We start from the raw sequence: 230,686 nt of genomic DNA on the forward strand, positions 1-230,686 counted from the left end.
TTATTATTGGAAGCAGGACCTACTGTAGCTACTATTTTAGTTCTGTTAAATTTTAACATATAAATTTTGTGTCAAATAAGAAATTGAAATATCATTGGAATGCAAATTTAGTGTAATTAAGCTACATTCATAAGCTCTAAGATAAGTAAAGAAGGAATTAATATTTTTTTCAAGAAAATTTCTACCTTTGCAGCTACAAAAATTTAATACAAATCTTCACATTAAAAAAAGTTGAATTATGTCTGATATTAAATCAAAAGTAACTGCTATTATCGTTGAAAAGTTGGGGGTAGAGGAAGTTGACGTTACACCTGAGGCGAACTTTATCAACGATTTAGGTGCAGATTCCTTGGATACAGTAGAGTTGATTATGGAATTTGAAAAAGAATTCGATATCTCTATTCCTGATGAAGATGCAGAAAAAATCACAACTGTTAAAGAGGCCATTGATTACCTACAAGCTAATGCAGAAGAGTAAGATAAGAGAACGTGGAAGAAAAAAAGATTAAGTCATTAGCTGGTTCAACAAACCTAATGAAAAAGGAAAAATAACTTTACATTGAAAGGGGAAGGAATCTAAAAAAATGTAAAGTTATTTTTTCATCATTATCAATCATATTGTAACTTGTAGTTTGTATATTTTCAGAGAATCTTTTTTATCAAAAAAACAATATTCTCTGAAAAGCATTGCAGAAAAGTGACGAAGACCTTGGTTGTTTGGTTCGAAATTAAATAAGCATTAATTGTCAAAAAATAATTAGTATTCAACTTCCAAAGTTTACAATCATAACAGATATAATGGTTGTCTTGAAATACGTTTTTTGCAAGATTAAGTGATAAGCAATCGTTATTTTTAGTAATAAAAATTCACAATTTTTTGTTTATTAGTGTATTACCAACTTATATTTACTACTTACCTCCCCTAATGAACCACATAAAATAAATTCCTATTATGCAATTAAAGCGAGTTGTAGTCACAGGTATAGGAGCATTAACTCCAATTGGCAATACTGCTGAAATATTTTGGCAAGGACTGGTAAATGGAGTTAGTGGTAGCGATTTTATCACCCGTTTTGATACAACGAATTTTAAAACCAAGTTTGCCTGTGAAATCAAGAATTTCGATATCCAAGATTATATGGATAGAAGAGCAGCTCGGCGCTTAGACCCATTCACACAATATGCACTCATCGCTTCTGATGAAGCAGTTGTAGATGCCAACCTTAATGATGAAGGAATTGACAAAGATAGGGTTGGAGTGGTATGGTGTTCGGGTATTGGTGGTTTGCTAACCTTTCAAGAGTCGGTAATGGAATATGCTGAAGGAGGAGGCAACAATCCTCGCTTTAATCCATTTTTCATTCCAAAAATGATTCTGGACATTGCAGCAGGACATATTTCCATAAAGCACGGCTATAGAGGTCCGAACTATGCTGTGGTATCTGCTTGTGCTTCTTCTACAAATGGACTTATTAGTGCCTACAATTGTATTCAATTGGGCAAGGCTGATGCAATCGTAGTAGGTGGCTCGGAAGCTGCTGTGACCGAAGCGGGTATTGGAGGTTTCAATGCCATGAAAGCAATGTCACAAAGAAATGATGATCCAAAAACAGCTTCACGTCCTTTCGACTTGGATAGAGATGGATTTGTATTGGGTGAAGGAGCTGCAGCTATTGTTTTGGAGGAATACGAACATGCCAAAAATCGTGGTGCAAAAATATATGCAGAGGTTGCTGGAGGTGGAATGTCAGCAGATGCCTATCACGTTACTGCTCCTCATCCCGAGGGTTTGGGGGCAAAAAATGTAATGAAAAATGCCTTGGACGATGCAGGAATGGATGTAACAGACATTGACTATATCAATGTTCATGGTACTTCTACTCCTCTTGGAGATGTCAGCGAAGCGAAGGCGATACAAGTGCTTTTTGGCGAACATGCTTACAACCTCAATATTAGTTCTACCAAATCTATGACAGGGCATCTGCTCGGAGCAGCAGGAGCAGCAGAAGCATTGGCATGTATTTTATCTGTTTACCATGATACTATACCTCCTACAATCAATCATTTTACAGATGACCCAGCATTTGACCCTAAGTTGAATTTTACATTCAACAAAGCTCAAAAACGTACTGTTAGAGCAGCTTTGAGCAATACTTTTGGTTTTGGTGGTCACAATGCTTCCATTATCTTCAAAAAAATGATGTAAGCCAATAAGAATAAAGGGATTTTATTTTTCTCCCAAAAAATATACCTTACCCCATACAACTCTACTCATACAATACTAAATAAGGCACGGCAAAAGACAAGGAAAGACAACGATGAATTAAGTAACATATCACAGATTTTTTACTATTCTTGATGTGTTGCTATTACAAGTATCAAACGAGTGAAAGGTTTGTGAAAAAAATTAGAAAGTTTATTAATCTATACGTGTCTCCTCATAGAAAGTTAACCAAACAACTACGAGGTTTATTAGGGTTTACACCTGCTAATTTATCGGTATTTCGATTGGCTTTTAAGCACAGTTCTCGTTCTTCAGATGCCTATACCAGTAATGAACGTCTCGAATATTTGGGGGATGCCATTTTAGATTCTGTTATTTCAGATTACCTCTTCAAAAAATATCCCAAGCGAGGAGAAGGCTTCTTGACAGAAATGCGTTCCAAAATTGTGAACCGACAACGACTCGGAGAAATAGGAGATCAACTCTCTCTACAAGATTTTTTGGATTACGACAAAGGCTACGTTCGAGTCAATGGCACAATTCTCGGAAACGCATTAGAGGCTCTTATTGGGGCTATATACCTTGATGCAGGCTATAAAAAAACCAAGCAATTTGTCTTCAAAAAAATGTTGTCTGCTTTTATCAATCTAGATGACCTTCAAAATGCAGACATCAATTACAAGAGTCGACTTTTTGAATGGGCTCAAAAGTATGATTATGAATTGGAGTTCAAAGTATTGGAGGAAAAGAAAAAAGGGAATATTAGAATATTTGTTGTAGGAGCATTTGTAGAAGGTACAATGCAAGGTGTAGGAGAGGGGCGCAACAAAAAGTCCGCTCAAAAACAAGCCGCAAAAGTAGTTTACGATAAGAAAAATGTAGGTGACGATTTGGTTAAATAAAAAAACAGTTGCCATTTACAAATAACAACTGTTTTTGACCTCTAAATTTGCATAAATTCATGGCACTCAATATTTCCATTAAGCTACTTTTACTTACTTCAAAATGCGCATATCTTTTTAATTTTCAATTAGTTTTGATGTGGATGGGTAAAATTTGACCTCCCATCCGTTACGTTTTTCATGCCTTTTCAGTTTTCATGGGAATAGTTTGAGTATGTCTTACAATTTTCATAAGGTTCAAATAATATGCCACAAACGAACCCTTTTTTAAAATAATTCGTTCAGCGCATAAACTAGAGTAGTGTTTTTGCAGTAAGAAAATGTATAAAAAATTTCAATAATTATAAATAATTGACCTCCAAAATAATTGACTTCTTTTCTCTTCAGTTTAGTACTATTATCGGCTAGTAAAATAATTTCATATCTTTACGAGAGTAATTTTTATTGCAACATTCTTGCTAATTATGCATTGTTTTTCTTTTTTTCACATAAAAAAAATCACCCGAAAATATACTGACATTAGAATCTAAAAATTTAGATTTTTTGAACCAATTTAAATACATTCCCGTCTGAATTTTCCACCATAGAAATATGATACTCCTCCATAATTCCATATTTTGTGTATCAATATTTTTATATGATTTTCACCTCTTTCACTTATATCTATTTTCTCACTGGTTTTTTTATACTCTATTGGACAATAAGGAATAAAACGGCTCAAAATATCCTAACCTTAGTAGGCAGTTACCTATTCTATGGATGGATACATCCTTGGTTTTGTATTTTGATTGCAAGTTCTACGCTAGTAGATTATTTCTGTGGCCTACAAATGCAAAAACATCCTAAAAAAAAGAAACTGTATCTGTACGCCAGTTTATGGTTTAATTTGGGATTGTTGGGCTTTTTCAAGTATTTCAATTTTTTTGCCGAAAATATTCATATTATTCTCACCCAATTGGGTTTACAACTTGACCCGTTTTTGCTTCAAATATTCCTGCCCATAGGTATTTCTTTCTATACCTTTCAAACGTTAAGCTATACCATTGACATCTATCGAGGACAACTCAAGCCTCGCAAAAACCTTTTGGATTTCGCTGTTTTCGTATCCTTTTTTCCGCAACTTGTCGCAGGCCCTATTGAACGAGCCAAGCGTTTTTTGCCGAAAATAGAGAATGAGCGGGTATTCAATTGGACATTTTTTACATCTGCATTTCCTTTGCTAATTAGAGGTTATGTAAAAAAAATGGTCATTGCCGATAATATAGCCGTCTATGTAGATAAAGTGTTTATGCTCGAAGAACCTACTTTTATGTTGATGATGGCAGGAGGATTGGCTTTTAGCATCCAAATTTATGCTGATTTTGCTGCCTACACAGACATCGCAAGAGGGTCTGCTAGACTGCTTGGTTTTGAATTGGTCAAAAACTTCAATGCGCCATCCCTCGCCATATCTCCCACTGATTTTTGGAAGCGTTGGCATATTTCTCTCACCTCTTGGATCAACGATTATGTTTTCTTCACCTTCGTTCGGTGGCTGCCTATACGCAGAAGAATCAAGTTTGGAGTGATTTCCATTCTTACTATGGGAATATGCGGTCTATGGCATGGTGCCGCATGGAATTTTATATGGTGGGGAATTTTTCATGGTTTGTTGATTGTTTTGTATGCTTACTTGGGAATGGGAGGAAGGTGGAAACCGATAGGAGTGCTTCAAACTTTTACGGCATGGAGCGTAATGTTTTCGCTCAATGTTTTTAGTGCTTTGTTGTTCCGAACACCCAATATGACATGGTTAGCCAGTGCTTTTAGCACTATTTCGTTTGATTTCAACGGTGATTCTTTCATTGTCGCACTGGTCATTGTATGTTTTACCCTCATCTATGCTCTCCCATTTTATGTGTATGCTTTTTTAGAAAAAATTGCACCAACAAAGAAATGGGTACATGCCATCGTTGACGGGCTTTCAGTAGTCTTAATAGCATTGATGTTTCGAGAAGCATCAGGTGATTTTATTTATTTCCAATTTTGATTGTTCACAAGAATAATGTAGGGATTATCTTCAATTATTAAATCAAAATAGAGGTACAAATGAAGAATTTAGACACAAAAGAAGCAGAACAAAAATTCGCATTAAAAAATGATATCGTACAGACAATCATTTATCTATCTATTGTTGTAGGAGTGATGTTTCTTGTTAATCTATTTTCGGGGCCTTTAAATCCAAATATCGTTGAACACCATTACACTTGGGACCCCAAGACCTATGGTTTGGCAGTTGAACCACTGAAAAAAAATATCACTAAGCAAAAGCCAGATTTAATATTGTTAGGCAATTCACAATTAAGACACAGTATTGATTCAAAAAAGTTTATAGAATTGACGAATGTTCCCACTATTAGGATTTTCTTTGGGGGGTCGGGACCTGCTTGGTGGTATTTAGTGATGAAAAATGTAATAGATAAGGCAAAGCATAAACCTAAAAAAATAGCAATATTTTTTTCTGATAATATGCTGACCGATACAGAAAGAGGCGTAAAAGGACGACACCAACTTGTTGCAGACATGATGACAGTAGCGGAAGAGCCTCTATTGGATTGGCTCTCTTTTTTAGAAGGAATGACAAAGGAAGAATATTTTATGAACTCGCATTGGAGTACTTTTCAAAAACGAAATAAGTTTAAAACAGGATTTGAAATACAAACAAAAGAGATTTTAGGTAAAACCCTTTTGGGAATGGAAAAAGAAGAAATAGATATAGCTATTGACAATGTATTTGATTATGACAAAATGGACAAATCATTGTTTAACAATCGTTTTCAAATAGAAATAGACACTGAATCTGATTTAGAGAAGAAGGCACTCAATTTTGACGAGAAACTTCCAAATAGCTATTTACCCGAGATTGTTAGATATGCAAACCAAAATGAAATTCAGCTAATTTTTGTGCGTGCCCCAAAAAGAAGCGATTTGGAAGGAATACCCGAGTCTATTGAAATGATACAGTACATTTCAGACCTACAAAAATATTGTGAAGAACAAAATATCTTATTATTGGATTTTTCTAAAAACACACAGCTTTCTCTCTCCCACTTCAATGACAATGTTCACCTCAACAAAGAAGGACAAAAAATCTTCACCCAAATATTTGCCGACGAAATAGAACCCTACGTTCAGGATATAAAAAAGCCCGAAAAAATCACTCGAAAATACAGTGATATCGGAATCTAAGGCACAAGGAAAAATAAGTCTTACTATACAAAAACGTCCAATTGAAAAAAAAATCAATTGGGCGTTTGAATTTATGTTTATTTATATGGTAAATAGCATTTTATGATTGTTCGTCCGCCGAAGGTCCATAAGTAGCAGGAACAGGCACATCCAACAACCGAAGATACACCCCCAACTGTGCTCGGTGATGCGGCAACTGTCCCATTCCACCCGTTCTCAGCGCATTGTATTTCGGTAATTCCATCAGTGTATGGCCTCCATGAGTCATTTTCCACATTTTTGAATAATCGGTATCCGAAGCATTCCGCAAAGAAGCAATCGCTTTCTTTTGTACCATTATACCGAGATTGACATACAGTAGTGAGTTGTTGATGGCTCACAATTTGAACAAGTGCCTCTCCTCGTTTTTCTCCCTCCAAAATACTCCCTTGTAATTCTTTTCCATCACCTGAAAACCAAACTTTCTCGCAGTGAGTCAATACCATTCCATAGTAGCTAAAAAGCAAATCCTCAAAGGCTGTTACATTTACTTTTTGTAAAACTACTGGCAAATGAGAGTGAGAAATAACCCCCTGATAGCCAACGCCTAAAAACAAACATAAAGACTCGTTTTTATTCTTCATACTACGATGAATACTCGATAAATTCCCATCACGATTACTCAGTAAACTTAGTGTCAAGCCTAGTAAGATATACGCTAAGTCATGACTCTTGCCACGATTATCACGTAAATCTAATCCTTTACAAGTTTGTAATTCTTCATAAAATGTCTTTTCTTGTGCTACTATGTGAGTCATCATTCTTGGCTTTTTGATTGTCGAATTTCAAATATAAGCCTTTTTTGATACTCACATTTTTTTTTATAAGAATGCCCTTTTGTGTACTATGAACAGTCAAAACAGAAGCCAATATTTGGTTAAAGGCGGAGTTTTTTTCTTGTGGGAGGTGAACTGGAGTTTGGGATTTCGTAGAAATCTTGCTTGGAATCTTAAATAAATAAAGCCCTACCTACATTCCTCCAATGCAGATAGGACTCCTACTTCTTTCGTCCAAAGTCCATAACTGATAGTATATATTCTACGTTTCGTTCATATTTCACAGGACATTGAAAATCAAATTTAATACTAATTAAAAATCTATCAATTGATATAAAAATAATTTCTTAGTAATTTGATTTTTATTTTATTATAAAAAAGTTATCGAAATGTAGGATATATATTAGCGAGACCAAGAATCGCAACTCCATTCGTATAATCACTGAATAGTGCGCCAAACCTATGAACTTCTACAATTTTCATTTTTTTTGTTTGCAGTTTTTTGACGAATAGGTGATATTTGTAGGCAGCACCACATATTCACTCTTTAAATCATTTTTATCATTCATTAAACTTCAATTAAAACCATGAGGATTTTTAATTTATTGATTCTTTGTTTGCTATGCTGTACATCAATCTTTGCTCAAGACAAAAGCCGAGCGGCCCAAATGATACAAACCATTGAAAAAGAAGGATGGGACAAAGAAGAATTTTTGGGGAATTTTGAAAAAGACCTTATAGAGGCTTCTACAAACAATAAGGAAATTAGCATATCCGAAGTACATATAGATCGTAGCACCGGTCTGATAAGTGCAACTGTAAAGAATGCTAAGGGAAAAGAACAGGCTATGAAAGGAATTGAATTATTGACGAAACTTCACGATAGTTCTTCACAAACAGCTTCTCTAAGACATGGTAGTAGTTTTCTTCCAGGCTGGTTGTGTTGGCTTCTAGGATGTGATGATAACGAGACCACGACAGTAGGCCCTCCAGTAGAGGACGACATGACTCCCGATCAAAAAAGAGATTTGGACAATCGACGGGCTATTCAGGGACTTCCTCCTTTGTTTGCAGGTCAATATTAAAAGGAAAAATATTGTTAGAAAATAAATAAAACAACTCGATATCAATTATTTAACCTTGCCTGTGTTCATTTGTATGAATACAAGCAAGGTTTTTTTATGTCTATCAATATCAAATTCACAAAACAGATTGCCTACATTTGTGTAACCAATTTCCCACCCTAAAGCACTTACATTCTAAAAACTCAAAATACTAAAACTATGGCAATCACAAAAAAATGGTGGAAAGAAGCAGTTATATACCAAATCTATCCACGCAGCTTCAAAGACAGCAATGGCGACGGCATCGGTGACCTCAGAGGCATCATCAACAAACTGGACTACCTCAAAAACTTAGGCGTAGATGTACTATGGTTGAGTCCTATTTACCAATCTCCCAACGATGACAATGGCTACGATATCAGTGACTACTACAATATCATGACCGACTTCGGAAACATGGACGACTTCAACGAAATGCTCGAAGGCATTCACCAAAGAGGCATGAAACTATTGATGGATTTGGTCGTCAATCACAGTTCGGACGAACACCAATGGTTCACCGAATCCCGCAAATCCAAAGACAATCCTTACCGAGATTACTACTATTGGCAACCTGCAAAGGCAGACGGCAGCAAGCCCAACAACTGGAAATCTTTTTTTGGAGGTGATGCATGGGAATACGATGAGCAAACAGGCGAATACTACCTTCACCTTTTCACCAAAAAACAACCCGACCTCAATTGGGAAAATCCCAAAGTACGTCAAGAAGTCTATTCCATCATGCGCTATTGGCTCGATAAAGGTGTGGACGGTTTCCGCATGGATGTTATTCCGTTTATTTCCAAACGATTGCCATTTGAAGAAGTGGACACTCGCAAAACCTTCAATGATGTAGCCATCAACACCTATGCAAATGGCCCTCGATTGCATGAGTTTTTGCAAGAAATGGTGCGTGAGAGTATCAGCCATTACGATGTAATGACCGTTGGAGAAGGCATTGGAGTGACTCCCGAAAATGGTTTGCTCTATGTGGGTGAAGATAGGAAGGAACTGAATATGGTTTTTCACTTTGAACATATGCTAATTGACCACGGCAAAGGTGGTAAATTCGATATCGTTGATTTTCAATTGACGGATTTGAAGCGGGGATTTTCGGTGTGGGACGAAGCTTTGGGAGAAAAAGGCTGGGTCAATGTATATCTTGACAACCATGACTTTCCACGCATGGTGTCTCGTTTTGGAAATGATGGCAAATACCACAAAGAATCTGCAAAACTGCTCGCAACCTTGCTATTGACCCTTCGAGGTACGCCTTGTATCTATCAAGGTTCGGAAATCGGTATGACCAATGTGGCGTTTCCTTCCATTGAAGACTATCGAGATGTCGAAACCCTCAATTTTTACCAAGAAGCAAAGGAAAGAGGGGAGGATATGGATGCTTTTTTGAAAGCCGTTCACATTCAAGGTCGTGACAATGTGCGAACTCCCGTGCAATGGTCGGACAAAGCACATGCAGGTTTTACGATAGGCAAACCGTGGATAAAAGCAAATCCAAATTATACCCACATCAACGCCAAAGCAGTCTTGGAAGACGAAAATTCGATATGGCACTACTACCAGCAGATGCTTCAATTTCGCAAAATAAATAGCAATGTGTTGGTATATGGTGATTATGAGGTGATTGATGAACCCAACCAACAAGTGTATGCTTACCAGCGTTCTATTGAAGGAAAAGTCATGATGGTAGTATTGAATTTCACAAGTGAACATGTTGCTTTTGAAGTGCCTTATGCCGTTGCCGACCTTCAATTTTTGAAGGGAAACTATATTGGCGAAATCAAAGGTGAAGAAGGTAATACATTGGATTTGCGGCCTTGGGAAGCGAGAATTTATACCTTTTAGTAATTCCAATAAAATAGCTTTCCATTAAGTAGCCCATGAATTCATTTGTGAGCTACTTTCTAAAAGCTACTTTCTGAAAAAATGTAAATAGCTGGTTTTGAGTGTGTCTGATGGTTCTTTGAAGTCGTTTGGAGGAGGAGAATTGGGTTCACAGCACTTTCCACATTTGCAGCCGTTGCAATTGCCACAACAATCATTGCAGCCATCGCAGCAACTATTGCAGCCTCCACAGCAGCCATCGCAATTTTTACCACAACTTCCACAAGAATTATTGCAGCCACTACAACATTCATTGCAGTTTCCACAACAACCATTGCAGCCTTTTCCACAACCGTCGCAGCAACCGCCTCCACTTTTGCAACAGCTGCCACATGCATCACAAGGGCATTTCCCCGCCATATAGGATAAATTGTCACTTTGATCTGCTACACAGTTGCAGCCATCGACTGCTGCATTGCCACAATCTTGATGGGCAACTTGCAGTCCGCCAATAAATCTGGTAGTTTCGGCTAAAAAAGCAGGACGTTTTTGTTGGATTTGGCGGTCTATGTTTCGGAAAGATTGTTGCATAGCCACCTTGAAGGAATCTGCAATGATGCCTTCTTTTGAAAGAGTAGATAATTGTTCTAAACAATCTATTTTCAATCGATTGCAAATTTGCAGATAGTGGTAATAGGCTTCTGCAAGGCTAATTTTTTCTTGTTCTGAGCGAAATACAATGGGATTGTGTTGATTTTGCAGCATATCATCGTCTAAGTCAATCAAATGGTCTGCAATGGCGATCAACTGACCACTAAGTTCAAACAAGACAGAGATTTCTTTCAATTGAACATCGTCCAGAACTGTTTGTGTGCCTACTTCCAATACTACGTGGCGAGAAAGTAAACCCGAATATTCCCGTACTTTTTCTTCGTCTTTGCTGTTAGTTTTGGTCAGAAAAAGATATTCTTCAATGACTTGTCGGAAATCTTCGCTGATTTGCGGGAGTGTTTGTTCCACCTTTCGATGAAGCATTTTGCGGAGATATTTTTTGTAGAGCTTAGGTTGATCGGTTTCCCAATCTACCACTTTTATCCATCCCAATAGGACGGATAGTTTTGCAGCAACATCAATGGCGGGATGGCTGGCGGCGGAATTTTTTTGGGTGAAAGCTGCTGCTGGGCAAGGTGTTTCTTCAGCAGTTGCTTCATAATAAGGCTGTAAAGCGAGCAATACGAGCGTTAATTCATTGTTGATAAACAGACTATACGGCAAACTGTACTGCTGTCGCAAACTAGCGCAAATCGAACAGTAAAGGGTGCGATAGGCTACTTTATTGGCGGTTTCGAGGCTGCAAAGAGAAGGTTTTAGGTGTCCAAGCATTGGCACAAAGTTTGGTTCTTTTTCGTGAATATAATCAAAACGATGCAGACTTGAAACTGTTTACCCAAACAATTGATTTAGAACTACTACTTAGTCTATGAAGTTGAGGTTCATATCAATTTTTATACTTAAAAGCTGATTAAAGACTCGCTAATCAGCTTTATCTCTATTACCTCCACAAATTCATACTCATACTTGCGCCAGAAACATTGTCTCGAAATGCGCCTGTAATGTTGCTGCCATCTGGTGAAATGGTCATACTTGCTACGCCATTTGTACCAAACATAGTGACATAGTTCACCTGAATTTTTCGGTTAGAGAGCGTTCCTGAACCTTCTGCCGACACAATCAATTGACCATACGCATTGACACTGTGTTCTTGAAACGAAATACTGCTTCCATTTTGATTGAAAACGTAAGATGCACCCGTATTGCTGTCTCGCCAAGTGCCAGATACGTTGACGCCTGAACCCCCATAACTGCCACCATAATCATCGTAAGGCTCGCCGTGGTATTCATCTTCTTCGAAGTCATCCACTGCATCACGCACCATTTTTTCGATGTTTTGTTTGGAGGGCGTACTTTTACCTTTCTCCTTTTTCACATCCTTCACAATTTCGCGCACTGTAGCCTCTACCTTTTTTGGGTCACTGTTATTTCCAGCACTTTCCTCCTTCAATACCTTTCGCACCATTTCTTCCACATCCGCTGTTTGCGAACTGCCAGTCAGATTTTGGCCTACTGGTTCGACTTGTTCAGTTTCTGCTTTCTCCTTGTTTTTGTCGCCAATCAATCCTACTTGGTGCAAGACGGTTATCAAACCTACCGCAGCTGTAATCAGCGTGGCAGTAGCCGTCATGATGCCAGGGAGAGTTTGAAAAAACGATTTGTTGCTATCTTCTGCCATAAGTTTAAAGGTCTTTTTTTAGGTTAGACGATGGTATTCATAAATTTCCTTGCCGTTCTGTCGGCTAATCTCCAATTTTTCCGCATTGCTCAAACGCATATCCTTCTTTCCAGGGTTGTCCAAGGGAAAACCAGAAATATACATTTTATCGTTTTGAGAGTTGGCTGCAATCAAAATATGGCTACAACGTGCACCCGCTTTGAAGGTGACACTGCCAACTGTGCGTTTTTCGGGAATATACGGCACAAAATAACGGTTGAAAAAGCTTGTTGGAAGTGGATAACTCTTGGGCTTTCGGGTCATCACTCGGTTTTGTTTACTCACAATTATTTCCGTACCACTGCAAAATCTCGGTTTGCGTATAATTCCAATGATGTAAATTAACAACAACAAACCAATAATGGTTGCTATCACCAACCACCCACATTTTTCCCAAAACGAAACATCTTCAATCTCTACCTCAATGGTCAATTTGCCCCGTTCGGTAATGATTAAATTTGGATTGGTGGACTTCAATTGTATCTGCAATTGGTCTTTTCCTGTCTTAGTAAAACACGCACAAATAAAAGTTGTTGGGCGCAAATACATTTTTCCATCTCGTTTTTCCACTTCAATGCCAATATTCACATCATTGACTACTTCCATATACATATCCTCCAATTCCTTTGCAGTAGGCTCTCTCGGAGCATCATTTTCCACAATGATTTGAGGCGTAATCACGATTTGATTCCCCTTATCCATTGCCGTTACCTTTGCCTTCAATGCCTGTTGGTCTGCTTGTATAAACGCTTTTGGGCGAGGGCAATTGTCTTTGGTAACAATCAAAACCCGGCTTTGGAAATTGAAGTAACCCGAAAACTCCGCTGCAACGGACACTACCAATCGCTCACCTTTGAAGGGTACATCCGCAAAAAACGCACCTGTTTTTTCATCCAACTTCATGCGAATCTTTTGCTGCGTTGTTTCGTCAATAAACACCACATTGCTTTTCTTCAGTACCTCTATATCGAGTAGCTTGTTGTTGAAATCCACCAGTTTTGCGCCAATCTCCAATGTTTGCACCGTATCACAAACCACATATTGATTGCCCCGTTGTGAACGAGTAGGGCTATTGAGCATGATTTCGAGTTTTGCAGCTACTTCTGGTAGAATCTTGATTTTGCTGGCATCAATTGAAGTATTGAAGCCCAATTCTATTTTTCCTTTTGGAATCACCTGACCCTTTTGCGCCGCTTCAATATGGTTGATTAGGCCTGTCATGGTGTAAACACCCCTCGCTTTTTGGGCTTCAAAAGGTTCACCCAAGCGCAAATTGCTGCTTTCTGATTTGGCGGATATCAAGCGGGGCAACTGTGCATTCGTTTCTGCATCTTGCTGCAAAACGATTACCCGCTTCAAAGGCACAGGTGATTCCCATTCGATGGTTTTGTCTTTGGGCTGAATCGTGATACCGCTTCCAGAAAGGGTCATAATTCCCGCTGCAATTTCTTCCATCTGCTTGATAATCTGCTCAAAACTACCTTGTGTGCGAAGTGTTTTATTGGGGGTTTGGCTGTTTTCGAGGTAAGCGTCCAAGACACTTTGAATGGTGCTGACATTGAGGAAAAAGATACGTGTGCCTGTTTGTTCCACAAGGGTCCGCAAATCATCAGGATATTTGAGGGCAAAGTCTATGTCGGTAATCCCTCCATCCGAAAGTATAATCAATGTTTTGGAGGATTTGCTGCTTTTGTTCAACTGTTCTTTGGCATAAATTGCTGCTTCAAAGGGCGTGTTACCAGCATTGCAGTCGTAGCTTTTGCGGGCTGCTTGCATGGCATTTTTTTTATTGTTCAAATCTATTTTGTCCTCTCGGGCAGGCAACATTCGATAGACGGACAATTCATCTTCGGGATGCAACAAGCCCATCATTACCTGCAATGCGTAGTTAATTCCTTCGCATTGACCTGCTTGTGTCATGCTGCCCGAATTGTCATACACAATGGCTACGGCTCTGTCTTGAGCATTGAGGGATAGCGCATTGAAGGCTATGAGAAGACTGAAGATTAGCGAATTTTTGAGCAATTTCATAGATGTTTTTAGAGCCAAAGGTTTTTTTTAAGAAACGTTTGTAAATATAAAAAAAATCTCTTGAAGTTTTGATTTTGTGTTTGGGTGTTTTGATGTGTCTGGGTCTTTAGGTATTAAAATTTTGAGGTCATAATGTGTTTTGGACTTTGGGCGAAAGAAGTGAGTGGCGGAACGTAAAAAATTAACAATGAGTTTATTATGATTTTTTGGCTATCTAACAATTTGAATCTTTTTTAGCGGCTAAAAAAAAATGATGGGTTTTTATAATCCAAATCTAAGGAAAAAAGCACAAATATCGCTTCAAAAAATTGGGTAGGGCATCGTTTTATTTTTGGGAGTTTTTGAGGATTTAGATTGAGTCTATGTCCAAAATAAGACTTTGTTGCATGTATTTCTGCAATGTGCAGATATATAATGTAAAATTTGGTACAGTTAAATCTTAGTACTTTAGCCTGCTTAAATTGAAACCAACACTGCGTTATCCCACCACCATCAACTTCGCAAACTTCAACATAATCTTCTTCTCCCCATGGTGTTCAAACTCAATCAATGCAATCGGCTTATCTGCCGCCCCTTCTACTTTTAGAACCTCACCCATCCCAAAGCGCAGGTGCAAAATCGTAGAACCCTCTTTAATCAAGGGAATAGGACTCGCTTTGAAGTTCTTGATCAATTCAGCAGGAGGCTGATATTGTTTCAGTTGTTGCTCACGGCGGCGTTTTTCCGCACTTCTGACATTGTTACCAATACTGTCTTTGAAGCTATCGTAAGCATTTGAAGACCCAAAACTTCTTTCTTGCACAGACGGTTTGCCGCCCAACATTTCCAGATGCAGAGGGGATATTTCTTCCACAAATCGGCTTTTTTCAGAATAGACCAAGTTGCCGAATTTGTAGCGACAGTTGGCATAGGATAGCGACAACTGTTTTTCAGCGCGGGTAATCGCCACATAAAACAGACGGCGTTCTTCTTCAATATCACTCTGCGTTTTGCTCCGCTTTGAAGGAAACAACTCCTCCTCCAAACCCACAATATACACCGCAGGAAATTCCAAACCCTTTGCCGAATGCACCGTCATCATTTTTACCTTATTGTCACTATCTTCCTCGTTTTCATCCATGTCTGTCAGCAAACTCACCTCTTGCAGATATGCTCCAAGGCTGCTATCAGCTGCTGCAAAACTGCCATCAGGTTGCTCAACTGCTTCCTCCTTTTTGGAATCTGTAAACTCTTTGATGCTGTTGAATAATTCTTGTATATTCTCTTGACGACTAATGCCTTCTACTGATTTATCCGAATGTAATTCCTTGTTCAGACCACTCATGCGTCCGATGCGTTGTGCCAATGCAAAAGCATCCTCTTTCTGCACATGCTTCATAAACAGCCGAATCATGTTCACAAAAGCCCCAACACCCGTTTTCACCCTCGGCGAAAACTGATAAAGGTGAATGTTAGAAGCGATTTCCCAAAGTGGCTTCTGTTCGGCAGCCGCAAAAGCCGCCATTTTATCCGTCGTTGTTTTGCCGATGCCCCGTTTCGGATAGTTGATAACCCTTCGCAATGCTTCCTCATCGTTGTTATTGACGGTCAAACGCAAATAGGCCATCATGTCCTTGATTTCTTTTCGCTGGAAAAACGACAGACCGCCATACACCCGATACGGGATGTTTTGCTTTCGCAGTGCCTCCTCAAACAAGCGAGATTGTGCATTGGTGCGGTACAAAATCGCAAAATCCTCATTCCTAAAATGGTTCCGCAGCCTTGTCTCAAAAATAGATCCTGCCACCATTTTGGCTTCGTCCGTATCATTTGCCGCTTCAATCAGTTTGATTTTGTCACCATCGTCATTTGAAGTCCATATCTCTTTGGTAATCTGATTTTTGTTGTGATTGATTACCTCATTTGCAGTTCGCACAATCGCTTTGGTAGAACGGTAGTTTTGTTCCAATCGGAAGGTTTTGACATTTTTGTAGTCTTTCTCAAAACTCAAAATATTTTCAATCGTTGCGCCCCGAAACGCATAAATGCTTTGGGCATCGTCGCCCACCACACAGATGTTTTTGTGCTTGCCCGCCAAAGTCCGAATAATCAGGTACTGCGCCAAATTCGTATCCTGAAACTCGTCCACCATCAAAAACTGAAACTTGTTTTGGTACTTTTCCAACACTTCGGGTAATCGCTTCAACAAGCCATACATATTCACCAACAAATCATCAAAATCCATCGCTCCTGCCTGCCTGCAACGCCGCAAATACCGTTCATACAATTCCGCAATTTGTGGCACATTGTTGTGTCGGTCGTTTTCCATCAAACCTGCATGAGCTTTGTAGGCTTGTGGACTAATCAGGTTGTTTTTGGCGTTGGAAATGCGGTTATAGACCACATTGGGTTTATAGATATCGGGATTGAGGTTTTGTTCTTTGACGATGTTTTTGAGGAGGTTTTTGCTGTCCTGTGTGTCGTAAATCGTAAAATTGGCAGGATAACCTAGCTTTTCGGCTTCAACCCTCAATATCCTCGCAAAAATGGAGTGAAACGTTCCCATCCACAATTGCCGAGCAGCATCTTGCCCCACTATTTTTTCGATACGCTCCTTCATTTCCCTTGCCGACTTGTTCGTAAAGGTCAGAGAAAGAATGCGATAAGGGGCAGTTCCTTTTTTGATGATGTGTGCAATGCGGTAGGTCAATACCCGTGTCTTACCCGAACCAGGCCCTGCAATCACCATCACAGGGCCTTCCATTTGTTCTACGGCTTGTCGCTGTACAGGATTGAGTTCATCGAGATAAGCAAACTCATTGACTGCTTGATTGTCATTGCCTTTTGGCTCGTCTGTCTGTTCTGTGTCGAAGAGGGTTTTCATTCGCCAAAGGTACAAAAGTAGAATGGAATTTATTCCTTTCAAGCACATTCTGATTTTTTCAATTTACCCTTTCTACCTTCAATTCATCCTTAATCACCACCACCGTCCATGCTTGCAAATTGCTCAAATCCTGCAATTTTTCAGAATCTGCAATGTAGTCCAATAACTGTTTTTTAGCAGCCTTTTGTTCAGCGTTGCAACGTTTGGCGTTTTCTTTTTTGAGGTACTTCAACTCAAAAATGTATTGGTGGTTGATTGGGACATTTGGGCGTTGCAGCAAAGATACATCCAAATAACCTGCGGGCGTTTCTCTTTCACTTTCGATGTAATAGGCATCGGTCATCATCATTTGTGCCATGATGATGAGTTTCACATATTTTTCATCAAAATTTTGGTAATCTCGATTCGCCAATTGATGCAATACTTCATGTACCAACTGAAAAAAAGGATGTGGATTTCCCTTCAATGCCATTTCTCGAACCGCATCCCTGATTTTACCCACCTTCATTTTGATTCCATCTCTCTCCTCCAATAACTCCCAAAAATACTTGATATACAGTTCCTGAACCACATAATTAGGTACTCGAAAAGTCACTTCTTTGGCCCATTTGCTCTCGATTGTGAGAAAGCCTTGGTAAAACAACAAACTCAAAAAATCATCTTGTGTAAACTTTCGAGCGAAGGTGAATTGAGCGGTAATGCTGCCTCTGACTTTTTTTTCTCTAACGATTTCCTTCAATGATTCATAATTTTCATCAGGCGTTTCGACCGTCAATAAACGCCTTACCTTGCTGTAATCACTAGAAATATTGGTGTCCAACATTTCATCGGGAGATTTCCCATAGGTCTGATAAGCAGAAAGATAATACAAAACCATATTGGGATTGTAGAGTTTGTTTGGAGCATCCTCATTGAATAAATAACCATTGTACCACTCTTTCATAAGTGGCAAAACCTTGTCCGTATCTTCCTTCCTACTTGGATTTGACAATTCAAACAACTCCTTCACGACTTCTTCTTTGAAGCCCATCATTTCCGCCATATTCAAATCCAGTGAAAGGTCGGTAGCAATATTGAAGCCACTTGTCATGCTGTCCAAAGTGATAGGGGTAATTCCTGTTGCAAAAAAACGGTCAACGACTCCCTGTTTTGTACCTTCTTTTATGGCTTCATAAAATTTTCGGACATAACCATCTTCACTCACTACCTTCTTGAATTCTTCCAATTGAAAAGCAATCAATTCATTGGCAAAATGGTCGTATTCATCAATCAGAACATACAATTTCTTGTCAGGTGCGTTCTTCAACATCAAAGTAACCACCTTTTCCATCACATCAGATGCTACATTTTTCCTGAGTGTTTCCTTGATTTCCGTGACACTAAAAAAAGAAGAATAGGTATTGAAGAACCGCTCGACTCCAGCTTTGACCCGTTCCAAAAATCCCTTTTCCGTATTTTCAGTTGTTTTGACGGTGATTTTGGTAAACTCAAAATCTATCACCATATATTGGTTAGCCGTTGAAGTAGGATGCTGCCCAATGTAGTAGTTTCCAAAAAGTTGTTGGAATTTATCTTTGTACTCTAAACCGTAATAATGTTGCAGAATAGAAATGAACAGGCTTTTTCCAAAACGGCGGGGTCGGAGATAAAAAAGATATTTTTTATCTGTGTTCTCCAATAGTTCAATATAATGAGTCTTGTCCACATAGTAATAATCCTGTGTGACCAAATCCTCAAAATTGCTGATGCTATGTGGTAGTTTTATTCCCTGATTCATTGCTTTTCTTTTCTCGAAGATACAATTTTTGAGTCGAAAAATAGAATGGAATGTATTCCGTTGAAGCACTTTCTAATTTCTTCAATTTATCCTTTCCACTCTCCTTCAATTTCACCCAATTCTATTAACTCATGTATCATTTCCTTGATTTCGAGCCAATCTATATTTTCGACAAACTCTTTGTATTTTTCTGTTGATTCAAGATACATCATAACGAACCACGCATCTAAGTCTCCAAAATGTGGGGAATTAGAGAGGTTGACCTCCACAGATTGTTGGTACTTCTTGTTGTAAAAACCACATTGTCCTCCATGAAAGTTGTAATTCCATCTTTTTGAAATCTGCCCCTTTCTTGGAATCAACTTATTTCCTCTCGAAATCAATTCTTCGTATTCCGATGGAATGGAAATGTCTAAATCGAATTTTCTGCCAAGCCTATACATAAGGTCTTTTCCTGCTATTCGGTACTCTTCAATGGCCTGTATCAAAAGAGTCTTGCTAATTTTGGTCACGATAAGATTTTTTCAGAATGTCATCAAATCAGAAATTTCAAACCCAATTATTCACTCAAAATTTACCCCAGCATACCCAATCCCACTCAATCGGTGCATATCATAACTAAAAGTCGAAAGGTCATTGAGGTTGAACTTCGCCACATCATCATAACCACAAGACCTCGCCACTACTTCAATCAAACCATTGGTAGCCAAAAAGAAATTCTGCAAACGTTTGGCAGACTTGTCAATCTCCAAACGAGCACGCAAATGGCCTTTTTGAGTTGCAATTCCGACAGGACAATTGTTGGTATGACAAGCCCTCATTCCCAAACAGCCAATCGCTTGAATCGCAGCATTCGACACTGCAATTGCATCCGCTCCCAACATCAAAGCCTTCACAAAATCATCCACAATCCGCAAACCACCCGTAATCACAAGCGTCACATCCGTTGCTCCAACTTTATCCAAATGCCGTCTTGCACGAGCCAAAGCGGGAATTGTAGGGACATTGATGTTGTTCCGCAAAACCGTTGGTGCAGCACCCGTTCCACCGCCTCGACCATCAAGGATGATGTAATCCACACCCACTGCCAGCGCAAAATCAATATCCGCTTCAATATGGCTTGCCGCAATTTTGAAGCCCACAGGAATACCACCTGTCAAATCTCGCACCTTTGCAGCGAAATCTTGGAAGTCTTCGAGGGTTTTAAGGTCGGTAAACGTTGCAGGACTGATAGCAGCTTCCCCTTCCTTCAATCCCCGCACTTCTGCAATTTCGGCAGATACTTTTTCGGCAGGCAAATGCCCACCTGTACCCGTTTTTGCACCCTGTCCACCTTTGAAGTGAAACGCCTGTGCTTTTTTTACCTTCTCCCAACTGAATCCAAAACGCCCCGAAGCATACTCATAAAAATAGCGTGAATTGCTTTCCTGTTCGGCAGGCAACATTCCACCTTCACCCGAACAAATACCCGTACCCGCCATTTCTGCCCCCTTCGATAAAGCAATTTTTGCCTCCCTCGAAAGCGCACCAAAAGACATATCCGACACAAATAGAGGAATCTCCAACACCAAAGGTTTCTTTGCTTTTTTGCCGATTACCACTTTGGTCGACACCTCTGCATCATCCAATAAAGGACGTGTTGCCAATTGAGCAGGTAGAAACTGAATATCGTCCCATTTCGGCAGGGTATTTCTATCGACACCCATTGAAGCACTTGGGCCATGATGTCCTGTTTTGGACAAGCCATTTTTCGCTAAGTTTTGGATATAACCTGTATGCGGTTCAGTGTTTTCGGGATGCGTATCCGCATACATTCCCAAATATTCGTCTCGATTGAAGGGTTGCGGATGCAGTTCTTCAAAGGCAATCACATCGGCTTTGTCCACATACAAATTTCCGTCTTTGACCACCGCCTTGAATTTGTGCAAAGCTTCCGAATTGTTGTATTCGCTCACTCCTGTATCCATTCGGTAGTCCCAATTGTGAACGCCACAAATCAAATTTTGTCCCTCAATGAAACCATCTGCCAACAACGCCCCTCTATGGTGACAACGCCCATACAATACCGAAACTTGCTCGTCAAATTTGATGATGACCAAATCGGTGTTTTCTACTAAAGCATAGGCAGGTTTACGGTCTTCTAAGTCGGTGGTTTTTGCAATTGAAGTGGGGGAAATGAGGTCATTGAAGGAAATCGTTGAAGACATAGTGCTTTGTTTGTTATTAAGGGTTTTGAGAAAAAGTAAGCGTGAAATTAAACAAAAAAGTCAATTGAGAAGGTTGGAAATGGACAAAAGGGGTTTTTTAGATACTACAATGAATCGGCATCCAATTCAAATTCAGGCAACACATCCTCTCCCAAAAGCTTTTCATCAAATCCCTGAACTTTCTCCAAAACAACTATTTCATCACTACTTTCTTCCTTCAATTTGGGCGAATAAACATACGTCTTTTTATCCTTCATATCCAAGAGCCAAGCCAAACGAGTTCCATTCAAGACATACTCTTTCATCTTCTCCTTCAATGTTTTGAGTGAATCTGTTTTGGAGCGAATTTCAATCACAAAATCAGGGCAAACAGGCGCAAATACTTTTTTGTCAACTTCTGCAATAGCTTCCCATTTTTCTTTTTCAATCCAAGAAACATCGGGTGAACGAACCGCACCATTTGGCAGTGTAAAACCTGTTGAAGAATCAAAGACATATCCCAGTTTATACTTCCGATTCCATATCCCTAAATCTATTAGAACCTCACTGTTATAGTGTCCTGTTTCAGAACCTGTTGGTGCCATAATGATAATTTCTTTATTCTGGTTGCGTTCAATTCTCAAATCACGATGTTGCACACAAAACTGAAAGAACAAATTATCTCCCATTCTATCAGGCAACATATCGGTTTTCAATGTTAAAGTATGCATAAATAAAATTTTATTTCAAATGTAATCATTTTTCCTATAATTTTGAAGTCTATTTTTTCAGCCTTATTTAAACCCTATTTCTATGTCTTTCTACCATAAACTCTTCCAGTTTTTCTATACCAAACAAAGTTGGTTGTTAGGAATCGTCATTAGTTGTTTTGCATTTGGAGCAGCACATTTTTATAGAGGAGGCGAGCGAGTGTATTGGATGTGGGAAAAGCATCCTTATGTTCCTTTAATTTTAACTGCAATAGGTACTTATGGAGCAATTTTATGGGTCAGGATTCACGAACAAAAATTGGAGGAATCTTTTGAGGCAAAAATTCAAACCCAAAAATCAGCACTACAAAACAAAATCGAAACCCTCACCAAACGCCAATTGGAGATTTTTTTACTCATTGCAGCAGGCAAAAGCAACAAAGAAATCGCCTCTGAACTCTTCATTGAGCAAAGTACGCTCAAATCTCACATCAATCAAATCTACAAAAATCTTGAAATCTCCAATCGCAAGCAAGCGATTCAGTTGGCGAAACAATTGGAGGTAAATCTCAAACAGACAAAGATTTAAATATCTTCTCCACCCTTTTTCAACCCCTTTCTCCACCTTTTTTGCATCCCATTTTATTGGAGACTATTGGATTCTTTGAGGCATATTGCAGCGAAATCAAATAACAGAATCTAAAATATCTCCAATGAAAAATTTACTTTTTAAAAACCGATTTTTTCTTTTTGCTGCAATCATACTTTTAACCGTTCTTCCATTGAGTTTTCAATTTTCGATACAAGAAGAAAAAACGCCCCTTACTTTTGTCTTCCTCCAAGATTTTCCAAAGATGGCTCTTTTTTTAGCAGGAATAGCAATCTTTTTGGCATTCACAACCTATTCGATATTTACCAACAGAGAGCAGTTTGGAATCATGGCTTTATTTTTTCTTGTTCCTCTCACTTGTGTATCAATAGGAGAGATGCCACTGACTTTTATTGCATGGGATTTTCAACCTGCAATTGGTTGGATGTATTGGGGAACGGGTTTGCTCCTATTCGCTTTAAAATCAAATTCTTCAGCCTTCTCAAAATAAATACAATTTATTTAGTTTTTCATAAAAAACACTATTTGCAGCCAATTGGTTCAATGTCCTTATTTGTCACCCATCCATCAAGTATCAAAGATTATTACTACATCGTACAACGAACACTTTTACATTCCCTATTTTCGTAGCTGATTTTTATTGTTTACAGCCTCGAACAAGAAAAAATAATGAAAAAGAAGCTTGTATTGCGTGAAAAAAAAAATCCACGTAAAATGTGCTTCCTTTCTATTAACCTTCATGTTCAAAGCTCAATACAAAAACACAAATCCGTTCCATCATGCAGCAAAAAACGCTACTCACCCTCTCCCTTACAGTCCTAATCTTCCTTTTCATCAACTCCGACACCTTCAAAAAAAACTACAATTCAATCACTTCAAGTGACTCCGCAACAATGCCCAAACCCACCGAAATCGTCCAAAAAGACAAAGACGACAAATCCTTCAAAAAGCGAAGAAAACAGTGGGAAGAAGACCGAAACAAAACCGCAGAAGGTGACAATTGGCGGGAAATAGATGCCCAATACCGACAAAAAAAACACGCCCGCATTGAAGCCCAACGCCAACGATTATGGCAGCAAGGTTTATTGAAAACCAATGGTTTTGAAGAAGTTGCCAATGGACATTTAACAGGCGAATGGCGAGAACGGGGCAGCAAAAACCAAGCAGGGCGTTTGCATACTTGCGACATAGATTTTGACAACAACCTCATTTATGCCGCATCTTCAGGTGGAATCCTTTGGCGGGGAAACATGGACGGCACCGATTGGACGAGTCTCAACGACTACCGTTCCTTTTACATTCATTCCGTTCGAGTCGTTTATACGGACGGCAACATGGGGTGCAGCCCGACTTGGGAACTCTACCAACTTTGCGCTGCCAATGGCGGAACCTACAATCCCGAAACCAAACAATGCGAAGGATGTGTAGCTTTTGAAACGGCAGAAGAAGCACAAGGGCCTTGTGGAGAGGGTCAAGTGATGGACTGTGCAGGAAATTGTATTCCCGTTGACCAATTCAATAACTGGATTGGGGATGGTTACTGCGATGATGGTACGTATGGGGCAGTATTTACTTGCGACCAATTCGACAACGATGGAGAGGATTGCGGAACACCAAGTTCGGGTTGCAGTGCTGCATGGTTGAAGTACCAACTTTGCCTTGCAGCAGGGGGCGAATACAACATTGGAGGAGGTACTTGCAGCGTTCCCATTGCAGCTTGTGGCGCATTTTCCAATAGTCAACAGGCTCAAGGTGCTTGCCCGAATGGTCAAATCATGGACTGCGATGGCAACTGTTTTGATTCCGAATTTTTTGGTGCAATCAGCAATGGCGAATGTCAAGACGGAAACCAAACGCCCAACTTCAAATGTGTTCAGTACCAAAATGATGGCGAGGATTGTGGTTTGGTCAAACGAATCATAGTGGCTGGAAATGGCGTTTTATACACCGACAATGAAGGCGCAACATGGAACACTTCGGCAGGTTTGATGGGTACAGTAGATAGGATGGTGACTGCAAATGATGCCAACGAAACCATCTACGTATTGACCACAAGCGGCGGACTCAAACACCTCTACCGTTCTACCAATCAAGGCGCAAACTTCCATTTTCTCTACACTTTTCCGACCAACAACGGTGATATATGGGCTTCTCGCTATGGTTCGGGTGACTTGTATGCAGTCAATGGCGAGGAAACCTACCGCTTGATTGCAGGAACAGATACGCCCGTTGTAGTCGGTTCGGTCAATCCTTCGAGTACGGGCTACACGCTTTTGGTGGGTGGCGAAAGCGAAGATGGCGTTTTTCTATACAGCTACATTGATGGCAAAATTTATGCTTCAAAAAACGGCGGCTCGACTTGGAGCTTCAAAAGTGATGCTCCCGAAAATCCCTTTGGAAGAAACAGTTTGGGCTGCTCGACCTCCAATCCCAACCGAGTCTATATCGGTGGCGTAAACGCTTTTCGCAGCTACAATAGTGGAGCGTTTTGGTCGCAGGTAAATGTTTGGAGTGAATACTACGGCGACCCACAAGGAAAACTACATGCCGACATTGACGGCATAGACACCTTCAAAGACACTGACGGTAGCGACTTTGTGATGGTGTCGACAGATGGTGGTTTGTACCGTTCTGACAACGATTTATTGACCGTCGACAACCGTACTTTGAGTGGTATAGGCGTTGGTCAATACTATTCGGTTTACACCTGCAAATTTGACCCAAAAGTAATTTACATCGGTAGTCAAGATCAAGGTTTTCAGCGTACACGCTTGGATTTCACTGGCGAAGGATTGGTGGATTTTGAGCAAACGATTAGTGGTGATTATGGCAACATTACCTCATTGGACGAAGGCGCAAGTTTTTGGACGGTGTATCCAGGCTTTGCGATGTATTATCCCGATGCCATCAACAGCAATTCAAACCGTTCATGGGATTTTGCGAATGATGGAGATGGTTTTCAGTGGATGTCGCCTTTGATGGCTGACCCCAATGGTGCAGACAAGGTGTTCATTGGAGGAAGTGGCGCAAGTAGTGGGCAACACTTGTGGCATTTGAACACCAATGGTGGAACCGCAATGATTCCAACCGAATTGCCTTTCGATTTTAGCAGCAGCGGTTCGATTACCGCTTTGGAATACGATTCTGAAATGTCTGAAATTCGCTATGTGATGACCAACAATGGCGACCTTTTCCGCACCAACAACAGCGGCAATAGTTGGATGATGGTGTGGGATGGTCCCAATTCGATGCGTGGAAACGACATCATTCCTTCAAAGCTCAATGCTGGTACGGTTTACATTGCAGGGAGCGGCTACTCCAATGCTGGGGTAATGGTCAGCACCGACTATGGCGACACTTTTGAGCCGATGATTGAAGGTTTGCCTTCTACCAATGTCAATCAACTGGCTTTGACTCCTGACGAAGATTTGCTCTTTGCAGCGACCAATGTGGGGGCGTTTGTGTATGTGTTTGCAGATGCACAATGGTATGACATTGGAGGCATCAGCGCACCTGATCAAGATTACCGAACGGTGGATTTTGTGCCAGCGACAGGAACGGTTCGTTTTGCGACTTATGGGCGTGGAATTTGGGATTTTGCTTTGGCGTGTTATGCCGCACCGACCCAATTGAGTACGCTTTCGGTCAGCACCCATGCCGCCACATTGCAGTGGAAAAACACCATTGGCGCAAATGCCTATCAGGTGGATTACCGACCTCTTGGCGGCAATGAATGGACGACACTTTTTACAGCCGACAATACGCTTACCCTCGAAAATCTGGAAGGCGGAACAGAATACGAATTTACCGTCAAGGCAACTTGTGGCTCCAACAATACAATGACTTCTGAAACAGGTACTTTTACGACCTATTGTGCTGCAATGGCAAGCAATACGGAGTTTGGTTGGATTGACCAAATTCGCCTCAATGAACTCGACAACCTAAGCGGCAACGATGGTGGATATGGCGAATATTTGACCCAAAACACCCTTCTTTTGGTCGGTATTCCCTACCAATTGCAGTTGATTCCTGCCTTCCCAACTTTTGCCGCTTCGCAATACTGGAAGGTGTGGGCGGACTGGAATGGGGATGGCGATTTTGATGAAGAAAGTGAATTGTTGTTTGCCAGCGAAAATGCATCTGAGGAGGCATTGACGGTAGATTTGCAGCTTTCGCAGGAAATAAGTGAAGGGACGGTAGTTTTGCGGATTGCGATGCAGTTCGATGAACCGATTGCAGATGCTTGCAGTGCTTTTACTTATGGCGAAGTAGAGGATTATACGCTTACTATCAAAAAATACTGTACAGCTACGGGCAGCAATACGTCTTGGGAATGGATTGCAGGGGTAGCAATTGGTGATTATCTGCATGAAAGCGAAGCAGATAATGGTTTTGGAGATTACAGTGATGAAATCATTGAATTGACGGCTGGTGAAAGTTATCCTTTGATGCTCACGCCTGGGTTTAGCAATGGGGCGTATGAGGAATATTGGCGGATGTGGATTGACTTCAATGCGAATGGGGAGTTTGAGGAAACGGAATTGGTTTTTGATGCGGGGGATGTGAGTACGGAGGCAGTCAATGGTGAAATCACCATACCTGAATCGGTGACAAATACTTATACAAAAATGCGGATTGCTATGAGGTATGGAGGTGCTGCGACTGCTTGCCAAATTTTTGGTGATGGGGAAGTGGAGGAATACACGGTTCGTTTGCGTTCGACAGAGGCTCGACTGCAATTGAAGGTCATGCTCGAAGGTGTTTACGATGCTGAAACGGGCGGTATGTCCACCGATTTGCGGCAAAAAAACCTCGTTCCTCTTGCTCAACCCTTCAACCGTATGCCGTGGAACTATGCGGGTATGGAGGTCTTGGTGAACGCTGATTTGCTGCCCGAAAATGTGGTGGATTGGGTTTTGGTGGAGATTCGTGATGCCAACGATGCATCGTCAATCCTCGAACAAAAAGCAGCTCTCCTCCTACAAGATGGCAGTATTGCCGATCCTCGTGACCCGATGGATATGAATGGTTTGCGCTTTGACTCCAAATTGGAAGATATATCTGCTGTTTTTGTGTCTATCAAAACCCGAAACCACCTTGCTGTCCTTTCTGCTCAAACGGTCACGCTGCCTACTACCGCACCTTTTGACTTGACGAATCCGAACAATGTGAGTGGCGGTGCTTCGCAATTGGCAGAATTGGAGAATGGGCAATTTGCTTTATTGTCGGGTGACTTCAATAGCGATGGTATCGTGTCGGTCGAGGACTTCAATTTTTTCCACGCTCAATTGGCTTTACTGAATTTTTATGTGGATGGGGATTGTAATTTGGACGGGATGGTGAATGTTCGGGATTATAATTTGTATCGGGGTCATTCGAGTGTGATTGGAGTGGAGGAGATACGGTATTAACAAAACTTTGCCAACAGTTGAAGTGGGAATTGAACACAGAGGCACTGAGACACAGAGGACTTTAGTGCTTGTATGACGCAAAAATTGAACGCAGAGGTGGAGAGACGGAGAGATTTTTTTGGATAGCGTAAACCTTGCCAACAGTTGAAAACTTTGCCAACAATTGAAGTGGGAATTGAACACAGAGGCACTGAGACACAGAGGACTTTAGTGCTTGTATGACGCAAAAATTGAACGCAGAGGTGGAGAGATGGAGAGATTTTTTCTTTTTTGATTTGTCATTCCGAAGGAATCTTGTTGAAGGGAATCAAAAGTGTGAAAATGAGTAACGAGATGCTTACAGCATGACAACTAAGGGTATGTAAATTTTGGCAACAGTTGAAGTGGGAATTGAACACAGAGGCACTGAGACACAGAGGACTTTAGTGCTTGTATGACGCAAAAATTGAACGCAGAGGTGGTGAGACGGTGAGATTTTTCTTTGGATAGCGTAAACCTTGCCAACAGTTGAAAACTTTGCCAACAATTGAAGTGGGAATTGAACACAGAGGCACTGAGACACAGAGGACTTTAGTGCTTGTATGACGCAAAAATTGAACGCAGAGGTGGAGAGATGGAGAGATTTTTTCTTTTTTGATTTGTCATTCCGAAGGAATCTTGTTGAAGGGAATCAAAAGTGTGAAAATGAGTAACGGGATGCTTACAGCATGACAACTAAGGGTATGTAAATTTTGGCAACAGTTGAAGTGGGAATTGAACACAGAGGCACTGAGACACAGAGGACTTTAGTGCTTGTATGACGCAAAAATTGAACGCAGAGGTGGTGAGATAGAGAGATTTTTTCTTTTTTGATTTGTCATTCCGAAGGAATCTTGTTGAAGGGAATCAAAAGTGTGAAAATGAGTAACGGGATGCTTACAGCATGACAACTAAGGGTATGTAAACTTTGCCAACAATTTCTAATTTTGGCAACAATTGAAGTGGGAATTGAACACAGAGGCACTGAGACACAGAGGACTTTAGTGCTTGTATGACGCAAAAATTGAACGCAGAGGTGGAGAGACGGAGAGATTTTTCTTTGGATAGCGTAAACCTTGCCAACAGTTGAAAACTTTGCCAACAATTGAAGTGGGAATTGAACACAGAGGCACTGAGACACAGAGGACTTTAGTGCTTGTATGACGCAAAAATTGAACGCAGAGGTGGAGAGACGGAGAGATTTTTCTTTGGATAGCGTAAACCTTGCCAACAGTTGAAAACTTTGCCAACAATTGAAGTGGGAATTGAACACAGAGGCACTGAGACACAGAGGACTTTAGTGCTTGTATGACGCAAAAATTGAACGCAGAGGTGGAGAGACGGAGAGATTTTTTCTTTTTTGATTTGTCATTCCGAAGGAATCTTGTTGAAGGGAATCAAAAGTGTGAAAATGAGTAACGGGATGCTCACAGCATGACAACTAAGGGTATGTAAACTTTGCCAACAATTGAAGTGGGAATTGAACACAGAGGCACTGAGACACAGAGGATTTTAGTGCTTGTATGACGCAAAAATTGAACGCAGAGGTGGAGAGACGGAGAGATTTTTTCTTTTTTGATTTGTCATTCCGAAGGAATCTTGTTGAAGGGAATCAAAAGTGTGAAAATGAGTAACGAGATGCTTACAGCATGACAACTAAGGGTATGTAAACTTTGCCAACAATTTCTAATTTTGGCAACAGTTGAAGTGGGAATTGAACACAGAGGCACTGAGACACAGAGGACTTTAGTGCTTGTATGACGCAAAAATTGAACGCAGAGGTGGAGAGACGGAGAGATTTTTCTTTGGATAGCGTAAACCTTGCCAACAGTTGAAAACTTTGCCAACAATTGAAGCGGGAATTGAACACAGAGGCACTGAGACACAGAGGACTTTAGTGCTTGTATGACGCAAAAATTGAACGCAGAGGTGGAGAGATGGAGAGATTTTTTCTTTTTTGATTTGTCATTCCGAAGGAATCTTGTTGAAGGGAATCAAAAGTGTGAAAATGAGTAACGGGATGCTTACAGCATGACAACTAAGGGTATGTAAATTTTGGCAACAGTTGAAGTGGGAATTGAACACAGAGGCACTGAGACACAGAGGACTTTAGTGCTTGTATGACGCAAAAATTGAACGCAGAGGTGGAGAGATGAAGAGATTTTTTTTTTTTGATTTGTCATTCCGAAGGAATCTTGTTGAAGGGAATCAAAAGTGTGAAAATGAGTAACGGGATGCTTACAGCATGACAACTAAGGGTATGTAAACTTTGCCAACAATTTCTAATTTTGGCAACAATTGAAGTGGGAATTGAACACAGAGGCACTGAGACACAGAGGACTTTAGTGCTTGTATGACGCAAAAATTGAACGCAGAGGTGGAGAGACGGTGAGATTTTTCTTTGGATAGCGTAAACCTTGCCAACAGTTGAAAACTTTGCCAACAATTGAAGTGGGAATTGAACACAGAGGCACTGAGACACAGAGGACTTTAGTGCTTGTATGACGCAAAAATTGAACGCAGAGGTGGAAAGACGGAGAGATTTTTTCTTTTTTGATTTGTCATTCCGAAGGAATCTTGTTGAAGGGAATCAAAAGTGTGAAAATGAGTAACGGGATGCTCACAGCATGACAACTAAGGGTATGTAAACTTTGCCAACAATTGAAGTGGGAATTGAACACAGAGGCACTGAGACACAGAGGACTTTAGTGCTTGTATGACGCAAAAATTGAACGCAGAGGTGGAGAGACGGTGAGATTTTTCTTTGGATAGCGTAAACCTTGCCAACAGTTGAAAACTTTGGCAACGGTTGAAGCAACAAGTCGTTCAACTGTTGACGAAGTTTGCAAAGCCGTTAAAGTTTCTCTTGGCTTTGGTTTGAACATAACCTATTCCAAAAACTCACAAACAAAAAAAAAACCTCGTACAACCCAAACAAAACCAAGCAAAAAAGTTCCTTTCCATCTAGCCGTTCTTGTTCAAACTCTCTTCAATCCCTTTTTGCCAACTCAAAGCCACATCCAAATGTGGATGCCCCTCTGGAAAACGCTCCTGCAAAATCGCCACCGATTGGTCAATAAACCGCTTCGCCTCCAAAAAATTCTGCAACTCATAATAAGTACCTGCAATGTTCAGATAAGAAACCGCCAAACTCGGATGCTTGTGGTCTAAGATTTCTTCTCGAATAGCGATGGATTTTAGCTGAAACTCGAGGGCTTTTCTCGCATCCCCTAAGTCGCTATAGGTGAGGGCAATATTTCCGTAAGAGGTGGCTAAATCAGGATGCTTGTGGTCTAAGATTTCTTCTCGAATAGCGATGGATTTTAGCTGAAACTCGAGGGCTTTTCTCGCATCCCCTAAGTCGCTATAGGTGAGGGCAATATTGTTGTAAGAGGTGGCTAAAGAAGGATGCTTGTGGTCTAAGATTTCTTCGAGAATAGCGATGGATTTTAGCTGAAACTCGAGGGCTTTTCTCGCATCCCCTAAGTCGCTATAGGTGAGGGCAATATTGTTGTAAGAGGTGGCTAAAGAAGGATGCTTGTGGTCTAAGATTTCTTCTCGAATAGCGATGGATTTTAGCTGAAACTCGAGGGCTTTTCTCGCATCCCCTAAGTCGCTATAGGTGAGGGCAATATTGTTGTAAGAGGTGGCTAAAGAAGGATGCTTGTGGTCTAAGATTTCTTCTTCTATAGCGATGGATTTTAGCTGAAACTCGAGGGCTTTGCTCGCATCCCCTAAGTCGCTATAGGTGAGGGCAATATTTCCGTAAGAGGTGGCTAAAGAGGATGCTTGTGGTCTAAGATTTCTTCTCGAATAGCGATGGATTTTAGCTGAAACTCGAGGGCTTTGCTCGCATCCCCTAAGGAGCGATAGGTGAGGGCAATATTTCCGTAAGAGGTGGCTAAATCAGGATGCTTGTGGTCTAAGATTTCTTCGAAAATAGCGATGGATTTTAGCTGAAACTCGAGGGCTTTTCTCGCATCCCCTAAGGAGCTATAGGTGAGGGCAATATTTCCGTAAGAGGTGGCTAAATCAGGATGCTTGTGGTCTAAGATTTCTTCTCGAATAGCGATGGATTTTAGCTGAAACTCGAGGGCTTTTCTCGCATCCCCTAAGTCGCTATAGGTGAGGGCAATATTGTTGTAAGAGGTGGCTAAATAAGGATGCTTGTGGTCTAAGATTTCTTCTTCTATAGCGATGGATTTTAGCTGAAACTCGAGGGCTTTGCTCGCATCCCCTAAGTCGCTATAGGTGAGGGCAATATTGTTGTAAGAGGTGGCTAAAGAAGGATGCTTGTGGTCTAAGATTTCTTCTCGAATAGCGATGGATTTTAGCTGAAACTCGAGGGCTTTTCTCGCATCCCCTAAGTCGCTATAGGTGAGGGCAATATTGTTGTAAGAGGTGGCTAAAGAAGGATGCTTGTGGTCTAAGATTTCTTCGAGAATAGCGATGTCTTTTAGCTGAAACTCGAGGGCTTTGCTCGCATCCCCTAAGTCGCTATAGGTGAGGGCAATATTTCCGTAAGAGGTGGCTAAATCAGGATGCTTGTGGTCTAAGATTTCTTCGAGAATAGCGATGGATTTTAGCTGAAAATCGAGGGCTTTTCTCGCATCCCCTAAGGAACGATGGATGTTTGCAGCATTTCCATACAGTGCAGCGATGTCTTGTGTTTGGGCATTTTGCAGCCTTTCCAAGAGCGTATCGGTATAGACCAAATAGGGTGCTTTTTTTAGGGAATTGTCGCCTGCATAGACCCTCAGTTTCCATGCTAACCCTTCCACCAAGACCCCACAATTCTCCCCATTTGGCTCCATTTTTTCTCGTATCACCTCCTGCACGACTTGGTGCATTTTGTATTCATTGCTTTCCTCTTCAAATTCCAGCCAACCTTTTTCGACCAATTCGCCTAAGGTTTCATCAAATTCATCTTCCGTAACATCCCCCTTGCCCCCTTCAAAGGGGGAATCCTTAATTTGCAGAAAATCAGCCATCAAACTGTATTCAATCGGAATCGCTGGCAAAACCGCAAATTGCAGCAACAGCCACTGAGCGTAGTCGTCCAAAGGATGGATTTCAAACATGGCGGCAATGATTTCTTCGTATTTCTTTTGTTGGTGTTGGGCATAATCGGAGCGAATTTTTCTGCTTTTGTCGGGCTTCAATAGACCTTTGGCTTGCAGGTTGTCGTAGAGGTTTTGCAGTTCGTAGCCTTTGCCTCGGAGTTGTTGAAGGTTTTTGGCGAGCAGTTCGATGCTGAGGGTGTGTCGCCCGATGTATTGCAGCAGTTTTTCGAGCAGCGGTGTTTGGTTTTTTGCCGCAGGATAGTAGTCACAAAACAGTTCTTTGGCTTTGGTGAGCGACAAGACACCGATGGCGTGTTGTGTGAACTGTGGAAGATTGCTTCGAGAAGTCAGCAGTACGCTCGTTTGGGAAAAGGGGAAGGATTGTTGCGCCAAGTCGTCGGCATCGTTGGCATTGTCGATGACCAAGAGTTTTGTGCCTTGTAGGTTGGCTAATTTTCGCCACACTTCTCTGAATCTCGTTTCGGTCGTTTGTCCTTCGCCGACTTCAATGCCCAGACTTGTTTCTATGCCGCTGTCCAATACGGCGGATTGAATGTCGGAAACGACAGTGAACCACGCCATGTAATCGTAGTCGGTTTGATGTTCTCGCCAATAGGCTTGTGCCAAGGTCGTTTTGCCGATGCCGCCAATGCCATTCACCAAGACCACATTGCCGCTGTTTTGCAGCTTTTGGCGGATGTCTTTGAGGTCTTTTTCTCGCCCCAAGAAATTTTTGGGAGGCGTAGAGGGTGGAGCGGTGAGGAATTTGTTGGAGACAATGCCTTTGAGTTCTTGCTTGAATATTTGGCGGGTTATGTCGTGTTCATCGGTGACGGTTTTTCGGGTTTGTCGGTGTGCTGCTTCAATGCTTTCGGTCAGTTGTTCTTTCAGAAAAACAATAGCCGCTTGACGGTTTTGTTCGAGTTCGCTGAGGTGACTGTCGAGGGTGTTCAGTAGGGCAGTTTGAAAGTTTTGCTGTTCGGCAGTGTGTTCTTCAAATGCCTGTTTGATTTTGAAGGCTTCGTAGCCCAATGCCCCTCTGATGCTTTCCTCCAAATCCTCCAATTTGCTCAAACTTTCCAACACATCTCGCATCCACAAACGCTGAAAAGCAATCCATGCCTGTGGATTGTTTTTGAGTTCTTCGCCAAAATACAATTGCAGGGAATTGCCAAAGTTGGCTTTGAAGTAGTCGGGAAATACCTTTCCATGCCCCTTCAAGGTTTCGGTCGTCAATTCGTTTTCAGCGAAAGCGGTCAGCGCATCGGATTGTTTTTCGGCAAAAGCTTGTAGGTCAGATTCGGTGATGTTTTCGGCTATCATGCTTTGCAGCATTTGGTCTTGTACCTGCTGTTGAAGTGCTTTTATTTTCCTTTCGACTGCCTGTAGGTGCATTTTATGTTGGGAAGGAAATGGTTGATTGTGTGATTCATAAATTTGCTCCAAATTGTCGGCATAGTTGGCGTAGAGTGCGCCCAAAGTAGCGCTGACGGCATCTCGATAGGCTTTGAGGAGGTGGTGATTGGTGATGTCGGTGCCTTTGGGTTGCTGAAAAAAGTAGTTGCGGATTTGGTCAAATTCGACTTTGTTGTAGTGTTCGGCTGCAATATTTCCAGCGATTCCTCCTGCGGTTTTTATTGCAGCGGTCAGAATGGGAGGAGAGAGCAGGTTTTCTGCCATTGCGGCTGCAAAGGTTGCTGCCGAGTAGGTGAGAAGTTTTATTGAATTGGAGTTTGAAGTGTTTTTTGTGGGCATTGGCGGTTGGAGATTTGATTTTTATGGAATGACCTTTTTTGTTATTTACAAGGAAGGTAAGGATTTAGTTCCGAAAATACTTCTTATTTTCCGAAATATCATGACTGCAAACTTAACTTGAAGTAAGAAGCCAAACCACCTTCTACCAAATTCCTTATCTTTGCCGCTGCCAATACTTCAACACCACAAAACGTTTTAGAAGTAAGAACACAAAATAACCATAGATGAATTGCACAAAATATTTTACCATCTTCCTCTTATTCATTGCAATAAGCATTGTTTGCAGTTGCGACATCACACCCGATTGTACAACAGAGGACGATTTAGCTGAATTTGAAACATTGCAGGGAATGGCAGATGCGGCTATTTACGACAGTATTTTTCTATTACCGCATACATTGGATACATCCGTAATGGTCAATCAAACCTATAGAATTGATGATGCCTATACTTATGACGCTCTTTTGCCGACTGCCAATTGCCCCGATTGCCGATTGCCGTCTATCAATTTTGATACACACACTTTGATTGGTCTGTATTTGACCGAACCCTGTTTGGCGATTTATGTGCGTAAATTGGTGAAAATAGATGAAAAAAATTACCGTTATTTGGTGAAAATTGTCCAAGACAACCGATGTATAACGGCTTCTTGCTTCAATTTTTCCTTCAATTTCATCACCGTTCCCAAACTACCTGCTGATGCCACAGTGACCTATGAGGTAGGACATATTACAACAGAGTGTGATTGTTGATGATGGGTTTTTATTTGAAATCCGACTTAAAAAAGAACAAAATGAGTTTTAAAAATTATTCAATCCTTTCGCTACTAATCGTTTGTTTGTTAGGCATTACTGCTTGTCAAGAAAGCAGGAATACCGACTACAAAGTGGAGGCAAACAATCCGATACACTACCACAATGCGGTGAAAAAATTGACCGATGTGATTGTCCACGATATTTTTTCACCTCCCGTAGCAAGCCGTATTTATGCCTATCCCAACATTGCAGCTTACCAAGTGCTTCGACAAGAACATCCTGAATACAAGAGTCTTGCAGGACAATTGAATGAATTGGAGGAAGGGCCACAACCCGAAAAAGATGTGGATTATTGTTATCCTTTGGCAGCTATTCACGCTTTTTTAACCGTTGGAAAAGCCATGATCTTTTCGGAAGATAAAATTGAAGCTCATGAAGCAGCCGTTTATCAAACTTACAAAGACATGGGCATTCCTCAATCTGTTTATGAGCGTTCTATAAACTATGGAGATGCCGTTGCCAAACACATTTTGGCTTGGTCAGATGGTGACAACTACAAGCAAACGAGGACTTTTTCTAAATACAGCATCACCGAGGATGCGGACAAATGGAAACCTACTCCACCTGCTTATATGGACGGTATTGAACCTCATTGGAAGGAAATTCGTCCTTTTGTGATAGATTCAGCGCAGCAATTCATACCGATGCCTCCTCCAAAATTTGATATGACCGAAGGCAGCGATTTTTACAAAGAAACCATGAATGTCTATGAAACGGTCAAAAATATTACTGATGATCAAAAAAGCATTGCCAGTTTTTGGGACTGCAATCCCTATGTTTCGCACCAAACGGGCCATGTGATGTATGCCACTAAAAAAATCACGCCAGGAGGTCATTGGATGGGCATTACTGCTATTGCAACCCAACAAGACAGCGCAGACATCATGCGAACGAGCCAAATCTATACATCTGTTGCGGTGACACTTGCCGATGCCTTTATCAGTTGTTGGGATGAAAAATACCGCAGCAATTTGATTCGCCCCGAAACGGTTATCAATGAGTACATTGACGAAAGTTGGTTGCCCGTTTTACAGACTCCTCCATTTCCCGAACATACGAGTGGACACAGTGTGATTTCGACTGCTGCTGCCACAATGTTGACACATTTGATGGGTGATAACTTTGTTTTTTTGGATACGACCGAAGTAGCGTATGGACTTCCACCTCGCTCCTTCAATTCTTTTTTGGAGGCTTCAAGTGAGGCTGCTATTAGCCGATTGTATGGAGGAATTCACTACATGCCTGCGATTGAATATGGAGTAGCTCAGGGAAAGGAGGTAGGAAATTTTGTGGTGGAGAATTTGGTGACTGGTGATTAGTTGCTTGGTAAATGGTTATTAGTAATTGGTGACTTGTGATTAGTTGTTTGGTAAATGGGTAATGGGCAATTATTTGCTAATCAACTAATCACCATTGTCTGCTTCCCCAATCTTTGAAGACCTAAGATATTTAATATAGCCATTCAAAAACTTCAAACATTCTTCTTGCTGGATTTTTCCTTCCTTCAATAATTCAGAGGATATGTATTTTTCATCAAATGAAGTAATCTTTGTAAGCCACTGTTCTGTTTGTTTTTTTGATAATTTTTTAATCTAAAGACGGTTGCGTATTTGCCAATCAACCAGTTACCATTCCACCAGTCACTAATATCCATACTTCTTCCCCCACCATTCCCTCAACTGTTTCCGCATTTGCTGCTCACGGGCATTGTTGCCAGGTTCATAAAATTTAGTGTCTTTGATGGCATCAGGTAAAAATTCTTGGGCAGCAAAATTGCCCTCATAATCATGTGAATATTGATAGTTTTTGCCATAGTTGAGTTCTTTCATCAGTTTGGTAGGAGCATTGCGAAGGGGAAGCGGAACGGGGAGATTACCTGTTTGTTTGGCTTTGGCTTGCGCTAGTTTGAGAGCCTTGTAGGAGGCATTGCTTTTGGCGGAAGTAGCGAGGTAAATGGCTGTTTGTGAGAGAATCAAGCCACATTCGGGATAACCAATCTTAGCCACCGCTTCAAAACACGCATTTGCCAATAGTAGCGCATTGGGGTTGGCATTGCCGATGTCTTCCGATGCCAAAATCAACAAACGACGGGCAATAAACTTTGGATCTTCGCCACCCTCCAACATTCTCGCCAACCAATAAACCGCCGCATTTGGGTCGCTGCCCCGCATGGACTTGATGAATGCCGAAATAATGTCGTAGTGTTGTTCCCCCCCCTTGTCGTACCGCAGCATTTGGTTGTGGGCAAAATGTTCGACAACTTGATTGGTAATCAACGCTTTGGGCGTTTGGATGCTCTGCAGTAAAAGTTCAAACAAGTTCAACAACCTTCGAGCATCACCTCCCGATAATTGCAGCAATGCCTCATATTCTTGCAGTTCGATTTCTCTTTTCTGCAATGTGCTGTCTGTTTCCATTGCCTGTTGCAAAATCTTCAGTAAGTCCTCTTTTCCCAATTCCTCCAATACATACACTTGACTGCGAGAGAGTAAAGCTGCAATGACTTCAAAGGATGGGTTTTCGGTCGTTGCGCCAATGAGGGTAATCGTGCCTTTTTCGACTGCACCCAAAAGTGAATCTTGTTGCGATTTGCTGAAACGGTGGATTTCGTCAATAAACAAAATCGCTCGCCCTCCCTTCAATCTCGCCTTAGCAATTACCTCACGCACCTGTTTCACTCCCGAACTAATGGCACTCAAGGTATAAAATGGCACATCCAAATAGTTGGCTATCAGCATCGCCATCGTAGTCTTACCCACACCTGGCGGTCCCCAAAATATCATGGAAGGACAATGACCACTCTCCAACACTTTGCGGAGAACTTTGTCTTTGCCGACCAAGTGTTCTTGTCCCACAAACTCGTCTAAAGTTTTGGGTCTCATGCGTTCTGCTAAAGGCTGAAATAGGGACATATGTTTTTTTGATGGTTAAATTTCATAATAATGATACACCAAAACTTCAAAATACCAATCTTTCATTTTTTGCTCTTCTTTACCCAGGTTCTGCAAATCAGTGTCAAAAATACTGTTCCAAACGACTGTTCTATGGCGTTCAAACCATTTTCGGAGCGAGTCGGGCGTACCTTTTGAAGCTATTTCTTCTAATTGGCACACAAAATTATACAAAATAACGTACAATTCTCCCCGTGGTAAATCGGTGTAGTCTTTTACAAAACAACTCAATACCTCTATCAGCAAATCATCCGAACAATTGGGATAATGTTGGCGTACAATGGCGGCGGTCAATAAATGCCGATATAAGATTTGTAGGCAAAACTCAAAGCGATTGCGTTTTTTGAACAACTTCAAAGCATTCTCCAATTGTTTCAAATGTTGCTGAAAAACAGGATTGTGTACCAATAAGGCCATGTCAAAACCTCTTTCAGGCGTGATTTCGGCATTGATTTCAACAGTAGTAGTTTTTCTGTTTTTACTTTTCATTGAGCGCAAACAATCAATTACCAGATTGCGGATGACCTTGTTCAAAAAAGTGCGTACAGAAGCTTCTCCATAATACTGTTCTTGCAGTTTTCCAGCATGTATTTTCTTCAAAAACTTCTCACTAACTTCCTGATTTACTTCTTTATAATCTATATTGCCGCTTGTAGTTGTGGCAGCTAAATAACTTATGAGTGGTTGATATTTTACCGCAAGATGCGTTGATTTTGATTGAAGTAATTGTTGGTCGAAACGGTTGTTGGTCGAGTCGCCTATTTCCTTCAAAGTCCGTTTGGTCAGCACCAAAAATAGGGTTAAAGGGTTGGCATCTTGTTTTTGGGTTGCCAATATTTTCCATTGAGGCAGAATATTTTCACTGATTATTTTGGTAAAAAGTTGTTCTTCGGTAGCAGAAAGTTGAAAATGTTTTTTTTGAGCAAATTGTCGCACCGCCTTCAATATCAGTGTATGAAGTTTGGAAGAAAGGGAATCGGTAGAGGTGCTGTCTTTTGAAAACATGGGTTAAAACTCGGTTGTAGTGTGAAGATAAAGATAACGAAAATAATTCAATCCATAAAGCATAAGAGATTTGTAACATAGCTTTGTTTTTCGGTATGGTTTGGGAACTAAAATTGCGAAAAACAAGTATTTTAGTTAACAACTTATTTTCAAATGCCTCTAAAGAAAGGATTTATAAGGCCATTTTTCCCGTTTACTGCAATCCCAAAGTACAAATTTTGGTTGGGGATTGTGATAGGAGCTTTACAGATAATTGTGATTTATTTTTTAGCGACTTACATTCGAGAAACACTTCGATGGGGTCTCAGCATAACGATAGGCGACCCGTGGTTATTTTCGGAAGAGGAGCGTCAATTCTACAATTTCTTTTTTGCGTTAATCAGCTTGGTTTGGGCGCAAAGCACCTGTGTATTTATTTGGTTTACAGGCACGAATCATTCTATCACAAAACATCGTTTTAGAAACCATAGAAGAGATATTCTGAATGATCATCAGGTAATTTTGTGGGCAGTTCTGCTGTTTCTTTTGAACAACGCAAGGCTATATGCCACCTATTTTGGTTACGACAACCACCATTATGTTTTTAGTTTTTATCCAGATTACCAACTACTTTTTATAGGTTTTGTCGTGGTGATTTTTTTGCATCAGTGGCTCACCATTCGCCGACAATTTCGATTTCCATTGAAGTATATTTTGGGTTTAGGCATTGGTTATGTCGCTATTGCAACTCTGCTTTCGATGGTCAATATGGCAGACCATCAAAAAATGGACACCACTCACAGGGATTACAAAAGGATTACCACTTATCAATTGGATTTGCCACAAGTTGATAGTTATCAACATCTTCGAAAACAAAACAAAGACCTTGATATTTTCTTACTCTATCCCAAATCGGATTCTTTGAAGCAAAATCAACCCCATATCTGGATTGAAGATAAGCAAACAAGTTTTGAAGATTTGGGAATGGAATTAGAGCTACAAAAACTCAAAGTTCACCCTGCTATGGCTTCCCGAATAACACACCGACTTTTCATTGACAAAGAAACCCCTTATTCTGTTGTCAAACAATTGAAGCAAAGACTTCGGGTTCAAGACTGCTTAAAGGTGGCTTATATGACTGCCGAAAAAGGATATAGAAAAAACAATATGGGTTTGCTGCTTTTGTTAAATCCTTTGTGTGAGGAGGAGTGGGAAAAAGGATCTGAAAAGGTAGTATTGAAAGATTCAACTCGTTTGTTACTAATTCCGCCACCACCTTGTTTACCTCAACCCAATAAGGATGAAGAAATCATTATCTTGCTCGAAATCAATGCTCAAAATCAATTATTTATTGGAGAACAAGAAGCGAATCTTGCTGCAATTTTCTCTATGTTACACTCTCTAATTTCAATTCACAAGGAAAAATTGGTGCTTATTTTGAGAGTGAATGAACGAGCGAAATATGACTATTATGTGCAGTTAATGGATATTATGTTGGGAGCATACAAACAGGTACGCAATGAAGATGCAATGACTCAGTTTGGAGAGACTTATGATGATTTATCTCCCGAACAAATGAGGGAAGTCAGATTGAAATACCCCTTGCATATACTTGAAAAATAACCGCCATACAGCATTTTATGTGTATATTTGGAAGTGGAAATTCTAATAAACAAATGGTTCTGTGACAATTTTTGTGGAAGCAATAAAGACTTCGGAAGTTTCATTTTATAAGAAGTTAATTTTTAGCGAAATAGTTTTTTGATTTTGTAAGCGGCAAACTTCCGAAGTCTCAAATCACAGATTTTGTCAAAGAACCAAACAAATTAGCACAACAACCATGAGCGAATACCAAGTTTATCAATTTCAATCCATTGACCGCCCCCTAACCGATAAAGAGCGAAAAAAAATCGGCTCTTGGTCAAGTAGAACCTCTCCAACAGCGACTTCTGCTACATTCACCTATTCCTATGGTGATTTTCCTAAAAGAGAGGAAGAAGCTGTAGCAGAATACTTTGATGCCTTCCTGTATTTTGCCAATTGGGGAACAAAACGCTTGATGTTTCGGATTCCCAAAAACCTATTGGACGAAAAATCCATTCGTACCTATCAAATTGATGCAAGTTCAAGTTATGATTGTCACTTTGCCATTTTTTCGACGAAAAAGTATTTCTTATTGGACTTCAATTGGTCAGATGATGAAGGCGGTGGAGGATGGTTTGAACCAGACGACTACCAATTAGGAGATATGATTGCCCTCCGAAACGACATCATTCAAGGAGATTATCGAAGTTTGTATCTGTTTTGGTTGAAGTTGGCAGCTTCAAAAGAGGAAATTGGAAGCGAGTACTATGATGAGGACGAGGAGGCAGCAATCCCACCAATACCGCCCAATTTAAACAAACTAAGTGGTTCACTTACCGCTTTTACCGAATTTTTTGAAATAAACAAAGATTTGATAGCTGCTGCAAAACAGGCTAGTCAAGAGGTGAAAGCCCCTGAAATGGACTACGAAAAACTGGTCAAACAATTATCTGAAAAAGAACGCATTGACTTTTTGGTTCGATTGGCAAAAGGAGAAATTCGAGTGGATTTGCAACTTCAAAAACGCCTACAAGACCTATACAAATCTGCTACACAAACAACTTCAAAATCGAGTAAACAACTTTCGATTCAAGAGTTGAAGCAACAACAAGAAATTGAAAAGAAAAAGCGAAAGGAAGCAGAAATCAAAGCTGCAAAAGAAGCACACCGTCAAAAAATGCTCACCTTGGGTCGAGAGGTAAGGGCGCATTGGGGAACAGTGGCCTACAACCTCGACCGCAAAACGGGGAAGTCTTATGATTTAGCAACAGAAACCCTAAAAGACCTCCAAGATTTGGCAATCTTCCAAGACAAAGTCGAGGAGTTCAAAGAAAAAATGATGGAGATTCGGGAAGAATATGGTCGGTCAAAAGTTCTATTAGACAGATTTAGGAAAGCAGGTTTGTTTTAGTTTTAAAAAAAAAATTTGCAACTTCCAAAAAAATGGTTTAGTATTGCAGCTATTCTAATGAAATTCACGTTTTGTTAAAAAATCATCAACAAATGACCCATATTCTTACACATATCAACATCAGTTTTACTGCAATTTGCTGCTGTTGTTGTGCATTGAAGCATCGCTTTGGTGAGATATTGTTTATTTGTTGAGTCTTGGTAATCAGACACGAATAAAGCAAAAGCCTTTCCAAAGTACATTTGGAAAGGCTTTTTTTATTGTAGAAACTTAGACATCGGAAGTTTTCAAAACTTCCGATGTCCCCAGAGGAAAAAATCAAAATGATTAATAATTTTTCAATATATCATGCTTTACATCTTGGCTTCAATAGCTGTTGCTGCTGTTGCTGTACTTGTAGTTTTCACTACCGAGATGGCTAAGGTTTGCAATACATAAAATAACATAGGCAATACCCACAAGCACAAAGCCCCTCCGTAGTAGAACACCACATACAACGGAGGGGCTTTTTTTATTTTCAGAAATCTCAAATTCAAATTACAACCTCAAAACCAACACAAGCAAACATTAACACAAATAATCCCAGTATAATGAGTACCAATCTCCATTTAGAAAATGTAAAAGAAGAAGCTGCAAAAAACGACATCATCGAATTGCAGCAAAAAATAGCCGACTTCAAAAACAGCAAAATGATTGAAGACAAATTCAAGCATTACCGCCTCACGAGGGGCTTGTACGGTCAGCGTCAAACAGGCGTACACATGTTTCGTACCAAAATTCCTTACGGTAAATTGACCACCGACCAATTGACTCGCATTGCCGATGTTTCCGAAAAATACACCAATGGCAATTTGCATTTAACCACTCGCCAAAACATTCAATATCATTATATTAAGTTGGATGATGCCACAAATGTTTGGACAGATTTGGCAGAAGCAGGAGTCACTGCAAGAGAAGCTTGCGGCAATACCGTCCGAAATTTGACCGCTTCGGCACACGCAGGTATTGACCCCGACGAACCCTTTGACGTAACGCCTTATGTACAGGAAACCTTTGAGTATTTCCTGCGGAATCCAATTTGTCAAGAAATGGGACGCAAAATCAAACCCGCTTTTTCTTCCAGCGAAAAAGATTCAGCCTACACCTATTTCCACGATTTTGGTTTCATTCCACGCATCCAAACAGATGAATTTGGTGAAGAACAGCGAGGCTTCAAAGTCGTCATTGCAGGAGGTTTGGGCGCACAATCAATCATCGCTCCAACAGCCTATGAGTTTTTGCCCGAAAACCAAATTATTCCCTTTATGGAAGCTTCGATTCGTGTGTTCGACCGCTATGGTGAACGCAACAAACGCTTCAAAGCCCGCATGAAATTTTTGGTCAAAGAATTGGGTCTGAATGGTTTCATGAATTTGGTAGAAGAAGAATGGACAGCCCTTAAAAACAAAACCTACGAGATTAACCGAAATGCTGTGCCTAAGCCCGTTTTCCCTCTGCAAAAAATACCTCCAAGCAGTACTCCAAACGATGCGATAAAATACGAGAGTTGGTTCAAAATCAATGTATTTGAACAAAAGCAAAAAGGCTGGTATGCCGTTCAGTTGAAAATTCACCTCGGCGATATAGATGCAGAAACAGCTCGTCAATTGGCGGCCTTGGTGAAAGAATGGGCGGCAGATGATATTCGGATTACGGTCAACCAAGGTTTTTTACTGCGATTTGTGCGCCTCGAAGCTTTGCCGCATCTTTTCAATGAATTGGACAAATTGGGTTTGGCAGAGCCTGGTTTTGATACGATTGCAGACATTACAGCTTGTCCTGGCACGGACACCTGCAATTTGGGCGTGACGAACAGCACGGGATTGGCGACCAAATTGGAGGATGTCATCAAAACGGAATATCCTGAATTGATTGACGAGCGCAACATTCACATCAAAATCAGTGGTTGTATGAATTCTTGTGGTCAGCACATGGCTGCAAACATTGGCTTTCACGGTAGTTCTATCAAAAAACAGGCTTTGGTCATTCCTGCCATGCAAATCGTTTTGGGTGGAGGTGTTGCGCCTGATGGCAATGGTTTGATTGCCGAGAAAATCATCAAACTACCTACCAAACGTATACCCGATGCGCTTCGGTATTTGCTCAATGATTTCGAAGATAATGGACAAGAGGGCGAGTACTTCAATACCTATTTCCAGCGATTGGGTAAACGGTATTTCTATGCATTGTTGAAGTCTTTGGCAGAGGTTGAAACGCTTGAAAAATTGGATTATTTTGATTGGGGACAAAACCATGAATATGAACAGGCGATTGGCGTAGGAGAATGTGCAGGAGTGAGTTATGATGTCATTGGAGCGATTATCGGTGATGCGATTGAGAAAGTGGGTTTGGCACAAGAAACGCTTGAGCAAAAGGCTTTTGCAGATAGCATTTACCACAGTTACAGTTCTTTTGTAGTGGGTGCAAAGGCTTTGCTTTTGGCCAAAGAAATTCAGTGCAATACGCAAACGGGTATCATTGCAGATTTTGACAAATACTATGTGGAAACGGGGGAAATTTTCTTTGAAACGAGTTTTGCTTCAAGCGTATTACAAATCAATCAAAATGAACCATCTGAAGGTTTTGCCGCATATTACCTTCAATTGGCGACTGACTTTTTATTGGCTGTTCGCCATATCCGCAAGCGGCAATTGCAGGAAACAGGGGAAGATAGTCTGGTTTTGGAACATCATTATCTTGCTTAGGAATTGTGTTAAGGTATTAAGGTTTTAATGTGTTAAGGTACTGAATATGGGTAGTTAATTTTAGAAAACAAAGACTCCAACACCGATACATTAACACACTAAAACCCCAACACAAGACAAATACACTAACACAAAATCAAACATTAACACTCTAACACAAAAAACATGAACACACAGAAGAAACTAACCCTCGTTGGCGCAGGGCCTGGCGACCCTGAGTTGCTGACACTCAAAGGGCTTCGGGCATTGCAGGAAGCCGATGTCATTTTATACGATGCTTTGGCAAATCCCGAAATATTGGATTTGGCATCTGCATCCGCCTTGAAGGTTTTTGTAGGCAAGCGGGCAGGGCATCACCGCTATTCGCAAGAAGAAATCAATCAGTTGATTGTGCAATACGCTTCCAGTCATGGTCATGTGGTGCGCTTGAAAGGAGGAGATGCCTTTGTGTTTGGACGGGGGCATGAGGAAATAGAATATGCAGAAGCTTTTGGCGTGGAAACGGTGGTTGTGCCTGGTATTTCGAGCTGCATTGCTGTACCTGAATTGCAGAAAGTGCCTTTGACGAGAAGGGGCGTGAATGAGAGTTTTTGGGTGATGACGGGAACGACTCGTGAGGGGCAATTGTCTGATGATATTGCGGTTGCAGCGCAGTCTTCGGCAACGATAGTGATTTTGATGGGGATGGGAAAGTTGTTTGAGATTACCCGCATTTTCGGAAAAGCAGGGAAAGAGGATATGCCTGTGATGGTGGTTCAGAATGGCTCTCGGAATGAGGAGAAAATGGTTTTGGGAACGGTTCGGACGATTGTAGGTCGGGTGAGAGAGGCGGGGATTGGTGCGCCTGGGATTATTGTGATTGGGGAAGTAGTGAGGCTGCACAGTGATTTTTGGATGGATGCTCAACGAAACAACTTTGATACACAAGCTGCAAAAGTGGCTGTCAGAGGGTAAGTTGGAATAATAAAATAAAACACAAAGACACAGAGGTTTTTTGAAGCAATACACGAACACAGAAAAACACAAACACTTTAACACACAAAAACATGAACACCTTAACACACAAACACCCTAACACTAACAAACTCTATCCTATTTTCTTGAAACTCCATCAATTGGAGATGCTGATTGTAGGGGCGGGAGAAGTCGGGCATGAGAAGTTGTCGTTTATTTTGAAGAGCAGCCCTGATGCGAATATTACGATGGTTGCGCCGTGGATTTCACCCAAAGTAGCCGATTTATTGAAGGAAAAAAAGGGGCATCAAGTGAAAATTTTGAAGCGAGATTTTGAAGCGGAAGATGTGGTAGGAAAGGATTTGGTGATTGCGGCTACGAATATTCGGAGTTTGAATGAGGGTGTTCAAAAGATTGCCAAAAAGCAAGGTGTTTTGGTGAATGTGGCAGATACACCTGACCTATGTGATTTTTATTTGGGGAGCATTGTGACGAGGGGAGATTTGAAGGTAGCTATATCTACGAATGGGAAATCACCCACTTTTGCGAAACGTTTTCGGCAGCTTCTAGAGGACATTCTACCACAGAATGTGAACAGTCTGCTCCACAATTTACATGCGGTACGAAACCGACTACATGGGGATTTTGAATATAAAGTCAATAAAATGAACAAGATAACTGAAGGTCTATTGCAGAAAAAGGAGATTTGACCCAGAAAAATGAGTAAACTCCAATTACCTCAAACTGTTTATCTATTTTATCTTTATAAAGTCAAACTTGGTCAAACACCACATATACCAAGTTTGCATTAATTAAAATTGCACCTATTATGATACCAGTTAATGTTGATGAACTCAATCGTGAGTTCGCCTTGTTATCCCCGATTCAACGGGTAAAAAAGTTGTATGCTTATTTTGAAGAGAAAGATGTTTTGTTTACTTCTTCTTTTGGCGCAAATTCAGTGGGCTTGTTACATTTGTTGAGTCGAATTCGACCTGAACAAACTGTTCATTTCATAGATACTTCCTACCATTTTGAGGAAACAATTGCTTACAAAAATCAGATTGTAAAAGAGTTTGGTTTGAAGGTCGTTGACATTGTGCCTGATAAAGTGGACAATGAATATACGCAAGATGTTCGGCTTTGGGAAACGGATACGAACAAATGCTGCAACATCAACAAGGTTGAGCCTTTGGAGAAGGTGAAGGCGCAGCACAAGGTTTGGTTGTCGGGATTGATGGCGCACCAAACGGAGTACCGAGCGGATTTGCCGATTTTTCAGTGGAAAGATGGACTATTGAAGTGTCACCCTTTGATTGATGTGAGCGAAGAACAGTTTCACCGCTATGTCAATTTTTTCCGATTGCCGCAGCACCCATTGAAGGCTGAGGGTTATGACTCGATTGGCTGTAGTCATTGTACTTCAAAAGGTTGTGGTAGAGAGGGGCGTTGGCAAGGTCAGGAGAAATCGGAATGTGGTTTGCATCCTGATTATTTTAAAAAGCTGTTGGAGAAGCAAGGGCAGAGAATGGCTTCGTAGTTTGCAGTTATCGGTGATTAATAAAGATTTAGTTATTTTCGTAGTGTATAAAATAATATTATTGTAAAGTCGCATGTTATCAGATGAAATAAACAGAAGATAGATGGAAACACTACACAACACAAACATTTTCATTCATGTATTGACAGGTACGATTGGTCTTTTACTCGGATTGACTGCATTGTTGAGTGCTAAAGGTGGGAGAATTCATAAGAGGAGTGGTAGGTTGTTTTTAATGATTATTTCAGTGGTGATTTTTACAGGACTTATCGGGGTATTTGTTTTCGGTCGAAATACATTTTTATTAATCATCACTGTGTTAAGTGCTTATGTTTCGTTTTCGGGATATAGGATATTGAAGTCAAAACGGAATAAACCGACAGCCTTAGACATTTGTATTGCAATACTCACGCTGACTACACTGGCTTATTTTCTCTATTACTTCAAATCCATTGGTATGATTTGGTCACCAATTGTTATTTACAGCACTGTTGGCGCATTGATTTTCGTAATCGTTTATGATTTTTTTCGATACTTCATTCCAAAAGCATTTTACGAACACCACCACATTTGGGCCTATGAGCATATCTACAAAATGACGAGTGCTTTTGCTGCACTTTTGTCGGCATTTTCGGGAACAGTGCTTGAACAATACCAACCTCACAGCCAATATTTGCCTTCTGTTTTGGGATTGATTATCATAATTGGGTTCATGACTTATACTTCAAAACATGGACTGAAGACAATGATGGGAAAGTGAAACAATTCAGTATTTCCATTTGGAATTCCATTCTACTTCACCGCTACCGCTAACAAATCAAAACACAAATCATTGGCTTTTGAAGTGTAATAGTCGTCCACTGTAATGTCGTTGACCAACTGATTATTGCCTTTCATCAATTTGCGGCGATTCAATCGATTGAGGAGGTCATAGGGAATTTGCAGCAAGCTGCGAGGTAGGCGGTATTGAAGGTTGAGGAAATCGAAGCGGGTGATTTTTTCAACTGATTTTCTATTGGCGTGGTAATAATCCATTACCTTTTGATTTCCATAAACACCTTTCATGTCCACCTCCGAAAAATAGCGTTGTAGCAAACCCTTCAATTGGCCGACGGTGTATTCTCTTACATGCCAAGGATTTCGGGTAAGCGACATTTTGATGTTTGGAGTCGTCATCACCATCAAGCCACCTGGCTTCAAGACCCTTGCCATTTCACTGACCATCCCTGAGTCGTCTTCAATGTGTTCGATGACTTGAAAAGTAACGATGCAATCAAAGGTGTTTTCGGGAAATTCAATAGGGGGAATGTTCATTTGCTGAAAGTAAACATGTGGATATTTTGCAGCGTAGGCTTCAACGCTTGTATTGTATTTGTCAATCGCTTGGTAGCGTTCCACTTTTGAAGCCAACAATTCTATGCCATAACCTTCTCCACTTCCTACTTCCAATACATTTCCATATATCAAGTTGGCAGCTTCATTGTAAGCTACTAAGTGTCTTTGAAAAATCACATTGTCGGATGCTTCATGCGAAGATACTCGTTCTGCTGTCTGTAATGCCATATCGTGTTAAGAATAAATGAAATTGAAAATAGAAATCAAAATTAATTGAACCTACCCTATTTTGCAAGTTTGGGTAAGAGGCTATCGAAATGCAAAAACAAAATTGAACCCCTACTTTCTTGAAGTGTACGGAATAGGGCAACGACAGTTTTGCAGGAATTGTTCGTAAAAAGCGTATTTATCCTCAAATAGCAGCGATTTTTACTATTTTTGTTCCAATTTTCCGAAAAATATTTTCTGAGATAATAAATGTCGGTTAATCATGCAAAAACAGATAAAAAATCTGATGTAAAAGGAAACCAAATAGCACGATTAATCAGGCAACCAATAAAAATTCACTATGGAGTTTAAACGATTTAAACTAATCAACAACATCGGTGGTTGGGTATTGTTTTTGATAGCCACCTCGGTTTATACGCTCACTATGGAGTCCACCGCAAGTTTGTGGGACTGTGGTGAGTTCATCGCTTCGGCTTACAAGATTCAAGTAGTTCACCCCCCTGGTGCACCTACTTTCTTGATGATTGGGCGTTTGTTTAGCCTGTTGGCAATGGGAGATACTGAATTGGTATCGGTAGCACTCAATTTTATGTCGGCCATTTGCTCGGGATTTGCGATGATGTTTTTGTTTTGGATAACGACCTATCTAGCGGGTAGAATCTTTGACATTCCAAAAGATGCCGAAAATATTGACATGGGACAAGCCATTACCGTTTTGGGTGCAGGAGCAGTGGCAGCATTGTCAGGCACTTTCCTAACGAGCGTATGGTTTTCGGCAGTTGAAGGAGAAGTTTACTCTATGTCTTTGATGTTTACTGCTTTGGTGTTTTGGGCTATTTTCAAATGGGAATCAAAAGCAGACGAACCTTATGGAGATAGATGGCTGCTGTTCATTGCCTTTTTAGTGGGTTTTACCATTTTCATTCACTGGCTCAACCTTTTGGCCATTCCTGCGGTCGTGTTTGTGTATTACTTCAAACGATTCCCTTATTCTCGCAAAGGAGTGTTTTTTGCAATGTTGGCTGCCATTGGTATTTTGGGTTTTATATTGGCAGGAATCATCACAGGTATTGTGGATATTGCAGCCTTTTTTGAGTTGATGTTTGTCAATGATTTTGGCTTGCCCTTCAATAGTGGTTTGATTTTCTTCTTATTGTTGCTTGTTGGTGGCATGGCTTGGGGTTTGTGGTACACCTACAAGAACCAAAAAGCAGTAGCACACAACATTTTGTTGGCGCTACTCTTCATTTTGATGGGCTATTCTACGGTGACAGTGACGGTGATTCGCTCCAATTCTGACCCCAATATTGACATGAACAATCCCGATGACATCATCGCTTTGGATACTTATCTGAAAAGAGAGCAATACGGTTCTCGTCCATTTTTGACGGGCTACTACTACAATGACCAGATTGTGAACTACAAAAAAGTAGGAACAAAATATGAAAGAGGAGAAAAGGGATACGATGTAGTCGGTGATAAGATTGACTATGTTCGTAGAGGTACTTCCAAGTTTTTCCCCAGAATCTACGACCCTTCTCACAAAGAACGCTACGAAAGGGGCTTGGGGTTGAAGAAAAACGAAAATCCTTCTTTTGCAGACAACATCAATTTCTTTCTCCGCTATCAGATAGGACATATGTATGTTCGTTATTTCATGTGGAACTTTGTGGGACGACAAAACGACGACCAGGGCACTTGGGGCAGTTTGAAGGATGGAAACTGGGTTAGCGGTATTTCTTTTATTGACAGTATGTGGTTGGGCGCACCTCAAGGAGATTTGCCCGAACACATTAGCAACAACCCTACACGCAATACCTACTTTTTTATTCCGTTTTTGCTCGGTTTGTTGGGAATGGTTTTTCATTTCACCGAAAGAAGAAAACATGCCTTTGTGGTGCTGTTGTTGTTCTTGTTTTCTGGAGTAGCCATTATTGTACAAGGAAATTCACCACCTATTGAACCACGTGAAAGAGATTATATTTTTGCAGCTTCATTCTGGACTTTCTGTGTGTGGCTGGGTTTGGGTGTGGTAGCACTCTACGATATGTTCAAACGAAAGGGTGTACCTGCAGCAGCAGCAGCTGTGGCCGTCGCCATGCTTGCACCGCTTTTGATGGGAACACAAAACTGGGATGATAGCGACCGTTCGGGTAGATTTGCAGCGAGAGATTTTGCCGCAAATTATCTCAATTCCTGTGCGCCCAATGCAATTATTTTTACGCAAGGTGACAACGATACTTATCCGCTTTGGTATGCCCAAGAAGTGGAGGGTATCAGAACGGATGTGCGGGTCGTCAATCTGAGTTTGTTGGGAGTGGATTGGTACATTAACCAACTGCAAAGGAAGGTGAATGATGCCGAAGCTGTGCCGATGACCTTGACGGCAGACAAAATACGGGGTACAAATCGAGATTTGGTGCCTGTTTATCCGAATCCAAATATTGCGCCCGAAGGCAAGTATATTTCTTTGTTGGATGTAATGGATTTTGTGGCGAATGATTCCAAACAATCCAAAGTGGGTGAAGAAAGCAGCGACTATGTTCCTACTCGCTATTTGGAGTTGCCTGTCAATGCTGAAGAATTGATACAACAAGGGGCTATTGCACCTGAGGATGTTCCATTGATAGACAGTCCAATGCGCTGGGAATTGCCTCAGAGTAAAACGAGCTTGTACAAAAATGACTTGATGGTGTACGACATTGTAGCTGCAATCGCCAAAGGTGGCTGGAAACGTCCTATTTACTTTGCGATTTCGGTGAGCAATGGTAGTTATTTAGGCTTGGAAAAATACTTTCAGTTAGAAGGTTTGGCATACCGTATTGTGCCAGTTCCTTCTAAATCAGATGGGCCTTATATGGGTCGGGTGAATCCAAGCATCATGTATGACAACTTGATGAACCGCTTCAAATTTGGCAATATCAACGACCCCAATGTACATGTTGATACAGATCTTCGACGCATGATTTTCAACTTTAGAGGTAACTATTCTCGTTTGGCAGAAGCTTTGATAGAGCGAGGGTATAAAGAAAAAGCCATTGAAGTGTTGGATCGTTCAATAGAGATGATGCCCGACCATGCTGCTGAATTCAATATCTACATGTATTCAACCATCCAAAACTACTATGATGCTGGAGCAAATGACAAGGCAAATGCTCTCGTAGATGAAGTATCGGATAGGCTGATTTCAGAATTGAAATACTATAATAAACTTTCTCCTTCTCAATTGCGTGCATTCCAACAAGACCAAAAGATGAATCAAGATTTTATTATGTTGTTTATCAGTGCGGCTCGTGAACGGGGTCAAACAGAGTTTGCAGAAAAATTGGAAGAAAAATTGGCGGGTGTGTAGTTTATATCTTTTTGACTTCCAATGCATTTGATTTTTAATTGAAAAAAAATTAAAGAAAAATACAAAAAAAGACTTTTTGAGGCAGCACTTTTGAAAGGAGTTTCGTCTTAGTAGGTGAGTCTTTTAAAGCACATAAGCAAGTCTTAGGAAGTATTTTTTTATCCATAAGCACCGTCAATATCATAGAATGATTGTATTGGCGGTGCTTTTTTTGTTTATGCCTCCAATTAGTTTAAAAAATCACCCGTTTATTTACTTGCCTTCAATTTTACAGGAATCTATAGATTGATTTTTTTAGAAGATATTACTTTGAGTTGTGTGTCATCAAAAAGAAACAAAACAGCGAAATTGGAACTAAGAAACACAATCGAACTAAATCCCTATGATTATGCCAGTTCAGAATATGAATATCCAAATGGAAGTTCAAAAGATTTACCTGAAGAATGGGCTAAATTTTGGAAAAATTGTTTATTAAACGCCATAAAAATGGGTTCATATAAAAATTCTGAGCTAAAAGAAATATTGAAATGACTGGAAATGACTATAAATGAATAAAAAGAAGACGACGTACAATCGAAATTGACTAAGGGAGAAAAAATCCGTACCTTTCGAGTTTTTAAAAACAAGTAAAAATTGAGCAAGAAAAAGGTAAATAATGGAATAAAAAGGGTTGTTTCAGAGCTCATGGACAGAGTAATGGACAAGGTTTTGATAACAGACCCTTTTATAAAGGAAAAGCATCATTCGAGCAAACCTCTGTATGCGGCTTTAGTACCTGATGAGATTTTCAAAGGTTCACACTTTGAAAGAAGATTTGTAACTCCATTTGGAGGGGTATGGGAGAAATTGGCTCATGTAGTTGCCCAAGAATATCACGGACATTGCGAAATGGGTAAGACTATTACGGGAGAAGTAGGAGCTGAACGACTTAGAAGAATCCAAGAGGTGCTGAACAAACTCGAACATAAAAAGAAAGGAAAAGATAGGGGCACCCCAGATTGGGATGTTGAACTAAAATATATTTTGGAAGGACAAGGCAGACCAATCCCGACAAGTGTTATTTGTGATATTTATATCGAAAGCAAAAGAACGAAACAGGCTTATGCCTTTGAAGTGAAGGCACCTCTTCCTAATAGCGACCAAACAAAAGTAAGCAAGGAAAAAATGTTTAAACTACTTGCAATGAATCCTAAAAAGGTGGATTCAGCTTATTATGCCTTAGCGTATAACCCTTATGGTAAGAAAGAGGATTACAATTGGAGTTTTCCAATGAGGTGGTTTGATATGCGCAGCGATGAATCCGTTTTGATTGGCAATGAATTTTGGGAACTGATTGGTGGGAAGGGTACATATAAAAATTTCATTTCTGAAATCAATTCTTTGGGTAAGGAGTACAGAGAAAGAATTTACAGGGAGTTTTTAGGAATCGAACCACCAGAAGGTTTCGATGAAACTGTTTTGCAATAATATACTATGAAGAAACAATTCACATTTATTGACTTATTTGCAGGAATCGGCGGCTTTAAAATGGCATTGACCCAAAATGGAGGTTCTTGTTTAGGTTTTAGCGAAGTAAATAAAGATGCCATAAATACTTATTGCGAAAATTATGGAGTAGAGCCTTCAATGAATTTTGGGGACATTACAAAAATTGATTCATTGCCAGACCATGATGTTTTAACCGCAGGAGTTCCATGCCAAAGTTGGTCTATCGCTGGAAAAAATTTAGGCTTTGATGATGATAGAGGGCAACTTTGGAATGATACTATTTATCTTCTTAACCAGTCAAAGCCAAAGGCTTTTATCTTTGAGAATGTAAAGGGGTTAGTTGACCCACGGAATAAAAAAGCATTGTCTTACATTTTAGATAGAATAAATAAGGTGGGTTATTATTCGAGGCATTTTGTGATTAATTCCCATGATTATGGAGTAGCCCAAAATAGAATTAGAATTTATATTGTTGGGTTTAAAGACAAGAAGTATTTTGCTAAATTTTCATTGCCAAAGCCAATAGATAAAAAAATAACATTAGCTGATGTTTTAGGATTAGAAACAAGTCTAAGATTCAATAAAAAGCCTTTACAAAAAGACCTATTTGGAAATCCTGTTCAGTCTAAACAAATGAGCCTTTCAAGTAAGAATGGTTTTAATGATTATTTTCTTTTCAACGATTTAAGAAATGGTCATACAACAATCCATTCTTGGGATATAGAAGAAACCACAGAAAGGCAAAAAGCTATTTGTTTATTACTACTCAAAAATAGAAGGAAAAGCTATTTTGGACCACTTGACGGCAATCCTCTTTCATTAACTCAGTTTCAATTATTAGATTCAACTATTTTGCAAAAAGAGATAGACGATTTGATAGAAATGGCAATTTTGAAAAAGGTTGAATATAGATTTGAAATTTTAGATTTTCAAGATTCTGACTTGTCTAATGAAGAATTAGAACTGCTCAGACTTTCATCTGACAATTTTTTAGTAATCGACGAACTCAAAACAGAACGCTCTTTAAAAATTAAGCGTATTTCCATTGCGGATACCATAAATTCACTTGTTGAAAAAAATGTAATAAAGTGTGTTGAAGAAAGATTTGACTTTAAGAACACAAAAATTAGTAGTGGTCTAAATGGAGTAAATAGGGTTTTCATGCCTTCCTCAGATGTTTTTCCAACCTTAGTAGCAAGTGATACAAATGATTATATTTCACTTAAAAATATCCAAACTACAACTCACCAAGAATACAAGGATAAGTTCTTAGAAGAAGTTTATTTCGCCAATAAATTCCGTAAGATAACCAAAGAAGAAGCCTGTTTAATTCAAGGGTTTCCAAAAGATTTCATATTGCCTAAGTCAAGGGCAAGGTGGATGAAACTGATTGGAAATAGCGTTTCTATCCCAGTAATTGATATGTTTATCAAATCAATAATTTCAACAGGAGTATTTGACCAACCAATAAACGGAAAAGAAAAAGAGAAAAAACACGGAGGTGTAACATGGATAAAGGAATAATCGTCGCAATTTTAATATGAGGTTTGATTTAATTTGGCTTTTAGTATCGGCGAAAAAAAATATGGGCTGTACACTTATGAAAAACATATCAGAATACATTCAAGAAATTTGGTTGAACAATTTGAATAGTTCAGAAAACCCATAATAATGAAATCACAACAAAACCAATCCTAATTCACGAACTTGGATACTACGACAAAATAAGAAACCAAAACATAGAGGCAAATGGAAAAGAACGTGTGATAGAGTTTACCAATTGGATAAATGAAATGTAATGTGTCCGTTAACAAAAAAAACGCCTGTAAATTATTTAATTTACAGGCGTTTATATTGATTTTTTAGTGACCCCACCAGGACTCGAACCTGGAACCTACAGTTTAGAAAACTGTTGCTCTATCCAGCTGAGCTATAGGGCCAGCCATCAGCTATAAAATAGCGAGTGCAAAGATACAGCTTTTTGTCAAAAACTAAATGTTTTTTGGGGAAATAAAGTTCCCACTTTTTGAATAAAAATGAAAATTGAAATGAAAATGAAAAAACAGCGTTGTGAAATCGGAAACTAACTCAAAGTTTCTTTCCTTCAAAATATTCTTTCATGAGCTTACAAGAATCACAAACCGAAGCACAAATCTTCAAACCTCAATATCCAATCACCGCCATCATTCTAGCGGCAGGACTTTCTCGAAGAATGGGAGAACGAAATAAATTGCTGCTTCCTATTGGTGGGCAAACCTTGATTGAAAAAACAGTCAATACAATTTTACAGTCCAATGCCGAGGAAATCATAGTTGTTGTAGGACATGAATCAGTTAAATTGCTGCATATTTTGAAGGAAAAACCCGTCAAAATGATAAAAAATCCCCTGTATTCACTCGGAATGACGACCTCCATACAGGCAGGTGTTCGATCAGCCTCAAAAGATTCACAAGGATACATGATTGTATTGGGAGATTTGGTACACATTCAAGCCAAAGAACTCGATTTACTCATGCACACCTTTCAAAACATTCTTGAAGAGGAAAACGACTCAACACCAATTGTCGTTCCCGTTTTTGAAGGAAAACGAGGTAATCCTATCCTTTTTCACCACCATTTTCGAGAAGCCATTTTACAACATTCCGATATGAACGGCTGCAAAGGTATCATTGACACAAATTCCGATTGTGTCGTCACTGTAGAAATGTCCAGTAACCACGTTTTGAAGGATATAGATACGCCAGAGGATTATGATTCAGTCGTTGGGAATTAGTCAACAACAAAAAAATCTACGAAATCTGCGTCACCCCAAAAATCTGAGACTTTATCTCGTTGGCGGCTTTGAAGGTCTCACCTCCACCTTACTCGGCAATGTTCGGGCAGGCATTTTCAGCAAGTCCACCACGATTTGACCAATATCTTCCGACTGAATTTTCCAAGCATCCTTTTCATTCGGTACATGGTCATTGAAGTAAGTCGCCACCGAACCAGGCATGATGGTGCTCACTTTGATGTCGTCTTGTCGAACATCCAACATTACCGCTTGTGTGAAACCCACCAATCCAAATTTACTCGCATTATAAGCCGCTCCACCTGCAAAGAAATTCGTGCCTGCCAAACTTGCAATCGTGATGATGTAGCCTTTTGAAGCCTTCAATGCCTCCAAAGATGCTTTGATGCTATAAAAAACGCCAGTTAAGTTCACATCAATTGTTTCGTTCCATTGATCAGGGGTCAGATCTCCAATCTTGGCAAAATGCCCCAAACCTGCATTGGCAATCAATACATCCAATTGCCCCCATTCATCCATCACCGCATCTACCGCCTGTTGTTGCTCCTCAAAATTTCGTACATCTGCTGCAATGCCAATACAATATCCGCTTTTTATGTTGTTGAGCGCATTAACCGCATCATTCACCGTTGCTTGTGTTCGACCCGTAATTGCCACCTTCATACCTTGGTGAATCATCGCTTCCGCAACGCCATAACCAATACCCTTCGTTCCGCCCGTAATCAAGGCTGTTTTACCGTCTAATTTCATGTTTTTTGTGTGTTAAAGTGTTGAATTTTTTGGTGTATTGATGGTATAAAGAATTTCGAAGTTTTCTTTTTGTAAAAACCTAACTTTCAAATAATTATTCTCTTTCGGCATAAACTTCAAAAGTCTAAATCGGGATTTTATTGGCAATCCTTATCAGTACCATCCACAAATTCTGTATTTTGAATTTTCATCAGTCTCCCAAAAAGTTTTCTATCCAACCAACGATTAAGCCCCTATCAATGTTCATTCCCAAACTATCAATTCCTTTCTCCACTTTTTCTGTACCAATCCGCTCCCTTCGGTTCTCCATAAATTCCAGGTCATAACCCTTCGTAAATTCGGGATGCCCCTGGATTCCCAGTATTTTTTCGCCCACTCGAATCATGGCAATAGGACAGTCCTCGCTACTCGCCAAAACCGTACTGTTTGGAGGAAGTTGGTGAATCTGATCTTGACACATCATCAGCAAATTGTAGGTCGGTTGAAAAGGCAACATCCATTTTTCCTGTTTCACGACCTCAAAAGTGTGCACTCCCACACACCAACCAACTGCCGCTTTTTGTACTTTTCCACCCAGTGATTCCCCAATCAATTGATGTCCAAAACAAAGCCCAATGTACTTTTTTTCATGCTCATAAATATCCCTTATAAACTCCTTCAACCGCACAATCCAATCCAACTCATCATACACAGATGCGTGTGAACCCGTACACATATATGCTTCACAATCATTTACTGATTCTGGAAAATGCCCATCACAAACCGCAAATACTTCAAAATCGAAGTTCGGAAACGTTGCGGCAAACATGTCGGGATAATCTGCTGCAATATGTTGATAAGCAGGAGCAATATGGTCACAAAGTAGAAGTCCAACTTTCATTTTTCAATTTTCTTTTTTATGAAATACTTAGGCTAATGTATTGCGAATATCGCTCAAAAATAGTATATTGGGTGGCGATTTTTGGAATTATTTACCTTCAATTCATGTTGTACCAAACGTTAAAAAATTGCGTTCAAACGTAAACCAAAAACGTCAATTCATATTCTTTTTTAAGTAAATTCAATTAAAACCAACATAACCCTATGAAAAAATTATCTTTAGTCGTTTCGCTCTGCCTCTTATTTGCCCTTCAATCCTGCAAATTCGGCGGAGGAACAGAAGTAACACTCAACTCCAAAAGTTTTGATGAGGTCATCCAACAAAAAGAAAATCTCACCTTCTCCTTCAATCAAAATCTCGTACCCGATTCAATCTCACAAGACTGGCAAACAACCGAGTACATACAGTTTTCTCCCCCCATTCCTGGGCGATTCAAGTGGAAAAGCAGCAGTGAACTCATTTTTTCACCCAATGCACCGTTTCCACCCAACACCGATTTTACGGCAACACTAACCAATGAACTCTTGAAACATGCGGACAAAAAACTGTCATTGGGCGGTGATAAAATCGTTACATTCCACACGCCCTATCTTCAATTCACCAACAGCAATACCTATTGGAAATTGGGGGACAATGGCAAGGATGCCGTTATTGGAGCTACTTTGGGCTTCAATTATGCGGTCAAAGCAGAAGATTTAGCCAAAAATTTGAGCGTAGAAGTAGATGGTAAAAACACTACTTACAACCTGCTCAATACAGGCACAAGCTCGAATGTGCGCCTTGAACTGCCGAATGTGGACTTCAATGAAGAAAGTAATATCCAATTTATTTTGGCAAGTGGCTTCAAACTCTCTGATAACAGCCGAGCAACCAACAAACCCCTCGAAATGAGCAATGTGTTGGCTGCACCAACCAGCGTAAGCATCACAGGCGTTGAAGCCGAACACGATGGCGTTGAAGGGCGAGTAGTTGTGACCACTTCTCAGCAAGTAACGGCCGACAACCTCAAAAAAATGATTTTCTTCAATCCTTCCATAGCCTTCAATGTTGAAGCCAATGCAGCGGGTTTTGTCATCACCAGCGAAAACTTCGATTCTGCAACAGCTTACGACATGACCCTTTCCAAAGACATTGCAGGTGTTTTCAAAGGCAATTTGGGGGAAGATGTTCGGCAACAAATCACCTTTGGCGACCTCGAACCGAATATTGATATTTTAGCAGGAGAAGCAATGTATATGGGATCGAGAGGACAGAAAAACATGGCAGTACGCATCGTGAATGTGCCAAAGGTGAAAGTCAAAATCATCAAAATTTTTGAGAACAACATCATGGCATTTATGGAACAAGGCTACAGCTGGGGTTGGGAAAGTTTTGAAGAAAATGGCGACTGGCAATATTACGACTACAAATACTACAATACCGAAAAATATGGTAAGATGATTTATGAGGTCGAACATGATACCCAAGACCTTGATAAAGTTGGCAAAACCAGACTGCTGAACATTGACTTTACCGACAAATTGCCCCAATTTGAAGGAATTTATGTCGTCAAGATTGAAGACATGGAACGCAATTTTGTAACAGCTTCAACCGTCATGGCATACTCTGATATCGGATTGATAGTAAAACAAGAAGACAACATGATTTATGTTTTCGCCAACTCACTTCAAACAGCACAGCCATTATCAGGAACAAATATTTCGTTTATCAGCAAAACCAATCAACGGCTATTCGGCACAACCACAGACGAAAATGGTTTGGCAACCTTCAAAAACATAGACGACATAGCAAAAGATTTCGATTTTGATGTGTCCATGATTACCGCCCAAAAAGGCAACGACTACAACTACCTTTTGCTGCAAAAAACAAATGTGAATACTTCTCGTTTTGAAGTAGGCGGTAAGTTGCCAAATCCTTCTGGCTATGATGCCTTTATTTATGGCGAGCGCAATCTATACCGCCCTGGCGAAACGATTCATGCAAGTGCAATTGTGAGAACCAACAACTGGGAAATGCCCCAAGATATTCCTGTGAAAATGACCCTCTTATTGCCCAATGGCAAGGAGTTTAGAACTGCTCGCAAAAATCTCAATGAACAAGGCGCAACAGAAGCATCTTTCGGTTTACCTGACGGAACGGTGACAGGAACCTATCACCTCGAACTTTATACGGGTGATGATGTGTTGTTGGGTTCACAGCCCATTAGTGTAGAGGAATTTATGCCCGACCGCATCAAAGTCGACATCAGCGCACCCGAAGAAGTGAAAGTAGGTGGGAAAATCACCATAGATGGAACGGCTCTCAACTTATTCGGCCCTCCTGCTACCAATCGAAATTACCAAGTCGAAATGAGCTTGAAGCGCAAATATTTCACTCCCAAAGGATTTGAAGACTACAATTTCTACATCGAAAACGACAAAACTTTTGGCAACAGCAATCAAGAAGGCAAAACCGACGAAAACGGAAAATTTTCGCAAACCTTTGAGATTCCTGCCGCTTATGCCGACATGGGCATTTTGCAGGGACGGTTTTACGCCACAGTTTTTGATGAATCGGGCAGACCTGTCAATCGTGCGGCCAATTTTGAGGTGAACACCCAAGATGTATTTTTGGGTATCGGACGGTTTAGCAATTATGTTTCGACCCGCACAAGTATGGACATTCCTTTGGTGGCAGTGACGAAAGAAGGAAAAGTACAGAGTGAAACGGCTCAACTTCAAATCATTCGCTACAATTGGCGAACCGTTTTGGAAAGCACTGGTCGTGGTCGCTATCGCTACAAATCGCAGAAAGAGGAAGTAGTGGAAGTGAACAAACAGGTGAATTTGAGTGGTGAAAATACGGCATACACTTATACGCCAAGTCGTTCGGGAAGTTTTGAAGTGCGGTTGAGTAGCACTGCCAATACAAAAGCCTACGTCAAACAAAATTTTTATGCCTATAGTTATGGCGATACGGACAACAATTCGTTTGAAGTGAATCAAGAGGGTGAAGTCACCATCAAGTTTGACAAAGAAAAATATGAAGTGGGTGAATCGGCTAAAATCTTGTTTACCACACCGTTTGATGGGCGTTTGTTGGTGACATTGGAGCGAGATCGGGTGATTCGACATTTGTACTTCAATACCACCAACAAAGCAAAAGAAATGACCTTTGAAGTGACCAAAGATTATGTGCCGAATGTGTTTGTATCGGCAACTTTGATACGTCCGATGCAGGAATTGAGTGTTCCTTTGACAGTGGCACATGGTTATGCTCCTTTGATGGTCGAAAATTCTCGCAACAAGCTGCCATTGAAGGTAATCGCCAACGAAAGTAGTCGTTCTAATGGAAAACAAAAAATCTTGGTTGAAACGGTTCCAAATGCAGAAGTGACTTTGGCAATTGTGGATGAAGGAATTTTGCAGATTAAAAACTACCAAACGCCTGATCCGTATGGTTTTTTCTACCAAAAACGTGGACTTCAAGTCAACTCTTACGACATTTATCCCTACCTCTTTCCCGAAATGATGGCATCGAGCCCTTTGACGGGTGGAGGGGATTTTGACCTCAGCAAACGCACGAATCCTGTGACCAATAAACGAGTCAAATTGGTGCGTTATTGGAGTGGGATTTTGACTGCAAACAGCAAGGGAACGGTTGACTATACGATTGATATTCCGCAGTTTTCGGGCGACCTTCGAGTGATGGCGGTTGCCTATAAAGACGAAAAATTTGCTTCGGATGCGACCAATATGAAAGTGGCGGATCCTGTGGTGGTGACGGCTGGATTGCCAAGATTTTTTAGCCCCAATGATGAGGTGACAATGCCTGTGACGCTTGCCAATACAACGGACAAAACGGGTTCGGCAAAGGTGACGGTGACAACCGAAGGGCCGATTGAAGTTTTGGGCGTATCGGACAATTCGGCGGATTTGAAGCCGAACGCCGAGAACCGAGTAGAATTTAAAGTACGTGCCAAAGAATCGGTGGGTGCGGGTAAAGTGATTGTGACGGTCAATGCTTTGGGGGAAACGTTTACGAGTGTTACCGAAATGACGGTGCGCCCTCCTGCTTCGCTTCAAAAACGCTCTGGTTCGGGTATGGTGAAAGGTGGCAAAGCGGAAAATCTGAGCATGGGCAGTGATTTTGTGCCTGAATCCATTGAAGGGAAACTGTTGGTGAGTAATTCACCTTTGGCGGAGTTTGCAGGTTCATTGGAGTATTTGGTGGGTTATCCGCATGGATGTGTAGAACAAACGATTTCAAAGGCTTTTCCTCAATTGTACCTTTCGGAATTGACCAAAAACATCGGTCAGAAAATGAGAACGGCAACGGGCCCAACGAGCAACAATCCAAACTACAATGTGCAGGAGGCCATCAAAAAATTGCAGTCTATGCAGTTGTCAAATGGTGGAATGAGCTATTGGCCAGGAGGAGAGGAAGCGAATACGTTTGGAAGTGTGTTTGCAGCGCATTTCTTGTATGAGGCCAAAAAAGCGGGTTTTGATGTGAACGAAAAGGCTTTGACGAGCCTCAATAAGTACATGAAACAGATGCTTCGCTCGAAAGAAACGATGACCTACTATTATTACGACTCGAATGGACAGACGCAAACCCGTGAGATTGCGCCCAAGGATATCCCTTATGCGCTCTATATCTTGGCGATGATTGGCGAACCTGATGTGGCTACGATGAACTACTACAAAGCGAATCAAAACCTTTTGGCGATTGACGGACGCTACTTGTTGGCTTCGGCGTATATGCTGGCGGGCGACCGTGCGAAATCGAGTCAAGTTTTGCCCGCTAACTTTACAGGCGAGACCTCCAAAAAGGTGTTTGACCGCAGCTTTTATTCTCCGCTTCGTGACCGTGCGATTGCGCTGAATGCTTTGGTGGAGAGCGACCCCGATCATCCGCAGATTGGTATTTTGGCGAAACAGTTGGCGGATGATTTTAGGAAAACCCGTTGGTTGAATACGCAGGAACGTGTTTGGACGCTTTTGGCTCTCGGCAAGGTGGCGAAAGCGGCTAATAAGGGTTCAGTGTCTGCAACGGTGCAAGTTGGCGGCAAAACAGTAGGTACGTATTCGGGCAAGGAGGATTTGGTCTTGTCTTATGCCGATTTGAAGGGCGATAAGGTCAGCATTGATGCGAAAGGCGATGGTCAATTGTACTATTTCTGGGGCATTGAAGGCTTAACGGCTGATGGCAGCTATAAGGAGGAGGACAGTTTCTTGAAAGTCCGAAAAACTTTCTATGACCGTGCGGGGCGGGTCATCAATGATTTGACAGTCAAACAAAACGATTTGGTTGTAGTAAAATTGTCGCTGACTTCGACGGGTGCTGCTTCGGTCGAAAATGTGGTGGTGACGGATATTCTGCCCGCTGGTTTTGAAATCGAAAATCCTCGCTTGAATACCATGCCGAACATGGAATGGATTAAAGATGCTGCTACACCTGACCATCAAGATTTTCGTGACGACCGTGTGAACTTTTTTGTTACTGCCACTTCAAAGCCTAAGGATTTCTACTATATGGTGCGTGCGGTGAGTCCTGGTGAGTTTGTGATGGGACCTGCTTCGGCGGATGCGATGTATGATGGGGAGTATCATAGTTATCATGGAGGTGGAATGGTGACGGTGACGGCTAAATAGATTTCGGGATATTATATGATTGATATTGAAGCCCTTGAAGGAAAATTTTCTTTTGAGGGCTTTTTTTGTTTCTACTTCAAATTATTTTTCATAAATTTTATGACAGAATAGCAGTCTCTCTGTTATGCCTTTTTGTCAGAACAAATCTAAGGATACTGACATAATGACTTGTTTCGTTAGCTATTTTATAGCTTTTTGAATTTGCCAAAAAAAGGAACATCGTTTGATATGTAATAATTGTAAATATTTTTAACAATTAAAACATACTGAATGATATTAAAAAAAATACACATTGAACGTAAAAACTTAGACCAAACGTTTAAGTCAGAAAAAAAATTAATTAGAGAGATTTACGAAATAATTAAGGAATACAGGAAGGGCGATTTAGTTTTTGATGGGAAAGATATGAATAAAGTCCATATTAAAAGGTGGGTATATCAATTTGATAAGAAAGATAGAATTTTTATGCTTAAGATGACTAAAATGATTTTAAAAAGATACTATATTAATAAATCTGCTTTTAGGAATTTCTTTAAAGTAACTCTTTTTGAAAAAATTGAATCTGAATTTCTCAAAGAAGGAGACAATTTCGAAGATTTTTTTCAAAACAGTTATTTTATAAGAAGTCAAAGGTCAAAAGAAAAAAGCCAAGCAGCAGTATTAAAAATACTGGATGAATTATTATGTAAATTTGATTCAAGTGTTCACAATAATAATAGCAATCCAAAATATTGCATATATTTGGATGATGTTATTTGCTCTGGAACTTCGCTATATAAATGTTTAAGAGATAAAAAAAGCGGCTGGTTACATCAAAATGACTTTGACCATATATTATCGAATAAAGATTTTATGGAAAGAGACAATATTCACTTATTGATAATTACATATTGTAGTCACTTAAAGGCTGAAAATGATTTTAAAAAAATTAAAAAAGAAAATCCTAATATTAATTTTACTTTTATATGTGAAAAAAACTTTAAAATAGATAATTATACAAAAAAATCTTCATCAATGCTAATGTGTCCATTGCCTACAGCAATTGAAAAAAATACAGAAAAATTCTCTGAAATTAAAAAAGTCCAAAACAAAATCGAAGAAATAGTAGCTAAAAATAATTCTAGAGAAAATTCTCACTTTTATAGATATAATATAGACAAACCTGAGAAAAATTCTTTTTTTTCTGAAAATCCTGAGAATTGGATTAAGTTTGAAAAAATCATTGCTGAAAAAAGCATTCAATTATTTTGTGAAATGGATTCTTCTGATGAAAAAGCACGTCCATTAGGGTATAGTACGAAAATTGATAAGAGTTTTGGATTTGGTACTTTATTTTTTACATGGCGTAACGTTCCTTTTAATACACCAATGATTTTTTGGTATGAAAAGAAGGGTACATGGATACCATTATTTAAAAGAAAATATACTAAACATTTAAAACCATACAATTGAAATATAAAAAGTTAGAAAGCGGATATAGAATTTACTCAATTAAATATTCTTGTATTTTTAAAAAAAATAAAGAAAAATTTGGTGGGTTATCCAATATGTCCGTTTTCTATCCATTAGAAGTTAATAATTTGAAAGTCAAATCATCTGAAGCACTCTATCAAGCTTGCAAATTTCCTTTTGATAAAGATTTACAGAGCAGAATTATTAGTGAAAAAAGTCCTTTTATTGCAAAAATGATTTCAAAGGGAAATTCTTCTAGAATAGATTGGATGCAAATTAGAGTGAATGTAATGAGATGGGTTATACAACTAAAGTTAGCGCAAAATTATTATTCTTTTGGAAAGTTATTAGAACAAACCAAAGGTAAAAATATTGTAGAAAACTCTGATAGAGACTTGTTTTGGGGAGCTAAAAGGATAAATGATTTAGAATTTCAAGGTATGAATGTGCTTGGTAGATTATTAATGGAACTGAGACATAATTACTTCGAAAAATCAAGAGATGAAATAGTTTTAGTTGAGCCACCTAAAATAGATGATTTTTTATTTTTAGGAGAAAAAATTAAAACAATTGACATGAGAGGGAAGTATAACAAACCTCTATAAAATTGCTAGTTTTCAAGAAAAGCAAGATTGGCAATTTTAGGGATTTTAAAAGGTACAAATGCACAAATTAATCAACGATTAAAAGAGAAGTTGGAACAAACCAAGAAAAGTGATGCGTTGAACTTACCTGCCTATGTAGTTGTTGTAGAGTTTAGTAAACCTATTTGTAAAATACGCCATACGATGAACAAAACCAAAAAAGTCAATAACTTACACGAACAAGCAATGACAATTGCAGATGAAGCATTTTTAGCCGAAAGAGCTAAAGAGGAGGATAAGGCTATGGAGTTGTATCAGCATTTGAGATTGAAAAACAAGCGGCTATGATGGTGGTTTTGGATTATGGGTCGCTTCAACCGTTGCCAAAATTGGAAATTGTTGGCAAGGTTTCCGTTTCAGATTGAAGAAGAATTGCGTTCCTTGTTGTTGGAAATCAATCAAGTGAAAATGCTATCTAAGGTTTCGATTTCTCCTTTGTCGCCTATCGAAAAATACCAACAGCTTCCTAAAGAATTGCAGCAGTAAGTAGCGGATTTTATTGACTTTGGGGTGGTGAAACGAACAATTATTGAGAATCCCCTACCCCTTCAAATGAAACGACTTCACTCTCGTCAAACCCTCATAGCCCAAAGCAGAAAGCGTACAGCCTCTACCCGAATTTTTCACACCCGTCCAAGCCAAAGCAGGGTCGAGGTAGTCGCAGCGATTCATAAAACACGTACCCGTTTCGAGTTGATTGCCAAGGAAAATCGCCGCATCTCTATCCGAAGTCCAAATTGAAGCCGTCAAACCATATTGACTATCGTTCATCAATTCAATCGCTTGTGCATCATCTTTTACTGCCATGATTCCTACCACAGGCGCAAAAGTTTCCTCCGTCATGATTTGCATAGAATGATCGACATGCACCAACACTTGTGGAGCCATATAAGGTGAGTTGATTTGGTGAGCAGGGAAAAGTTTGGGGTCAATCAAGGCTTTTGCCCCTTTTTGCAGCGCAGCATCAATTTGACTTTGAGCAAATTGTGCTGCCGAAGTGCGAACCATTGGACCGAGAGTTGTTTTGGTGAGCAGAGGATTGCCCAATTGATACTGTTTGGTAAGTGCGACAAAACCCTCTACAAAATCGCTGTATAGGTTTCCATGTACATATATTCGCTCAATCCCACAACAGGACTGCCCCGAATTGAAGTAAGCACCATCCACCAAATTTTCGATGGCATTTTCCAAGTTGGCATCCGCCCGCACATAAGCAGGATCTTTTCCGCCCAATTCCAAACCCGCCACAATGAATCGCTCACCAATCGCTTTTTGTACCGCTTTTCCCCCATTCACCGAACCTGTAAATGCTACATAATCAATGCGAGAATCGCCAATCACTTCCGCTACTTGTTCGTGCGAAATGTGCAAATACTGAAAAACGCCTTCTGGCAAACCTGCAAACTCAAAAGCGGCAGCATACCGTTCGGCGCAAAGAGGCGTTTGTTGGGCGTGCTTCAAAATCACCGTATTGCCTGCCATAATTGCAGGAATAATCACATTGACCGAAGTGAGGTAGGGATAATTCCACGGAGCTAAAACCAAAACCGTTCCCAAAGCTTCTCGCCGAATAAAACGGTGAAAACCTGCTTTTTCTGCAACCGTAATGTCCGCCAAAGCTTCTTCTGCAATGTCTATCATGTAGTTGGCCCGCTCCTCAAAACCTCGGGTAATTTCGGACGGAGTATAGCGAATCGGTCGCCCCATTTGCCAAGTCAATTCTTCTCCAATGACCTGTGCATGATCCAAAAAATATTGCACCGCCTTGCTGCATATTGCAGCCCGTTCACCTATTGAAGTAGCTCGCCAAAGTTTTTGTGCCTTTTTCGCTTTTGCTAAGGTATTTTCCACGTCCTTTGCAGCAGCGAAAGGTCTTTCTATGTAAACAGAATTGTCTATTGGGGAGATGGTTTGAAAAATGGCAGACATATTTAATACTTGGTTTTTAGCGTTATCAGAAAGACTGCAATTTAGGTTTTTTCAACTTCAAAAGAATATATTTTTTTGTAGATATTGTCAGTGACCCAATTGTTGAGTCTAAGTCTATATATAGGACTGAAAAATCATAAAATATTTTATTTTAATAAATTTTACAAACATGAAATCAATATACAGTTTACTCATTTGGGTTACTTTTTTTGCTGCAATGAATTGTTCTGCACAAGGAGAGTTTAGGAAAGATGTTGCCTACATCGTCAATGAGCAAGGTGAAATGGTGGAAACCTACCGACCTGTTTTGGCATTTCTTCCGAGTAGTTCTTATGAGTTTGGAACAGTAGAAGAAGGAACAGTGGTAGAACACGATTTTACAATCATCAATACAGGTAAAACACCCTTGATTATCAATGATGTGAGAGGGACTTGTCATTGTACTGCTGCGGATTGGACGAAAACCCCCATTCTTCCGAATGAAAAAGGTACAATCAAACTGATGTTCAAAACCATAGGGAAATCTGGAAGAGTGGCAAGTTCTCTAAATATTTACTCTAATGGTTTCTATGCTGAGGAACAGGCATTTGTGAGAGGAACTGTTGTCAAAAAAGAAGAAGTATCTAAGGTGCCTCAATCTGCGGTATTGCCTAGAAAACTTTAATTTTCACTTTCTTTTGCAATTCTTAGGAGCAAATGAAAATACACTTTGCACTCAGTTATTTATGAAATGAACTTTGTAAAGTTATTTTTGAAGTGTTCCTTAACCAGAATAATAGAGACTAAATACACTGTAATATAAGAGCTAAGTTGCGCCGAAGCTAAGCTCCTATTGGATTAATTTTTAGCATTTTTCTACGAATAAAGGGCATTCTTATAAAAATTTTATGCTTCTGAGCCATTTGAGTAGTTCCTCAAAATTGTCTTGGAAGAACTCTAATTGGGCGATACGATTTTTGACATTTTTCTTTTGTAATAAATTAATCACCAATGTTCTAATTCCACAAAGCACTTTTGTGACTGCTCCCTTTTTTGTTTTTAGTTTATCTTCTTTCAAAGTTACATCCCTAAGATGATTGTTGGTTTCTACACTCCAATGATTTCTAATTGCTTCAAAATAACTTTCATTTTGTTGGTATTTTCCATTTGATAAGTAATAAGTAGTTTCATCACTTAACTTGTTGTTTTTAAGAACCAATCTTTGCCTTTGGACTTTAAATAAGCTTTGAAAGTTCGACTTTTTCCAACGAGCATCAAAATACTCTCCACTAACATCATAGTGTTCATACTGTCTAAATTCAATGCGACCATGTCCTTTATCTAAGGTACTTTTTTTAGCAATACACCTTAAGTAATTGGCACACAGTTTCATATCTTCAAGTAATTCAATGTCGTTTTCATTATGCTAAATAAGATAGTTGTCAAAGAAAAGAGTATAAAATGAACCTACAAGCAGAAAAACAAGCACTTCTCCACACGATTGCCGCCATTGAAGATGCCGCCATTATTAGACAGGTGAAAAATTTGCTGCAATCCATCACTGGAAAATCAACTACTCCTTATCTAGCAGAACTTGATTGGGTAACACTTTCCAATGAACCCATGCCTAAGACAATTGATTTGGATATTTTGGTAAGAGAACAGAATTATTCTCACCAAGCATTAAAAACCACCCTCCAATCTTGGGATTATCCACTGTTTGAAGACCAAAACCTTGAAGACTTACTCAACTCCCTCACTTAGAAGCGCATGAATTACAGTTAGGGAAAATTGAAAACCCAACCGCTGCCAAGGGGAATGAGCGCACGAAATATGGGCAAAAATGACTTATGGATAGCTGCAACTGCTGCTGTAACCAATACCAGACTGCTAACATCAGATAAGGACTTCAATCATTTGAATGGTGTTTTTATTGATTTGGAATGGGTTGATGTGGGTTTGTATGTTTAAATAAATTGACCATTCTCCTCCAATTTTGTTAAACTCAACTTCAATACAAAAATCATGGGGATGGTTTTGAAAAGCGGTGAGTGGATTCCTTAGGAAATTAAAATTCTTGTTCCCATACGTTCCACAAGAAAGTTCCTTTCCATCTAACAGTTCTTGTTCAAACCCCAGTGAAAATTCACCGAGACCTTTAGATTCGGCGACATTAGAACGAGAAAATGACCAAACTCTGAGACTAAACAAACCACTTAAAAACGAATGTCTCAAAATTGGTTTTTTTTTTACTCTAAAACTCCCTACATTTAAGCAAAAAATCAACCAATACACATAAGCTCAATAAAATGTCACTTTTCCCCAACCCTACTGTTAATGTTTTCCCAAAAAACGCAACTGTATATAATAGGGGACATTCCCACTAATTCATTTATTTTTTGAACTTTAAATTTTATTTTCTTATGAACAATTTCAACAAAACAACGAATTTCAGCCCAACAGCCCAACAGCCCAAAAGTCACTTAATATTTCCTACTAACTCTGTACAAATTCTATTTGTAATTCTTTTTAGTTTTATGTGCTGTATGGAAGCTCAAGCACAAATTTATTGGGTAACCTTTGGTTCTTCTGTTGGTAAAGCAGACATTGATGGTACGAATGTAAATACCTCTTTTATTACAGGTCTTTCCTCTGCTGCAGGAGTAGTTATTGACCCAGTTAATAGCAAAATTTACTATCAGAGCACTGGTACTACAATTGGCAGGGCAGATTTAGACGGTTCCAATGCGAATAATTCTTTTATGACAGTAGCTGAAGTATCTGGATTGGCAATTGATGTAGTCAATGGGCATATATTCTGGACTTCATTTTATGCGAATAAAATTGGGCGAGCAAACTTAGACGGAACAGGGATTAACAATGACTTCGTTACAGGTGTTACTGGCGACCCTGGTGGAATAGATGTTGATGTAGTGAATGGAAAAATTTATTTTGCTCAATACAATGGTGGAGCAATAGGTATGGTAGATTTAGACGGCAGTAATCTGAATAACAGTTTTATAACGGGTCTTGGTGGTCAGCCTACTGATATAGTAGTAGATAACATCAATAGTAAAATTCTGTATTCTAATAGGTTTAACAATACTATAGGACGTGCAAATTTAGATGGCACTAATAATATTGCTTCCTTTATGACAGTAACTGCTGTTCAAGCATTAGCCATTGATGCCACCTATGGGAAGCTCTATTATGGTGACGGATCTGGTAATATTGGACAAGCAAATTTGGATGGTACTGCTGCAAATAATACCCTTGTTACAGGGGCTGGCAATGTATGGAATATGGCTGTATTGGCTCCACCCTCTGCATCACCCGAAGTTCCGACCCTCTCTGAATGGGGCTTACTCATTCTCGCCTTGTTGTTGATGACTTTGGGGACTTTGTATTTGGTGCAGCCGAGTGTGCGTGAGAGCTTGGAACAGGAATAGATTACAGAAAGGAATTTTTAAGGGAACGAGTGGAAACTTTGCCAACAATTTCCAATTTTGGCAACAGTTGAAACGGAACGAGACGAAAGCCCTATCTGCATTGAAGGCAATGTAGATGGGGATTTTTCGCTCACTAGCGGTGGGTTTCGAAACCCACCGCTAGTGAGCATTATCCAACACCCCCTGCAGCTTCCTCGCAAAAATCTCCCCATTCGGCGCATCAAACAAACATAGCTCTATGTCATTTTAATTTAACGTCTTAAATATAGTCTTTATTATACATCAGATAACAAACTCATTATATTCTTTTTCCGTCCAATCCTCCAATTGAATGCTATCAATTTTGCTGAAATGTTTGTAATTCCGAGTCACCATAATCAAATCATGCGTTATAGCAGTAGCTCCAATAAGAAGGTCAAGGTCTGCAATCATAGTTCCCAACCTTCTTAACCTTGCTTTCTCTTTGGCATAAATTCTAAGTGCTTCATATACAGGAATAACAGTAAATTCGTCTTCAAAAAAAACCACTTCCTTGATATGCTTTTCATAATCACTGCTAAATTCTGCACCATAGAGCAGTTCGCCAATCGTTATGGCAGAAATAAAACATTTGTCTATTCCGACCGCATCAATTTTTTCTGTCAGATGAAACTTGTCTTTGAGAAAAAAGATACAAATATCCGTATCTAACAAATAACCTTTCATATAGCATCAAAATTTGGAATCTCACTTTTAGAGACACGAGAAGCTCGAATTTGGCCCTCCAAATCTTCAGGCATGTCTTTCCATACACCAGCCAAGCTTTTCCAAGATTTTTTTTCAGTCATTGGAGCAGATTTTTGTTTGAAATCTATGCTTAGACTTTCAGTGAGTTTGGCAATCAATTTTAGTTTTGCTTCAATGCTCAAATGATTCAAGAGCCTCATATAGACAAGAACCTTATTGTCCTCCGTTAGTGGAATCGTATTGCTGTTGTTTTCCATTTGCTGTTTCTTTTGATGTGATTTTACAAATATACAAAATTTTGAGAAGCAAGATTCCTCCGAAATCTAAATTCCTGTTCCCATACACCCCCATAAATCAAAAAAATGACCACACCATGACCTAAACAAAAATATTAATTTAAAGGTGTCGCAAAATTGTTTTTTTAAAAGCTTTTATTTTCTAATTTTATCTCAAAAATCAACAGATAAACATACTAAAAAATAATGTTTTCCCAAAAAACGCAACGTATATAATAGGAAATATTCCCACTAATTCATTTATTTGCAAAAATTTCAAATCTCATTTTCTTATGAACAATTTCAACAAAACAACGAATTTCAGCCCAACAGCCCAAGGTAAATCAACGATTACCTTATAATCCTACCTTCTCTAACCTTAAACAAGTTGTCTTCGCATTACTCTTGAGTTGTATATGCTATATTGAAACCCAAGCACAGACCTGCTTCTTTGAAATGGAAAGAATCAGTGATACCTCTATTAGATTGACAGCAACCAGTTCAACAACCAATACTACACAGAACGGAACTGGTTTCGGCTTTAGTAATGCTGGTTTATTTGATGTAAGCCCAACCACCTCAGTTCCTGTTGCATCAGATAACACTTTGCAGATTAATGGACAGACTATTACTGCAAATGGTGGAGGTGGTTTTACGGGATTTAGTACTGCATCTCCTGTAACAGGAACTCTATCTGCTACGGGATCCGTTGTACTCACTTGGGGCGATGGTCAGATAAAAGGAACTGGCAACTCATTTGATATAGTTCATAGTATTCCCTCCAATATTATTTGTCAAGTAGGAATTGTTGCTGATTCCCAAACAGCAGCCGCATCCATCCCCACCCTCTCTGAATGGGGCTTACTCATTCTCGCCTTGTTGTTGATGACTTTTGGAACCTTGTATTTGGTGCAGCCGAATTGGAGGGAGAGGCTTGAACAGGAATAGATTACAGAAAGGAATTTTTAAGGGAACGAGTGGAAACTTTGCCAACAATTTCCAATTTTGGCAACAGTTGAAACGGAACGAGACTAAAGCCCTATCTGCATTGAAGGAATGGAGATAGGGCTTTTTTTTATCAAAACCAATCAAACAACTGCAATCCATCCACATACTGAAAGTGTTTGTCATGAGTAGCCAATGCAAGATTATTGACCATACATATAGCTGCAATCCAAATGTCATTCTCAGGAATAGGTCGTCCAATGCTTTTCAACTGTTTGCGAATAGCAGCATACTGGTTGGCAACCAAAAAATCAACATTTAGCACAATACAAGTATTGATAAAACGAACATATTTGATTTCATTTGTAGTGCTTCTACCTGAATTTTTAGCTCCAAAAAGCAACTCACCACACACAGTAATCGGCAAATAGGCAAAACTTACAGAACGTAATTTTGGGATGATTTCTGTTCTTTCGTTCAAAATATCAATAGCAATGTTCGTATCCAAAGCAACTCCTACCATTCTCCTTCAATTTTGTTGAATTCACTGTCAATACACACCCTCATTTCCCTTGCTTCCTCATCATCAATGCTACCTGCCAATTGGAGAACAGCAGCCATATTGGATTGGTGAGAACGTCTTTGAAGGCGCAATTTTTGAAGGAAATTCTGAATCTCAAGCAGCACATTCACCTCATCAATCGTTTGAATTTCACGTATAATGCTTTGTTGTAGTGTCATGTTTTACAAATTTGATTACTTCAAAAATACAAAATAACTGGGTAAATAGTTCTATAACACAAAAGCCTAAAAACAAAATCTCTTTAAAGGAGTCTCAAAATTTCGATTATCCAATATCAACTATCCAACACCCCCTGCAGCTTCCTCGCAAAAATCTCCCCATTCGGCGCATCAAACAAATTTAGGTGATTGCCTTCCACCTCATGCACCACAACACCGCCCATAGCAAAAGACTTCCAGCCCAAAAACTCAAAATCCTCCACATAAAACAACTGTTCCTTCGCCCGAAACAAGTCAATCTTCACCTCCAAAGGACGCAACACATAATTCTCATAAGCCCGCATATTCGCTTGGTCAATCCGATTGCCATACTCCGTAAACTGCTCCTCCACCTGCTGCACATTCCCATTCACCGCTGTTGGGTTCGCCACCTTGCCCTTACTCCGCTTCAAACGGCGATTCAACACACTCGACTTATACGCCAACGTTTTCACAGGATTTTTCACCAAGAGCGATAGGTTATACCCCACCTTTCTACCCCATTTTTTCAGACCACCTGCTTGCTCATATTGCTCACCATCCAATTCCATTCGATTCGTAGCCGCCACTGTATCAAACATCGCCAATAGCTGCACCTCTTTGCCCATTTCCTTCATAATCCTTGCCATCTCATACGCAATCAAACCACCCATCGAATACCCCGCCAAACAATAAGGTCCCTCAGGATTGTGCTGCAAAATCTCACTTACATAGTGTGTTGCAATACTTTCCATCGTATCCAAAGGCTCAGACTTACCATCCAAGCCCTTCGCTTGCAAAGCATACACAGGCTGTTCGGCATCCAAATATTTCGCCAAAGTCTTAAATAACAACACATGCAAACCAGCACCATGCACCAAATAAATTGGTAATTTCTTGCCCTTCGTCTTAATCGGCACCAAAGAACTCCAATGCTGCTGCAAATCCTCCTCACTTCCACCCAACAATTTCGCCAACTGAGCAATCGTTGCATTCTCCAATAAACTCGCCAAAGGCAATTTGATATCCGTCGCCTGTCTGATTTTTGCCATCAACTGCACCGCAATCAAAGAATGACCACCCAACTCAAAGAAATCATCATATACACCCACTTCCTTGACTTGCAGTAAATCTTTCCAAAATGCTGCCAACATTGTTTCCATTTCTGTTCGAGGCGCAACAAATTCATTTTCAGAAGTCAACTCACCATAATCAGGCTCAGGCAATAAATTTCGGTTCACCTTTCTACTCGCCGTCATCGGAAACTCCTCCAATTCCACAAACACGCTCGGCACCATATAGTCAGGTAACTTATCTTTCAAAAACACCTTCAATTCGCCCATATCCAATGTGCTTTCTGGATTCATCACCACATAAGCCACCAAACGTTTATCGCCTCCAACCTGTTCCTTCGCCATCACCACATTCTGCTGAACACCCTCAAAAACGCCAATCGCCGCTTCAATCTCTCCCAACTCAATCCGAAAACCACGAATCTTCACCTGATAATCCGCCCGATGCAAATACTCCAAATCCCCATTCGCCAAATACCGACAAATATCTCCAGTTTTATAAACCATTCCACTATAAATACCCCTCCTTTGTAGTGGCAAAGGGGAGGTCACAAAACACTCCTTCGTCTTATCTTCTCGATTGTAATAACCATCCGACACACCCACACCACCAATATACAACTCACCAGGAATACCCACAGGCACAGGCTGCAAATTCTTGTCCAACAAATACAAAGGATAATTAGTAATCGCCTTACCCACACACACATAGCCCATGTTGTTTTCAGATTGCAAACTCTCTTTGGTCACACGCTTTGCAGTCGCCCAAATAGTCGTTTCAGTAGGTCCATAAATATTCCAAACCTCCTTACACCGATTCACCAACTCCCAAGCCAATTCCTGTGTCAAACCTTCACCACCCGACCATGCCTTCAAATTCTGACCACCTTGCCAACCCGCCATCAACAACAGTCGCCATGCCGAAGGGGTAGCCTGCATTGAAGTAGGCTGATATTCCTCCAATTTTTCTCGCAACAAAAATCCATCCATCACCGCCTCACGACTCGCCAACACCAATTTTGCACCGACCATCAAGGTCATAAAATAATCCTGCACCGAAGGATCAAAAGCCATTGAAGCCACATTGAAGACCGTATCTTTTTCGGTCAAATTTACCACCTCATTCATTGCATACAAAAAACCCACCACCGATTCATGCCTTGCGCCCACACCTTTTGGGCGACCCGTTGAGCCAGAGGTGAAAATAATGTAGGCATTTTGTTTAGGACTAATCTCCAATTGAAGGTTCGCCTTCGAAGCCATTTTACAGTCCTTCAATAAATCTTCAATCATCAAGACTTTACATCCTTCAATTCCAGTAAGTCCATTTTTATTTTCTTGATTTATCAAGAATGGAGCTTCCACATCTTCCACAATCCCCTTCAATCTATCCATCGGATTCACAGGGTCAAGCGGAATATAAATTCCTCCAGCCTTCACCACTGCAATGATAGTCATCAACATCTCCATCGAACGCTCCAAACAAATCCCCACCAATTGCCCAGTCTGCAAACCCTCCAATCGAAGCTGATTTGCCAACTGATTGCAACTTTCGTTCAATTCACGGTAAGTCATTGAATTACCTTCAAAAACAGCCGCCACATTATCAGGCGTTCTTTCTACTTGACGCTCAAACAAACAATGCACAGGTTGATTGATAGGATATGCCACCTCATTGCTGTTCCAATCCACCAACATTTTCTGCTGAACAGCCTCTGATAGAAGCGGTAAAGTCGCCAAAGACTGCTGCGGATTCGCCAAAATACCCTTCAACAAAGTACCAAATTCCTGCAAACGGTTTTGAATCGAACCTGCCTCCCATAAACTCGGATTATAGACCCACTTGAAATCTACACCACTTTTGCCATAAGTAATGTGAATGAAGGTATCGAACGCACAAAAATCGTTTTGCAGATAACCACTTTCGACTTTCAATCCGCCAAAACTTTCCAACTCCATTTCACTCGCCGTATTGAACAAAACCGAAATAATCGGCTGCCTACTCAAATCACGGTTCAACTCCAACACCCTCGACAACTTACCCATCGGAAAAGGATGTTGAATCCCCTCCAACATCGCCATTTTAGAAGCTTTCAAATGTGTCGTAAAATTTTCTTCAGAATTGACCGTCAATCGAATCGGAACAACACTTGGGCGATGCGCCACCAAATCACTGTTTTCTACAATGCTCTGCGTAGCCACACTAATACCCAAAACAAAATCCTCTTGCTGTGCCAAGCGACACACAAATGCCTGAAAGGCAGATAGCATAAACATATAAAAAGTAGCTCCATTTTGCGCTGCAAACCTGCGAATTTGCTCATATTCGGCCTCCGAAAAATGCAATTTCTCCGATTCAGCTCGAAAACTCAATGCCCCTGAATACGCATAATCTGTTGGCAATTCCAAAACAGGCACTTCATCTGCAAAACGTTTTTTCCAATAAGCTTCTGCCGCATGGTATTCCACCGAATTTTGTGCTTCAATTTCTTCCTCTACAAATGTACTCAACTGCTTACTTACTGGAGGCAAAGTATTTTTTCCCGTCAATGCAGATTCATACAATTCTCCCAAATCTCGCTTCAAAACACCCATAGACCAACCATCTGCTGCAATGTGGTGAACGGTCATCAATACCAAGTGTTCATCTGATTGCAGACACACAATTTTGAAGCGCACAACCGCATCTTCTACCAAATCAAAAGGAGTCATAGCAGCCTCTTCATAGATTTTCGCCAAGACCTCCATACGTTCATCTTCATCCAATTCACTCACATCTTCAAAAGCCACATCCAAACTTACATCTTCTTTTGGGTGAATTGTTTGCGTCTGTCCATCTTCGTCAAAAGTCACCCGCAAAGCCTCATGTCTGTCCACTAAATTTTGCATTGCCGTCCCCATCGCCTCTACTTCAAAAACTCCCTTCAATCGCAATTCAATCGGCAAATTGTAAGAAATGGCAGCTTCTCGACTTAATTGATGCGTCAGCCAAATTTCTTGTTGACCTTCGGTTAGTGGTAGAATGATTGGTGATTGGTGATTAGTGATTGGTAACTGATGATTGATAACTGTTGATTCGTCTTTGGAAATAGAATGTCCATTCAATTTTGAGGTAGTTTTTCCATTGACGGAAACTTTGCCAACCTGTCCAGATGTATCGTGGGCTATTTCCAATTTTGGCAACAGTTGAAGTGGGCTATTTTCGCTACTCTGAACGGAAATTTCGCCGACACCCGAAAGGTTCGGCGACAATTGGAGTGACTTGTTTTCGCCACCTTGAATTGAAGTCCCATTAACAAGTGAGGTTTCAATTTTCAATTTTTCATTATCAACTATCAATTCTTCATCCCTCGGTGAAGGCGAATCTCCACCATCACTGCCATCAGAACCATCGTTGTCTCCACCATCCAACAAGCGTTCAATCTTAGCAATCGTAGCATTTTCAAGCAATTGCATCAAAGAAAGTTGCTTTTCAGTAGCCTTTTTAATCATATAAATCAACTGAACCGCCAACAACGAATGACCTCCCAACTCAAAAAAGTTGTCGTGAATACCCACCTGTTGCACATTCAACAATTTTCGCCAAAAACCCGCCAACATTTCCTGCGTCTCCGTTTTCGGTGCATCCTGTGGAAACGTTTTACCAAAATGTCTATCCTCATCCAAAACAACTGCTCTCTCCGCAGGTGCAGGCAAAGCCTTTCGGTTCACCTTACCAGCCGTACTCAACGGAAACGCCTCCAATTCCACATAAAAATTCGGCAACATATAAGCAGGTAATTGCGTACCAAGATGCGCTTGAAACATTGCAATATCCATCGTTTGCCCTGCTTCCATCACCAAATACGCCACCAACTGTTGAAAATCATTGGAGTCCTTGCGAACCACCACCACATTTTTATGCACACCTTCAACCTCCGAAATCACCGCTTCAATCTCGCCCAACTCGATCCGATGCCCTCTGATTTTTACCTGATGATCCATGCGGTTCAAATACACAATGTCACCATTCGGCAATCGGCGCACCAAATCACCCGTTTTATACAATTTTTCATTCGCCTTGAAAGGATGTTGAATAAAACGCTCGGCGGTCAATTCAAGTCTTCCGTGATAGCCTTCCGCCAATCTCCCTCCAATGTGCAATTCGCCAAATGCTCCAATCGGAACAACCTGTAAATGCTTGTCCAACACATACAAATCAATATTCGGCATCGCATGACCAATACTCACATACGGCACATCCTTTTGGCTGTCCAACAATTCAGTCGTCACCCTTTGCGTTGTCACCCAGATAATTGCCTCAGTCGGGCCATACACATTCCATACCTCCCTGCAATTGTCCACCAAAAAACGAGCAAGTCCATGCGGCAAACCTTCGCCCCCACTTACCACTCTCAAATTCGCAGCACCTTCCCAGCCAGCCGCTTGCAGCAATTGCCAAGTAGAAGGAGTTGCTTGCATCATTGAAGGCTGCAAAACCTCCAATTTGTCCTTCAACAAAAAGCCATCTTTCACCGTCCGTTTGTCCGCCAAAACCAAAGTTGCACCACTCATCAAGGTCAAGAAATAATCCTGAATTGAAGGATCAAAACTCATCGAAATCACCGACAACAAAACATCTTTCTCCTTGATTTGCAGCGTTCCACTCATTCCATACAGAAAATCCACCACCGCATCGTGCGAAATTTCAACGCCCTTAGGTTTTCCAGTAGAACCCGATGTGTAAATGATGTACGCTAAACCCTTTGAAGGAATCGCCCAAGTTGGATTTGCAGTCGACATTGCATTAGTTTTTGAAGTAAAATCCTCCAAAATCCATTTTTCACAACCTCGATAATCCGCAATATTCTCCTCCAAACTTCGCTCACAAATCACCCATTTTGCACCCGCATCTTCCAACATCAAGGTCACACGGTCTTTGGGATTTGTTGGGTCAATCGGCAAATACGTGCCTCCCGCCTTCAATACCGCCAAAATCGCCATCAGCATTTCGGCGGAACGGTCGAGGTAAATGCCCACGACATCACCTGATTGCAGTCCTTCACCTCTGAAATAATGCGCCCATTGATTGCATTTTTCGTTTAGTTCACGATACGTATATTGCTCATTTTCAAAAACCAAAGCAGTCAAATCAGGCGTTTTTGCAGCTTGTTTTTCGACCAATTGATGTGCGGTTTCACCTATTGGAAAAGCTACTTGATTGTCATTCCACTTCAATAATTGCGTTTGCTCACTTTGCGGCAACATCGGCAAAGTCGCCAAAGACTGTTCTGGATTCGCCACAATGCCTTCGAGCAAGACCTTCCATTCTGCCAAACGGCTTTGAATCGTGCTTGCATCCCATAAATCGGTATTGTAAATCCACTCAAAATCAAGCCCATCTGCTACGACTTTGATGTTGATGAAGATGTCAAATGTTTCGTAATTTCTTGGAATCGGACTTGTACTTGCCGTCACATTCGCATAGTTCAATTTGCCCGCATCGCTGTCCATGTTGAACAAAACCGACACAATCGGCTGCCGACTCACATCCCTCGCCACCTTCAATTTTTTGACCAAAGCACCAAGCGTATAGTTTTGGTGATCAAAAGCATCCAAAATCGTGCTGCGAACCTGCTTCAAATGCGCCTTGAAACTGTTGTTTTCCTGCAATTGCATCCGCACAGGTAAGACACTCACACAATGCGCCACCAAATCTTGATTTCCTGCAATCGCCTGACCAGCAGCCACAACACCCAACACAAAATCATCTTGTCCCGACAAACGGTGCAAAAAAGTTTGGAAAGCGGCATACATCAATACATAAAAAGTCGTTCCCTCTTTCGCTCCCGCCTTCTTCAATTGGAGGTATTCTTCTTTCGTCAAATGCAAGGTTTCCATTGCAGAATTGAAGGTCTTGAAAGGTGGTCGCACCCTATCCGTCGGCAACTCCAACACAGGAATTTCCCCTTCAAATTGCTTCGCCCAATACGCCTCTGATTTTTGAAACGCCTTGCCTTCCTTCGCTTTTTCTTCCTCCAAAACGTAGCCACTCAACTGCTTGGGTTGCTTCATATCTTTGGCGTTCATCCCTACGCTTTGAGCATACAATTCACCCAAATCGTTGATGAGAATGCCCAGTGACCAACCATCCGAAACGATGTGGTGGACGGTTAGGAAAAGGAGGTGAATGGTAGCTGGTTGAACGGAGACTTTGCCAACAATTTCCAATTTTGGCAACTGCTGGAGTGGGCTACTTGTATTCGCTTCAACTGTTGGCAAGGTCTTAAAACCGTTGCCAAAGTTTTCGCTGTTTTCGTTAATTTTAATAAGTTTAAATCTCACAAGCGGCCCTTCACTCAAATCAAAAGCCGTTTCTGCCTCCAATTGATGTAATTCCTTCAATTTCAACCCTAATTCATCCGTATTCAATCCCGTCAAATCCAACAAAGGCACATTCACCTCCATTGCAGCGTGAATCAACTGCGTCTGTCCATCTTCACTAAAAGTCGTCCGCAAAGCCTCATGTCGCTCCACCAATTTCTCAATTGCACGTTCCAAAGCAGGCTGATTCAAATCACCCTCCAATCGAATCTGACTCGACAAATTGTAAGCCATTGAAGCCCCGTTTCCCAACTGATTGCTCAACCAAATTTCGGTTTGTCCTTCGGTTAGGGGAATGGAAACTTTGCCAACAGTCGCAGACTTTGGCAACAGTTGGAGTGGGTTGCTTGTAGTCGCTTCAACTGTTTGCAAGGTCTTAGAGCCGTTGCCAAAGTTTTCGCTACCACCTAAATGCCTCGGACTCCCCACAATCAAATTCAAATCTTCCCCACCATAAGGCTCAAAAAAGCCTCTGTCAAACATCTCCTGAATTGCAGCCTTATACGCATTGAAGGCAAACTCCAAATCTTCATCGGTATGTGCCGTTGAAACAAAACCTGAACGCTCCGTTTGATGCACTCCGTGATAGCGCAAAGCATGGAAAAACAAATCCGAAAGAGGGTTTCCATCAGCGATTTTCACCGCCAAAATCGAAGAAGTTGATTTAATCGCCAAAGGTGCTTTCGTTTCCAAAAACAAATCCCGAAGCCTTCTCGCAAAAGCCGCTCCACGCTCATTCAGTTCTTCCTGTAATTGTGGACCGCCCGCTTTGATGTGTTCCAAAGCAGCCTTAGCCGAGGCCAAACACAAGGGGTGTTTCACAAATGTACCGCCATAAAAAGTCACCAAAGCCTCTGGAAATGAATCGTCTCCATACTGCCACTGACCACCATCAAAAGCATCCAAATATTTCGCTTTGCCCGCCACAATCGCCATCGGCAAACCGCCACTTACAATTTTTCCATAGCAGCAAATATCCACTTCAATATTGTACCAAGCCTGCGCCCCACGCTGATGCAAACGGAAACCATTGACCATTTCATCAAAAATCAAGGCAATGTTTTCTTCTTCCGTCACTTTCCGCAATTCTTTCATCAACTCAAACTGCTGCAAATGTGGCTGTTGTGTTTGTACAGGTTCGACCAAAACAGCCGCCAAATCCTTTGCATTTTCCCTAAGGATATTCAATAAATTTGGGTCATCTTTGCTCAAAATCAATACATTTTCCACCGAAGCTTTGGGAATACCAGGTGCAACAGGCAAGGTCTTCAATTGACCTCTAATTGTGATGGGACGGCCCAACATTTCGTCTGTAATGCCGTGGTAATCTCCTTCAAAGTAGGCAATTCGAGTTTTTCCCGTTACTGTTCTTGCAGCCCGAACTGCTGCTGAAAGCGACTCCGAACCTGTATTCACCATCGTAGCCCGTTCATTGCCTGTGATTTCACACACCAAATCCGCCACTTCTTTCGCCAAAGGAGTCAAAACGGTCAGTTCTGTTCCTTTCGCCAACTGTTCTGTCACTGCTTCTTGCACAAAATCAGGCGTATGCCCAAACAAGGCAATCCCAAAACTCATCATGAAATCCACATACTCATTGCCGTCCAAATCGTAAATTTTTGCGCCTTTGGAGTGTGAGGAAGCAATTTGGTAAATGCCATCTTTCCACAACTTATTGAAGGCTTGAATGGAACGAGGGTCGGACAAACGTTTGCGCTGCGCTTGTGACAAGGCTTTGGAGCTTTTGGTTCGCTCATTGTAGTTTGCCAAAAACTCTTTCAACATTCGCTCTTGAAAAGGAGTGATTTCTGCGGTGTTTTTGCTCACAGGTTTCCAAGGGCCGAAAGCTTTTGGGGTTTCTTCTTTTTGTGTTGAAGTGTTGGGGTGTTGAGGTGTTGAGGTAGTGTTTGTATCGGTGAATTTATTCGCTGGTTTTTGAGAAACTCCGTTATTGGAATGATGACCATTCGAACTGAAACTTTGCTGATGGTTAGCCTTCTGTTCAACAATTGAAGTAGTTTGCTGGCCTATTGGCTGAACGATTGGAGGAGTTTGTTGAAGATTTTGCCCCTGCAACAATGCCAACTGTTGCTGCATCAATGCCATCTGTTGGCTAAGGATGTTTTCAATTGCAGAGCCGTTGGAGGTTGGATATTGGATATTGGTGATTGGTGATTGGTGATTGGTGACTGGTGGTTGAGGAATTTGCTGGGCAAAGACTTGACTTTCCACAACTTGACCATTTCCTCCAATATCTTGCTTCTCGCTTCCCACTTCTTCCATCTCAACTCTCACCTCTTCCTGAAACATATCTGCTGGAATATTGCCATCAATGTACTCCGAAAGTGCATCAATCGTTGGTGCTTCCTCAAACAATTGGCGAAAAGTCAAGTCGAGTTCAAATTGACGGTTGATGTCTGTAATGGCTTGCGTCAAAAACAGTGAGTCAAAACCCAATTCTAAGAAAGTAGCTTGTTCTTCCATTTCTTCGGGTTCTACGCCGCTCAATTCAAACAATACGTCTTTGATTTTTTCGGTAATGCGCTCTTTTCGTGGCACTGCGCTTGTGTTTATGTGATTAGTTGTTTGTGTGTTCATGTTAGTTTGGGTTGATAGCGTGTTAAAGTTTTGCTGTGTTAATGTGTTCATGTTGGTTGGTTGGGTATTCATCTGATGATACCCATTCCTCTGTATCTCCGTGCCTCCGTGTTCAATCTGTACTCCATTTCTCTGCGCCTCTCCGTCTCTGCGTTCAGTTTCCCGTCTATCGTCCACCGTCTGCCGTCCTCCGTCAAAAGGCTCAATCCAATACCGTTTGCGCTCAAATGGATAAGTTGGCAATGGTGTTCTTTTGGCATTTTGATTTGCATAAAAAGCCTTCCAATCCAGTTCCATGCCTTCCAACCAAAGTTTCGCAACGGTTTTGTACAGAAATTCCACATCGTTTTTAGGCTCTTTCGGGTGTCGAAGCGAAGCCAAAATCAACTGCTTAGAATTTTTGGCGGGATGCTGACGGGCAAAAGTCGAGAGTGTTTGACCAGGCCCAACCTCCAATAAAACCCGATTGGGGAGCGCAAAAATCGCCTCCAATCCATCCGAAAAACGGACGGTATTCCGCAAATGACTTACCCAATATTCAGCGGTCATCACCTCCTCTGGATTCGCCCAAGTTCCCGTCACATTGGACACAAAAGGAATTTGGGGTTCTTGAAAGTTGATGGTTTGCAAGAAATCGTGGAACTGTCCCATGATGGGCGCAACTTGTGGAGAATGTGCGGCTACTTTGATGTGAATGCGTTTGGCATCAATGTTTTCTGCCACCAATCGCTGCTGCAAAGCGTCAATCGCTCCCACTGTTCCCGAAATCACACAGTTGTTCGGTTTGTTGATGGCTGCAAAACTCAAATCACCCTGCATGTACTTTCGAGCCTCCAATTCGGTCATCGGCACACTCAACATACCGCCTTCTACCTCCAAACTTTCAAACAATTTGCCCCTTGTGTAAACCAATGCCAAGGCTTCTTCGATGGTGAAAACTCCTGCAATACAAGCTGCTGCATATTCACCCATGCTGTGTCCAATCATTTCGGAGGGCGTTATTCCCCAAGATTGCCACAATTTGGCTAAGGCATATTCGATGGTGAGTAGGGTTGGGAGAGCGAGAGAAGGACGGCGGAGTTGGGCGGCTAAATTGTCTTCGCTTTCATTAACGTCACCGAACCCGTTGGGTGTTGGCGAGTTTTTCGCTTGGCTACCTGCAATAAATTTCCTTACCTCCAATCCATGATTCGCCTCCAATATCTCCAAACATTCCTCCACAAATCCTCTGAAAATTGGATTTTCTTCATACAAATCCTTCGCCATCTCCACATATTGCGCTCCACCTCCTGCAAACAAAAACACCATGGAAGGTGCTGCTCCTTGCTGCAAACCTGAAACCGTATTTGGGTTTTTCACATTCTCCAAAGCTGCAATCGCTTCTTCGTGATTTTTGGCGATAATCGCTCTGCGGTGTTGGAAATGTTGGCGACCAATTGCCAAAGTGTAAGCAGCATCGGTTAGACTCAATTCTGTTTCTGGCTTCCTTTGAAGGAAAGTGCTTAGGTCTTTTGTGCTTTCTTCAAGGGCATTTTCTGTTTTTGCAGATAATAAAAACAAGTTGTGTTTCTGTGCATCTGTGCCTCTGTGTTCAATCAAAGGAGCTTCCTCCAATATGATATGTGCATTCGTTCCGCCCAATCCAAAAGAGCTTACTCCAGCCCGTCTCGGCTTGTCACTCCGTTTCCAACGCTGCAAACGTTGATTCACATAAAATGGGGATTTTTCAAAAGGGATTTGAGGATTCGGTGTTTTGAAGTGCATCGTTGGAGGCATCAATTCATAGCAAAGCGACAAAGCCGTTTTGATGATACCCGCTACACATGCCCCTGTGTCCAAATGTCCAATATTGGTTTTGATGGAACTGATGGCGCAAAACTGCTTTTTGTCGGTCGTTTTGCGGAAAGCTTGGCTGAGTGCTGCAAGTTCTATCGGGTCACCCAAACGAGTGCCTGTTCCATGTGTTTCAATGTATTGTATGTCGTCTGCTGTGATACCCGCTTTTTTCTGTGCAGCTTCAATACAGGCTGCTTGTCCTTTGATGCTTGGAGCGGTAAATCCGATTTTGTCGGAGCCATCGTTGTTGATGGCAGTTCCTTTAATGACCGCATAAATGTAGTCGCCATCTTCAATGGCTTTGTCCAACTTTTTGAGGACGATGATGTTGATGCCATTTCCTCGCACCATGCCTTTTGCATCTGCATCGAAAGCTTTGCAAGTTCCGTCTGGGGAAAGAGGGCCGCCTTCGGTGTATTCATAGCCCGAAGCCAAAGGTGGCTGTATGCGTCCACCGCCGACCATGACCATATCGCTGTCGCCATTCAACAAACTTTGGCAAGCCAAATGTACGCCTACACCTGAACTGGAACAAGCTGTTTGGACATTGACGGCTGGGCCTTTGAGGTTGAGTTTGTAGGCAACTCTGGTGATGGAAAAGCTTTTTTCGCTGCCGATTGTGCTGGTGTATTCACCTGATGATTGCAGCAAATCGGGATGTGTGGCGATGTTGTTGTTGAAGTAGGTATTTTGTGCCACTCCTCCAAAGATGCCAATTTTACCTTCGTAGTTTTCAGGATTGTAGCCCGCATTTTGGAGGGCAGAATAGGCGGTTTCTAAAAACACTCGGTGCTGAGGGTCCATCATTTCGGCTTCTTTGGGATGGTAGCCAAAGAATTTTGCATCGAAACAGTCGGCATAGTTTAAGGTGTAGTGCCGCCCTACGAAATTGGGGTCGTCCAACATATTGGGGTCTAAGCCTGCCTTCAATAGGTCTTCTGCGGTGACTTGTTTGCCGACTTCTGTTCCGTTGACCAAGTTCATCCACAGTTCGTGGGGTGTGTTGGCTCCTGGGAGGCGGCAGGCGATGCCGATGATGGCTATATCCTGTGTTGGGGTGCTAAGGTGTTGGGGCGTTAAGGTGTTGGGGTGTTCGTGTGTATCCGTATTTGCGTCTGTTTGTATGGTGTTTCGGCTGATGAATTCGCCATTACTGAGTTGTGTTTCGTCTATTGTCTGTCGTCCACCGTCCGCCATCGGGTAACCTAAGTTAGTAGCCAATTCCCAAGTCGTTTCACTCAAGAAATTATCCTCTTTCACCTTTTTCCAAGTTTCTGCCAATTTTGGATTGATGCCCTTTTGCTTCAATAGTTTATCGTCGCTCATAGAGCGAGAATCTTTGTAAATGCCATCTACCATTTTCTGGTCGAGATTTTGGTAGGGGGCAATGAGGCTGGGATGGTAGTCCAAGCCGATTTGAGCGCACAATTGGCGCATGGTTTTTTCGGGTTCTGCGACCAATTCCTCGTATTGCAGCCTGAATTGACGGTTTTTCGGAATGGATTGCAGGAAATCAACTGTGTTTTTGTGGCTTTGCAGCCAAACCAATTCGCCGAGTTCTTGGGTATTGAAGGGGTGATTTTTGATGTGCAATACTTGGTCGAAGTGGTATTTCTCGAAAGATTTGACCATCGAATAGGGATGGCGTACCAAGTGTATGTAAATTGCTTTTTGGTCGAAAATTTGCTCGGAACGCTTCAATGCGTTGTGGTCGAGGGCGTAGGAAGGTGATTTGTCGAGTAAATGATAGTCGCCTGCCCATTCCTGCAATTGTTGGAATACTTGTGTGGTATCATACCCTTTTTGCTCCAATTTCTGCAATATGCCTTTGGCGGTGTCGGCATCGCAGTTCTTCAATTCCATGACTGCCCGCACCAATCCTTCTAACCACAAACTGAATTTGCCGCTGTATGCTTGGCTTCTTTCCTCCAATGTGTTGAAGTGCAATAACTGCAATTCGTTTGCTCCAAATATTTCTGGATGTCCTGCCAACATGACCCGCAATAGGCTTGTGCCTGAACGGGGTGGGGCGAGGATGAAGATGGGAGGATGGTTCAATTGTTTTATTGCTGAATTGCTGAATTGCTGAATTGTTTTATTGTTGAACTCTTGGATGGTGTGGAGGTATTGGGGGAAGGTTTTTATGGAACGGCTGACGGTGGACGGTGGACGGTGGACGGATTTTTTGTTTGTATCCGCTTCAACTGTTGACAAGGTTCGAGAACCGTTGTCAAAGTTTTCGCTCACCTTGTCAACGGTCGCAGACCTTGATAACGGTTGGAATGAGGATAATTCCTCCTTGTAACTTTCCTCCAACATCGCTGCATATTCTGCAATAGTTGGGTTGTCAAAAATGGTGGTGATGAAAATTGGGGCATCCAATTGTTGCTGCAATTCTCCAATGAATTGTGCGGCTTGTATGGAATTTCCACCGAGTTCAAAAAATTTGTCGTGGCGACCAATCGGACTGATTTCCAAGAGTTTTTCCCAAATTTTTGCCAAGTGTTTTTCCAAATTGCCTGATGGTTCAATAAATGCTTGCTCCAAAACGGGGCGCAATTTGGTGGGTTCGGGTAGGGCTTGTCGGTCAATTTTGCCGTTGGTGGTTAGGGGCATTTGTGGGAGGAATACGAAGGCTGTGGGCAGCATATAGTCGGGTAGTTTTTCCTCCAAAAATGCACGAATCTCAGATACGTTTAGGGATAAATTGGGGTGTAGGCATAGATAGGCAACGAGTTTTTGTTGGTTTACTTGGTGTTGGTTTTGAAGGACTACAACGGTTTCTTTGACAGATGGATGGAGTCCTATGGCGACTTCGATTTCTCCTAATTCGATTCGAAATCCTCTGAATTTTACTTGATAGTCGATGCGTCCTAAGAATTCTACATTGCCATCGGGCATCCAACGGGCGAGGTCGCCTGTTTTGTATAGTGTTTTTGTTCGTGTTGGCGTGTTAAGGTGTTGGGATATTGGAGTGTTATCTTTCACCGTCTGTCGTCCACCATCTGCCGTCCACCGTTTACCGTGAAGCGGCATGTCTGTATTGTAGAAAGGATTTTGGATGAATCTTTCTGCGCTGAGTTCGGGACGGTTCCAATAGCCTCTTGCCAAAATTTCTTCTGTTCCTCCAATGTAAATTTCGCCCACTTCTCCATCTCCAACGGGTTGTAGTTCTTCGTTTAGAATGAAAATTTCGTAGTGTTTGATGGGAATACCTATTGGTACTTTTTCGTCACTGAATCCTTTGGGAATGGTGAAAAAAGTGCAGTTGACAGTGGCTTCTGTTGGGCCGTAGAGGTTGTAGAGTTGGCAGTGGGGAATGAGTCGCTCATGTTTTTGTGTCATTGCAGTGGGGCAAACTTCACCTGATACATTGACCAATTGAAGGCTACGCAATTTGTGGGGCGGAGCTTGTTCGAGTATCAAAGTGTGCAGTGAGGGCAAGGTCAAAATGTGTGTGACTTGGTGGCGTTCAACAAGGTTTGCCAATCGCTGAATGTCTTTTTCTTCGCCTTGTTCGGGCAATACCAATGTGCTTCCTTGCAAGATTGTCCAGAAAATGGTGAGGACGGATACATCAAAGGATATGGAGCAAGTGAGCAACATTTTGCTTATTGGAATGGGTGCAATTTCTTGTTGTCCTTCGAGTTGGTTCATCACATTTTCGTGGGTCAGCATCACACCTTTGGGCTTGCCTGTCGAGCCAGAAGTGTAGATGCAGTATGCCAAATCCTCGGGTTGGGCTATTGGGATGTAGTCGTTTGCAGTGCTATATTGTTCAACGGTTTGCCAATCGGTGTCCATCACAAAGATGTGGGCATCGGTTGAAGGGATGCGAGCTAAATGTTTTTGCTCGGTGAGAATGACCTTGGCTTGGGCATCTTCGAGCATGAACTGCAATCGCTGTGTGGGATAGTCCACATCTACGGGTACATAGGCTCCACCTGCTTTGAGGATGGCGAAAATGCCGATGAGCATGTCTATGGAACGATCTAAACACAAGGCTACAAAATCTTCTTTTCCGATTCCTTTTGATTGAAGGTGCTGCGCCAATTGGTTGGATTTGGCATTGAAGTCTGCGTAGGTGAGTGTTTCATTTTCAGAAATGAGGGCCGTTTTTTTTGGGTTTTTGGCGACAATTTCTTCAAATAGTTGAGGAATGCTTAGATGATTAGGAAAGAATATATGTGATGAAGTAGTGTGATTCATTGCTTAGAATTAATATTAGTCAAAAATTAATATACCTTACAAGTTGCTTGTAATTTGGAGATTATAGGTGAATAGCTTGCGTAAAGGGTATAGGTAAGGCTTTACTGACAGTGCCATGACAATATACTTGACTAAAATTGTGCCAAAGTTGGGGATATATGAAGGGAAATATGTTCTGAGAGAGCAATTTTGTAGCGGGTCAGTAACTTTGAGTTATTTATTGAATAAGTTATGTGTATAAATGAAGACACGAAGACTTTTAGGTGTTGTATTTCAACAATCTACACTATATTTTTTGTGGTTTCATCACCTCGATTTTTGTTTCTACATCACAGGTTTGGTGATTGATAATCAGGGTTGCCTTTACATTGACTCTACAATCGTTATCACTGAATGGTTTATCAAAAAGGAAGGATTGTTCGTAGTGAATTAGTTCGTGGTGGTCATCTGAATTCATAGAAATCTTGAGTTCTTCGGGAGTGGTTTGCATACAAATAAATGTACATCCGATGGATCCATTGGGTATGAGTCCATATTCCTTTGCTATTTTGCAACACGCTTCGTGCTTCATGCTTTGTTTCAAGATGATTTCATTTTCCTCAATTGAAGTCTGAATACGTTGATTTAATTTTTCACTCCAATTTACAATATACTGGCTAAGTTTTTCTTGTGCTTCGAGTTTGAGCGTGTATAGGGTAAATAGGTTTTCATATTCTTGCTGTTTGTGGGCTATTTCGGAACAGTTCATTCTTGAGGTCTTTGACAAGTAATACAGACAATCTTGAAGAATGATTTCATCTCTAATTTTCAGAATGTCCTCTCGGTTGCAACAGGGGGTGGTTTGGAGGATTGATTCAATGGAATCTAGCCTTTCTTCCAATTCTACATGCTTATTGTAAAGATATAACTTCAATCGTCCAAATTTTTTCTTTTGTTCTTCAATTTCTTGCATCAAATTTTCCATTTTTTGATGGAGGTTTGGATTGTTAAATCTGCTATGGGTGAGAAGGTGTCTGCTGTAAACGAGCATTTTTTTTGTTTGTTCTACTAATTCGTCACATCTGCCTTCTATTTCCAACGAGTTGAAGGAGTCGAATATCCACTGATTCATGGTTTTGTGTAGCTCATCACGACATAGGTTCAACTTGTTTACCTGTTCGGGTTCGATGATTGATTGATATTTGGCAAAAGTGGTATCAAATTGATAGGCTTTTTCCAATTTTTCGAGAGGAGTCATGGGACTATTTTGGAAAGCTTCGATTTGGGTTCTGTATTCTTCTATTTGATCTTTTGAACATTGGATGAAGCCAATCAGCATTGTTATGCTTATTAAACCTATAAGAGAATGGGAGAAATGGTATGGTTTATTCATGGGCGTTTTTATTAAAGGTTGACGTATTTATTTTTGGAGCTAAATGACTGGAAGCCAATTTATTTACCATCCAATTAATACAACTTATTGTTCTTAAAAAAAGTTCCTTTGTATTGCATTGATTATGAAAAATTTCTCGACTATTTTTCGCAAAATCCATATACCCCTAAATTTTCTATTTAGGCAATGTTATTTTTAGTTAAAAACTATGTTATTTAGCTAAATAATTTTATTTTTGTCAAATTATTTTCAATTTAATTAACCTAAAATTTTTAAGATTATGTCTATTAGCGATTTTTTGATTTCCGAATTGCAGTATGAATTGGCTGTTACTGAAAAGTTTCTTGCTCGTGTTCCTGAGGATAAAATGGATTGGCAGCCTCATCCAAAGTCTATGACTGTTCGACAGTTGGTAGGACATATTGCAGAAATTCCTGGATGGATTCCTGTGACAATGAATACGGGTGAGTTCAAATTGGATAACTATCAAGCTCCTTCTCTCAATTCTACTGCAGATGCAATTGCAGAATTGAAGGCAAATGGGGAGAAGGCGATTGCTTCTTTGCGGAATGCTTCGGATGAGGATTATTCAAAAATGTGGAAAATGACTCATGGAGGTCATACGCTGATGGAATTACCGAAATACAATGCACTAAGGACTGGAGGAATGGGACAATTGCCACATCACCGAGCGCAGTTGGGGGTCTATCTTCGGTTGTTGGATGTGCCTGTGCCTGCTACTTATGGACCTTCGGCGGATGAGCAGTCATAAGTGAAATTTCAAATTTAACGTATGAGTATTCAAAAAAGCCCAATTGAAGAGTTGATTAAATTGGGCTTTTCGCACTTGTGGGGGATTAGTTTTTCTGGTTCATCGAAGATTTTAGTGGAGTGGCTAAAAAGCTTCAAAAGATTAACTTTGCATAATGGAAACATCAATCTACATACACTACTACCCACGAACAATTGAAAATCGCTCTTAGGAGCAATAAGTTCGATATGTATAAATATTTATTTTTATAATTTATTTTTTCAGAATCGTCTCAAATAGGTCTCCAAGCAAAGCTTTTCCTCTGTGTTTGGTGTTAAAAACAAACTCGAAAAAGCCAATATATATCGGTAATTTATCTTGAGAAATGCCCCTGTGAGGACGTATCCAAGAACGTAAAATAGACCAAATTCCCTCCTGTGTGTTCACATGCACTTTATACTTAGCAACTCCAATAATATAAGTTCCTCAATAGCATCAAGACTTTTGTAGTTTCATTTAAAAATCTATAAGAAGGGAAAAATCAACTTTCTATCAAACAGAAAACTACAAAAATCGTATCAATTGAGGAAGTTATTTTTTCGTCGTTGCTTAAAATACTCCAAACACATAAAAACCTCAACACCTTTCTCACCTACATCGAATTGTCAAAGGAGGCGTTTGCATCACGTTGCTTGTATTGCCTGCTCTATCCACTAAATACACATCAAAAACAACTTCATTGGTGTCAATTCTTACATCTGCTGGAAAACAAGCCGCTGAGCCACTTTCATTGAAGCAACAAATCTCGCTAATCGTCACCCTTATTGTTCCGTCAATTGCTTGAGTACCACCTGAAGGAGTCAGCGTTTCAACTGAAAAGGCACGCAGAAAAAGAGAATCCAACCCGATATTTACACGGTTGTCCACCAAAAAAACATTGTCAAAAGACTGGCCACTATCTCCTTGTGCATCTGGAATAGCTCCTAAATCAGCATCCCCATCTTCAAAGTCAATAGATACGACAAAAGATTCCACAAAATTATCTATTACTGTCTTGTCAATTGTTACATTTGTAATGCGTGGTTCTATGGCATATTCTGGCCCTTTCAAACAAGACGAAAGTCCAAGAGTTGCCAAGAGGCAGAGGCCAACAATGATTCTGAAAATTTTTTGCATATCAAATAGAAATTTTGTTTTTTATTTATCTCTCCTAACAAAAACGACTGTCATTTACCGAATGTTCGCTACGGATTCTTTCAAGAAAAAAATTTTTGACTTAAAATCTCCCGATTTTGAAGCTGCAGCTTTAGAATTGTTTCGCTATCAAGCTACTGCAAACGCTGTTTATCGCCAATACCTTCAAAATCTATCCATTGACATTGCAGCCGTCACGACCATTGAAGCCATCCCTTATCTACCCATCGAACTGTTCAAAACACATCCGATTATTAGCGGGAAAGGTGAAGTCCAACAAACGTTTAGTAGCAGCGGAACTACAGGCTTACAAACCAGCCGACACCATCTTTTGGACCTTTCATTGTACGAGCAGAGTTTTCTGAAGGGTTTTGAGCATTTCTATGGTTCTCCTCAAAAATATTGCTTCCTCGCATTGCTTCCCGCTTATTTAGAACGACAAGGTTCATCGCTTGTTTACATGGCACATCATTTGATTAAACGAAGTCAACACCCCAAAAGTGGCTTTTACCTATACGATTATGGTGCGCTTGCTGACACTATTCGTCAATTAGAGGAAGCTCAACAAAGTACCATTTTATTGGGCGTATCCTTTGCACTTTGGGATTTGGCGGAGCAGTTTCCCATGCCATTGCAGCACACCATCATCATGGAAACTGGCGGGATGAAAGGCAAGCGTGAAGAGGTGATACGGGAAGAATTACACGCTATCTACCAACAAGCGTTTGAAGTAAAAAACATTTACTCCGAATACGGTATGACTGAACTTTTGTCGCAAGCCTATTCCAAAGGTGAGGGTATTTTTCGGTGTCCGCCGTGGATGAAAGTATTGGCGAGGGAAGTCACCGATCCCTTCAATATCTTGCCGCCTAATCGAACGGGTATTCTCAATATCATTGACCTTGCCAATATCCACTCCTGTGCTTTTTTAGCCACTTCCGATTTAGGTAAATATTTTGAAGATGGCAGTTTTGAAGTATCGGGGCGTATGGATGAAAGCGACATCAGAGGTTGTAATTTGCTGGTATAATTGTTTTTACAAACCCCATTTGATTTCATTAAAAAACAAAAATCTGTTTGTTAGATTTACAAAACAATACAAAAAAATGACAAAGATTCTCTTTTTTTCATTCCTTATTGCGTTCTTTGCACCTTCAATTTTAAATGGTCAAAATCAAAAGAACAAAATGGATTCAATTAGTTATAGTGTGGGTATTTTGATGGGACAAAACCTCAAAGGTTTTGAAGGCTTAGATGTAAAGCAAATCGCAAAGGGTTTGGAAGATGTATTGGAGGGCAAAAGCCTCCAAATAGATTTGGAGGATGCCCAAAAAATCTATCAAAACTATGCTGTCGAAATGAAAGCCAAACAGAATGAGGCACTTACAAAAGATGGTGCAGAATTTTTGGCGAAAAATGCCCAGCGCAAAGAAGTCACTACTCTTCCAAGTGGACTTCAATATGAGGTATTGAAAGCGGGCGAGGGGTCAAAGCCTACTTCAAGTAGCAAAGTGACAGTTCATTATGTAGGTACGCTTATCAATGGTGAAGAGTTTGATAGCTCTGTAAGACGAGGCCAACCCGCTACTTTTGGGGTGACACAGGTGATTAGCGGTTGGACAGAAGCCCTTCAATTGATGCCCGAAGGTTCTAAATGGAAACTGTTTATTCCCTACAATTTGGGATATGGCGATAGAGGCGCAGGTCAATCTATTCCTCCTTATGCAACTTTGATTTTTGAAGTTGAGTTGTTGAAGGTGAACTAAATTTAAGTGAGATGACGGAATAGAGAGGCGAGAAGTCAGACTTCAATATTGTTAATTCTCGCATCTCTGCTCCCTCGTCCAAAATCAAGTAAGTGGCGACTTAATTTTTATACAAAATATTGATAACCATTTTTTTTTTAAAAGCCAGTTACCCTACTACTTCAATCTCGCCGTAGTCGAACCACCAATCCAACAATCACTCAAAGGAACTCTGTCCCCATTTTTGACACCGCCTCTCATAAATCCCTCTTGAACAGTAGGGTAGTATTGGCTGTACTTATTGATGCTTTGATTCGCTTCACTCGTTACATCAGGGTCAATGTCCTTGGCTTTCAACCACATATCCGTAGCAGCCCAAGACACTCTCTGACTTTCCCATCCTGTACCAGAACCGCACAACTTACCGCTTGAAGCATACAAATCTCCGATAAACAAATAAGGTTTGCCCCATCCAGGTTGTAGATCTGCTGCCTGCAATGCGTATTTGCGTGCTTGAACCGCCACACTTGTCGTCAGACTGCTCACTTTTCGGCGTTCAATCGTTGCCAAGTTCATGTAGATTTTTGCTTTGTTGGAATTGTTGCTTTCCAGTTCAATCGCCTGCAAGAAGTATTTGGTTGCCAGTTCAGTATTTCCTTCTTTGTAGTAGCGACCAGCCAATTTTCTTGCACCTGCTGCCGTAGGTTGCAGCTCAAACAATTTGTTGTTCAACTCTGCATACAAAGGCTGAGTCGTACATCTGCCCTTAGCCAATCTGGACATCAATTTTTTGATGGTTTTCAAATCATTACTATTGCTTCTATATTCAGGTTCGTATTTGGCAATAATGCCTGCACAATCTTTGGGTTCATTGAAGATGTCAATGTATTTCTCCATTTCCTCTGCAATCACATCGAGTTTTGCCTGTGTTTTTTCGTAATTGTCTGCATTTTCGTTTTCTGCTTCTATATTTGATTCTACAATGTCCGAAAGTTTGGCATACTCTTCCATCACCTTCGCAGCTCCTTCTTTGTCAATTTTGCCGTCTTTAATTTGCTCAGAACGTTTGATTTTCAAATAGTCCAACAGCACATAATAGGGCGCATCTTCTTGGGCAATGTCCACCGATGCTAAAATCAATTTATTGTAAAGTGCTTCATTATCAGGCAAATGTTTCTTTACCTTCAATGCTTTGTATGCCGACAATTCTCCTTCTTCTCCAAAATATTCCATGCGTTTATCATACATCATTAACATCGAATCAATGTAAGCCTTTTTGACGGTTTCGTCTGTGGCTTGCTCCGCCAAAGTTTCATACATATTGCCGCCATCTATATAAGGCGTTTTTCTGGCCTCTGGTGCGTTTTCAATCACATAATGCCAGTACGGAAGCGCATCCTGAATTGCGCCTTGTTTGTAAAACTCTCGGTAAAGCGAATAATTCTTAATGGTTTCGAGACTATCGGGTCCCCAACGACCTGTATAACCAGGAGGATTACCCGTCGGCGTTGTGTCCACCGTTTCTGTTTTTTGGGTTTGTTGTGCGCCAGTTCCGCAGGCATAAATCAATACGGCTATCGAAAATAGAAAGACAGCCATCATCAGGTATTGTCGGTTTCTCATAGGTATAGGTATGGTTTGTTTTGATGAACTAAAAAAATAACGATATGACCAAAGATAAGTTTATTTCCAAAAACACTTACTACCTCTACTTCTACACTTATTCGCTTATCTACTACACTTACTTATTTGTCCTTTTTTTGAGCTTAGTAATGGCTTATATTTGAAGTAATGAAATTGATAATCATCGTTTTATTTGCAGTAAGATACTGTTTTTAACAAAATTTTCAAATATTTTTTCATCATAAAATTTCACCACCATGATGTATTTCGCACTATTGGCTGCAAGTCCAGTTCTTGCAGTTCTTTTCTACAAACTGCTCTTCAATAGCCGTTCTCCCGAAAAAATTCAAGAACAATACAAGGACAAAGAAGTGAGTAGTTTTGTAAAGAAATATCCAGAAGCCGATGTCAACTCCTTCAATGGCGTATTTTTGAAAACGGGCTTGGCTCTGTCGCTTGCCTTTGTGTTGTATGCCTTTAGTTACGCACCCGAACAACCCAAAGGATTGGATTTGGGAACTGTGATGGTTCCAGACGACATTGAAGTATTGCCGCCTCCTAGCACCCAAGTTCCACCACCTCCGCCGCCACCTCCGCCGCCACCACAGTTGGAAGTTGTTGAAGATGAAGAAGTGTTGGAGGATGAGCCTGAAATTTTGGCGCAAGAAGTGGAGGAAGATACCGAAGTAGAAAACATTCCAGAAGAAGTTCCTATGCCAACGGATGATGTAGATGAAGAGCCTGTTATCGAACAAGTTGTAACAACTCCTGAAGAACCCGAAATTTTCACCATCGTTGAAGACATGCCCGAATTTCCTGGCGGTCAAGCCGAACTCTTCAATTTCATTGGCAGCAATGTGAAATATCCTCCAATGGCCCGTGAAAATGGCATTGAAGGAACGGTTTATGTCGGTTTTGTGGTCATGGAAAATGGCAGCATCCAAAATGTGCAAATCAAAAGAGGTTTGGCTGGCGGTGGAGCAGGTTGTGATGCAGAAGCGATGCGGGTCGTCAATGAAATGCCCAAATGGAATCCTGGCAAACAACGTGGAAAGCCTGTAAGAGTGGCATTTACCCTCCCGATTCGCTTCAAGCTGAACTAAAATACAGCAATTTTCTCATAGTCAAAAGACACATAAAAACCTGAATCCCTTCAACTCCTGAATAAAAGGGATTTATGAAGACCGTTGGTGCATTTTGGTGTGTTGGCGGTCTTTAGAATTTAGACAATGGACGATGGACGACAGACGGAAGATGAAAGACTTTAAATCCTTGATAAAAAATGCAGTTTAATTATAATCAAACATTTACATCCTATATCTTTTGGACTTTGGACGAAAGAAGTGAGAAGCGGGAAGCAAGATGTAAAAATTTGGTAATCAATGATTTGCTTGTTTTTGTCGTTTAATCGTAAGTTGTTCATTATCAATTGATTAATATCCCACTTCTCGCATCTCTGCTCCCTCGTCCAAAGTCTAAATATCTTACGTCCTACATCTTTTGTCTTTCATCCAAAATATCCAATAATTATGCAACGAACAACATCCAGAAAACCAAACGAAATCAACGCCAGTTCGATGGCAGACATCGCTTTTTTATTGCTCATTTTCTTCTTAGTGACCACCACCATGGATGTCGACAAAGGTTTGTTAACCCTTTTGCCGCCCTATGAAGTCGGAGAAAACAACGCCCCCGTCAATGATAGAAATGTATTGCAAATACTGGTCAATGCCAAAGATGAACTGTTGGTAGAAGGGGAACCCATACACATTCGAGATTTGAAGGAAATCAGCAAAATACACATCAACAACTACGGTAAAAACCCCAAGTATTCGGATGCGCCTGATGAAGCGGTTATTTCCCTCAAAAACGATAGGGGCACTTCTTATGAAAGATATGTTGAAGTCCACAACGAAATTCGGGCTGCTTACAGCGAACTCCGCAATGAGTACAGTGAGCGAAAGTTTGGATTGGATTACAAGGAATTGGGTGAAAATCAGCAAAAAGAGGTGCGACAGGAATATCCTTTACGCTTGTCAGAAGCAGAACCCGAAGATTTTGGAGGAGTGGGAACGGAGTGAATGGTAGTGTAGTTTTTATTCCACCACCAACTTCCCACCTTCAACTCGCTCTCCTTCAATTTCAACACTATACAAATAAACTCCGCTCAACCATTCTCCAACCTCCAATATCAAACTTGAACTCCCAATATCCAATATCCTATTATCTATCAATCTCCCCAAATAATCATACACCTTCAATACGCCTTCTTTCGGAATTTGATACTCAATAGTAGCCTGCCCTCTCACAGGATTGGGACTAATCTGCAAAAAACCTCTGTGTCTCTGTGCCTCTGTGTTCTCAATATCCACCACCGTCTCCACACAACCCAATTCCTCACAAAAATTACCTTCTTCGTCTATGGTGACGAGCCAACCATGTTGTGGAGTATTGTGCTTCCATCCCGTTAAAACATAGCCTCCTTCAATTTTATCTATATCCCTAACATAGTTATCTGCAAACAAATCAGAAGTAATGTGTTTCATCCAAAGTAGATTTGCACTACTATCAAAGTTCATTATCAAAGGATAGGTAATATAATCATCTGTAAGTTTAAAAGAAACTCCAATAAATCCACCATCTTCTCTAAAAACAAGAGGAGTCTGTATGGTTGCATCATGAGTACCTATAACATACTTTTTTTCCCATATAATATCCCCTTCTGTATCTAATTTAGCATAATAATTTTTCTTAATATTATTTTCTCTAACTCCACCTTCTAATAAGAAATTTTCATTTTCCAAGACATACATTCTACAAGCAGGTTCATTTCTGCCAAAACCTATGTTTTTTTCCCAAATTTGGTTCCCTATACTATCTATTTTGACAATATACATATCATCCGCATTATCTTCCGTATCACTCACACCTCCCAATATATAACCTCCATTTATGGTTTCTGCTATAGTAAAGCCCAAACAAGAACGCTTTAAACAATAATGATTTTCCCACTCTACTTCCCCCTCTGCATCCGTTTTTATGGTATAGATAGCTATTTCCTGTTCACCAACCTGCAAAGTTCCAACAATGGCAAAACCTCCATCTTTGGTTGTAATCACTCCTCCTGCTGAATCAAAACCTTCATTTCCATAGTGTTTTATCCACAAGATTTCACCCTCTTTGGTAAATTTTACCAAGACAATTTTTGTATTGGTTTCTGAAACAAATTTACCATGTAATACTGCCAAATGACCGTCTGATGTTTCGATAAAATCATTACCTCCACTCAAGCCATCCGTAGTATCCAATAGGTGATGGTTTAGTACAGTTCCTTCTTTATCCAATTGAGCAAAATGAAGAAACCTGTCTTCTATACCAGATATTCCAACTATATAATAGCCTTCATCAAAAGGAATAGTTGCCCTTATAGATTGATTGGATTCATCTATTGTTACTTTTTTATTGAAAAAAGTAAAAGGTTGAGAAAAAACTAAAGATGTATTTGTTGTAATTACAAGCAAAAAAATAAGATAAGTTTTATTTGACATAAAAATACTATTATTTAAAATAAAAAACCAGTAAGCACTTGATTGTACTTACTGGTTTTTTATCATTTTTATTGGACTATCACCAACTCCCCCCGCCGCCGCCGCCGAAGCCACCGCCACTAAATCCACCGCCACCCGAAAAGCTGCCGCCGCTACCACCAAAGCTGCTACTACCGCCACTACTCGAAGGATAAGACACAAAGGTATTGCCCATTTGTTTCATGCCATTGCTCAGGCTGTCCATGAATACATGCGTATTGAAGTTGTTGTAACTGCCTTGGTACCAATTCGGTTCAGGCGGTTGAATGGACAAACCTTCAAACTTTGCCGCCCACTTATCCGCCAAATCAAATACGATGGCATAAGGCAGGGTTTTGTCGAAATAGTTGGGGTCTTCTTTGAGGAAAGTTTCGAGTTTGTGGGCTTCCGCACTTTTGACAAACTCCCTAAAACCCGCCAATTTTTTGTACAGGTCCATCCCAATCGGTGCTTTTTTGGGCATGATTCGCCCAAAAATCAAGAGCATAATGCCCGATAGGAGAACGGTAATCGCAATGTCGCCTAACTGAAATTGATTGCCTGCCCCAAAGCCAAAAACAGCAGCAATCAAACCGCCTACCAATGCCATAGTACCAAAAACCAACATAGCAGTACCGCAGCCTCTTGTTCTCGGCACATAAAACGAGCGTTTTTTGATTTGCGTTTCCAGTTCCTCCCTTGCTTGCTGCATCGTAGTGTGGAACTTATTGGTTAGACTACTTAGCAGAATCGTATTGCCGCTTTTGAAGATGCCATTGAAGAGGGTGTTTTCGTAGGTATGAGCATTGACGGGCAGTTCTTTGAGTTTTTGAAATTCAAAATCTATTTTCTCCGACAAACCCAAAAACCTTTCCTCTCTGATTTCCTTGATTTTCAGATGTCCATTGGTCGCCCAATACGGAATCAATGCCAATAAATCTCGGTCGTGTAGTTTGTCGTCAATCAAAATTCCCGATTCGGCAGGGGTCAGCTCAGAAGGAGGACGGTATTGCGTAGCGACACTGAACTCTTCGTCCTTTCCTTTTCGCAGCCAAAGCCAATACAAGCCACCAAAAATGAAGAAAGGCAAAAACAAAATCCAATTGTTTTTCCAAACCAAATTGAGCCAGTTCAACCAACTGCTATCGAAAAAGTCTTTGGGTACAAGGATTTCGTAATCAAGGCGTTCACGCATCAGCATCATCTCTTTGGTGTTGATAACCACCGTATTCAAGTCAGTGCGTTTTTTATCAACCGATATGGTTTTGCCATTTCCTTTTACGATTGCCTCGACTTTTGAGCCGCTTCGACCTTCTGGAAAATGCAGGGTGACGGTGGCACTTTCGACAGGTTCAGGCCATTGCCAATATTTACTCAAAGGGTTGTCAAATTGCAGAAAATCAGGACTATTTTTTGCAGCCAAAAAATTGCCATAGGTTTCGTATTCCACTTCAAAAACCCGTTCCGTTCCCATTTCCACATCCTCTGTATTGAGGTAAAAAGATTGGTATGCAGCATTGTAGGAGATGTTTTCCCCTTTCACCTTTTGAAGTCCATAGCGGTATTCTCCTCCAATGATTTTGGGTGTACTTAGCGGACTTTGCCAGCCAATCGTGGGGTCAAAATCTCGGTAAATGGGATAGGTCGGCTTCAAAAAATGAATGATATACGTTTCTCTGACCTTTGCAGTTCCATTTTCTGAGAAGGTAATGTCTGTGTCCAGTTTTTTGAGGTAGTATTTATCTGCAATGACCGACATGGGCAAAGGTTTTTTCTCAAGATAGTTCTCTTGAAAAGCAAAGACCGCCGAAACGCCCTCTTTTGGATTTAAAGCCCTTTGGCTCTGTCCTTCCAATACCTGACCGTCAAAAGATTCGGTAAAGACTTTTTCTTTTGCACCCAAACTTCCTGCAAATACTTGATAGGCTTGTTTTTCGGCGGGAATAAATTGGGGTAGTTCAATGCGGAAAGAAGATTGAAGGATTGGCACATCCCATTCAGTACCAATGACATTCCAATAAAATTCGCTGTGATTTGGGAAAAAATTGATGGCATTATAGACCTTGAAGTGAATCTTGTATTGCTGCTTTCCTTCAATGTATTTGTCTGGTGAGCCAATGCGAATGTTCAAATATCCTTCGCTTTTCACCTCTGTATATTCCCAATTTTCAACGCTGATGCTGTCCAGATAAATGTCGTAAATGAGTCCTTCTCTTTGCGCTTTTTGAGTGCCTTGCGGTAACGGTTCTACTTTGTAATTGACGGGAATCGAGCGAAAAATGCCCCGCCTTTGTTCTTTGAATACTACGTCAATGGTTTCGTGTACCCAAAAACTACCATCTGTTTGTAGTTCGATTCGCACGTCGTAGTTTTCGATGTCAAAGTATTCGGCAAAAGCGGATAGGGAACAGAGTAGGATTATGAGAAGGGTAAAAATTGCGTTTTTCATTGCAGGGAGCAGCTTGTGATTGGAAAAATGAGAATTTATCAACAGATACGAGAAAGAACACAAGATAAAAAAAGACGCAAGACATAAGCACTTCGTCTTGCGTCTCACGTCTTTTGTCTTGCATCTTTTACCTCACGTCTTAAAAGTGAACCTGAACGTTTTCACGCTCTTGTGCTTCTACTTCAAAATATTCGTAAGGGTTGAAGTTGAACATTTTGGCAACAATCATGGAAGGGAAAGTTTCAACTGCATTGTTGAAGTCACGAACAATGGCATTGTAGTAGCGGCGGGCATTTTGAATATCGTCTTCCACAGTATTGAGCGTTTCCTGCAATTGAAGGAAACTGGTGTTGGCCTTCAATTCTGGATAACTTTCTACCACCAACATCACTTGCTTCAATGCGCTGGTCAGCATATTTTCGGCCTGTGCTTGTGCGGCAACGCTGCTATTTGGGATATTGACCGCAGCATTTCGTGCTTGCACTACTTTTTCAAAAGTTTCGCCTTCGTGTTTGGCATAGCCTTTCACGGTTTCTACCAAATTGGGAATGAGGTCATAACGGCGTTTGAGTTGCACATTGATGTCGCTCCATGCGCCTTCTAAGCGGTTGCGGAGTTTGACCATATTGTTGTACATGCCCATCAAAACGATGCCAATAACAACGAGTAAGATAATAGGAATAAACATGGTATTTTTGTTTTTAGTGAGAAAAAGGTTTTGTGTAAAACTCAAAAAACAAATTCAAGCTCAAATTCAAAACAAACAATGGAAGTTGATTTTCCTTCAATTTTGAAGTTGGGAACTTATTTTGCAAGCATTACCAATATTAAAACGTTTCTAAGATACTATTTTTTCTACAATTTTTACAAAATAATATAAATTCTAACAACTCCAATCATTATTATTTCGCTTCATTCAAACTCCAATTGTAATCCAAATAATCCACCGAAGCATTGGCGTTTATCTTGGTGTCTGAATATTTGTTGAGGAAATCAATCAGCGTACCGTTTTTGGTGAAGTCACCTTCAAACCACTTGAATATCTTGGATATTTGTATGTTGTTGCTGGTGATTTTGTTTTTGGATGGATCGTTGATAAATAGGCGGGCTTGTTGGTCTAACTGTTCATATAGTTTGTCTGCGGTGAATGCAAACTGTGGCAAAGCAGGACAAGAAGCAGAGGCACAATTGACTCCAACGTGTATGCGTGGGTCTTCAAAACGCTTACGTAAAAAATTGTGTTCGATGTTATTGAGGTCGTATTTTGCTCCTTCAATCTCAATGAATTTGATATCCCACGGTGAATTTACAAAGGAAATACTGGGACCAGAAGTCACATCTTTGATACTTTCAACGGGATAGTTGTCGAGAATCAGTTGGACGGTAAACGCATTGTAGGCATTGATCCAATAAGCCATCTGTTCTTCTTTCGACCAGTTTTTGTCGTTTGGATGGTGTTCGGATACTTTTTGAAGATAGGTATCCAATTTTTTTCTATCTGTTTGAAATCCTTTGTAATCGACCAAACCTTGATTGTTCACATGCACTTTTAACAAACTATCCCAAGTTTCGTGGGTAATTGGGTCAGATTTTGAAGATATTTTATATTTTGGAGAGCAACCTATTAATAGGAATAAACTCAACAACAACAAGCTCGCTTTTTCGATGCAGTTTTTGAAAGTCATAAATGATAACGTTTTAAAATAATGATTTGCAAGTAATAAACAGTTTTGTTTATGTATTGACCATGATTTAAACGCCATCTAAAGAAGAAGGTTTTGTTTACTTTCGTCTATTGTTGGACAGTTGAAGTTGAGATACAGCTAATATAGAAAAACTAGAGCCGTTTCAACAAATCCTCTTTTTTCTTCAAAAACTCTTCCTCTGTGATCACTTCTTTGTCCCGTAGATTGCCCAATTTTTCGAGTAGCGCAAATACATCTTCTTCGCTTGCAGTTCCTTTTTTGTTCTTTTCTCCAGCAGGTTTTGGGTTCACAGGTGGTTTGTCGTTCATAGTTGCTTTTCTACCACCTTGTTCCTTATCCAGTTTACTCACATATTCTTTGCCTTCTTCAAAAGCTCTGGCAAACAAGTTTTTACCTTCCTCCAAGTCAAAGTCCAAAATAGTGCGTCCACCTTCGAGATTGGTGATAAATACCTGCCCCAAAGCATAGGTCGAAGCTCCTGAAAGCACTGCCATAGATACGCTTCCGAAAAATGTGCCAACACCAGGAAGCGTTTTCACTGCACTAGCCCCCAGTCGAGCCAAACTGCTACCTGCCAAGGCGGTAATGGCATTTCGTGCCAAGTTTTCGGAGAACCGCACATCATAGAGTGTACACAAATCTTTGAGCATACTCATCTGAACAGAGGTGACAGCAATCACATCTACAAATGGGATTGGCAAAGTACCTGCCCCCATTGCCATAAAAATATTGTGGTTTACAATATCTTCTGCTCTATCTTTTCTGGTTAATTCGTCCATCGTATTGTTTATTTGTTTTTTTTAATTAATCAATCACCTGCTCCAATACCTTCAATGGTTGGATAAAATTACCTGTTTTTTGCGTGTCAGTAGTTTCAATACCTGTATCCTTCAAAATTTCATAGGCTTCTTTGGTGGTGATTTTTGGATTGACTGCTTTCATCATTCCCAACAATCCTGCTACATAAGGAGTTGCCATTGAAGTACCACTAAATACTTGGTAATCTCCACCAGGATAAGTAGATAAAATATCAACTCCAGGAGCTGCAATACCCATTTTTACATCATCAATGGTATTGGAAAACTTGGCTCGGTTCAAGTCGCTGTCCACTGCCGAAACCGTAATCACACCTTCACAGTTTGCAGGGGTAAATTCTTTGGCACTCATATTGGAGTTTCCTGCCGCTACGACTACGATTGCATTGGCTTTGTTGGCATATTTTACTGCATCATTGTAGGCTCTTTGTGCCATGTCATTGGAACGACCTCCCAAAGACATCGAAAGCACATCTGCCCCAATATCCGCCGCTTTTATCATCCCATTGATGATGCCTTGTTGAGAGCCAAATCCGTAGTCACTTAATACTTTGATGCTTGTAATCTGCACAAAATCATTGTTGGGAGCATAGGAAGCTACTCCAATTTTGTTGTTGGAAACAGCACCTGCAATACCCGCACAGTGTGTGCCATGTCCACGTTTATCGCTGTCATATTTTTTGAGAGTCGTCACATAATTGTCCTTCAAATCGGGATGTTGTCCATCTACTCCCGTATCCAATATCGCTATTTTGGCGACTTTGGTAGGTTTTATTTTGGCTTCATTCAAAAACTTGTAGGTATCGTTCATTTTCATCCATTCAAAACCCCACAATTCATTAACCCGCTCATCGTCAATTACATATTTGATTTGATTTTTGGGTAACTTATTTGATTCCAATGGGTCAACCGACACGATTTCGTTGTATTCCACCCAGTCTATCATTGAAGTCATTCCTTGGAGTTGGTTGAAAACTTCCACTACTTTGTTTTCATACTGATCGGCAATATCTACCACATAATATTCGTCCAAATTGGTTCGCTCAGGATGTGCCATTTCGGGGAAAGCACGCTGAATGTTCACCTCATATCCAGCCAGAGCTTGTTGGATATCCTTCAATTTGTTTTCGTCTTTGATGTCAAACAACAACTCTCCGTTTTGATCAATCGGCACTTCTAATTGGGCTACAACAGTTGTTTCTTCTCCTCCCAGTTTGTGTTTGCTAAACGATTTTTCGAGTACGGCAGGAGCATACAACCACATCATACCTCCCAACAAACCCATGAACCACAGTCCAAACCATGATTTTTTGATGGCTACTTTGGTGGTAAGCCAAGTCAAGATGTGCAACAATCCTAAATCTCTAATCAACAATACAACGATGTTGGTTTCGGCATATTCGGCATTGTAAAACACATTGAAGAGGTAAAACCCTGTGGCAAGGAAAAAGCCAATTTTGGGAATCCATGCCCAGAACTTCCGCCCTCGTACATCAAAAAACGACCAGAAAATGGCAAAGAATAGACTGGCTAAATAGCTAATCGAATATAGGGATAACATCATGACTTATATTATTTTGTAGTTGGTGATTTCCATGGGGTTGCCCCACATGACTGTTGAAAAGAAGTCGTCTATGGTATTGCCGCTTATTTCTACCTTCAATCCCTCTTTTTCAAGAGCAGAAGGCATATTGACGGGCAGCCATTGTTTGCCATTGTTGGCTTCAAGGCCCCAAAAACCCATTTCTATATTCTTGTAAACAACTTTTCCTGTGAAATTGATTTGACTCATTGTAATCACTATTAGGTGATGCAAAGTACCTGTAACAGTAAGATAATGATTTTAAAGAAGAAAAAGTTCCCAAAACGAGGGGGAGAGGTAGGTGAAAAAATGTTAAGGGGATTGGGGTAAGATGGAGGATTTGTGCTGTTTTTTTTTATTAGAATCTTGAATAACGGTACTGACCATTCTATTTAGTCTAAAAAAAACTTTTGACTCAATATGTGAAATTTAATCTAAAGATGTTTTATTGTAAATTGGCGAGGTATTTATTTGCCAGTAATTATTTAATTGTCAATAATTTATATTGAATTTATCAAAGAATACAATAGCTTGTCTTTGGTTTTTGAAGATGTAATGGCAAAAAAATATGTTTGTTTTTATTTAAGAATTAATCTACCTTTAAATGTTTAAAATAATGTGGAATAACCAAACCGACCACTTTTGCTTTAATCATATAAACGAATAACTATATGAGTGTAAGGTTTTTACTTCAAGTATTTATTTTCTTTTTCTTATCTACATGTCAAATTTTAGCACAATCCTGTAATAGTTTATCTATATGTAATGATGATGGTTGTGGTGGTGGATTTGTAAATTATGTAGCCTCAGGGAGTAATGTTTTTTGTGAAGGAGGAAATGTCACTTTAGAAAATCAAAGCTCAATCAGTGACTTTCAAGAATTTGTTATCGATTGGGGAGATGGCATTGTTGAAACAGTACCAAATTATAATAATGTAGTGCATACTTATAACTATGAGGATATAGATCCTTGTGAATCAGAAGGGAAATTTGATCAGCAGGTATGCTATGTTGGGAAAAAAAGTTGTTCTTCAGGAGAATCCTGTAGTACACAATCTACATTTATAACTGTGAGATTGCGTCCTGTTGCAGAATTTAACTTTCCGGATGAAGTATGTATAGGTGAACCTGCCAGCTTTAATGAACTAAGTTGCAATGCAACTACTTTTGCTTGGAACTTTGGTGATGGAGGTACATCCACATCAGAAAATCCAAGTCATACTTACAATTCACCAGGGATCTATACTGTTAACCTAACAGTAACAAACAATTGTTCTTCTCATACAATGCCTCATATAGTAAAAGTAGTATCTCCTCCAGAACCAAATTTCTCTTATACTGCATCAAACGTTACTAAGTGCAATCCTCTTAAACTTACTTTTAGTAATTCCTCTGATACGATAAATGCCCCTACAGAATGGAGTATTACTCCCAGTAATGGATGGAATTTTACAGATACTATTCAGACTGTAAACTCTACACATATTGAAGTGATATTTACCTCTCCTGGAGAATATATTGTTGAACTAGTAGGAACAAATAAATGTGGAACAGTAATAAAAGAAGAAGTTATTGAAGTAATAGCAAGTCCCACCGTTTCTTTAGCCACAATCCCCAATCAATGCAGCACTTCTTTTCAGTATTGCCCTGCTTCGAGTGTTACGTTTAACGACTATGTGGAAAGTGTCACTTGGGAATTTCCTGGAGGCAGCCCTTCTTCTGCTATGGGAAAAAACCCAGGATGTGTAAACTACAATACACCAGGAAATCATGAAGTTAAGGTAACCGTTACAAATAACTGTGGGTCAAATGTAGCTACTCGTTCCTTTATATTGACAGATCCAAATAGTGGTTCAAACCTAAATCCACAAGCTTTTTGTGTCAATGATGGACTTTTTAATTTGGACACAGAGGTATTGGCAGGAGATTGGAGTGGCCCTGGTGTAAATAGTCAAGATAGGTTCAACCCTACTTCTGCGGGTTCTGGCATACATACTCTGATTTATACTTACACTGAAAATGGTTGTGACATTGAAAGTACCCTTCAAGTAACAGTTAATGCACTTCCTACGGTCAATGGTGGAAATTATGGTGTGATTTGTTTGGAAGATGCGCCTATTCAATTGAAGGGAACCCCAAGTGGAGGAACTTGGGAAGGAGAAGGCTTGTCGGGCAACGACCCTATTACTTTCGACCCCAATGCAATGGGCACGGGTTCTTACAATTTTACCTATACTTATACTGACCCCATTACTACCTGTACGAATACCGATGTGGTTGGTATTCAAGTTCAAAATGTGGAAGTAGATATAAGTGCCAACGAAACTTCTTACTGTAATAGTACTTCATCTATTCAATTAACGGCTTCTCCAAGTGGAGGAGATTGGTCTGGAAATGGGGTGGCAGCGAATGGAAATTTTGTACCCTCCAATGCAGGAGTTGGTACACATATATTGACCTACACTTTCACGAATACAAATGGTTGTACTGATTCTAAAACACTCGAAGTAACAGTGTCACAGGCAGAAAACATCAATGCAGGTGAAGATATGCAATTTTGCGAGAACGATGAACCCGTGGTTTTAGAAGCCATTGAACCTGCAAATGGGGAATGGTCTGGAAACGGTGTGACAGATGGAATGTTCAATCCACAAAACGCGAATATTGGTGACAATATAATTACATATTCGTTTGGGACAGGAACTTGCAAAATTATAGATACCAAGATTTTTAAAGTGGATGCACTACCGACAATTACCATCAACTCTATACAAAATGTGTGCATAGATGCTGCAAATTTTGAACTTAGCGACTACACACCTTTGGGAGGAACTTGGTCGGGTACGGGTATCGTGGATGGAAACTTGGGAACTTTTTCGCCTATTGAAGCAGGCTTGGGAACAACTGAATTGACCTATACTTTCACAGACCCTACCACAACTTGTATCAATAGCCGCATCCATCAAATCAATGTATATCAAGTTTTGGTGGATGTGAGCGAAAACAGCACTACCTACTGCAATACAAACAATACCTACAATTTTAGTAGTCAAGTCACTGGGAATTTAAACGGAGGAAGTGGTGTTTGGGAAGGAAATAGCATTGACAGTGAAGGTATTTTTAATCCTTCTTTGGTAGATGTTGCCATTGGTATTGATACGCTTATCTATACTTTTATGGATGGTTTGGGTTGTGGTAATAGCGACACCCTAATTGTTGAAGTCATACAAGCACAAACAGTAGAAGCAGGTTTGGATGAAGAAATATGCAAAAATGGAAATGTTCTTATATTGAGTGGCTTTAGTCCAGAAGGAGGTACTTGGTCGGGAAGTCCAGCCATATCGGGCAACGAATTTGACCCTTCCTTATCTACTGCAGAGGATATCACACTAACCTATTCCATTGGAGAGGGCAGTTGTTTGGTTCAAGATACAAAAGTCATCACGGTTCACCCTATCCCCGTTTTGACTATTCCGAACAATATGTCTATTTGTTTGAACGAAGGAGCGGTCGACCTTTCTGCAAGTCCAGAAGGAGGTACTTGGTCGGGAGAAGGCATCACGAACTCAACAACAGGTATATTCACACCAACTTCTGCAGGAAATTTTGAAATTACTTATACCTATACAAACCCCACGACCAACTGCACACACTCCGAATCCTTCAACATCTATGTAGAGGGAATTCCTGACTTCAGTTTTGTAGCGAGTGAATTGGTATGTATCAATATACCCATTGACTTCAATGTGGAAGGAGGAGATGGCACTACTTGTATGTGGAATTTTGGAGATGGAAATACTTCTAACAATTGCACCACTTCACATACATATACCGACATAGGTTTCAAAACCATTTCGCTAACCGTCACTACTCCATTGGGCTGCAATGAAACCCGCACACAAGAAATTTTTGTATCACGCCCACCCGAATCTGACTTCACCCATAATGCAGACAATACTGATTTTCAATGTACTCCATTGGATGTCACCTTCAATAATTTAAGTAATTCATTTGGAACAGATGCCACTTATACATGGGACATGGGGAATGGAGATACTATTGTAGTGGAAAATACGAACGAACTGAATTATACTTACATAGGAGAATACATCATTTCAGACACTACTTTTTACATCACTTTAACAGTAGAAAATGCCTGTTCAACAGCCGTTTCTATAGATTCGGTCAAGGTAAAACCGACTCCACAAGTCCAATTCGGACCAAAAGTAACCAAAGTCTGTTCGGGTACACCGCTTGACTTCAACAATATTACGATTGGTAACCCTGACTATTTTATTTGGGATTTTGGAGATGGCACAGGTAGCACAGAAGTCAATCCTCCTCCTCATGCCTATTTCACGGGCGAAGAAGATACGACTTACATACTTCAATTGATTGCGGGAAATGAATGTGGAACAGACACTGTGCAATGGGATATTTTGGTAAAACCGAATACAGTCGAGTCTTTCTTCAATACAAGTGTAATTGAAGGTTGCGTTCCTCTGACGGTTGATTTTCAAGACTTTTCTACTGATGGGGTGAATTTATATTGGGATTTTGGAGATGGTAATTTCTCCAATGAAGAAACGCCTAGCAATACTTTTGAAGAAGCAGGCACTTACACCACCATGCTCATTGCAGATAACAATTGTGCTTTTGATACCTCTTTTCAAGTCATTGAAGTGCTGCCTCAGCCTACCATTGAAGGTTTTGTCTTCAAAGAAATAGCTTGTGTTGGAGAATCTGTTGTTTTTTCTGCTACCACCAATGATGCAATTTCAAGCTATACTTGGTATTTTGCAGAGGAAGATAGCAGCTTTCAAACTGCTCCAACCTATATTTTTACTACTCCTGGCACAAAGGAAATCACTTTGGTTATTGTGTCTGCTCTCAATGAATGCCCAAATACCTATACAACAAGCATTGAAGTCATTGATAGACCTATTCCTGTCTTTGAAACAGTACCTGCATTTGGTTGCAGCCCATTAGAGGTTCAACTTGTCAATTTATCGGAAAACTCAGTAGCTTACGAGTGGAATTTTGGAGATGGAAGTTCTTCAATTGAAGTCAATCCAAGTCATACCTTTTTCTCCACAACAGATACCATTTTTATTGTTACTCTGATAAGCACGAATGCGGCAAATTGCCAAGATTCTGTTAAACATCCTGTTACTGTAAAAGCACAACCCATAGCAGCTTTTTCGGCTTCCGAATATACGCACTGTGACGAGCCTGTGGTTATCAATCTATTCAATGAATCACAAGGGGATGCAGTATATGCTTGGTATTTAGATGGAGAATTGATTGCAGAATCTGTGAATACGGACGTTTTATTGGATGCCATAGGTGACTACGAAATCAAGTTGATTGCTACCAATAATTTTGGATGTTTTGACGAAATGGACACGATTATTCGAGTCATTCCCGAACCGATGGCATCAATAGCCAGCGATGTTTTTGAAGCGTGTGAAAAAGATGCTGTATTCTTCGAAAATACTTCAACGGATTACACGCACGTCTATTGGGATTTTGGGGATGGTGATACATCTACTCTATTTCAACCCTATCACCTCTACGATTCTGCGGGAGTTTATAATTTACAGTTGGTGGTCAGCTATGATGATATTTGCTTTGATACCCTGCAATTATCACAAGCTGTCCACATTGCAGAAAGACCAACAGCAGAATTCAATCATTCGAGTACAGATATACCTATTGCAGATTGTACGGTTACTTTTGAAAATGGCTCTTTTGAAGCCATAAAATGGTATTGGGATTTTGGAGACGGAAGTTCTTCAACAGAGGAACATCCTATTTACCGTTATTATGAAAATGGCGAGAAAATAGTGGTACTTATTGCAGAAAACAGCATTGGTTGTACGGATACCATTTCGAAAATAATTGAGTTTCCTTTCTGCAAAGGTTTGTTTTTTCCAAATATTTTTACGCCAGATGTTCTTGAAAAAGAGGTCAATGAGTTTAGACCAAGCGGTGTAGGATTAGAATTTTATCATGTCAAAGTATATGCAAAGAATGGGGAATTGGTGTGGGAATCTACGCTACTGAATCAAGGACGACCAGTAGAAGCATGGAATGGAATGTATCAAAATGTTGGAAAACCATTGCCACAAGGTGCTTATGCTTGGGAAGTAAATTACATTTTCAGCAGCGATATGCTTGACGGAAGAGAGGTATCTACTATTCCAACACGCTCAGAACAAGGCTCTGTTACACTCATCAGAGGACGATAAATTGCCGCTATTCATCCCTTCATCATCCATAAAATAAGACCAATGAGATTCAAAATATATATTTACACAATACTTTTATTTTTTTGCTGTATCAATATTCAAGCACAAGATTTTGCTTTTTCACAATATTACATGAATAAACTTTATTTGAATCCTGCTTATGTAGCTTCTGAGATAGGTGGACGCTTCAATGTCCAACACCGTCAACAGTGGCCAGGCATTTCACCTGGTTATACGTTTCAGATTACCCAATTGAGTGCGAGTACTACTTTTGGGTATTGCGATAGCAAATCTAAGAGTCCTATTAGCTATGGAATAGGAGTAACAGGAAATTTTGCTACGGAGGGAGAAGTTGCACTAAATACGCTTCAAGGCGCATTAGTGGGAGGGATTATTATAAGTGGTTTAGAAAAAAGTATGTTTCGTTTTGCAAGTTTTGGAGGAAAAATTCGCTACAATAATGTTTATTTAGACAACAATGGATGGATTTTTAGTGACCAAATAGACCCTGTTCATGGTCCTGATGCTACCTTACCAACAGTTGCTCTACTCCCATCAGACCTTACAACGACTTATATGGATTCGGGTTTTGGTGGAATCGTTTCTTTTGGAGATACAGAAAGACACTTTAACATAGGTTTTGCAATTGATAATTGGCAGAGTAAGGACAATTTATTGAACTCAGAAAACCCAAGCGTCAGACCTACCAAACAAATTCTTCATGGCTACGCTTACCTTCCTCTCCTCAATAACTTACTCAGTAAAGACAAACACAAATTGCTCATAAACGGAAAGTTTGAAAAACAGAGTGTTCTACACACTTTAAGCCTTGGTGCTTATTGGATTTATCGCCCTAAAGGGGCGATTGTAGAGAAACAAAAATATACCAATCTATTTGCTGGATTTCAATATAGAAATAGAGATTGGGTAGATTTCAAAACCCATACCAATGCTTTTGTAGCTGTTATTGGTGCAAGAAAGAAGACCTCAAGTGCAATACATCAGTTTAGTTTTAGCTATGATGTTCAGACAAGCGGTTTAACGGGTTCACAAGGAGTGTTTGAATTAGGTTATACCTTTTCTTCTGAGTATGGGCTTTTTGGGTGTGGTGGAAAGGGAAAGTCAGGAGGTTCAAAAAGAAAAAGTAAAGGACCTTCGGTTAGTTGTCCTATATAATTTTAAGTAGGAAGACAGATTAAAGAAGCGAGAAGTCAGACTTCAATACTTTGATTACAAAAGAGTTGAAGGTTCTTTTGTGTAAAACTATTTTTGTCCTGCTACTTAAAACAAATAATTTTCACTCAATTCTATAATTTTCAAAAATGAAAAAATTAATCCTCATTCTATTTATTTTTTCCTCTATTTGTTGTGACAAAACCCTTGCACAAGAAATTTATGTTGATGGTCAAAACAAAAATTATATTAAAGTAAGAAATGATTTAGGCTACACGCATAAATTTACTTTACTAAATAATGAAACAAAGTCAGAGAAAGAAATTTATTTAACCCCAAATAGCTCTGGAAGATTCGATTTAAAACTTTCAAGAAAAAATATAAAGAAGTACTCAATAATAACGACTTACGATATTAATGCTTACAAACAGGACTTGAAAATAATACAAGCTAATTATGAAAGTAGAGAAAGACAAAGGAGGAATGATATCATAGGAGAATCTATTTTAAGAGGTTTGGATGAGTTTTTTACTGGGGGGAAAATATTTGGTTTTATTGATGTTTCTAAGTTGGTAATTGATGCTATTAATGGAAAAGATTTGGGCGAGTGGACAGAAGATTTAGCAATTACTTTGATTGAAAAGGAAATAGTCGACCAAATGGATACACGAGCTGCAAAAGCAGCTGCTACATCTGCTTTTGCTCTTAAAGGACTTTTGCAAGAAAAGGAATATAAAGATTTGGACAGACGAACAGATTTATGTATCGAAAGATTGGGAAAAGGTGTCAAGAGAGAAACAAAGCTTACAAACAAGATAAGAAGATACCCAAGATATGAATTGTCTATAGAAGGAACACTACCCTTAAAAAATGAATATACTTATACTCCAATTTCAGGCAATTTGGTTGCAGAGGAAGATTATAAAAAGAATGTAATGCCTTATTCTATTCGCATGAATCATTTATGGAAAAGCAACAAGTCAAGAAGTATTTTCTACATTCCTATGAGTTATAGCCAATCTCCCTTGCTCATAAATTCTCTTTTTCCAGAAACAGCTTTATCTTTCAACCATATTGATTTGTGCTTGGGGTATGGATATAGAATCATTGGTAACCCCAATATTGGATTAGATTTGAATTTGGAAATAGGCGGACGGGCTAATTTTCGCAATTCATATTCTAATGTTGGTGGTAATGATTTTGGAAAGATAGAGTCGTTTGAGTATGATGAAATAAATCCGTTACTAAATGGAGGAATTACTTTAGACTTAAAACTATTTAAACTAATAGGTCGATACTCATATACCTTGCAAATTGACAATAAACCAAAAAATACAATATCAAACCTTACGGCTGAATATTATCAAGTAGGTTTGGCAATTCCCCTATTTAAAAAGTATAAATTTTATTAAAAAATATGACAAAATCAACTCTATCAAAGTCAGTCATTTTTGTATTCTTCCTTTGTTTCTCTTTCACTGTATCAGCCGACAGCTTCAAAATGCTCACTTGGAACATTCGTGATTTGGGGAAAACCAAAGACGATAATGAAATCCGTACCATAGCTTATGTATTGAATGACTATGATTTAATTGCCATACAAGAAGTCGTTGCCAAAGACCCCGGAGGGGCACAAGCTGTTGCCCAAATTGTAGATGATTTGAATCGCATGGGTAGTAAATGGGACTATCAAATAAGCGACCCTACACGTAGCCCATCGTCCTATATCAGTGAGCGTTATGCCTTTATTTGGAGAACCTCAAAAATTGAAGCAATTGGTAGGGCTTTTTTAGATTCCGAACTTCAAAGTATTTGTGATAGAGAGCCTTTTATTGGTCAATTCAAAGTGAAGAATAGTGCTAAGCCCTTTTTTGTTATAAATTTTCATTCCAGACCACACAATAAAAATCCAGAAGGGGAAATCAAATATTTCGACCAATATCCCCAAAGAGTAGGTTCAGAGACGGTTTTTATTGCAGGCGATTTTAACTTAGACGAAAATCACCCTGTTTGGAGCAGCCTTTATGAGAATGGATTTACTTCTTGTCTAACAAATAGTCCTACAACTTTGAAACAAAAATGTGTCAATGGTAATTTTCTTAACCATGCCATTGACAATATTTACTTCAATCAATCCCTAATAACCTTATTGGATGCAGGACGGGTAAATTTTGTAGGAGAATGTGAGCAAGTTGAAGAAGCACGCAATATTTCAGACCATTTGCCTGTATTTTTGCATTGTGAAATAAAATAATTGTTTAGATCCAAAAGATATAAGAACCGTTTATGTAAAAAGTAGTTGTTTGCTACAAAATTAGTTAGGTGCAGAAAGTTCTAATAAAAAAGTGGCAACTTAAATTTTTTAAGTTGCCACTTTCTTTGAATGATACTATAATGTATTTTTCGGGTGCATCCCAAATTGTCGCAGAAGCTAAAAAAAGCTATTTTTGAGGCACTAAATCAATAAAAATATGACAAAGGAAGAATATTTAGAATTGGCTTTATCTTATTGGGCATCATTTGAATCTTTGAAAAAAGAAGAAAGTTTTTATGACTATGAAAAGGGGTTTGAGGGAGTGATACTGAAATTTGGACAAGATTTATTAGAAAGTAGTATAAGTAAACCAGGAGAAGACCGTCGTAAAAAAAAACAATAGCAAGTCGATTTGGCTCTATCGCTATCGCCAAAACGCATATGTGGAGTAATGGTATCAATGGCTTTCAAGTAAGCCCTTATCTTCAAGAGTTACAAGCTTATGCTGGTCAATCGGATAACTATAGCGCAGCGGTGTGTGACTTAGAAAAATATCTACGTATAGAAACGAATCGTAGTCAAACAGAGCGAGTTACGAAGTATTACGCATCAGAACTTCAAAGTGTGAAACCTGTTTTACCAGTTGCTCAAAGAAAACTAAGTGAGTCTCTAAAAGAGAGTGTTGAACAAGAGGGGCTTGTCTATTCTATGATAGATGGGGGTATGCTTCAAACTCGTGAAGGAGAAAAAGGGAATGATTGGAAAGAAGTAAAGTTAGGGCGTATATTTACAGACCTTGACCACTATGAATTAGATAAGAATCATTGTTGGCTAAAGCAATCTATCTATGCTGCACATTTGGGTAGTCATAAAGATTTCCTGTGTAAATTTGAGCCATTAGTAGATATATTATCGCCGATAAATGAACGACTTGTTTTTGTTGCAGATGGAGCACCTTGGATTTGGAATTGGGTAGAAGAGTCTTATCCTAAAGCTACACAAATCCTTGATTTTTATCATGCAGCAGAGCATTTAAGTAAATTTGCTAAACTGTATTACAAAACAATAGAAGAGCAAAAAAATTGGTTGAACAAACAAAAAAATGCTTTACTCAATGATGAAATTAGTGTCGTTATAAAAGGGATTGAAGAGTTAGAAAAACGTGCACAAAAATCTGAAAAAGAACGAAATAGCCTGCTAAACTATTTGAGAAACAATGAGTTTCGCATGATGTATAAAACTTTTAGAGACACAGGTTTATTTATAGGTTCGGGAGCAATCGAATCTGCTCACCGAACAGTTATTCAAAAAAGATTGAAACAATCGGGACAAAGATGGACTTTAGATGGTGCACAGAAAATTATTGATTTGAGACTTATGAATATGAATCAACAATGGCATGAACTTATAAAATTGATACAAGCAAAGGAACTTGAATTATATAAAAAACAAGCATAAGGCGACAATTTGGGATGCACCCTATTTTTCTACGGGAGGTTATTATTCGTTATCATTAATACTTTCGATAAGTGTTTCATTGCCATTGTCTCCACTATTTCTTTGGTCAGGCAAAAAAGCACTGGTCAAAATACTCAAGACAAACAAAGCAATAATAAGTGTCCAAGTAGCTTTATCTAGGAAGTCTGTTGTTTGTTTTACACCTCCCATCATATTGCCACCGCCACCGCCACCAAAGCCAGCGCCTAAACCACCGCCTTTAGGATTCTGCACTAAGATTACCAACATCATCAACAGACAGATGAAAATAATGAGGATGGTTATAAATACGTACATAACTACAATTTCTTTTGAAGTTCAACAATTTTACCTGCAAAGTAACTGCTTTTTTCTGGATATTTCAAACTTAATTGCTCATAAATCTTTACGGCACGTTTGTAGTATCCTTGTTGAGCATATATTTCTGCCATTGATTCGGTACCTTCCAATGGAATGTCTTCTGCGTTAAGTTTTGAAGAAGTATTTTCATTGGCATTTACTTCCGACTGGAAATCAACAAATTTTTTAATTTCGGTTTCATCTTCTTTGCTCAATTTCACTTTTGGAAGTTCCTCTTTTTCCAAATCTCCTGTGAGCCAACTCTCAAAAGTTTTCTTCTTTTGTTTGTAGGATTCTACTTTAGCTTTTAGGCTCATGATTAGATCCGATTCTATTTCATTTTCGGGATGTGTTTCGTTGTTATTATCTTCTTCTTCAGTTTCGTCTTCATCGTCGTCAATGAACACATTGTCGTTGTTCTCTTCTAGTAATGACTGCTTGAGTGCTTCTTTGTCCTCAGCTATTGAGGCTCTGATAATGGAAGAATTGACTTTCATATTCTCATCCCACAAATCTTCATCCGCCTCTTCTTGCAGTTGTTCCATATCTCTTTGAATGATTTGTTGTACTTCCTTTTGAATCAAATCAGTCATATCCATTGTATTGCCGCTTTCTACTATGGGGGGGGCTTCCTTCTCCTCTCCGTCCAATGTCTTCAATTTTGAAGATAAGGCTTGCTCTACTTGCTTGCGAGCTTCTTCCGATATTTGCTCTGTATTCAAAATATTGTCTTCGTCCTCTGTGTCTTTCTCAAAAATATGCTTGAGTGCAAATTTGTCGTCTTTCTCATCTTCTTTCACTTCTTCAACAGAAGCTGGAACGATAGGCATTTGTTGATGGCTTTCTACTTCTACAACATCCTCTTGAGCAATTTTGAGTAGTGATTTATCCAATGCAGAAGTGATGGAACGTGCTGTATCTTCCAGTTTTTCGTCTATTGCAGTAGGTGAAGCAGGTATATTTTCAGCAGGTTCTTCTGGATCTTCAATAACTTCATTTGAAACGAATGTGTCTTCTTCATCCCATTGAAGTTCAATGCTTTTTTGTTTTGCCGCTATTTCTTCCTTCAATTTTTCTATTATAGTAAGTTCCTCGGTTTGCGTTTTTTCTTTATCAGTTACAACTGCTACCTTATCTATCTCAATCCCTTCGGTATCATCGTTTGGTATATCACTAACCTCGTTTTCCAGAAAATCTAATTTGTCTATTATTTCTTCTTCCTCTGGTAAATCTAAATGTTCAATCGAAACGACCTCTGTTTCTTGATTGTCTTTGTCTTCACTTATTAGTTCTAAATGTTCAATCGAAACAACCTCTGTTTCTTGACCATCTGCCTCTTTTTCTGTAATAATGAAAGGCAAGTCCTTTTTGTCCATTTGCAGGGTAGCATCATCTAAATCGGGAGAAGACTGCAATGCTTCCTCTTGTTGGTAGAGTAATTTGTATAAAACGGCACGATTACCTGCATAGATTGCCGCCTTTTGCACTATTTCTTGGTGTTCATAATGGTCTGTGTCCATTGATTTTTTAGCCCACAGAAGATGTGCTGTTTGAAAGAAAGGGTAATCTGCCAAAATGGTTTGTAAATCCCATGCAGATAGGTCTTGAAGAGATTTGATGTGGGTAATGGCTTCTAATATCGGTTGCTTGTCCATAATAATTGCGGTTATAACAATTCTACATTTGAGGTTAAAAAATGGGCAAATGTATCTACAAGGTACATAAAATTCTTTTTATCACCAATTAGAAAAGGCTTTGTTAAAAATATCGTCCACAATTCTATCCGTTATTTCGTCAATAAGACTGTTTTCTACATCGGTCAAATTTGCATCTCTGTCAAAATCAGAAAAGTGTGTGAAATTGCTCGACCAGTTTTCTTCGGTGATACTATTGGTATATTCCATTCGCACACTAATGGTCAATCGGTTCAGAGCTGCTTGATCGTTTGCACCCGAAGCTGCTGGACGTATATCGTATTGTGTGATGGTTCCGCTAAAAGCAGCATGTCCTTCTTCTGTTACCAAATCCAAACGGGCTTCCGTCGTGAATTTGTCTTTGAGTTTTTCCTCCAATGTTTGACTCAAGGAAGGTAAGACCAGACTTGCTTGGTTGGGTATTCGTTCCACACTGACCGTTTTTACATCTGGGTTGATAGAAGTTCCTGTAAACGAGTATTTAACTCCGCAAGCATTGATGCAGAATAATCCAATAAGGAGGCAGTAAAAAAGAATATTTTTCATTGGAAGTTTCAATTTTCGTACCTCTATATACGTATTTCTCATTTCGAAAAGTTGCTTATTTTGTAATTTGAATAGACCACATACACCTTTTAGACTTTGGAAGAAGGAACAGTGGTGCGAGAAGATAGTATTTAGCGTAGGTGATAATGAATAATAATTGCTTATTTCTCGTTTCTTGCCTTCAAAGTTCAAACATTCTCGCACCTTTCATTTAGCTTTTATGGCCTTTCAAAATTTGTGTTTTTTTGGGTATTTCAGTAACATTTACCTCTTTCCATTTATCCCTAATCCAAAATGGACTGTAAACCATAAAAAATAGCAACAAAACAATTCCTTCTCCTCCAATGATATACCAAGGCCATTCGCCCAAATAATCCAATATAGAAGCCGTTGGAGGTTTGTGACAAATATAATTGTAGTTGGCATCTAAAATATAATTTATCACAAAAGATAGGATCACATAAACTTGTAGTATTAGAAAAGATTTGAAAATACTACTGACAAATGGACGCATTCTATAAACAATCGTGGCATACAAAATGATGATTACCAAACCACAATGCACAATCCAAAAAGCAAAAAAAGTGTAATTGGGGAAACCATTGATGAGATGAGGGGTGAGAATCGCTTGTATAGTACCTGCTAAAATCCAAAAATAGAAAATTTCATAAAGTACACGGTGAAGGGTAAACATGAACAAAGGCAGCATTAATGCCATGAAATGACAAAGCACAAAGGGGAAATCCTCTGCTGGATTAAACACCCCTAAATACAAGCGAATCAACATCCAAGTAATTTGAGAAAACGCAATAAAAAGAGCCAAATTCAACCCTAAACGGTACTGTTGTGAAGGGGATAATTTTTTTGTAGCATATCGTATGATTGATACACCCAACACAATAGATATTAACAATACAACGATATGCTGTATGCCTCCTATATGGAAATCATTGTTGTTGTTTAGAAAGGGTGAATTCATGATATGGTAAATATACGAAGGAAAAAATCAAAGTGCAAGTACTCAATTCAAGTGCAATTTTGAACTTAATCCTTGAATATAGGAATTGTATCAGTTGCCCAAAAATTCCTTCAACTTGACCCATACTACAAATGCGTCGGGAGTATCCTTTGCCGCACAGTAGTAAGGGTGATTAAAATTCTTGAGTGAAAAATTGAATAATTTATTTTTACCACTTTCATCTTCTCCTGTCAATGGGACGACTACTCCTTGATACAAATCGCTGAATCGAAATTCCGTTTCCGAACGGCGGTCTTTAACCATAATCACATTCATATAATCATGAAAAAAATCATCTTTTGCTAAAGTTAATTTTATATTCCCTTTGTCCACTTTTTCGATTTTCAAACGATTGTTGAAAGTATCATAAAATTGTTCTGTAAAAATATCTTCGGGCCCAAAATACTTTGGTGATACAACACCTAAATCGTTGTATTTATCTCCCAATCTTACCTTTATTCTTTTATTCATCACAAAATTGAAACCTTCAATTGCATCCAATTCCTTTGGGTCAGTCGTTCCTCCTGCTGCAATAATATCCACGCCATTTGCTTCAAAACCATAACGAATACAGGATTTTATATCATATTTTTCATTTACATTCCATTTTACAGCAAAATCTTTAGCCGCCTCTCCTGCTTTCACGCCTTCACAAAATGCATCAAAATTGGAAATGGCTCTCGGAGCATCCCCATTTCTATAATATTCTAAAAAAAGCGCATCGCAGTTTTGGGCTACAAGCATTGAAGTAACACACAAACACAAATAAAAAAAGGCTATTGAACTGATTCTGAACATAATTTAACTATTTAAGGTTGAAAAATTAGGGTGTTAAGTAAAATATGAATACCATCATATTGCTGCGAATCTAGCTAAAAAACAGATGAACAGCAAATTTACTCGTTGTTCATACGCAATTAATGTTGTATCTTTATAGAATTGTCCAATACAAAATAACTTCACATATATAGTGTCTTCAACAAGCACCATCATCCAAAGATATATTGGTAACAACTCTACCACCAAAAGCCGAAGCAAAGGGCAAGGTATTTTCAAAAGAAATGCGTACGAATTGGAACGCTTAGATATTGATAGAGAAATTGCTATTTATAAAGTTGTCAGCGAATATTCTTTTGAAAAATACAAAGTATTGATTACCGACTTCAAAACGGGAGGTAGCATTGAAGCCGAATGTAGTTGCCCATATGATTGGGGAGGTATCTGCAAACATAGAATTGCAGCATTGTTGGCTTTGGAGAAGCAAATCAGAGAATTAGAGAGTACAAATGCGATTCAAGCCTACGACCAATCACATACGGTACTGTATATGCAAAGCATCAAAGAAAACATCATTCACCACAATATGGCGCATGGTGACTGGACAAAAGCCCGTCAATTGGCTAAAAATTCGAGAGCAGAAATTCGGTTTGCAGGCGACAGAATGGTGACTGCAACGGTGAAATTTAAAAGTGCAAACCACGGAGTCGAAATCAAAAAAATCGGGCAAGACAAAATCATTACTTCTTGTACCTGCAATGAAACCAAATACAAAATCTGTTTACACAAAGCCGTTGTTTTCCTGCAATTGAGGATGGAGCGAGGTGACAACGCTTTTGATTCAATACGTGATTGGACCAGCCGAAAAAACCAACTTTTAGCAGATTATGGCTTTAGCCTTGCCGATGATCTGACAGGAAAATTTGAGTTTGTCATGCACAAAGACAAACCCGAACTAAAAGTATTGGATAATTCACTCATAAAAATCAATGACTTAGAAAAGTGGGGCAAAAAATACAAGACAGTTGCCATCAAAGATAAATCCCTTCCCGTTCCTTTACAAGAAGGGCGATTGCGGCAGCCTGAAAAAGAAGTTTTAACCATTGGCTACATTTTCCACTTCGATGACAATACCTACATGCCTGGATTTGTCATTCAGGCAGTATGCGGAAAACTCAATGCACAAGGCAATAAAATATCGGCAAAACTAAACCCACTAACCGATGAAGTAGGCAATATTCCCAGCCGTTTTTTGGGTATTTTAGACGATAAAGACCGAAGCATTTTGCAGCTAATCCACGAACTCGCCCGAGAAGAAGTTGCCCACTATGCCTTCAGTCATTCGATGTGCAAACTTTCTACAATTGCCACATTTGGAGGCAGAACGGTTGCCTTATTGGAGCAAAAAAACCTAAAAGATACGGCTTACCAAGTCACACAAACCTACATCACCCAACGACTCCGAACACTTTTTGGACTGCTAAAAGACAAAATCACCTACATTAACATCCTTCCCACCCGTGGACTTCCTAATTTGAAAGATCTTCAAACCGTAGAAATCGCTTCAACAGTTGCCCACGTACATTTTAGCCTCTACAATAAGGGCAACTTGATACAACTTAGTTCAGCCATCAAATATGATGACAAAATCATTCCTATTGATAAAGTATTATTGGTGAGTCCACAAATTCTTTACCAAAATGAACAGCTTTTTTTGATAGAAAATGTGGAAGAATTGGATAGTTTGCAGCTCTTTTTAGAACATCCCAATATTTCGGTACGCAAAGAAAAACTATCCGAATTAATTAAAAATGTGGTAATCCCACTTCAAAGCAAACACCCCGTCGACATACAGTTGGATTTGGAAATCAAAGAAACTGAATCCTCTGCAAAAGCACAATTGTACCTCAAAGAAACCGAGGAATTTCTTCTTTTCCAACCCATTGTAGATTATAGCGGTCAGCAGTTAGAATTAGATGGTGCGGCTGAATGGGTCATCGAAAAAGAAGGCGAAATCACCCGAATGGCACGAGATACCGACTTTGAAAAATGGTTCAGTGCATTCATGCAAACCCTTCACCTCGACTTTATACAGCAAGCCACCGAAATTACGAATGGATTGTACTACTTTCTGAACTATGAGGAAGTAATGGAAAATGAGTGGTTTTTGGATGCCTTTGAAAAATTGGAGCAAAAAAACATTGAGGTATTTGGCTTCAAAAGCCTCAGCAAATTTCACTACGATTTGCACCGCCCAATGATGGATTTTGAAGTCACTTCGGGCATTGACTGGTTTGACATTAGAACCGACATCACTTTTGGCGACCAAACCGTTTCACTTAGAGAAGTGCAGAGAGCCTTGTTGAGAAACGAAAATTTTGTGCGCTTGAACAACGGTAAATTGGGAGTTTTGCCTGAAAAATGGCTGATAAAATACGCCGATTTATTCAAACTAAGTACCATCAAAGGCAAACAACTCCGCATCTCCAAAGTCCATTTTTCATTGGTAGATGAACTCTACGAAATGATTGACGATGAGGAGGTTCAAAAAGAATTATTTCTCAAAAAACAAAAACTCAAATCGTTTAGAAATGTCGAAAAAGTGCAAATGCCACTCAACATGAAAGCAAATTTGCGGGACTACCAAAAGGAAGGCTACAATTGGATGAATTTTTTGGACGAATTTCAATGGGGCGGATGTTTGGCAGACGATATGGGCTTGGGAAAAACCCTGCAAGTATTGACCCTACTTCAACACAAAAAAGAGGAAAAGCAAACCAGCACCAACCTCGTAGTTGCGCCAACTACACTACTCTTCAATTGGGAAAAAGAGGTCGAAAAATTCTGTCCCGACCTCACCATATTTCGACACCATGGCCCTTTCAGGGAGAAATCCACTACCGAACACTTTGCAGATTATGACATTATCATTACCTCCTATGGCACATTGACTTCGGATATTGACCTTTTCAGCAAATACCAATTTGACTACATCGTATTGGACGAATCGCAGGCAATCAAAAACCCCTCTACCAAACGCTACAAAGCCTCTCGGTTGTTGAAGGCAACAAACCGAATAGCCCTCACCGGTACGCCCATCGAAAACAACACCTTTGACCTCTATGCCCAGATGAATTTTTTGAACCCAGGGATGTTGGGTAGCATAGAGTTTTTCAAAAAAGAATTTGCCAATCCGATAGACAAGTACAATGATAACATAAAAGCACAGGCACTTCGCAAAATTGTGTATCCTTTTATCTTGCGTCGCACCAAAGAACTGGTAGCCAAGGAGCTACCCGAAAAAACGGAAACAGTATTGTATTGCGAAATGAATGGGCAGCAGCGAAAAGTTTATGAGGCTTTTCGAGACAATTACCGCCTCAAAATACTAGAGAAAATAGATGAAGAAGGAATGTCAAAAGCAGGGATGTATATTTTGGAAGGTCTGATGAAACTCCGCCAAATCTGCAATTCGCCTGCTTTACTGAATGATACCGAGGACTATGGCAAGGACTCTATCAAATTGAAGGAACTGATGGAACACGTCAAAGACATCACTGACAACCATAAAATCTTGGTATTTTCGCAATTTTTAGGAATGTTGGCAATGATTAAAGAACAACTTGAAAAAGAAGGAATTAAATATGAATACCTCGATGGTTCATTGACGGCTACTGCCCGAAAAGATGCGGTTAATCATTTTCAAGAGGATGAAAAATGCCGTATTTTCTTGATTAGCCTCAAAGCAGGTAGCCTCGGATTGACGCTTACCGAAGCTGATTATGTCTATCTCATTGACCCATGGTGGAATCCAGCCGTTGAACAGCAAGCCATTGACCGCACACACCGCATAGGTCAAACCAAAAATGTTTTTGCCTACCGAATGATTTGCCGAGATACCATTGAAGAAAAAATCATGAGCCTGCAAGAAAAGAAGAGGGCATTGGCAGAGGATTTGATTTCTACAGAACAGAGTTTTATGAAACAATTGAACAGGGGAGATGTAGCGTTTTTGTTTAGTTGATTAACGCTACCTTTGTATCTCAAACAAAGTAAACGACAAAACTGTTATAGGCAACATGGCAAAAATATCCATCAACATAAAGCAAGGTACACTACTCGAAAACGAATCGGCTCAGAAAGACATCATTGTGGGCATTGACTTAGGCACGACCAATAGTTTGGTTGCTTACATAGACACCGAAAGCGGCAATGCAGTAGCGGTGAAAGACAAAGGCGGTAACAACAAATTGGTTCCTTCCATTGTACATTTCAATATGGATAATGATGGAATCTTAGTCGGCAATGATGCCAAAGATTTCTTGGTGACACAGCCCGAAAATACCATTTATTCGGTCAAACGATTGATGGGAAAATCTTTTCAAGACCTCAAAGAACATAGTGATTATTTTGGTTATCAAGTGATTGACGATGATACCGAGAGTTTGGCGAAAATTCGGGTAAACAACCGATTTTACACCCCCATTGAATTGTCTTCACTCATTTTGAAGCAATTGAAACACCGAGTCGAACAGGCTTTGAATCAAGATGTTACCAAAGCAGTGATTACTGTTCCCGCTTACTTCAATGATTCCCAACGTCAAGCTACAAGAGATGCGGGGAAATTGGCAGGTTTGGAGGTGTTGCGGATTGTGAACGAACCAACGGCTGCAAGTTTGGCGTATGGCATCGGATTGAAGCAAGGAGAGGAAAAAACCATTGCAGTCTACGACTTGGGTGGAGGTACCTTTGACATTTCTATTTTGAGCATTGATAACGGTATTTTTGAAGTGTTGTCCACCAATGGAGATACTTTTTTGGGCGGTGACGATTTTGATCGAGCCATCATTGATTATTGGATTACTGAAAATGGACTGGATGCTGCTGCATTGAAGGACGACAAAAAAGCCATGCAAACGCTTCGATTGCAGGCAGAAAGTGCGAAAATTGAATTGAGTACGATAGACGGTGGACGGTGGACGGCAGACGAAAATGAGCCGCAATTGGAGTTGTCTCGCAGCAAATTTGAAGAGTTGATTCAGCCTTTGGTGGATAAGACTTTGGTGAGCTGCAAAAAGGCTTTGGCGGATGCTGATTTGACCATTGAAGCGATTGATGAAGTGGTTTTGGTGGGTGGTTCTACGAGAGTTCCTTTAGTGAAAGAAGCAGTGGGTGATTTTTTCGGTAGAACGCCACACGATGATTTGAACCCAGATGAAGTTGTTGCTTTGGGTGCTGCCGTTCAAGCGGATATTTTGGCGGGCAATCAAAAAGATATGTTGTTGATTGACATTACGCCTTTGTCTTTGGGTATAGAAACGATGGGTGGTTTGATGGATGTGATCATTCCCCGCAATTCGAAATTACCGATTAAGGCGGGTCGCCAATACACAACGCAGATTGACGGTCAAAGTGGTATGCGGATTACGGTTTATCAGGGTGAACGGGATTTGGTAAGCGACAACAGAAAATTGGGTGAATTTCACCTAACAGGTATTCCTGGAATGCCTGCGGGGATGCCGAAAATTGACATTAGTTTCGTGCTTGATGCAGATGGGATTACGAGGGTTCGTGCCAAAGAATTACGATCGGGAGTGGAGCAAAGCATTGAAGTGAAGCCGAGTTATGGTTTGAGTGAGGAGGAAATGTCGAAAATGTTGTTGGATTCTATTCAAAATGCTCAGTCAGATATGCAGGTGAGGGCATTGCAAGAGGCACTCAACGAGGCTAATAGTATGATTAGAAGCGTAGAGCGTTTTATCCAAAAAAATAGTGATTTGCTTGATGGTTCTGAAATGGAAGGCACAAACGAACTTTTGAATACTTTGAAGGAAAGTTTGGCTTCTAAGGACAAGGATTTGATTCACCAACACATTGAAGCCCTCAATGATTTTACCCGACCTTTTGCAGAACGGGTGATGGATCAGGCGATTGCAGTGGCGATGAAAGGTAAGAAGATTTGATTGGACGAAAGAATATCGTTACATTGCAATATAATAATAATTTTTGCATTAAAAAACAAGACAATATTCATTTCCTTTTTTGTGCAAAAAACGAAATTCACACCTATTCCTGCTTTTTAAGAGAACCTTTTTTGCAGGTTGGTGATTCAAACACGCCTCCATTTTGCATCAAATATTCTTTCATCTATTTCTCCTTTGCTAAGATTAGCTGAGTCCATGTTTATTCTATCTGCAAGTTGCGGAAGTGTGAATGGTTTCTAAATTCTCACACGCCTAATAAATTTACCAAACCACCAAAAGATTTTTGATTTTTTGGGGTCTAATAAGCAGGTAAGATATTTTACCCTACTCCTAAAATACATTCCACAATGAAAAAATTACATTGGTTTCCCAAGACTTTAGGCGTGTTATTTATTGCAGGTATTTTACTAATTTCTGTTGCTTATACCTTCAAAATCACCCAACACTACAAACTCTCTGCATTTCAGCAAATAACGGGCGATCACTACCTCATTCACCTCGATGCACAAGAATGTGGGATAGACATTGAAGGCAAATTGAAGCAAAAAAGCCTCTACGAAGAAACGATAGATGAAGCGCAAGACAAACGAATCATTCACATCAATGGCATTGCTAGCCATCACGTTGGCGAATTTCCGAATGAGGGCAACCCAAACACAATTCACGAACACGAATGGACTTTTTCGGTGCCGCTACACCCCAAAATGGCTGCTCAAACGACCAGTGGAAAAGGTTTTGATACAGGCGTATTGTTCAGTGGTGTCACCATTGACCCTTTCACGGGCGAATTTTTTATTGCTTCAAACGGACTCACCAACCACGAATGGAACATCACCACCTTAAACTCACTCGAAAATTTGGGCTTGGACTGCAACAATGCCCACGTCCAACCCGGCGGTAAATACCACTATCACGGCACTCCTTCTGCATACCTTCAAGAATTGGGGGCAGACGGTTTGGCAATGCTGAAAGTGGGCTATGCGGCGGATGGATTTCCGATTTACTACAAATATGGCTACAATGAGAACGGTGAATTGGTGGCGAATGAAAGTGGTTATCACCTCAAAAAAGGCCTCCGCCCTGGTGATGGAAAATCTGCTCCCGATGGTCATTTCAATGGGCTGTACTTCAATGACTATGAATACATAGAAGGCACATCTGCTTTGGATGCCTGCAATGGAAGATGGGGTAGAACGCCCGAAAATGAAAAGGAATATTACTATCTGATTACCGACAATTTCCCTTCTGTTCCCTTGTGTTTTGCGGGTACACCGAGCCGAGAACTTCAAAAACAGAGACCGCCAGTAGGAAGAGCGGAACGTCCGCCGCATCCTCCAAAGAGCGGAGAAAGGCATCCGCATCCACGTTTTTAGGGAATTTGTTTCCAAAAAGAACCTCAATTGTACTCTACAAACTCCTCAATACAATACAAGGCTATCCTACTTCAACAATCCTTCCTACAACTCAAACAAAAAATCTATCCGATTACACTCATTCACAAAGAATTATGAGTGAAAAATGGTCGTATTTTTCAGCAGCATCGCTGCGGCTCTGTTTGTAGAACGGTTCTAAAACATTCAGCTAAGGGGCGTAGCCTCGACACCAAAAAGCCGAAACTACGCTCCTAATGAATCAAATCCAAGCTATTTTTCTACACATCTGGGATTTTGATGAAATCGGAATAGGATCTTGACTACGCCCTTCTTAAATGTCAATATTCCATTCTCAATCACTTCACCCTCACCAAAATCCTCGCTGCCTCCACCTCCTTCATCGCCCCATAAATCAATGCCACCTCGTCCGCCTTTTTTGGCAACACTTGGTCGGTTTTCACCGTCAAATCCGAGCGAATCAGCAGCGTATAATCATCCTTTTGTTCGATACTGAAAATGTATTTCGCAAAATCATTCTCCAAAATCAAAGGTAAATCTTTGAAGGGTTTGATAGCGATAGGCTGCTCAAATTCAATCTGATAGGTGTAGGTATCTCTCCCTATAAAATCGGGATAATACGGCAAATCTCGATTTTTGGCTTCAAAACCATCGTGGTAAATATGATAGACCCATTTGTAAAGGTTCAGCTCAAAAGAAGTGTCCGAAACGGCGGTAATGAGGTTGGGTACGGTATAATCACACAAAGCCGTAGCCTTGAAAGGATAGACAGGTTCGTATTCCGTTTTTTGTCGATGGATTTTTGCATTTTCGTTTAAGTCGCTGATGTGGTGACTGTAGCGTTCATTGACGCTCGAATCAATGGCTTCGTATTGGTAAAAACCCCGCATCATGGTCGAATACTGCCCCGAAAGATTCACATCCGCTTCAAAGTGAACCAAAGTTGTTTCTAAGTCCACCTTTGCCAAAACGTGGTTGTAGCGAAAATTGTCCGATGCTTTGTTTTGAGGTGTGGGTTTGAATAAGATGTTTTTGTCGTTTTTATACGAATCCGTCATTTGAAAAATATGCAAACCCGAAGCATGTTGCAGGTAAAACGGCAATTCGTTGAGCGCATATCCAAAACGGTCTTTTTTGGGATACACATAGTGCATATTTTTATCAGTTTCCACTGCAAAAAGCTGGTTGTCACCGATAATCGGCAAACAAATATTGGAGTGAATCTCTCCAACCCGTTTGTCGGATAAGTGAACTTGGTAGTAATCTTCCTGCAATCGGTTCAAAATGCCTTGGTACAAAGTATTGCGGCTAGCGGTTCTCAATACTTTCAATTTCAGGTATTTCGGCAACGATTCTCGCTGTGAATCTGTCAGTCCAAAATAATCTTCAGTCGAAAAAGTGCGGTAAGGACTTTGTACCAAACGGTTGTTGAACACACCTCGGTACAAAACATTGCGGTGCATATCCTGTGTCAATCGCTCTCTCAACGATTCGGGTAGTTTGCCAATCCGCATATCTGTATTCGCATAATGATCTACATCTTGCTGATATCCAAACTCATCTGTGATGGCGGTATGAATGGAATACAATTTTTCAAGTGGATTTTTCTGAGAATATCCGCCTCCAAAATCCTTGTAAAAATTGTCGAGCATCCACTCTTTTCGGTTGATGGTGAAACCTCCAATACTGCGCTCATTGTACTTCCTAAAACCAATTAGTTCCTTGGTAAAATACCGCCAAGTATAGGGTTTGTATCGGGTAATGTGGTCGTTGTTCCAATCACCAAAGGCTTTGTTGTGTACATAAAAAGTGATGTGTGGCAAATCTCGATATAGCCGAGTGCCTACTTCCCCCGTACAGCCCTCCAAATTTTGCAATTTCCATTGGCGGCTTGTCCAATAGGGTTTTTCTTGGTCTTTGATGAGCGTATTCGGCTCTGTGTCATTGGTGTAGTCAAATACCATCACCATGCGACTAGGGTGGCTGATGGTGAGTTCAAAACTTTGTTTGGGTAAAAAACTATGAAAAAATTGCCGCCTCCAATCAAAGATAAAAGGCAGGTAATACAAATAGGAAATTTCTATAATGTCACCTGCTTCAATGCTGTTTTTGGGCAATTCAAAATGATATGCGTAGGCTTTCCATTCCTGCAGATCGAATTTAAGTTGTTCGCTTTCAACTCTATGATTAGTCTGCAACAACTCAACGCTGCCATTTGGTTTGAGGATTCGAGCTTCAAAATACAAGATTTCTAAATTGAAGTATTTGGGGCGATGGGTTTCTGCACGTTCAGCCATCGGCAAGTCGGCGTATTCATAACTTGGGTCAATGTTTTCAGGCAAACTGATGGTCGAATGTTGGTCAATTCCCGCTTGTGTCGCAAAATAAATCTTTTTGTTACAATGAAACAAGGTAGTGTTTTCTTGGTCGTTCATTTTCCATGACACTGCTTCCTTCAAGATTACCGCATCTTCATCTGCAAAAATAGGTTCAATATCAGCCGAATAAATAGGATTTGTTTCCCAGTCTGGCGGTATTTTTTTCTTCAAAAATTGCAGGTTTTGGGCATTCATTGAAGTAAAAGAAAAGATTACCCATATCAGTAGGAGGTAGGAGAAAATGGAAGGTAGGGGTTTGTGAATCATAGCGTTGTTTTTTGCATTTAAAAATAAACAATTTTGCAGAGAAATGAGAAAGTATCTATGGGTTTGAAAGTGAATGGCTATCTTTCAGACATTCTTTTCTTATTTTTAGGGTAAAATCATAAACCAAAATACACATGAAAATGAAATTAATTTGTTGCCCCATTTTCTTCCTGCTCATCCTTTTCTCCCTTCAAAGTTGCAACAATTCGTCTATCAAAGCCCTGCAAAAGGCGAAAGCAGTAGAGCTGGCAGCAGATGACAAAGGCTATCACGTCAAAATTGGCGAAAAAGCACCCGATTTTGAGATGACCTTAGCCGACGGAACGACTACTTCAATGGAGGAATTGAAGGGGAAAGTGGTCATGCTGCAATTTACGGCAAGTTGGTGTGTTGTGTGTCGTCAAGAGATGCCGCATATTGAGAAAGAGATTTGGCAAGCGCATCAAAATAAAGATTTGGTAGTCATTGGAATAGATAGAGATGAACCGCTCGGAACGGTACAAAAATTTGCAGACCAGATGAAGATTACCTACCCCTTAGCACTCGACCCAAATGCAGACATTTTTGGCTTGTTTGCCTCCAAAAAATCAGGCGTTACCCGCAATGTAGTGGTAGATAAAAAGGGAAACATCGCCTTTTTGACGAGGCTGTACAATGAGAAAGAGTTTGGAGAAATGAAAACGGTGATAGAAAGCTTGTTGAAGTAACTTTTTTTTCTTGAAGGGAGACTTTGGAAGTTTTCTTTTGAGAGCATACTGGTTTTCAAACATCCCATATTTTTCAGGCTAAACTTCCAAAGTCTATTTTTCATTATCAGCCAAACCTGCGTCTGCTACAAAATGCTTATTTCTTGTTTACCAACAATTTGACAAACGAATTGACAATCCAATTTTTATCAGAATTGGCTATGGTGTCCAGTGTTTTGTCGGCAACACTTGAAAATTCGGTGAGGTCGCCAATCATTTTTTTGAAGGCATCGACATCTTCTCCCTCTCCTTCAATTTGTTGCAGTTCACTCAAAACCGACTGAATCGGAGCCAATTCTCTCTTTTTGCGTTCAGCGATGATTTGTTGGGTAATTTTCCAGATGTCTTTTTCGGCGTAGTAGTATTCTTTTCGATGCCCCAATTTGTTTTCCTTTCTGATTAATCCCCAGTCAATCAATGCCCTCAAATTCATGTTGGCATTGCCCATCGAAATTTCCAAGGCTTCTTTCACCTCCGAAGCGGTCATAGCTTCGGGCGAAACCAGCAACAAAGCATGTACTTGCGCCATTGTGCGGTTGATGCCCCATTTAGAACCCAAAGCACCCCATGTTTGAACAAATTGTTCCTTACCTTCTTGCAGTGTCATTTTCATTCACAAATTTAATTAACTTTTCAGAAGTTTCAATATTTTTTGAAATTTGGGTTGGTTCATTCTTTTGACATTAAGTATTTATTTGAAGAATTGTTGAGTAATCACCAAAAAATAACCCACAATCGAAAACTTCTCTGTTTTTCTACAAACATTGTCAATAGCTAAATCCCCAATTGGATGCAAAATAAAATATCTGCCGAATATTATTTTAAAATAAAGGATATTCCGAAATATTTATTGGTTAACTTCGTTTTGAATTTATATAGAATTTCAAATCATTGTTTAAACTTCACTAACCCTATTTTATTAGTTTAAAAATTAATTACTTTAGAATGAGATTTTTCATCTTTTCCCTATTATTATTTTTCAGTAGCATATCCCTTATAGGACAAACAACCTATCAAAAAACCTATGGTACGTCAAGCACAGATGAGGTTGCCTTTGGAGGGGTATCCACAGAATCTGGCGATATATTGCTTCTTAATAGAGTCCAAAGCTCCGAGAATGGTACTTATGATATGCAGCTTTTGAGGCTTGATAAAGATGGCGAACAGTTGTGGTCGAAAGACTATCCAACAGCCGATTTCAACGAAGAAATTTTGAACCTGTACGCTTTGCCATCGGGAGGTTATCTGCTCACAGCCAGATTGAAGAAAAAAGACAGAAGTTTTGGAGGGCTGGTGATTCAGGTAGATGCACTTGGAGAAATAATATGGATGAACACAAGTGACTTATCTAATAAATATCTGATAGCTACTGCAATAGGTGAAAATGGGGATTTTGTTTTCCTAACATTGGAGGAGGAATCCTTTCATCTTTTGGCGATGGACAACACCCAAAACATTGTATGGGAAAAAGAGCTTTCAGACTCTGAACTAACACTTCTTGACTTCAATAGCATTGCAGCTGCCAGTGATGGTGGATACATTCTTTCTGGAACAGGGCATTTGGTAACAGAGCAGGATAGACTTATGTTACTGTATAAGGTAGATGGACAGGGAAATAGAGAGTGGTACCGACTTCAAGCAGAGCACTATGCTGATTCGGTAGGAGCAGATTCTAACACTCCACAAGGGGAACATGTCATACAAACAAATGACGGAGGTTATCTTCATATTGGGAGAACGAATGGCTGGATTAAGCGAATGGTCTATCGGACAGATAGCAATGGAGAAACGATATGGTATGCCGAAGATGGGTCCAGTACTCCCGACAGAATTGATGTGATAGAAAGAACAGATGGAGGTTTTTTAATTGTTTATGGAGAAAGACTATATTCTTCTAGGGGAGATATAAGCCATATTGACGCTGATGGGAATGTAGGAAGTTACAAGGTTCTTAATTCTGGACTAATGGGGCTAATTCCTACGATGGATGAGAGTGGCGATTTTTATGCTTTTGGTGACAGTGGAAGAAGAAGTTTGGATATGGACGCTGCCCTATTTTACTGCAATGCTAATCGAGAAGTACAATGGAGTAAAACTTTCGGTCAGACAGGAAACAAACATGAAGATACTGCTATTGGAATGGTAGATATTGCCACTTCAAATGATATGCTGGTATTTGGACAATCTGATGCAAATACCGAAGGACAGATTCGTTGGAAGCTATTGAACATCAATAAGCAAACGGGTATTTTAAACTGGGAAAAGCAGCTTGTAGAAATTCTAAGTTATAGCGGTGAAATCATTTCGCTAACAGACGGAAATTTTCTAGTAAGTGGTATTGCTTTTCCCGATATCATGGGCAATATCCATACCCGTTATATGAAAATCAATGCAAATGGGGATTCACTTTGGGTGACAGATATAGAAAGAGTTGACACTTATAGAACCATTACAGAGACCGAAAATGGAGAAATTTTAATTGTTACTCGCAAAAATTTTCAAAACCTTGTGCTTATCAAGTTAGGAAACGATGGACAAATACTCAGCGAAGTGAATTTGCCTTCTTCTTATGATTTTTTAGATATTTTGTATCTCGGAGACGGAGACAATCGCTTTATTTTAGTTGGAAACGCTTCTGGTTCAATGGGCAGCAATGGAACTCCAATGGTAGTAATGGAGATGGATAGCAATGGTACTATTATATGGCAAACCTTATTGGAGGATGATAGTTCTGACTTTAAGAGCCTTACTGCCAAAAAAGTTTTGCTGTCTCAGTCTGGAAAATTACTTGTCGTTGGTCAAAAATCCTTTGACAATTCTACTAAAAATAAAATCCATCTGTCATGTTTGTCCACAGACGGAAATATTCAATGGGAAAAAGACATTGCAGAATTGGACAAATCTATTTCAGTAGTAGATTTACTCGAAACTCCTTCTGGCAACATTGCAGTTTTGTTCAACTCCCTTGAAGAGATTTACAGAGCTAACTTCTCTCTGACGGGATTGATTTCTCGAACACAGTCAAGCAATATTCTTCAAACAGATGCCAATGGGGAATTGATATGGTCAAAGAAATACGGGAGTGATATTGGTTATGGAACTGAACTTTTTGATTTTAAACTGGCAGAAAACGGAGGTTTTATAGCTGTTGGCTATATTGATTATCAAAATTCAAGAGACATATATGTTTTCAAAACGGATGAAGATGGGCTACTCACGTCAATCAGCCCACTTCAAAAAAACGCTTTTGATTTTCGTGTTTTCCCCAATCCAAGCTCAGGAAATTTTCAAATCCAGTTGTCAGACAAGTCCCATACACCTATTAATGTTAGTATCTTCGATTCAACAGGCAAAAAGCACTTCAATACAAAGCTCATTCATTTGAATGAAAAGCTGAACCTTTCGTCTCTACCCAAAGGCATCTATTTATTGCAGCTAAGTGACGGAGAACAGTTTGTCGTAGAAAGGTTGGTGATAGAATAGTTTTCTCGCATTGCCCTTTATTTCCCAAACTGATATTGCAGCCCCAAACTGATGGCATTGGTATTTGAAACGATGTTGTTTTTGCCGCCATGAACGATTTGCATCCCGATGCCCAATTGACTTTCAGCCGTAAAGGTGACTCCTTTCAAGACCCTCAATGACAAACCCGCTTCGCCATACAAGCGAGTATAGGTACTTGCACTTGCTTTAGTATCCATATTTTCTATATCGCTTCCCCACGCCAACATTCTATTGTTGAAAGTCGTGCCGATGTTTGCGCCAGGCCCTGCATATAGATTGATAATACTGCCAATTCTTTTTTTGAAAAAATAGGTAGCTGACAGCATCAATTCGTTTTCAATCAAACAGTAGGTCAAGTTGTGCCATTGTCTGTTGTCATCAAAACCATAATAATCCAGCATTAACTCTCTATCCAAAGTCATGCTTAAGCCCAATCGAAGTTCTTGGTTCAGATTGCGCCTTTGTTGCTTGTAGTCAAAAGGATGCAAAGAAACATAAGCCCCGAATCGTCCACCTTCCATTTCAGCAATATAATTTTCGTTTGCCTTCAAATCACCCATACCAATAGAGGGAATCACGCCGCCACGAATCATGCTTTCCAAGCCTTTTTGAGTAATATTGGTGTAATTATCAATGTAACTTCCAGTATAAACTCCAATATTGGCAAGTTTCCACTTTTTGATTTTGGGAGTGCTGTTCTCTGAATTCGGAATAGTTTGTTGAGCCTGAACAAATTGAAGGGAAATAAAAATGCAGAAAGTCCAGAGTAGAAATTTGTAGGATGTTTTCATTTTGAGAATGATTTTGAATTAAAGAAAAAAGGTTTTTGTTTAAAGTAAAAAACGCATAGGCTAGAAAATACGTTGCTATTTTTTGTTTTCTTCAAAGGTAAATTACTTCAATGGAGGCTGCAATTACATTATTTGGACTTTATTCTATTGTCTTCATCAATCTCCTGACACAACTCCACCAAAACCCCGCTGCAATCTTTGGGATGCACAAAACACACCAGCTTATTATCAGCCCCTCGTTTTGGTTTTTCGTTCAATAATCTAAAGCCATCTGCCTTCAACTGCTGCATTGCCGCTTCAATGTTTTCAACCGCATACGCAATGTGGTGCATTCCTTCCCCTTGTCGGGCAATAAACTTTCCAATCGCACTATCTGGATTCGTGGATTCCAATAGTTCTATTTTGTTGGGACCTACTTGGAAGAAAGAAGTGCGAACCGACTCACTTTCCACCTCTTCAATTTTGTAGTGAGGTGCACCCAATAATTTGGCATACAATTCATTAGCCGCTTCTAAGTTTTTTACTGCAATGCCGATGTGTTCTATTTTGTCAAACATAAACTACTTTTTTGCTGCTTATTTAGAAAGTTTCTAAATTAATGCGAACTATTTATTTAGAAAACTGTTACTTTTGCTGATTGAAGATGGTAAAACAACACAAAATTAAGATAAAATTATGTCAGGTTTAAAGTTACCGATTTATTTAGACAATAGTGCAACGACCCCTACTGACCCAAGGGTTGTGGAAACGATGATACCTTATTTTTATGAAAAAATGGGGAATGCTTCTAGCCGAAACCATCCTTTTGGTTGGGTTGCAGAAGAGGCTGTGGACTATGCACGTGAACAAATTGCTCAGTTGATTGGCGCAAGCAGTTCTAAAGAAATCATTTTTACTTCGGGTGCTACGGAAGCTGACAACTTGGCTCTCAAGGGAGTGGCAGATATGTATGCCCGACGAGGCAATCATATCATTACAGTAAAAACCGAACACAAAGCAGTTTTGGACACTTGCAAGCAGTTAGAAAAAGAAGGCTGTACAGTGACTTATTTGGAAGTTGGTTCAGATGGTTTGATTACGCCTGAGCAAGTGCGTGAGGCCATGACCGACAAAACCATTTTGGTGTCTGTAATGATGGTCAACAATGAGTTGGGAGTTCGTCAGCCAATTGAAGAAATCGCCAAAGTAGCGCATGAAGGTGGTGCTTTGTTTATGTCCGATGCAACACAAGCTGTGGGTAAAATTCCTGTGGATGTTGAAGCAATGGGTATTGATTTGATGGCTTTTACAGCCCACAAAATGTACGGCCCTAAAGGTATTGGAGCTTTGTATGTGCGTCGCAAAAGACCAAGAGTAAAAGTGACTGCACAGATGGACGGCGGCGGTCATGAAAGAGGGATGCGTTCTGGAACTTTGAATGTGCCTGGCATCGTTGGTTTTGGCAAAGCGGCAGAATTGGCTCGCTTGGAAATGGATGAAGAAAGCAAAAGATTGCGGTACTTGCGTGACAAATTGGAGAACGAATTGATGCAAATGGAGGAAACCTATTTGAATGGTCACCCTGACCATCGTGTTCCACACATCTCCAATATTTCCTTCAAATATGTGGAAGGGGAAGGTCTGATGATGGGCTTTAATCAAGAAATTGCGGTTTCTTCTGGTTCGGCTTGTACTTCGGCTTCTTTAGAGCCTTCTTATGTGTTGATTGCCTTAGGATTGGACGACGAATTGGCGCACTCTTCTCTTCGATTCAGTTTGGGGCGTTTTACCACCGAAGAACAGATTGATTACGCTATCGAAAAGGTGAGAAATGCGGTGAACCGCATGAGAGATTTGAGTCCGCTTTGGGAAATGTACAAAGAAGGAATCGATGTTTCTACGGTTGAATGGGCGGAGCATTAATGAATGACTTTTGCATAAATACTTTTGAAGTTTATTTTTTGTAAATAGTTGATTTTCTTCATAAAAACAGATTTTCCAAATAAAACTCCAAAAGTCTAAATCAAATTCAAATAAAATAAATTTAACAAAAATAAAATAACAATATCATGGCATATTCAGAAAAAGTATTGGATCATTACAACAACCCTCGCAACGTAGGAACTTTGGACAAAAGCAACAAAAACGTTGGTACAGGATTGGTAGGTGCGCCCGAATGTGGCGATGTGATGCGTCTTCAAATTGAAGTGGAAGAAGGTACTGGCTTGATTAAAGATGCAAAATTCAAAACATTTGGTTGTGGTTCTGCAATTGCGTCTTCTTCTTTGGCTACGGAGTGGTTGAAGGGAAAAACTGTGGATGAAGCGATTGGTATTGACAACATGGACATCGTGGAAGAATTGAACTTGCCACCTGTAAAAATTCACTGTTCTGTATTGGCAGAAGATGCAATCAAAGCGGCAATCAATGACTACCGAGTGAAACAGGGCTTAGAGCCAATTGAACAAGAACACTCTATCGTACATTAAATTGTTAAATGGCTGAATTGCTTTATTGTCGAATGGCTAAATAGTTGAAGTGTATTGAGTAAACTGTGTAGCCGTGAAGCAATCTAACAATTTAACAATCTAACCATAAAACAATCTTATTTTATGATTTTCATTAGCGAAGAAGCAAAGAAGCAAGTTAAAAAATTGAAGGAAGATGCGGGTATTGGCGAAGATTATTTCGTGAGGGTATCTGTGGTAGGAGGAGGCTGTTCGGGTTTGTCCTACAAAATGGATTTTGACAATGAATCTAAACCCAATGACCAAGTTTTTGAAGACAAAGGTGAAAAATTGGTGACAGACCTTCGCAGCTTCTTATATGTTTGTGGAACGACTTTGGAGTTTTCTCGTGGTTTAGACGGCAAAGGTTTTCACTTTAGCAATCCAAATGCTTCCCGTTCTTGTGGATGCGGTGAAAGTTTTGCAGTTTGATTTTCAAGATGTAAGGCGAGATATACAAGACAACAGATTTGAAGTAATGGTGGAATTGTAAAATGGTAGGATTGAATTTGATGATTCAGTTGTACCATTTTGCAGTTTCACCATTTTTTGTTTTCCTTCCTATTTCAATTTTCCTTTACCAGCCCTTTTATCCATTCCCATTCTTCTTCTGGTAGTTTTGGAGGTGGTGGTTCAGAGTTGTAATCAATAGAAATATCGTAGCCTGCATCCTCATATACCTCCTCAATCGCTTTTTGAAGGTTTAAGGGTACATCTTTGTCTTCCCTCAAAAGTGGAACAGGTACAACTGGAAGTGCATTCTCTAATTTTATTTTCCAAAAGTCAGTTAGGGCAGATTCTGAACGAGTCAAACCTACTAAATAAGTAGTATCTTCCAATATAGGATGAGAAAGGGGGCGAGTTCCCCTTCGAAGCAAATCAATTTCTAAAAGATGTACTTTGGATTGGTGCAGTTTGCGGCGTTTTCGACGATAAGGCTTCAAACCTGGCACACGCTTATTGACAGGAGATAATATTTCAATAACTGTAATCAACCGATTGGTAGCAGCATCTTTTATTTCTATAACAGGAATACGAACTTTTACAGAGGTCAATGTCGGAACAGATACCGAAACAGGAGAAAGAGTTTGGGTATGTCCATCATCAAATACATATTTTTTTAACTTTACGTCTTTTTTACGAAGCAAAACGCCTACATCGGGATACATAATCCCCACATCTTCAGATGGATTGGTATCTTCTATGGTGTATTGTTCGAGGCGAGCCACATATTTGGGACGAAGCAAGGGGGTTAGTTGTTCTCGAATTTTGTAAGCAAGAGCGTGGTGGACATCTGACCATAGATAACCTTCCAAATAAGGATCCATTCCTGGAAAAATATAAGCCATATCATTGATTGTTTGCTGTTTAGTTGAAAACAATAGAAAGAATCAAAAAGTTGTAGAGGAGGGAGGCGTTCTATGTTTGAGGACTGCAACTTAAATCTATCAAATTTAGCAGATTTATGTGTTTGTCCATAATGTATGCCCCCAAATTGAACCACTTTTTTGCGCCCTCCAATACCATACTATCTGCCGAAACCACAATGTTGTCTATGGAAGGGGAAACAATCAGCTCTTTATCAGGGTTATAGACCAACTGCACATCCCAATCCAAACCTTTTCCTTCAATGACCTCATATATCAAAGTCTTCAATCTGCCACTATTGGAAACAGGTTTGTCAAAATACCAAGTCGCTTTCTCTACCTTCAATTCCTTCAATGTCTGTCCAACTAACTCAATGGCTTCAATGGTTTCCGACACCCTTTTGTAGGTGCCATGCACACTTGCCAAATCTCGACGGCTGCCATCTTGTCCTTTGAAGATAAAACCGCCCGATAAGGCACTTTCGATGGTAATCAACAGATTGAAGCCGTCAATGAATACATGGCTGTCCTTCAATGTTTCGATACTGCAATGTTTTTCTTGTCGACTTTTTTGGGAGGCATCCGAGCAAGCTGCGCCTTGTATGGCTTTCCGTTGTCGCTCGGTGAGTTTGAAGCGGTCGCCCACGAGTTTTAAGGCTGCTTTTTCGGCATAACCTTTAGAGAGCAACCAAGATAAATCACTGGTTGCGGCTTGCAAAATTGGAGTGAACTTTGGCGCAAAGAGTTTTTGGTCGTTTGGGTGTTGTCCTCGGTGTTTTTGTTTGTTGGGCATTAAGGCATCAAATTCTTTTGTATAAAAAACGAACCTATCACTGCCTCATAAGTATTTCCCATCAATTTCCAATAGTAGCGTCTTGGAAGTAATAGGTTTTCTATTCCTTTCACCTGTTTCGGGATCAAAACTGATTTGACTTTGTGCAAGGGATAGTTCAAGAGTTTTGAAGTCTATATTTTGGGTCTCAAGCCATATAGAAGAAAGGACTAAGGTGATAGCAAGAAAATACTATAAGTATGATTTGTTATCTTTTCTTAGATTTCTTTTCTCTCTTCTCTGCCTTTTTCTCTTTAGGAGTTTTAGTAGGTTCTTTCTTTACCGCTTTTTTTACGTCTTTAGACTTTGCCATGATATATTGTTTTTAAAAGATTATTGTATGTTTTTTTAGATTTAAACAAGTGCTGTTTATAACTCAAATGTCTTACTTTTATTTCAAATAGCAAAGCAAGTTTTAATTTATTCAACGAAGTTAGATTAGTCTATTTTCCACTCGTTGTCCTTCATATTTTTATCCATCACCAAATAATTTGGGTCTAACATGACTTTACTCGGGTTTTGATTCAATACAAGAGTGTGTTTGCTGGAGGGAGATGTGACTTTGATCTTTTCTACTGCAAACAATACACCGTCAGCATTATAACATCCAATTTCAATAAAATCATTCAATGGAATAAAAGTTTCTTCCTCGTCACCTCTGTATTTTCTAACTTCAAAATCAATGACGGCTTCAAATACATTCCCTGCAATGGAAACAATTTGGACATCCTTAATTTTGTTCTCATAGAAGGTGACGGTTTCAAAAAAATCAGTTATCAAATATTGCAGTTCAGTAGGAGTTGCTTTTTTTAGATGCTCAATCAAGTCAATGGTTGTAGGGTATTTATTCGTCCTAAATTGGTAGTGTTCTAAAAAATATTTTAAGATTATATTCAACTGTTCTTCTCCCAAATAATGATTCAATGTATTGAAAGCCATCGATCCTTTTCCATACGCAATGTATTCTTGTTTGGTACTCACTAAGTACAAAGGACTTTCGGTTTCACTTTCTTGGGTTCTTCCCCTCAAGTAGCGTTTTCGCTGAAATTTTAGGAATTCCAAGGCTTTTTCTTTTCCATAATAATCCTCATACATTTTGAGACTGATGTATTCCGTGATGCTTTCGGTCAGCATTTTGGCACCCAAGGCATTGGCGGGGATTAACTGATTGCCAAACCATTGATGTGTCAATTCGTGTGCAGGTACATAAAAAGAAAGGTCAATTTTATCCTCACTTTGTTGGGGATTGAGAATGAACCGAATTTCGGATATGGGAATCGAGTTGGCCATTGTTGTTGCATACGTTCCTTCGGATAAAGGAAATTCGATGATGCGGGCTTCTTTATGTTGGTAAGTGCTGAAATATTGGGTATTGTAATCTATTGCAGCTTTCAATCCGTCCATCATTTTGGAGGTATTGAAGTTGTGTGTAGGGTGGTGATAGACTTCGAGAAGTATGCCTTTGTAGTATTCTTTTTGAAGTGAAAAAACGCCTGAATTGAAGGCAAAAAGGAATTTTATCTTTTGGTCGGTTTGATAGTGGTAATAATTTCTGCTATTTTCAGTCCACTTTCGCTGCAAAAAGCCCGGTGCAATTGCTATTTGATTGTCCGAAGTGCTGATAGTTGTTTCTAAGTCAATCAAATCGGCATCTATGGAGTAGAAATTCACCTTTGCCGCAGTACTGTCATTGGGGTTTTGGTTGTCATTGTCCAAAAAATAACCCAACCTTGGTAAGATGTCACTTTTCAGGAATGTGCCATTTTGAAGTACACCAGAATTTCGTTCAAAAACGGTATTGGACTTGTTTTTAATGTCGAAATGAAGAACCAAACTATCATTTGGTAGGAGTGTTTCCTTCAATAGGTGGACAGCAAATTGTAGAATAGAATCTCTGCTAATCAGTACATTGTGTTGATTAATGGTATAACTGGTGATTTCGTCAAAACCCGTTTTTATAAGTAGGGTATCTATGTTTTTTGAAGTACTGTTTACTATGGTGTATTTTCCACTTGCCTGAAAAGATTTGCTGTCGGGAAACAACTCTATGTTCAACTTGACATCGGTTATCTTGGGTTGAATCGTGATTTTGTATTGCTCATAGTTCTTTTTGAAGTGAGTCAAAATATTTTCTTGGCTTTTATTGGTGTTCATATCAAAACTGCCATAGCTTTCTCCCTGAAAAATTTTGAAGCCGAGAATAAGCATAAGAATTGCAGAAGTCATTGCAGCATAGGGAACGAAACCTTTGAGGCGAGTTACTGCAATTTGGACGCGTTCTTTGAAGGAGAAAGTGAAGCCACGTTTCCACAATAAATGGCTCGAAATGACGAGTAAACCTGAAAAGGCAAGCCAATAGGCATGTATCAGAAAGGTAGCGGCTAAATCGCTTCCGAAGCCGTTCATACTGCTGTACTGTAATTGTGGCGGTGTATTGAATTGAAATAGATGCGTGTGAATACCGATTTGAGACAATTGGTCTTTTCCTACCCAAGTCAAAAGCAAAAGGAATATTCCCAAATAGAGATTGGGAAACAGTGTGTGGATGAAAATGGAAGCAAAAGTCCAGATAATGAGGGTTGGAAATGTGAGTACAAAAAGATGGAAAAGGTATAGACCGACTTCAAAATCATAGAAGCCATTGTACACCTGTATCGCAATGCCACACAATAACATGACCATCAAAAGTATGAATTGTACTTGGATAATAGCCAATATTTTTGACCCTATAAATACCCAGTTGGGCAATGAAGTAGCGTCTATTAGTTGATGGGATTTGGACATTCTGGCTCGATGTACCAACATTCCTGAGAAGATAAAAGTGATGAGTATGATGATGGTAGAAAAGAAAAACATGGGTACAGACAACATCAGACTGGTCAATGGAAGGAGTACCAATTCGCCTGTGTTGGTAACTTTGCCGATGGTAAAAAGAATGGCAAAAATGCCAAAAACGACCAATATCAAAAACATCCAACTTTTGACGATGTACTTGAAGTCTATTGCCGAAAGTTTGAATATTGCTTTGATTTGCTGCCAAGTAGAAAAATTATATTCTACATTAGAAAGTTGAAAATCGGTGGATTTTTGTGCTTCAATAGAAGTGGCAGCTTCAATTTTGCTTGTTTTTCTTTTGAAGGGAAGACTGATAGGTTCTTGGGTAAAAGAGAATTTACGGTAGAAGATAACAACCAAAGTGATGCTAATAGACAGCCAAAACAATCGGTTGTAGAGAACCATACTCCAAACGGGGATGAGTTTTGTGTTTTGTTCGGAGAGCGTCCAATATTGCGTTTCATACATTGCCGCATTTTGTGCGAAAGGGTCGCTTATGGCAATCAGGAAGGGGTGTCCTACAAATAGATTTTCGGTGATGATTTGAAGAAAAACTAAGAGGATGATGGTAGTAAATCCTGCGTAAATATTGCGGGATACACCGACAACTACAAAGACCAATAAACCGTAAATGAGCATATTGGGAATGACAAAAAAAGCGTAACTATGCAAGTAACCCCAACCATTGAATGGACCGATTTTGGGATTGTTTGCTCCAAGTATCCATTCTCCTACCACAAACGCCAATCCAACAGAGAAAACAATGAAAAGCACAACGGTAAAGGCGCTCAAAAACTTCCCAAATACATAACTTGATTTTTGTATTGGAAAGGAATAGAGGATGTTGTGAAAATTGCCTTGGTAGTCTTTGTAGAGTGTCGTGCCGATGATGGCAGGGAGTAGAAATAGAAAAAATTTGTTGAAATACTGAAAAATGTAGTTGATTTCATGGGGTGAGTTCAACAATTGAATCGGACTTTGGGAGGTGGAAGGTTCGTCAAAAAAGCCGCCTGTTCCCAATATCGTCAGCAAAGCAAAAACAAAAAAGACGGAAAAATAAATGTAAGTTGAGGTTTTTTTGAGCCAATATTTGAGTTCGTAAGTGTATATTTTTAGGAACATTTTTTCGGGATTTAAGCCTGCAAAGCGATGAAATAGACATCTTCGAGATTGGGCGGAGTGCTGTGAAAATGTTCATTTGGTTGCGTTTCTGCAAATACTCGAATGCTAAGCGTATGGTCTTCGTTGTAATTGGAGGACAATACTCGATGTGTTTTTTTGAAACCTTCCAAAGTATTTTTATCCGCATGGATTGCCCATATTTTTCCTTCAATGTTTTTCAAAGAAGCGGAAGGACTGGTTTTCTGCAAAATTTTTCCACCGTTCATAATCGCCAACTCGGTACAAAGTTCTTTTACATCTTCCACAATATGAGTCGAAAAAATAACGGTATTATTCGTACCGATTTCTCGCAAAACATTCAAAAAACGATTTCGTTCAGCGGGGTCTAAGCCAGCAGTCGGTTCATCCACAATGATGAGTTTGGGCTTGTTCAGCAGTAGTTGAGCGATGCCAAAACGCTGTTTCATGCCACCTGAATAACCACTGACAGCTTTTTTCCTGACCTCATATAAATTGGTAAGATGCAATACTTCTGTTACAATGATTTTGCGTTCCTTTTTGGAGACAATTCCCTTCAATACTGCAAAATAATCCAGTAGTTCTTCTGCCGAAACGTTGGGATAGACACCAAAGTCTTGCGGTAAATAACCCAGTATTTTTCGCAAGCTCATTTGGTCTTTCAGGATGTCTATTCCATTGAAAGTCAGAATCCCTCTGTCTGGCAGTTGGAGTGTAGCGAGGGTTCGCATCAGAGAAGATTTCCCAGCACCATTAGGGCCAAGTAAGCCAAACATTCCCGTTCCTATTTCGAGGTTGAGATTGTCAATGGCTTTCACACCATTGTTGTAGGTTTTTGTAAGATTTTGAATGATTAGCGTCATGCCATATCTAACAGCTATACTCAGTAGGTTTGTTCCGTATATAGGAACGAATTAACTTTTGTTAAGATAGAGTATCTTCTGATTTTACAATCACCCCCAAACTGATTGCATCATACACCGCATGGGCTACAATGGCTGCTGTAATGCTCACATATTCAAAAAGATAACCCAAGCCCGAACTCAACAAAACCATAAACAATCCGACCACAAAAAAAGGGGTCTTGCGTGGGTCAAGGTAAATACCGTGTGCCATTACAAAAACAATGGAAGTAAGCCAAATTCCCAAAAACGGCTGAATACCAGCCCTAAACAAAAGTTCTTCTCCAATGCCTACGCAAATTGAAATCAGTAAAATGTCGAAAATAGAGAGTTGGATGCCTTTGAAGGTTTCGCCAAAGAAAGATTTGACAGGCGCAAAAAAGGGAATTTTTAGGAGAGAAGTAGCGATTGCAGCCCCTGCAATGCCATATCCTGTGCCGATTAAAACTTGGGTAGTCCAAGAAAAATTGGAGGAAAAAAATAAATGGGAGAGGGTTTCGCCTTGTAGAAAAACTACTAAAACTAAGCCTATTGGCGACATGACCAATAGACTTAGAATGGCTAAAAGTTTAAATGTTTTTTGGTTGATTTGCATTGAAGTAAATTGAAGCCCAAAATTCAATTTGAATTTTGAACTTGATTTCCCTATAGTTTATCCGCTTCAATGCGTTTGTCCTGATTCGCCAATTGCCAAAGCGTATGAAAAATCAAACGACCACGATTTTGCATCGCTTCAAAGTTGATTTTCTCTACTGTATCTGTTGGCTTATGGTAGTCGGCATGAGTGCCATTGAAGAAAAAGATGGAAGGAATACCTTTTTCTGCAAAATTGTAGTGGTCAGAACGGTAGTAAAAACGGTTGGGATCGTTTTCATCGTTGTAGGTATAATCCAAGTCCAAATGAGTATAGAGGCGGTTCATACGCTCATTGATTTCGTGGAGTTCAGTGCTTATTTTGTCTGCACCAATCACATAGACATAGTTGTAATTCGTGTGTTTGTCATCTTTTCTACCCACCATGTCCGTATTGATACACGCCACAGTTTGCGTCAAAGGAAAAACGGGGTCAGTGTTGGCATAATATTCTGAACCCAATAACCCTTTTTCTTCGCCCGTAACGTGCATAAACAAAATACTACGGCGAGGGCCATGACCGTCCTTTTTAGCTTGTACCATTGCCTCAACCATTTCGAGAACCGTAGTCGTGCCAGAACCATTGTCATCTGCACCGTTGTTGATGTCTTTGCCGATAGTGCCGATGTGATCGTAATGAGCAGTTACTACAATGACTTCATCTTTCAAGTCCGTTCCTTCTACAAAGCCGAGTAGGTTGTTGGCTTCAATAAGTTTGGCATATCGTTCAATATCAATCGTTGCTTTGTTTTTGATTTTGAAGCTAAAAGGCTTACCTGATTCGTTGATTTGCGACTCCAATTCTTCAACCGTCACCTTGTTTTTCTTCAAAAGTTCGTTTGCAATTTGTGGGCTGATGAAAATAGTATTCATGCCATTTGCCCGCTTTTTGATGTCATTTTGCAGTTTTATCGAAGTGCCTTTGATCCAATTTTCGTAGTAAGCCGCATTTTCCTTGTAGTCATTTACTACTACTAAGAGTGTATTTGCACCTTTATCACGAGCCGCCTGTGCTTTTTTGCGAGAATTGGTACTCCATTCCGATGGAATATCCATTTTGGAAACATAGAAAACACCTTCTTTATTGATAGGTTCGTTGGACAGCACCATGAGTGTCTTGCCTTTAACATTTACACCTGCATAATCATCATAAAATGGGTCTTCAATACCATATCCTAAAAATAATATTTTCTCATTTTTTAGGTGTATATCAGAAGTATATTGTGGAAAACAGTAGAAATCATCCGAAAAATCAAACTGTTTACCTTTTACTTCAATGCTAAGGTCATCACTCCAGCCTTGTTGAATCAATGGCACAGGATGGTAATAACCATTTCCTTTCCCGATGGTGGGCAAACTCCACTTTTGGTAATACTCTGTGATATATTTTGCAGCTTTTTGCTGACCTTCTTCCCCCGTACCTCGCCCTCCATATTCATCTGAGGCCAAGATGGTCAAGTGTTTTTTCATATCTTCTGCGGTGATAGTTGCCGCATATTTCATAGAAAGTTCATCTAACTCTTCCGTATTTTGCTGGTTATCGTTGGACTCATTGGCTTTTTCATAAGTAGGCAAATCTATGATTTCTTGCATTTGGGCATTTGCCAAAAGCGAAAAACATAAAGTCAATATTAAAAATAAATGTTTCATAATGATATTGATTGATGATTGTTTGTCGTATAAATATGTGTTTAATAACGCTTAAAAAATGAATTCCCAATTTCAAAACTGAAATGTGATGGCCTTCAATCTGCTGTTTGAACTTGTGTTTGAATTCTACTTGACAGGTCTTTTTTAGTTTAGATGGCGCATGAAATTTTGCTCACTCTACGAGCGTGACGACCTCCTTCAAAATCAGTAGTTAGAAAAATCTCTACCATTGATTGGGCATTGAAAGTACTGATGAAACGAGCAGGAAGGCAGATTACATTTGCATCGTTGTGTTGTCTTGCCAAAGCAGCTAATTCATTTTGCCAACAAATAGCAGCTCTGATTTTTTGATGCTTATTGGCGGTAATAGCCACTCCATTTGCACTACCACAAATTAACACACCAAAATCTGCTTCTTCTGCTTCAATAGCATTGCAGAGCGGATGCACGTAATCAGGATAATCTGCGGATTCTGATGAATAAGGTCCATAATCCGTCACATCATAACCCTGTTTTTCCAATTGTTGTTTGATAATGGCTTTGTACTCAAAACCTGCATGGTCTCCGCCAATGGCAACTTGAATCATAGTGTATTTGTTTTTAGTTGGTTAACTGTTTTAGCGATAAAATTTAGACTACAGATTGAGGCTATATTCATAGCAATGCTTACGTTAAATTAAACTGCAAATTTAGGAAAAAGTTACTATGGAAGGTTTGTTAGAAATGTATGGCCTTTGTCAGTTATTGCTTTTTTCTTCTAAGAAAGTCTGCAATTGATTGATTTGTTGCTGCAAATGGTCTATTTTTTCCTCCAAAATAGCGGTATTATCTATGGTCATTTCATCTACAAAAATGGCATTTGTAATAGACAAGCCAAATATACCTCCTGTCAATACCACAAAAGCAAAATAGAGTTTACACCATCCTCCAATACTTCCATTGGAGTTGAGTTCAATAGTATTTGGAATGTCGTTCCATCCTTCAAGGGTGAACATCTGGAAAATGGTAAAAAACGAGATAATCGGGTCGCCAAAATGTTCTACAGAATATTTGCTAAAAAGGTGACAAGAGAATACTGCCAATATAAAGTTGTAGAGAGCGAGTGCCATCAATATAAAAATGGAAGCTTTGAAAGCACGCCCTAATCCTTCAATAAGTTGTTGTAAATGAGGTACAAAACCGAAAAAACGAAATAACCTAACCAGACGAAATAAACGCAAAAGTAGCATAAAAGAGAGGTCGGGTAGGGCAGGAATGATTGGCATAAGAAGAGAAGGAAGGCTCAATACAACTATTGCGAAATCAAAGGTATTCCACTTGTCATTGAAGTAAGCGGAGGGTTTGAAATAGTGTATTTTTGAAATGGCTTCAAATACGAAAAACAGCACAAAGAAAGTATCCAACCAAAGCAATATCCATTCAAAATCGTTGTCAATATTAGGAAAAGACAATAGGAAAATCACCACTGCATTGAGAACAATAGCAGAATAAGTAATTCGATTCGATAAAAACATTTTTTGTAGCATAACCCTACAAAGATAGTGGATATGCTGCAAAATAATAAAAATTATAAAAACAAGCTAAGAATCATTAGCAAATATCTGTAAAACAGTGTTTTAATAAGGGTGTGCAAGGTCAATTGGCTTATCGGTCTTGCCAAATACGAAACCAAAAACAGCTCCAAAAATACCGCCAATAATATGTGCAAATTGTGAAATATTATCAGCTTGAATACTGGCAATAACTTCTTTTCCTAAAAACAAAATAACAACCAAGATAAAGGTAAGTGGAATAGTTCCAGATTTAAAGTTGGTCATAGAACTCAATAAAATCAACATAAAAACTATACCACTTGCGCCCAACAATCCCGTAGAAAATAAAGTAACATTCAAAATTCCTGTTACAAAAGCAGTAATCAACATCATGATTAACAGCAGTTTTGAACCATATTTTTCTTCAATCAATGGTCCTATCAATAAAATAAATGTAAAATTACCAACCAAATGTGTCCAGTTGGCATGTCCAATAGCATGGCTAGCGAGTGTGAAAAAGGAAATAGGGTTAGTGAAATCGGATTGAGGAGAAACTGCAAAGAAGGTATGTGTGAAACCTTCTCCTAATACAGAATCTGTAAGGAACATTACAACGGTTGCTATTAGAGTATAAGTGAGAATAACAGGAGAATTATATGTAATTTTCATTAGCCAGCATATTTTAAGATTAGAGTGCAATTTTAATTATAACTGATGAAAGAGAAAGATAGTTCCCTATTTTTGCCCTAAAATTATGACAATCACATTGAAAAATGGTTTGAAACCAATTGAAGTTATTTCTGTTCATTTACTACTTTCGTAGTCATTTCTCACTCTTCAATAGGATTTTAAAATATGTTTACAGGAATTATAGAAACATTAGGGACAGTCACAAGACTTCAAAAAGAGGGAAATAATCTACATATTTCTGTTGAATCTTCTATTTCCTCTTCCTTCAAAATAGACCAAAGCGTAGCACACAATGGTATTTGCTTGACAGTTGTTGCTTTAGATGGAAATGTTCATACCGTTACAGCAATTCATGAAACATTAATCAAAACTAATTTAGAACATTTAAGAGTTGGAAGTAAGGTTAACTTAGAGCGTTCTATTACTGCCAATACTCGTATTGATGGACACTTTGTTCAGGGACATGTAGATACTACTGCACATTGTATCAAAATTGAAGAGGTAAGCGGAAGTTGGTATTTTACCTTTGAATACGATAAAAGTGTGGAATATATTTTGGTTGATAAAGGGTCAGTTTGTATTGATGGAACAAGTTTAACGATAGTCGAGTCAGAGCATCCTACGTTTTCAGTTGCAATCATCCCATATACTTACCAGCATACTTTGTTTGGTCAATATCAAATAAGTAATGTGGTTAATTTAGAGTTTGATATCATTGGAAAATACATTAGTAAATTAGCCAAACATTATTTTGTAAAATAGATTACCTCTGTCCACAGAAGGAATAGAACAAGTTTGAAACTATTTTTGTTGCATGATTTCCCAGAAAAAAGCAAAGTTGATTTGGTAATCTCATTAAGTTGTTGTAATTTTGCACCGCTTTTTTAATCTGCGGGTGCTTTATAATTTACAAGGCAGATATGATGTCGAAAGTAGGAGTAACCATATATTCTTAAAACATTTTTTAGATTCTATTTGGTTATTTCTCCTAAGAAACCTACCTTTGCACTCCCAAAAAAAATAAGATTAGAACAGATAATGCCAACTATACAACAATTAGTACGTAAAGGAAGAGTCATCCAAAAATCGGTTAGTAAATCGAGAGCATTGGATAAATGTCCGCAAAAACGTGGCGTTTGTACGAGGGTATATACAACCACTCCTAAAAAACCGAATTCCGCTCTTAGAAAAGTAGCGAAAGTTCGTTTGACCAATGGTATTGAGGTGATTGCTTATATTCCCGGCGAAGGACACAACTTACAAGAGCACTCTATTGTATTGATTAGAGGAGGCAGGGTGAAAGATTTGCCTGGTGTGCGTTATCACATCGTCAGAGGATCTCTGGATACTGCTGGTGTAGAAAATCGAAAACAAAGCAGATCAAAATACGGTACAAAACGCCCTAAAAGCTAAATTTTATTTGTCGTTTTGTGATAGAAGCTCAAAGGTTTATAATTGTTTCGGTAAGTATCTAAAACCTCTGAGCTTATTTTTTGCACATACTATAAATAAATTAGATATTTTATCTTTTTTAGTAAAAATCAGAACACCGAATAGTTTAATAGAGATATGCGTAAGTCAAGAGCAAAAAAAAGACCTTTATCACCAGATCCCAAATTTAATGACCAACTGGTCACACGATTTGTAAACATGATGATGTGGAGCGGTAAAAAAGGAGTCGCCTTCAAAATATTTTATGATGCAGTAGAAATCGTTTCAGAAAAAACGAAGAGCGATGGCTACGAGTTGTGGAAAAAAGCATTAAACAACATAATGCCACTTGTGGAGGTACGCAGTAGAAGAATCGGAGGTGCAACCTTCCAAATTCCAACTGAGATTCGTCCAGACAGAAAAGTTTCTGTTGGCATGAAATGGTTGATTACTTTCTCTCGCAAACGAAATGGTAAATCTATGGCAGAAAAATTGTCTGCTGAGATTATGGCGGCTGCTAAAAATGAAGGTGCTGCTGTTAAAAAGAAAGAAGATACTCACCGTATGGCAGAGGCAAATAAAGCATTTTCACACTTTAGAGTGTAATATTATAATAAAAGGCATAAGGTATTTCATTTGAGACTCTTTGGCAGGAGTTAATCTTTCATTCATTAAAAATAATGATACTAAGGTAATGGCAAGGGATTTAAAATTCACAAGGAATATTGGTATTGCAGCTCACATTGATGCTGGTAAAACTACAACTACTGAACGAGTTCTTTACTATACAGGTATTACTCACAAAATGGGAGAAGTACATGATGGTGGAGCAACAATGGATTGGATGGAGCAAGAGCAAGAGAGAGGTATTACAATTACTTCTGCTGCTACTAAAACTCATTGGAAGTATAAAGATGAGGATTATCAAATTAATATAATTGATACTCCTGGTCACGTTGATTTCACAGTAGAAGTAGAACGTTCTTTGAGGGTATTAGATGGAGTTGTTGCATTATTTTGTGCAGTGGGAGGAGTAGAGCCTCAGTCTGAAACAGTTTGGAGACAAGCTAACCGTTACAAAGTACCCCGTATTGGCTTTGTGAATAAAATGGATAGAACTGGTGCAAATTTTTTAGAAGTTGTAGGCCAAGTTAAAGAAATGTTAGGTGCAAATCCTGTACCTTTGCAATTGCCTATCGGTGCGGAGGATGATTTTATTGGTGTAGTTGATTTGATTGCTAATAGAGCAATTGTGTGGGATGAAGAAAGTAAAGGAATGAACTTTGATGTAATTCCTATACCTGAAGACATGGTTGAGTTAGTTGAAGAATATCGTGCAAAATTAGTAGAGGCAGTAGCCAGTTATGATGATGATATTTTGGAGAAATTTTTCGATGATCCTGAATCAATCACTGTTCCAGAGTTAGAATCAGCTATTAGAAAAGCAACAATTGATTTATCAATTATCCCAATGTTCTGTGGTTCTGCCTTCAAAAATAAAGGCGTACAAGCTGTATTGGATGGAGTTGTCACATACTTGCCTTCTCCGTTAGATATAGAAGCTGTAGAGGGTATCAATCCAGATACAGAAAAAATGGAAAGTAGAAAGCCAAGCGTAGATGAACCATTTGCTGCGCTTTGTTTCAAAATAGCTACGGATCCTTATGTTGGTCGTTTGTGTTTTTTCAGAGTGTATTCAGGCTCATTAGATGCTGGATCAGCGGTTTTGAATACACGAACAGGTAAAAAAGAGCGCATTTCTAGAATTTATCAAATGCATTCTAACAAACAAAATCCAATTGATAGAGTAGAAGCAGGAGATATTGCAGCAGGAGTAGGATTTAAAAATATTCGTACAGGTGATACACTTACTTCTTTGGATGCTCCGATTGCATTAGAAAGTATGACTTTCCCTGAGCCAGTTATTAGTTTAGCAATTGAACCCAAAACTCAAAAAGATCTCAATAAACTGGGGATGGGCTTGGCTAAATTAGCAGAAGAAGACCCTACCTTCAAAGTAAGGTTTGACGAAGAAACTGGTCAAACAGTAATCAGTGGAATGGGTGAACTGCATCTTGAGATTATTGTGGATAGATTGAAAAGAGAGTTTAAAGTTGAATGTAATCAAGGCGCACCAGAAGTAAATTATAGGGAGGCAATTACCAAAACTATCGACTATACTGAAATCTATAAAAAGCAATCAGGTGGTCGTGGTAAATTTGCAAAGATACAAGTTGAAATTGGACCTGCCGATCCTGATAAAGAAACTGGGGAAATAAAAGCAGGCTTACAGTTTGTAAATGATGTTGTTGGAGGATCTATTCCTCGTGAATTCATCCCCGCAGTAGAAAAAGGTTTTGCTGCAGCAATGAAAACAGGACCTTTGGCAGGATATGAGGTAGAAGCATTGAAGGTTCGTTTATATGATGGTGGATTCCACCCAGTAGATTCAGATAACCTTTCATTTGAGTTGGCCGCAAAAATGGCTTTTCGAAGAGCGGGAAAATTAACAGAGGCAGGAGCACAAATACTGGAGCCTATCATGAAACTCGAAGTGATAGCGCCTGAAGAACATACAGGTAATGTGATGGGAGATTTGACTCGAAGAAGAGGGATTATGGAAGGAATGGATATGAAAGGTAATGCACAAGTGATAAAAGCTAAAGTGCCGTTGTCTGAAATGTTCGGATATGTAACAGATTTGAGAACAATTACTTCTGGAAGAGCAACATCCAGCATGGAATTCTCTCACTATGCACCTGCTCCAAAGGGTATTTCGGAGGAAGTAATTGCAAAAGCTCATGGAAAACTTAACGTTGAAGCATAAAAGATGACACAGAGAATCAGAATAAAATTAAAGTCCTACGACCACAATCTGGTAGATAAATCATCTGAAAAGATTGTTAAAACAGTTCGTTCCACAGGAGCAGTTGTGTCAGGACCTATTCCTTTGCCGACAAAAAGAAAGATATTCACTGTTTTGCGTTCTCCGCATGTGAACAAGACATCAAGAGAGCAATTTCAGTTGTGTACCTACAAAAGGTTATTGGATATTTACAGCTCAACTTCAAAGACAATCGATGCTTTGATGAAACTTGAGTTGCCCAGTGGTGTAGATGTTGAAATAAAAGTATAAGCAAGCTGTAATGAAAGGATTAATAGGCAAAAAGATTGGCATGACAAGCATCTTTAATGATGCAGGACACCAAATAGCCTGTACTGTAGTGCAGTTAGGGCCTTGTTATGTTACACAAGTGAAAACAGAAGATTCTGACGGTTATAATGCCATTCAATTGGCTTATGATGATAAAAAAGAAAAAGGGGTTACCAATGCTTTGAAAGGTCATTTTCAAAAAGCAGGAGTATCTCCCAAAAAGAAAATAATAGAATTTTCTGACTTTGACATAGACGTAGCATTAGGTGATGAAGTTTCACTGGAAATCTTTAATGAAGGACAACGAGTTAATGTAGTTGGTACTTCTAAAGGTAAAGGTTTCCAAGGTGTAGTGAAAAGATATGGGTTCAAAGGTGTGAATGATGCTACTCACGGGCAGCATAATCGTCAAAGAGCACCAGGATCAATAGGTGCTTCGTCTTATCCTTCCAGAGTATTTAAAGGAATGCGTATGGCGGGTAGAACAGGTGGTGATCGTGTGAAATCTCTTAATTTAGAAGTCATCAAAATTTTGAAAGATAAAAATTTGATGTTGGTGAAAGGTGCTGTGCCTGGATCTAAAGGTTCTTATGTTATTGTTGAGAACGCTTAATTTGAAGTAAGTAATGAAAGTAGAAGTTTTAAATATTACTGGACAATCAACAGGTAGAGAAATTGATTTACCTGATGAAATATTTGGAGTTGAACCTAACGACCATGTTCTTTATTTAGCTGTAAAGCAATATTTGGCTAATCAACGTCAAGGAACACACAAGGCTAAAGAGCGTGGCGAAATTACTGGATCAACACGAAAAATTAAGAAACAAAAAGGAACTGGTACAGCTCGAGCAGGCAGCATAAAAAACCCCTTATTTAAAGGTGGAGGTAGGATATTTGGACCAAAACCAAGGGATTACCGCCAAAAACTAAATAAGAAGGTGAAGACACTTGCAAGAAAATCTGCGTTGTCTTACAAGGCTAAAGAAAATCAAATATTAGTAATTGAAGATTTTGATTTTGATGTGCCAAAGACTAAAGCATATTTGAAAATGCTTCAGGATTTAAAGACGAGTGAACAGAAAAGTTTACTCGTTTTGAATGAGCCAAAGAAAAACATCTACCTGTCTTCAAGAAATGTTCCTAAAGCCAGTGTTATGACGATGGATAGCTTAAATACTTATAAAATTATGAATGCTCATACACTTATATTAAGTGAAAGTGCAGCTAAAAATTTTTAAAGTAGGCGGATTTACATCAGTATATGTCTGACGAATGTTCTTAAATTTTGTAATTATTAATTTTTGACGATATAATGGCACGGGAAATATTAATACAACCACTGGTTACTGAAAAAATGTCACTACTAAGTGAAAAACTGAATAAATACGGCTTTCTTGTTGATAAAGGGGCTAATAAAATTCAGATAAAGAATGCCGTAGAAGAGGTATATGGAGTAACTGTTTTGGAGGTGAACACAATTATTGTACCAGCAAAACGTAAAACAAGGTATACTAGAAAAGGCATCATGGAAGGAAGGACAAATTTATACAAAAAAGCTATCGTAACGGTAGGTGCAGAAGATACTATTGATTTCTTTGAAGCCGTATAGTGAGGTTAGTTGCGTAATTGGAATAACTGAAATCTAATATTTTAGTAAAATGGCACTTAAAAAACATAAACCGGTAACAGCTGGTTCGCGATTTAGGATTTCAAATGCTTTTGAAGAGATAACCACAAGCAAACCTGAAAAATCCTTATTGGCTCCTTGGAAGCGTTCTGGTGGACGAAATAATCAGGGAAAAATGACCGTTCGTTATAGAGGAGGAGGTCATAAGAGAAGATATAGAATTATTGATTTTAAACGCAATAAGTATAACATATCTGCAACGGTTCAAACTATAGAGTATGATCCAAACAGAAGTGCTTTTATTGCCTTAATTCAATATGAGGATGGAGAGAAACGATATATTCTTGCACCAGGAGGATTAAGCGTAGGGGATAAAATTATATCAGGAGAAAATGTAGAACCTGAAGTAGGAAACGCATTATTTTTAAGAGATGTTCCTTTAGGAACCTTGGTTCACAATATCGAACTTTCTCCAGAAGGAGGTGGTAAGATTGCTCGTGGAGCAGGAACTTATGCACAGCTTACTGCAAAAGATGGTAAATATGCAATATTGAGGTTGCCTTCCGGCGAAACTAGAATGGTTCTGTTGACTTGTATGGCAACTATAGGAACTGTGTCAAACTCAGACCACAATCTTCAAGTACTTGCAAAGGCAGGTAGAAAAAGATGGATGGGGAGAAGACCTCGTACAAGAGGTGTTGCAATGAATCCTGTAGATCACCCAATGGGTGGCGGAGAAGGAAGATCTTCTGGAGGGCATCCCCGTTCAAGAACAGGAATATTTGCCAAAGGTCAAAAAACCAGAAATAAAAATAAACCTTCTTCTAAATTAATTATTAGCAAAAGGAAGAATAGAAAATAGTCTGTAATTATGGCAAGATCACTAAAAAAAGGACCTTACATACATCATAAATTGCAAAGCAAAGTAGATGTGCTTAATGAAAAAGGAAGAAAGACTGTTGTTAAGACTTGGTCAAGGGCATCGATGATTACACCTGATTTTGTTGGACATACATTTGCAGTGCATAATGGGAATAAATTTATTCCTGTATATGTGACAGAAAATATGGTAGGTCATAAACTTGGAGAATTCGCACCAACGCGTAATTTTAGAGGACATTCTTCTAAGAAAAAATAACCAAGAAATTTTTTAATTGGCTGTTGGCTATAACTTATAATACAATAAAAGTAAAATTATATAGCAAATGGAAGCGGTAGCAAGGCTTAGAAATCATTCTGGTTCTGCCAGAAAGACACGATTAGTGGCAGATTTAGTAAGAGGTTTGGATGCAGAAGAAGCATTGAACATACTTAAATATACTAAGAAACATGCTGCTCGACCTGTAGAAAAATTATTGGTTTCTGCAATTTCAAACTGGACACAGAAAAATGTCGAAAATGATGCAGCAGCAAGTCAATTGTATATTAAAAAGATTTTTGTGGATGGAGGAAGAGTCTTGAAAAGATTCAGACCTGCACCTTATGGTAGAGCGCATCGTATTAGAAAAAGGACAAATCATGTGACTATTATTGTAGATAGTCGAACAGGAGTAGGAGAATAAGTTTTTCTTAAAGATTACTTCAACTGTAAAATAAAAAAATTATTAAATAGAAATGTTTTTTTAATGTTTCTTTCAAATAAAAGTTATGGGTCAAAAAGTTAATCCAATAGCTAACAGATTGGGCTTTATCAGAGGTTGGGATTCAAACTGGTTTGCTACATCTACAGATTTCGCAGATAAACTCATTGAAGATGAGAAAATCCGTAAATATCTAAATGCTAGAATTGTAAAAGGAGGAATTGCTAGAATTGTGATTGAGCGTACCTTAAAGCGAATCACGATTACTTTGCACACATCTCGTCCTGGAATTATCATTGGTAAAGGTGGAAGTGAAGTCGATAGAATTAAGGAGGAGTTGAAAAAATTAACCAAGAAAGAGGTACAAATCAACATTGTCGAGATTCGAAGACCTGAGTTAGATGCAAATATAGTTGCAGAAACAATTGCTAAGCAGTTAGAGGCTAGGATTAATTATAGAAGAGCTGTGAGAATGGCAATTGCATCGACTATGCGTCAACCAGAAGCGGAAGGAATAAAAATAAGAGTATCTGGAAGACTTGGAGGAGCAGAAATGGCTCGTACTGAAGAAAATAAACAAGGAAGAACTCCTTTGCATACTTTTAGAGCGGATATAGATTATGCATTGAAAGAAGCTAAAACTGTATATGGCATTATTGGTGTTAAGGTTTGGATATGCAAAGGTGAAGTTTTAGGTAAAAGAGATTTATCTCCAAGTGTACCACAAGATAAGAAACGAAGAGGCGGTGGATCTGGAGGAAGAAGAAGAAAATAAAAGCTAAACCTAAGTCTTTTATAAATAATTAATAAGTAGATAATATCATGTTACAACCAAAGCGAACGAAGTTCAGAAAAAGACATAAAGGACGTGTGAAAGGAACTGCCCAACGAGGAAGTTTGCTTTCTTTTGGTACTTTTGGTTTGAAGGCTATGGAGGCTACTTGGATTACTAATAGGCAAATAGAATCAGCTCGTGTGGCTATAACTAGGTATATGAAGAGAGAAGGTAAGGTTTGGATACGTATTTTCCCAGACAAGCCTATTACCAAAAAACCATTAGAAGTTCGTATGGGTAAGGGTAAAGGTGCTCCTGATCATTGGGTGGCAGTAGTTAAACCAGGTCGAATAATGTTTGAAATAGAAGGAGTTCCTTTAGATATAGCTATGGAAGCTATGCGGTTAGGTGCTCAAAAACTTCCTATTAGAACTAAATTTGTAATGAGAAGAGATTTTGTAGAATAAAAATGATATTCTCATAAATAAACCAATAAATACTTTAAGTTGAGTCCACACCTACAAATATAATGTGATTTGTTAAGAAGTTGAACTTGATTTCATTGAATGTACCATGGCAAATAAAAAAATAAATATAAGAGATCTATCAACAGAAGAGCTTTTTGATAGAATCGAAGAAGACAAAGCTCGATTGCGCAAATTGCGTTTTAATCATACGGTTGCTGCATTAGAGAATCCTAATGTGTTACGTAATCTTCGCCGTGATATTGCTCGGTATAATACAGAATTAAGACGTAGAGAACTCGAAGACTCAAGCGCAAATAAATAATAGGGCTGTAAATATTAGAGGCTTTTAATCAAATTTATTTAGAAGTAATGTCGCAAGAAAGAAACCTTAGAAAGCAACGTGTTGGGGTGGTATTAAGTGATAAGATGCAAAAAACAATCACTGTAAGCATTGAACGTAAAGTGCAACATCCTATCTATGGTAAATTCATTAAGAAAAGTAAAAAATACACTGCTCACGATGAACAAAATGATTGTAACATCGGAGATATAGTGCGAATAATGGAAACTAGACCTCTCAGTAAGCGTAAAAGATGGCGCTTAGTAGAAATTATTGAGCGGGCAAAATAATTTAATTGTCATGATTCAACAAGAAAGTAGACTTAAAGTAGCAGATAATAGCGGTGCTAAAGAAGTATTATGCATCCGTGTATTAGGAGGTACAGGAAGACGTTACGCTTCGGTAGGGGATAATATTGTTATTACTGTAAAAGATGCTATGCCTTCTGGAGGAGTGAAAAAAGGAACCGTATCCAAAGCTGTTATAGTAAGGACAAAAAAGCATATAAGACGTAAAGATGGAACATATATATCTTTCGACGATAATGCTGTTGTTTTGATTGATGGTTCTGGTGAGCCAAGAGGAACTAGGATATTTGGACCTGTTGCTCGTGAGTTGAGAGATAGAGGATACACTCGTATTGTTTCTCTAGCACCTGAGGTATTATAGTGCCTTTAGATAAGTAAAAAAAAGAGTTTCATAACCATTATTAATGAGTGGAAAATGGCTAATAAAAAACGTTTTAAACCTAAGTATCGAATTAAAAAAGGAGATACTGTAGTGGTCATAACTGGAGAAGATAAAGGTACTGAAGGGCGTGTTTTAGAAATAGATACGGAAAAAGGCAAAGCTCTTGTAGAAGGTGTAAATATTATTACAAGACACACAAAACCTAACAATCAATATCCAGAAGGAGGGCTTATTGAAAAAGAAGCTCCTATCCAAATATCTAACATTATGTTAGTTGATCCGAAAACAGGCAATTCTACACGAGTTGGTCGTCGGATAGAAGATGGAAAAATAGTTCGTTACGCTAAAAAATCAGGGGAGGTAATAAACTAATGAGTAAGTATATTCCAAGAATGCAAACAAAGTACAAAGATGAGGTTGCACCTAAATTGAAAGAACAATTTAAGTATAAGTCATCTATGCAAGTACCTCGATTACTTAAAATATGTTTGAATCAAGGTGTTGGTTCAGCAGCGGCAGATAAAAAAGTAGTTGATACAGCAGTGAAAGAAATGACATTAATTTCAGGTCAGCAAGCAGTTGTTACTAGGGCTAAAAAATCAATTTCAAATTTTAAGCTGCGTGAAGAAATGCCTATTGGTGTGAGAGTTACATTACGCGGAGAAAGAATGTGGGAATTTTTAGATAGATTACTGTCCGTAACTTTGCCACGTGTACGTGACTTTAGGGGAGTAAATGATAAAAGTTTCGATGGAAGAGGTAACTATACGTTGGGAGTAACTGAGCAGATTATTTTTCCTGAAATTGATTTGGATAAAGTATCACGTATGAATGGAATGGATATTACTTTTGTGACCTCTGCCAATACAGATAAAGAAGCTTATGTTTTACTTACTGAATTTGGGATGCCTTTCAAAAACCAAGTAAAAATCGAACAATAATATGTCTAAGAAATCAATTGTTGCTCGCCAAGTAAAGAGAGAAAAGTTAGTAACTAAGTATGCTGAAAAAAGAGCAAAATTAAAAGCAGAAGGGAACTACGAAGAATTGGATAAATTACCTAAAAATGCTTCTCCTGTCAGATTACGAAATAGATGTAAATTAACAGGAAGACCTAGAGCCTATATAAGACTTTTTGGTGTTTCAAGGTTGAAATTCCGAGAATTAGCATCTAATGGTAAAATCCCAGGTGTCACAAAAGCAAGTTGGTAAAATCAAGACTATTTGCTTAATAAAGTTAGGAATAAAGATATTAGGGACGTAGTAATCTACGTCTCTTTTTTATCTCGCATATTATTACTATCTTTGCGGAGCAATTTTTGAAAGCAAATTGAAATATATTTTATATTTATAAACAGAAGGATTTGGTATATGTCAGCAGTTACTGATACAATTGGAGATTACTTGACGCGAATTAGAAATGCTATGATGGCGCGTCATCGAGTGGTAGAAATACCTGCTTCTAATTTGAAGAAAGGAATTACTGAAATTCTTTACAACCAAGGGTATATTTTTAGATATAAATTCGAAAGTACAACCAATGGTCAGGGAATTATTAAGATAGCTCTAAAATACGATCCTGTATCGAAAGAACCTGCTATTCGTAAACTGGTAAGGTATAGTAAACCAGGGTTGCGGAAATATGTAGGCGCTGCTGATTTGCCAAGAGTAAAAAATGGACTAGGCATTGCAGTTATTTCTACCTCTAAAGGTTTGTTAACAGATAAGGAGGCTCGTAGTCAGAATATAGGAGGAGAAATTCTTTGTTTAGTTTACTAAATATTTAAAGGTAAATAGCCATGTCTCGAATAGGAAAATTACCCATAACGTTACCAACGGGGGTTCAAATTATAGTTGATAATGATACTAACTTAGTGACAGTAAAAGGTCCAAAAGGTGAGTTAGTTCAAAAGTTAGATAAAGATTTAGAAGTAATATCAGAAGATGGTAATATTCATGTAAAGCGACCTACAGATCAAAAGCGACATAAAGCTTTGCACGGTCTTTACAGATCTTTAATCAATAATATGGTAATTGGTGTTTCAGAAGGGTATAAAAAGCAATTGGAACTAGTAGGAGTTGGTTATCGAGCTTCGAACCGTGGACAACTACTGGAATTGGCAGTTGGTTTTTCTCACCCTATTTATTTTTTCGTTCCATTTGAGGTTAAAGTGGAAACAGAAACTGTGAAAGGTAAAAACCCTGTTATTACCCTTGAAAGTATTGATAAACAATTATTAGGACAAATTTGTGCGAAAATACGAGCCTTTAGAAAACCAGAACCTTATAAAGGAAAAGGTATAAGGTTTGTAGGAGAAGAAATTAGAAGAAAAGCTGGTAAAGCAGCTGGTAAATAGATGCGCTGTTTTTCAGAATAGATTTAATTCAAATAATTTTTAAGTTAAACGAAGCAATGGCATTTAATAAAGCAGCAAGAAGGCAAAGAATTAGGTATAAGATTAGGAAAAAAATATCAGGAACTAAAGAACGTCCTAGATTGGCAATTTTTAGAAGCAATAAATATATCTATGCTCAATTAATAGATGATAACAGTGGTCATACTTTAGTGTCCGCATCTTCTAAGGAGTTTTCAGAATCAACAGGCAAAGTAGATGATTCTAAAGGTGTAGGTAAACTTATTGCCGAAAGAGCTTCAGCTTTAGGAGTTGATACAATTGTGTTTGATAGAAGTGGATACTTATATCATGGTAGAGTGAAATCTTTAGCCGAAGGCGCTAGAGAAGCAGGTCTTAATTTTTAAAATACTTATTTGATGTCAAAGATAAATTTTAAGCAAATCACAGCTTCAAATATTGAGTTAAGTCACAAAGTAGTTGCAATTAATAGAGTAGCAAAAGTAACTAAAGGTGGTCGTACTTTTAGTTTCTCAGTTATAGTTGTGGTTGGAGATGGCGATGGAATTGTGGGACATGGTTTAGGGAAAGCTCGGGAGGTTGCTGCTTCAATTGATAAGGGACGTGATGATGCAAATAAAAACTTAATCAGAGTACCAATTCATAAAGGAACAATACCACATGAAGAGAAAGGCAAGTATGGAGCCGCAAAAGTGGTTATTAGACCGGCAGCTAAAGGAACAGGAGTAATTGCAGGTGGTGCTATGCGTGCTGTTTTAGAAAGTGCTGGGATAAAAGATGTTATTGCAAAATCAATTGGATCTTCTAATCCTCATAATGTAGTAAAAGCAACAATAGATGCACTTTCTAAGTTGAGAGGTCCCATGGAAATTGCTAAACAAAGAGGAATTACTCTTGATAAGGTTTTTAATGGATAGGTAGTTAAAGTTCATTTGTATAAACAAGAATAATGGCTAAAGTTAAAGTAACACAGGTGCGAAGTGTAATACGTTGTCCTCAAAAGCAAAAAGCAACTATGATTGCATTGGGATTACGTAGAATGCATAGAACAGCAGAACATGAGGCAACACCTCAGATAGTGGGGATGATTGAAAAAGTAAAGCATTTGGTAAAAGTAGAATATCAATAAAATGAGCAATTTAAGCAACTTAAAACCTGCAAAAGGTGCTATTCATAAGCAGAAAAGAATAGCAAGAGGACAAGGTTCTGGTCATGGAGGCACCGCAACTAAAGGACATAAAGGGCAGCAATCAAGATCAGGATATTCTAGGAAAAAACACCATGAAGGTGGCCAAACACCACTTCAGATGCGTATTCCTAAGAGAGGATTTAATAATAGAAATAAAATAACATTCAAACCTCTCAATTTATCAGATTTAGAGTATATTGCTACTAAACATGATATTGCCATTATTGATTTCGATGTTCTACGAAAATTAGGAATGGTAAAGAAAACAGAGAAAGTAAAGGTTCTAGGAAACGGAGATGTTAGCAAAGCATTGGAAGTCAATTTACATGCCTTTAGTGAATCTGCCAAATCTTCTATTGAAGCGAGTGGTGGATCTGTTTCAATCATCTAAGTTGATTTATTTAATAATAAAATTATAGAAGGGAGATATTCTAATTGCCATCCCCCTACGATAATATTCATTCTCATGAACAAGCTGATTGATACTATAAAAAATATTTACAAAATAGAAGAACTTAGAAATAAGATTCTTTTCACTTTAGGTCTTATCTTAGTCTATAGAATAGGTTCTTTTATAGTGTTACCTGGTGTAGATGTAGGAGCTTTGGATGAATTAGCCAGCCAAGGATCTAGGGGGGGACTAATTGCATTGTTAAATATGTTTGTTGGGGGTTCTTTTACTAGAGCATCCATCTTTGCATTGGGTATCATGCCCTATATCTCCGCCTCTATTGCAATACAACTACTCACATTAGCAGTACCCTATTTCCAAAAAATGCAAAAAGAGGGAGAGTCTGGAAGAAGTAAAATAACTAGAATTACTAGGTATTTAACAGTAATTGTCACTGCTGTACAAGCGGTAGGGTATGTGACTTTTCTTTATTCTATTGCAGGGCAAGATGCTATTGTTATTCCAAGAACTTTATTTATCGTATCTACGATGTTTTGTCTGACCGCAGGAACTGTGTTTTGTATGTGGTTAGGAGAAAAAATTACAGACAAAGGAATAGGAAACGGGATTTCTTTGCTTATTATGGTTGGAATTATTGCAAGGCTGCCTTTTGGACTTGCGGCAGAATTGCAGTCAAAATTAGCCTCAAGTACTGGCGGTGGATTGGTATTTTTTGTAGTAGAAATGGCATTCTGGATTGCTATCATAATGGCAACTATACTGTTGGTTCAGGGTACTCGTAGAATTCCTGTTCAGTATGCAAGAAGAATTGTGGGGAATAAACAATATGGTGGTGCACGTCAATATATTCCATTAAGGGTGAATGCTGCTGGAGTTATGCCCATTATTTTTGCACAGGCACTAATGTTTATCCCTTCTTTTGCAGCACAGTTTTTTCCTGATTCAGGATTAATGCAAAGTATTCAACAAGGTACTTTTTACCTTTCATTTTCATACAACTTCTTTTTCTTCCTAATGGTAGTGTTATTTACGTACTTTTATACAGCGCTAATTATTAATCCTACTCAGATGGCGGATGATATGAAGAGAAATGGGGGGTATATTCCGGGAGTAAAACCAGGTAAAAAAACAGCCGAGTTTATTGATAATGTAATGTCTCGCATTACTCTTCCTGGAGCTATGTTTTTAGGTTTGGTTGCTATTATGCCTGCATTTGCAAATATGGCAGGTATAAATAGTCAGTTTGCTGATTTTTATGGAGGGACATCATTATTGATTTTAGTAGCAGTAATGTTAGATACCTTGCAACAAATTGAAAGCCATTTATTAATGCGACACTATGATGGGTTAATGAAAGGAAATGCTCGTATGAGAAGCCGTCAGGCAGTAGGAGCAAGTGTATAAGAATCCTATTATGATGTGGATGTTACAAGAAAAAATAAACCTTTATTTCTGAGGTTAAATAGCTAGTAAAAATCATATTGTAGTGCTTAATTAAACACAAAAAGTTTCCTCTTCAAAATAATGTGGGGAAACTTTTTGTCTATTATATATGTGAGAATCGAACGAAAATTTCTACGACAATCTAAATTGATATTGCTTTTCTATTTTTGATAGTAAAGGTAAAAATGGTTTGATAATTTAAAGTATTAATAAGTTGCGAAAAAAATCAAAAAAGATATTCTATAAAACAAAAGAAGAAATAGAATTAATCCGATATAGTTGCTTATTAGTGGGTAAGACACATGCAACTGTGGCAGAATTTATTAGGCCAGGTATGCAAACTATCAAGTTAGATGAAATAGCAGAAACTTTTATTAGAGATCAAGGAGCAGTTCCCGGATTCAAAGGATATAATGATTTTCCATTTACATTATGTATTTCTGTAAACGAGGAAGTTGTTCATGGAATGCCAGGTAACTATGAGTTAAAAGAAGGAGATATTGTTTCGATTGATTGCGGAGTGATTGCAAATAGTTATTATGGTGATTCCGCATATACTTATTGTGTAGGTGAGGTTGATATAAAAGTTAAGAATTTATTAGAAGTCACTAAAAAATCGCTTTATAAAGGTATAGAGCAGGCTATAACAGGTAAGAGGGTTGGAGATATTAGTTTTGCTATTCAACAATATACGGAAAGAAACTTCGGTTATGGTGTTGTTAGAGAATTAGTGGGGCATGGTGTTGGCAGAGAATTACATGAAGCACCAGAAGTTCCCAATTTTGGAAAAAGAGGGCGAGGTCCCAAATTGTTAGATGGACTTGTTATTGCTATTGAGCCTATGATAAATATGGGCAAAAAAGATGTAATTCGAAGTGCTGATGGGTGGACGATATCTACAGCTGATGGAAAACCTTCAGCTCACTTCGAACATACAATAGCTGTTAGTAAAAACAAAGCTGATATTCTTTCTACTTTCGACTATATTGAGGCAGCCATTAAAAATAATATAGAATTAAGTGAGATTGCTTAGAAATTAGCAAAAAAAAACCGATATTTGCACTCCGAATTAAAAGGAGATAATGTAAGTAGCGTTAAATCAATAACTTCGCATTTTTAAAGAGTATTATTAATATACATGGCAAAGCAAGAACTCATTAAACAAGATGGTACAGTCACAGAAGCATTATCTAATGCAATGTTCAGGGTACAATTAGAAAATGGACATATTGTAGTGGCTACTATATCAGGTAAGATGAGAATGAATTACATCCGCATATTGCCAGGAGATAAAGTTGCTTTAGAAATGTCACCTTATGATTTGAATAGAGGAAGGATAATATACAGATATAAATAATGTGTCTGTGTTTTTATAGCTAAACCCAATAAAAATATACTCTCGTGAAAGTTAGAGCATCAATTAAAAAACGTAGTAGTGACTGCAAAATAGTGCGCAGGAAAGGTAAACTCTATGTGATTAATAAAAAGAATCCAAAGTTTAAACAAAGACAAGGATAAATATGGCACGTATAGCTGGGGTTGATTTGCCCAAATATAAAAAATGTTCGATAGCACTTACCTATATTTATGGAGTAGGTCGTACTCGTGCTTTGAAAATGCTTGATGAGTCAAGTATTGAGCCGACCAAAAAAGTTAAAGATTTGACAGACGATGAAATAACTCGTCTTCGTGCTACCGTTAGTGAATATACTCTAGAAGGAGAGTTGCGCTCAGAGGTACAACTAAATATTAAACGGTTAATGGATATTGGTTGTTATAGAGGTATTCGACATCGTAAGGGATTGCCTTTACGTGGTCAGCGTACTAGTACTAATGCACGAACTAGAAAAGGTAAAAAGAAAACAGTTGCGGGTAAGAAGAAAACCCCAAGGAAATAGTATTTATCGAATTGCTAACTATTTGTAAGTAATATGGCAAAGAAAAGACGAGTTTCGAAAGTCAAAAAACGTATTGTCAGAGTAGAATCTGAAGGTAAGGTCTATATAAAGGCAAGCTTCAACAATATAATTATTTCATTTACCAATGCTGCAGGACAAGTTATTTCTTGGGCTTCAGCAGGTAAGGCCGGATTTAAGGGGTCTAAAAAGAATACTCCATATGCTGCTCAGGTGGCGGCAAGAGATGCTGCCAAAAAAGCTATGGATTCCGGACTAAAGCGAGTAGAAGTTTTAGTTAAAGGTCCTGGTTCTGGAAGAGAAGCTGCTATACGAGAAGTACATAACATGGGTATTGAAGTAACAGTCATCAGAGATGTGACACCACTACCACATAATGGTTGTCGACCACCTAAACGTCGTAGAGTTTAGATCGAAGTTTTAATATTTATTTTAGTCTCAATAGTAGAAAAAGAAATATAATATGGCACGTTATATAGGTCCAAAAACTAAAATCTCACGTAGATTTGGTGAGTCATTATTTGGATATGATAAATCCTTTGAGAAAAAAGGGCATCCTCCAGGGCAACATGGAACTTCTAAAAGGCGTAAAGTTGTTTCTGAATATGGTATTCAGTTGAAGGCAAAACAAAAAGCCAAGTATACCTATGGCGTATTGGAGAGACAATTCCGTAATTTATTCGAGGAAGCTAGTAGGAAAGAAGGAATTACAGGAACAATTTTACTTCAATTCCTTGAGTCTCGATTAGACAACATTGTTTATAGAATGGGGCTAGCTCCTACTCGACCCGCCGCTCGACAACTTGTGGCACATTGTCATTTATTAGTTAATGGCGAAAAATGTAATATTCCATCACGTAGGTTGAAGATAAATGATGTTATCGGAATACGTGCTAAGTCAAGAGAATTAGAACTCATCACATCGTCTATTTCTCAAAAAGGTAAGAGATTTTCTTGGATAGAGTGGAATGACGAGAAAATGGAAGGTAGGTTTATAGCTATACCCAATAGGGATGAGATACCTGAAAATATAGAGGATCAATTAATTGTGGAGCTTTACTCGAAATAATCCATTTGTAATATTTAAAATTGTTTATGGGACTTTTAACATTTCATCAGCCAGATAAAATAATAGCGCAGAAAATTACAGACAATGAAGGTTTGTTTGAGTTCAAACCGTTAGAACCTGGATTTGGGGTTACGGTAGGTAATTCGATTAGACGAGTTCTTCTATCTTCTTTGGAGGGGTATGCTATCACGGCAATAAAAATAAGTGGTGTAGATCATGAATTTTCTACTATAACGGGAGTTATAGAGGATGTTACTGAGATTATATTGAATCTTAAACAGGTTCGATTTAAAAAAGTAATAAAAGATGATGATTTGGTGTCCGAAAAGATATTTGTTTCTATAAGTGGGGAAGATAAATTTAAAGCAGTTGATATTGAAAAGCATACAGCTACTTTCAAAATAACGAACCCTAACTTAGTGATATGTCATATGGAATCTTTTGTTAACTTAGACATTGAGTTGACTGTTCAAAAGGGAAGAGGATACGTTCCTGCTGAAGAAAACAAACCAAAAGACATGGTGCATGGATTAATCCCTATTGATGCCATCTTTACACCAATCAAAAATGTTCGGTACAATGTTGAAAACACACGTGTTGAACAAAGAACAGATTATGAAAAATTGATTATAGAAATCAAGACAGATGGAACAATTCATCCTGAGGAGGCTATCAAAGAATCTGCAAGAATACTTATTCAACATTTAATGTTGATTACGGATGAAAAGATTACTTTTGATGAGAAGCCTGGTGAAGAAGATGATATTGTGGATGAGCATATCCTACACATGCGTAAGTTATTAAAAACCCCATTAGAGGACTTGGATCTTTCGGTAAGAGCTTATAATTGCTTGAAAGCAGCAAAAATAAATACCTTACAGGAATTAGTAACCTACGATACCAATTCATTGATTAAGTTTAGGAATTTTGGTAAGAAGTCTTTAATGGAAATTGAACATTTAATACAAGAAAAAGGACTTTCCTTCGGGATGGATTTGAGCAAGTATAAACTTGATGAAGAATAAAGAAAAATATTCTTTTTAATAAGAGAATTTTTAGTATCTAATATCGAAATATTGTTGTAGCAATGAGACACGGAAAAAAGTTTAATCATCTTGGAAGGAAAGTTGGACATAGAAAAGCCCTACTTGCTAATATGGCTTGTTCTTTGATTAAGCACAAACGTATTCAAACAACTTTAGCTAAAGCTAAAGCTTTACGAAAATATATAGAGCCTTTATTGACCAAGGCTAAAGCAAATACTACTCATTCACGAAGAATGGTTTTCAGCTATCTTCAAGATAAAGAAGTCGTAAAAGAGTTGTTTGATGATGTTAGTGATAAAATAGCTGACAGACCCGGTGGCTATACTAGGATACTCAAACTTGGCTTTAGATTTGGAGATGGTGCTGAAATGGCAATGATTGAATTAGTAGATTATAATGAAAATCTGCTAAAATCGAACTCTAAATCTGGAAAGCGTAGAAGAACTCGTAGAGGTGGACGTAAAAAATCTCAAGATAGTAGTGTCGAAACTACTACTGATGATTCAAATGCTTCTGTAGAGTAGATAGGATGAGATAACATATTATTAGTATAATTATAAAAAGGGTAAGGGTCTATTAGAGGCATTTACCCTTTTTTTGTGTAAATTTGTGGAATCTAATAATAAATTAGTGAAAACTACTCTAGTTTGTATCAACATATTTCTTAGAGACAAAAAAATAAACGTATTTTTGTAGTAGAAAAATGTTGAGGGGACTTGTGTGTCCCCTCTTTTAGTTATTAAATTGATATATGACGACTATTGTTGAAAGAATTGGAGAATTACTAGAGTTAAAGTTTGAAAATACTTCTTTTTTTGTAGTAGAATTAAAACCAACTCCGGGAAATAAGATTCAGATATTTGTTGACAAGGATGAAAATATAACAAGTGGAGATTGTGTTAAAATATTCAAATACTTAAAAAAGAGTTTAGAAGATGAAGGAACTTGGCATGAAAATCTTTACTTAGAAGTGTCTTCTCCTGGTATGTCCAAACCTTTTAGGGTTTTAAGGCAGTATAAAAAGAATATAGGAAGACACATAATTATTCAGATGTTAGATGGTAGTCAAAAAGAAGGAATATTGAAAGAAATTTTGGCTGAGGAAGTAGTTATTGATGAATATATGCAAGTACCAAAAAAGGCAAAGCCAACTATTCAAAAAATAATAATACCTTTTGATATTATCAAATGTGTGAAGAAAAAGATAACATTTTAGATTCATTCAAAATTGTTTAAGATGGCGAAGACAGGGAGAAAGGCTAAAAATATTGATTTGGTTGAATCCTTTGCAGATTTTAAGGAATTTAAAAATATTGATCGTCCAACAATGATGCGTGTGTTGGATGATGTATTTAGAACATTATTGCGAAAAAAATATGGAAGTGATGAGAACTTCGATATTATCGTAAATACGGAAAAAGGAGACCTTGAAATTTGGAGAAGAAGGGAAATTGTAAATGACGGAGAAGTAATTGACGCTAATAAAGAGGTTGCTTTTTTAGAGGCTATTCAGATTGAAGAAGATTATGAGATTGGTGAGGAGCTTTACGAAGAGATTACTTTGTTGCACTTTGGAAGAAGGGCTATTCTTGCGGCTCGACAAACTTTAATATCCCGTATATTAGAACTTGAAAACGATGAATTGTACAAGAAATACGGCGATAGAGTAGGGGAAATTGTTACTGGAGAGGTATATCAAATATGGAAACGCGAAATGCTCGTGTTGGATGATGATGGTAATGAGTTAATTCTTCCTAAAAACGAACAGATTGGAAGTGATTTCTATAAGAAAGGAGATACGGTACGGTCAGTTGTGAAGAAAGTGGAGATGCGAAATAATAAACCTAGAATTATTTTGTCAAGAACTGATAATATGTTTTTGGCCAAGTTACTAGAACTGGAAGTACCTGAAATTTTTGATGGACTGATTGCTGTTCGCCGTATTGCTAGAGAACCTGGGGATAGAGCTAAAGTAGCAGTAGAATCTTTTGATGATAGGGTAGATCCTGTTGGGGCATGTGTTGGAATGAAAGGATCACGGATTCATGGTATTGTTAGGGAACTACGAAATGAAAATATTGATATAATTAATTATACAGCTAATATACGCCTACTTATTCAAAGGGCATTGACTCCTGCAAAGGTTGTTCATATGGATGTTGATGAAGAGATTAAAAGAGCATCTGTATATTTAAAACCAGACCAGGTTTCTTTAGCGATAGGTAAAGGAGGTGTAAATATTCGTTTGGCAAGCAAACTTACTAAATACGAAATTGATGTATTTAGAGATGAAGAAGGAGAAAATGATGAGTATGATATTGATATTGAGGAGTTTGCTGATGAAATTGATGAGTGGATTATCAGAGTCTTGCAGAATATTGGATGTGATACCGCTAAGAGTGTACTTGATTTGAGTACAGAGGAACTACTTAGACGAACTGACTTGGAAGAAGAAACAATCACTGAAATAAGAAATATTCTGAGATCAGAATTTGATGAAGAAGAAATTTAGAATTACTTTTTATAAATATTACATTAATAGCTTACATGGCAGAAACCAAAAAGGTAGTAAGACTGGCTAAAGTAGCAAGAGAAATTAACGTAGGGATTGAAACGATTACAGCACATCTCTTGAAAAAAGGTTTTGAAGTAGAAAGTAAACCTACTACAAAGCTAACACCGGAGATGTATGATGTCCTTATTACTGATTTTAAATCATCAATTGCGCTCAAAGAGAAAGCAAACCAAATTAGTTTACGTACTAAACGGGAAAGAGAAACGAAGAAAGTAGATGATTTAGAAGTAGTAAAAGTTCCATCATCAGATAATTCCTCTAATAAACGGAATAGAGCAAAAGAAACACCTTCTAAAATAGAACCTGAGATACAAAAGCCAATACCTATTTTGGATAAGGAGACAATAGAATTGCCAAATACGGAGTCTATTTCTAATGTTTCTGAAGAAACCAATACTTCTAAAACGGTTGATTCGCACCAAAAGAAAGAGTCGGTTACAGAAGTAATACCTCAGACTCTTATTGGTAAAAATGATGTTCAAAGCAATGAGGAGTTTAAAAATGTAAACTCAGATAAGTCTGTCGAGTTAGAAAAACAGACTGAAACGGAGAATAAGAAGATTGAAGCCATTGCAGATGAGAAGGTACTGGTAGTAGAAGATAAAAAAGAGATTGAAAAAAGTACTGAAAATATAGAACCTGCTAAAGTCATAGAGGCAGATTCTGTAATTGAAGAAGTGAAAGAGACCAAGGAAGATAGGCAGCAAGTAGCAGTTGTTGAGAAGAAAGAGAACTCTTCGGAGAGTAAACAAGAGGATTATAGTATACAAGATACTTCTAAAGCAGTAAAAGAAGATATAAACACTACTGTTGAAAAACAAAATGGAGCTTCTGATACATCGCTTCAAGAGTCCAATGTTGCGAAAAATGAAGCATTAGTGACCAAAGATGAAGTTCAAAAAATAGAGGGTGAAAAAGAGCAAGAAGTAATGGTCAAAGAGGAGAAACAAGAAAATGTGATCAGTTCTACAGAAATCGAACTTGCGGGACCAAAGGTTATTGGAAAGATAGATCTTAGTGGAACTAATTGGAAAACTCGACCGGATAAGAAAAAGAAAAGGAAGGAGAGAAAAAGAAGACCAACTACAACAACAGAAACGGATAAAGTTGTAAATAGGAGACAAGAGGAAACGAAAGAAGGTGAAGATAGAGGAATCAAAGAGAGACCAAAAGTACATCTGAAAGGGCCTAAAGTGGTAGGCAAGATTGACTTATCTTCAACACAGGATAAAAAAGATGATTCAGAAGGTACAACAGATGGAGGTGACAAACCTAAAAGAAGAAGAAGAAAAAGAATTATCAAATCTTCAGATAGGAAAGTTGCTATTAAAAAATCGGATCGACCTGCTGTAAGTAATTCCACATCTACTCCTTCTAAAGATGGGCCTAATGAAAAAACACTTAGGGTTAAAAAAAGAAGGAAAAAGAAACCTCAGAACACTAGTTTTGCTAATAGGAACAATGAAGCAACGGAAGTTTCGGCCAAAGAAATTCAGGACAAAATCAAGGCTACAATGGCCAAACTTAGCGGCACTTCCAAAGGGAAGAGCAATAGGGCTAAGCTAAGAAAACAAAAAAGAGAGCAAGCTGCTATCAAACGAGATTTGGTGGAAGATGAAGAAACCAATATCTTGAGTGTCACTGAGTTTATCTCAGTAAATGAGTTTGCCAAATTGATGGATGTGGCAGTAAACAAGGTCATCACCACTTGCTTCAATTTAGGAATTATAGTATCTATTAATCAACGTCTGGATGCAGAAGTCATTGAGTTAGTTGCTGATGAATTTGGATTTGAAGTTGAGTTTATCAACGTGACCGAACAAGATGAAGAAGAAGATTACTTCGATGATGCCCCAGAAGATTTAGAGTCACGTGCTCCTGTTGTTACAGTCATGGGACATGTGGATCACGGAAAAACATCTTTACTAGATTATATCCGAAATGCGAATGTAATTGCAGGAGAGATGGGAGGTATTACACAGCACATTGGAGCCTATGAAGTGACTACTGAAAGTGGCAAAGAAATTACATTCTTAGATACACCTGGTCACGAAGCATTTACGGCCATGCGTGCCAGAGGTGCTAAGGTGACAGATATTGCAGTAATTGTGATTGCAGCAGATGACGATATAATGCCTCAAACAAAAGAGGCTATTAGTCACGCACAAGCTGCGGGCGTACCTATGATTTTTGCTATTAATAAGGTGGATAAAGATACTGCTCAACCTGAAAAAATCAAACAGCAATTGGCTGCGATGAATTTATTGGTAGAGGATTGGGGAGGTAAATATCAATCACAAGAAATATCTGCTAAGTTTGGGACAAACGTGGATGATTTGCTTGAAAAAATACTTCTTGAAGCAGAGTTGTTAGAATTGAAGGCCAATCCAAACAGAGAAGCTATTGGAACGGTACTAGAAGCATCTCTTGATAAAGGAAGAGGATACGTTTCTAATATTTTAATACAAAATGGCTCACTAAACGTGGGGGATACAGTATTAGCAGGACAACACGTTGGTAAAGTGAAAGCTATGTTCAATGAGAGAGGACAACGAGTGAAAAAATCCGTTGGCCCAGCTACTCCTGTTACCATTCTTGGGCTGAACGGCGCACCTCAAGCAGGTGATAGAGTAAAAGTGATGAAAAGTGAGCAAGAAGCAAAAGCAATTGCTACCAAAAGAGCACAGATCATTAGAGAGCAAGGATTTAGAGCATCTAAACATATCACACTTGAAGAAATTGGCCGTCGTTTGAAGATTGGTACTTTCAAAGAATTGAATCTCATTGTAAAAGGAGATATGGATGGTTCTGTAGAAGCATTAACTGATTCATTGTTGAAACTTTCTACTGAAGAGATAAGGATAAATGTGATACACAAAGGGGTCGGTGCTATTACCGAATCCGATGTATTGTTAGCTTCTGCGTCTGATGCCATTATTGTTGGTTTCCAAGTTCGTCCGACTGTCAATGCACGTAGAAATGCAGAACAAGAAAGTATCGAGATTAGAACATACTCCATCATTTACGCTGCTATTGAAGAGATTAAGTCTGCAATGGAAGGAATGTTGGAACCAAAAGTCGAAGAGCGTTTTGTATGCAACCTCGAAGTTCGAGAAGTATTCAAAATTTCAAAAGTGGGAGCAGTTGCAGGATGCTATGTAACCGTTGGTAAAATAAACAAGGATACAAGAATTCACCTACTCAGGGATGGAATCATTGTATTTACAGGAGAAATCGAAACTTTGAAACGATACAAAGACGATGTAAAGGAAGTCTTGCCAGGGCAAGATTGTGGTATTCGAATCAAGAACTTCAATGATATCAAACCGGGCGATGTGATTGAAGGATTTGAAGAAATCGAAATAAAACGAACACTTTAATTGAAAAACTTTATCGAGAAGTTTATAAAGTCCTAAAAGTTTGCTGGTCAAAATTTTAGGACTTTTTTTATTTTGTAGAAACTGCGGTTTCAAAAACCGAATATTTCCTGCAAAATTTTCACAGACTGCAATGATTTGAAGCCTTCAATGTGCAATTGGTAAAACTGCAATAAACTAGTAAGCAATTCTTTGCGTTGCATTTTACCGATTTTTATAAAATGTACTTCTTCCAGAGAGGTGTTCAATAAATTAGAAAGGTGTTTGGAAAGTGGTTCTTGCAAGTAATGAAGATGTGCAGGGTATTTGCTGACAAAAGAACCCTCTTGTAAATCAAATATTTTTTTGTCTTCGTTGTCGTAATTGTTATAAGGATAGAATCCAAGAAAACCACTGAATTGTAGTAAAAAATAAAGATGTAAGTTTGCAATAGATTCATGTGTGCTATCCAAAGTTTGCACAAAATCAAAAATAAAATCAAACTGCAATTCATTCTCCTCCTCTTCCTTCAATGTATTGTAGAGCAATTCAGTGACAAACAGAGCAAGTGAACTTTTACCAATATGAAAAGGAATAGACGTAAACGTATAAATCGGCTTCATTTCCTTGATTCTCTGAATATTGCGATTTTTTCGATAATACACCACCATATCCAGCAAAGTCAAAGGTTGAAGTAAAGCAGCCGTTTGTTTATTCTTATTACTCGTCCTAACCCCATTGACCATATAAGATTGAATACCAAATTGAGAAGTATAAATCTTGGCAATAACGCTGGATTCAGAATATTTGAAGGTTTTCAAAACAATACCTTTGGTAGGATAAAGCATAATACAGCGATTTTACATTTCCAATGCTTTGAACAATAGTTCTTTCAGCGTAATATCTGAAATATTCATTCGTATATGGCTTCGATGAGCATAAGATATCTTGCCCCTTTCCTCTGATACAATAAAAACATGTGCTTCAATGTGTTCTGTGATACCAACTGCCGCACGATGACGCATTCCCACACGAGGCGGAAGCTCAGGATTTTCTGAAACAGGCAACACACAACCCGCCGCCAGAATTTTCCCCTCCGCAATCACCATCGCCCCGTCATGAAGCGGCGCATTTTTATCAAAAATAGTTTCGATTAGCTTACTCGAAATATCGGCATGTATGGCTACTCCCGTATTGGCAAAAAACTTTTCTTCACCCACATCCGTAAAAACCATCAAAGCCCCCGTTTTAGCACGAGCCATGTTCTGCAAAGCCTTTGCTATTGAATTCACTAAATGCTCATTATCAGAAGCATTGTCACGCCCTCTTTTTATCAAACGACTCCAAAATTGCTGATCCCCAATACCCGTATTGCGCCCCAAAAAGAACAAAAAACGCCGAATTTCTGGCTGAAAAATAATCACCAAAAGCACAAGCCCAGCTCCCAAAAACTGTCCTAAAATACGCTCCATCATCTTCATCTCCAATGCCTGAACGATAAAGTAAATAAGCGACAGCACCAATAATCCCACAAAAATATTGAAAGCAAGACTACCCTTCAAGAGCCGATAGACAAAGAAGAACAAAGTGGTCAATACCAATATATCCAATATGTCGGCAAAACCAATTTCAAGAAATCCAATTTTAAATAAAAAAAGCGTCAAAGTGTGTTTTGTATTTTAGATAAGTTGAAAACCATGTTGTTCTTTTAGGTTTTCATTTGAATCTTTATTGTTCAAGCAGATATTCTACAATTTGCACCGCTTCCACTGCCTCCTTCACATCATGCACCCGCAAAATATTCGCCCCTTTCTGCAAAGCAATCACATTCACTGCCGTAGTGCCATTCAGAGCATTTGAAGGATTTATTTTCAGAAGTTTACAAACCATAGATTTGCGAGACATTCCCGCCAATAAAGGTAAGTCAAATAATCGAAAAGCGTCAAATTGCTGCAATATTTGATAGTTCTGTGAAAGCGTTTTTCCAAAACCAAAGCCAGGGTCAATAATAACATCCTTAATACCCGCTTGTTTCACCTGCTCAAGTTTAGCAATGAAAAAATCCACTATCTCTTGCACAACATTTCCGTATGAAGGATTGATTTGCATATCTTTAGGCTTACCTTGAATATGCATCAAGATATAGGGAACACCCAACATCCCAACTGTAGAAAGCAAATCAACATCCAAATCACCTGCCGAAATATCGTTGACCATACTTGCCCCCACTTCAATGGCTTCCTTCACCACTTTCGCACGAATCGTATCAACAGAAACAATTGTATCGGGAAATTCTTTTACAATCGCTTCAATCACAGGAATCACTCGCTTCAATTCCTCATTCACTTCAATAATATCAGCACCAGGTCTTGACGACATCCCACCTACATCAATAATAGCAGCCCCTTCTTGCAGCATTTTTTCTACCTGCTTCAAAATGAGTATTTGCTGAGTATATTGTCCACCATCATAGAACGAATCAGGAGTAACATTGAGTACGCCCATTACTTTTGGTGTACTCAAATCCAATAACTTCCCTCGGCAGTTTATCAGCCAATTGGTTTCAAAAACCGTATTTTTTGAAGTATGCATCAATATTTGAACTAAGTTTTTAGTTTAAACAAAATTTAACTTACCTTTGCAACAATCACACATTTGATTTTGATTTCCATATTAATTTTTATTGCAGACTTATACTATATTTGTGTAGCAAAAATAAAAACAAATACTACCATGACCATATTTTCATTGATTGGCTTGATTGCCCTTTTAGCAGTAGGCGTAACCATTCTTACGGGACTACTCAAAAAGCCTGAAAACTGGCTGATACACTATTTACGCAATTTCTTAGGAACGTTCTTTGTATTTTCGGGAGTAGTGAAGGCCATAGACCCAACAGGAACTGCCATCAAAATGGAAGATTACTTCAATGTATTTACAGAACATTTCTCGCTATTTACAGGTTTATGGGAATTTCTAATCTCCATTGCATTGCCATTATCGGTTTTTATGATTGTCCTAGAAATTGTATTGGGGGTTTCTCTCATTCTAGGAACCTTCAAAAAACCAACCTTGTGGCTCTATATAGGATTGACCCTATTCTTCACAGTACTTACAGGCTTCACCTACCTCACAGGATATGTGCCCAAGGATGCTACTTTTTTCCAGTTCGCACAGTGGGAAGGCTTCAAAGAATCCAATATGCGGGTAACAGACTGCGGTTGTTTCGGTGATTTTGTCAAACTCAAACCTTACGAATCATTCTTGAAAGACGTGGCTCTAACAGGTTTGATTTTTTTAATGCTTTTCTTATCGAAGCACATTACATTGGTTTTCAATAAAAAAATCTCATGGATTCTTTTAGGTGTATTGGGAGTAGCAGCATTTGCTTTCAGTATGAGAAATGTAAACAACCTGCCGATTGTCGACTTTAGAGCCTACAAAATAGGTGCGAATTTGATAGACGGACGAAACGACGGAATCCCGCCAGAAGTACAAACCATGTACACGCTGACCAAAGAAGGCACGGGAGAGGTGAAAAAAATCGAGAGTAAGGAGTATATAGACAGTGGCATCTGGAAAGATAAGACTTGGGTGATGGACAACGACAAAACCGAACAAGTAACCATCAAAGAAGGTAAAATGCCTACTATCAAAGACTTCATGATTTATGACGATGCAGAGAATGAAGTAGCAGATGCCATCGTAAACCGCCCAGGATTTACCCTTTTCGTAGCCGCCTACAATGTCGAAAAATCGAATCTGGAGAAAGGTTTTGTAAAGGTAAATCAGGTGATGAAAGAAGCCACAAAAGACAATATACCTATTATTGGTTTGACCGCTTCAGCGATAGATTATGCCCAAAAATTCACAGACAATATTTATAAATTCTATAACTTGGATGCTGTACCCATCAAAACTATGATTCGCTCAAACCCAGGTGTAGTCCTAATTAAGGATGGAATCGTAGTAGATAAATGGCACTTCAATCAACTTCCCAATTGGAGCGAAATCGTAGCCAAACACAACATCACCAAACAAGATCCGCCACAAGATTTGATTCAAGAAGATGAGGAAATAATAGATGAAGAGATGATGGAGGAAGAAATGGAAGGAGATGGAGATGAATAAAATCTAATGTCTGTATGGTTATATTGCTAAATGGTTAATTAGCTGAAGTATTTTTGATGAAAACCAATATTTAACTTTGAATAAAATTGAAGCATAAAATCGTAATAAAGCAGAATAATTTTGCTCAATGGACAGTTGGGAAACAATATGTAACCGCAGTTTATTCTATCTCTGCAAATATTGCAGAAGGATTTGGTCGTTATCACAAAAAAGATAAAATCAAATTTTATCGTTATATGACAGGTTCTTTACACGAAACATAAAATAGTAATACCATCTAACTGTACAACCATTCAACAATATAGCCATAAAACAATATAGAAACATGAAAATCCTCCACACAGCCGATTGGCATTTAGGGCAGCGATTGTGCGACTTTGACCGACAAGCAGAACACGACCATTTTCTGCAATGGCTGCTGGAAACCTTGAAGGAAGAGCAAGTAGATGCCTTAATCGTGGCAGGAGATGTATTTGATGTTCACAATCCTCCAAATTATGCTCGAAAACAATATTACAGTTTTCTGAGAAAAGCCATGCGCTACTGCAACAACATCATCATCACAGGTGGAAACCATGATTCTCCCCGCAATTTGGATGCACCCAAAGAACTATTGAAGTACCTGCAAATAAGTGTTGTAGGTGGAGTTCCTGAGGAATTGGAGGAAGAAGTCATTGAAGTGAAGGACGAAGAGGGGAATGTGGTGGGCATTGTGGCAGCTGTTCCTTTTTTGCAGGAAAGAGACATACGTAAAGCCGTTGCAGGAGAAAGCTATGAAGAACGGGTAGAACGCACCCAAAAAGGGATTTTCAACCATTACCAAACCATAGCTGAATACATCGCTGCAAAATATGATGCTTCAAAATTACCCATCATTGCCACTGGACACTTATTTGCAGCAGGGAGTATCACTTCCGAAAGCGAAAAAGACATTCACATCGGCAATCAAGGCAAAGTAACTGCCGAAACTTTTTCCGAGATGTTTGATTATGTGGCATTGGGGCATATTCACAAGCCGCAAAAGGTGAACAAATTGGAGCATATCCGTTATTGCGGCTCACCGATTCCATTGAGTTTCACAGAACATAAAGACGACAAACAAGTTCTTTTGGTGAATTTTGAAGGAGGAAAGTTAGATGAAATTCGCATTTTGCCAATTCCCAATTACCGCAAGTTATTGCGGGTGAAGGGAGATATCGAAAAGGTGATAGCGCATTTGTTGGCCTTAGAAAGTTTTGAAGGAAAGCCCACAACATGGTTGGAAGTGCAGGTGGAACTGGAAGTTTTTGAAGCGGATTTGGAACATCAGGTTCGGCAATTGGTGGCGGACAAAAATGCGGAGGTGCTGATTACCCGCACTGAATACAAATACCGTTCAACGGGTTTGGACGAAGAATTGGGCAATGTGAGTTTGGATGATTTGAAACCAATGGAAGTATTTTTGAAGCGTTGCGACAGTCGGAATGTAGGAGAGGAGCAGCAAAAAGAATTGGTGAACACATTCAATGAATTGTTGGAATGGATGGAGGAGGAGAAAGATTGATATTGAACTTCAATGGTAAAGATTAAAACAACTTCAAAAAAATATGTTCAACAACAACCTAAGCCCTACTCACTTCAATGAAAAAGGCCAAGGTACTTTTCCTGGCTTATTAGGAATTACCATTGTCCACATGGAAGAAGGCAAAACGATTGGTGAAATGCCTGTCAAAAAAGAACTTTTTGCGCCCAATGGGTTTTTACATGCGGGAAGTGTTGTGACCTTTGCAGATACAATCGCAGGTTATTCTACGGTTTCACATTTGCCCGAAAAAGCAAAATCTTTTACAACCATCGAACTCAAAAGTAACTTTATGGGAACAGCCCGAGAAGGTATTTTGGAATGTGAAAGTTTTGCAGAGCATTTGGGACAAACTACGCATGTTTGGCGAGTCGTTGTCAAGCACAAAGAAAGTCAAAAACAGATTGCTATTTTTTCCTGTACCCAATTGATTTTATACTAACCAAATATGACAACTTACAATCAATCCCTTACCGAACTCCAACAAATCGTAGCCGACCTCGAAAACGAAGCCATCGGAGTAGATGAACTATCCGAAAAGGTAAAAAGAGCTTCCGAGCTGATTCAGTTTTGTCAGCAGAAACTGAGGAGTACAGAAGCTGCAATTGGAGAAACTCTGGGCAATCAGCAAGAATAGAAGATGAGTGTTTTATCGTATTTTCGCTGCAATGAATAACAAAATCACCGCTCCAAAAGTAGCACTCAAGATTTGACCCAGTAGTTTGCTAGCATGAATACCGACCAAATCCAAAACAATGTTTCCTATATACGCACCTGCTACTCCCAAAATGACCGTCCAAACCAAACTCATGCTGCGGCCTTTCATCAGTTGATTTGCCAACCAACCCGCCACAGCTCCTACAATCAATAAAATAATCAGTTGCTCCATTTTGTTTGTTTTTGAAGGAGAATGAAATGGTAAAACAATCGTTTCTGCTGACATTTATTTGCTCATCATATTAATGGTGAGAACTTTATAACCCGTTTCCTATTTCTTACTCGCAGCTTTGATTTTGGGTATCAAATACAACAACAATACCGCCCCAAAAGTAGCACTGATAATTTTTCCAATAAGGTGAGTTGCGCTAAAACCTACGATTCCCAAGACGATACTACCAATAAAAGCACCACCAATACCCAAAAGCAAGTTCCAGCCTAAGCCCATACTTGCACCTTTCATCCAAAGATTTGCGAGCCACCCAGCGACAGCACCTACGATAAGCAATACGATAATGTTCATTTTCTAAGTATTTTGATTAGATAAAAAATATGTTTGTCAATCCCTACAACAGAAAATTCTAACTTAGCGTTCCCAAACAAAAGTTAAAAACGATGTCTCAAAAATTAACACTTTATATCATAACTTGTTTTTTGTTTTTTTCCTGCAAAGCCCAAAAACAAGGCGACAACACCCATTCTGACCACAAATACACCAACCACCTCATCAACCAAAGTAGCCCCTATTTGCTGCAACATGCCCACAACCCAGTGGATTGGTTTCCGTGGGGAGAAGAAGCATTGGCAAAGGCAAAAGCTGAGAACAAACCGATGATTATCAGTGTGGGATATGCTGCCTGTCATTGGTGTCATGTGATGGAACACGAATCTTTTGAAGATACCTTGGTGGCCCGCAAAATGAACGAAAACTTTGTGTGTATCAAAGTCGATAGAGAAGAACGCCCCGATGTGGACCAAATTTATATGAACGCTGCTTATATGATAAATGGCAGTGGAGGTTGGCCCTTGAATGCAATTGCCTTGCCCGATAGTCGCCCTATTTTTGCAGGAACCTATTTTCCAAAGGACAATTGGGTGAAAATCTTGGACTATTTTGCGGACAACTTCAAAAACAATTTAGCAGAACTAGAGGCACAAGCAGACAAAATCACCGAAGGCATTCAACAAATCGAAATGGTGCCTTTCCAACCCGAACCTGCTACGTTTGCAGCCGAAGACCTCAATACCATTTTTACCTCTTGGAAACCCCTATTGGATTTTGAGCAAGGTGGAAGAACCACCAAGTCCAATAAATTTCCGATGCCATCTAATTGGGCATATTTGCTTCGCTACCATAGCCTTTTTGGAAATGAAAACGCATTGAAGTCGGTGAATGTCACCCTTGAAAAAATGGCAAATGGCGGAATTTACGACCACCTTGGAGGAGGTTTTGCACGTTATTCAACAGACCCCGATTGGCACGTTCCCCATTTTGAGAAAATGCTTTACGACAATGGACAGTTGGTGAGTTTGTACTCCGAAGCCTATCAATACGCACCCAATCCGCTCTACAAAAAGACGGTCTATGAAACACTGGAGTTTGTCAAACGAGAATTAACCTCGCCTGAAGGGGGCTTTTATTCTTCATTAGATGCAGACAGTGAAGGCGAAGAAGGCAAATTTTATGTGTGGACAAAAGCGGAAATAGACTCTATTTTGGGCAAACAAGATGCGGTTATCTTCAATGCTTACTACAATGTGACTTCACAGGGCAATTGGGAAGAACACAAAAATGTGTTGCGGGTATTGAAGGAAAAAGAGTTCATGGCTTCAAAATTGGCGATTCCTTTGGCGCAATTGAATCAAGTGATTGATGATTCCAAAGTCAAATTGATGGCGGCTCGTGACAAAAAAGTGCGTCCGCCTTTGGATGACAAAATTTTGACGGGATGGAATGCCTTGATGTTGAAGGGCTATGTAGATGCCTACCGAGTTTTTGGAGAACAAGCGTTTTTGGATGTGGCTTTGAAGAACGCCAATTTTTTACTGCAAAATGCCCTGCAAAGTGATGGGAGCCTCCATCGAAACTACAAAGAAGGAAAGTCTTCTATCAATGCTTTTTTAGACGATTATTCCTTACTCATTGAAGCCTTTGTGAGTCTGTACCAAGCGACTTTTGATGAACAATGGCTCTACAAATCCAAAGACCTTGCGGATTATGCCATTGCACATTTCCACGACGATAATTCCAAAATGTTCTTTTACACTTCTGACCAGGATGCAGCTTTGATTGCTCGAAAGATGGAGATTACCGACAATGTGATTCCAAGTTCCAATTCTTCTATGGCAAAAGCCTTGTTTTATTTGGGTACTTACTTCAACAACGAAGACTACTTGAAAATGTCGGAGCAGATGTTGACAAATGTGAAAGAGGATGTAAAAACGCAAGCTCCTTTCTACTCCAATTGGGCGATTTTGATGACATATTTCGTCAAGACACCTTATGAAGTGGCTATCGTGGGGCCTGATTTCGCTGCAAAACGTGCGGAAATGGATCAACATTTTCTACCAAACGCTTTTTTATTGGGTGGCAATTCGGAAGGTACTTTGGAACTGCTCAAAAGTAAATTGGTAGAAGGACAAAACCGCATTTATGTCTGTCAAAACAAAGTGTGTAAATTCCCTGTGGAAGAGGTAAGCAAGGCGGTGGAGTTAATGGAATAGGGCTTACTTCAATGTCTTGATTAAGAAACAAATCTGAGAAAACAAACTTGGATTTTTTTAGAAATTTTACCAATATTGAGCAAAAAAGCAATCAATGAATTCCAATCAATTTACCCCCTACAACCGAGATACCTACGAAGCCGAAGAAATGACTCAAAGGAGCCGAGAATTTAGAAATTGGCTGGACAAGAGGCGGACAGTTAGGACTTTTTCGGACAAAGCTGTGCCAAAAGAAGTGATGGAAAATATCATTATGAGTGCATCTTCGGCACCTTCTGGCGCACACAAACAGCCGTGGACATTTTGTGTAATCGGCAATGCCGAACTCAAAAGTACCATCCGAAAAGCGGCAGAAGAGGAAGAATACACCAACTATCATGGGCGAATGTCGGAAGAATGGCTCGAAGATTTACAGGTATTTGATACCGATTGGCACAAGCCTTTCATTGAAGTAGCACCGTGGGTAATCGTGGTTTTTAGGAAAATATATGATGTAGATGAAGAGGGAAACCGTAAAACCAATTATTATGTGACTGAATCGGTGGGTATTGCGACAGGTTTTTTACTGACTGCCATTCATCAAGCAGGGCTTGTAGCATTGACACACACGCCGAGTCCGATGAATTTTTTGGGAGAGATATTGAAGCGACCCAAAAACGAGAAGCCTTTTTTATTGATTCCTGTGGGTTATCCTGCCGAGAATACGCAGGTGCCAGATTTGAAGCGAAAGGAGTTGGAGGAAGTGAGTATGTTTTTTGAATAACACAAAAACAAAAGGCCACTATTTATGTAAAATAGTGGCCTTTTGGGTTATTGATTTTATTTCATTAAAGCACCTCGGCTACAATACGGTCATTGATTTGTTTCACCATTTTGGTCAAAACAGGTCTTGGCCCTACTTCAATAAACATACGTGCGCCGTCTTCCACCATATTTTCAATGGTTTGTGTCCACCTTACAGGAGATGTTAGGTGTGCAATTAAGTTGGCTTTGATTTCTTCGGGGTCTTGCGTTGCTGTTCCTGTAACATTTTGATAGACAGGACAAGGAGGCTCTCTGAAAGTTGTTTCTTCAATCGCCTTAGCCAGTTCCACTTTTGCAGATTCCATCAAAGGAGAATGAAATGCGCCACCTACTTTCAATTTCAATACATTTCGAGCACCTGCTTCCTTGAGTCTTTCAGAAGCAATTTCAATGCCTCTTAAGGTTCCAGAAATGACCAACTGACCAGGATGGTTGTAGTTTGCAGGTACGACCACTTCTTCTTCAATGCTTGCACAAATACTTTCAATAATTGAATCTTCCAATCCAAGTACAGCAGCCATTGTAGAAGGATTCGCTTCACAGGCAGCTTGCATCAATTCCGCACGTCTGGCAACCAAACGAAGTGCATCGGCATATTTGATAGCCCGAATAGCAGACAAAGCAGAAAATTCTCCAAGAGAATGACCTGCTACCATATCGGGTTTGAAATCACGGGTAACACGGGCTTTTATCACGGAGTAAACAAATACTGCGGGCTGAGTAATTTTTGTTTGTTGCAACTCTTGTTTTGTGCCATCCATCATGATTTTACTCAACTTGAAGCCGAGAATATCATCGGCTATTTCCAAGTATTCCATAGATGTCTCGGAAAGAGAGCAGAGGGTTTTGCCCATACCTACTGTCTGTGAACCCTGTCCTGTAAAGATAAACGCATTCATCGTAATTGTAATTATTTAAAGGTTTCCAGAATTGTAATTGTCTTAATCACCATAGTATTCTACGTAAATATTTTCCGTTTCGGTGAGCTTTACGCAATGTAATTGACAGTCGTTTGCTTCAATGTGAGGTGCTAATTCTCGCCAGATTGCTATTGCAAAATTTTCGGTAGAAGGAATCACTCCCTGCAAAAAATCTACATCTAAGTTGAGGTTTCGGTGATCTACCTTCTCAATAACGTATTCACGTATGATTGTACTCAGTGTTTTTACATTGATAATGAAACCTGTATCAGGATTCGGGGTTCCTTTCACTGTTACAAACAAATGATAGTTGTGACCATGCCAATTTTCATTCGCACATTTGCCAAAAACAGCATCATTTGTTGCTTGATCCCAATTGGGATTATACAGTTTATGAGCCGAATTGAATCGTTCCCTTCTCGTCAGATAAACCATATCATTGATTCTTTGTGCAAAGATAGTAATATTCAGTGCGAAATAATTGGTATGTTGTGCAATAATAACTTACACTATCTTAAAAAAAGTCTAAGCAATGATGTAGAATAGGCTTCAATGTGCTTGGAAACAAACAATTTACAATCAATATTGGCAATGAAAATCTTATTTGTGGCTGCAACATACAATGAAATTGCTCCCTTCTTACAATCACTGGGTTTAACGCAAAAAGAGGAACAAAGTTTTTACGAATTTCTCTATCGTCATTTTCATATAGATATCCTTATTACAGGAGTTGGGATTGCACACACCGCATTTCACCTCGGACGCTTATTGGCACAAAAAACGTATGACTTGGCCGTCAATGTTGGTATTGCAGGTAGTTTTGACCATCAAATCAAAATTGGGCAAATTGTTTGTGTTCAATCTCAAGTTTTTGGTGATATAGGAGCAGAAGACGGTGAAAGGTTTATTCCTTTGTCAGAGATGGCGTTTTTTGATAAAAACCAATTTCCATATCAAAATGGTAGATTGTTCAGTTCCTACAACACTATTTTTCCAACGCTGCGAAATTTAAAAACGGCATCTTCCATTACTGTCAATAAAGTATTGGGAAGTGAAAGTTCTATTTTTGATGCAAAAAAATTATTTCACCCCCAGATTGAAAGCATGGAAGGTGCTGCATTCTTCTACAGTTGCCTGATGTCTAAACAACCTTTTGTAGAACTACGTGCGATTTCTAACTTTGTGGAAGTACGCAATAAGTCAAAATGGAATATTCCTCTAGCGATTAAGAATTTAAATCAATTACTCATAGAAATCATAAAACTATGAGATGAACGGATTGTTAATGGTTCTTGTCACACAATCACACAATCACACAATCACACAATCACACAATCACATGAGAACATTATCATTAGGTTTTTCACCTTGTCCGAATGATACCTTTATATTTGATGCTTTGGTGAACGACAAAATAGACACCGAAGGCATTGACTTCAATTTTCACATTGCAGATGTTGCAGAGTTGAATAAAATGGCTTTTGAAGGGGCTTTAGATATTACAAAACTGAGTTATCATGCTTTGGGATACGTATTGGATAAATATGAATTACTCCATGCAGGGAGTGCCCTCGGCAACAATTGCGGCCCACTACTCATAGCTAAAGAAGAAATAGATTTGGGTAAAGTAACAGACCTAAAAATTGCCATTCCAGGAAAATTTACTACTGCGAATTTTCTATTGAGTTTGGCCTTTCCTACTGCAATGAACAAAGAAGAAATGCTTTTTTCCGAAATCGAAGATGCCGTATTGAAGGGTAGGGTAGATGCGGGCTTGATTATTCATGAGAATCGCTTTACTTATCAGGAAAAGGGCTTGAAAAAATTGATAGATTTGGGAGAATATTGGGAAACCGAAACCGAACTACCCATCCCATTGGGAGGAATCGTCATTAGGAGGTCATTGCCCGTAGCCATAAAAAGTAAAATAAATAACTTGGTCAAGAAGAGTGTAGAAAATGCAATGAAGAACCCCAATGACACGCTGCCCTATGTGAGTCAATATGCACAGGAAATGAACCACAAAGTTATGATGCAACACATTGATTTATATGTGAATGAATATAGTTTGAATTTGGGTGAAAAAGGACAAAAAGCCATTATACAATTGTTTCAGACTGCTCAAACCAAAAATATTATACCACAAATTAACCACTCTATATTTGTGCAAGTTTGAGCGTTAGATGAAATTGATTTTAAATAAAAAAAACGTTTGGCAAAATATTTGTCTATTTATTACCAGAATAATCGTTTGAATGATTATTTTTGTGGACAGCACAAACCAAATAAAGACTCCACAGCTTTATTTCAAAACTTCAACCCCTAATAAAAACCTTTAGAAGCATTACCACCAGTATCCATATTAAGGTTAATTATTGTCGTAAATCATCTAATTTTTAAACGAATGAATGGCTTGAAAAAAATTTTACGCATTGGGATTTTTGTTGTTTTAGTATCTATTCTTAGCAGTCTGCCCCACACTTCTCATCTCTCCAATTTAGGCAATGCAAACACTGCCAATTCGATTGAAGCACAACTAGTACAGTTTGAAGACTATGCAAAAGATACCTATGAAAAAGCAGGGCTCGAAGCAAAAGGACTAGACTTTTATGTGTTCAAATCAGGTGTGACAGGCTTCTACAATTTAATGAAACAAGGGCAAATCATGCCCCACAAAAGTATTGTTTCGATTATAGACTTCCGTAAACCTTCTTTTGAGAAGAGAATGTATATTGTAGATTTGAATCAGAAAAAATTGTTGAAGCAAACTTTTGTAGCTCATGGAAAAAACACAGGGTTGATTTATGCTACCAACTTCTCCAATGCACATAACTCACTGCAAAGTAGCCTTGGGTTTTACAAAACGGACAATCCCTATCAAGGCGATTTTGGATATTCACTAAGATTAGACGGAATGGAAGTCGACTTCAATGACCAAGCTCGTAGCCGAGCCATCGTATTACATGGAGCAGATTTTGTCGGACAATCATTTGTAAACAGATATGGCCGATGTGGAAGAAGTTATGGCTGTCCAGCAGTTCCATTAGAAGATACCTACAACATTATCAACACGATTAAAGGCGGTAACTGCTTATTCATTTACAAAGATGATTTGTATTACCTCAATGAATCTAAATTGCTCAATACCTACGAAGCAGCAAGTTTCTTTGCTCAAAAATAAGAGGGTAATTGGTGATAGAACAGATGCTACAATCGAACTATCAAGGTATAATATAATAGCACACAAAAAAGGCGAACCATATTTTTGAATATGGTTCGCCTTTTTTACTTTTGATTCTTTTCAGTTTTATCAAAATGAAATTTTTGGTTTGCTTACCTATTGACAGCAAACTCGTTTACTATATCTCTTGAAGTAAGAATACCTTGTAACTTCCCAGACCCATCCACAATAGGAAGTGCCTGAAATTTATGCGTTGCAAAAATAATCGCAGCATTCCCCAATGTTTCTTCAGGAGAGATAACAGTTGGGTTTGAAGTCATAATGTCTTCAATCTTTACTTCTTCATCTACATTATCAATATCTATTTTTTGATTAGGACGATAGATTAGGTTGCTTAAAGCATTCAGTACATCATGTGAACTAACAATGCCAATTAACTCATCATCGTCATTCATAATGGGTAGGTGGTGAATATTTTTGCTTAGAAACAATTGAAGGATTTCTGAAAAAGCATTGTTGGTTTTTGCATAAATCAACTTCCTTGTCATAAGTGAGGAAACTTTCGTATTTGCATTCATTGGAATAGGTCATTTATTATGAAAAAAAGAGTATTGAAAAAGCTAATTCCTTTACAAAAACTAACTCTTTACAATATGCGAAAATACCAAATAATCTTGGGAATAAGTAGTTTTATATCTCCAACTCCTTTTCAAATTCGCTGAAACGTTTCATAATCAACTTTCTAAAAGTATTGGGCATAAACCGCTTCAAAGCATAGAAAATCTTTGCCTCTCTAGGAAATACAATATTCAATTCCCCTTTTCCAGCTCTTGTCAAAATTTCAATTGCTGCTACTTGAGCAGTGACATTCGTTCGATTCAACAATTCCTTGCCCGTTTTGGTAGCCTGTTCTGTTCCACGAGCATACTGCATGATATTAGTTTTGATAAAAGTAGGCATTACCACCGACACATCAATATTATCGCCATCCAGTTCAATCGAAAGGGTCTCCGAAAGCGAACGAACGGCTGCCTTTGTCATATTGTAAGCCCCCATTTTGGGTGAAGAAGCAAACGCTGCTGCACTTGCAATGTTGATAATATGACCACTTTTTTGCCGTTTCATGGCAGGCACAAAAAGATAGCAACCATACAAAACCCCCATTTGATTGATGCCAATCATCCACCGCCAATTGTCCAGCGAATATTCGTCAATACCGCCACCATCGCCCACACCCGCATTGTTAATCAATACATCAATGCCCGAAGTTTTGGCCAAATAAGCATCTACTACCGATGTATATTGCTGTTCGTCAGCCACATCCAGTTGATAGGTCAAGGCCTTTCCTCCTGCATCCGTCACCGACTTTGCAGCCTGAGCCAAAGCTGTTTCATTGATGTCGCTCATGCCGATAGTCCAACCATCTTTTGCGAGCAGAAGACTCATTTCTTTGCCCAAGCCAGAGGCAGCACCTGTGATGAAAGCTCTTTTTGAAGAAAATTTTTTGGTTAATTGAAGCATTGAAATGAAAATTAAAATGAGAATAAAAATTTAGTGTGTTGTAAAAGAAGTAATTTGACATAAAGAAGAGCGCGTAGCCAAGCCTCTATTTGTAGAAAATAAATGAATGATAGAGCAATAAGAGCGTAGCTTCGGCACTAGAATTCTACAAATCCAATTTCAGTTGAGCATCTCCCGAAAAATTAATAAAAGCATAGATGTCCTTCAATTGCACTTCACAACCCATCGAATAAAAAGGAATACTTTTGTCTAAGCCAACAGCATTGGAAATGCGCCAAAGGCTTTCATCTTCTCGGAAGTATCCTTCAACAACAGGTTGGTCTTGCGAAACGAGTATGTATTCTTTGAAGGAAGGGAGTTTTTGATAGCACCGAAATTTCTTCCCTCTATCAAAAGCTTCTGTGCCTTTGGAAAGCACTTCAACAATTAAAGTTGGATTGGTAATGATGTCTTTTCGCCCTAAATGAAACTCAGCCTCCTCACAAATCGCCATTGCATCGGGGTAAAAACTCTTATTGACCCCTTCAATATAGACCTTCAAATCCCCATTTGCAGGACGGCATTTTCCACCTTGCTTCAATGATTCTTCTCGAATACAAGCGACAACATTACTTGTAATAGTGCTGTGGTCAAGAGTTCCACCCGACATTGCTTTTATAAAACCATCGTGGTATTCGTGTTTTTCTTCTGAATATTCTTCCATTTCCAAATATTCAAGTAGGCCATATTGTTTCAACGCTGGATCTGCCATGAGGTACGATTTGATAGAATTAGAAACTTTGTCTTATGAATAAATCACAAATCAAATATCGTTATTCATACATCATAAATTCTACAATGGATATAGGATGTATGATTTTTGAAGTTTGATGTCGGATTTCGTCAAAGGAACTAAACGTAATTTTTGCTCGTTGCTAAAGCAATGTAGTAAAAAATAAATACCTTTGCACCCTTAAAATTAACAAAGATTAGAGAATTTTTAACAACACATTTATTTTATTCTTAAAGCTGTTACAAAAAATGTATAGAACACACAATTGCGGCGAATTAAGACTTACCAATGTTGGTGAGCATGTTACCATCAGTGGATGGGTACAGATAGCACGAGAGTTTGGTGGAATGACCTTCGTAGATGTACGAGACCGTTATGGGATTACCCAATTGGTTTTTGACCGCAGCAAAGATGCCGACTTGTGTGACCTTGCCGATACTTTAGGAAGAGAATTTGTGATTCAATCAACAGGAACTGTTCGGGAACGAAGCAACAAGAACCCCAACATACCAACAGGCAGTATTGAGATTGATGCCAAAACATTGTCCATCCTCAACAAGTCGAAAGTGCCGCCTTTCACCATTGAAGAAGAAACCGATGGAGGTGACGAACTTCGCATGAAATACCGCTACCTCGACCTTCGACGACCTGCTGTTCAGCGCAACATCATTTTGCGCCATCAAGTAGCTGCCGAAACACGCAAATACTTATCAGAACAGGGTTTCCTTGAAATCGAAACGCCTTTCCTCATCAAAAGTACACCAGAAGGAGCAAGGGATTTTGTCGTTCCTTCAAGGATGAACGCTGGACAATTTTATGCTTTGCCACAATCTCCTCAAACCTTCAAGCAGTTGTTGATGGTGTCAGGTTATGACAAGTATTTCCAAATCGTGCGTTGCTTCCGTGATGAAGATTTGCGGGCAGACCGTCAGCCAGAGTTTACCCAAATTGACTGTGAAATGTCTTTCGTGACTCGTGAGGATGTGCTGCAAACGTTTGAAGCCTTGCTTCGTCACATTATGAAGACAGTCAAAAACATTGACTTGGGCGAAGTCGAAAGAATGGCTTACGATGATGCGATTCGTTTTTATGGTATTGACAAACCCGATACCCGTTTTGGAATGAAAATTACAGAACTCAACGAACTGACTCAAAACAAAGGCTTTGCAGTATTTGACAGTGCCGAATTGGTGGCGGGTCTTTGTGTAGAAGGCGCAGCAGATTATACCCGCAAGCAATTGGACGAATTGACCAATTGGGTGAAACGCCCTCAAATTGGTGCAAAAGGTTTGGTGTGGGTGAAATGTGAGGAAAATGGAGGCTTCAATTCTTCGGTCAAAAAGTTCTTCAATGAGGAACAATCGGCTGAGTGGGCTGCAAAAATGGGCGCAAAAGCGGGCGATTTGTTGTTGGTGATTTCGGGTGAAACAGACAAAACCCGCAAACAATTGGGCCAACTTCGCTTGGAGTTGGGCAATCGTTTGGGTTTGCGAAAAGCAGACGAATTTAAGGCTCTTTGGGTTTTGGACTTTCCGTTGTTGGAGTGGGACGAAGAACTCGAACATTACCATGCTTGCCACCACCCTTTCACCCGTCCAAAAGCTGGCTACGAAAACATCGAAAACATTGCAGAAATCAAAGCGGAGGCCTATGACTTGTGCTTAAATGGCAATGAAATTGCAGGTGGCTCGATTCGTATTCATGAGCGAGATTTGCAGGAAAAAATGTTTGACCTCTTGGGCGTTGGTAAGGAAGAGGCAGAGGAAAAGTTTGGCTTTTTGATGCGGGCATTTGAGTATGGTGCGCCGCCTCATGGTGGTATTGCTTTTGGTTTTGACAGATTGTGTGCGCTTTTGGGTGGTCAAGAGAGCATCCGTGACTTTATCGCTTTCCCTAAAAACAACAGTGGTCGGGATGTGATGTTGAATGCACCTTCTCCGATTGAAGACTTACAGTACAAGGAATTGCATATTGCTTCAGCGGTTGTGGAGAAGTAAGGGAAATTCAAATTAAAAACTCCCTGATGAAAAATCGGGATTTCGCTGTCACTCAACAACTGCAAATTCAAATAATACTTTGGAATTGAATTTTGAAAGCCTCTTGGTATTTACTGAGAGGCTTTTTTTCAGTCATTCCCTCTCGGTGGTTTACCTCCGTTTTTTTGCTTATAGTCTTCAATATACTCCTTCTCTACTTCCAGTGCCTGTTCACGTCCATCAATGTCTTTCAACAAAATACGAGCAAAAAATCGAAGCCACCCTGCTACTTTATTGAACAAAGTCACTTGTCGATTTGCACGTCTTGAACTGCCATCCTTCAACAATTCTTCTCCACTGATACCATATTTGTAAGTGTCTTCAATTTCTGTGTCGACAATTTCATACAGGTGATGTAAGTTATTATTCTCCTTCGCATTTCCATGTTTGTGTTGCTTCATAATACCACTGTTTCCTTTTCTTTTTCTCTGCCCCAAGCTTCTTTGTTACTATATGTTTCATAGCTTTTTTGAGGAAAATAAGCATAATCGGTTTTGGCTGTTTTTAGTTCGTAGGCTTTTTCAGCGATATATAGTAGAGGTTCAAAAGTAGAATCTTTAGGCATTTGGGAAGGATTGGACAGCACACTTTGATAAAATGTTTTACCACAAGCAACTACCCAACATCTGGCATATAAAAAGTGGTCACTTGAAAAATATTCTCCGTCTTGATAAGCATGTTCTCCAATATTTTCGGCATATTTTTGACCATCCAATTGATAAAGCTTATCAGCTAAGATTTCTTCAAATTGGTAAATATCCGCTAATGATTTTTTGGATAATACGTCAATTATAGCTGTACTCACTTCTTCTACATCTTCTTGTCCCCAATCCAAAGTAGCTATCAATTCCCAAAATAAATCTTCGTTCATCACTTCTAAAGTAGAAGTAGCGTCTGGTGTCAATTGGGGGTTTACTACAATTTGGACTCCCGTATTGGCATTACCTGAAAACAAAACCTTCAATTGCTCCAAAAAATCGGGAGTCAATTCCTCTAACGTCAATTTAAAATTTGCTTGCATGATTTAAAATATTTTCTGAAAAATACGAAATTTTGAAAACTTGTTCAACAAACTTAACTGGAATCTAAACCCCCTTCCTCCGATACATCACATCCGTCCGCAAAGCATATTTCACCCCTTCAAAATTTAGCAAAAAATCTAATGGAAACAAACCAAAATAGGCAATTTGTTTCTGCAATAAAAACAAAAGCCGAAGCTGTTATCATAACAACTTCGGCTTTCGCTTTTTTAAGAATCCTTCAATGGGTAATTAAAACTCATTGAAGAATTTTATTCGCCACCCTCTTGTAGGGCTTCATAGCGGTCTTTGTATTCTTTAGACTTCGCCATATCTCCCAATTGAGCATGAATCTCCTTCAATGCAATTAGTGTATTCAAGTCGTTGGCATTCACCTCCAATGCCCGATCAAAGAAAGGCAATGCTTTATTGAAGTTAACTTCAGCCTCTTTCTTTAGTCCATCATACTCTTTTTGTTTGCTCAAAGGCAATTCGTTTGCTGCTGTAATGTTAGCAACCGCCATATTATAGTACAATGCACCTGTATTGTAAAGTGCATCAAACAATTTAGGCTCTAAAGTCAAAGCTTTGTTGTAGTACTCCAATGCTTTTTCTTTATTGTTCTCCACCTCTAAGTTTTCAAAAGCAGCACCCAAGGCAAACAACAAACTAGCATTCTCTGAATAGGCTTTGTTTTCTACAGCTTCTTGCATCAATGCGACTGCTTCATCATTTTTACCATCTTTCAAGAAACCATTGATTTCTGCAATCATAAATTTCTCAGGACCATATCGTTTTTTACCTGCCTCCAAAATCGCATGTGCTTTTTCGTTATCTTCTGCTGCAGTGTACAGTTGATTCAATGACAAATACATGTTTTCGTCATCATAGTCGAGAGCAACAGCTTTCTCGTAGTACTTGATAGCGTCCTCATAGTTTTTTGCATTTTGAGCACAGTAAGCACTCATCACAATTGCAGAAGTGTCCGTAATTGCTTGGTCAGAATTGCTATTGATAAGATCGGTAATGGTCAAAGAAGTTTTGAAATTCTCTAAGCCTTTGTCGTACTCTTTAGACTGAAAAGAAGAGATACCATCGTTGTAGTACATGGCTCTGATAAAGTCCAAAACCTTTAAGTTTTGATCACTATGCACACCTTTTTCATCAGCAGCTATAGAGGCTTTGATGGCCTCCAATGCGGTTTCTGCTGCACCTGCATTGGCAGCGTGGTTTTCAATGCCTGCAATTTCGGCGTAGATAGCACCTTGATAATGAAAGGCTTTAGCCGTCAACTTCGACTTCAACTTGGGGTCATTTGCCGCCAGTTTTTCTTTTACACTGGCAATCGCATCATCTATCGCCTCCTTTGCCTTATCCAAAGATTCTGTTTTACCGATAATTTTTTCTACGCCAACGTAGGTGTTGTAGCTTGTAGATGCACTATTCAAGCTTGCACTTTGAGCGAAACTTGCAGCACTGAATAACAAGCAAAACAAGACTGGAAAAATATTATACTTCATAGTTTACAATGAAATTTACATTAAAAAAAAAATAGAAAAATTGTTTTCGTCAATGGTTAGAATACATCTAAATACTTCGGTTTAATTTTCAGGAGGAGTATTCTCCATCTCTGTTTCAGATATATCATTCAATTCGGAAGATATTGGGTTGTCTTCAGACCCCACATTATCATCTTCCTCCGAGGCAGGAATTTTTGCCACACTAGCAATGTCATCATCATCGTTTAGGTTAATCAAACGAACTCCTTGTGTAGCTCTTCCGCTTGTAGAAATATCAGCAACACTCATCCGAATAGAAATCCCCGATTTATTTATAATCATCAAACCATTTTCATCCACCACATCTTTCATCGCAATCAGATTACCTGTTTTGGTAGTCACATTGATTGTCTTAACACCCTTTCCCCCCCTGTTGGTCACTCTATATTCCTCCAAATCCGTCCGTTTACCATAGCCTTTTTCAGAAACCACCAATACAGTAGTATCATGAGCAAACCTTCGGTCAATACACAGCATACCTACTACTTCATCATTGCTATTTTCCTTCAATCGAATGCCCCTTACTCCAGTTGCATTGCGCCCCATCGAACGGACAGTATCTTCTGGAAAACGAATCGCACGACCAGAACGAATGCCCATCACTACATCGCAATGACCATTCGTCAGTTTCACTTCCAAAAGTCTATCGCCCTCATTGATACCAATCGCATTGATACCATTTTGGCGTGGGCGAGAAAATGCCTTCAAAGGTGTTTTTTTAATCACTCCATATTTGGTACAGAACATAACATAGTGGTTGTTCAAAATATCTTCGTCAGTCAAGTCCGTTACCGTCAAATATGCACGAGCTTTATCTTCTTTCGGTAACTGAACAATGTTTTGAATTGGACGACCTTTCGACGTTTTGCTGCCCTCTGGAACATTGTACATTCGCAGCCAATGACAGCGTCCTTGTTCGGTAAACACCAACAAATAATCGTGGGTCGAGCCGATAAACAAATGCTCTACAAAATCCTCATCACGAGTAGCCGAACCTTTCGACCCTTTTCCGCCCCTATTTTGCTCACGGTATTCCGTCAAACTTGTGCGTTTCATATAGCCTAAGTGCGAAATAGAGACAACCACCTGCTCATTGTTTGTCAAGTCTTCAATGCTCATTTCACCTTCCGCTGCCACAATGTCCGTTTTGCGTACATCGCCATATTTGGCCTTCACCTCTGCGAGTTCATCTTTGATAATACCCATTCTCATCGGTTCATTGGCGAGAATTTCATTGAGGTGAGCAATTTTTTGCTGAACTTCCTCATAGTCGTTTTTGATTTTGTCGCGCTCCATAGCCGTCAACCGCTGCAAACGCATATCCAAAATCGCTTTTGCTTGAATATCACTCAATCCAAAATTATCCATCAAACCCTGCTTCGCAATATCAGGACTTTGAGAACCACGAATCAATTTGATGATTTCGTCCAAATGGTCAAGCGCAATCAAGTAGCCCTCTAACAAATGCGCTCGTTTTTCGGCTTGGCGCAAATCGTATTGAGTGCGTCGAATCACTACTTCGTGGCGGAATTCCACAAAATACTTCATCAATTCCTTCAAATTCAGCAAACGTGGTCGACCATTCACCAAACACACATTGTTGACTCCAAATGAAGATTGAAGATACGTATAGCTATACAATTGATTTAGAACAACCTGAGCATTGGCATCTCTGCGAATTTCATACACAATCCTCATTCCGTTTCTATCCGATTCATCCCGAATTGCAGTAATGCCTTCAATGCGCTTGGAGTTAACCAATTCTGCCGTTTTTTCAATCAGCCTCGCTTTATTGACTTGATAGGGAATCTCCGTCACGATGATTCGTTCCCGTTCATTGTTTTTACCATACAACTCAATCTCAGAACGACCTCTCACCACGATTCGACCACGCCCTGTTTTAAATCCTTCCTTAATGCCCTCATATCCATAAATCGTTCCACCTGTTGGAAAGTCAGGTGCTTTGACATATTCCATCAAGCCATCAATATCAATCTCAGGATTATCAATATAGGCTACTATACCATCTACTATTTCGGTCAAATTGTGCGGCAACATATTGGTTGCCATCCCTACTGCAATACCCGTAGCACCATTCACCAACAAATTCGGAATTTTGGAAGGCAACACAGTCGGTTCTTCCAAACTATCGTCAAAATTCAGTCGAAAATTAACCGTATCTTTTTCGATATCGGTCAAAATATCTTCTGTAATGCGCTTCAATCGGGCTTCCGTATATCGCATTGCAGCAGAATTGTCGCCATCTACCGAACCAAAGTTTCCTTGTCCATCCACCAAAGGATAGCGCAAAGACCAAGGCTGCGCCATTCGGACCATTGCATCATATACGGAAGAATCACCATGTGGGTGGTATTTTCCCAGACAATTGTGCACCAACATTCCATTGGCAATAAATTCATGTTCATTGGCTACTTGAATATCGTAGGTGATATCTGAGTGAGCTTCTTTTACGGATTTTACTTCCATAAAAGAGATTCCATTTTCAATCCAATCTGAAACAAGGCTGTAGTATTCAGAATCGATTGCTTCTAATTTTTTTAATATGCCCAATCTCTCAAGTGTCGCATAATAAATATCAACACTATCCAAAAGGTCTTTGGAATATCTGATTTTTGTTCCATTTGGATATTTAACGCCTGCTCTTATTTTTTTCCCGTCTTTTCCTTCATACCAACCACCGCCTATATGTTTATCTCTAAATTCTTGAAAAATGGCTTTACTCATAAAAGGCAACTTTTCATATTTTTCAACTAAAAGTCTTCCTTCGACCTTTAAGCGATTTTGTTTTTTAGGGTGAATTAGGTTTATAGATTCTGATAGTTTTTGGAAAGAGTTACTTGATATTTCTAAGGAGTATCCAATAAAATTTCGTTTGAATACTCGATTCTTCCATTTTGTAGGTTTACATTCTTGTGCATAAATGGTACTGTAAATACCTAAGTTTATAAATAAAGCTTGTATTTGTCGTATAAATTTCTCAGAAATAGAAAATAAGGTTGCACTATTTCTATTTTTATGAATTGAACCATCTCCATCAATAAATCCCGAAATGAAAGCGCAAATAACAGATTTAGGGGACTGCAAAATATAATTAGGTACTTCAATATTATGTGCTAATTTATTAGAAATCCCCAATGTCTCAATTAGCCAGCTATTTAATTTTGTATTGTGTATTCTAAGGTAAAACATACCATTTCTACTAGAAATGTTTGAATTCTCGTCAAATTTAACCTTGATAATACGCTGAACCTCCTCCATAATTTCTATGGAGTTGTTAGCAAAACTAATTCTATGATATCCTCGCTTATTATCTCTGTCAATCCAACCATCAGCTAAAAAGTGTCCTAAAAAATAGCCTAAGTCTTCATCAATATTTAAATTATTGATTGATGAATACTCTGTATTAGTTTTTGAAATAGAGCGACTTACAATATAATCACCTATTTGTATGTTCTTAGCTTCTTTCCAAACCATTGTTAAATTAGGAGTAAAAACCTTAAACATCTGCCCTTTCGTACAAACATTCACCGCCCCATTGCTCGTTTCTACCTCCAATAAAGGCTGTTTGGGCATGATGTACAGTTGGGTGATTTTTTGTGTACCCGATTGAGTATAAACTTCTGCCCCTATCTCCAAATCTTCAATGGGAATCAATCCTTTTGGAGTGCTAACCAGAGTGCCAGCAACAAAACATTCCCCAACGATTCTCGCCGATTTTTTATAAGGTTTTCCTGCTCCCAATCCCAAATCCGACATACTAAAAAGCACCCTTCTTTGTACAGGCTTCAATCCATCCCTTACATCAGGCAGCGCACGTGATACAATCACCGACATAGAGTAATCAATATAGGCGGACTTCATTTCCTCCTCTATATTGATTTGTATAATATTTCCGTCAATAGCCATAAGCTCGTTTTCGTTAAACTAAGTTACTTGTTATTTGAAGTATATTTATTGCTCAAAGATACGAAAATTGTAAAGGTTTTTATAGCCTTTCGATGCTTCTGAGCAGCCTTTATTGTTATTTTATTCAAAAGAATCCATTACCTTAGTTTTGCCTCAAATTATCAAGTACAGAACTACGAAAAATTGCAAGGATATGGCAGAAAACCATGTACATCTATCTTGCAGTATGGGTGATATAGGGAGTAGAGATTTGCCAAACCTATACGAAGACAAGAAAGGAATAAATACCTATCCTTTGTATCATTCCCTTCGCCAAACCAAATCCACGGTCTCTTGATTCTCTCTCAGAATTCCCGCAGTTTGAAGCGAATACACCACACTCGTCAGCATTTTATTGCTTACCCAGCCGTGCGTAGCCCATTCTGTACTATGAAACCAACGCTCTACATCCTTCAATTTTTGACCATATCGTTCGCTTACCATCTGAATCGCTTGATTATCCTGCATAAAATTGCGGCAAGAATTGTGAATCACTCTGAGCATTTCAATAATGTTTTCAGGCTGTTCCTTCAAAATTTTGTCTGTCGCTGCAACCACAAAACAAGGCCAAGGCGTAAGAAATTCACCGATGCGCTTCAATTGTCCCGAATCCACGTAGGGTTTGGTGGTGAATTTTTCCCAATAAAAAACATCTGTTTCCTGCTTCGCCAAAGACTCCAAAGCCCCATCCAAATTTCTGATGATTTTGAATTGTGACTCATCAATCTTTTGTTCCTTGCTGTCTGCATCTACAATCGCCATCAAGTGCGAACCCGACCCAAAACGGCTGATAGCATAGTTTTTGTCAAAAATATCTCGGTAGCGGTACAAAGAATTATCTGCCGATGTATGAACCCCCCAAATCAAAGGAGAAGTCACATAATTGCTGATAATCTTACTCGGATTACCCCGCAAGATGTCTGTAATAATCCCTTCTGTCAAAAGAATACATACATCTACTTTATCCTCTCTCAAAGCGGTGGTCATTTGTCCTGTTCCACCTTTGAAGGTTTTCCATTGAAGGTCAATGCCTTTACTACTGAAACTTTCTTCTTCAATGGCTAAATGAATCGGCAAATTGAAGTGTTCTGGTACGCCGCCAATGCGTATGGTGTTATTTTCCATAGAATAAAATTATTAAAATGGTGTGCTTATTCTACAATATGAATGCTTTTTGGTTCACTCAAGCATTAGTTATTATCTTTGGAGCTTCAATCAAATGTTCAATCAAAAATGACGAAACTTCCTACATTGCTTGCCATAGAGTCTTCTTGTGATGATACTTCCGCCGCTGTAATCAAAGGTGGAAAGGTGTTGAGCAACATTGTTGCCAACCAAGAAGTACACAAAGAATGGGGCGGAGTCGTTCCTGAATTGGCTTCAAGGGCGCATCAACAACACATTGTTCCTGTAGTAGCACAGGCATTGAAGAAAGCAGGTATCACCAAAGAAGACTTGGACGGAGTCGCCTTTACACTTGGCCCTGGGCTAATCGGTTCACTTATGGTCGGTACTGCTTTTGCCAAAGGATTGTCTTTAGGATTGAAGATTCCTATGATAACGGTCAATCACATGAGAGCGCACGTATTGGCGCATTTCATTGAAGACCCTAAACCGAATTTTCCTTTTTTATGTTTAACTGTTTCTGGAGGACACACGCAGATAGTGCGGATAAATTCACCAATGGATATGCAAGTAGTGGGCGAAACACTCGACGATGCAGCAGGTGAGGCGTTTGACAAAACCGCAAAAATCATGGGACTTCCTTATCCTGGTGGTCCTTTGGTGGACAAATATGCAAAATTGGGCAATCCAAAAGCCTATACATTTCCACAACCCAAATCAAAAGGCGGCTTTAATTTTAGTTTCAGTGGTTTGAAAACGGCAATACTGTACTTTTTGCAGCGAGAAATGGCACTAAACGAACATTTTATTGAAGAAAACCTGCATGATATTTGCGCTTCGGTACAATATACGATTGTCACCATTTTGTTGAAACAGTTGGAGAAAGCTGCAAAACATTTCCGCATCACCGAAATCGCCATTGCAGGAGGCGTTTCTGCCAATTCTGAACTGCGAAGCCGTTTTGAGGAATTGGGAAAACGCAAAGGTTGGAATACCTATATTCCTCAGTTTCAATACTGCACTGACAATGCTGGAATGATTGCGATGACAGCGCATTATCAGTATCTTGAGGGAGATTTTGCAGAACAGTCGGTTGTGCCGATGGCAAGGTTTGGGATTTGAACACGGAGGCACGGAGGCACAGAGTTTTTTTAGCACTGGATTTTAGATTGAACGGAGAGACAGAGAAGTGGAGAGATTTTTGACTGAAACTTTGCCAATCAAAGATGTCGAAGAAGTCGATAGAATTTCCAATTTTGGCAACAGTTGAGAGGCGAGTTAGAGCATAGGAATTAAAGATTTTTTGTTTTCTTTTTATGTCATTTTGCAGAAATCTTTATGGATAAACGCTGAAAAGTTATAAAAATGGATGTATAATCAAATGGTTTTGTCTTTTTTTTAGTTGGTAATTTTACTTGGATTGAATATAGAAAAACGTAAGAACCTTAACACAACAAATCAGATGCGACATAGCGAAATCATACAATTGCTTCAAGAACATCCCGATAAACTGCTTCAAAGTACTGGATTTGAGCGTTTGGTAGCGGGAGTAGTGGGTAAGTATGTAGAGGCGAAACGTTTACCAGCGAATCAAAAGAAAGAAATCGTTGAAAAAGCCAAAAAAAAGGTATTGAAGCAGTTGATGAAGTTGGCACAAAAAGACAAACTCAAAGCTGCTCTGCCGACACTTATAGTGGAACTGACCAACAATCTTTGCAGCGATATAGAAGACCGTTGGATGCTGCAAAATTTTGCTCCTCAACTGATTGCCAAATACGAATATTTAGTAGCTGCAATGGTGCAAAAGTATGTGCGTGAGGGTTCTATTGAAGACAAAGACAGTGACCAATTTATCGAAAATGTGCAAGGACGGTTGATGGAGAAGTTGGCAGACAACAAATTAGCCGAACAGTTTAAGGGTAATTCTCTCTTCAAAACCTATTTTTATAGAGTGGCTTACAATGCGGTAGTTGACGAATACCGAAAGTATGTGCGCCGTCCAAGTACCAATGAGCTACGGGCTGAGGTGATTGAGCAAAAGGTTCATTCAAGTGTTGAAGTCGAGTCCGATAGCATTGACCTCTATGGGCATATCCTCCGAACTTTACCCAAGCAAGCCCGCCGAAAATTTGAGATGACAGCTAAGGTGGTTTACCGAATGATTCTGATAGTCAAAGACATCAAAATACCATATCCATATTGTGCCGATGATTTGTTGGTCGAAATATTGAGCGAATTTGGAAAGGATTACACCGATTTGGCAAAAGGCACACTGTGGGAAATGCTGAATCATTTTGTGGCAGCATTGGAGGAAGAAAAGGAGGGAAGTGTGCGGACGCTCAAAAATCATTTTCAACAGATTCAACTGTTTGTGCTGCAAAATATTTTTAGGCGAAAGATAACCATAGAAAGCACTGCCCAAAAACAGGCTGCCGATGAATACCTCGAAAACCTTGTTTACCGTTTCTATCGTTAGAAAAATGAAAATACAAACGCAATGTTTTCCAAAACGGTTTTTTGATACGTCAAAAGAAGTATATGCAACCAAGTTAAATTTTATCATCATGAATACGATTACCCAACCCTATTTTGATACAGACGGTCATTTCACCTTAGAGACTCGGTCGCTTTATGCAGATGCCATGCGATTGGATAGAATCGAAGATTTGCCCAGTGAATTGGTCGAACATTTACACGATTGCCTGCAATGCAGCATAGAAACCATTGGTTTGTATCAACTTACCACGAACCATCCCACAAACGAAAAACATCCTTTTTTCGATTTGGGACAGTCTGTGCCTACTTCAAATGAAGAGTTGGACGATTTATTGGAGGGTATCTTGCGGTCTGCATTGAAGGAAATCAGCACGCATAATGCAAGCATGGAAGAACAATTGGAACTGAGCTTCAAATCTGACAGTATTTTGGACATGGTTTTGCCGAAAAAAGATGCGGTGTGCATTGACAAAATTCAATTTGAACTGAATCAAACTTCTTCCCAAAGAATCCCTTTGAATATTCGGGATGCAGAAGGCAATATTGTCTATCGCTTCAAAATGTTGCCGAATGTACTAAAACACGAAATTTCGATTGACAAGCAAGGATTTGCAACGGGTTTGTATTACTGGACGGCTTTGTTGAGCGGTGTGCGAAAAACAGGTAGATTGTATGTTTGTCGGGCAGAGGATGTCGGGAATTTTTTGAAGTAAGAAGATTTGTATTACTGTTTTGTTGTTAAACAACAAGTGAGTAGGTTTGGTTGCCATACTGCAAAAACTCAATACTTTTCTCTGCTTTCAAAAAAATCCTCTGTGTCACTGTGTTCAACTCTCAACACCAAACCACCGCCTCCTTATCCTCATACCACGCATCATAACTTGGGCTAAATTGCTTCTCCAAAGGATTGCGTTTGATTTTGAGAGAGGGAGTCAATAGGTCATTTTCCACCGTCCAAGCCTCTTTCATAATGATTGCCTTCTTCAATTTCTCATGATTTTCCAAAGTAGGATTCACCTCCGCAAAAGTGGCCTTCAAACTCGCTGCAATCTCGGATCGTTCCATTTTCGCCCCTTCTTCTGATAAGACAATCAAGGCCATAGGCTGCGGCATACCCGTTCCGACCACACAAACCTGCTCGATGTACGGATTTTTAGACAACTTCAATTCAATAGGACTTGGGGCAACATATTTTGCCTTTGCAGTCTTGAAAATGTCTTTCACCCGCCCCGTAATCTTCAAATAACCGTTGGCATCAATTTCCCCTTGATCGCCCGTTTTCAAGTAGCCATCATCGGTCATTGTTTCCTTCGTTTGAGCAGGTTGTTTGTAGTAGCCCACCATAGTAGCCTTACTTTTGACGAGAATTTCGCCAATATCGCTGATTTTGCACTCCACACCAGGCATCACCGTACCGACAGTTCCGATTTTACACTTGCCCTTCGGATTGGAATGAGAATACGCTGCATTTTCGGTCATGCCGTATGCTTCTTGAATATCCAAACCCAATTTCTGGTACCATTCCAGTAGAGAAGGAGCAATTGGAGCAGCTCCCGAAATGACGTGCCGCACTTGGTCCAAACCCAAATTGGTTTGAATTTTCTTTTTGACGATACCCGACAGAATAGGGATTTTGAGGAAAATATTGAGTTTCTTTTGAGGCATTTTAGAGAGAATCGCTCCCTTAAATTTGGTCCAAATTCGAGGAACAGCCAAGAAAATAGTGGGGCGAGCCGTTACCAAGTCTTTATTGAAAGTATCCAAAGATTCGGCAAAATATACCTGTCCGCCTGAATACATGCCGCCCATGCCAGTGAGCAAACGTTCTGCAATGTGTGACAAAGGCAAATAAGAAAAAAAACGTCCTCCATCAGGGCCAGGATTGAGTCTTTCCTTCAATGCGTTGGTTGTTGCAAAAGCCAACGCTTCAAAATTATGCACTACGCCTTTGGGAGTACCTGTGGTGCCAGAAGTGTAAATGATGGTCATAATTTCGTCCATATCTCGGTTGGGTTCACCTTCCATTGGAGTGTGTTTTGCAGCTAAGTCCTCCCATTTGTTGTAACCTTCGGGACCATAAAGCGGAAACGAAATCGGCAAAATGTCTTCTGTCAAACCACTTTTCATCGAATCCCAATCGTCCAATTTACCAATGAAAATTGCTTTTGCACCACTGTGTTCCAAAATATAGCGCACCGTTTCGGCATGTAAGTTGGGGTACATGGGGACTGACACATGACCCGCCATCATAATTGCCAAATCGGTCATCATCCAATGAGCGCAGTTTTTAGAAATCAAAGCAATGTTGCTTTTGGGCGGAAAATTCAATGCCTTCAATGCTGCTGCAATGCGCCTAATCTCCTGACCCGCTTCTTTCCAAGTCCAATGACGGTATTCACCTTTGAGTGGTTGACTCAAATAAATGGCATCGGGTTTATTTTTTTCCCAATGGTATAACATTTCTAATGGAGTTTTGAAGTTGGAAGCTACTGCAGACATTTTTTACATTTTGGTTTTATAGATGGAGTAAAATTAAATAATTTTTCGACAAAAAAACCCCTGTTCCATGCATCTTTGTCATGCGAAAAACGAAATACCCACATTTCAACACTTTTTTAAGTAGGTCTTTTTATCAGCATTTTTCAAAAAAATATTCGGAACTTTACACCCTCTTACCGTGTTAATAAAAGAAAAGACCTCATTATGGCTTTATTAAAATTCATTCTTGTTGTTTATTTGATTTATATTTCCCTCAAATTTGTTTTTGTTAGAGTCGTACCTATGTTATTGGTTCGCAAAATTCAAAAACTCCAAGAAGAAGCCATCAATAGACAACAAAATGCACAACAGGCTTATCGTCAAGGAGCTACCCAATCACAAGGATATCAAAAACCACAGCAAAAAGGCAATGTAACCATCACCGTAGATCCCCAAAAACATTCCTCCAATGCACAATTTGATGATGGAGAATACATTGATTATGAGGAGATTAAGTAATTTTTTTGAAGAATGGCTAAAAAACTCCCTTCCTCTCATTCCCTTCGTTCAAATTGCACTTTTGTCAGCAACCTTAGCCATTTAACTACCAAAGCATTTCCTTCAAGGCTTAATTTGTTTTATTTTGCAGCAAAGCAAATTTTAAAACAATGAAGCATTTATTTCCCTTTTTGACTTTTCTGTTTTTTACCTTTCAAGTCCTTCATTCCCAAATTAATGTAAACGGTACCTTTGACAGTTTTGAAGACTTTTCGACCGTCAAAAAAATGCCTTTTACCATGCCCGATGGCGTAGAATTGATGACCGATGTCTATCTACCTATTACCAGCGATTCTTTGGTCTTACCAATTGATTTACAAGGAATCGGTACCATTTCATTGGAGTTGATACCACGAGGAATACAGTGGATTGTCTATGACAGCCTCGATAATGCACCCAATCCCAATCCTTTCCAATTGCCTTTCATTTTCCTACGAACACCTTACGATAAAGACACCGAAGATGGTGGATTTGCAGCCAATATTCTCGGCTACGGTTTTGCCATTCAAGACCTTAGAGGGCGATACGAGTCAGAAGGCGTGTATTTTCCGATGTACAGTGATGGTTGGCAAAAAAATGCCTATCACCCCCAATACAGTCATGCGGCAGATGTCACCGAAATGTCGAGTCCCTTCAATGGCAACAAACATGAAGATGGCTACAATAGCGTGCAATATTTGGTCAATAATTTGACGGGTGTTTTTGATTTGGACGGAGATGGAACAGCCGAAACAACTGCTCCTTTCTGCAATGGAAGCGTGGGAATGTTGGGCGGTTCAGCTTTGGGGAACACGCAGTATCAAGCCGCCGCAGCGCACCGAATCAATCCCAACGAAAAAGGTTTGAAGTGTTTGGTGCCTGCCGTAGCGACCAACGAACACTTCAACAGTACGGCATATAATAATGGTGTTTTGCGAGAAAGTTTGGTGAGGGGATGGTTATATGGTCAAATTTTGGATTTGGAAGATCAATTTATTGACCAAGACAATGACCTTCAAAACGATATACACACAGCAGCAGACTACAACCTTCAAAACAAAAACCAAGTAGCAGAACGCTGCGTGGAATATTCGAGCGATTACCAATTTGAAGGAAACATAGCCAATGCCTATCCCAACAGCATTGCGAGAAGCGATTTTGATGCAAGTCTTGCACCCGTCAACTCCAATGGCGAAAGTGATGCAAACGGTTTGTACAGCCGCTACGCCAATATGGAAGTACCGATGTACCACCTTTCGGGTTGGTGGGATATTTTTGTGAATGGACAAATCGAAACTTTCAACCGCTTGATGAACAACCTAAGCGACGAAAACGGCAACAAACAGTTTCAGAAAATAGTGATTGGGCCCTTTGCCCACCAAACGCTTGGCAGCCGAACAACTGGCGACCAACTCTACAAAGAAAATGTGAACGATATCTTCAATGCTGATTTTTCGAATATCAACATCAACAACGTGGATGTGGAGGCTTTGCTGCAATCGGAGGTGGCACTTTGGTACCGCCAACATTTGAATTATCGTCAGGGATTGGGTGAACCCAAAGTTCGGATTCCTGAAAGTCAGCGCTGGCAAACAACAAGTATTGGCGAAATCAGAATTCCTTCGGAGGATTATTATGTCGGCTTGATGGATATGCTCAATTTTTTGTCGGGCAAAGGGGATTTACCCGCTATCAAGTTGGAACTCAATAGCCCTTTTGGTGTGACTGCTTTGGAGTTTCCAATTCCTCAATTGACGACTCCTTTGCTGAACATTGGAGGCGAACCATTGCAGCCCATTACCCCACAAGATTTTAGCGAAATACCGAATGTACGTTTTTATGTAGTAGGGCCTGTAAATGATGGCATTGCAGCGAATGAAAATGTGGGCAATTATTGGTTTTCGTCCGATGTATTTCCACTCACAAAGTCTGAAGGTGTAGTGTTTGAGGAGTTTTATTTGCATCAAAACCAAAAAATCAGTGCCGAACAACCTAATGAAAATGAGGGTATTTTGACCTACACACACGACCCCAACAATCCTGTACGGACTACGGGTGGCAACAATATGTTGGTCAGAACGCCAAACAATAGCCGCAACAGTCAAGGACAAATGAATTTGGCGAATCCCACTTGGTCGAGTTTGACCTTAAACAACGATGGGGTGCTGCAATTCACAACGGAAGTGATTGAAGATTCGCTCACCATTATAGGCTATCCCAAAGCCACGATTTATGCTGCTTCTAATCCCGATGGAGTAGGTGCGGGTTTGACAGATACCGACTTTTTTGTGCGAATTTTGGATGTCTATCCCGATGGTAGAGAGTTGTTTGTCGTTGAAGGGGCGGTCAATGCAAGAGCGAGGGAATACGCTCGTTCTTTGGCAGATGGTTCGGAAAATATCAATGCGCTTTTCGCCAACATCAACATTGGGGAAGTGTATGAATACCATTTTCAGTTGTTGCCGATTGCCTACACTTGGGGGGCAGGGCATCAGATGAAAGTGTTGATTAGTAGTAGCAATTACAACCGATATCAGGTGAACGCCAATGTGCCGATTGAAGATGGAGAATTTTTTCGCCGTCAGCCGAATGATGGTAAAACCTACAACTTCAATGGGGTAGAAATGGCTGCGAGAATTGCGACCCAAAGCATCTATTTTTCGCCCAATCATCCTACTTCCATCGCCTTACCGATTTACAAAGGCACTGCCGTAGGGATTGAAGACGCATCTTTGGGAGAGTTGGCGGTTCGTATGTATCCGAATCCTACAAACTCCGATTTACACATTGAAGCCGCAAAAACAGGTGTGTATCATTTGATTCTCCGCAATTTGATGGGGCAGATTTTGCAGCAAGCAGATTTTAACAACCGTATCGAATTGGATTTGAAGGGTTTGGCAGTGGGGATGTATTTGGTAGAGGTAAATGGAGAAGATGGGAAAATGGTGGAGAAGGTGGTGATTCGTTAATCTGTGAGTCGTCCTATGAATATTCTTTCCATGCTTTTTCGAGATTGCGCCCGTTATCGAAATGTATATCGGGCTAAAACTGTTCAAAAATACACGTTTTAGCCCGATATAAAAAAAGATATTCGGCTAAAACTACTCAAAAACACACGTTTTAGCCCACTTATAGTCAATTTACTGAATCATTTGATTCAATTTTCCAATATCTCTTACCAACAATTTTCGGCGATTGAAGTAAATCAAATTATCGGCTCGAAGTTCATTGAGAATAGTTGTTACCGTTTGGCGGGAAGTGCCTGTGATGTTGGCGATGTCTTGATGGGTGAAAAAACGTTTGACCAAAGTATCAAAACCCACTTTTTGACCATGATCCACCGCCAAATCTCTGATAAATTCGATAATGCGGGAACGAGTATCCCTAAACAATTGTGATTCAAGTCGATGCTGGGCTTGGACCAATCGGTCACCAACCAATTGAGTCAATTCTATATTGACCTGATTGTTTCGCTGCATCAAATCTTGTATCAAGTCAATTGGTAACGCATACATCTCACTGTCATCCAAGGCTTGAGCAAATTCATTGCGTCGTTGTTTGCCCAATATCGCCAATTCACCAAACAACTCTCCTTTGCGTAAGACCCATTTAATCAATTCTTTGCCATAGCTCGAATAAGAACCAACTTTGATTCTGCCCGATTTCATGAGATAAACTTTTTTGCAGGAATCATTGGGAAAATAAACAAAATTCCCTTTTTTGACGGTGCGTGTTGTAATGCCGTTTCTTTCTGCGTTTTGCAATATTTCTTGGAAAAAATCAGGGAAAACGCTGCGATTGGTCGTGAAAGGTTGTGCTGAAATATTGGAAACTGCCATCGTGTTCATGTATTTTGTTTTATTTGTTTGGTAATTGTTGTATTTTTCTTCAAATTTCGCCTTCAAACTTCACAAAAGTATCACAGAACAATAGCGTTTTGTTTGAGTGGCTTATAATTTTGATTATCAATTGAATTTCTGTAAAAAAAAAGGAATGGACAATACTTTAGAAGGACTTCAATATCCCATTGGCAGGTTCAAAGTACCTCGTGGCATCACTTCAATGTTTATCGAGCAGTGTATCGCAGAAATTGAGGCTCTGCCCCAACAAATAGAAACTGCCGTTGCAGGATTTTCTGAAAGTCAATTGAATACCCCTTATCGGGAAGGTGGCTGGACAGTTCGGCAAGTAGTACACCATCTCGCTGACAGTCATATCAATAGTTATGTTCGCTTCAAATGGGCATTGACCGAAGATATGCCAACCATCAAAGCATACAATGAAAACACTTGGGCTACTTTGGAGGATTATGATGCGCCTGTGGAGGTATCGGTGCATTTATTGAAGGCCCTTCACCAGCGTTGGGGCATTTTATTGAAGTCTTTAACGGCCGAACAACTCCAATTGAAGTTCATTCACCCCGAAAGCAAAGCCAAAATTCCTTTGGACGTTAACATTGCTTTGTATGCTTGGCATGGCAAACATCATTTGGCGCACATAGCAGGATTGAAGGAGAGAATGGGGTGGTGAGGAGGAAAATTCAAATTCAAAAGACAAATTCAAATTGACTCATGGATATTTTTAGTGGAGTAGTTAAAGACTTTTGGACTTTGGACGAAAGAAGTGAGAAGTAGGAAGCAAGATGTCAAGATTTGGTAATCAATGATTTACTTGTTTTTGTCGTTTAATCGTAAATCATTTATTATCAACTGATTAATATCTAACTTCTCGCATCTCTGCTCCCTCGTCCAAAGTCTCATTCCACTAAAATCTTCGATGAATCTTCAAACTCAAAAGACAAATTCAACTTGCATTTGAACTTTCTCACCTTCCTCCACCCACATCCAAGATAGTAGCGGTGATGTATGCTGCTTCGTCCGACAACAACCATAGAATGGAGTGGGCAACTTCGAGTGGACTTCCTCCTCGTTTCATAGGAATGTGGTGTTTGAATTCCTCCACTCTGTTCGGTTTGCCGCCGCTTGCGTGAATGTCGGTATCTATTAGTCCAGGGCGAACTGCATTGACTCGAATCCCTTGTTCGGCGACCTCTTTGCCGAGTCCAATTGTTAGGGTATCAATCGCTCCTTTTGAAGCTGCATAGTCCACATACTCAAAAGGAGAACCCAGACGGGATGCAATCGAAGACACATTGACAATTGCCCCGCCTTTACCGCCTCTTTTTGGCGACATTCGTTTGACGGCTTCTCTTGCACACAAAAAACTTCCCATCACATTGACTGCCAATATCCTCTCCATTCGTGTCGCATCCATCTGCCAAAATTCCATCTGCTGCTCCAATATGCCCGCATTGTTAACCAAGGCATCGACATAGCCCCATTCTTCCTCCACAAAATCAAACATTTGTAAAACTGCTGCTTCAGATGAAATATCTGCCTTGAATGCCATTGCAGCTCCGCCATTTTCTTCAATGGTATGGACAATCTGCATTGCAGCCGCTTCATTTTGAAAATAATTGACACAAACCGAATAGCCTTTTTGAGCAGCCAAGATAGCGGTTGCTGCGCCAATGCCCCGACTTGCTCCTGTGATGATGATGGTTTTCATTCTTTGTATAAATTGGTAAATGGTAAAAAATGCAATAAAATTACCCGTTTTGAGGTTTATTTTCCAAGAACAACTCATTCCGCTTTCCTGTTTTACTGCAACAACCATCTCCAATTTTCATTTTTTGATTAAATTTGAAAAAAAATAAACATAAGGAACGCTTCAAAAATAACTTTATAAATTTCATTGATAATAAACTGATTTTGAAGTGCTTTTTTAATTTTTATTCTTATTTTAATTTTCATTTATTTCTAAGAAATACCTCGTGATGCAAAATCTACTTTCCTTCTCCAAAATCTTCTATCTTCCTATTGCTTTGTTGTTTTTTTACACACTTGAAGCCCAACCCAGTAAAGTCAATTGGCTGAGTTTTGAAGAGGCATTTGCTAAAATTGAAGAACAACCCAAACCCTTGTTGATTGATTTTTATACAAGTTGGTGTGGTTGGTGCAAAACCATGATGAAAACCACTTACAGTGACGAAGAATTAGCGGCTTATATCAATGCCAATTTTTATCCTGTCAAGTTTGATGCAGAGGGCAAAGATACCATTACTTACTTTGGAAAGCAGTATGTCAGCACACACGCAACCAAAAAAGCAGTGCATCAATTGGCGGTCAAACTATTGGGCAATCGGCAGAGTTATCCTTCGACCTTGTTTGTAGATCCATCAACCAAATTTGCCCTGTTGGTGCCAGGCTACATCAAACCGCCAAAAATGCCACCTTTTTTGATGTATATGGTCGAAAATATGTTCAAAACTACTACTTATCCCAATTTTGAGAAATACTACGATTTGGCAAACGAATCCATAGAGATTGTTCCAAAGGAAACCGAAGACCTAACTGTTGAATGGCTGACCGTGGAGGCCGCCATGAAAAAATTCAAAAAGAAGCCCAAAAAATTGCTCTTCAATTTTTATACAGATTGGTGCAATGGCTGCAAAATCATGGCTAAAACGACCTTTACCGACCCTGCAATTGTGGAATACATCAATGAAAATTTTTATGCGGTGAACTTCGATGCCACTTCTGATGAAAATATCCAATTTCTAACAGACGAATTGAAGGGTGCGAGTGCAAACCAAACCCCATTTCACCAATTTTTTCTGGTACTGACCAACAACAAACCCATGCTTCCGACTGTCATTTTGATGAGTGATAAGCCCGAAATGTTGCTCAACTTGCCTTTCTACCGCACACCCGAAGATCTGAAACCTTTGTTGAAGTATTATGGTGATGATATGCAGGCAGAAATGACTTGGGAAGAGTACCAAAAGAGCCTCAAAAATTCACAGTAAAACCAATCAAGAACTATGCAATCAACTATACAAATCATCCCCAAAGAAGAATACCTTCAACTCGTAAAAATCAAACACAATGCCTATCCTTTCACTGTATTGAGCGATGAGCAAAAGCAGGAACTCACCCAAGAGTGCGAAAAATCTATACAAAAAGGCTTTGGTAGAGCATTTTACGGTTTGTACCGACAAGAAAAAATGATAGGTGCTATGAAGGTCTATGATTTTTCGATGAACCTGTTTGGCAATCAAATTCTTGTAGGAGGATTGGGCAGTGTGGCGGTGGACTTACTCCACAAAAAAGAGAAAGCCTGCAAAGAAATGGTTCAGTTCTTTTTGCAGGACTTCCATAACAAAGGTGCTTGCCTGACCGCCCTGTATGCCTTCAATTTGGGATTTTATCGGCGCATGGGTTTTGGCTTTGGTAACAAAACAAGTCACTATTATATAGAAACGGCTTCCTTGCCTTTTTACTCCAAAAAACACCTTCGATTCTACGAAACAAACGACCGTCCGCAGCTCGAAAAATGCTATGAAAGATATGCCCATTTCCACCACGGAATGATGGAACGCTCTGAGTATGAATGGAACAGTTTGCTGAATTCTGATGCACTACGCATCGTTGTTTTTGCGCCCGATGAAGACGATATCAAAGGGTATCTTATTTTTAAATTCAGCATGAAAGAAGGCATGAAATACGATTTACAACTCGTAGAATTGGTGTATCACAATCGTGAATCTTGGAGAACCTTGATTGGTTTTCTGCAATCACAAGCCGACCAATCTCCTCGCATCAAGTTGGACACACAAGACGAAGATTTCTATTTTTTGCTGAACAATCCGCACAATTTACAGCCCAATCAAGTCCGTCTGCACCACCAAAGCAATGTAGAGGAAGTTGGAATTATGTATCGAATCGTGAACGTAAAACGCTACTTTGAAGTGATGAAGGGGCATAATTTTGGAGGTGAAACGGTGCAGGTTTGTTTCCATATTGAGGATGACTTATTGGCTGCAAATGATGGTAAAACGGTTGTGCATTTTGAAAAGGGTCATGCAAAGGTGCAAAGAATAGATGCGCCTTTTGAGGTGGAGGTAAATATGAAAGTCGGGGAATTTTCGGCTTTGGCGATGGGTGGACTTGGCTTCCGAAAACTGTATCAATATGGGATGGTAAGCATATCTGACATGGATTATTTGGAAAGTGTACATCGTTTGTTGGATTTTGGGACGAAGCCGATTTGTAAGACGCTGTTTTGAAAAAAAATTACTCATTCAACTCCAATATGGTCTCCAACCGCAGTGAATCTTTGGGCAATATTGTAGGAGGAGGCAGTAGTTCGGGAGGGAGTGAATTGGGTGATGCGTTTTTCTTTTTGTTTTTTTGGTTAAAAGAGATTAAATCCGCAAGTCGCTCAAATTCATGCGTCCAGAAAATAGCTGCACCCGTTTTGTTGTATTGTTCGTTGAAGATATCGTAGTCTGCTTTGTTGAAAAAACGCACCCTTAGTTTTCCATCCTCGGTGACTTTGTATTCCAGCACAAAATCCGCAGCAAAAAAGGAGTTGCTACTACCGTTTTCATTGACCACATCATTGCCGCCCACATTGAAGTTCCCTCCAATATTGACCGACACCTTATCGTTGAACAAGCGTTGGGTATAAACCAATTCTATCTCATTTCGGTCTCCCTTCAAGTCGCCACTATTGCTGCTCAATCCCTCCAATTGATAGTTGCGCCAAATCACATTGAAGTCGCTATCGGGAATCAAATTTGATACAATTTCTCCTAAATAATTTGACAATTGATTCGATAAAAATTCACTAACTGTTGTAATTACTCCTTCTTCGATTACAGTTCCACTTACTTCAAAACGCTCCGAAGGCAAAAAACGATTGAGTACCAACAAACCAAAAATCTGCTTGTTGAGTTCCGCCAGATTGTAGCGATTGATGTTTTGTATTTTGTTGGCAGTCATGTTGTCCACTGCGTTTGTGCCCAATTCAGGCAGTCGGATGTCAAATGCCACATTCGGCACTTCGAGAGAACCTGTCAGCATCAAATAGACATCGACAGGAATCCTTTTTCGCAGTTCTCGTTCCACTTCTTTGTCATCTGCCGAAGCCAACAACAAGGCTTTTTCGTCTTCTTCAATCAAGTCCGAACGGGTAGCTTCCAATGAATAAATTGCACTCACATCCAACAAGGCTTTGTAGGGATCTCCCGCAAAAATAACCGTTCCCCCTTTTTCAACTTTGAAGTATTTGTTGACCAAGTTTTGGAGGGTGAACAAATAGCTACCTTCTTCAATCGTGTATTTGCCGTACATATCAAACCGAAAATCACCAATAGTATTCACAATCATTTGAATGTCACCGTTTCCACGCCCACGCATGATGTCACCAGCTTGCATATCAAAAATGAACTGAATCTCAGCATCAGGCGTAAGTTCAAAGTCAAAATCCATTCGCATCCCCGAAAAACTCAAAGCATCTTCTTCTGCATTCTCAGTTTTTTGTTGCTTATTGATGAATCTATAAAAATTGTCATCCGAAATATCCGTATCGTAATTGATTGGCACATACAGCACCGTTCCTTTTTCAGTGCGGGCATTGACATACAATTGCAGTTGACTCAACAAACCTTTGAAGGTAATCAGTCCATCTGCATAAGCCGTTCCATAATACTGATCGTTGTCTTTTGCTTTGGTATTAAGGCACAAAAACTTGTCTTCCAGTGTTTCTATGCGGGCATCAATACTTAGGTCTGTGAAATCATTGAAAAACAATTTAGCATCTACTTTTGCCGAATTGCCGTCTTTGTCGGTCAGTCGTCCATTGCTAACGCTGATGGTATTGCCGTTGAAAAACACCTTTTGATTGTGGAAACCATAAGTCGTTTGTAGATAATCCACAGTTGTTTTTCCTTCAATGACCAACATTTCTCCCTCCAAAGTTGGAGTAATTGGGTCGCCATAGAGCCGCAAGTTGCCCCTTATTTTTCCCTGTGTATTGGAGACATAATTGCCAACATACGCCTCTACAAAAGCAAAGTCGCCGTTTTTGACTTTAATATCAAAATCCAAACGTTCCCGTTCACCCGTTTTTTTTGGGAGATGCACATAACCATCTGCCTCGACTTGGAAGCGGTCGTTGTTGACATCCGCAAAAATGCGAATACTTTCATCTAATTTGCTCTTTTTAGCACCCACGGATACCAAGCCAAGGTTTTGACCTCGATACATAAACCCTGCAACCTTCAAATCTGCGGCAATCGTCTGTTCCTCAAACATATCTCTGATGTCCACTTGTCCACTTACCATCCCCTTCAATCCTTGATTTCTGATGGCAGGCACTTGTTGGAACTGTTCAATAAGCACACTGTCCAAGAGCAATTCGGTGTAGTTTTGATAGTTTTTGGAAGGACGGCTACGAACACCTATTTTTTGACTGCCATTTCGCAGTTCAATATCTTCAATCGTAAAATAATTTTTATCCTTAAATGTAATCAAACCAGTAGTTCCTTCCCATTTTTCGTAGTTAAACGCTCCCACTGTTTTGTCCAACTGCAATTTCATGGTATCGGTCTGCAAACTCAACACACCTGCCAATGCACCCCAATTGGCAGTCGTATCATTCGCCAAATTGAGGTCAAAATCAATGCGGTTATCAAAGGCAATTCCTTCCATTTTGATTTCAGGAAAGGCAGATTTTTGCTTTTTGTTGTTGAAAATATCATTGACACCCAGCGAGAAATCAAACTGTTGTGCGTTTTCAGACTTAGCGTGGTAATAAAATTGGTGAAAGGTCAAACCGTCAAATGTGACCGCAGGGATGTCTATATTTAAAAAAGTGACTTTTGATTGACTATCAAAATTTCCTTCAATTGTTCCCTCCTGTACTTCTTCCAATTTTGGGACGAATGCTTGCAAAATCGAAACAGGTTTTTTGATAACCGCATCAAAAGCAAACTGCTGAGGGCGAAGCGAATTGGGGTAGGGAAAATGATGTGGAAAATAATGATAAAGGTAGTTTTTGAAGGCAGGGAGCATGTCATTGAAGGTAAAACTTCCGTTCAAATTGGCATCCAACACATCCGAACGCACTTCCAAATCCCTTTGTTGGTTGGTAATCATGGATTTCAAGTTCAGTTCCTTTACTTCAAAAATGCGCTTCCCTTGCTCAAACCGAAAATTCGCCAATTTTATATTCCCTTCAATGTTGTCCAAGTTGTTGCCTTGCAGATTCAAATTCGTTTTACCTGAAAGCACGATATCCGATAGTTCTGGGCTTTTCTTTTTTGAAAGTTTCAGTTGGTGCAAATTAATGCGCTGAACATTGGCTGCAAAATCATATTTCGGCACTTCACCATTTAGGTCTACCGTTCCTTCAAAATCCAGCCGCAAATTAGGGTCTTCTACACGCAGTTCTCCACTAAACAACCGTTGATTTACCTCGCCATCTACAGACAAGTCTCGGTAATCATAGCCATTGAATTGCAATTGTTGGACATCTCCATCAATCGTGGCATGAAGGTCTTCAAAGCGCAAACCCTCTCCTTCGATTCGACTCGAAAAAGAGACCAAACCAAACTGATCAGTCTTATCCAACCAATTACCTAACTGAAAATCAACCAATGACAAATCTCCCGAATAGGCTGCAATGCGTTCATTGGTGACCATTTTCATATCCAGCCCCACTTTTCCTACATCCGTTTTGAGCGCACCATCTGCCACAAAATCACTTGGGAATCCCGAAAAACGCCCTGAAAAACCCAAACCTCCGAGTTTGTCAAAGTTATTGGGAATTTGAAGGTCAGGAAACAAACGACGAACTTCTGCAATGTTTGTCCGCAACTGGTCAACCTTGAAGTCAATGTTGGTAGAAGCGAAGTCGGGTAAACCAGATAATTTGAAATTTCCTGCAAAAAAAGTATTTGCCAATCGAAGTTTTAAATCTTCACCCCGCAAACGACTGACCTTGTTGGAGATATTTCCCGATAGCTCAATGGGTTGATTGCGCTGGGCATACAGCAATTTTACTTTGGATAAGCCCTTCACAAAATAGCTCACATCTTCTAAGGTGATGATACCTTTTTCAAAGTGTGCATCCATTCGGATGTAGTTGTTGAAATCCTGAAAACCCGCCAAACTTTCGTAGTACATGGCATAATAATCACCCAGATAACTGTTTGGAGTGATAAGACACAATCCATCAAGTTCGAGCCTTGTGGGGGTGAAAGTGACATTTGCGGATAGGTTGGTCAATTCAAAACCCGATTTTTCTTTGGCACTCAAATGTTCAATTACTCCTCCCAATGAATCCCATCCCAGTACGATTTGACTCATATCTATTTGAATATCATTGACTCCTAAATTAGCAAAATTGATGAGTTTGTCTTGAAGCTCGGTGTTTTTTCGGTCATTTTGAACGGCCAACTCCCCATCAATTATCTGCAATTTTTCTACACTGTATGTCCACCCACTTTGATTCAATGGAATCAAAGTGGTGTAATCTATCTCCTCCTCCACATCCTCATAGCTTTCCCAATTACACAAACGCACATCTATTTTGTCTATCAGTAGATCTCTGATTGACAGTATTTTTTGCTTGAAATTCAAATGGTCAATACCTACCATAGCTTGCTCAAATCCTATCCAAGTATCCGCCCCTGCATGATGGTTTTCGAGGTGAATGCGAGGAGTGTTGATTTGCAAATAGTTCATTGAGAAGGAAATAGGGAAGTCTTTTTTGGGTATTGGAGTAGCTACAGTTGAAGAATCGGCTTCTGTTTTGGGAAGGGTTTCTAATAATACAGTAGGCGTTTTTTCATTGGACAATTTTGCCAATAATCTATCTAAGTTGGTGCTGCTTGCTGTTCTTTCTTGAAATAAATGGAAATAAGGCTTTTGAAGTATAATTCCTTCAATTTCAAGTTTTCTGCTGAACAGTGCCAACTTATTTACATCTACTTCTAAGGTTTCTACAAATAACAAAGTATCTCCTTCCAAATCCCTCACCAACACATTTTCCAAGGCGATTCGGCTGTAAATATTCACATACGCTTTGTCAATATGTACCTCTGTTTCTAACTTATTGGATAAGTATTGGGTGGTTTTTTGAAGTAGCCAAGTTTGGATTTTAGGACTGTTTAGGGTGAGACCAATTGTTATAAATAAAAGCAACAACAAACTCAGCACCAACCAACCTAATTTTCGGAGTTTCTTTTTCAAAGTTATTTTGCAGATAAAATAAATGCGTTTAGATTTGACTTAGTATAACGTTTCAAGTTGGACAATCGTTGTAATTTATCCTATCAAATTTTGACTTTTCCTTATCTTTGTACTTTAGTTGTTCAAGGTGCTGCAATAGCTGTAGGTATGAATGGAGTATTCAAAGCATCCAAATTATTCCTTCAAAAGAGAATTTCAAAGATGATTGACTACCAACAGAAAAGTACTGCAACACCTTAACACAAAAATACTTTTAACACACCAAGAAATATGCAATACCGTAAAGAGAAAGATAGTCTGGGTTATGTAGAAGTTCCTGCCGATAAATATTGGGGCGCACAAACACAACGCTCAGTGGAGAACTTCAAAATTGGAGGACAGAAAATGCCGATTGAACTCATTCGGGCTTTTGCCGTTCTCAAAAAAGCTGCTGCTTATACAAATGTGGAATGTGCGGGTTTTTCGCAAGAGAAGGCGGACTTGATTGCCCAAGTATGTGATGAAATTTCATCAGGTAAACTCGATGACCAATTCCCTTTGGTGGTTTGGCAGACAGGTTCTGGCACGCAGACCAATATGAATGTGAATGAGGTAATCGCAAATCGAGCGCATGTTTTGCGGGGAGGCGAATTGACCGACAAAGACAAAGTATTGCACCCAAACGATGATGTCAATCAGTCGCAGTCTTCCAATGATACTTTTCCTACTGCAATGCACATTGCGGCCTATCAATTGATTACCCAAAATACTATTCCCAATGTAACCGCTTTGAGGGATACGTTGCGGGCAAAAGCGGAGGAATTTATTGATATAGTCAAAATTGGTCGTACCCACTTTATGGATGCTACACCTATTACTTTGGGGCAGGAGTTTTCAGGCTATGTATCGCAGTTAACGCATGGTTTGCGGACGATTAACAATGCTTTGGCGCATTTATCGGAATTGGCTTTGGGTGGAACGGCTGTAGGTACTGGTATCAACACACCTCCCAACTATTCGGAAGTAGTGGCTCGAAACATTGCCGAGCTTTCTGGTTTGCCTTTTCAAACGGGCGAAAACAAATTTGAAGGTTTGGCAGCCCATGATGCAATCGTAGAAATGTCGGGTGCTTTGAAAACCTTGGCAGTCAGCTTGATGAAAATTGCGAATGACATCAGAATGTTGGCTTCTGGCCCTCGCAGTGGTATCGGTGAAATCATTATTCCTTCCAATGAACCAGGTTCTTCTATCATGCCTGGAAAAGTGAATCCTACGCAATGTGAGGCAATGACCATGGTTTGTGCTCAAGTGATGGGCAATGATGTGGCTATCAATGTAGGTGGTTGTTCGGGGCATTTTGAATTGAATGTCTTCAAACCGATGATGGTTTACAATTTGTTAATGTCTGCAAGATTGTTGGGTGATGCTTCGGATTCCTTCAATGAACACTGTGCAAAAGGCATTGAACCAAATCACGAAATCATCAAACGAAACGTGAACAATTCGCTGATGTTGGTGACTGCGCTTAATACCAAAATTGGCTACGACAAAGCTGCAACGATTGCGAAAACTGCGTATAATGAAGGAAGTACATTGAAGGAGGCAGCAATTAAATTGGGGATTTTGACTGCTGAGCAGTTTGACGAATGGGTAATTCCCGAGGATATGGTGGGTAGAGATTGATACTTTTTTGGTTTATAAGCATAAAATGATTTCTTTTGAGGGCGATTATTAAAAAAGTGTCTGATGCGTTACATTCATTGAGCAGCAATCCTTCGTCCACTCTTGTCTTTTATGTGTTTTTTGTGAATCATTTAATTATCAAACTTTAACCAAGAAAAATGTTGAAAAAATTTTTACTCTTAACGGCATTGGTATGTGTATATGCCATCTTAGTGAACAATTCTTACGTTTATACGAATGATTTTCAGCCTCCAACAGGTAGAACAGGCGCACCAGGAGAACTTACCTGTTCTGCGGCATCTTGCCACAATACTCCTGTCAATTCGGGTACTGGCTCATTGGATATTTCTTTTTCAGGAGGAGATGTTTATGAAGCAGGCGTTACGTATGATATGAGTGTAGTAGTCAATGATAATGGAGGTAAATTTGGCTTTGAAATGATTGCCTTGAGCGAAAGCGGAACGAGTATAGGTTCTTTTGATGCCAATGGTGCAGCCAATATTACGGTTCGCACGATTGGTGGAAAACAATACATTAGCCACAAAAACGCTCCTTCCTCTAATACATTTAACTTCAAATGGACTGCTCCCAATGAAGATGCTGGTGCGGTTACTTTTTATGCAGCAGGCAATGCTGCCAATGGAAATGGGGCTAGCAGTGGAGATAAAATCTATACCAATAATTATTCTACCTTATTCACAGGTATCGAAAGGTACGATGCTGAAAAATTGAGCTTGAATACTTTTCCGAATCCTGCTACGAATTACTTCAATTTAGAATACCAATTGGCTAAAAATGAATTGATGACCCTTGTAGCGTATGATGCAAGTGGTCGTCAAGTGAAGGTGCTTTTTGAAGGTGCAGAAAATGCAGGAGTTCAACGACATCGTTTCGATTTGCAGTCCAATGAATTGACAAGTGGTGTTTATTTGATTATGCTTCAATCGGAAACGTTTATAAGTAGCACCAAACTGTTTGTACAGTAATATTGAAAAAATGTATATTAAATTGATACGCATTTAATCTTTTAAGATAACGATGTGTTGGATTCTTGGTGATCCAACACATTTCTTTATAATATAGACCACATACAATGAATCATCTATTCTCATCTATTTTGATAAGCAGTTTTTTACTTTGGATAAGTGCCTGTACGAATGATCAAGCTGAGTTGCCTGGTCCCTGTGGCATTAGCGGTGAAGTAAGTTTTGCAGGTGATATCCAACCGATTTTGGCAACTTACTGCTATTTTCCTGGTACCAATAATTCTTGCCATATAACAGGTTTTGCGGATGGAGATTATACTTCGTATGCAGGGGTCGCTGCAAAAGCTGCTATAATAAAGCAAAGAGTAGTAATCGAAAGAACGATGCCTCCTTTGGATTCAACGGAAGGTGCTATCGAAATTGCTGACGCTTGCGACATTACTTTGATTCAAACATGGATTGATGAAGGAGCGAAGAACAATTGATTTTTTTTGTGTTGGTGTTTTGTGGGGTTAATTTTTTAAGGTAAAAAATCATACAATATGTTTCAAAAATACATTCTGTTTTCATTCTTAATGGTATTAGTTGGTTTTTCTTCCCTTCAAGCGCAGCAAGACCCTGCGAACTTGGTATATGAAACTTTTTTGGGTACTCGGTTGATTCATACACATACCAATGAAACAGTCGAAAAGGGAAAGTTGGATATTTTGATTACCCACCGTTTTGGAGATATGGCGGGTGAATTAGGAGGCTTCAATAATTTTTTTGGCTTCGACAATCTTGCCGATGTTCGGATTGCTTTTGAGTATGGCGTATCGCAGCGATTGACACTTGGTGTTGGACGTAGCAAGGGTTTTAGTGGGCCATTGAAGTTGGTGGACGGTTTGGCAAAATACCGCTTACTTCAACAAACGGTTGATAATAAAATGCCTTTTTCGGTTACCTTGTATGGCAATGCAGTGGTTTCTCATGCAAAAGCTACGGAAGACCCTTCTTTGGCAACGAGCTTCCAAAAGTTTGCCCACCGTATGTCTTTTGATGCACAGATGATCATTGCCCGAAAATTTTCGGATAGGTTTTCATTGCAGGTAATGCCCAATTTCTTACACCGAAACTTTGTGGCGGCAGGTGACGAAAACAACAATTTTTCGATAGGTATTGCAGGTCGTGTGGCATTGAGCAAACACATTGGATTGATTTTCGACTACTACCAATTCTTTTCTGCTTACCGAGACAATATCAACAATCAAGAGGGGGAAAGTCTGGTGAAATACTACAATCCTTTGGGGATTGGCTTGGAAATTAAAACGGGAGGACACGTTTTCTTGCTCAATTTTTCCAATTCTCCTGGCATTATCGAAAATCAATATCTGCCTTATACCAACAAGAATTGGGGCGATGGTGAGTTTCGTTTGGGCTTCAATATTTCAAGACCGATTCAACTTTAAGAGTGTATTGTCATTTTTTGGATTGAATTATAACATGGCTTTGAGATTGAATTTGTACTCAACTCCTATTTAAGAAAAAAAAGAGAGCGAATAATTGTTACAATTATTCGCTCTCTTTTTTTTTATGGAAAACAGTGTTTTCTATCGAATCAACGTCAAATTCCCCTGATACAATCGTTGGTCATCGTTGTTGAACGTGACAACCAAGTAATACACATATACTCCAATGTTTTGCGGTTCAAATTTGTAAGTGCCATCCCAACCATTGAGCGTTGGATTTTGGCTTTCGAAAACTCGGTTGCCACTTCTGTCATAGATTGCAAATTCCGCTTCTCTAAAGTCTCTCAGCGAAATCCTAAATTCATCATTGAAGCCATCACCATTTGGGCTAAAAGCTTTTGGAATGGCGATTCTGCTCTCTTGTACCACATTGACTCTATAAGTGGCAGACACTGAGCAATTGCTATTCAATTCTGAAATGACTACACTGTAATTGGTAGAAGCATTGGGGGAGGCAATAGGATTAGGACAATTGCTACAACTCAAATCATCAGACGGTGACCATATATAAGTCAATGGATTGCCATTGCTGATACTTGCATCAACGCCCAATGTAATGCTTTGATCAGGGCGAATGAGTGTATCTTGTGCGGCATTGCTTACTTCAATTGATACTAATTCAATGTCTTGTGTTTCCACATTGGAGCAGTTGCCGCCTACTTCTACGGTCAATGAAACGGTTTGAGTGCTGACAGTAGTCCATTGTACTACGGGATTGGAGTCATTGCCGCTTATTTGTGTGCCATCGCCAAAATTCCATGTAAATGTAGCTGTATTTGGATTTGCATTACCGTTGTAAACAATGTTCACCTCTTCGCCTATACAAGCAGAAGAAGCAACAGAAAAAACTGCGGTCGGTTCTGAAAATACATCAATCAATCGGCAATCTTGTGTAGGGCAACCCGTCACGGGGTCTGTATAAGTGGCACAAATCTCGTGTGTGCCGATTCCTGCCAAATTGGTATTGAAGATATTGGAGTTATTACTGATGCCAGGCCCTGCAAAAACTGCAGCAGCAATAGTAGCCGTGAGAGGAATATCGCCAGTTAATTCACAATATCCATTGTCCAAATTTTGAATGGTTAATGTTGGAGGAGCTACAATGCTTACATCTGCTGTTGTTGTTACACTACAACTGGAATTGGGGGTCGAATAAGTGATGGTATAAGTATTGCCTGCAATGGTAGAACTGATGTCTATTTCGCCTGTTGCAGCATCTATCAATGCTCCACCACTGATAGAAAAAGTTCCTCCCTGAGTAGATTCTGCGCTCAATGTAGGTAGGGCAGGTGGAGAATTTTCATCGAAACAAATAGGGCTATCGTAAGCTACATTCGCTACACCTACATCCCGAACAATCACGGATACTTCGGTCGGCACATTGCTACACTCATCGTTTACTTTGGTGATGTAAAATAAAAAAGGTGTATTTATAGCAGTGATGTATTGACCAACATCTAATTGGTTGCCACTTCCCAACAAACTATCCAAACTGTTGTCCAAGTAAAAATTGTAGGTATCGGCAGGGTTGTTTATGATGAGGGTCAAATCATCTCCTTCACAAACGTCCAAGTCCTCCACAGGCACGCGAATATCTGCTTCGCTAATGTCGAAAACCAACTGAGTACCGTTGGTGGAAGTATTGTTACATAAGTCTTCAATGCTTCCGACAAGAGAAAGTGTGTATTGTCCAGCCACTTCAATGGCAGGTTCAAAAAGCAAATTGTAGTAGCGGTCGTATTCTGCTCCGTCTAGACAAGCTTGTGAACTAACACCCATAATGGTATGACTGCCATCTGGTCCAACTAATTCAAAATCATCTGTTGTGACAGTACTACAAAATACATTTTCTGGCAATTTGAGACGGAGGTTGTTTGCTCCACACAAAATTGCTCCTTCTAAACTTGGAGGTTCGTCATCAAAAATAACTGCTGTAGAAAAATCAAAATTGATGGTATAGCCATTGGGCGAAACCGTAAACTGACTAACATTGATGACATAGGTTTCGTTTTCTTGAACAGGAATCAGTGCGTTTTGATTAAGGTCTTCTCCAAGAGCACTGTTCTGATTGGTAGCACCAGTAGCACCTGTCACACCTGCGGTAGAGGAATAATTGCAACTCATCAAAAGTGAAGGGTTGGTCGGAATTTCCTCACAACCAGCATTGGTGATATTGAAAACCGCCCAATCATAGTCATCGTTTAAATCATTAGGAGTGATGGTAAAGCCCAAATCGCCGCTGCTCAATACAGTAAAAGTGTACCAAACACTGTTCTTTTCTCCGCCTACTAAACAAGTGTTGTCTTTACTAATTTCATCCAATACATTTCCTTCTCCTAAAAAGGAATTTGTTTCGGAATATTCCCCCAAACAAAGTGGAATAGCTCCCAAACAATCTTGTTCGGTAGGGAGCAATTCGACTTCAGGACAATCTTCTGTAAAACAGGACCAGTTTGCTTCCCAACCTGAAAGTTGGGTATCTGTATCGGAGCTAAAAACAACCGTGATACAACCACTATATGCTTGGAGGTCTGCAATAGTCTGTAAGCCTGTACTGTGAAACAATAACTGTGGTGCTGTATTATCCATTCCATCGAATACCTCAATAACATCAAAGTTTGATTCAACCAATACTGTTCCCAGCGATAAACGAATGCAATTAGGCGCAGAATTAGGACAAATCGTGAAGGTGAAATTTTCATTAGGCCCATAATTACCAATAGGTCCTCCGCTGTCATAGAGTGTTCCTTCACAGTCGGTTACAGTATTATTGCCCATGTTGTAGGTTGCTTGAGCAAAAGTATGTGTAGTGCCCAAAACTGCTAAAAAAAGGGCAATGAAGCAAATATTTATTATAGGCTGTTTCATTATAATTAAATGGGATTTGAATGGGGTGAATACCTTAGTTGAAAACTCAAATTCAAAGCAGAACAATTTTTAGACTTTGGGCAAAAGATTAAAGACTTAATAATCTAAAACATTTGATAATGAATATTTTGTGATAAATTACATTCAAAATATAATTTATTTACTATCAATATATTAAGTCTTTTGACTTGGTAATTAAAATCAAATTGATTTGACTTATTAAATATGGAATCAGTTTTTTAGCACTATAACTTGAAAAGCAGTAAAATTGTTATACTCACATTAGTTATTTTTTTCAATCAAGTCATTTTCATCCTCCAAAATTTCATTATTATCTTCTCTTATATTTTTATCCGAATACGACGACCCTCTGACCCTACTTGCCTTCTTCAATGGATTTGCGTTCATTTCATCAAAATTCTGTCTATGACGAATCACATCAATTCCCATGAAGATAGCCTCTCTAAAAGACTGCTCCGAAGCAATGTTTTTGCCTGCAATATCATAAGCTGTACCATGATCTGGAGAAGTCCGCACAATAGGTAATCCAGCCGTAAAATTCACTCCATGCCCAAAACTCAATGTTTTGAAGGGAACCAGGCCTTGGTCATGGTACATTGCCAAGATAGCATCAAACTGTTTGTAGAGACCCATCCCAAAAAAACCATCAGCAGCATAAGGACCAAACACCAACATATTGTCATTCTTTGCCTTCTCCAAAGTAGGGATGATGATTTCCTCCTCTTCATGTCCAATCAACCCACTATCACCTGCATGAGGATTAAGACCCAATACTGCAATCTTAGGTCGCACAATTCCGAAATCTCTTTTTAGAGAATCGTGCATTATGCGTAGTTTTTTCATGATTAATTTTTCCGAAATGTTCTTAGCAATGTCTTGGACAGGCACATGATTTGTCACCAACCCCACACGCAGTTGATTGCTCACCAAAAACATCATACTTGCCGAACCTTCAAATTTTTGGGTGATGTATTCAGTATGCCCAGGAAAAGGATTCTCACTGGTATTCAACAGACTTTTGTTAACAGGAGCAGTCAAAATCATATCCAATTCCCCCTCATTCAAATCATACATTGCAGACTCAATGGCTCTGAGCGCAAATTTACCAACAACAGGATTTGGACGACCGATGGTAATAGGAACATCCTCCGTCCAACAATTCAATACATTGCAGACACCTTCTTTCGCACGCTTTACCGAAGTAATAATATTGTAATTAAAATCATCATCTTGTAGTACCTTTTTGTAGTAGGAAATCACCCTTGATGAGCCATATATAATGGGAACACAATATTTAAACATTCTCTCATCTTTGAATGTCTTGATAATTATTTCAGTACTAACACTGTTGATATCACCAATCGAAATACCAATCTTGACTTTAGGCATTTCGGAATCACCGCCATCCTTATTTTTTTTATTTGTATTTTCCATCAGGCTCAATTTTGATTTTCTTTTAATTACTCAATTGTTTCTTCAAAAAATCATAGAACAACCGCACACCAGCACCAGAACCATTCTT

The 230,686-nt window shown here is 39.4% G+C and carries 188 protein-coding genes, 1 tRNA gene and 1 pseudogene (2 of these 190 cut by a window edge); 114 read left to right on the forward strand and 76 right to left on the reverse strand.

Features of this window, described 5'->3' with window-relative positions; genetic code table 11:
* Positions 1–59 carry the beginning of a pyruvate kinase gene (gene pyk, locus R3E32_21100; GenBank protein MEZ4887243.1) on the reverse strand. It extends 1,369 nt beyond the left edge of the window, so the window shows 59 of its 1,428 coding nt (coding positions 1–59); it begins with the start codon at positions 57–59; its stop codon lies beyond the left edge, outside the window.
* Between the two features lie 179 nt (positions 60–238).
* On the opposite strand from pyk, the gene R3E32_21105 reads away from it, so the two are divergent.
* From R3E32_21105 to R3E32_21125, 5 genes are all read left to right on the forward strand, one after another.
* Positions 239–478: an acyl carrier protein gene (locus R3E32_21105; GenBank protein MEZ4887244.1), complete on the forward strand. Its 240-nt coding sequence runs from the start codon at positions 239–241 to the stop codon at positions 476–478.
* Positions 479–952: 474 nt separating this feature from the next.
* A complete protein-coding gene (gene fabF / locus R3E32_21110) occupies positions 953–2,206 on the forward strand; it encodes a beta-ketoacyl-ACP synthase II (GenBank protein MEZ4887245.1) in 1,254 nt (417 codons plus the stop codon).
* A gap of 224 nt (positions 2,207–2,430) precedes the next feature.
* Complete coding sequence (gene rnc / locus R3E32_21115) at positions 2,431–3,126, forward strand: ribonuclease III (protein ID MEZ4887246.1); 696 nt, start codon at positions 2,431–2,433, stop codon at positions 3,124–3,126.
* Between the two features lie 637 nt (positions 3,127–3,763).
* Complete coding sequence (locus R3E32_21120; GenBank protein ID MEZ4887247.1) at positions 3,764–5,155, forward strand: MBOAT family O-acyltransferase; 1,392 nt, start codon at positions 3,764–3,766, stop codon at positions 5,153–5,155.
* A 59-nt stretch (positions 5,156–5,214) separates the two neighbouring features.
* Positions 5,215–6,354, forward strand: a complete 1,140-nt coding sequence (locus tag R3E32_21125) for a hypothetical protein (protein ID MEZ4887248.1) — start codon at positions 5,215–5,217, stop codon at positions 6,352–6,354.
* Positions 6,355–6,454: 100 nt separating this feature from the next.
* Here R3E32_21125 and R3E32_21130 read toward each other — a convergent pair whose 3' ends face one another.
* Positions 6,455–6,691 (reverse strand): hypothetical protein, encoded by a 237-nt coding sequence (locus R3E32_21130; GenBank protein ID MEZ4887249.1) that lies wholly within the window; start codon positions 6,689–6,691, stop codon positions 6,455–6,457.
* Positions 6,692–7,837: 1,146 nt separating this feature from the next.
* Here R3E32_21130 and R3E32_21135 point away from each other — a divergent pair.
* Entirely contained in the window at positions 7,838–8,254 is a 417-nt protein-coding gene (locus R3E32_21135) for a hypothetical protein (GenBank protein ID MEZ4887250.1), read from the forward strand.
* Positions 8,255–8,452: 198 nt separating this feature from the next.
* A complete protein-coding gene (locus R3E32_21140; protein MEZ4887251.1) occupies positions 8,453–10,135 on the forward strand; it encodes an alpha-glucosidase in 1,683 nt (560 codons plus the stop codon).
* 66 nt (positions 10,136–10,201) lie between these two features.
* Here R3E32_21140 and R3E32_21145 read toward each other — a convergent pair whose 3' ends face one another.
* The 8 genes from R3E32_21145 to R3E32_21180 all read right to left on the reverse strand — a co-directional run bounded on the left by R3E32_21145 (position 10,202) and on the right by R3E32_21180 (position 22,031).
* Positions 10,202–11,497 (reverse strand): DUF5685 family protein, encoded by a 1,296-nt coding sequence (locus R3E32_21145; protein ID MEZ4887252.1) that lies wholly within the window; start codon positions 11,495–11,497, stop codon positions 10,202–10,204.
* 169 nt (positions 11,498–11,666) lie between these two features.
* Complete coding sequence (locus R3E32_21150; GenBank protein ID MEZ4887253.1) at positions 11,667–12,404, reverse strand: hypothetical protein; 738 nt, start codon at positions 12,402–12,404, stop codon at positions 11,667–11,669.
* Between the two features lie 18 nt (positions 12,405–12,422).
* Positions 12,423–14,474, reverse strand: coding sequence for a VWA domain-containing protein (locus tag R3E32_21155; protein MEZ4887254.1), 2,052 nt, complete (start codon positions 14,472–14,474; stop codon positions 12,423–12,425).
* Positions 14,475–14,952: 478 nt separating this feature from the next.
* Positions 14,953–17,379: a 3'-5' exonuclease gene (locus R3E32_21160; GenBank protein MEZ4887255.1), complete on the reverse strand. Its 2,427-nt coding sequence runs from the start codon at positions 17,377–17,379 to the stop codon at positions 14,953–14,955.
* Between the two features lie 16 nt (positions 17,380–17,395).
* On the reverse strand, positions 17,396–19,114 hold the full coding sequence (locus tag R3E32_21165) for an AAA family ATPase (protein MEZ4887256.1): 1,719 nt from the start codon (positions 19,112–19,114) through the stop codon (positions 17,396–17,398).
* An 86-nt stretch (positions 19,115–19,200) separates the two neighbouring features.
* Positions 19,201–19,626 (reverse strand): hypothetical protein, encoded by a 426-nt coding sequence (locus R3E32_21170; protein MEZ4887257.1) that lies wholly within the window; start codon positions 19,624–19,626, stop codon positions 19,201–19,203.
* A gap of 51 nt (positions 19,627–19,677) precedes the next feature.
* Positions 19,678–21,321, reverse strand: a complete 1,644-nt coding sequence (locus R3E32_21175; protein ID MEZ4887258.1) for a glutamate synthase-related protein — start codon at positions 21,319–21,321, stop codon at positions 19,678–19,680.
* Positions 21,322–21,425: 104 nt separating this feature from the next.
* Positions 21,426–22,031 (reverse strand): Uma2 family endonuclease, encoded by a 606-nt coding sequence (locus tag R3E32_21180; GenBank protein MEZ4887259.1) that lies wholly within the window; start codon positions 22,029–22,031, stop codon positions 21,426–21,428.
* Positions 22,032–22,113: 82 nt separating this feature from the next.
* Here R3E32_21180 and R3E32_21185 point away from each other — a divergent pair, with 82 nt between their 5' ends.
* The 3 genes from R3E32_21185 to R3E32_21195 all read left to right on the forward strand — a co-directional run bounded on the left by R3E32_21185 (position 22,114) and on the right by R3E32_21195 (position 28,031).
* Entirely contained in the window at positions 22,114–22,599 is a 486-nt protein-coding gene (locus tag R3E32_21185; protein MEZ4887260.1) for a LuxR C-terminal-related transcriptional regulator, read from the forward strand.
* Positions 22,600–22,723: 124 nt separating this feature from the next.
* Positions 22,724–23,110, forward strand: a complete 387-nt coding sequence (locus tag R3E32_21190; GenBank protein MEZ4887261.1) for a hypothetical protein — start codon at positions 22,724–22,726, stop codon at positions 23,108–23,110.
* Between the two features lie 289 nt (positions 23,111–23,399).
* On the forward strand, positions 23,400–28,031 hold the full coding sequence (locus R3E32_21195) for a GEVED domain-containing protein (GenBank protein ID MEZ4887262.1): 4,632 nt from the start codon (positions 23,400–23,402) through the stop codon (positions 28,029–28,031).
* 2,982 nt (positions 28,032–31,013) lie between these two features.
* Here R3E32_21195 and R3E32_21200 read toward each other — a convergent pair.
* Both R3E32_21200 and R3E32_21205 read right to left on the reverse strand, forming a co-directional pair.
* A complete protein-coding gene (locus tag R3E32_21200) occupies positions 31,014–31,874 on the reverse strand; it encodes a tetratricopeptide repeat protein (protein ID MEZ4887263.1) in 861 nt (286 codons plus the stop codon).
* Positions 31,826–34,867 (reverse strand): tetratricopeptide repeat protein, encoded by a 3,042-nt coding sequence (locus tag R3E32_21205; protein ID MEZ4887264.1) that lies wholly within the window; start codon positions 34,865–34,867, stop codon positions 31,826–31,828. Before R3E32_21205 ends, R3E32_21200 begins: the two co-directional genes overlap by 49 nt.
* 224 nt (positions 34,868–35,091) lie before the next feature.
* On the opposite strand from R3E32_21205, the gene R3E32_21210 reads away from it, so the two are divergent.
* Positions 35,092–35,619, forward strand: coding sequence for a hypothetical protein (locus tag R3E32_21210; GenBank protein MEZ4887265.1), 528 nt, complete (start codon positions 35,092–35,094; stop codon positions 35,617–35,619).
* Positions 35,620–35,660: 41 nt separating this feature from the next.
* The gene (locus R3E32_21215; GenBank protein MEZ4887266.1) at positions 35,661–37,001 is read left to right on the forward strand and encodes a vanadium-dependent haloperoxidase; all 1,341 of its coding nucleotides are present in this window, start codon (positions 35,661–35,663) and stop codon (positions 36,999–37,001) included.
* A gap of 324 nt (positions 37,002–37,325) precedes the next feature.
* On the opposite strand, the gene R3E32_21220 is transcribed toward R3E32_21215, so the two are convergent.
* Both R3E32_21220 and R3E32_21225 read right to left on the reverse strand, forming a co-directional pair.
* Positions 37,326–38,594, reverse strand: a complete 1,269-nt coding sequence (locus tag R3E32_21220) for a replication-associated recombination protein A (GenBank protein MEZ4887267.1) — start codon at positions 38,592–38,594, stop codon at positions 37,326–37,328.
* A gap of 15 nt (positions 38,595–38,609) precedes the next feature.
* Complete coding sequence (locus tag R3E32_21225; GenBank protein MEZ4887268.1) at positions 38,610–39,638, reverse strand: hypothetical protein; 1,029 nt, start codon at positions 39,636–39,638, stop codon at positions 38,610–38,612.
* 153 nt (positions 39,639–39,791) lie between these two features.
* Between R3E32_21225 and R3E32_21230 the strand changes: the two genes are divergently transcribed.
* Positions 39,792–41,240 (forward strand): hypothetical protein, encoded by a 1,449-nt coding sequence (locus R3E32_21230; protein MEZ4887269.1) that lies wholly within the window; start codon positions 39,792–39,794, stop codon positions 41,238–41,240.
* Positions 41,241–41,457: 217 nt separating this feature from the next.
* Positions 41,458–42,612: a hypothetical protein gene (locus tag R3E32_21235; GenBank protein MEZ4887270.1), complete on the forward strand. Its 1,155-nt coding sequence runs from the start codon at positions 41,458–41,460 to the stop codon at positions 42,610–42,612.
* 353 nt (positions 42,613–42,965) lie between these two features.
* Here the strand turns inward: R3E32_21235 and R3E32_21240 are convergent, their stop codons facing one another.
* A complete protein-coding gene (locus tag R3E32_21240; protein ID MEZ4887271.1) occupies positions 42,966–43,103 on the reverse strand; it encodes a hypothetical protein in 138 nt (45 codons plus the stop codon).
* A 99-nt stretch (positions 43,104–43,202) separates the two neighbouring features.
* On the opposite strand from R3E32_21240, the gene R3E32_21245 reads away from it, so the two are divergent.
* The 5 genes from R3E32_21245 to R3E32_21265 all read left to right on the forward strand — a co-directional run bounded on the left by R3E32_21245 (position 43,203) and on the right by R3E32_21265 (position 48,610).
* Positions 43,203–45,356, forward strand: coding sequence for a nitrite reductase (locus R3E32_21245; protein ID MEZ4887272.1), 2,154 nt, complete (start codon positions 43,203–43,205; stop codon positions 45,354–45,356).
* Positions 45,357–45,521: 165 nt separating this feature from the next.
* Positions 45,522–46,310 (forward strand): uroporphyrinogen-III C-methyltransferase, encoded by a 789-nt coding sequence (gene cobA / locus R3E32_21250; protein ID MEZ4887273.1) that lies wholly within the window; start codon positions 45,522–45,524, stop codon positions 46,308–46,310.
* Positions 46,311–46,402: 92 nt separating this feature from the next.
* Complete coding sequence (locus R3E32_21255) at positions 46,403–47,020, forward strand: bifunctional precorrin-2 dehydrogenase/sirohydrochlorin ferrochelatase (protein MEZ4887274.1); 618 nt, start codon at positions 46,403–46,405, stop codon at positions 47,018–47,020.
* Between the two features lie 119 nt (positions 47,021–47,139).
* Complete coding sequence (locus R3E32_21260; protein ID MEZ4887275.1) at positions 47,140–47,850, forward strand: phosphoadenylyl-sulfate reductase; 711 nt, start codon at positions 47,140–47,142, stop codon at positions 47,848–47,850.
* A gap of 103 nt (positions 47,851–47,953) precedes the next feature.
* Positions 47,954–48,610 carry a hypothetical protein gene (locus tag R3E32_21265; GenBank protein ID MEZ4887276.1) on the forward strand — a complete coding sequence of 219 codons (657 nt, stop codon included), beginning with the start codon at positions 47,954–47,956 and terminating at the stop codon, positions 48,608–48,610.
* A 32-nt stretch (positions 48,611–48,642) separates the two neighbouring features.
* Here the strand turns inward: R3E32_21265 and R3E32_21270 are convergent, their stop codons facing one another.
* Positions 48,643–49,413 (reverse strand): class I SAM-dependent methyltransferase, encoded by a 771-nt coding sequence (locus R3E32_21270; protein ID MEZ4887277.1) that lies wholly within the window; start codon positions 49,411–49,413, stop codon positions 48,643–48,645.
* Between the two features lie 340 nt (positions 49,414–49,753).
* On the opposite strand from R3E32_21270, the gene R3E32_21275 reads away from it, so the two are divergent.
* From R3E32_21275 to dcm, 4 genes are all read left to right on the forward strand, one after another.
* Positions 49,754–52,765, forward strand: coding sequence for a DUF2723 domain-containing protein (locus R3E32_21275; protein ID MEZ4887278.1), 3,012 nt, complete (start codon positions 49,754–49,756; stop codon positions 52,763–52,765).
* Between the two features lie 348 nt (positions 52,766–53,113).
* The gene (locus tag R3E32_21280; GenBank protein MEZ4887279.1) at positions 53,114–53,296 is read left to right on the forward strand and encodes a hypothetical protein; all 183 of its coding nucleotides are present in this window, start codon (positions 53,114–53,116) and stop codon (positions 53,294–53,296) included.
* A gap of 102 nt (positions 53,297–53,398) precedes the next feature.
* Positions 53,399–54,232, forward strand: coding sequence for a TdeIII family type II restriction endonuclease (locus R3E32_21285; protein ID MEZ4887280.1), 834 nt, complete (start codon positions 53,399–53,401; stop codon positions 54,230–54,232).
* Positions 54,233–54,238: 6 nt separating this feature from the next.
* On the forward strand, positions 54,239–55,777 hold the full coding sequence (gene dcm / locus R3E32_21290) for a DNA (cytosine-5-)-methyltransferase (GenBank protein ID MEZ4887281.1): 1,539 nt from the start codon (positions 54,239–54,241) through the stop codon (positions 55,775–55,777).
* A gap of 342 nt (positions 55,778–56,119) precedes the next feature.
* Here dcm and R3E32_21295 read toward each other — a convergent pair.
* Positions 56,120–56,193, reverse strand: a tRNA-Arg gene (locus R3E32_21295).
* A 179-nt stretch (positions 56,194–56,372) separates the two neighbouring features.
* On the opposite strand from R3E32_21295, the gene R3E32_21300 reads away from it, so the two are divergent.
* A complete protein-coding gene (locus R3E32_21300) occupies positions 56,373–57,026 on the forward strand; it encodes a nucleotidyltransferase family protein (GenBank protein ID MEZ4887282.1) in 654 nt (217 codons plus the stop codon).
* 51 nt (positions 57,027–57,077) lie between these two features.
* Here R3E32_21300 and R3E32_21305 read toward each other — a convergent pair whose 3' ends face one another.
* Complete coding sequence (locus R3E32_21305) at positions 57,078–57,794, reverse strand: SDR family oxidoreductase (GenBank protein ID MEZ4887283.1); 717 nt, start codon at positions 57,792–57,794, stop codon at positions 57,078–57,080.
* Positions 57,795–57,984: 190 nt separating this feature from the next.
* Positions 57,985–58,674: a hypothetical protein gene (locus R3E32_21310; GenBank protein MEZ4887284.1), complete on the reverse strand. Its 690-nt coding sequence runs from the start codon at positions 58,672–58,674 to the stop codon at positions 57,985–57,987.
* 203 nt (positions 58,675–58,877) lie between these two features.
* Here R3E32_21310 and R3E32_21315 point away from each other — a divergent pair, with 203 nt between their 5' ends.
* The 5 genes from R3E32_21315 (at position 58,878) to R3E32_21335 (ending at position 66,892) form a co-directional block, all read left to right on the forward strand.
* Complete coding sequence (locus R3E32_21315) at positions 58,878–64,310, forward strand: MG2 domain-containing protein (GenBank protein MEZ4887285.1); 5,433 nt, start codon at positions 58,878–58,880, stop codon at positions 64,308–64,310.
* A gap of 270 nt (positions 64,311–64,580) precedes the next feature.
* Positions 64,581–65,762 (forward strand): hypothetical protein, encoded by a 1,182-nt coding sequence (locus R3E32_21320; protein ID MEZ4887286.1) that lies wholly within the window; start codon positions 64,581–64,583, stop codon positions 65,760–65,762.
* Complete coding sequence (locus tag R3E32_21325; protein MEZ4887287.1) at positions 65,759–66,367, forward strand: NADAR family protein; 609 nt, start codon at positions 65,759–65,761, stop codon at positions 66,365–66,367. The genes R3E32_21320 and R3E32_21325 overlap by 4 nt, the downstream gene beginning before the upstream one ends.
* A gap of 27 nt (positions 66,368–66,394) precedes the next feature.
* Positions 66,395–66,694 carry a hypothetical protein gene (locus R3E32_21330; protein MEZ4887288.1) on the forward strand — a complete coding sequence of 100 codons (300 nt, stop codon included), beginning with the start codon at positions 66,395–66,397 and terminating at the stop codon, positions 66,692–66,694.
* Between the two features lie 51 nt (positions 66,695–66,745).
* Positions 66,746–66,892: a hypothetical protein gene (locus R3E32_21335; GenBank protein ID MEZ4887289.1), complete on the forward strand. Its 147-nt coding sequence runs from the start codon at positions 66,746–66,748 to the stop codon at positions 66,890–66,892.
* Positions 66,893–66,946: 54 nt separating this feature from the next.
* Here R3E32_21335 and R3E32_21340 read toward each other — a convergent pair whose 3' ends face one another.
* Positions 66,947–68,335, reverse strand: coding sequence for an aldehyde dehydrogenase family protein (locus R3E32_21340; protein MEZ4887290.1), 1,389 nt, complete (start codon positions 68,333–68,335; stop codon positions 66,947–66,949).
* A 169-nt stretch (positions 68,336–68,504) separates the two neighbouring features.
* Between R3E32_21340 and R3E32_21345 the strand changes: the two genes are divergently transcribed.
* Positions 68,505–68,999, forward strand: coding sequence for a DUF1573 domain-containing protein (locus tag R3E32_21345; GenBank protein ID MEZ4887291.1), 495 nt, complete (start codon positions 68,505–68,507; stop codon positions 68,997–68,999).
* Positions 69,000–69,209: 210 nt separating this feature from the next.
* On the opposite strand, the gene R3E32_21350 is transcribed toward R3E32_21345, so the two are convergent.
* Positions 69,210–69,707 (reverse strand): ISAs1 family transposase, encoded by a 498-nt coding sequence (locus R3E32_21350; GenBank protein MEZ4887292.1) that lies wholly within the window; start codon positions 69,705–69,707, stop codon positions 69,210–69,212.
* 68 nt (positions 69,708–69,775) lie between these two features.
* Here R3E32_21350 and R3E32_21355 point away from each other — a divergent pair, with 68 nt between their 5' ends.
* The 4 genes from R3E32_21355 (at position 69,776) to R3E32_21370 (ending at position 71,997) form a co-directional block, all read left to right on the forward strand.
* The gene (locus tag R3E32_21355) at positions 69,776–70,078 is read left to right on the forward strand and encodes a hypothetical protein (GenBank protein MEZ4887293.1); all 303 of its coding nucleotides are present in this window, start codon (positions 69,776–69,778) and stop codon (positions 70,076–70,078) included.
* 54 nt (positions 70,079–70,132) lie between these two features.
* Positions 70,133–70,285: a hypothetical protein gene (locus R3E32_21360; protein ID MEZ4887294.1), complete on the forward strand. Its 153-nt coding sequence runs from the start codon at positions 70,133–70,135 to the stop codon at positions 70,283–70,285.
* Between the two features lie 452 nt (positions 70,286–70,737).
* Positions 70,738–71,763 (forward strand): hypothetical protein, encoded by a 1,026-nt coding sequence (locus tag R3E32_21365; protein MEZ4887295.1) that lies wholly within the window; start codon positions 70,738–70,740, stop codon positions 71,761–71,763.
* Positions 71,764–71,820: 57 nt separating this feature from the next.
* On the forward strand, positions 71,821–71,997 hold the full coding sequence (locus R3E32_21370; protein ID MEZ4887296.1) for a hypothetical protein: 177 nt from the start codon (positions 71,821–71,823) through the stop codon (positions 71,995–71,997).
* 48 nt (positions 71,998–72,045) lie between these two features.
* Here the strand turns inward: R3E32_21370 and R3E32_21375 are convergent, their stop codons facing one another.
* Together R3E32_21375 and R3E32_21380 are read right to left on the reverse strand one after the other, a co-directional pair.
* Complete coding sequence (locus R3E32_21375) at positions 72,046–72,468, reverse strand: type II toxin-antitoxin system VapC family toxin (GenBank protein MEZ4887297.1); 423 nt, start codon at positions 72,466–72,468, stop codon at positions 72,046–72,048.
* Positions 72,465–72,746: a hypothetical protein gene (locus R3E32_21380; protein ID MEZ4887298.1), complete on the reverse strand. Its 282-nt coding sequence runs from the start codon at positions 72,744–72,746 to the stop codon at positions 72,465–72,467. The genes R3E32_21375 and R3E32_21380 overlap by 4 nt, the downstream gene beginning before the upstream one ends.
* Before the next feature lie 474 nt (positions 72,747–73,220).
* Between R3E32_21380 and R3E32_21385 the strand changes: the two genes are divergently transcribed.
* Positions 73,221–73,712, forward strand: a complete 492-nt coding sequence (locus tag R3E32_21385) for an IPTL-CTERM sorting domain-containing protein (GenBank protein ID MEZ4887299.1) — start codon at positions 73,221–73,223, stop codon at positions 73,710–73,712.
* Between the two features lie 130 nt (positions 73,713–73,842).
* Here the strand turns inward: R3E32_21385 and R3E32_21390 are convergent, their stop codons facing one another.
* The 4 genes from R3E32_21390 to R3E32_21405 all read right to left on the reverse strand — a co-directional run bounded on the left by R3E32_21390 (position 73,843) and on the right by R3E32_21405 (position 91,784).
* Positions 73,843–74,232: a type II toxin-antitoxin system VapC family toxin gene (locus R3E32_21390; GenBank protein ID MEZ4887300.1), complete on the reverse strand. Its 390-nt coding sequence runs from the start codon at positions 74,230–74,232 to the stop codon at positions 73,843–73,845.
* Positions 74,226–74,450 (reverse strand): hypothetical protein, encoded by a 225-nt coding sequence (locus R3E32_21395; protein MEZ4887301.1) that lies wholly within the window; start codon positions 74,448–74,450, stop codon positions 74,226–74,228. The genes R3E32_21390 and R3E32_21395 overlap by 7 nt, the downstream gene beginning before the upstream one ends.
* A gap of 116 nt (positions 74,451–74,566) precedes the next feature.
* Complete coding sequence (locus R3E32_21400) at positions 74,567–90,547, reverse strand: amino acid adenylation domain-containing protein (GenBank protein ID MEZ4887302.1); 15,981 nt, start codon at positions 90,545–90,547, stop codon at positions 74,567–74,569.
* 286 nt (positions 90,548–90,833) lie between these two features.
* Entirely contained in the window at positions 90,834–91,784 is a 951-nt protein-coding gene (locus R3E32_21405) for a hypothetical protein (GenBank protein MEZ4887303.1), read from the reverse strand.
* Positions 91,785–92,199: 415 nt separating this feature from the next.
* Between R3E32_21405 and R3E32_21410 the strand changes: the two genes are divergently transcribed.
* Positions 92,200–92,691, forward strand: coding sequence for a DinB family protein (locus R3E32_21410; protein MEZ4887304.1), 492 nt, complete (start codon positions 92,200–92,202; stop codon positions 92,689–92,691).
* A 627-nt stretch (positions 92,692–93,318) separates the two neighbouring features.
* Here the strand turns inward: R3E32_21410 and R3E32_21415 are convergent.
* Positions 93,319–93,846 carry a hypothetical protein gene (locus tag R3E32_21415; protein MEZ4887305.1) on the reverse strand — a complete coding sequence of 176 codons (528 nt, stop codon included), beginning with the start codon at positions 93,844–93,846 and terminating at the stop codon, positions 93,319–93,321.
* Between R3E32_21415 and R3E32_21420 the strand changes: the two genes are divergently transcribed.
* Both R3E32_21420 and R3E32_21425 read left to right on the forward strand, forming a co-directional pair.
* The gene (locus R3E32_21420; GenBank protein MEZ4887306.1) at positions 93,824–94,894 is read left to right on the forward strand and encodes an acyl transferase; all 1,071 of its coding nucleotides are present in this window, start codon (positions 93,824–93,826) and stop codon (positions 94,892–94,894) included. The two genes, R3E32_21415 and R3E32_21420, sit on opposite strands and share 23 nt — an antisense overlap.
* Positions 94,895–95,051: 157 nt before the next feature.
* Entirely contained in the window at positions 95,052–95,630 is a 579-nt protein-coding gene (locus R3E32_21425) for an FKBP-type peptidyl-prolyl cis-trans isomerase (GenBank protein MEZ4887307.1), read from the forward strand.
* Between the two features lie 156 nt (positions 95,631–95,786).
* Here R3E32_21425 and R3E32_21430 read toward each other — a convergent pair whose 3' ends face one another.
* A complete protein-coding gene (locus R3E32_21430) occupies positions 95,787–97,232 on the reverse strand; it encodes a hypothetical protein (protein ID MEZ4887308.1) in 1,446 nt (481 codons plus the stop codon).
* A 257-nt stretch (positions 97,233–97,489) separates the two neighbouring features.
* On the opposite strand from R3E32_21430, the gene R3E32_21435 reads away from it, so the two are divergent.
* Both R3E32_21435 and R3E32_21440 read left to right on the forward strand, forming a co-directional pair.
* On the forward strand, positions 97,490–98,335 hold the full coding sequence (locus R3E32_21435) for a TonB family protein (GenBank protein ID MEZ4887309.1): 846 nt from the start codon (positions 97,490–97,492) through the stop codon (positions 98,333–98,335).
* A gap of 426 nt (positions 98,336–98,761) precedes the next feature.
* Entirely contained in the window at positions 98,762–99,313 is a 552-nt protein-coding gene (locus R3E32_21440) for a biopolymer transporter ExbD (protein MEZ4887310.1), read from the forward strand.
* Positions 99,314–99,328: 15 nt separating this feature from the next.
* Here R3E32_21440 and R3E32_21445 read toward each other — a convergent pair whose 3' ends face one another.
* The 7 genes from R3E32_21445 to R3E32_21475 all read right to left on the reverse strand — a co-directional run bounded on the left by R3E32_21445 (position 99,329) and on the right by R3E32_21475 (position 107,560).
* Complete coding sequence (locus R3E32_21445) at positions 99,329–100,753, reverse strand: T9SS type A sorting domain-containing protein (GenBank protein ID MEZ4887311.1); 1,425 nt, start codon at positions 100,751–100,753, stop codon at positions 99,329–99,331.
* Positions 100,754–100,859: 106 nt separating this feature from the next.
* Entirely contained in the window at positions 100,860–103,247 is a 2,388-nt protein-coding gene (locus R3E32_21450; GenBank protein ID MEZ4887312.1) for a DUF2207 domain-containing protein, read from the reverse strand.
* Between the two features lie 139 nt (positions 103,248–103,386).
* On the reverse strand, positions 103,387–103,935 hold the full coding sequence (locus R3E32_21455) for a LemA family protein (GenBank protein MEZ4887313.1): 549 nt from the start codon (positions 103,933–103,935) through the stop codon (positions 103,387–103,389).
* 214 nt (positions 103,936–104,149) lie between these two features.
* Positions 104,150–104,932 carry a DUF547 domain-containing protein gene (locus R3E32_21460; GenBank protein MEZ4887314.1) on the reverse strand — a complete coding sequence of 261 codons (783 nt, stop codon included), beginning with the start codon at positions 104,930–104,932 and terminating at the stop codon, positions 104,150–104,152.
* A gap of 152 nt (positions 104,933–105,084) precedes the next feature.
* Positions 105,085–105,732, reverse strand: coding sequence for a DUF697 domain-containing protein (locus R3E32_21465; GenBank protein MEZ4887315.1), 648 nt, complete (start codon positions 105,730–105,732; stop codon positions 105,085–105,087).
* 25 nt (positions 105,733–105,757) lie between these two features.
* A complete protein-coding gene (locus R3E32_21470; protein MEZ4887316.1) occupies positions 105,758–107,332 on the reverse strand; it encodes a S8 family peptidase in 1,575 nt (524 codons plus the stop codon).
* A 3-nt stretch (positions 107,333–107,335) separates the two neighbouring features.
* Positions 107,336–107,560: a hypothetical protein gene (locus R3E32_21475; protein MEZ4887317.1), complete on the reverse strand. Its 225-nt coding sequence runs from the start codon at positions 107,558–107,560 to the stop codon at positions 107,336–107,338.
* 461 nt (positions 107,561–108,021) lie between these two features.
* Between R3E32_21475 and R3E32_21480 the strand changes: the two genes are divergently transcribed.
* The 6 genes from R3E32_21480 (at position 108,022) to R3E32_21505 (ending at position 118,486) form a co-directional block, all read left to right on the forward strand.
* Entirely contained in the window at positions 108,022–113,601 is a 5,580-nt protein-coding gene (locus R3E32_21480; protein ID MEZ4887318.1) for a PKD domain-containing protein, read from the forward strand.
* Positions 113,602–113,643: 42 nt separating this feature from the next.
* Positions 113,644–114,777, forward strand: a complete 1,134-nt coding sequence (locus R3E32_21485) for a PorP/SprF family type IX secretion system membrane protein (protein ID MEZ4887319.1) — start codon at positions 113,644–113,646, stop codon at positions 114,775–114,777.
* A gap of 146 nt (positions 114,778–114,923) precedes the next feature.
* Positions 114,924–116,186, forward strand: a complete 1,263-nt coding sequence (locus R3E32_21490; GenBank protein MEZ4887320.1) for a hypothetical protein — start codon at positions 114,924–114,926, stop codon at positions 116,184–116,186.
* A 5-nt stretch (positions 116,187–116,191) separates the two neighbouring features.
* On the forward strand, positions 116,192–117,028 hold the full coding sequence (locus tag R3E32_21495; protein MEZ4887321.1) for an endonuclease/exonuclease/phosphatase family protein: 837 nt from the start codon (positions 116,192–116,194) through the stop codon (positions 117,026–117,028).
* Between the two features lie 217 nt (positions 117,029–117,245).
* Positions 117,246–117,431: a hypothetical protein gene (locus R3E32_21500; GenBank protein ID MEZ4887322.1), complete on the forward strand. Its 186-nt coding sequence runs from the start codon at positions 117,246–117,248 to the stop codon at positions 117,429–117,431.
* A gap of 38 nt (positions 117,432–117,469) precedes the next feature.
* The gene (locus R3E32_21505; GenBank protein ID MEZ4887323.1) at positions 117,470–118,486 is read left to right on the forward strand and encodes a hypothetical protein; all 1,017 of its coding nucleotides are present in this window, start codon (positions 117,470–117,472) and stop codon (positions 118,484–118,486) included.
* Positions 118,487–118,528: 42 nt separating this feature from the next.
* Here R3E32_21505 and secG read toward each other — a convergent pair whose 3' ends face one another.
* The 5 genes from secG to R3E32_21530 form a co-directional block, all read right to left on the reverse strand.
* The gene (gene secG / locus R3E32_21510) at positions 118,529–118,822 is read right to left on the reverse strand and encodes a preprotein translocase subunit SecG (protein ID MEZ4887324.1); all 294 of its coding nucleotides are present in this window, start codon (positions 118,820–118,822) and stop codon (positions 118,529–118,531) included.
* A gap of 2 nt (positions 118,823–118,824) precedes the next feature.
* Entirely contained in the window at positions 118,825–120,519 is a 1,695-nt protein-coding gene (locus tag R3E32_21515; GenBank protein MEZ4887325.1) for a hypothetical protein, read from the reverse strand.
* Positions 120,520–120,600: 81 nt separating this feature from the next.
* On the reverse strand, positions 120,601–121,104 hold the full coding sequence (locus R3E32_21520) for an LptE family protein (protein MEZ4887326.1): 504 nt from the start codon (positions 121,102–121,104) through the stop codon (positions 120,601–120,603).
* Between the two features lie 211 nt (positions 121,105–121,315).
* Positions 121,316–122,083, reverse strand: a complete 768-nt coding sequence (locus R3E32_21525) for a TIGR02206 family membrane protein (GenBank protein ID MEZ4887327.1) — start codon at positions 122,081–122,083, stop codon at positions 121,316–121,318.
* A 90-nt stretch (positions 122,084–122,173) separates the two neighbouring features.
* The gene (locus tag R3E32_21530) at positions 122,174–122,920 is read right to left on the reverse strand and encodes a hypothetical protein (GenBank protein ID MEZ4887328.1); all 747 of its coding nucleotides are present in this window, start codon (positions 122,918–122,920) and stop codon (positions 122,174–122,176) included.
* Positions 122,921–123,092: 172 nt separating this feature from the next.
* Here R3E32_21530 and R3E32_21535 point away from each other — a divergent pair, with 172 nt between their 5' ends.
* The 3 genes from R3E32_21535 to R3E32_21545 all read left to right on the forward strand — a co-directional run bounded on the left by R3E32_21535 (position 123,093) and on the right by R3E32_21545 (position 130,256).
* The gene (locus tag R3E32_21535) at positions 123,093–126,923 is read left to right on the forward strand and encodes an SNF2-related protein (GenBank protein ID MEZ4887329.1); all 3,831 of its coding nucleotides are present in this window, start codon (positions 123,093–123,095) and stop codon (positions 126,921–126,923) included.
* A gap of 55 nt (positions 126,924–126,978) precedes the next feature.
* Complete coding sequence (gene hscA / locus R3E32_21540; GenBank protein ID MEZ4887330.1) at positions 126,979–128,862, forward strand: Fe-S protein assembly chaperone HscA; 1,884 nt, start codon at positions 126,979–126,981, stop codon at positions 128,860–128,862.
* A gap of 368 nt (positions 128,863–129,230) precedes the next feature.
* Positions 129,231–130,256 carry a YHYH protein gene (locus R3E32_21545; GenBank protein ID MEZ4887331.1) on the forward strand — a complete coding sequence of 342 codons (1,026 nt, stop codon included), beginning with the start codon at positions 129,231–129,233 and terminating at the stop codon, positions 130,254–130,256.
* Between the two features lie 356 nt (positions 130,257–130,612).
* On the opposite strand, the gene R3E32_21550 is transcribed toward R3E32_21545, so the two are convergent.
* A complete protein-coding gene (locus R3E32_21550) occupies positions 130,613–132,919 on the reverse strand; it encodes a hypothetical protein (GenBank protein ID MEZ4887332.1) in 2,307 nt (768 codons plus the stop codon).
* Positions 132,920–133,059: 140 nt separating this feature from the next.
* Between R3E32_21550 and R3E32_21555 the strand changes: the two genes are divergently transcribed.
* Positions 133,060–133,626 (forward strand): TlpA disulfide reductase family protein, encoded by a 567-nt coding sequence (locus R3E32_21555; protein ID MEZ4887333.1) that lies wholly within the window; start codon positions 133,060–133,062, stop codon positions 133,624–133,626.
* A 136-nt stretch (positions 133,627–133,762) separates the two neighbouring features.
* Here R3E32_21555 and R3E32_21560 read toward each other — a convergent pair whose 3' ends face one another.
* Positions 133,763–134,272 (reverse strand): helix-turn-helix domain-containing protein, encoded by a 510-nt coding sequence (locus R3E32_21560; protein ID MEZ4887334.1) that lies wholly within the window; start codon positions 134,270–134,272, stop codon positions 133,763–133,765.
* Between the two features lie 338 nt (positions 134,273–134,610).
* Between R3E32_21560 and R3E32_21565 the strand changes: the two genes are divergently transcribed.
* The gene (locus tag R3E32_21565; GenBank protein MEZ4887335.1) at positions 134,611–137,148 is read left to right on the forward strand and encodes a T9SS type A sorting domain-containing protein; all 2,538 of its coding nucleotides are present in this window, start codon (positions 134,611–134,613) and stop codon (positions 137,146–137,148) included.
* Between the two features lie 17 nt (positions 137,149–137,165).
* On the opposite strand, the gene R3E32_21570 is transcribed toward R3E32_21565, so the two are convergent.
* Complete coding sequence (locus R3E32_21570) at positions 137,166–137,960, reverse strand: hypothetical protein (GenBank protein ID MEZ4887336.1); 795 nt, start codon at positions 137,958–137,960, stop codon at positions 137,166–137,168.
* Between the two features lie 128 nt (positions 137,961–138,088).
* Complete coding sequence (mce, locus tag R3E32_21575) at positions 138,089–138,517, reverse strand: methylmalonyl-CoA epimerase (GenBank protein ID MEZ4887337.1); 429 nt, start codon at positions 138,515–138,517, stop codon at positions 138,089–138,091.
* Positions 138,518–138,635: 118 nt separating this feature from the next.
* Between mce and R3E32_21580 the strand changes: the two genes are divergently transcribed.
* The 3 genes from R3E32_21580 (at position 138,636) to R3E32_21590 (ending at position 140,878) form a co-directional block, all read left to right on the forward strand.
* Complete coding sequence (locus tag R3E32_21580) at positions 138,636–139,862, forward strand: IscS subfamily cysteine desulfurase (protein MEZ4887338.1); 1,227 nt, start codon at positions 138,636–138,638, stop codon at positions 139,860–139,862.
* A 146-nt stretch (positions 139,863–140,008) separates the two neighbouring features.
* Positions 140,009–140,428 carry a Fe-S cluster assembly scaffold IscU gene (iscU, locus tag R3E32_21585; GenBank protein ID MEZ4887339.1) on the forward strand — a complete coding sequence of 140 codons (420 nt, stop codon included), beginning with the start codon at positions 140,009–140,011 and terminating at the stop codon, positions 140,426–140,428.
* Positions 140,429–140,551: 123 nt separating this feature from the next.
* Positions 140,552–140,878, forward strand: coding sequence for an iron-sulfur cluster assembly accessory protein (locus R3E32_21590; GenBank protein ID MEZ4887340.1), 327 nt, complete (start codon positions 140,552–140,554; stop codon positions 140,876–140,878).
* 134 nt (positions 140,879–141,012) lie between these two features.
* On the opposite strand, the gene R3E32_21595 is transcribed toward R3E32_21590, so the two are convergent.
* The 9 genes from R3E32_21595 to R3E32_21635 form a co-directional block, all read right to left on the reverse strand.
* Positions 141,013–141,795 (reverse strand): DUF4058 family protein, encoded by a 783-nt coding sequence (locus R3E32_21595; protein MEZ4887341.1) that lies wholly within the window; start codon positions 141,793–141,795, stop codon positions 141,013–141,015.
* Positions 141,796–141,865: 70 nt separating this feature from the next.
* On the reverse strand, positions 141,866–142,606 hold the full coding sequence (locus tag R3E32_21600; GenBank protein MEZ4887342.1) for a DUF434 domain-containing protein: 741 nt from the start codon (positions 142,604–142,606) through the stop codon (positions 141,866–141,868).
* A 477-nt stretch (positions 142,607–143,083) separates the two neighbouring features.
* Entirely contained in the window at positions 143,084–146,602 is a 3,519-nt protein-coding gene (locus tag R3E32_21605) for a M1 family aminopeptidase (protein MEZ4887343.1), read from the reverse strand.
* Positions 146,603–146,613: 11 nt separating this feature from the next.
* Entirely contained in the window at positions 146,614–147,483 is an 870-nt protein-coding gene (locus R3E32_21610; protein ID MEZ4887344.1) for an ABC transporter ATP-binding protein, read from the reverse strand.
* A 61-nt stretch (positions 147,484–147,544) separates the two neighbouring features.
* The gene (locus R3E32_21615; protein MEZ4887345.1) at positions 147,545–148,117 is read right to left on the reverse strand and encodes a CPBP family intramembrane glutamic endopeptidase; all 573 of its coding nucleotides are present in this window, start codon (positions 148,115–148,117) and stop codon (positions 147,545–147,547) included.
* Between the two features lie 50 nt (positions 148,118–148,167).
* Entirely contained in the window at positions 148,168–149,805 is a 1,638-nt protein-coding gene (locus tag R3E32_21620; protein MEZ4887346.1) for a M28 family peptidase, read from the reverse strand.
* Positions 149,806–149,954: 149 nt separating this feature from the next.
* Positions 149,955–150,392: a ribose 5-phosphate isomerase B gene (rpiB, locus tag R3E32_21625; GenBank protein MEZ4887347.1), complete on the reverse strand. Its 438-nt coding sequence runs from the start codon at positions 150,390–150,392 to the stop codon at positions 149,955–149,957.
* 150 nt (positions 150,393–150,542) lie between these two features.
* Positions 150,543–151,319, reverse strand: a complete 777-nt coding sequence (locus tag R3E32_21630; protein MEZ4887348.1) for an ion transporter — start codon at positions 151,317–151,319, stop codon at positions 150,543–150,545.
* Between the two features lie 102 nt (positions 151,320–151,421).
* A complete protein-coding gene (locus R3E32_21635) occupies positions 151,422–152,006 on the reverse strand; it encodes a rhomboid family intramembrane serine protease (GenBank protein MEZ4887349.1) in 585 nt (194 codons plus the stop codon).
* A gap of 186 nt (positions 152,007–152,192) precedes the next feature.
* On the opposite strand from R3E32_21635, the gene R3E32_21640 reads away from it, so the two are divergent.
* From R3E32_21640 to infB, 37 genes and pseudogenes are all read left to right on the forward strand, one after another.
* Positions 152,193–152,789 (forward strand): riboflavin synthase, encoded by a 597-nt coding sequence (locus R3E32_21640; protein MEZ4887350.1) that lies wholly within the window; start codon positions 152,193–152,195, stop codon positions 152,787–152,789.
* A 276-nt stretch (positions 152,790–153,065) separates the two neighbouring features.
* A complete protein-coding gene (rpsL, locus tag R3E32_21645; GenBank protein ID MEZ4887351.1) occupies positions 153,066–153,440 on the forward strand; it encodes a 30S ribosomal protein S12 in 375 nt (124 codons plus the stop codon).
* Positions 153,441–153,596: 156 nt separating this feature from the next.
* Complete coding sequence (rpsG, locus tag R3E32_21650; protein ID MEZ4887352.1) at positions 153,597–154,064, forward strand: 30S ribosomal protein S7; 468 nt, start codon at positions 153,597–153,599, stop codon at positions 154,062–154,064.
* Between the two features lie 88 nt (positions 154,065–154,152).
* Complete coding sequence (gene fusA, locus R3E32_21655) at positions 154,153–156,285, forward strand: elongation factor G (protein MEZ4887353.1); 2,133 nt, start codon at positions 154,153–154,155, stop codon at positions 156,283–156,285.
* A 3-nt stretch (positions 156,286–156,288) separates the two neighbouring features.
* Positions 156,289–156,594: a 30S ribosomal protein S10 gene (gene rpsJ / locus R3E32_21660; GenBank protein MEZ4887354.1), complete on the forward strand. Its 306-nt coding sequence runs from the start codon at positions 156,289–156,291 to the stop codon at positions 156,592–156,594.
* Positions 156,595–156,604: 10 nt separating this feature from the next.
* Positions 156,605–157,225: a 50S ribosomal protein L3 gene (gene rplC, locus R3E32_21665; GenBank protein MEZ4887355.1), complete on the forward strand. Its 621-nt coding sequence runs from the start codon at positions 156,605–156,607 to the stop codon at positions 157,223–157,225.
* 13 nt (positions 157,226–157,238) lie between these two features.
* Entirely contained in the window at positions 157,239–157,850 is a 612-nt protein-coding gene (rplD, locus tag R3E32_21670) for a 50S ribosomal protein L4 (protein MEZ4887356.1), read from the forward strand.
* Between the two features lie 74 nt (positions 157,851–157,924).
* Positions 157,925–158,221 (forward strand): 50S ribosomal protein L23, encoded by a 297-nt coding sequence (rplW, locus tag R3E32_21675; GenBank protein MEZ4887357.1) that lies wholly within the window; start codon positions 157,925–157,927, stop codon positions 158,219–158,221.
* 49 nt (positions 158,222–158,270) lie between these two features.
* Positions 158,271–159,101, forward strand: a complete 831-nt coding sequence (gene rplB, locus R3E32_21680) for a 50S ribosomal protein L2 (protein MEZ4887358.1) — start codon at positions 158,271–158,273, stop codon at positions 159,099–159,101.
* Between the two features lie 9 nt (positions 159,102–159,110).
* Entirely contained in the window at positions 159,111–159,377 is a 267-nt protein-coding gene (gene rpsS / locus R3E32_21685) for a 30S ribosomal protein S19 (protein ID MEZ4887359.1), read from the forward strand.
* A gap of 67 nt (positions 159,378–159,444) precedes the next feature.
* Positions 159,445–159,801: a 50S ribosomal protein L22 gene (gene rplV, locus R3E32_21690; protein ID MEZ4887360.1), complete on the forward strand. Its 357-nt coding sequence runs from the start codon at positions 159,445–159,447 to the stop codon at positions 159,799–159,801.
* A gap of 85 nt (positions 159,802–159,886) precedes the next feature.
* Positions 159,887–160,594, forward strand: a complete 708-nt coding sequence (rpsC, locus tag R3E32_21695; GenBank protein ID MEZ4887361.1) for a 30S ribosomal protein S3 — start codon at positions 159,887–159,889, stop codon at positions 160,592–160,594.
* Between the two features lie 47 nt (positions 160,595–160,641).
* Positions 160,642–161,061: a 50S ribosomal protein L16 gene (rplP, locus tag R3E32_21700; GenBank protein MEZ4887362.1), complete on the forward strand. Its 420-nt coding sequence runs from the start codon at positions 160,642–160,644 to the stop codon at positions 161,059–161,061.
* 106 nt (positions 161,062–161,167) lie between these two features.
* Positions 161,168–161,383, forward strand: a complete 216-nt coding sequence (gene rpmC, locus R3E32_21705) for a 50S ribosomal protein L29 (GenBank protein MEZ4887363.1) — start codon at positions 161,168–161,170, stop codon at positions 161,381–161,383.
* A gap of 47 nt (positions 161,384–161,430) precedes the next feature.
* Positions 161,431–161,691, forward strand: coding sequence for a 30S ribosomal protein S17 (gene rpsQ / locus R3E32_21710; GenBank protein ID MEZ4887364.1), 261 nt, complete (start codon positions 161,431–161,433; stop codon positions 161,689–161,691).
* Positions 161,692–161,701: 10 nt separating this feature from the next.
* The gene (gene rplN / locus R3E32_21715) at positions 161,702–162,070 is read left to right on the forward strand and encodes a 50S ribosomal protein L14 (GenBank protein ID MEZ4887365.1); all 369 of its coding nucleotides are present in this window, start codon (positions 161,702–161,704) and stop codon (positions 162,068–162,070) included.
* A 54-nt stretch (positions 162,071–162,124) separates the two neighbouring features.
* On the forward strand, positions 162,125–162,463 hold the full coding sequence (gene rplX, locus R3E32_21720; GenBank protein MEZ4887366.1) for a 50S ribosomal protein L24: 339 nt from the start codon (positions 162,125–162,127) through the stop codon (positions 162,461–162,463).
* A 20-nt stretch (positions 162,464–162,483) separates the two neighbouring features.
* A complete protein-coding gene (gene rplE / locus R3E32_21725) occupies positions 162,484–163,032 on the forward strand; it encodes a 50S ribosomal protein L5 (GenBank protein MEZ4887367.1) in 549 nt (182 codons plus the stop codon).
* Between the two features lies 1 nt (position 163,033).
* The gene (gene rpsN, locus R3E32_21730; protein ID MEZ4887368.1) at positions 163,034–163,303 is read left to right on the forward strand and encodes a 30S ribosomal protein S14; all 270 of its coding nucleotides are present in this window, start codon (positions 163,034–163,036) and stop codon (positions 163,301–163,303) included.
* Between the two features lie 159 nt (positions 163,304–163,462).
* Positions 163,463–163,870: a 30S ribosomal protein S8 gene (rpsH, locus tag R3E32_21735; protein ID MEZ4887369.1), complete on the forward strand. Its 408-nt coding sequence runs from the start codon at positions 163,463–163,465 to the stop codon at positions 163,868–163,870.
* A 20-nt stretch (positions 163,871–163,890) separates the two neighbouring features.
* Positions 163,891–164,448 (forward strand): 50S ribosomal protein L6, encoded by a 558-nt coding sequence (gene rplF / locus R3E32_21740; GenBank protein ID MEZ4887370.1) that lies wholly within the window; start codon positions 163,891–163,893, stop codon positions 164,446–164,448.
* 56 nt (positions 164,449–164,504) lie between these two features.
* Entirely contained in the window at positions 164,505–164,852 is a 348-nt protein-coding gene (rplR, locus tag R3E32_21745) for a 50S ribosomal protein L18 (protein MEZ4887371.1), read from the forward strand.
* A 12-nt stretch (positions 164,853–164,864) separates the two neighbouring features.
* Positions 164,865–165,383 carry a 30S ribosomal protein S5 gene (rpsE, locus tag R3E32_21750; protein MEZ4887372.1) on the forward strand — a complete coding sequence of 173 codons (519 nt, stop codon included), beginning with the start codon at positions 164,865–164,867 and terminating at the stop codon, positions 165,381–165,383.
* A gap of 32 nt (positions 165,384–165,415) precedes the next feature.
* Positions 165,416–165,595 carry a 50S ribosomal protein L30 gene (gene rpmD / locus R3E32_21755; protein MEZ4887373.1) on the forward strand — a complete coding sequence of 60 codons (180 nt, stop codon included), beginning with the start codon at positions 165,416–165,418 and terminating at the stop codon, positions 165,593–165,595.
* 1 nt (position 165,596) lies between these two features.
* Positions 165,597–166,046: a 50S ribosomal protein L15 gene (gene rplO / locus R3E32_21760; protein MEZ4887374.1), complete on the forward strand. Its 450-nt coding sequence runs from the start codon at positions 165,597–165,599 to the stop codon at positions 166,044–166,046.
* A gap of 75 nt (positions 166,047–166,121) precedes the next feature.
* A complete protein-coding gene (gene secY / locus R3E32_21765; protein MEZ4887375.1) occupies positions 166,122–167,471 on the forward strand; it encodes a preprotein translocase subunit SecY in 1,350 nt (449 codons plus the stop codon).
* Positions 167,472–167,724: 253 nt separating this feature from the next.
* Entirely contained in the window at positions 167,725–168,543 is an 819-nt protein-coding gene (gene map / locus R3E32_21770) for a type I methionyl aminopeptidase (GenBank protein ID MEZ4887376.1), read from the forward strand.
* Positions 168,544–168,648: 105 nt separating this feature from the next.
* Positions 168,649–168,867, forward strand: coding sequence for a translation initiation factor IF-1 (infA, locus tag R3E32_21775; protein ID MEZ4887377.1), 219 nt, complete (start codon positions 168,649–168,651; stop codon positions 168,865–168,867).
* Positions 168,868–168,911: 44 nt separating this feature from the next.
* On the forward strand, positions 168,912–169,028 hold the full coding sequence (gene ykgO / locus R3E32_21780; protein ID MEZ4887378.1) for a type B 50S ribosomal protein L36: 117 nt from the start codon (positions 168,912–168,914) through the stop codon (positions 169,026–169,028).
* A 2-nt stretch (positions 169,029–169,030) separates the two neighbouring features.
* Positions 169,031–169,408 (forward strand): 30S ribosomal protein S13, encoded by a 378-nt coding sequence (rpsM, locus tag R3E32_21785; GenBank protein ID MEZ4887379.1) that lies wholly within the window; start codon positions 169,031–169,033, stop codon positions 169,406–169,408.
* A gap of 33 nt (positions 169,409–169,441) precedes the next feature.
* On the forward strand, positions 169,442–169,837 hold the full coding sequence (rpsK, locus tag R3E32_21790) for a 30S ribosomal protein S11 (protein ID MEZ4887380.1): 396 nt from the start codon (positions 169,442–169,444) through the stop codon (positions 169,835–169,837).
* A gap of 52 nt (positions 169,838–169,889) precedes the next feature.
* Positions 169,890–170,495, forward strand: coding sequence for a 30S ribosomal protein S4 (gene rpsD, locus R3E32_21795; GenBank protein ID MEZ4887381.1), 606 nt, complete (start codon positions 169,890–169,892; stop codon positions 170,493–170,495).
* Positions 170,496–170,521: 26 nt separating this feature from the next.
* The gene (locus tag R3E32_21800) at positions 170,522–171,520 is read left to right on the forward strand and encodes a DNA-directed RNA polymerase subunit alpha (GenBank protein MEZ4887382.1); all 999 of its coding nucleotides are present in this window, start codon (positions 170,522–170,524) and stop codon (positions 171,518–171,520) included.
* A 62-nt stretch (positions 171,521–171,582) separates the two neighbouring features.
* A pseudogene (gene rplQ, locus R3E32_21805) lies at positions 171,583–171,966 on the forward strand (50S ribosomal protein L17).
* 326 nt (positions 171,967–172,292) lie between these two features.
* The gene (locus R3E32_21810) at positions 172,293–172,757 is read left to right on the forward strand and encodes a hypothetical protein (protein MEZ4887383.1); all 465 of its coding nucleotides are present in this window, start codon (positions 172,293–172,295) and stop codon (positions 172,755–172,757) included.
* A 21-nt stretch (positions 172,758–172,778) separates the two neighbouring features.
* Positions 172,779–174,053, forward strand: a complete 1,275-nt coding sequence (gene nusA, locus R3E32_21815; protein MEZ4887384.1) for a transcription termination factor NusA — start codon at positions 172,779–172,781, stop codon at positions 174,051–174,053.
* A gap of 35 nt (positions 174,054–174,088) precedes the next feature.
* A complete protein-coding gene (infB, locus tag R3E32_21820; protein ID MEZ4887385.1) occupies positions 174,089–177,496 on the forward strand; it encodes a translation initiation factor IF-2 in 3,408 nt (1,135 codons plus the stop codon).
* 89 nt (positions 177,497–177,585) lie between these two features.
* Here the strand turns inward: infB and recO are convergent, their stop codons facing one another.
* The 3 genes from recO to folP form a co-directional block, all read right to left on the reverse strand.
* Positions 177,586–178,320, reverse strand: a complete 735-nt coding sequence (gene recO / locus R3E32_21825; protein ID MEZ4887386.1) for a DNA repair protein RecO — start codon at positions 178,318–178,320, stop codon at positions 177,586–177,588.
* A 12-nt stretch (positions 178,321–178,332) separates the two neighbouring features.
* On the reverse strand, positions 178,333–179,136 hold the full coding sequence (gene cdaA, locus R3E32_21830) for a diadenylate cyclase CdaA (protein ID MEZ4887387.1): 804 nt from the start codon (positions 179,134–179,136) through the stop codon (positions 178,333–178,335).
* Between the two features lie 64 nt (positions 179,137–179,200).
* Positions 179,201–180,064 carry a dihydropteroate synthase gene (folP, locus tag R3E32_21835; GenBank protein ID MEZ4887388.1) on the reverse strand — a complete coding sequence of 288 codons (864 nt, stop codon included), beginning with the start codon at positions 180,062–180,064 and terminating at the stop codon, positions 179,201–179,203.
* A gap of 141 nt (positions 180,065–180,205) precedes the next feature.
* On the opposite strand from folP, the gene R3E32_21840 reads away from it, so the two are divergent.
* The 5 genes from R3E32_21840 (at position 180,206) to xseB (ending at position 183,801) form a co-directional block, all read left to right on the forward strand.
* On the forward strand, positions 180,206–181,603 hold the full coding sequence (locus R3E32_21840) for a hypothetical protein (GenBank protein MEZ4887389.1): 1,398 nt from the start codon (positions 180,206–180,208) through the stop codon (positions 181,601–181,603).
* Between the two features lie 86 nt (positions 181,604–181,689).
* Positions 181,690–181,866 (forward strand): four helix bundle protein, encoded by a 177-nt coding sequence (locus R3E32_21845; GenBank protein ID MEZ4887390.1) that lies wholly within the window; start codon positions 181,690–181,692, stop codon positions 181,864–181,866.
* Between the two features lie 62 nt (positions 181,867–181,928).
* Positions 181,929–183,146, forward strand: coding sequence for an exonuclease SbcCD subunit D C-terminal domain-containing protein (locus tag R3E32_21850; GenBank protein MEZ4887391.1), 1,218 nt, complete (start codon positions 181,929–181,931; stop codon positions 183,144–183,146).
* A gap of 43 nt (positions 183,147–183,189) precedes the next feature.
* A complete protein-coding gene (locus R3E32_21855) occupies positions 183,190–183,606 on the forward strand; it encodes a PaaI family thioesterase (protein MEZ4887392.1) in 417 nt (138 codons plus the stop codon).
* Positions 183,607–183,612: 6 nt separating this feature from the next.
* Positions 183,613–183,801, forward strand: a complete 189-nt coding sequence (gene xseB, locus R3E32_21860; protein MEZ4887393.1) for an exodeoxyribonuclease VII small subunit — start codon at positions 183,613–183,615, stop codon at positions 183,799–183,801.
* A gap of 12 nt (positions 183,802–183,813) precedes the next feature.
* Here xseB and R3E32_21865 read toward each other — a convergent pair whose 3' ends face one another.
* Positions 183,814–184,053, reverse strand: coding sequence for a GlsB/YeaQ/YmgE family stress response membrane protein (locus R3E32_21865; protein ID MEZ4887394.1), 240 nt, complete (start codon positions 184,051–184,053; stop codon positions 183,814–183,816).
* A gap of 99 nt (positions 184,054–184,152) precedes the next feature.
* Positions 184,153–184,404, reverse strand: a complete 252-nt coding sequence (locus R3E32_21870) for a GlsB/YeaQ/YmgE family stress response membrane protein (protein ID MEZ4887395.1) — start codon at positions 184,402–184,404, stop codon at positions 184,153–184,155.
* Between the two features lie 92 nt (positions 184,405–184,496).
* Between R3E32_21870 and R3E32_21875 the strand changes: the two genes are divergently transcribed.
* Entirely contained in the window at positions 184,497–186,605 is a 2,109-nt protein-coding gene (locus R3E32_21875; GenBank protein ID MEZ4887396.1) for a thioredoxin domain-containing protein, read from the forward strand.
* A 94-nt stretch (positions 186,606–186,699) separates the two neighbouring features.
* The gene (locus R3E32_21880; GenBank protein ID MEZ4887397.1) at positions 186,700–187,368 is read left to right on the forward strand and encodes a nitroreductase family protein; all 669 of its coding nucleotides are present in this window, start codon (positions 186,700–186,702) and stop codon (positions 187,366–187,368) included.
* A 64-nt stretch (positions 187,369–187,432) separates the two neighbouring features.
* On the opposite strand, the gene fabD is transcribed toward R3E32_21880, so the two are convergent.
* Entirely contained in the window at positions 187,433–188,308 is an 876-nt protein-coding gene (gene fabD / locus R3E32_21885) for an ACP S-malonyltransferase (protein MEZ4887398.1), read from the reverse strand.
* A gap of 42 nt (positions 188,309–188,350) precedes the next feature.
* Positions 188,351–188,764 carry a 6-carboxytetrahydropterin synthase gene (locus R3E32_21890; GenBank protein MEZ4887399.1) on the reverse strand — a complete coding sequence of 138 codons (414 nt, stop codon included), beginning with the start codon at positions 188,762–188,764 and terminating at the stop codon, positions 188,351–188,353.
* Between the two features lie 156 nt (positions 188,765–188,920).
* Here R3E32_21890 and mqnB point away from each other — a divergent pair, with 156 nt between their 5' ends.
* The 3 genes from mqnB to R3E32_21905 all read left to right on the forward strand — a co-directional run bounded on the left by mqnB (position 188,921) and on the right by R3E32_21905 (position 191,510).
* A complete protein-coding gene (mqnB, locus tag R3E32_21895; protein ID MEZ4887400.1) occupies positions 188,921–189,598 on the forward strand; it encodes a futalosine hydrolase in 678 nt (225 codons plus the stop codon).
* 70 nt (positions 189,599–189,668) lie between these two features.
* Entirely contained in the window at positions 189,669–190,505 is an 837-nt protein-coding gene (locus R3E32_21900) for a 1,4-dihydroxy-6-naphthoate synthase (protein ID MEZ4887401.1), read from the forward strand.
* Between the two features lie 237 nt (positions 190,506–190,742).
* Positions 190,743–191,510 carry a murein L,D-transpeptidase catalytic domain family protein gene (locus tag R3E32_21905; GenBank protein ID MEZ4887402.1) on the forward strand — a complete coding sequence of 256 codons (768 nt, stop codon included), beginning with the start codon at positions 190,743–190,745 and terminating at the stop codon, positions 191,508–191,510.
* Between the two features lie 152 nt (positions 191,511–191,662).
* Here the strand turns inward: R3E32_21905 and R3E32_21910 are convergent, their stop codons facing one another.
* The 3 genes from R3E32_21910 to R3E32_21920 all read right to left on the reverse strand — a co-directional run bounded on the left by R3E32_21910 (position 191,663) and on the right by R3E32_21920 (position 193,782).
* Positions 191,663–192,058: a CBS domain-containing protein gene (locus R3E32_21910; GenBank protein ID MEZ4887403.1), complete on the reverse strand. Its 396-nt coding sequence runs from the start codon at positions 192,056–192,058 to the stop codon at positions 191,663–191,665.
* Positions 192,059–192,200: 142 nt separating this feature from the next.
* Positions 192,201–193,031: an SDR family NAD(P)-dependent oxidoreductase gene (locus R3E32_21915; protein MEZ4887404.1), complete on the reverse strand. Its 831-nt coding sequence runs from the start codon at positions 193,029–193,031 to the stop codon at positions 192,201–192,203.
* A 145-nt stretch (positions 193,032–193,176) separates the two neighbouring features.
* A complete protein-coding gene (locus R3E32_21920) occupies positions 193,177–193,782 on the reverse strand; it encodes a Uma2 family endonuclease (GenBank protein ID MEZ4887405.1) in 606 nt (201 codons plus the stop codon).
* A 269-nt stretch (positions 193,783–194,051) separates the two neighbouring features.
* Between R3E32_21920 and aspS the strand changes: the two genes are divergently transcribed.
* Positions 194,052–195,800, forward strand: coding sequence for an aspartate--tRNA ligase (gene aspS, locus R3E32_21925; protein ID MEZ4887406.1), 1,749 nt, complete (start codon positions 194,052–194,054; stop codon positions 195,798–195,800).
* A 128-nt stretch (positions 195,801–195,928) separates the two neighbouring features.
* Here aspS and R3E32_21930 read toward each other — a convergent pair whose 3' ends face one another.
* The 5 genes from R3E32_21930 to R3E32_21950 all read right to left on the reverse strand — a co-directional run bounded on the left by R3E32_21930 (position 195,929) and on the right by R3E32_21950 (position 203,508).
* Positions 195,929–196,240: a hypothetical protein gene (locus R3E32_21930; protein ID MEZ4887407.1), complete on the reverse strand. Its 312-nt coding sequence runs from the start codon at positions 196,238–196,240 to the stop codon at positions 195,929–195,931.
* A complete protein-coding gene (locus tag R3E32_21935; GenBank protein ID MEZ4887408.1) occupies positions 196,237–196,860 on the reverse strand; it encodes a DUF4240 domain-containing protein in 624 nt (207 codons plus the stop codon). The genes R3E32_21930 and R3E32_21935 overlap by 4 nt, the downstream gene beginning before the upstream one ends.
* A gap of 270 nt (positions 196,861–197,130) precedes the next feature.
* Positions 197,131–198,378: a hypothetical protein gene (locus R3E32_21940; GenBank protein MEZ4887409.1), complete on the reverse strand. Its 1,248-nt coding sequence runs from the start codon at positions 198,376–198,378 to the stop codon at positions 197,131–197,133.
* Positions 198,379–198,459: 81 nt separating this feature from the next.
* Positions 198,460–202,344 carry a DNA gyrase subunit A gene (gene gyrA, locus R3E32_21945; GenBank protein ID MEZ4887410.1) on the reverse strand — a complete coding sequence of 1,295 codons (3,885 nt, stop codon included), beginning with the start codon at positions 202,342–202,344 and terminating at the stop codon, positions 198,460–198,462.
* 300 nt (positions 202,345–202,644) lie between these two features.
* A complete protein-coding gene (locus tag R3E32_21950; protein MEZ4887411.1) occupies positions 202,645–203,508 on the reverse strand; it encodes a substrate-binding domain-containing protein in 864 nt (287 codons plus the stop codon).
* A gap of 108 nt (positions 203,509–203,616) precedes the next feature.
* On the opposite strand from R3E32_21950, the gene tsaD reads away from it, so the two are divergent.
* The 3 genes from tsaD to R3E32_21965 all read left to right on the forward strand — a co-directional run bounded on the left by tsaD (position 203,617) and on the right by R3E32_21965 (position 206,717).
* A complete protein-coding gene (gene tsaD / locus R3E32_21955; GenBank protein MEZ4887412.1) occupies positions 203,617–204,630 on the forward strand; it encodes a tRNA (adenosine(37)-N6)-threonylcarbamoyltransferase complex transferase subunit TsaD in 1,014 nt (337 codons plus the stop codon).
* A gap of 340 nt (positions 204,631–204,970) precedes the next feature.
* The gene (locus tag R3E32_21960) at positions 204,971–205,984 is read left to right on the forward strand and encodes a hypothetical protein (GenBank protein MEZ4887413.1); all 1,014 of its coding nucleotides are present in this window, start codon (positions 204,971–204,973) and stop codon (positions 205,982–205,984) included.
* A gap of 88 nt (positions 205,985–206,072) precedes the next feature.
* The gene (locus R3E32_21965; GenBank protein MEZ4887414.1) at positions 206,073–206,717 is read left to right on the forward strand and encodes a hypothetical protein; all 645 of its coding nucleotides are present in this window, start codon (positions 206,073–206,075) and stop codon (positions 206,715–206,717) included.
* A 121-nt stretch (positions 206,718–206,838) separates the two neighbouring features.
* On the opposite strand, the gene R3E32_21970 is transcribed toward R3E32_21965, so the two are convergent.
* Positions 206,839–208,503 carry an AMP-binding protein gene (locus R3E32_21970; protein MEZ4887415.1) on the reverse strand — a complete coding sequence of 555 codons (1,665 nt, stop codon included), beginning with the start codon at positions 208,501–208,503 and terminating at the stop codon, positions 206,839–206,841.
* Between the two features lie 204 nt (positions 208,504–208,707).
* Here R3E32_21970 and R3E32_21975 point away from each other — a divergent pair, with 204 nt between their 5' ends.
* Both R3E32_21975 and R3E32_21980 read left to right on the forward strand, forming a co-directional pair.
* Entirely contained in the window at positions 208,708–209,001 is a 294-nt protein-coding gene (locus R3E32_21975; protein MEZ4887416.1) for a DUF4834 family protein, read from the forward strand.
* Between the two features lie 149 nt (positions 209,002–209,150).
* Positions 209,151–211,988, forward strand: a complete 2,838-nt coding sequence (locus R3E32_21980) for a CocE/NonD family hydrolase (GenBank protein MEZ4887417.1) — start codon at positions 209,151–209,153, stop codon at positions 211,986–211,988.
* A 171-nt stretch (positions 211,989–212,159) separates the two neighbouring features.
* Here the strand turns inward: R3E32_21980 and R3E32_21985 are convergent, their stop codons facing one another.
* Entirely contained in the window at positions 212,160–212,867 is a 708-nt protein-coding gene (locus R3E32_21985) for a Crp/Fnr family transcriptional regulator (protein MEZ4887418.1), read from the reverse strand.
* Positions 212,868–213,012: 145 nt separating this feature from the next.
* Between R3E32_21985 and R3E32_21990 the strand changes: the two genes are divergently transcribed.
* Positions 213,013–213,549 carry a putative metal-dependent hydrolase gene (locus R3E32_21990; GenBank protein MEZ4887419.1) on the forward strand — a complete coding sequence of 179 codons (537 nt, stop codon included), beginning with the start codon at positions 213,013–213,015 and terminating at the stop codon, positions 213,547–213,549.
* A 294-nt stretch (positions 213,550–213,843) separates the two neighbouring features.
* On the opposite strand, the gene R3E32_21995 is transcribed toward R3E32_21990, so the two are convergent.
* Positions 213,844–214,695 (reverse strand): SDR family oxidoreductase, encoded by an 852-nt coding sequence (locus R3E32_21995; protein MEZ4887420.1) that lies wholly within the window; start codon positions 214,693–214,695, stop codon positions 213,844–213,846.
* Positions 214,696–214,855: 160 nt separating this feature from the next.
* On the opposite strand from R3E32_21995, the gene R3E32_22000 reads away from it, so the two are divergent.
* Together R3E32_22000 and R3E32_22005 are read left to right on the forward strand one after the other, a co-directional pair.
* A complete protein-coding gene (locus tag R3E32_22000) occupies positions 214,856–215,887 on the forward strand; it encodes a DUF255 domain-containing protein (GenBank protein ID MEZ4887421.1) in 1,032 nt (343 codons plus the stop codon).
* A gap of 15 nt (positions 215,888–215,902) precedes the next feature.
* A complete protein-coding gene (locus R3E32_22005) occupies positions 215,903–217,147 on the forward strand; it encodes a GNAT family N-acetyltransferase (protein MEZ4887422.1) in 1,245 nt (414 codons plus the stop codon).
* Positions 217,148–217,154: 7 nt separating this feature from the next.
* On the opposite strand, the gene R3E32_22010 is transcribed toward R3E32_22005, so the two are convergent.
* Positions 217,155–222,119 carry a translocation/assembly module TamB domain-containing protein gene (locus R3E32_22010; GenBank protein ID MEZ4887423.1) on the reverse strand — a complete coding sequence of 1,655 codons (4,965 nt, stop codon included), beginning with the start codon at positions 222,117–222,119 and terminating at the stop codon, positions 217,155–217,157.
* A gap of 270 nt (positions 222,120–222,389) precedes the next feature.
* Here R3E32_22010 and fumC point away from each other — a divergent pair, with 270 nt between their 5' ends.
* From fumC to R3E32_22030, 4 genes are all read left to right on the forward strand, one after another.
* Entirely contained in the window at positions 222,390–223,781 is a 1,392-nt protein-coding gene (gene fumC / locus R3E32_22015) for a class II fumarate hydratase (protein ID MEZ4887424.1), read from the forward strand.
* Positions 223,782–223,939: 158 nt separating this feature from the next.
* The gene (locus tag R3E32_22020) at positions 223,940–224,767 is read left to right on the forward strand and encodes a choice-of-anchor V domain-containing protein (GenBank protein MEZ4887425.1); all 828 of its coding nucleotides are present in this window, start codon (positions 223,940–223,942) and stop codon (positions 224,765–224,767) included.
* 107 nt (positions 224,768–224,874) lie between these two features.
* On the forward strand, positions 224,875–225,252 hold the full coding sequence (locus R3E32_22025) for a hypothetical protein (protein ID MEZ4887426.1): 378 nt from the start codon (positions 224,875–224,877) through the stop codon (positions 225,250–225,252).
* Between the two features lie 57 nt (positions 225,253–225,309).
* On the forward strand, positions 225,310–226,215 hold the full coding sequence (locus R3E32_22030; GenBank protein MEZ4887427.1) for a DUF5777 family beta-barrel protein: 906 nt from the start codon (positions 225,310–225,312) through the stop codon (positions 226,213–226,215).
* A gap of 141 nt (positions 226,216–226,356) precedes the next feature.
* Here R3E32_22030 and R3E32_22035 read toward each other — a convergent pair whose 3' ends face one another.
* The 3 genes from R3E32_22035 to R3E32_22045 form a co-directional block, all read right to left on the reverse strand.
* Positions 226,357–229,143 carry a gliding motility-associated C-terminal domain-containing protein gene (locus R3E32_22035; protein ID MEZ4887428.1) on the reverse strand — a complete coding sequence of 929 codons (2,787 nt, stop codon included), beginning with the start codon at positions 229,141–229,143 and terminating at the stop codon, positions 226,357–226,359.
* 282 nt (positions 229,144–229,425) lie between these two features.
* On the reverse strand, positions 229,426–230,598 hold the full coding sequence (pdxA, locus tag R3E32_22040; protein ID MEZ4887429.1) for a 4-hydroxythreonine-4-phosphate dehydrogenase PdxA: 1,173 nt from the start codon (positions 230,596–230,598) through the stop codon (positions 229,426–229,428).
* Positions 230,599–230,620: 22 nt separating this feature from the next.
* Positions 230,621–230,686 carry the 3' end of a leucyl aminopeptidase gene (locus R3E32_22045; protein MEZ4887430.1) on the reverse strand. It continues 1,371 nt past the right edge of the window, so the window shows 66 of its 1,437 coding nt (coding positions 1,372–1,437); its start codon lies off the right edge, out of view; it ends in the stop codon at positions 230,621–230,623.

The sequence above is a fragment of the Chitinophagales bacterium genome (assembly GCA_041392475.1).
GTDB lineage: Bacteria > Bacteroidota > Bacteroidia > Chitinophagales > UBA2359 > JAUHXA01.

Excerpts from the sequence above, each read along its gene's own strand:
- R3E32_21385 (MEZ4887299.1), top strand. The coding sequence starts at position 73,221 with ATGGAAAGAATCAGTGATACCTCTATTAGATTGACAGCAACCAGTTCA.
- R3E32_21850 (MEZ4887391.1), top strand. The coding sequence starts at position 181,929 with ATGAAAATCCTCCACACAGCCGATTGGCATTTAGGGCAGCGATTGTGC.
- R3E32_21360 (MEZ4887294.1), top strand. The coding sequence starts at position 70,133 with ATGAGCGCACGAAATATGGGCAAAAATGACTTATGGATAGCTGCAACT.
- R3E32_21215 (MEZ4887266.1), top strand. The coding sequence starts at position 35,661 with ATGAGTTTTAAAAATTATTCAATCCTTTCGCTACTAATCGTTTGTTTG.
- R3E32_21580 (MEZ4887338.1), top strand. The coding sequence starts at position 138,636 with ATGTCAGGTTTAAAGTTACCGATTTATTTAGACAATAGTGCAACGACC.
- R3E32_21640 (MEZ4887350.1), top strand. The coding sequence starts at position 152,193 with ATGTTTACAGGAATTATAGAAACATTAGGGACAGTCACAAGACTTCAA.
- R3E32_21565 (MEZ4887335.1), top strand. The coding sequence starts at position 134,611 with ATGAGATTTTTCATCTTTTCCCTATTATTATTTTTCAGTAGCATATCC.
- R3E32_21405 (MEZ4887303.1), bottom strand. The coding sequence starts at position 91,784 with ATGACTCCTCTCGAAAAATTGGAAAAAGCCTATCAATTTGATACCACT.
- rplO (MEZ4887374.1), top strand. The coding sequence starts at position 165,597 with ATGAGCAATTTAAGCAACTTAAAACCTGCAAAAGGTGCTATTCATAAG.
- R3E32_21265 (MEZ4887276.1), top strand. The coding sequence starts at position 47,954 with ATGGAAACACTACACAACACAAACATTTTCATTCATGTATTGACAGGT.
- rplV (MEZ4887360.1), top strand. The coding sequence starts at position 159,445 with ATGGAAGCGGTAGCAAGGCTTAGAAATCATTCTGGTTCTGCCAGAAAG.
- xseB (MEZ4887393.1), top strand. The coding sequence starts at position 183,613 with ATGACAACTTACAATCAATCCCTTACCGAACTCCAACAAATCGTAGCC.
- R3E32_21595 (MEZ4887341.1), bottom strand. The coding sequence starts at position 141,795 with ATGGCTTATATTTTTCCAGGAATGGATCCTTATTTGGAAGGTTATCTA.
- R3E32_21630 (MEZ4887348.1), bottom strand. The coding sequence starts at position 151,319 with ATGTTTTTATCGAATCGAATTACTTATTCTGCTATTGTTCTCAATGCA.
- rplX (MEZ4887366.1), top strand. The coding sequence starts at position 162,125 with ATGGCTAATAAAAAACGTTTTAAACCTAAGTATCGAATTAAAAAAGGA.
- rpsK (MEZ4887380.1), top strand. The coding sequence starts at position 169,442 with ATGGCAAAGAAAAGACGAGTTTCGAAAGTCAAAAAACGTATTGTCAGA.
- rpsH (MEZ4887369.1), top strand. The coding sequence starts at position 163,463 with ATGTCAGCAGTTACTGATACAATTGGAGATTACTTGACGCGAATTAGA.
- R3E32_21910 (MEZ4887403.1), bottom strand. The coding sequence starts at position 192,058 with ATGACAAGGAAGTTGATTTATGCAAAAACCAACAATGCTTTTTCAGAA.
- R3E32_21125 (MEZ4887248.1), top strand. The coding sequence starts at position 5,215 with ATGAAGAATTTAGACACAAAAGAAGCAGAACAAAAATTCGCATTAAAA.
- R3E32_21450 (MEZ4887312.1), bottom strand. The coding sequence starts at position 103,247 with ATGAAAAACGCAATTTTTACCCTTCTCATAATCCTACTCTGTTCCCTA.
- R3E32_21415 (MEZ4887305.1), bottom strand. The coding sequence starts at position 93,846 with ATGCAAAAAATTTTCAGAATCATTGTTGGCCTCTGCCTCTTGGCAACT.
- R3E32_21590 (MEZ4887340.1), top strand. The coding sequence starts at position 140,552 with ATGATTTTCATTAGCGAAGAAGCAAAGAAGCAAGTTAAAAAATTGAAG.
- R3E32_21530 (MEZ4887328.1), bottom strand. The coding sequence starts at position 122,920 with ATGTTCAGAATCAGTTCAATAGCCTTTTTTTATTTGTGTTTGTGTGTT.
- rpsJ (MEZ4887354.1), top strand. The coding sequence starts at position 156,289 with ATGACACAGAGAATCAGAATAAAATTAAAGTCCTACGACCACAATCTG.
- R3E32_21195 (MEZ4887262.1), top strand. The coding sequence starts at position 23,400 with ATGCAGCAAAAAACGCTACTCACCCTCTCCCTTACAGTCCTAATCTTC.
- R3E32_21310 (MEZ4887284.1), bottom strand. The coding sequence starts at position 58,674 with ATGAAAGTTGGACTTCTACTTTGTGACCATATTGCTCCTGCTTATCAA.
- R3E32_21810 (MEZ4887383.1), top strand. The coding sequence starts at position 172,293 with ATGACGACTATTGTTGAAAGAATTGGAGAATTACTAGAGTTAAAGTTT.
- R3E32_21545 (MEZ4887331.1), top strand. The coding sequence starts at position 129,231 with ATGAAAAAATTACATTGGTTTCCCAAGACTTTAGGCGTGTTATTTATT.
- secY (MEZ4887375.1), top strand. The coding sequence starts at position 166,122 with ATGAACAAGCTGATTGATACTATAAAAAATATTTACAAAATAGAAGAA.
- R3E32_21430 (MEZ4887308.1), bottom strand. The coding sequence starts at position 97,232 with ATGAGAAACCGACAATACCTGATGATGGCTGTCTTTCTATTTTCGATA.
- rpsS (MEZ4887359.1), top strand. The coding sequence starts at position 159,111 with ATGGCAAGATCACTAAAAAAAGGACCTTACATACATCATAAATTGCAA.
- R3E32_21350 (MEZ4887292.1), bottom strand. The coding sequence starts at position 69,707 with ATGAAACTGTGTGCCAATTACTTAAGGTGTATTGCTAAAAAAAGTACC.
- R3E32_21605 (MEZ4887343.1), bottom strand. The coding sequence starts at position 146,602 with ATGTTCCTAAAAATATACACTTACGAACTCAAATATTGGCTCAAAAAA.
- R3E32_21880 (MEZ4887397.1), top strand. The coding sequence starts at position 186,700 with ATGAATTCCAATCAATTTACCCCCTACAACCGAGATACCTACGAAGCC.
- R3E32_22030 (MEZ4887427.1), top strand. The coding sequence starts at position 225,310 with ATGTTTCAAAAATACATTCTGTTTTCATTCTTAATGGTATTAGTTGGT.
- R3E32_21525 (MEZ4887327.1), bottom strand. The coding sequence starts at position 122,083 with ATGAATTCACCCTTTCTAAACAACAACAATGATTTCCATATAGGAGGC.
- R3E32_21210 (MEZ4887265.1), top strand. The coding sequence starts at position 35,092 with ATGAATTGCACAAAATATTTTACCATCTTCCTCTTATTCATTGCAATA.
- R3E32_21550 (MEZ4887332.1), bottom strand. The coding sequence starts at position 132,919 with ATGATTCACAAACCCCTACCTTCCATTTTCTCCTACCTCCTACTGATA.
- R3E32_21150 (MEZ4887253.1), bottom strand. The coding sequence starts at position 12,404 with ATGGCAGAAGATAGCAACAAATCGTTTTTTCAAACTCTCCCTGGCATC.
- R3E32_22000 (MEZ4887421.1), top strand. The coding sequence starts at position 214,856 with ATGCAAAATCTACTTTCCTTCTCCAAAATCTTCTATCTTCCTATTGCT.
- R3E32_21235 (MEZ4887270.1), top strand. The coding sequence starts at position 41,458 with ATGAGCGAATACCAAGTTTATCAATTTCAATCCATTGACCGCCCCCTA.
- infB (MEZ4887385.1), top strand. The coding sequence starts at position 174,089 with ATGGCAGAAACCAAAAAGGTAGTAAGACTGGCTAAAGTAGCAAGAGAA.
- infA (MEZ4887377.1), top strand. The coding sequence starts at position 168,649 with ATGGCAAAGCAAGAACTCATTAAACAAGATGGTACAGTCACAGAAGCA.
- rplW (MEZ4887357.1), top strand. The coding sequence starts at position 157,925 with ATGGCACGGGAAATATTAATACAACCACTGGTTACTGAAAAAATGTCA.
- R3E32_21610 (MEZ4887344.1), bottom strand. The coding sequence starts at position 147,483 with ATGACGCTAATCATTCAAAATCTTACAAAAACCTACAACAATGGTGTG.
- R3E32_21995 (MEZ4887420.1), bottom strand. The coding sequence starts at position 214,695 with ATGGTTGTTGCAGTAAAACAGGAAAGCGGAATGAGTTGTTCTTGGAAA.
- R3E32_21130 (MEZ4887249.1), bottom strand. The coding sequence starts at position 6,691 with ATGGTACAAAAGAAAGCGATTGCTTCTTTGCGGAATGCTTCGGATACC.
- R3E32_21600 (MEZ4887342.1), bottom strand. The coding sequence starts at position 142,606 with ATGCCCAACAAACAAAAACACCGAGGACAACACCCAAACGACCAAAAA.
- rplF (MEZ4887370.1), top strand. The coding sequence starts at position 163,891 with ATGTCTCGAATAGGAAAATTACCCATAACGTTACCAACGGGGGTTCAA.
- R3E32_21300 (MEZ4887282.1), top strand. The coding sequence starts at position 56,373 with ATGAGCTTACAAGAATCACAAACCGAAGCACAAATCTTCAAACCTCAA.
- R3E32_21500 (MEZ4887322.1), top strand. The coding sequence starts at position 117,246 with ATGACAAAGGAAGAATATTTAGAATTGGCTTTATCTTATTGGGCATCA.
- R3E32_21800 (MEZ4887382.1), top strand. The coding sequence starts at position 170,522 with ATGGGACTTTTAACATTTCATCAGCCAGATAAAATAATAGCGCAGAAA.
- R3E32_22025 (MEZ4887426.1), top strand. The coding sequence starts at position 224,875 with ATGAATCATCTATTCTCATCTATTTTGATAAGCAGTTTTTTACTTTGG.
- rpmD (MEZ4887373.1), top strand. The coding sequence starts at position 165,416 with ATGGCTAAAGTTAAAGTAACACAGGTGCGAAGTGTAATACGTTGTCCT.
- R3E32_21140 (MEZ4887251.1), top strand. The coding sequence starts at position 8,453 with ATGGCAATCACAAAAAAATGGTGGAAAGAAGCAGTTATATACCAAATC.
- R3E32_22020 (MEZ4887425.1), top strand. The coding sequence starts at position 223,940 with ATGTTGAAAAAATTTTTACTCTTAACGGCATTGGTATGTGTATATGCC.
- R3E32_21965 (MEZ4887414.1), top strand. The coding sequence starts at position 206,073 with ATGAATACGATTACCCAACCCTATTTTGATACAGACGGTCATTTCACC.
- R3E32_21890 (MEZ4887399.1), bottom strand. The coding sequence starts at position 188,764 with ATGGTTTATCTGACGAGAAGGGAACGATTCAATTCGGCTCATAAACTG.
- R3E32_21460 (MEZ4887314.1), bottom strand. The coding sequence starts at position 104,932 with ATGACTTTCAAAAACTGCATCGAAAAAGCGAGCTTGTTGTTGTTGAGT.
- R3E32_21940 (MEZ4887409.1), bottom strand. The coding sequence starts at position 198,378 with ATGAAGTATAATATTTTTCCAGTCTTGTTTTGCTTGTTATTCAGTGCT.
- R3E32_21840 (MEZ4887389.1), top strand. The coding sequence starts at position 180,206 with ATGACCATATTTTCATTGATTGGCTTGATTGCCCTTTTAGCAGTAGGC.
- R3E32_21135 (MEZ4887250.1), top strand. The coding sequence starts at position 7,838 with ATGATACAAACCATTGAAAAAGAAGGATGGGACAAAGAAGAATTTTTG.
- R3E32_21165 (MEZ4887256.1), bottom strand. The coding sequence starts at position 19,114 with ATGAATCAGGGAATAAAACTACCACATAGCATCAGCAATTTTGAGGAT.
- rplE (MEZ4887367.1), top strand. The coding sequence starts at position 162,484 with ATGCAAACAAAGTACAAAGATGAGGTTGCACCTAAATTGAAAGAACAA.
- R3E32_21505 (MEZ4887323.1), top strand. The coding sequence starts at position 117,470 with ATGTGGAGTAATGGTATCAATGGCTTTCAAGTAAGCCCTTATCTTCAA.
- fabF (MEZ4887245.1), top strand. The coding sequence starts at position 953 with ATGCAATTAAAGCGAGTTGTAGTCACAGGTATAGGAGCATTAACTCCA.
- R3E32_21870 (MEZ4887395.1), bottom strand. The coding sequence starts at position 184,404 with ATGAACATTATCGTATTGCTTATCGTAGGTGCTGTCGCTGGGTGGCTC.
- R3E32_21400 (MEZ4887302.1), bottom strand. The coding sequence starts at position 90,547 with ATGAATCACACTACTTCATCACATATATTCTTTCCTAATCATCTAAGC.
- R3E32_21900 (MEZ4887401.1), top strand. The coding sequence starts at position 189,669 with ATGAGAACATTATCATTAGGTTTTTCACCTTGTCCGAATGATACCTTT.
- R3E32_21245 (MEZ4887272.1), top strand. The coding sequence starts at position 43,203 with ATGAGTACCAATCTCCATTTAGAAAATGTAAAAGAAGAAGCTGCAAAA.
- R3E32_21375 (MEZ4887297.1), bottom strand. The coding sequence starts at position 72,468 with ATGAAAGGTTATTTGTTAGATACGGATATTTGTATCTTTTTTCTCAAA.
- R3E32_21155 (MEZ4887254.1), bottom strand. The coding sequence starts at position 14,474 with ATGAAATTGCTCAAAAATTCGCTAATCTTCAGTCTTCTCATAGCCTTC.
- rpsN (MEZ4887368.1), top strand. The coding sequence starts at position 163,034 with ATGTCTAAGAAATCAATTGTTGCTCGCCAAGTAAAGAGAGAAAAGTTA.
- iscU (MEZ4887339.1), top strand. The coding sequence starts at position 140,009 with ATGGCATATTCAGAAAAAGTATTGGATCATTACAACAACCCTCGCAAC.
- R3E32_21485 (MEZ4887319.1), top strand. The coding sequence starts at position 113,644 with ATGAGATTCAAAATATATATTTACACAATACTTTTATTTTTTTGCTGT.
- R3E32_21975 (MEZ4887416.1), top strand. The coding sequence starts at position 208,708 with ATGGCTTTATTAAAATTCATTCTTGTTGTTTATTTGATTTATATTTCC.
- R3E32_21205 (MEZ4887264.1), bottom strand. The coding sequence starts at position 34,867 with ATGCCCACAAAAAACACTTCAAACTCCAATTCAATAAAACTTCTCACC.
- R3E32_22035 (MEZ4887428.1), bottom strand. The coding sequence starts at position 229,143 with ATGAAACAGCCTATAATAAATATTTGCTTCATTGCCCTTTTTTTAGCA.
- aspS (MEZ4887406.1), top strand. The coding sequence starts at position 194,052 with ATGTATAGAACACACAATTGCGGCGAATTAAGACTTACCAATGTTGGT.
- fabD (MEZ4887398.1), bottom strand. The coding sequence starts at position 188,308 with ATGAATGCGTTTATCTTTACAGGACAGGGTTCACAGACAGTAGGTATG.
- rplB (MEZ4887358.1), top strand. The coding sequence starts at position 158,271 with ATGGCACTTAAAAAACATAAACCGGTAACAGCTGGTTCGCGATTTAGG.
- R3E32_21985 (MEZ4887418.1), bottom strand. The coding sequence starts at position 212,867 with ATGAACACGATGGCAGTTTCCAATATTTCAGCACAACCTTTCACGACC.
- mqnB (MEZ4887400.1), top strand. The coding sequence starts at position 188,921 with ATGAAAATCTTATTTGTGGCTGCAACATACAATGAAATTGCTCCCTTC.
- R3E32_21520 (MEZ4887326.1), bottom strand. The coding sequence starts at position 121,104 with ATGAAAAATATTCTTTTTTACTGCCTCCTTATTGGATTATTCTGCATC.
- R3E32_21930 (MEZ4887407.1), bottom strand. The coding sequence starts at position 196,240 with ATGAAGCAACACAAACATGGAAATGCGAAGGAGAATAATAACTTACAT.
- rpsG (MEZ4887352.1), top strand. The coding sequence starts at position 153,597 with ATGCGTAAGTCAAGAGCAAAAAAAAGACCTTTATCACCAGATCCCAAA.
- folP (MEZ4887388.1), bottom strand. The coding sequence starts at position 180,064 with ATGCATACTTCAAAAAATACGGTTTTTGAAACCAATTGGCTGATAAAC.
- rpmC (MEZ4887363.1), top strand. The coding sequence starts at position 161,168 with ATGGCAAATAAAAAAATAAATATAAGAGATCTATCAACAGAAGAGCTT.
- R3E32_21620 (MEZ4887346.1), bottom strand. The coding sequence starts at position 149,805 with ATGAAACATTTATTTTTAATATTGACTTTATGTTTTTCGCTTTTGGCA.
- R3E32_21355 (MEZ4887293.1), top strand. The coding sequence starts at position 69,776 with ATGAACCTACAAGCAGAAAAACAAGCACTTCTCCACACGATTGCCGCC.
- rplR (MEZ4887371.1), top strand. The coding sequence starts at position 164,505 with ATGGCATTTAATAAAGCAGCAAGAAGGCAAAGAATTAGGTATAAGATT.
- R3E32_21635 (MEZ4887349.1), bottom strand. The coding sequence starts at position 152,006 with ATGAAAATTACATATAATTCTCCTGTTATTCTCACTTATACTCTAATA.
- rplP (MEZ4887362.1), top strand. The coding sequence starts at position 160,642 with ATGTTACAACCAAAGCGAACGAAGTTCAGAAAAAGACATAAAGGACGT.
- R3E32_21440 (MEZ4887310.1), top strand. The coding sequence starts at position 98,762 with ATGCAACGAACAACATCCAGAAAACCAAACGAAATCAACGCCAGTTCG.
- R3E32_21365 (MEZ4887295.1), top strand. The coding sequence starts at position 70,738 with ATGAACAATTTCAACAAAACAACGAATTTCAGCCCAACAGCCCAACAG.
- rpsM (MEZ4887379.1), top strand. The coding sequence starts at position 169,031 with ATGGCACGTATAGCTGGGGTTGATTTGCCCAAATATAAAAAATGTTCG.
- R3E32_21960 (MEZ4887413.1), top strand. The coding sequence starts at position 204,971 with ATGCGACATAGCGAAATCATACAATTGCTTCAAGAACATCCCGATAAA.
- fusA (MEZ4887353.1), top strand. The coding sequence starts at position 154,153 with ATGGCAAGGGATTTAAAATTCACAAGGAATATTGGTATTGCAGCTCAC.
- rpsC (MEZ4887361.1), top strand. The coding sequence starts at position 159,887 with ATGGGTCAAAAAGTTAATCCAATAGCTAACAGATTGGGCTTTATCAGA.
- R3E32_21470 (MEZ4887316.1), bottom strand. The coding sequence starts at position 107,332 with ATGATGTTATCCCTATATTCGATTAGCTATTTAGCCAGTCTATTCTTT.
- R3E32_21320 (MEZ4887286.1), top strand. The coding sequence starts at position 64,581 with ATGATATTAAAAAAAATACACATTGAACGTAAAAACTTAGACCAAACG.
- R3E32_21560 (MEZ4887334.1), bottom strand. The coding sequence starts at position 134,272 with ATGACACTGCAAGAAGGTAAGGAACAATTTGTTCAAACATGGGGTGCT.
- R3E32_21255 (MEZ4887274.1), top strand. The coding sequence starts at position 46,403 with ATGAACACCTTAACACACAAACACCCTAACACTAACAAACTCTATCCT.
- rpsD (MEZ4887381.1), top strand. The coding sequence starts at position 169,890 with ATGGCACGTTATATAGGTCCAAAAACTAAAATCTCACGTAGATTTGGT.
- R3E32_21180 (MEZ4887259.1), bottom strand. The coding sequence starts at position 22,031 with ATGCATACTTTAACATTGAAAACCGATATGTTGCCTGATAGAATGGGA.
- R3E32_21145 (MEZ4887252.1), bottom strand. The coding sequence starts at position 11,497 with ATGCTTGGACACCTAAAACCTTCTCTTTGCAGCCTCGAAACCGCCAAT.
- R3E32_22005 (MEZ4887422.1), top strand. The coding sequence starts at position 215,903 with ATGCAATCAACTATACAAATCATCCCCAAAGAAGAATACCTTCAACTC.
- rpiB (MEZ4887347.1), bottom strand. The coding sequence starts at position 150,392 with ATGATTCAAGTTGCCATTGGCGGAGACCATGCAGGTTTTGAGTACAAA.
- R3E32_21480 (MEZ4887318.1), top strand. The coding sequence starts at position 108,022 with ATGAGTGTAAGGTTTTTACTTCAAGTATTTATTTTCTTTTTCTTATCT.
- R3E32_21515 (MEZ4887325.1), bottom strand. The coding sequence starts at position 120,519 with ATGGACAAGCAACCGATATTAGAAGCCATTACCCACATCAAATCTCTT.
- R3E32_21105 (MEZ4887244.1), top strand. The coding sequence starts at position 239 with ATGTCTGATATTAAATCAAAAGTAACTGCTATTATCGTTGAAAAGTTG.
- R3E32_21420 (MEZ4887306.1), top strand. The coding sequence starts at position 93,824 with ATGATTCTGAAAATTTTTTGCATATCAAATAGAAATTTTGTTTTTTAT.
- R3E32_21220 (MEZ4887267.1), bottom strand. The coding sequence starts at position 38,594 with ATGTCCCTATTTCAGCCTTTAGCAGAACGCATGAGACCCAAAACTTTA.
- R3E32_21260 (MEZ4887275.1), top strand. The coding sequence starts at position 47,140 with ATGATACCAGTTAATGTTGATGAACTCAATCGTGAGTTCGCCTTGTTA.
- nusA (MEZ4887384.1), top strand. The coding sequence starts at position 172,779 with ATGGCGAAGACAGGGAGAAAGGCTAAAAATATTGATTTGGTTGAATCC.
- rpsE (MEZ4887372.1), top strand. The coding sequence starts at position 164,865 with ATGTCAAAGATAAATTTTAAGCAAATCACAGCTTCAAATATTGAGTTA.
- R3E32_21990 (MEZ4887419.1), top strand. The coding sequence starts at position 213,013 with ATGGACAATACTTTAGAAGGACTTCAATATCCCATTGGCAGGTTCAAA.
- R3E32_21270 (MEZ4887277.1), bottom strand. The coding sequence starts at position 49,413 with ATGGCATTACAGACAGCAGAACGAGTATCTTCGCATGAAGCATCCGAC.
- R3E32_21230 (MEZ4887269.1), top strand. The coding sequence starts at position 39,792 with ATGCCTCTAAAGAAAGGATTTATAAGGCCATTTTTCCCGTTTACTGCA.
- R3E32_21275 (MEZ4887278.1), top strand. The coding sequence starts at position 49,754 with ATGGAGTTTAAACGATTTAAACTAATCAACAACATCGGTGGTTGGGTA.
- recO (MEZ4887386.1), bottom strand. The coding sequence starts at position 178,320 with ATGCTTTATCCTACCAAAGGTATTGTTTTGAAAACCTTCAAATATTCT.
- R3E32_21855 (MEZ4887392.1), top strand. The coding sequence starts at position 183,190 with ATGTTCAACAACAACCTAAGCCCTACTCACTTCAATGAAAAAGGCCAA.
- R3E32_21570 (MEZ4887336.1), bottom strand. The coding sequence starts at position 137,960 with ATGAAAACATCCTACAAATTTCTACTCTGGACTTTCTGCATTTTTATT.
- R3E32_21865 (MEZ4887394.1), bottom strand. The coding sequence starts at position 184,053 with ATGGAGCAACTGATTATTTTATTGATTGTAGGAGCTGTGGCGGGTTGG.
- rplC (MEZ4887355.1), top strand. The coding sequence starts at position 156,605 with ATGAAAGGATTAATAGGCAAAAAGATTGGCATGACAAGCATCTTTAAT.
- cobA (MEZ4887273.1), top strand. The coding sequence starts at position 45,522 with ATGAACACACAGAAGAAACTAACCCTCGTTGGCGCAGGGCCTGGCGAC.
- tsaD (MEZ4887412.1), top strand. The coding sequence starts at position 203,617 with ATGACGAAACTTCCTACATTGCTTGCCATAGAGTCTTCTTGTGATGAT.
- R3E32_21455 (MEZ4887313.1), bottom strand. The coding sequence starts at position 103,935 with ATGTTTATTCCTATTATCTTACTCGTTGTTATTGGCATCGTTTTGATG.
- secG (MEZ4887324.1), bottom strand. The coding sequence starts at position 118,822 with ATGTACGTATTTATAACCATCCTCATTATTTTCATCTGTCTGTTGATG.
- R3E32_21190 (MEZ4887261.1), top strand. The coding sequence starts at position 22,724 with ATGAAAAATTTACTTTTTAAAAACCGATTTTTTCTTTTTGCTGCAATC.
- dcm (MEZ4887281.1), top strand. The coding sequence starts at position 54,239 with ATGAAGAAACAATTCACATTTATTGACTTATTTGCAGGAATCGGCGGC.
- R3E32_21390 (MEZ4887300.1), bottom strand. The coding sequence starts at position 74,232 with ATGGTAGGAGTTGCTTTGGATACGAACATTGCTATTGATATTTTGAAC.
- R3E32_21120 (MEZ4887247.1), top strand. The coding sequence starts at position 3,764 with ATGATTTTCACCTCTTTCACTTATATCTATTTTCTCACTGGTTTTTTT.
- R3E32_21225 (MEZ4887268.1), bottom strand. The coding sequence starts at position 39,638 with ATGTTTTCAAAAGACAGCACCTCTACCGATTCCCTTTCTTCCAAACTT.
- R3E32_21395 (MEZ4887301.1), bottom strand. The coding sequence starts at position 74,450 with ATGACACTACAACAAAGCATTATACGTGAAATTCAAACGATTGATGAG.
- gyrA (MEZ4887410.1), bottom strand. The coding sequence starts at position 202,344 with ATGGCTATTGACGGAAATATTATACAAATCAATATAGAGGAGGAAATG.
- R3E32_21305 (MEZ4887283.1), bottom strand. The coding sequence starts at position 57,794 with ATGAAATTAGACGGTAAAACAGCCTTGATTACGGGCGGAACGAAGGGT.
- R3E32_21425 (MEZ4887307.1), top strand. The coding sequence starts at position 95,052 with ATGGATTCAATTAGTTATAGTGTGGGTATTTTGATGGGACAAAACCTC.
- rplD (MEZ4887356.1), top strand. The coding sequence starts at position 157,239 with ATGAAAGTAGAAGTTTTAAATATTACTGGACAATCAACAGGTAGAGAA.
- rpsL (MEZ4887351.1), top strand. The coding sequence starts at position 153,066 with ATGCCAACTATACAACAATTAGTACGTAAAGGAAGAGTCATCCAAAAA.
- fumC (MEZ4887424.1), top strand. The coding sequence starts at position 222,390 with ATGCAATACCGTAAAGAGAAAGATAGTCTGGGTTATGTAGAAGTTCCT.
- hscA (MEZ4887330.1), top strand. The coding sequence starts at position 126,979 with ATGGCAAAAATATCCATCAACATAAAGCAAGGTACACTACTCGAAAAC.
- R3E32_21915 (MEZ4887404.1), bottom strand. The coding sequence starts at position 193,031 with ATGCTTCAATTAACCAAAAAATTTTCTTCAAAAAGAGCTTTCATCACA.
- rplN (MEZ4887365.1), top strand. The coding sequence starts at position 161,702 with ATGATTCAACAAGAAAGTAGACTTAAAGTAGCAGATAATAGCGGTGCT.
- R3E32_21935 (MEZ4887408.1), bottom strand. The coding sequence starts at position 196,860 with ATGCAAGCAAATTTTAAATTGACGTTAGAGGAATTGACTCCCGATTTT.
- R3E32_21380 (MEZ4887298.1), bottom strand. The coding sequence starts at position 72,746 with ATGGAAAACAACAGCAATACGATTCCACTAACGGAGGACAATAAGGTT.
- R3E32_21970 (MEZ4887415.1), bottom strand. The coding sequence starts at position 208,503 with ATGTCTGCAGTAGCTTCCAACTTCAAAACTCCATTAGAAATGTTATAC.
- R3E32_21410 (MEZ4887304.1), top strand. The coding sequence starts at position 92,200 with ATGTCTATTAGCGATTTTTTGATTTCCGAATTGCAGTATGAATTGGCT.
- mce (MEZ4887337.1), bottom strand. The coding sequence starts at position 138,517 with ATGTTTGACAAAATAGAACACATCGGCATTGCAGTAAAAAACTTAGAA.
- R3E32_21315 (MEZ4887285.1), top strand. The coding sequence starts at position 58,878 with ATGAAAAAATTATCTTTAGTCGTTTCGCTCTGCCTCTTATTTGCCCTT.
- R3E32_21465 (MEZ4887315.1), bottom strand. The coding sequence starts at position 105,732 with ATGGACGAATTAACCAGAAAAGATAGAGCAGAAGATATTGTAAACCAC.
- R3E32_21920 (MEZ4887405.1), bottom strand. The coding sequence starts at position 193,782 with ATGGCAGATCCAGCGTTGAAACAATATGGCCTACTTGAATATTTGGAA.
- R3E32_21555 (MEZ4887333.1), top strand. The coding sequence starts at position 133,060 with ATGAAATTAATTTGTTGCCCCATTTTCTTCCTGCTCATCCTTTTCTCC.
- R3E32_21345 (MEZ4887291.1), top strand. The coding sequence starts at position 68,505 with ATGAAATCAATATACAGTTTACTCATTTGGGTTACTTTTTTTGCTGCA.
- R3E32_21185 (MEZ4887260.1), top strand. The coding sequence starts at position 22,114 with ATGTCTTTCTACCATAAACTCTTCCAGTTTTTCTATACCAAACAAAGT.
- R3E32_21980 (MEZ4887417.1), top strand. The coding sequence starts at position 209,151 with ATGAAGCATTTATTTCCCTTTTTGACTTTTCTGTTTTTTACCTTTCAA.
- R3E32_21615 (MEZ4887345.1), bottom strand. The coding sequence starts at position 148,117 with ATGCAAATCAACCAAAAAACATTTAAACTTTTAGCCATTCTAAGTCTA.
- R3E32_21490 (MEZ4887320.1), top strand. The coding sequence starts at position 114,924 with ATGAAAAAATTAATCCTCATTCTATTTATTTTTTCCTCTATTTGTTGT.
- R3E32_21950 (MEZ4887411.1), bottom strand. The coding sequence starts at position 203,508 with ATGGAAAATAACACCATACGCATTGGCGGCGTACCAGAACACTTCAAT.
- R3E32_21875 (MEZ4887396.1), top strand. The coding sequence starts at position 184,497 with ATGTCTCAAAAATTAACACTTTATATCATAACTTGTTTTTTGTTTTTT.
- pdxA (MEZ4887429.1), bottom strand. The coding sequence starts at position 230,598 with ATGGAAAATACAAATAAAAAAAATAAGGATGGCGGTGATTCCGAAATG.
- R3E32_21475 (MEZ4887317.1), bottom strand. The coding sequence starts at position 107,560 with ATGAGTCAAATCAATTTCACAGGAAAAGTTGTTTACAAGAATATAGAA.
- rpsQ (MEZ4887364.1), top strand. The coding sequence starts at position 161,431 with ATGTCGCAAGAAAGAAACCTTAGAAAGCAACGTGTTGGGGTGGTATTA.
- R3E32_21340 (MEZ4887290.1), bottom strand. The coding sequence starts at position 68,335 with ATGTCTGCCATTTTTCAAACCATCTCCCCAATAGACAATTCTGTTTAC.
- R3E32_21435 (MEZ4887309.1), top strand. The coding sequence starts at position 97,490 with ATGATGTATTTCGCACTATTGGCTGCAAGTCCAGTTCTTGCAGTTCTT.
- R3E32_21175 (MEZ4887258.1), bottom strand. The coding sequence starts at position 21,321 with ATGTCTTCAACGATTTCCTTCAATGACCTCATTTCCCCCACTTCAATT.
- R3E32_21495 (MEZ4887321.1), top strand. The coding sequence starts at position 116,192 with ATGACAAAATCAACTCTATCAAAGTCAGTCATTTTTGTATTCTTCCTT.